The 190,204-nt window shown below is 71.7% G+C and carries 187 protein-coding genes, 1 tRNA gene, 1 pseudogene and 1 riboswitch; of the genes and pseudogenes, 53 read left to right on the forward strand and 136 right to left on the reverse strand.

The features are described 5' to 3' along the window. Nucleotides 1-423: 423 nt before the first annotated feature. Nucleotides 424-1,242: a hypothetical protein gene (locus tag BMW67_RS11205; protein ID WP_125459033.1), complete on the reverse strand. Its 819-nt coding sequence runs from the start codon at nt 1,240-1,242 to the stop codon at nt 424-426. A 137-nt stretch (nt 1,243-1,379) separates the two neighbouring features. Between BMW67_RS11205 and BMW67_RS11210 the strand changes: the two genes are divergently transcribed. After that, a complete protein-coding gene (locus BMW67_RS11210; protein WP_072747643.1) occupies nt 1,380-2,114 on the forward strand; it encodes a C2 domain-containing protein in 735 nt (244 codons plus the stop codon). Between the two features lie 80 nt (nt 2,115-2,194). Here the strand turns inward: BMW67_RS11210 and clpB are convergent, their stop codons facing one another. Further along, a complete protein-coding gene (gene clpB / locus BMW67_RS11215; protein WP_072747644.1) occupies nt 2,195-4,804 on the reverse strand; it encodes an ATP-dependent chaperone ClpB in 2,610 nt (869 codons plus the stop codon). A gap of 199 nt (nt 4,805-5,003) precedes the next feature. Between clpB and pyrF the strand changes: the two genes are divergently transcribed. Continuing rightward, entirely contained in the window at nt 5,004-5,756 is a 753-nt protein-coding gene (gene pyrF, locus BMW67_RS11220; protein ID WP_083581385.1) for an orotidine-5'-phosphate decarboxylase, read from the forward strand. A gap of 51 nt (nt 5,757-5,807) precedes the next feature. Further along, nucleotides 5,808-7,145, forward strand: a complete 1,338-nt coding sequence (locus BMW67_RS11225) for a DNA polymerase IV (protein WP_083581428.1) — start codon at nt 5,808-5,810, stop codon at nt 7,143-7,145. Nucleotides 7,146-7,347: 202 nt separating this feature from the next. Here BMW67_RS11225 and BMW67_RS11230 read toward each other — a convergent pair whose 3' ends face one another. Both BMW67_RS11230 and BMW67_RS11235 read right to left on the reverse strand, forming a co-directional pair. Further along, entirely contained in the window at nt 7,348-8,214 is an 867-nt protein-coding gene (locus BMW67_RS11230; protein ID WP_083581387.1) for an N-formylglutamate amidohydrolase, read from the reverse strand. Nucleotides 8,215-8,293: 79 nt separating this feature from the next. Next, complete coding sequence (locus BMW67_RS11235) at nt 8,294-9,898, reverse strand: phosphoenolpyruvate carboxykinase (protein WP_072747647.1); 1,605 nt, start codon at nt 9,896-9,898, stop codon at nt 8,294-8,296. Between the two features lie 296 nt (nt 9,899-10,194). On the opposite strand from BMW67_RS11235, the gene BMW67_RS11240 reads away from it, so the two are divergent. The 6 genes from BMW67_RS11240 to BMW67_RS11265 all read left to right on the forward strand — a co-directional run bounded on the left by BMW67_RS11240 (nt 10,195) and on the right by BMW67_RS11265 (nt 14,863). After that, nucleotides 10,195-10,893 (forward strand): response regulator transcription factor, encoded by a 699-nt coding sequence (locus tag BMW67_RS11240; protein ID WP_072747648.1) that lies wholly within the window; start codon nt 10,195-10,197, stop codon nt 10,891-10,893. A gap of 8 nt (nt 10,894-10,901) precedes the next feature. After that, nucleotides 10,902-12,662 carry a sensor histidine kinase gene (locus BMW67_RS11245; protein WP_072747649.1) on the forward strand — a complete coding sequence of 587 codons (1,761 nt, stop codon included), beginning with the start codon at nt 10,902-10,904 and terminating at the stop codon, nt 12,660-12,662. Between the two features lie 11 nt (nt 12,663-12,673). Next, complete coding sequence (locus tag BMW67_RS11250) at nt 12,674-13,129, forward strand: HPr kinase/phosphorylase (RefSeq protein ID WP_072747650.1); 456 nt, start codon at nt 12,674-12,676, stop codon at nt 13,127-13,129. Nucleotides 13,130-13,189: 60 nt separating this feature from the next. Beyond that, nucleotides 13,190-14,101, forward strand: coding sequence for an RNase adapter RapZ (gene rapZ, locus BMW67_RS11255; RefSeq protein ID WP_072747651.1), 912 nt, complete (start codon nt 13,190-13,192; stop codon nt 14,099-14,101). A 73-nt stretch (nt 14,102-14,174) separates the two neighbouring features. Further along, a complete protein-coding gene (locus tag BMW67_RS11260) occupies nt 14,175-14,588 on the forward strand; it encodes a PTS sugar transporter subunit IIA (RefSeq protein WP_072747652.1) in 414 nt (137 codons plus the stop codon). Next, complete coding sequence (locus tag BMW67_RS11265) at nt 14,585-14,863, forward strand: HPr family phosphocarrier protein (RefSeq protein WP_072747653.1); 279 nt, start codon at nt 14,585-14,587, stop codon at nt 14,861-14,863. The genes BMW67_RS11260 and BMW67_RS11265 overlap by 4 nt, the downstream gene beginning before the upstream one ends. On the opposite strand, the gene BMW67_RS11270 is transcribed toward BMW67_RS11265, so the two are convergent. Continuing rightward, complete coding sequence (locus tag BMW67_RS11270) at nt 14,842-15,465, reverse strand: DNA-3-methyladenine glycosylase I (protein WP_072747654.1); 624 nt, start codon at nt 15,463-15,465, stop codon at nt 14,842-14,844. The genes BMW67_RS11265 and BMW67_RS11270 overlap by 22 nt on opposite strands. Before the next feature lie 61 nt (nt 15,466-15,526). Between BMW67_RS11270 and BMW67_RS11275 the strand changes: the two genes are divergently transcribed. Further along, nucleotides 15,527-16,888 carry an EAL domain-containing protein gene (locus BMW67_RS11275; RefSeq protein ID WP_072747655.1) on the forward strand — a complete coding sequence of 454 codons (1,362 nt, stop codon included), beginning with the start codon at nt 15,527-15,529 and terminating at the stop codon, nt 16,886-16,888. A 6-nt stretch (nt 16,889-16,894) separates the two neighbouring features. On the opposite strand, the gene phaR is transcribed toward BMW67_RS11275, so the two are convergent. Next, nucleotides 16,895-17,497 carry a polyhydroxyalkanoate synthesis repressor PhaR gene (phaR, locus tag BMW67_RS11280; RefSeq protein ID WP_072747656.1) on the reverse strand — a complete coding sequence of 201 codons (603 nt, stop codon included), beginning with the start codon at nt 17,495-17,497 and terminating at the stop codon, nt 16,895-16,897. Here phaR and BMW67_RS15845 point away from each other — a divergent pair. The 5 genes from BMW67_RS15845 (at nt 17,454) to yddG (ending at nt 22,246) form a co-directional block, all read left to right on the forward strand. Beyond that, nucleotides 17,454-17,876, forward strand: coding sequence for a hypothetical protein (locus BMW67_RS15845; RefSeq protein ID WP_218139771.1), 423 nt, complete (start codon nt 17,454-17,456; stop codon nt 17,874-17,876). The two genes, phaR and BMW67_RS15845, sit on opposite strands and share 44 nt — an antisense overlap. A 73-nt stretch (nt 17,877-17,949) precedes the next feature. Beyond that, complete coding sequence (locus BMW67_RS11285; protein WP_218139772.1) at nt 17,950-19,098, forward strand: alpha/beta fold hydrolase; 1,149 nt, start codon at nt 17,950-17,952, stop codon at nt 19,096-19,098. Nucleotides 19,099-19,223: 125 nt separating this feature from the next. Beyond that, a complete protein-coding gene (locus BMW67_RS11290; RefSeq protein ID WP_072747657.1) occupies nt 19,224-20,399 on the forward strand; it encodes an acetyl-CoA C-acetyltransferase in 1,176 nt (391 codons plus the stop codon). Between the two features lie 75 nt (nt 20,400-20,474). Next, entirely contained in the window at nt 20,475-21,197 is a 723-nt protein-coding gene (phbB, locus tag BMW67_RS11295) for a beta-ketoacyl-ACP reductase (RefSeq protein WP_072747658.1), read from the forward strand. 125 nt (nt 21,198-21,322) lie between these two features. Further along, nucleotides 21,323-22,246 carry an aromatic amino acid exporter YddG gene (gene yddG / locus BMW67_RS11300; protein WP_072747659.1) on the forward strand — a complete coding sequence of 308 codons (924 nt, stop codon included), beginning with the start codon at nt 21,323-21,325 and terminating at the stop codon, nt 22,244-22,246. Between the two features lie 128 nt (nt 22,247-22,374). Here the strand turns inward: yddG and BMW67_RS11305 are convergent, their stop codons facing one another. The 4 genes from BMW67_RS11305 to BMW67_RS11320 all read right to left on the reverse strand — a co-directional run bounded on the left by BMW67_RS11305 (nt 22,375) and on the right by BMW67_RS11320 (nt 24,935). After that, a complete protein-coding gene (locus BMW67_RS11305; RefSeq protein WP_072747660.1) occupies nt 22,375-22,548 on the reverse strand; it encodes a YdcH family protein in 174 nt (57 codons plus the stop codon). Nucleotides 22,549-22,663: 115 nt separating this feature from the next. Next, nucleotides 22,664-23,863 carry a M20 aminoacylase family protein gene (locus BMW67_RS11310; RefSeq protein ID WP_342707611.1) on the reverse strand — a complete coding sequence of 400 codons (1,200 nt, stop codon included), beginning with the start codon at nt 23,861-23,863 and terminating at the stop codon, nt 22,664-22,666. Nucleotides 23,864-23,907: 44 nt separating this feature from the next. Then, nucleotides 23,908-24,708 carry a tRNA1(Val) (adenine(37)-N6)-methyltransferase gene (locus BMW67_RS11315; protein ID WP_072747661.1) on the reverse strand — a complete coding sequence of 267 codons (801 nt, stop codon included), beginning with the start codon at nt 24,706-24,708 and terminating at the stop codon, nt 23,908-23,910. Next, nucleotides 24,705-24,935: a putative signal transducing protein gene (locus tag BMW67_RS11320; protein WP_072747662.1), complete on the reverse strand. Its 231-nt coding sequence runs from the start codon at nt 24,933-24,935 to the stop codon at nt 24,705-24,707. The genes BMW67_RS11315 and BMW67_RS11320 overlap by 4 nt, the downstream gene beginning before the upstream one ends. A 65-nt stretch (nt 24,936-25,000) precedes the next feature. On the opposite strand from BMW67_RS11320, the gene BMW67_RS11325 reads away from it, so the two are divergent. Further along, a complete protein-coding gene (locus BMW67_RS11325; RefSeq protein ID WP_072747663.1) occupies nt 25,001-25,990 on the forward strand; it encodes a polyprenyl synthetase family protein in 990 nt (329 codons plus the stop codon). 28 nt (nt 25,991-26,018) lie between these two features. Here the strand turns inward: BMW67_RS11325 and BMW67_RS11330 are convergent, their stop codons facing one another. Both BMW67_RS11330 and BMW67_RS11335 read right to left on the reverse strand, forming a co-directional pair. After that, the gene (locus BMW67_RS11330; protein ID WP_245728514.1) at nt 26,019-26,906 is read right to left on the reverse strand and encodes a 4-(cytidine 5'-diphospho)-2-C-methyl-D-erythritol kinase; all 888 of its coding nucleotides are present in this window, start codon (nt 26,904-26,906) and stop codon (nt 26,019-26,021) included. Next, on the reverse strand, nt 26,903-28,651 hold the full coding sequence (locus BMW67_RS11335; RefSeq protein ID WP_072747664.1) for a tetratricopeptide repeat protein: 1,749 nt from the start codon (nt 28,649-28,651) through the stop codon (nt 26,903-26,905). Before BMW67_RS11335 ends, BMW67_RS11330 begins: the two co-directional genes overlap by 4 nt. A 186-nt stretch (nt 28,652-28,837) precedes the next feature. Here BMW67_RS11335 and BMW67_RS11340 point away from each other — a divergent pair, with 186 nt between their 5' ends. The 6 genes from BMW67_RS11340 (at nt 28,838) to mutL (ending at nt 35,299) form a co-directional block, all read left to right on the forward strand. Next, entirely contained in the window at nt 28,838-29,185 is a 348-nt protein-coding gene (locus BMW67_RS11340) for a hypothetical protein (protein WP_125459035.1), read from the forward strand. Between the two features lie 23 nt (nt 29,186-29,208). Beyond that, nucleotides 29,209-29,682, forward strand: a complete 474-nt coding sequence (lspA, locus tag BMW67_RS11345; protein ID WP_072747666.1) for a signal peptidase II — start codon at nt 29,209-29,211, stop codon at nt 29,680-29,682. Between the two features lie 36 nt (nt 29,683-29,718). Beyond that, nucleotides 29,719-30,306 carry a DUF3035 domain-containing protein gene (locus BMW67_RS11350; RefSeq protein WP_072747667.1) on the forward strand — a complete coding sequence of 196 codons (588 nt, stop codon included), beginning with the start codon at nt 29,719-29,721 and terminating at the stop codon, nt 30,304-30,306. A gap of 268 nt (nt 30,307-30,574) precedes the next feature. Then, nucleotides 30,575-31,996 (forward strand): M16 family metallopeptidase, encoded by a 1,422-nt coding sequence (locus tag BMW67_RS11355; RefSeq protein WP_083581390.1) that lies wholly within the window; start codon nt 30,575-30,577, stop codon nt 31,994-31,996. Continuing rightward, nucleotides 31,993-33,348 (forward strand): M16 family metallopeptidase, encoded by a 1,356-nt coding sequence (locus BMW67_RS11360; protein WP_072747668.1) that lies wholly within the window; start codon nt 31,993-31,995, stop codon nt 33,346-33,348. The genes BMW67_RS11355 and BMW67_RS11360 overlap by 4 nt, the downstream gene beginning before the upstream one ends. Nucleotides 33,349-33,403: 55 nt before the next feature. Further along, nucleotides 33,404-35,299 carry a DNA mismatch repair endonuclease MutL gene (gene mutL / locus BMW67_RS11365; RefSeq protein ID WP_072747669.1) on the forward strand — a complete coding sequence of 632 codons (1,896 nt, stop codon included), beginning with the start codon at nt 33,404-33,406 and terminating at the stop codon, nt 35,297-35,299. Between the two features lie 24 nt (nt 35,300-35,323). On the opposite strand, the gene BMW67_RS11370 is transcribed toward mutL, so the two are convergent. From BMW67_RS11370 to BMW67_RS11380, 3 genes are all read right to left on the reverse strand, one after another. After that, nucleotides 35,324-36,244: a DMT family transporter gene (locus BMW67_RS11370; protein WP_072747670.1), complete on the reverse strand. Its 921-nt coding sequence runs from the start codon at nt 36,242-36,244 to the stop codon at nt 35,324-35,326. Nucleotides 36,245-36,795: 551 nt separating this feature from the next. Next, nucleotides 36,796-38,097: an NAD-dependent dihydropyrimidine dehydrogenase subunit PreA gene (preA, locus tag BMW67_RS11375; protein ID WP_072747671.1), complete on the reverse strand. Its 1,302-nt coding sequence runs from the start codon at nt 38,095-38,097 to the stop codon at nt 36,796-36,798. Between the two features lie 3 nt (nt 38,098-38,100). Further along, entirely contained in the window at nt 38,101-39,435 is a 1,335-nt protein-coding gene (locus tag BMW67_RS11380) for an NAD(P)-dependent oxidoreductase (RefSeq protein WP_072747672.1), read from the reverse strand. A 103-nt stretch (nt 39,436-39,538) separates the two neighbouring features. On the opposite strand from BMW67_RS11380, the gene BMW67_RS11385 reads away from it, so the two are divergent. Further along, a complete protein-coding gene (locus BMW67_RS11385) occupies nt 39,539-40,054 on the forward strand; it encodes an MmcB family DNA repair protein (RefSeq protein ID WP_245728516.1) in 516 nt (171 codons plus the stop codon). Between the two features lie 12 nt (nt 40,055-40,066). Here the strand turns inward: BMW67_RS11385 and BMW67_RS11390 are convergent, their stop codons facing one another. After that, a complete protein-coding gene (locus BMW67_RS11390; protein WP_072747673.1) occupies nt 40,067-40,282 on the reverse strand; it encodes a DUF6324 family protein in 216 nt (71 codons plus the stop codon). A 96-nt stretch (nt 40,283-40,378) separates the two neighbouring features. On the opposite strand from BMW67_RS11390, the gene BMW67_RS11395 reads away from it, so the two are divergent. Next, nucleotides 40,379-40,455 (forward strand) — tRNA-His (locus tag BMW67_RS11395). Nucleotides 40,456-40,489: 34 nt separating this feature from the next. Here BMW67_RS11395 and BMW67_RS11400 read toward each other — a convergent pair. From BMW67_RS11400 to coxB, 8 genes are all read right to left on the reverse strand, one after another. Beyond that, nucleotides 40,490-41,077: a cytochrome P460 family protein gene (locus BMW67_RS11400; protein ID WP_072747674.1), complete on the reverse strand. Its 588-nt coding sequence runs from the start codon at nt 41,075-41,077 to the stop codon at nt 40,490-40,492. Nucleotides 41,078-41,202: 125 nt separating this feature from the next. Then, complete coding sequence (locus BMW67_RS11405; protein ID WP_072747675.1) at nt 41,203-41,898, reverse strand: SURF1 family protein; 696 nt, start codon at nt 41,896-41,898, stop codon at nt 41,203-41,205. Nucleotides 41,899-41,914: 16 nt separating this feature from the next. Continuing rightward, on the reverse strand, nt 41,915-42,277 hold the full coding sequence (locus BMW67_RS11410) for a DUF983 domain-containing protein (RefSeq protein ID WP_083581394.1): 363 nt from the start codon (nt 42,275-42,277) through the stop codon (nt 41,915-41,917). 5 nt (nt 42,278-42,282) lie between these two features. After that, complete coding sequence (locus BMW67_RS11415; protein WP_072747676.1) at nt 42,283-43,089, reverse strand: cytochrome c oxidase subunit 3; 807 nt, start codon at nt 43,087-43,089, stop codon at nt 42,283-42,285. Between the two features lie 50 nt (nt 43,090-43,139). After that, nucleotides 43,140-43,697, reverse strand: coding sequence for a cytochrome c oxidase assembly protein (locus BMW67_RS11420; RefSeq protein WP_072747677.1), 558 nt, complete (start codon nt 43,695-43,697; stop codon nt 43,140-43,142). A gap of 1 nt (nt 43,698) precedes the next feature. Further along, complete coding sequence (locus tag BMW67_RS15750; protein ID WP_170258985.1) at nt 43,699-43,845, reverse strand: hypothetical protein; 147 nt, start codon at nt 43,843-43,845, stop codon at nt 43,699-43,701. A gap of 10 nt (nt 43,846-43,855) precedes the next feature. Beyond that, the gene (cyoE, locus tag BMW67_RS11425) at nt 43,856-44,806 is read right to left on the reverse strand and encodes a heme o synthase (protein ID WP_072747678.1); all 951 of its coding nucleotides are present in this window, start codon (nt 44,804-44,806) and stop codon (nt 43,856-43,858) included. Nucleotides 44,807-44,843: 37 nt separating this feature from the next. Then, nucleotides 44,844-45,725, reverse strand: coding sequence for a cytochrome c oxidase subunit II (coxB, locus tag BMW67_RS11430; RefSeq protein WP_083581396.1), 882 nt, complete (start codon nt 45,723-45,725; stop codon nt 44,844-44,846). 208 nt (nt 45,726-45,933) lie between these two features. On the opposite strand from coxB, the gene tldD reads away from it, so the two are divergent. The 3 genes from tldD to BMW67_RS11445 all read left to right on the forward strand — a co-directional run bounded on the left by tldD (nt 45,934) and on the right by BMW67_RS11445 (nt 48,769). Beyond that, nucleotides 45,934-47,364, forward strand: coding sequence for a metalloprotease TldD (gene tldD / locus BMW67_RS11435; RefSeq protein WP_072747680.1), 1,431 nt, complete (start codon nt 45,934-45,936; stop codon nt 47,362-47,364). A 524-nt stretch (nt 47,365-47,888) separates the two neighbouring features. Beyond that, nucleotides 47,889-48,296 (forward strand): hypothetical protein, encoded by a 408-nt coding sequence (locus BMW67_RS15590; RefSeq protein WP_125459036.1) that lies wholly within the window; start codon nt 47,889-47,891, stop codon nt 48,294-48,296. Between the two features lie 14 nt (nt 48,297-48,310). Next, complete coding sequence (locus tag BMW67_RS11445; RefSeq protein WP_072747682.1) at nt 48,311-48,769, forward strand: hypothetical protein; 459 nt, start codon at nt 48,311-48,313, stop codon at nt 48,767-48,769. Nucleotides 48,770-48,787: 18 nt separating this feature from the next. Here BMW67_RS11445 and BMW67_RS11450 read toward each other — a convergent pair whose 3' ends face one another. The 3 genes from BMW67_RS11450 to BMW67_RS11460 all read right to left on the reverse strand — a co-directional run bounded on the left by BMW67_RS11450 (nt 48,788) and on the right by BMW67_RS11460 (nt 51,588). Next, nucleotides 48,788-50,158: a glutamate--cysteine ligase gene (locus BMW67_RS11450; RefSeq protein WP_072747683.1), complete on the reverse strand. Its 1,371-nt coding sequence runs from the start codon at nt 50,156-50,158 to the stop codon at nt 48,788-48,790. Nucleotides 50,159-50,257: 99 nt separating this feature from the next. Beyond that, nucleotides 50,258-50,854 (reverse strand): hypothetical protein, encoded by a 597-nt coding sequence (locus BMW67_RS11455; RefSeq protein WP_083581397.1) that lies wholly within the window; start codon nt 50,852-50,854, stop codon nt 50,258-50,260. Beyond that, complete coding sequence (locus tag BMW67_RS11460) at nt 50,851-51,588, reverse strand: 16S rRNA (uracil(1498)-N(3))-methyltransferase (RefSeq protein WP_072747684.1); 738 nt, start codon at nt 51,586-51,588, stop codon at nt 50,851-50,853. Before BMW67_RS11460 ends, BMW67_RS11455 begins: the two co-directional genes overlap by 4 nt. Nucleotides 51,589-51,622: 34 nt before the next feature. On the opposite strand from BMW67_RS11460, the gene ubiA reads away from it, so the two are divergent. Together ubiA and BMW67_RS11470 are read left to right on the forward strand one after the other, a co-directional pair. Continuing rightward, nucleotides 51,623-52,573, forward strand: coding sequence for a 4-hydroxybenzoate octaprenyltransferase (ubiA, locus tag BMW67_RS11465; protein WP_170258986.1), 951 nt, complete (start codon nt 51,623-51,625; stop codon nt 52,571-52,573). Nucleotides 52,574-52,644: 71 nt separating this feature from the next. After that, on the forward strand, nt 52,645-54,096 hold the full coding sequence (locus tag BMW67_RS11470) for a CAP domain-containing protein (protein ID WP_072747686.1): 1,452 nt from the start codon (nt 52,645-52,647) through the stop codon (nt 54,094-54,096). 13 nt (nt 54,097-54,109) lie between these two features. Here BMW67_RS11470 and ccoS read toward each other — a convergent pair whose 3' ends face one another. The 9 genes from ccoS to fnrL all read right to left on the reverse strand — a co-directional run bounded on the left by ccoS (nt 54,110) and on the right by fnrL (nt 63,155). Next, nucleotides 54,110-54,265 carry a cbb3-type cytochrome oxidase assembly protein CcoS gene (ccoS, locus tag BMW67_RS11475; RefSeq protein ID WP_072747687.1) on the reverse strand — a complete coding sequence of 52 codons (156 nt, stop codon included), beginning with the start codon at nt 54,263-54,265 and terminating at the stop codon, nt 54,110-54,112. Next, the gene (locus BMW67_RS11480) at nt 54,262-56,493 is read right to left on the reverse strand and encodes a heavy metal translocating P-type ATPase (protein ID WP_072747688.1); all 2,232 of its coding nucleotides are present in this window, start codon (nt 56,491-56,493) and stop codon (nt 54,262-54,264) included. The genes ccoS and BMW67_RS11480 overlap by 4 nt, the downstream gene beginning before the upstream one ends. Continuing rightward, nucleotides 56,490-56,987, reverse strand: coding sequence for a FixH family protein (locus BMW67_RS11485; protein WP_072747689.1), 498 nt, complete (start codon nt 56,985-56,987; stop codon nt 56,490-56,492). Before BMW67_RS11485 ends, BMW67_RS11480 begins: the two co-directional genes overlap by 4 nt. Further along, nucleotides 56,984-58,453: a cytochrome c oxidase accessory protein CcoG gene (gene ccoG, locus BMW67_RS11490; protein ID WP_072747810.1), complete on the reverse strand. Its 1,470-nt coding sequence runs from the start codon at nt 58,451-58,453 to the stop codon at nt 56,984-56,986. The genes BMW67_RS11485 and ccoG overlap by 4 nt, the downstream gene beginning before the upstream one ends. 407 nt (nt 58,454-58,860) lie before the next feature. Further along, complete coding sequence (gene ccoP / locus BMW67_RS11495; RefSeq protein WP_072747690.1) at nt 58,861-59,736, reverse strand: cytochrome-c oxidase, cbb3-type subunit III; 876 nt, start codon at nt 59,734-59,736, stop codon at nt 58,861-58,863. 1 nt (nt 59,737) lies between these two features. After that, nucleotides 59,738-59,941 (reverse strand): CcoQ/FixQ family Cbb3-type cytochrome c oxidase assembly chaperone, encoded by a 204-nt coding sequence (locus BMW67_RS11500; protein ID WP_072747691.1) that lies wholly within the window; start codon nt 59,939-59,941, stop codon nt 59,738-59,740. A 10-nt stretch (nt 59,942-59,951) separates the two neighbouring features. Then, the gene (gene ccoO, locus BMW67_RS11505) at nt 59,952-60,680 is read right to left on the reverse strand and encodes a cytochrome-c oxidase, cbb3-type subunit II (RefSeq protein ID WP_072747692.1); all 729 of its coding nucleotides are present in this window, start codon (nt 60,678-60,680) and stop codon (nt 59,952-59,954) included. 12 nt (nt 60,681-60,692) lie between these two features. Then, nucleotides 60,693-62,234 (reverse strand): cytochrome-c oxidase, cbb3-type subunit I, encoded by a 1,542-nt coding sequence (gene ccoN, locus BMW67_RS11510; RefSeq protein WP_370426850.1) that lies wholly within the window; start codon nt 62,232-62,234, stop codon nt 60,693-60,695. Between the two features lie 171 nt (nt 62,235-62,405). Then, a complete protein-coding gene (gene fnrL, locus BMW67_RS11515; RefSeq protein WP_072747694.1) occupies nt 62,406-63,155 on the reverse strand; it encodes a transcriptional regulator FnrL in 750 nt (249 codons plus the stop codon). Between the two features lie 121 nt (nt 63,156-63,276). Here fnrL and hemN point away from each other — a divergent pair, with 121 nt between their 5' ends. Together hemN and BMW67_RS11525 are read left to right on the forward strand one after the other, a co-directional pair. After that, a complete protein-coding gene (hemN, locus tag BMW67_RS11520; RefSeq protein ID WP_072747695.1) occupies nt 63,277-64,659 on the forward strand; it encodes an oxygen-independent coproporphyrinogen III oxidase in 1,383 nt (460 codons plus the stop codon). A 155-nt stretch (nt 64,660-64,814) separates the two neighbouring features. Further along, the gene (locus BMW67_RS11525; RefSeq protein ID WP_072747696.1) at nt 64,815-65,192 is read left to right on the forward strand and encodes an ArsR/SmtB family transcription factor; all 378 of its coding nucleotides are present in this window, start codon (nt 64,815-64,817) and stop codon (nt 65,190-65,192) included. A 19-nt stretch (nt 65,193-65,211) separates the two neighbouring features. On the opposite strand, the gene BMW67_RS11530 is transcribed toward BMW67_RS11525, so the two are convergent. After that, a complete protein-coding gene (locus BMW67_RS11530) occupies nt 65,212-65,403 on the reverse strand; it encodes a DUF1674 domain-containing protein (protein WP_072747697.1) in 192 nt (63 codons plus the stop codon). 98 nt (nt 65,404-65,501) lie between these two features. Here BMW67_RS11530 and htpX point away from each other — a divergent pair, with 98 nt between their 5' ends. From htpX to purH, 4 genes are all read left to right on the forward strand, one after another. Beyond that, the gene (gene htpX / locus BMW67_RS11535) at nt 65,502-66,497 is read left to right on the forward strand and encodes a zinc metalloprotease HtpX (RefSeq protein ID WP_072747698.1); all 996 of its coding nucleotides are present in this window, start codon (nt 65,502-65,504) and stop codon (nt 66,495-66,497) included. Beyond that, nucleotides 66,494-67,996 carry an RsmB/NOP family class I SAM-dependent RNA methyltransferase gene (locus BMW67_RS11540; RefSeq protein ID WP_072747699.1) on the forward strand — a complete coding sequence of 501 codons (1,503 nt, stop codon included), beginning with the start codon at nt 66,494-66,496 and terminating at the stop codon, nt 67,994-67,996. Before htpX ends, BMW67_RS11540 begins: the two co-directional genes overlap by 4 nt. 100 nt (nt 67,997-68,096) lie before the next feature. Beyond that, nucleotides 68,097-69,773 carry a heparinase II/III family protein gene (locus BMW67_RS11545; RefSeq protein WP_072747700.1) on the forward strand — a complete coding sequence of 559 codons (1,677 nt, stop codon included), beginning with the start codon at nt 68,097-68,099 and terminating at the stop codon, nt 69,771-69,773. An 81-nt stretch (nt 69,774-69,854) separates the two neighbouring features. Next, nucleotides 69,855-71,462 (forward strand): bifunctional phosphoribosylaminoimidazolecarboxamide formyltransferase/IMP cyclohydrolase, encoded by a 1,608-nt coding sequence (gene purH, locus BMW67_RS11550; RefSeq protein ID WP_072747701.1) that lies wholly within the window; start codon nt 69,855-69,857, stop codon nt 71,460-71,462. 250 nt (nt 71,463-71,712) lie between these two features. Here purH and BMW67_RS11555 read toward each other — a convergent pair whose 3' ends face one another. Both BMW67_RS11555 and cobA read right to left on the reverse strand, forming a co-directional pair. Then, nucleotides 71,713-72,201 (reverse strand): 6,7-dimethyl-8-ribityllumazine synthase, encoded by a 489-nt coding sequence (locus tag BMW67_RS11555; RefSeq protein ID WP_072747702.1) that lies wholly within the window; start codon nt 72,199-72,201, stop codon nt 71,713-71,715. Nucleotides 72,202-72,268: 67 nt separating this feature from the next. After that, nucleotides 72,269-72,415: riboswitch (FMN riboswitch) on the reverse strand. A gap of 58 nt (nt 72,416-72,473) precedes the next feature. Beyond that, entirely contained in the window at nt 72,474-73,322 is an 849-nt protein-coding gene (gene cobA, locus BMW67_RS11560) for a uroporphyrinogen-III C-methyltransferase (RefSeq protein WP_072747703.1), read from the reverse strand. Between the two features lie 120 nt (nt 73,323-73,442). Here cobA and BMW67_RS11565 point away from each other — a divergent pair, with 120 nt between their 5' ends. From BMW67_RS11565 to BMW67_RS11575, 3 genes are all read left to right on the forward strand, one after another. Then, entirely contained in the window at nt 73,443-74,924 is a 1,482-nt protein-coding gene (locus BMW67_RS11565; RefSeq protein ID WP_177174506.1) for a GH12 family glycosyl hydrolase domain-containing protein, read from the forward strand. Between the two features lie 64 nt (nt 74,925-74,988). Continuing rightward, nucleotides 74,989-75,768, forward strand: coding sequence for an alpha/beta fold hydrolase (locus tag BMW67_RS11570; RefSeq protein WP_072747705.1), 780 nt, complete (start codon nt 74,989-74,991; stop codon nt 75,766-75,768). Nucleotides 75,769-75,794: 26 nt separating this feature from the next. Next, nucleotides 75,795-77,003: a serine hydrolase domain-containing protein gene (locus tag BMW67_RS11575; protein ID WP_072747706.1), complete on the forward strand. Its 1,209-nt coding sequence runs from the start codon at nt 75,795-75,797 to the stop codon at nt 77,001-77,003. A 9-nt stretch (nt 77,004-77,012) separates the two neighbouring features. Here BMW67_RS11575 and BMW67_RS11580 read toward each other — a convergent pair whose 3' ends face one another. Then, nucleotides 77,013-78,317 (reverse strand): ATP-binding protein, encoded by a 1,305-nt coding sequence (locus tag BMW67_RS11580; RefSeq protein WP_072747707.1) that lies wholly within the window; start codon nt 78,315-78,317, stop codon nt 77,013-77,015. A gap of 181 nt (nt 78,318-78,498) precedes the next feature. Here BMW67_RS11580 and BMW67_RS11585 point away from each other — a divergent pair, with 181 nt between their 5' ends. Next, entirely contained in the window at nt 78,499-80,202 is a 1,704-nt protein-coding gene (locus tag BMW67_RS11585; RefSeq protein WP_072747708.1) for a hypothetical protein, read from the forward strand. Nucleotides 80,203-80,205: 3 nt separating this feature from the next. Here the strand turns inward: BMW67_RS11585 and BMW67_RS11590 are convergent, their stop codons facing one another. The 12 genes from BMW67_RS11590 to BMW67_RS11645 form a co-directional block, all read right to left on the reverse strand. Further along, complete coding sequence (locus BMW67_RS11590) at nt 80,206-80,730, reverse strand: prepilin peptidase (RefSeq protein ID WP_072747709.1); 525 nt, start codon at nt 80,728-80,730, stop codon at nt 80,206-80,208. 83 nt (nt 80,731-80,813) lie between these two features. After that, nucleotides 80,814-81,665 (reverse strand): tetratricopeptide repeat protein, encoded by an 852-nt coding sequence (locus BMW67_RS11595; protein ID WP_072747710.1) that lies wholly within the window; start codon nt 81,663-81,665, stop codon nt 80,814-80,816. Further along, nucleotides 81,662-82,237, reverse strand: coding sequence for a tetratricopeptide repeat protein (locus BMW67_RS11600; RefSeq protein ID WP_072747711.1), 576 nt, complete (start codon nt 82,235-82,237; stop codon nt 81,662-81,664). The genes BMW67_RS11595 and BMW67_RS11600 overlap by 4 nt, the downstream gene beginning before the upstream one ends. Next, nucleotides 82,234-83,349, reverse strand: a complete 1,116-nt coding sequence (locus BMW67_RS11605) for a type II secretion system F family protein (RefSeq protein WP_083581404.1) — start codon at nt 83,347-83,349, stop codon at nt 82,234-82,236. Before BMW67_RS11605 ends, BMW67_RS11600 begins: the two co-directional genes overlap by 4 nt. Nucleotides 83,350-83,359: 10 nt before the next feature. Then, nucleotides 83,360-84,322 (reverse strand): type II secretion system F family protein, encoded by a 963-nt coding sequence (locus tag BMW67_RS11610; protein WP_072747712.1) that lies wholly within the window; start codon nt 84,320-84,322, stop codon nt 83,360-83,362. Nucleotides 84,323-84,340: 18 nt separating this feature from the next. Then, entirely contained in the window at nt 84,341-85,750 is a 1,410-nt protein-coding gene (locus tag BMW67_RS11615; protein WP_072747713.1) for a TadA family conjugal transfer-associated ATPase, read from the reverse strand. A 9-nt stretch (nt 85,751-85,759) separates the two neighbouring features. Beyond that, nucleotides 85,760-86,980, reverse strand: coding sequence for a CpaE/TadZ family protein (locus tag BMW67_RS11620; RefSeq protein WP_072747714.1), 1,221 nt, complete (start codon nt 86,978-86,980; stop codon nt 85,760-85,762). A 123-nt stretch (nt 86,981-87,103) separates the two neighbouring features. Then, nucleotides 87,104-87,739: an OmpA family protein gene (locus BMW67_RS11625; protein WP_091764244.1), complete on the reverse strand. Its 636-nt coding sequence runs from the start codon at nt 87,737-87,739 to the stop codon at nt 87,104-87,106. Between the two features lie 5 nt (nt 87,740-87,744). Further along, nucleotides 87,745-89,166, reverse strand: coding sequence for a type II and III secretion system protein family protein (locus tag BMW67_RS11630; protein ID WP_072747716.1), 1,422 nt, complete (start codon nt 89,164-89,166; stop codon nt 87,745-87,747). A 176-nt stretch (nt 89,167-89,342) separates the two neighbouring features. After that, entirely contained in the window at nt 89,343-90,176 is an 834-nt protein-coding gene (gene cpaB, locus BMW67_RS11635; protein WP_072747717.1) for a Flp pilus assembly protein CpaB, read from the reverse strand. A gap of 110 nt (nt 90,177-90,286) precedes the next feature. Beyond that, nucleotides 90,287-90,481: a hypothetical protein gene (locus BMW67_RS11640; protein ID WP_072747718.1), complete on the reverse strand. Its 195-nt coding sequence runs from the start codon at nt 90,479-90,481 to the stop codon at nt 90,287-90,289. Nucleotides 90,482-90,683: 202 nt separating this feature from the next. Then, nucleotides 90,684-90,896, reverse strand: coding sequence for a Flp family type IVb pilin (locus BMW67_RS11645; protein WP_072747719.1), 213 nt, complete (start codon nt 90,894-90,896; stop codon nt 90,684-90,686). A 165-nt stretch (nt 90,897-91,061) separates the two neighbouring features. Between BMW67_RS11645 and BMW67_RS11650 the strand changes: the two genes are divergently transcribed. Then, nucleotides 91,062-91,820: a lytic transglycosylase domain-containing protein gene (locus tag BMW67_RS11650; protein WP_072747720.1), complete on the forward strand. Its 759-nt coding sequence runs from the start codon at nt 91,062-91,064 to the stop codon at nt 91,818-91,820. A 36-nt stretch (nt 91,821-91,856) separates the two neighbouring features. Here the strand turns inward: BMW67_RS11650 and BMW67_RS11655 are convergent, their stop codons facing one another. Both BMW67_RS11655 and BMW67_RS11660 read right to left on the reverse strand, forming a co-directional pair. Further along, nucleotides 91,857-92,486: a CoA transferase subunit B gene (locus BMW67_RS11655; RefSeq protein WP_072747721.1), complete on the reverse strand. Its 630-nt coding sequence runs from the start codon at nt 92,484-92,486 to the stop codon at nt 91,857-91,859. A 2-nt stretch (nt 92,487-92,488) separates the two neighbouring features. Further along, entirely contained in the window at nt 92,489-93,193 is a 705-nt protein-coding gene (locus tag BMW67_RS11660; RefSeq protein ID WP_072747812.1) for a CoA transferase subunit A, read from the reverse strand. Between the two features lie 201 nt (nt 93,194-93,394). Here BMW67_RS11660 and BMW67_RS11665 point away from each other — a divergent pair, with 201 nt between their 5' ends. Further along, nucleotides 93,395-94,030 carry a hypothetical protein gene (locus tag BMW67_RS11665; RefSeq protein WP_072747722.1) on the forward strand — a complete coding sequence of 212 codons (636 nt, stop codon included), beginning with the start codon at nt 93,395-93,397 and terminating at the stop codon, nt 94,028-94,030. Nucleotides 94,031-94,163: 133 nt separating this feature from the next. Further along, nucleotides 94,164-95,618, forward strand: a complete 1,455-nt coding sequence (locus BMW67_RS11670) for an NAD-dependent succinate-semialdehyde dehydrogenase (protein ID WP_083581406.1) — start codon at nt 94,164-94,166, stop codon at nt 95,616-95,618. A gap of 42 nt (nt 95,619-95,660) precedes the next feature. Here BMW67_RS11670 and BMW67_RS11675 read toward each other — a convergent pair whose 3' ends face one another. From BMW67_RS11675 to carA, 3 genes are read right to left on the reverse strand one after another with little or no spacing between them, the layout of a single operon-like run. Next, entirely contained in the window at nt 95,661-96,659 is a 999-nt protein-coding gene (locus tag BMW67_RS11675) for an MBL fold metallo-hydrolase (protein WP_245728517.1), read from the reverse strand. A gap of 52 nt (nt 96,660-96,711) precedes the next feature. After that, nucleotides 96,712-98,598: a glycosyltransferase gene (locus BMW67_RS16170; protein ID WP_072747724.1), complete on the reverse strand. Its 1,887-nt coding sequence runs from the start codon at nt 98,596-98,598 to the stop codon at nt 96,712-96,714. A 60-nt stretch (nt 98,599-98,658) separates the two neighbouring features. Further along, nucleotides 98,659-99,831, reverse strand: coding sequence for a glutamine-hydrolyzing carbamoyl-phosphate synthase small subunit (gene carA / locus BMW67_RS11685; protein ID WP_072747725.1), 1,173 nt, complete (start codon nt 99,829-99,831; stop codon nt 98,659-98,661). 152 nt (nt 99,832-99,983) lie between these two features. Between carA and BMW67_RS11690 the strand changes: the two genes are divergently transcribed. Beyond that, entirely contained in the window at nt 99,984-100,439 is a 456-nt protein-coding gene (locus BMW67_RS11690; RefSeq protein ID WP_072747726.1) for a GatB/YqeY domain-containing protein, read from the forward strand. A gap of 7 nt (nt 100,440-100,446) precedes the next feature. After that, entirely contained in the window at nt 100,447-101,406 is a 960-nt protein-coding gene (locus BMW67_RS11695; RefSeq protein ID WP_072747727.1) for a 2-hydroxyacid dehydrogenase, read from the forward strand. 172 nt (nt 101,407-101,578) lie between these two features. On the opposite strand, the gene BMW67_RS11700 is transcribed toward BMW67_RS11695, so the two are convergent. The 6 genes from BMW67_RS11700 to paaG form a co-directional block, all read right to left on the reverse strand. Then, nucleotides 101,579-102,241 (reverse strand): OmpW/AlkL family protein, encoded by a 663-nt coding sequence (locus tag BMW67_RS11700; RefSeq protein ID WP_211356326.1) that lies wholly within the window; start codon nt 102,239-102,241, stop codon nt 101,579-101,581. Nucleotides 102,242-102,397: 156 nt separating this feature from the next. After that, complete coding sequence (locus BMW67_RS11705) at nt 102,398-102,997, reverse strand: TetR/AcrR family transcriptional regulator (RefSeq protein ID WP_072747728.1); 600 nt, start codon at nt 102,995-102,997, stop codon at nt 102,398-102,400. 3 nt (nt 102,998-103,000) lie between these two features. After that, nucleotides 103,001-104,311: a phenylacetate--CoA ligase PaaK gene (gene paaK / locus BMW67_RS11710; RefSeq protein ID WP_072747729.1), complete on the reverse strand. Its 1,311-nt coding sequence runs from the start codon at nt 104,309-104,311 to the stop codon at nt 103,001-103,003. A 69-nt stretch (nt 104,312-104,380) separates the two neighbouring features. Beyond that, nucleotides 104,381-105,583: a 3-oxoadipyl-CoA thiolase gene (gene pcaF, locus BMW67_RS11715; protein WP_072747730.1), complete on the reverse strand. Its 1,203-nt coding sequence runs from the start codon at nt 105,581-105,583 to the stop codon at nt 104,381-104,383. Then, nucleotides 105,583-106,014, reverse strand: coding sequence for a hydroxyphenylacetyl-CoA thioesterase PaaI (gene paaI / locus BMW67_RS11720; protein ID WP_072747731.1), 432 nt, complete (start codon nt 106,012-106,014; stop codon nt 105,583-105,585). The genes pcaF and paaI overlap by 1 nt, the downstream gene beginning before the upstream one ends. Then, nucleotides 106,011-106,805 carry a 2-(1,2-epoxy-1,2-dihydrophenyl)acetyl-CoA isomerase PaaG gene (paaG, locus tag BMW67_RS11725; protein ID WP_072747732.1) on the reverse strand — a complete coding sequence of 265 codons (795 nt, stop codon included), beginning with the start codon at nt 106,803-106,805 and terminating at the stop codon, nt 106,011-106,013. The genes paaI and paaG overlap by 4 nt, the downstream gene beginning before the upstream one ends. Nucleotides 106,806-106,933: 128 nt before the next feature. Here paaG and paaZ point away from each other — a divergent pair, with 128 nt between their 5' ends. Beyond that, a complete protein-coding gene (gene paaZ / locus BMW67_RS11730) occupies nt 106,934-108,961 on the forward strand; it encodes a phenylacetic acid degradation bifunctional protein PaaZ (protein WP_072747733.1) in 2,028 nt (675 codons plus the stop codon). 212 nt (nt 108,962-109,173) lie between these two features. Here the strand turns inward: paaZ and BMW67_RS11735 are convergent, their stop codons facing one another. The 7 genes from BMW67_RS11735 to BMW67_RS16175 all read right to left on the reverse strand — a co-directional run bounded on the left by BMW67_RS11735 (nt 109,174) and on the right by BMW67_RS16175 (nt 117,994). Next, nucleotides 109,174-109,899 (reverse strand): DUF2161 domain-containing phosphodiesterase, encoded by a 726-nt coding sequence (locus BMW67_RS11735; protein WP_072747734.1) that lies wholly within the window; start codon nt 109,897-109,899, stop codon nt 109,174-109,176. Beyond that, nucleotides 109,896-110,666: an SDR family NAD(P)-dependent oxidoreductase gene (locus tag BMW67_RS11740; RefSeq protein ID WP_072747735.1), complete on the reverse strand. Its 771-nt coding sequence runs from the start codon at nt 110,664-110,666 to the stop codon at nt 109,896-109,898. The genes BMW67_RS11735 and BMW67_RS11740 overlap by 4 nt, the downstream gene beginning before the upstream one ends. A 13-nt stretch (nt 110,667-110,679) precedes the next feature. Continuing rightward, nucleotides 110,680-111,810, reverse strand: a complete 1,131-nt coding sequence (locus BMW67_RS11745) for an acyl-CoA dehydrogenase family protein (protein ID WP_072747736.1) — start codon at nt 111,808-111,810, stop codon at nt 110,680-110,682. A gap of 1 nt (nt 111,811) precedes the next feature. Beyond that, complete coding sequence (locus BMW67_RS11750) at nt 111,812-112,192, reverse strand: rhodanese-like domain-containing protein (RefSeq protein WP_072747737.1); 381 nt, start codon at nt 112,190-112,192, stop codon at nt 111,812-111,814. 57 nt (nt 112,193-112,249) lie between these two features. Then, nucleotides 112,250-113,443, reverse strand: a complete 1,194-nt coding sequence (locus tag BMW67_RS11755; protein ID WP_072747738.1) for an acetyl-CoA C-acyltransferase — start codon at nt 113,441-113,443, stop codon at nt 112,250-112,252. Between the two features lie 194 nt (nt 113,444-113,637). Next, nucleotides 113,638-115,164, reverse strand: a complete 1,527-nt coding sequence (locus BMW67_RS11760; RefSeq protein ID WP_177174507.1) for a substrate-binding domain-containing protein — start codon at nt 115,162-115,164, stop codon at nt 113,638-113,640. A 106-nt stretch (nt 115,165-115,270) separates the two neighbouring features. After that, nucleotides 115,271-117,994, reverse strand: a complete 2,724-nt coding sequence (locus tag BMW67_RS16175; RefSeq protein ID WP_177174508.1) for a hypothetical protein — start codon at nt 117,992-117,994, stop codon at nt 115,271-115,273. Nucleotides 117,995-118,172: 178 nt separating this feature from the next. Here BMW67_RS16175 and BMW67_RS11770 point away from each other — a divergent pair, with 178 nt between their 5' ends. After that, nucleotides 118,173-120,467: a xanthine dehydrogenase family protein molybdopterin-binding subunit gene (locus BMW67_RS11770; RefSeq protein ID WP_072747741.1), complete on the forward strand. Its 2,295-nt coding sequence runs from the start codon at nt 118,173-118,175 to the stop codon at nt 120,465-120,467. On the opposite strand, the gene BMW67_RS15520 is transcribed toward BMW67_RS11770, so the two are convergent. Together BMW67_RS15520 and BMW67_RS11775 are read right to left on the reverse strand one after the other, a co-directional pair. Further along, a complete protein-coding gene (locus BMW67_RS15520; protein WP_125459037.1) occupies nt 120,449-120,847 on the reverse strand; it encodes a hypothetical protein in 399 nt (132 codons plus the stop codon). The genes BMW67_RS11770 and BMW67_RS15520 overlap by 19 nt on opposite strands. 133 nt (nt 120,848-120,980) lie before the next feature. Then, the gene (locus BMW67_RS11775) at nt 120,981-121,340 is read right to left on the reverse strand and encodes a hypothetical protein (RefSeq protein WP_072747742.1); all 360 of its coding nucleotides are present in this window, start codon (nt 121,338-121,340) and stop codon (nt 120,981-120,983) included. Between the two features lie 261 nt (nt 121,341-121,601). Between BMW67_RS11775 and BMW67_RS11780 the strand changes: the two genes are divergently transcribed. Continuing rightward, on the forward strand, nt 121,602-122,627 hold the full coding sequence (locus BMW67_RS11780) for a DUF2235 domain-containing protein (RefSeq protein ID WP_370426849.1): 1,026 nt from the start codon (nt 121,602-121,604) through the stop codon (nt 122,625-122,627). A gap of 259 nt (nt 122,628-122,886) precedes the next feature. Here BMW67_RS11780 and secA read toward each other — a convergent pair whose 3' ends face one another. Continuing rightward, nucleotides 122,887-125,790: a preprotein translocase subunit SecA gene (gene secA, locus BMW67_RS11785; RefSeq protein WP_072747743.1), complete on the reverse strand. Its 2,904-nt coding sequence runs from the start codon at nt 125,788-125,790 to the stop codon at nt 122,887-122,889. 318 nt (nt 125,791-126,108) lie between these two features. On the opposite strand from secA, the gene BMW67_RS11790 reads away from it, so the two are divergent. The 3 genes from BMW67_RS11790 (at nt 126,109) to BMW67_RS11800 (ending at nt 129,048) form a co-directional block, all read left to right on the forward strand. Next, nucleotides 126,109-127,035, forward strand: coding sequence for a peptidylprolyl isomerase (locus BMW67_RS11790; RefSeq protein WP_245728519.1), 927 nt, complete (start codon nt 126,109-126,111; stop codon nt 127,033-127,035). 121 nt (nt 127,036-127,156) lie between these two features. Continuing rightward, nucleotides 127,157-128,569 carry a bifunctional glutamate N-acetyltransferase/amino-acid acetyltransferase ArgJ gene (argJ, locus tag BMW67_RS11795; protein ID WP_083581412.1) on the forward strand — a complete coding sequence of 471 codons (1,413 nt, stop codon included), beginning with the start codon at nt 127,157-127,159 and terminating at the stop codon, nt 128,567-128,569. Beyond that, nucleotides 128,566-129,048, forward strand: a complete 483-nt coding sequence (locus BMW67_RS11800) for a (deoxy)nucleoside triphosphate pyrophosphohydrolase (RefSeq protein ID WP_256598388.1) — start codon at nt 128,566-128,568, stop codon at nt 129,046-129,048. The genes argJ and BMW67_RS11800 overlap by 4 nt, the downstream gene beginning before the upstream one ends. A gap of 432 nt (nt 129,049-129,480) precedes the next feature. Here BMW67_RS11800 and BMW67_RS11805 read toward each other — a convergent pair whose 3' ends face one another. The 3 genes from BMW67_RS11805 to puuE are packed head-to-tail and all read right to left on the reverse strand — an operon-like array spanning nt 129,481 to nt 132,238. Beyond that, nucleotides 129,481-130,008: an ureidoglycolate lyase gene (locus tag BMW67_RS11805; RefSeq protein ID WP_072747744.1), complete on the reverse strand. Its 528-nt coding sequence runs from the start codon at nt 130,006-130,008 to the stop codon at nt 129,481-129,483. Continuing rightward, nucleotides 130,005-130,835 (reverse strand): bifunctional allantoicase/(S)-ureidoglycine aminohydrolase, encoded by an 831-nt coding sequence (locus BMW67_RS11810; protein ID WP_072747745.1) that lies wholly within the window; start codon nt 130,833-130,835, stop codon nt 130,005-130,007. Before BMW67_RS11810 ends, BMW67_RS11805 begins: the two co-directional genes overlap by 4 nt. Then, nucleotides 130,832-132,238, reverse strand: coding sequence for an allantoinase PuuE (gene puuE / locus BMW67_RS11815; RefSeq protein ID WP_072747819.1), 1,407 nt, complete (start codon nt 132,236-132,238; stop codon nt 130,832-130,834). Before puuE ends, BMW67_RS11810 begins: the two co-directional genes overlap by 4 nt. A 144-nt stretch (nt 132,239-132,382) precedes the next feature. Here puuE and BMW67_RS11820 point away from each other — a divergent pair, with 144 nt between their 5' ends. Further along, the gene (locus tag BMW67_RS11820) at nt 132,383-133,615 is read left to right on the forward strand and encodes a urate hydroxylase PuuD (protein ID WP_072747746.1); all 1,233 of its coding nucleotides are present in this window, start codon (nt 132,383-132,385) and stop codon (nt 133,613-133,615) included. Nucleotides 133,616-133,621: 6 nt separating this feature from the next. Here the strand turns inward: BMW67_RS11820 and BMW67_RS11825 are convergent, their stop codons facing one another. The 9 genes from BMW67_RS11825 to BMW67_RS11865 form a co-directional block, all read right to left on the reverse strand. Further along, the gene (locus tag BMW67_RS11825) at nt 133,622-135,880 is read right to left on the reverse strand and encodes a molybdopterin-dependent oxidoreductase (protein ID WP_072747747.1); all 2,259 of its coding nucleotides are present in this window, start codon (nt 135,878-135,880) and stop codon (nt 133,622-133,624) included. 75 nt (nt 135,881-135,955) lie between these two features. Beyond that, nucleotides 135,956-137,191, reverse strand: coding sequence for a phenylacetate--CoA ligase family protein (locus tag BMW67_RS11830; RefSeq protein WP_072747748.1), 1,236 nt, complete (start codon nt 137,189-137,191; stop codon nt 135,956-135,958). A 109-nt stretch (nt 137,192-137,300) separates the two neighbouring features. Further along, on the reverse strand, nt 137,301-138,584 hold the full coding sequence (locus BMW67_RS11835) for an ABC transporter substrate-binding protein (protein ID WP_072747749.1): 1,284 nt from the start codon (nt 138,582-138,584) through the stop codon (nt 137,301-137,303). 52 nt (nt 138,585-138,636) lie between these two features. Then, nucleotides 138,637-139,464, reverse strand: coding sequence for an ABC transporter ATP-binding protein (locus BMW67_RS11840; RefSeq protein WP_072747750.1), 828 nt, complete (start codon nt 139,462-139,464; stop codon nt 138,637-138,639). Between the two features lie 130 nt (nt 139,465-139,594). Next, the gene (locus tag BMW67_RS11845) at nt 139,595-140,884 is read right to left on the reverse strand and encodes an ABC transporter substrate-binding protein (RefSeq protein WP_072747751.1); all 1,290 of its coding nucleotides are present in this window, start codon (nt 140,882-140,884) and stop codon (nt 139,595-139,597) included. Nucleotides 140,885-140,970: 86 nt separating this feature from the next. After that, nucleotides 140,971-142,047, reverse strand: coding sequence for a branched-chain amino acid ABC transporter permease (locus BMW67_RS11850; RefSeq protein ID WP_072747752.1), 1,077 nt, complete (start codon nt 142,045-142,047; stop codon nt 140,971-140,973). A 4-nt stretch (nt 142,048-142,051) separates the two neighbouring features. Further along, the gene (locus BMW67_RS11855) at nt 142,052-143,053 is read right to left on the reverse strand and encodes a branched-chain amino acid ABC transporter permease (protein WP_072747753.1); all 1,002 of its coding nucleotides are present in this window, start codon (nt 143,051-143,053) and stop codon (nt 142,052-142,054) included. A 10-nt stretch (nt 143,054-143,063) separates the two neighbouring features. Further along, nucleotides 143,064-143,822 carry an ABC transporter ATP-binding protein gene (locus tag BMW67_RS11860; RefSeq protein ID WP_245728523.1) on the reverse strand — a complete coding sequence of 253 codons (759 nt, stop codon included), beginning with the start codon at nt 143,820-143,822 and terminating at the stop codon, nt 143,064-143,066. A gap of 95 nt (nt 143,823-143,917) precedes the next feature. Continuing rightward, nucleotides 143,918-145,894, reverse strand: coding sequence for an AMP-binding protein (locus BMW67_RS11865; RefSeq protein WP_072747754.1), 1,977 nt, complete (start codon nt 145,892-145,894; stop codon nt 143,918-143,920). A gap of 264 nt (nt 145,895-146,158) precedes the next feature. Here BMW67_RS11865 and BMW67_RS11870 point away from each other — a divergent pair, with 264 nt between their 5' ends. Together BMW67_RS11870 and BMW67_RS11875 are read left to right on the forward strand one after the other, a co-directional pair. Further along, entirely contained in the window at nt 146,159-148,309 is a 2,151-nt protein-coding gene (locus BMW67_RS11870) for a hybrid sensor histidine kinase/response regulator (protein WP_083581420.1), read from the forward strand. Continuing rightward, on the forward strand, nt 148,306-149,019 hold the full coding sequence (locus tag BMW67_RS11875) for a response regulator transcription factor (RefSeq protein WP_072747755.1): 714 nt from the start codon (nt 148,306-148,308) through the stop codon (nt 149,017-149,019). The genes BMW67_RS11870 and BMW67_RS11875 overlap by 4 nt, the downstream gene beginning before the upstream one ends. A gap of 469 nt (nt 149,020-149,488) precedes the next feature. Here the strand turns inward: BMW67_RS11875 and BMW67_RS11880 are convergent, their stop codons facing one another. From BMW67_RS11880 to BMW67_RS12130, 51 genes and pseudogenes are all read right to left on the reverse strand, one after another. Continuing rightward, nucleotides 149,489-150,019 (reverse strand): Hsp20 family protein, encoded by a 531-nt coding sequence (locus tag BMW67_RS11880; RefSeq protein ID WP_072747756.1) that lies wholly within the window; start codon nt 150,017-150,019, stop codon nt 149,489-149,491. A gap of 483 nt (nt 150,020-150,502) precedes the next feature. Next, nucleotides 150,503-151,291 (reverse strand): trypsin-like serine peptidase, encoded by a 789-nt coding sequence (locus BMW67_RS11885; RefSeq protein ID WP_072747757.1) that lies wholly within the window; start codon nt 151,289-151,291, stop codon nt 150,503-150,505. A gap of 116 nt (nt 151,292-151,407) precedes the next feature. Then, nucleotides 151,408-152,025, reverse strand: a complete 618-nt coding sequence (locus BMW67_RS11890; protein WP_177174509.1) for a trypsin-like serine peptidase — start codon at nt 152,023-152,025, stop codon at nt 151,408-151,410. A 320-nt stretch (nt 152,026-152,345) separates the two neighbouring features. Then, nucleotides 152,346-153,695, reverse strand: a complete 1,350-nt coding sequence (glcF, locus tag BMW67_RS11895) for a glycolate oxidase subunit GlcF (protein WP_072747759.1) — start codon at nt 153,693-153,695, stop codon at nt 152,346-152,348. 183 nt (nt 153,696-153,878) lie between these two features. Then, on the reverse strand, nt 153,879-155,021 hold the full coding sequence (locus BMW67_RS11900; RefSeq protein WP_072747822.1) for an FAD-binding protein: 1,143 nt from the start codon (nt 155,019-155,021) through the stop codon (nt 153,879-153,881). Nucleotides 155,022-155,053: 32 nt separating this feature from the next. Beyond that, nucleotides 155,054-156,505 carry an FAD-linked oxidase C-terminal domain-containing protein gene (locus tag BMW67_RS11905; RefSeq protein WP_072747760.1) on the reverse strand — a complete coding sequence of 484 codons (1,452 nt, stop codon included), beginning with the start codon at nt 156,503-156,505 and terminating at the stop codon, nt 155,054-155,056. Nucleotides 156,506-156,665: 160 nt separating this feature from the next. Further along, entirely contained in the window at nt 156,666-157,334 is a 669-nt protein-coding gene (locus BMW67_RS11910; protein ID WP_072747761.1) for a DUF3047 domain-containing protein, read from the reverse strand. An 88-nt stretch (nt 157,335-157,422) separates the two neighbouring features. Continuing rightward, nucleotides 157,423-159,636, reverse strand: coding sequence for a phosphoenolpyruvate--protein phosphotransferase (ptsP, locus tag BMW67_RS11915; protein ID WP_072747823.1), 2,214 nt, complete (start codon nt 159,634-159,636; stop codon nt 157,423-157,425). 107 nt (nt 159,637-159,743) lie between these two features. Then, complete coding sequence (locus BMW67_RS11920; protein WP_072747762.1) at nt 159,744-161,009, reverse strand: aspartate kinase; 1,266 nt, start codon at nt 161,007-161,009, stop codon at nt 159,744-159,746. Nucleotides 161,010-161,548: 539 nt separating this feature from the next. Next, complete coding sequence (locus BMW67_RS11925) at nt 161,549-162,328, reverse strand: amino acid ABC transporter ATP-binding protein (RefSeq protein WP_072747763.1); 780 nt, start codon at nt 162,326-162,328, stop codon at nt 161,549-161,551. 11 nt (nt 162,329-162,339) lie between these two features. Continuing rightward, nucleotides 162,340-163,659: an amino acid ABC transporter permease gene (locus BMW67_RS11930; protein WP_072747764.1), complete on the reverse strand. Its 1,320-nt coding sequence runs from the start codon at nt 163,657-163,659 to the stop codon at nt 162,340-162,342. 509 nt (nt 163,660-164,168) lie between these two features. After that, a pseudogene (locus tag BMW67_RS11935) lies at nt 164,169-165,389 on the reverse strand (amino acid ABC transporter permease); the annotation flags it as partial. A gap of 145 nt (nt 165,390-165,534) precedes the next feature. Next, entirely contained in the window at nt 165,535-166,551 is a 1,017-nt protein-coding gene (locus tag BMW67_RS11940; protein ID WP_072747766.1) for an amino acid ABC transporter substrate-binding protein, read from the reverse strand. A 607-nt stretch (nt 166,552-167,158) separates the two neighbouring features. Then, the gene (locus tag BMW67_RS11945; RefSeq protein WP_072747767.1) at nt 167,159-167,434 is read right to left on the reverse strand and encodes an acylphosphatase; all 276 of its coding nucleotides are present in this window, start codon (nt 167,432-167,434) and stop codon (nt 167,159-167,161) included. A gap of 13 nt (nt 167,435-167,447) precedes the next feature. Next, entirely contained in the window at nt 167,448-168,293 is an 846-nt protein-coding gene (locus tag BMW67_RS11950) for a fumarylacetoacetate hydrolase family protein (protein ID WP_072747768.1), read from the reverse strand. A 12-nt stretch (nt 168,294-168,305) separates the two neighbouring features. Further along, complete coding sequence (locus BMW67_RS11955; protein ID WP_072747769.1) at nt 168,306-168,776, reverse strand: PaaI family thioesterase; 471 nt, start codon at nt 168,774-168,776, stop codon at nt 168,306-168,308. Further along, complete coding sequence (locus tag BMW67_RS11960) at nt 168,773-169,501, reverse strand: ATP12 family chaperone protein (RefSeq protein WP_072747770.1); 729 nt, start codon at nt 169,499-169,501, stop codon at nt 168,773-168,775. Before BMW67_RS11960 ends, BMW67_RS11955 begins: the two co-directional genes overlap by 4 nt. Beyond that, entirely contained in the window at nt 169,498-170,196 is a 699-nt protein-coding gene (locus BMW67_RS11965) for an HAD-IA family hydrolase (protein ID WP_072747771.1), read from the reverse strand. The genes BMW67_RS11960 and BMW67_RS11965 overlap by 4 nt, the downstream gene beginning before the upstream one ends. Nucleotides 170,197-170,258: 62 nt before the next feature. Next, a complete protein-coding gene (locus BMW67_RS11970) occupies nt 170,259-171,314 on the reverse strand; it encodes an RluA family pseudouridine synthase (RefSeq protein WP_072747772.1) in 1,056 nt (351 codons plus the stop codon). Next, entirely contained in the window at nt 171,311-171,700 is a 390-nt protein-coding gene (crcB, locus tag BMW67_RS11975; protein WP_072747773.1) for a fluoride efflux transporter CrcB, read from the reverse strand. The genes BMW67_RS11970 and crcB overlap by 4 nt, the downstream gene beginning before the upstream one ends. 30 nt (nt 171,701-171,730) lie before the next feature. Next, entirely contained in the window at nt 171,731-172,219 is a 489-nt protein-coding gene (locus tag BMW67_RS11980; protein WP_072747774.1) for a BLUF domain-containing protein, read from the reverse strand. 88 nt (nt 172,220-172,307) lie between these two features. Continuing rightward, nucleotides 172,308-173,663 carry a replication-associated recombination protein A gene (locus tag BMW67_RS11985; RefSeq protein ID WP_072747775.1) on the reverse strand — a complete coding sequence of 452 codons (1,356 nt, stop codon included), beginning with the start codon at nt 173,661-173,663 and terminating at the stop codon, nt 172,308-172,310. 6 nt (nt 173,664-173,669) lie between these two features. Next, nucleotides 173,670-175,070, reverse strand: a complete 1,401-nt coding sequence (locus tag BMW67_RS11990) for a Do family serine endopeptidase (protein WP_072747824.1) — start codon at nt 175,068-175,070, stop codon at nt 173,670-173,672. 192 nt (nt 175,071-175,262) lie between these two features. Further along, nucleotides 175,263-175,685: a 50S ribosomal protein L17 gene (gene rplQ, locus BMW67_RS11995; RefSeq protein ID WP_072747776.1), complete on the reverse strand. Its 423-nt coding sequence runs from the start codon at nt 175,683-175,685 to the stop codon at nt 175,263-175,265. A 105-nt stretch (nt 175,686-175,790) separates the two neighbouring features. Continuing rightward, nucleotides 175,791-176,807 carry a DNA-directed RNA polymerase subunit alpha gene (locus BMW67_RS12000; RefSeq protein ID WP_072747777.1) on the reverse strand — a complete coding sequence of 339 codons (1,017 nt, stop codon included), beginning with the start codon at nt 176,805-176,807 and terminating at the stop codon, nt 175,791-175,793. A gap of 139 nt (nt 176,808-176,946) precedes the next feature. Continuing rightward, nucleotides 176,947-177,336, reverse strand: a complete 390-nt coding sequence (gene rpsK / locus BMW67_RS12005) for a 30S ribosomal protein S11 (RefSeq protein WP_072747778.1) — start codon at nt 177,334-177,336, stop codon at nt 176,947-176,949. A 12-nt stretch (nt 177,337-177,348) separates the two neighbouring features. Further along, on the reverse strand, nt 177,349-177,717 hold the full coding sequence (gene rpsM, locus BMW67_RS12010) for a 30S ribosomal protein S13 (RefSeq protein WP_072747779.1): 369 nt from the start codon (nt 177,715-177,717) through the stop codon (nt 177,349-177,351). Nucleotides 177,718-177,988: 271 nt separating this feature from the next. Continuing rightward, on the reverse strand, nt 177,989-178,639 hold the full coding sequence (locus BMW67_RS12015) for an adenylate kinase (protein ID WP_072747780.1): 651 nt from the start codon (nt 178,637-178,639) through the stop codon (nt 177,989-177,991). Then, nucleotides 178,639-179,997: a preprotein translocase subunit SecY gene (gene secY / locus BMW67_RS12020; RefSeq protein ID WP_072747781.1), complete on the reverse strand. Its 1,359-nt coding sequence runs from the start codon at nt 179,995-179,997 to the stop codon at nt 178,639-178,641. The genes BMW67_RS12015 and secY overlap by 1 nt, the downstream gene beginning before the upstream one ends. A gap of 116 nt (nt 179,998-180,113) precedes the next feature. Continuing rightward, nucleotides 180,114-180,605, reverse strand: a complete 492-nt coding sequence (rplO, locus tag BMW67_RS12025; protein WP_072747782.1) for a 50S ribosomal protein L15 — start codon at nt 180,603-180,605, stop codon at nt 180,114-180,116. 110 nt (nt 180,606-180,715) lie between these two features. Continuing rightward, nucleotides 180,716-180,904, reverse strand: a complete 189-nt coding sequence (gene rpmD / locus BMW67_RS12030; RefSeq protein ID WP_072747783.1) for a 50S ribosomal protein L30 — start codon at nt 180,902-180,904, stop codon at nt 180,716-180,718. 11 nt (nt 180,905-180,915) lie between these two features. Continuing rightward, complete coding sequence (gene rpsE / locus BMW67_RS12035) at nt 180,916-181,485, reverse strand: 30S ribosomal protein S5 (protein ID WP_072747784.1); 570 nt, start codon at nt 181,483-181,485, stop codon at nt 180,916-180,918. Between the two features lie 10 nt (nt 181,486-181,495). After that, on the reverse strand, nt 181,496-181,855 hold the full coding sequence (gene rplR, locus BMW67_RS12040; protein WP_072747785.1) for a 50S ribosomal protein L18: 360 nt from the start codon (nt 181,853-181,855) through the stop codon (nt 181,496-181,498). Between the two features lie 11 nt (nt 181,856-181,866). After that, a complete protein-coding gene (rplF, locus tag BMW67_RS12045; RefSeq protein ID WP_072747786.1) occupies nt 181,867-182,400 on the reverse strand; it encodes a 50S ribosomal protein L6 in 534 nt (177 codons plus the stop codon). A gap of 10 nt (nt 182,401-182,410) precedes the next feature. After that, complete coding sequence (gene rpsH / locus BMW67_RS12050; protein ID WP_091764242.1) at nt 182,411-182,809, reverse strand: 30S ribosomal protein S8; 399 nt, start codon at nt 182,807-182,809, stop codon at nt 182,411-182,413. Between the two features lie 11 nt (nt 182,810-182,820). After that, nucleotides 182,821-183,126: a 30S ribosomal protein S14 gene (gene rpsN, locus BMW67_RS12055; protein ID WP_072747787.1), complete on the reverse strand. Its 306-nt coding sequence runs from the start codon at nt 183,124-183,126 to the stop codon at nt 182,821-182,823. An 18-nt stretch (nt 183,127-183,144) separates the two neighbouring features. After that, a complete protein-coding gene (rplE, locus tag BMW67_RS12060) occupies nt 183,145-183,705 on the reverse strand; it encodes a 50S ribosomal protein L5 (protein WP_072747788.1) in 561 nt (186 codons plus the stop codon). Further along, nucleotides 183,698-184,012 (reverse strand): 50S ribosomal protein L24, encoded by a 315-nt coding sequence (gene rplX / locus BMW67_RS12065; protein ID WP_072747789.1) that lies wholly within the window; start codon nt 184,010-184,012, stop codon nt 183,698-183,700. Before rplX ends, rplE begins: the two co-directional genes overlap by 8 nt. After that, a complete protein-coding gene (gene rplN / locus BMW67_RS12070) occupies nt 184,012-184,380 on the reverse strand; it encodes a 50S ribosomal protein L14 (RefSeq protein WP_072747790.1) in 369 nt (122 codons plus the stop codon). The genes rplX and rplN overlap by 1 nt, the downstream gene beginning before the upstream one ends. A 61-nt stretch (nt 184,381-184,441) precedes the next feature. Beyond that, on the reverse strand, nt 184,442-184,678 hold the full coding sequence (gene rpsQ / locus BMW67_RS12075; RefSeq protein ID WP_072747791.1) for a 30S ribosomal protein S17: 237 nt from the start codon (nt 184,676-184,678) through the stop codon (nt 184,442-184,444). 1 nt (nt 184,679) lies between these two features. After that, nucleotides 184,680-184,886 (reverse strand): 50S ribosomal protein L29, encoded by a 207-nt coding sequence (gene rpmC, locus BMW67_RS12080; protein WP_072747792.1) that lies wholly within the window; start codon nt 184,884-184,886, stop codon nt 184,680-184,682. A gap of 199 nt (nt 184,887-185,085) precedes the next feature. Continuing rightward, entirely contained in the window at nt 185,086-185,499 is a 414-nt protein-coding gene (gene rplP, locus BMW67_RS12085; protein ID WP_072747793.1) for a 50S ribosomal protein L16, read from the reverse strand. Nucleotides 185,500-185,521: 22 nt separating this feature from the next. Then, on the reverse strand, nt 185,522-186,235 hold the full coding sequence (rpsC, locus tag BMW67_RS12090) for a 30S ribosomal protein S3 (protein ID WP_072747794.1): 714 nt from the start codon (nt 186,233-186,235) through the stop codon (nt 185,522-185,524). Further along, entirely contained in the window at nt 186,235-186,615 is a 381-nt protein-coding gene (rplV, locus tag BMW67_RS12095) for a 50S ribosomal protein L22 (RefSeq protein ID WP_072747795.1), read from the reverse strand. The genes rpsC and rplV overlap by 1 nt, the downstream gene beginning before the upstream one ends. A gap of 3 nt (nt 186,616-186,618) precedes the next feature. Continuing rightward, on the reverse strand, nt 186,619-186,897 hold the full coding sequence (gene rpsS / locus BMW67_RS12100) for a 30S ribosomal protein S19 (protein WP_072747796.1): 279 nt from the start codon (nt 186,895-186,897) through the stop codon (nt 186,619-186,621). An 11-nt stretch (nt 186,898-186,908) separates the two neighbouring features. After that, nucleotides 186,909-187,748, reverse strand: coding sequence for a 50S ribosomal protein L2 (gene rplB / locus BMW67_RS12105; protein WP_072747797.1), 840 nt, complete (start codon nt 187,746-187,748; stop codon nt 186,909-186,911). A gap of 135 nt (nt 187,749-187,883) precedes the next feature. Further along, nucleotides 187,884-188,180 carry a 50S ribosomal protein L23 gene (locus BMW67_RS12110; protein ID WP_072747798.1) on the reverse strand — a complete coding sequence of 99 codons (297 nt, stop codon included), beginning with the start codon at nt 188,178-188,180 and terminating at the stop codon, nt 187,884-187,886. Further along, nucleotides 188,177-188,797 (reverse strand): 50S ribosomal protein L4, encoded by a 621-nt coding sequence (gene rplD, locus BMW67_RS12115; protein WP_072747799.1) that lies wholly within the window; start codon nt 188,795-188,797, stop codon nt 188,177-188,179. The genes BMW67_RS12110 and rplD overlap by 4 nt, the downstream gene beginning before the upstream one ends. Beyond that, nucleotides 188,797-189,525 (reverse strand): 50S ribosomal protein L3, encoded by a 729-nt coding sequence (gene rplC / locus BMW67_RS12120; protein WP_072747800.1) that lies wholly within the window; start codon nt 189,523-189,525, stop codon nt 188,797-188,799. The genes rplD and rplC overlap by 1 nt, the downstream gene beginning before the upstream one ends. 10 nt (nt 189,526-189,535) lie before the next feature. Further along, on the reverse strand, nt 189,536-189,844 hold the full coding sequence (gene rpsJ, locus BMW67_RS12125; RefSeq protein WP_072747801.1) for a 30S ribosomal protein S10: 309 nt from the start codon (nt 189,842-189,844) through the stop codon (nt 189,536-189,538). Nucleotides 189,845-189,925: 81 nt separating this feature from the next. Continuing rightward, a partial coding sequence (locus BMW67_RS12130) for an elongation factor Tu (RefSeq protein ID WP_483869855.1) occupies nt 189,926-190,204 on the reverse strand: 279 nt, incomplete at its 5' end.

Genomic DNA, 190,204 nt, shown 5'->3' on the forward strand with positions numbered 1-190,204 from the left:
TGCCGCCAGCGTTCGTTCTGAGCCAGGATCAAACTCTCAAGTTGAAACGTCGCTCAGCGACGTCCTTGACGTTCGAACCTCTGCACATCGTCACTCTCGACATGCTCAAGTCCCCTCACGGAAAACCCGAGCCGCCAAGCGTGAAGCTGACACCTCATCATCGAGCCAGCCAAAAGCCAGCCCTAGAGGCCGATATCCAGACGTCCGGTCGTCGAAACAACCCAGCCGTCCGCATATCCCTTCCAGTCTTAATGTCAAAGAGCCGAGCGACAGACGCCGAGTGCGTTCCCTTGCAAAAACGCGCCCCGAAATCCGTGCCGTCGCTGAACCAACCCCGAGGCGACGTCGCCGCCGCCCTCGCTGCCGGTGACGCGCTATCTAGGAGATTCGAAATCCCAACGCAACCCCGTTCTCGCAAAAAAATCACGCGGACGTCACGGAAGCGTCATGCGCGTCGGAGCCATGCCCTTGAACTTGCTCGAGTTTCACCGACGTGTCAGGGCGCAGGCGCGCGAGCGCGTTTTCGGGGCCGCGCGCCGGCAGGGCCAGAATCCGGGCGCAAAGAACGGCCTCGGCGAAGGCGGCGATGGGCGTCGTCAGAGGATCGACGACTCGCCACGCGCCGAGGCCTGACGGGGCGGGCGCAAGACGCGCCGAAAGCGCCGCCGGGCCGCCGCGCAGCACGATCGTCGGCGGCCCCTCCTTGCGCTGGATCGAAAAGACGCGCGCGATTCGCTCGGCCGCCTCGGCCATGAGGTCCGGCCCGGGCGGCGGCAGCAGCCAGGCCGCCCTGGCCGCGATCACCTTGTCGAAGGCGTGCGCGCGCAGCCGCCGCCGGCCGAACAGCCCCGCGGCCAGCGCATCCTGCGTCGCGTCCTGCACGCCCAGCGCAAGCCCCACCGTGGCGCGCAGCATCGGCGGCGCGCCGAGGCGATCCAGCATGAGGGTCCGCGGCAGCACCTCGGCCAGAAGCTGCTCGGGCCCCGCCTCGGGGTCGTAGCAGATCGGCGCGATGGCTTCGGCCCTGGACAGGCTGTGGAACAGCTGCACCACCAGATCCGCCCGCGCATGGGGCGCCATCGCCGCGGCGGCGGGCGCGTCGGCATGCTCGGGCGGCAGGCGCAGCGGCCGCAGGCCGCGAAACAGCGCGCCATTCGCCGGGTTCGCATGGAGCGGCCCCTCGACGATCAGCGCGCCCTCGCCCGCCGGGCGGACCTCGGCCGTCGCGGGCGCGGGCAGCATGGGCGCCAACACCCGGCTGACCGCCCGCCGCGCCCCGCCGAAAGCGGCGCGCGCCCACAAAACGCGCAAAGACTTCACCTGCCACCCGTTGTATTGGAACCCGTGGAAAGGGGCCCTGGCCCCGGCGGAGGGCAAGAATGTCGGACCAGCTGATCGACCTCAACGTCTTTTCCAACGTCGCGTCGCCCGATCCGGCGCACAACCTGGCGCATCATGCCATCCGCTCGGCCTTCGAGACGTTCGGCCCCCATCTGCGCCCCCGGCTTTTCGTGGACCCGAACCCGAACCCCGAGGGCTTCGACGCCTGGATCGCGCGCACGCGCGAGGCGCTGTCGCGTCTGGGTCTGCCCGCGCCCGAGGTCGCGCGCACTTGCGGGCTGAGCGACGGGTTCCGCCAGGCGATCGAATCGGCGCGCTCGTCGCACGCGATCATGCTCGAGCATGATTTCGTGTTCATCCGCCGGCGAATCCGGCACGGCCTGCCCGAGCTGACGGCAGGCATGGAGGCAGCGCGCATCACCCATCTGCGCTTCAACAAGCGCTGGAACCGTCCGGTGGGCTACGACTACTTCATGCGCGAGCTGACCGACGCGCCTTTCCCCTGCTGCCGCGTGTCGGGGCGTTCGAACAATCCGCAGATCATCGAGATCGACTTCTACCGCCGGCGCGTCCTGCCCGTGCTGGACCCGGCCGCGCGCAAGGCCGCGGGGCTGGAGGGCAACATCTGCGACTTCGTCGGCGGCGGCCATGTCTACGGCCCGCTGGGGCATCTGGCCACCGTGGCGCATCTGGACGGGCGGCGGCGCCGGCTCAAGGACGGGCTTGCGCGCGGGCTGCACCTGCTGCGCGCGCGCGCCGCGGGCGGCGTCTGAGCGCGGCGCGGGCGGGCCGGCGCGAAAAAGGGGGCGAGGCATGCGCCCCGCCCCCTGGCCAGCCCCGCAAGGGGCCGCCTTCAGTGCACGGTCGGCCGCGCGTCCTGCGTCGCGCCGGCGGCGCGGTCGCCGACGACAAGCCCCCGCTCGTCGGCGGTGACGCGGACGGTCTCGCCATCCTTCACCGCGCCCGAGAGCAGCAGCTCGGCCAGCGGGTCTTGCAGCGACTTCTGGATCACCCGCTTGAGCGGGCGCGCGCCGTAGACCGGGTCGTAGCCCTTGTCGGCCAGCCACATGCGCGCGGCCTCGTCCAGCTCGAGCGTGATCTTGCGGTCGGCCAGGCGCCGCTGCAGATAGCCCAGCTGGATGTCCACGATCGCGTCCATGTGGTCGCGCGAGAGCCGGTCGAACAGCACGATCTCGTCCAGGCGGTTCAGGAACTCGGGGCGGAAGTGGCGGCGCACCGCCTCCATCACCTGCCCGCGCACCTCGTCCACCTTGGCGCCCACCGGCAGCTGCGACAGATACTCGGCGCCCAGGTTCGAGGTCAGGATGATGATCGTGTTCCTGAAGTCCACCGTGCGGCCCTGCCCGTCGGTCAGGCGCCCTTCGTCCAGCACCTGCAGCAGCACGTTGAAGACGTCGGGATGCGCCTTTTCGACCTCGTCGAACAGGACGACCTGATAGGGCCGCCGGCGCACGGCCTCGGTCAGCACGCCGCCCTCGTCATAGCCGACATAGCCCGGCGGGGCGCCGATCAGGCGCGAGACCGCGTGCTTCTCCATGAACTCGGACATGTCGATGCGGACCATCGCCTGGTCGTCGTCGAACAGGAACTCGGCCAGCGCCTTGGTCAGCTCGGTCTTGCCGACGCCGGTCGGACCCAGGAACAGGAAGCTGCCCAGCGGCCGGTTCGGATCCTGAAGCCCCGCGCGCGCGCGGCGCACGGCGTTCGAGACGGCGCGCACCGCCTCGTCCTGGCCGACCACGCGCTTGGCCAGCTCCTCTTCCATGCGCAGCAGCTTCTCGCGCTCGCCCTCAAGCATCTTCTCGACCGGAACGCCCGTCCAGCGGCTGACCACCGCGGCGACGTGCTGGGGCGTGACCGCCTCTTCGACCATCAGATCGCCCTGCCCGGCCTTCTCGGCCTCGGCCAGCTTGCGCTCGAGCTCGGGGATGATGCCGTAGCTCAGCTCGCCCGCCCGCGCCAGGTCGCCGGCGCGCTTGGCGTTCTCGAGCTCGACGCGCGCGCGGTCGAGCTGCTCCTTGAGCTGGCGCGCCGCGTGCAGCTTGTCGCGCTCGGCCTGCCAGCGGGCCGTCAGCTCGGCCGATTTCTGCTGCAGCTCGGCCAGCTCGGCCTCGAGCCGGGCCAGGCGGTCCTTCGAGGCCTCGTCCTTCTCCTTCTTCAGGGCCTCGGCCTCGATCTGCTTCTGCAGGATCTCGCGGTCCAGGGCGTCCAGCTCCTCGGGCTTCGAGTCGACCTCCATGCGCAGGCGCGAGGCGGCCTCGTCCATCAGGTCGATCGCCTTGTCGGGCAGGAAGCGGTCGGTGATGTAGCGATGGCTCAGCGTCGCCGCCGCCACCAGCGCCGAGTCGGTGATGCGCACGCCGTGATGGACCTCGTATTTCTCCTTCAGGCCGCGCAGGATCGAGATCGCGTCCTCGACCGTGGGCTCGGAGACGAAGACCGGCTGGAAGCGCCGCGCCAGGGCGGCGTCCTTCTCGACATGCTTGCGGTATTCGTCAAGCGTGGTCGCGCCGATGCAGTGCAGCTCGCCGCGCGCCAGCGCGGGCTTGAGCAGGTTCGACGCATCCATCGCGCCGTCCGACTTGCCGGCGCCGACCAGGGTGTGCATCTCGTCGATGAACAGGATGATCCCGCCCTCGGCCGAGGTGACCTCGGACAGCACCGCCTTCAGGCGCTCCTCGAACTCGCCGCGGTATTTGGCGCCGGCGATCAGCGCGCCCATGTCCAGCGCCATCAGCTTCTTGTCGCGCAGGTTCTCGGGCACGTCGCCGTTGACGATGCGCATGGCCAGCCCCTCGACGATGGCGGTCTTGCCCACGCCGGGCTCGCCGATCAGCACCGGGTTGTTCTTGGTCCGGCGGCTGAGCACCTGGATGCAGCGGCGGATTTCCTCGTCGCGGCCGATCACGGGGTCGATCTTGCCCTCGCGCGCCGCCTGGGTCAGGTCGCGCGCGTATTTCTTCAGCGCGTCATAGCCCTCTTCGGCCGAGGCGCTGTCGGCGGTGCGGCCCTTGCGCAGATCGTTGATGGCCGCGTTCAGCTTCTGCGCGGTGACGCCCCCGGCCTTGAGCGCCTTGCCCGCGTCGCCGTCCGACAGGGCCAGCGCGGTCAGGATGCGCTCGACCGTCACGAAGCTGTCGCCGGCCTTGCGGGCCAGCTCTTCGGCGTCGCCCAGCGCCTTGCCGGTCGCCGGGTCCAGATAGATCTGGCCCGCGCCCTGCACCCTGGGCTGGCGCGACAGCGACAGTTCGACCTCCTGCGCCACGCGCGCCGGATCGCCGCCGGCGTTGCGGATGAGGTTGGCCGCCAGGCCCTGCTCGTCGTCGAGCAGCGCCTTGAGCAGATGTTCGGGCAGAATCCTCTGGTGATTTTCGCGCATCGCGATGGTCTGCGCGGCCTGCACGAACCCGCGTGCGCGGTCGGTGAACTTTTCGAAGTTCATTTGCGTCTCCTTCTCAGCGCCCCGCCGCCGTCCGCGATGCGGCCCGCCGGCCGGGGCCCGGCGCTCTTGCGGGCGCCCCTGCGCGGCGCGCCCCTCGGCGTCGATATGGGAGCCGCAAGGCGCGCGCTCAAGACCCCCGGCGCGCTTGCCAGCGGCGGCCGCGGCGGCTATCGCTGCCCGCGACCCGACGGAGAGAGCCATGTCCGACCAAGCCCCCCGCCCCGCCGAAACCCGCCCTGCCGAAACCCGCCCCGCACCCGACCCGCGCGAGCGCCTGATCGTCGCCCTCGACGTGCCCAACGCCCTGGCCGGGCTCGAGCTGGCCGACCGGCTGGGCGACAGCGTGCGCTTCTACAAGATCGGGCTGGGCATGCTCACCGGCGGCGGGCTGGCGCTGGCCAACGAGCTCAAGGAGCGCGGCAAGCGCGTGTTCCTCGACATGAAGCTGTTCGACATCGGCGCCACGGTCGAGGCGGCCGTGCGGGGCCTGGCGCAGTTCGAGCCCGACTTCCTGACCGTGCACGGCGATCCGCATGTGGTGCGCGCCGCCGTGGCCGGGCGCGGGGCGGCGCCGACGCGGATCCTGGCGGTGACGGTGCTCACCAGCCTCGACCGCGCCGATCTGGACGAGGCCCTGATGGCCCCGGGCGACGTCGCCGAGCTTGCGCTCGAGCGCGCCCGCCGCGCCTTCGCCGCCGGGGCGGACGGGGTCATCGCCTCGCCGCGCGAGGCCGCCGCCATCCGCGCCCTGCCCGAGGCCGAGGGGCGGCTGATCGTCACCCCCGGCGTGCGCCCCTCGGGCGCCGCGCGGGGCGATCAGAAGCGCGTCGCCTCGCCCGCCGAGGCCATCGCCGCGGGGGCCGATCACATCGTCGTCGGCCGTCCCATCTGGCAGGCCGACGATCCGCGCGCCGCCGCCGAGGCCGTGCAGGCCGAGATCGCCGCGCTCTGAGCGCTGGCGCGCCGGCCCGCGCGCGCGCATGATCGGTCCATGACGCCCGCCCTGCCCGCCCTGTGCCGCGACTGCCTGCGCCGCTTCTCGGCGCCGCCGGGGCCCGGGCGCGCGCGCTGCCCCGCCTGCCGCTCGCCGCGCACGCTGCGTCATGCCGAGCTCGAAACGCTCTCCATCGCCCATGTCGATTGCGACGCCTTCTATGCTTCGGTCGAGAAGCGCGACGACCCCGCGCTGCGCGACCGCCCCGTGATCGTGGGCGGCGGGCGGCGCGGCGTGGTTTCGGCCGCCTGCTATCTGGCGCGCATGCGGGGGGTGCGCTCGGCCATGCCCATGTTCCAGGCCATGCGCCTGTGCCCCGACGCCGCCTTGCGCGCGCCGCGCATGGAGGTCTACGCCCACGCCTCGCGCCGCATCCGCGCGCTGATGGACGAGCTCACCCCCCTGGTCGAGCCGCTTTCGCTGGACGAGGCGTTTCTGGACCTATCGGGCTGCGAGCGCCTGCACCGCGCGCCCCCCGCCGCGCTGCTGGCCCGGCTGGCGCGGCGCATCGAGGACGAGGTCGGCGTGACCGTCTCGGTCGGGCTGAGCCATTGCAAGTTCCTGGCCAAGATCGCCTCGGACCTGGACAAGCCGCGCGGCTTCTCGCTGATCGGGCGCGCCGAGACCGAGGACTTCCTGCGCGACAAGCCACTGTCGATCATCTGGGGCGTGGGCGAGGCGACGCGCGAGCGCCTTGCGCGCGACGGGCTTACCCATGTGCGCGACGTTCTGCGCGCCGATCCGCGCCAGCTGATCGCGCGCCACGGGGCCATGGGCCGGCGCCTGCTAGAGCTGGCGCAAGGGCGCGATTCGCGCAAGGTCGCCCCCGACGCGCCGACCCGCTCGCTGTCGGCGGAAACGACCTTCGAGGCCGACCTGTCGGCGCCCGACCTGCTGGACGCGCATCTGTGGCGTCTGGTCGAGAAGGTGGCCGCCCGCGCCAAGGCGCGCGGGCTGGCGGGGCGGGTGGCGACGCTCAAGCTCAAGCGCGCGGACCACCGCCTTCTGACGCGGCGCGCGACGCTGACCGAGCCGACCCAGCTGGCCGATCGCCTGCACCGCGCCCTGCGCCCGCTGCTCGAGCGCGCGCTGCCCGAAGCGCCCTTCCGCCTGATCGGCGCCGGGCTGAGCGAGCTGACCGAGGCCGAGGAGGGCGACCGCATGGCAGACCTTCTGGACCCCGACGCCGCGCGCCGCGCCCAGGCCGAGCGCGCCGCCGATCTGATCCGCGCGCGCTTCGGCGACGGCGCGATCGGCAAGGGCCGGGCCTTGTCCGCCGGCGGATTCCGCATCAGCGAAAAGAAGCCGGCGACGACGCGCGGCGGCGGCGCGGCCGATCAGGATTAGGATTTCATAACATGACGATACGTCATGTTGCTACGCAGCAAAAATCGGCTTGCCAATGCTGCACCGCACCCTTATCGTAGTGATGTGGCGTCTGACGTCACCGCCCATTCGGGCGTTTCCTCCCTAGACTTGGGCCGCGCCAGTCGCGGCCCTTTTTTCGTCGGGAGGTTCCTTTTCCGGCAAGCCGGCGCGGCGGCCGCGATCACTCCGCCGCCAGGGCGCCTTCGGCCCGCGCGGCGGCGCACAAGGCCTCGATCACCGGACGCAGGGCGGCGCGGATCTCGTCGAAGGCGGGGCCGGGCTCGATGCGGCGCTCGTCCAGATACAGGCCGCGGTCGATCTCGACCTGCAGGGCATGCACCCCGCGCGTGGGCCGCCCATGGCGCGCGGTGATGTAGCCGCCGGCGAAGGGCGCGTTGCGGACCACCGAGAAGCCCGCCTTGCGGAAGGCCTCTTCGGCAAGCGCCGTCAGCCAGCGCCCGCAGGCCGCCCCGTGCAGGTCGCCAAGAACGATGTCGGGACGCCGGACATGGCGCGGCAGCGCGCGCAGGGCGTCCGAGGGCATGGAGTGGCAGTCGATCAGCACCGCCGCCCCCGCCTGCGCGCGCGCCTCGGCCAGCAGGCCCTCGAGCGCCCTGTGATAGGGTGCGTGCGTCCGGCGCAGCCGCGCGGCGGCCTCGGACAGGGGCAGCTTGCCTTCGTAGATCGGCGCGCCCTCGGCCACGATGCGCGGAATCACGCCCAGCCCCGCCGCGACGCGCGGATTGGCGCCGGCCGCGCGCACGCCCTCGATCAGGGCGGGGTCCAGCTCGTCCGGCGCGCGGTTCAGGTCCACATAGGCGCGCGAATCAAGCGCATGGATCAGCGGCGCGCCGCAACGCGGGGCATGGTCGAAAAGCCGTTCGACATACGCATCCTCGGACCGTCGCAGGGCAAGGCCCGACAGGCGCGCGCGGCGCAGCATCTGCGGCGGAAAGCGCCGCCCGCTGTGGGGCGAGCTGAACACCGCGCCGCAGGCCGGAGCCGCGGGACCGGGACGCTCGATGCGGAAGGGCTCGTCCATGCTCATGCCCGCGACTATAGAACGGGGCGCGCGCCGCGCAACCGCCGGCGCGCGCCCCTCGCGCGATGGTCAGATGCGACGCGCCTCAGGCGACCCTGGGCGCGGCCGCGCGCACGTCCTCGCCGACATGCGCCTCGTACTGGGCGAAATTGGCCGCGAACATCTCGACCAGGCGCCGGGCCTGCGCGTCATAGGCGGCGGGGTCGGCCCAGGTGGCGCGCGGGTCCAGCAGCCGGTCCTCGACGCCCGGCACGCTGACGGGAACCTCGAAGCCGAAATTCGGATCCTTGCGGAAGGCCGCGCCGTTCAGGCTGCCGTCCAGCGCCGCCGAAAGCAGCGCGCGCGTCGCCTTGATCGGCATGCGCGAGCCGACCCCGTAGGCGCCGCCCGTCCAGCCCGTGTTCACCAGCCAGCACGAGGCCCCGTGCCGGGCGATCTTGTCGCGCAGCAGCGCGCCGTAGACCTCGGGGCGGCGGGGCATGAAGGGCGCGCCGAAGCAGGTCGAGAAGGTCGGCTCGGGCTCGGTCACGCCCTGCTCGGTGCCCGCCACCTTCGAGGTGAAGCCCGACAGGAAGTGATACATCGCCTGCGCCGGCGTCAGGCGCGCGATCGGCGGCAGCACGCCGAAGGCGTCGCAGGTCAGCATGACCACGTTGCGCGGCGCGCCGGCCATGCCGGTTTCCGAGGCGTTCGAGATGTAGTGCAGCGGATAGGCGCAACGGGTGTTGGCCGTCAGGCTGTCGTCCTCGAAGTCGATCTCGCGCGTGAGGGGGTCGTAGACCATGTTCTCGATCACGGTCGCGAACTTGCGCGTGGTGGCGTAGATCTCGGGCTCGGCCTCGGGGCTGAGGTTGATCGTCTTGGCATAGCAGCCGCCCTCGAAGTTGAAGACGCCGCGATCGGTCCAGCCATGCTCGTCGTCGCCGATCAGCGTGCGCGAGGGATCGGCCGACAGCGTCGTCTTGCCCGTGCCCGACAGGCCGAAGAACACGGCCGCGTCCGACGGATCGCCCATCGCGTGGTTGGCCGAGCAGTGCATCGGCATCACGCCGCGCTCGGGCAGCAGGTAGTTGAGCACCGAGAACACGGCCTTCTTGTTCTCGCCGGCATAGGCGGTGCCGCCGATCAGGATCAGCTTGCGCTCGAACGAGATCGCGATGACCGTTTCGGAGCGGCAGCCATGGCGCGCCGGGTCGGCCTTGAACGAGGGCGCGTTGATGATCGTGAAGCCGGGCTCGAAGCTGGCCAGCTCTTCGGCGGCGGGGCGGCGCAGCAGGTGGCGGCAGAACAGCGCGTGCCAGGCCAGCTCGGCCACCACGCGCACGTTCAGCCGGTGCGCGGGATCGGCGCCGCCGTAAAGATCCTCGACGAACAGTTCGGCGCCGTTCAGATGCGCGACCATGTCGGCGCGCAGGCGCTCGAAGGCGTCGGGCTCCATGGCGGCGTTGTTCTCCCACCATATGTGGGGCTCGACCGAGGGCTCGCGCACCACGAACTTGTCCTTGGGCGAGCGGCCGGTGTGCCGGCCGGTCGAGACGAGCAGAGGCCCGCCATTCCCCAGATCGCCCTCGCCGCGCCGCAGCGCCTCCTCGACCAGAACCGCCTCGTTGAGGTTGTAGTGGACGGCCTTCGCGCCGGTGACGCCCAGCTCCGACAACGGATGCGCAGGGTTGAAGACGCCTCGCTCCATGCTCGCTAGCTCCTCGCAATGTCATGCGGCGCGCCGGGCGCCGCCGGTGCCGGCCCGCCCCCACGACGAGCCGGAGGGCGCGGCGGGCGATTCCGGCCCGCGCACCATTCCTGCGCGCTCCTTAGCACGGGGAAAAGATTATTGCAGCGCCCAACAAGACGACTCTTTGGCGCACCTGCGCCTTGCTGTCGCCGCAATCGCGCTACGTTCTTTCGCGGCGCCCCCGGGGGCCTGTATGATGCGCGCGCGGCCGCTCCCGGAGGCGAAGCAAGGCCGCGCCGCAGGAGAAACGCCGAATGACCCAGATCGCGCTCGTGGACGACGACCGCAACATCCTCACCTCGGTGTCCATCGCGCTCGAGGCCGAGGGCTTCGAGGTGCGCGCCTACGCCGACCCGACCGCCGCGCTGGCGGCGCTGACGCAGACGCCGCCCGACCTTGCCGTGTTCGACATCAAGATGCCGCGCATGGACGGGATGGAGCTGTTGCGCCGCCTGCGGCAGAAATCGGATCTGCCGGTGATCTTCCTGACCTCGAAGGACGAGGAGATCGACGAGGTTCTGGGCCTGCGCATGGGCGCCGACGACTATGTGCGCAAGCCCTTCTCGCAACGCCTTCTGGTCGAGCGCATCCGCGCCGTGCTGCGCCGCCGCGACGCCGGGGCCGACGAGGCCGAGCGCGGCGAGGCCGACAAGGCCATCCAGCGCGGCAAGCTGACCCTGGACCCGCTGCGCCATGCCTGCCTGTGGGACGGCAAGCCGGTCACGCTGACCGTGACCGAGTTCCTGATCCTGCAGGCGCTGGCCGCACGCCCCGGCTTCGTCAAGAGCCGCGACCAGCTGATGGACGCGGCCTATGACGACCAGGTCTATGTCGACGACCGCACCATCGACAGCCACATCAAGCGCATCCGCAAGAAGTTCCGCGCCGTGGACGAGGATTTCGCCTCGATCGAGACGCTTTACGGCGTCGGCTACCGCTACAAGGAGGTTTGACGCAGCAGATGGCAGCGCGCGCCGGCGCGGCCTCGAACGCCCGCCGAATTCCCGGCCGCATCCTCTCGCGCCTGCGCGCCCGCGCAGGCGGGGCGAGGGTTGCGGAAAACGGCGGCGCGCGCGTCGGCCGCAGCATCGATCCCGCCGCCGCGCCGCGCGCGGGGGCGGGCGTCGCGCGGCCGGGGCGGGTCGGGCGGATCGGCCGCCTGTCGCCGCTGACGCGGCGCATCGTCGCCTTCAACCTGATCGGGCTGGGCCTGCTGGTGACGGGCGTTCTCGCGCTCAACGACTTTCGCGAGAAGCTGATCGCGCTGCGCACCGACGCGCTCGAGACCCAGGGCCGCATCATCGCCATCACCATCGCCGAATCGGCGGCGCGCGACGACGCGCTGGGCATCGACCCGGCGCGCGCCATGATCGTTCTGGACAAGCTGATCGAACCGACCCATGTGCGCGCCCAGATCTTCGACCGGGCCGCGCGGCTGATGCGCGACACCTCGCTGCGCACGCGGCGCGACGACTCGGTCGAGGCCAGCCCCCTGCCCGCCGATCGGCTGGACGCGCCCGCCCCCGCCGCCTGGCTGCAGTCGCTCACGCGGCGCGTGCGGGCCATGCTTTACCGCGACGCGCGGCTCGACACCCGCACCCTGGGCGGCGTTGCGCGCGAGCGCGAGGTCTACGCCGCCCTCGGCGGCGCCGTGGCGCGGGGCGAGCGCATCAACGAGAAGGGCGAGCTGATCGTCTCGGTCTCGGTCCCCATCACGCGGCTCAAGGCGGTGCTGGGCGTGCTGGTGCTGTCCACCCGCGGCGGCGACATCGACGAGATCGTGCGCTCGGAGCGCATGTCGATCCTTCAGGTCTTCCTGGTCGCGCTTGCGGCCAGCGTGGTGATGTCGGCGCTTCTGGCCAACACCATCGCCCGCCCGATCCGGCTGCTGGCGCGCTCGGCCGAGGCCGCCGAGCAGGGCGGCGCCGGCGGCGGGGCCGAGCGCGTCGAGATCCCCGACATGACCGCCCGCATGGACGAGATCGGCTATCTGTCCGGCGCGCTCAAGCGCATGACCGAGGCGCTCTATTCGCGCATCGACGCCACCGAGACCTTCGCCGCCGACGTGGCGCACGAGATCAAGAACCCCCTGACCTCGCTGCGCTCGGCGGTCGAGACCATGCGCCTCACCGACCGGCCCGAGGCGCGCGAGCGTCTGCTGCGGGTGATCGAGCACGACGTGGCGCGGCTGGACCGGCTGGTGACCGACATCTCGAACGCCTCGCGCCTCGACGCCGAGCTGGTGCGCGAGGCGCGCGAGCCCTTCGACCTGAACGCGCTCTTGCGCTCGATCGTCGAGCACAACGCCCCCAAGGCGGCCGAGCGCGGGGCGCGCATCGTCCTCGACGCCCCGCCCGCGCCGGCGATGGTGCGCGGGATCGAGGGCCGGCTGGCGCAGGTCTTCGTCAACCTGATCGACAACGCGATCTCGTTCTCGCCCGAGGGCGGAACGGTGCGCGTGCGCGTGCGCCAGACGGGCGCCGAGGCGATCATCGCGGTCGAGGACGACGGCCCCGGCATCCCGGACGAGAACCTGGGCTCGGTCTTCCAGCGATTTTACAGCAACCGCCCCGAAGGCGCCTTCGGCGACCATTCGGGGCTGGGGCTGTCGATTTCGCGCCAGATCGTCGAGGCCCATGGCGGCCGCATCCACGCCGAGAACATCGGCCCCCGGAACGACCCCCGCCGCGGCGCGCGCTTCGTCGTCGCGCTGCGCCTTTGAGGACGCCGCCCATGCCCGCCCAGCCCGCCATCCACGCCAGCTGCGTGGCCATGGACACGCCCGCCGGACCGGCCGCCGCGCTCATCACCGGGCGCGCCGGGGCGGGCAAGTCGCGCCTGGCGCTAGAGCTGATCAGCCGCGGCGCGGCGCTGGTGGCCGACGACCGCGTGACGCTGACGCGCGAGGGCGACGCGCTGTTCGCCGCCGCGCCCGCGCCCATCCGCGGCCTGATCGAGGCGCGCGGCGTGGGGCTCTTGCGCCTGCCCGCGCTCGATCGCGCGCGGGTGGTTCTGGCCGTGGATCTGGACCGCGCCGAGAGCGAGCGCCTGCCGCCCGCGCGTGAATCCCTCTTGAACGGCGTGCGCATTCCTCTAGTTCTTTGCGGCGACGACGCCGACAAGGCCGCCGCCATGGCGCCCGCGCTGGCCGCGCTGCTGCGCGCGGGCGGGACCCGGGCGGCGCCCTGAGCGTCGCCGCGCCGAACGAACGCCCGACCGCCCATCCGCCCGCCCCGCCGGAGCACGCGCATGACCGACCCCGCCCCCGACCCGGACCCGCGCTCCGCGACGCGGCTTGCGCTCATCACCGGCATGTCCGGCGCGGGCAACTCGACCGCCATCCGCGCGCTCGAGGACATGGGCTTCGAGGCCATCGACAACCTGCCCCTGCCCTTCCTCAAGCGCCTGTTCCCCGCCGACGCGCCGCCCGACGCCGACGCCCGCCCCGTCGCGCTGGGCATCGACGTGCGCACCCGGGGCTTCACGGCGCAGGCCTTTCTCGACCGCCTCGCGACCTTGCGCGCGGCGCCGGGCGTCGCGCCGCGGCTAGTGTTCCTCGACTGCGCGGACGAGGTGCTGATCGACCGCTTCAAGACCACCCGCCGCCGCCACCCGCTTGCGCCGCTCGAGGGCGCGGCCGTGGGCATAGCGCGCGAGCGCGAGGCGCTGCAGGCGCTGCGCGAGCATGCCGACCTCGTCATCGACACCACCGACCTTTCCCCGCACGAGCTCAAGGCCCGCCTTGCGGGGCTGTTCGATCGGGCCGCCCGGCTGCGCGGGCTTGCCGTGTGCGTGCAGTCGTTCAGCTTCAAGCGCGGCGCCCCGCGCGAAGCCGACACCGTTTTCGACTGCCGCTTTCTGCGCAATCCGCATTGGGATCCGCAGCTGCGCCCCGCCGACGGGCGCGACGCGCAGGTGGCGCGCTTCGTGCGCGACGATCCCCTTTACGCGGATTTCATGGATCGCGTGGCTGAGTTGACCTTGATGCTGCTTCCCGCATATGAGCGCGAGGGCAAGGCGTATCTGACCCTCGCCTTCGGTTGCTCGGGCGGCCGGCATCGCTCGGTCGTGGCGGCCGAGGATCTGACCCGCCGGCTGCGCGCCGCGGGCTGGAGCGCGGCCCTGCGCCACCGAGAGCTTGACGACCAGAAGACGACGTGAACACGGATCGCAACAGCCGAACGCCCCTCGCGGGCAAGGGAGCCAGCCGCCCGATGCACAAACGGAGCCTCGCATGATCGGTCTCGTGATCGTCGCCCATGGCGGCCTGGCCGAGGAGCTGCGCCGCGCCATGGAGCATGTCGTCGGCCCGCAGGAAGGAGTGCGCGCCATCGGAATCCAGCCCCAGGGCGACCTGCGCGACATGCAGGCTGCGGTGAACGCCGCCGTCGACGCGGTCGATCAGGGCGACGGCGTGATCCTGGTCACGGACATGTTCGGGGGCACGCCCTCGAACCTGGCCATGGGCGCCATGCGCGACTCGGGGGTCGAGGTGATCTACGGCGCGAATCTGCCCCTTCTGATCAAGCTGGCCAAATCCCGCGCCATGCCCATGGCCGAGGCCACCGCCTGCGCCCTGTCCGCGGGCCGCAAATATGTCGACAGCGCGACGTCGATCCTGTCGGCGCGGCGCAAGCGGACGGCATGAGCGCCCCGTGCCGCCGCACCTTGCGAATCGTCAATCGCAAGGGCCTGCATGCGCGCGCCTCGGCCAAGTTCGTCTCGACGGTCGAGGCCCATGACGCCAGCGCGCGCGTCAGTCACGACGGCATCGAGGTGTCGGGCGATTCGATCATGGGCCTGCTGACGCTCGCCGCGGCGCAAGGCTCCGAGATCGAGGTCGAGGCCAGCGGCCCCGAGGCCGAAGCCCTGCTCGACGCGCTCGAAGCGCTTGTGGCGGACTATTTCGGCGAGGGCGGCTGACCGGCGGCGATCGCCGCCGCGCGCGCCGGGCAGCCGAGCAGGTGGTCGTTGACCAGGCCCGCCGCCTGCATGAAGGCGTAGACCGTGGTCGGCCCGCACCAGCGCATCCCCCGCGCGCGCAGCGCCTTGGCCAGGTCGGCGCCTTGCGCGGTGAAGGCCGGGATCTCCTCGGGCGCACGCCACGCGTTGACCCGCGGCGTCCAGTCCTGCCGCGCCCAGACGAAGGCGGCAAAGCCCTCGCGCGATTCGATCTCGATCCAGGCGCGCGCCGAGGCGATGACCGCCTCGATCTTGCCGCGGTGGCGCACGATCCGCGAATCGGCCGCCAGGCGCGCGGCGTCGTCGGGGCCGAATCGCGCCACGCGCGCCGGATCGAACCCGGCGAAGGCGGCGCGAAAGGCGGGACGCTTGCGCAGAATCACCGCCCAGCTCAGCCCCGCCTGAAAGGTCTCGAGGCAAAGCGTTTCCCACAGCGCGCGCGAATCGAACTGCGCAAAGCCCCATTCGCGGTCGTGATACGCCACCATCAACGGATCCTCGCCGCACCACGAACAGCGGCGTCCGGGGGCCTTGTCTTCGCAGGGTTGATCGAAGCTCACCATGATTAGAACATTTTTAGAACATGTCGGGCACAAAGGGAACGACCGCAAGCGAGGTTTCACCATGTCCAACACCGCCGACAAGACCGCCGTTCTTCCCTTCGCCGCCAGCTGCTCGGGCGCGGTGGCCGTGGCCCGCCCCCTGCCGGCCGAGATCGTGCGCTGGATGTCCGAGACCGTCTGCCCCCGGCCAGAGGGCGAGGCGCGCGGCGCGCATGGCGCTCTGTTCTGGACATCTTGCGAGGGCGCGCGGATCGGCCTGTTCCGGCCCGCCGATCCGGCGCTGGCCCGCGGCGCCGGGCGCGCCGGCTTTCTGGCCGTGGCGCGCGACCGCTCGGCCATGATCGACCGGCGTCTGGGGGCGGCCGGCGGCCGTCGCATGACGGCGGCGTTCGCCGCGCGGCTGGCGGCCCTGGGCGCGGCGGCCGATGACGGCATGTTCCTGGTCCCGGTTCTGGGCGACGCGGACGCCGCGCTGGCCAGGATCCGCCTTCTGGCCTGCGCCGAACCGGCGCGCACCGAATTCGGCCCCATGACGCTGACCCTCTCGGCCGCCTACGCGGACGCCGAAGACGCGCCGTTGCCCGCGCTCGCCGCGGCGCTGCCCGAGGCTCTGGCGCGCGCGCTCGCCTCGGGGCCCGAGCGCCTCTTGCGGGCCGATCCGCGCCCCAGCCTCGCCTCCGAAGCCCTCGCCGCCCTCGACGAAGGGCGGATCTCGCTGGCCTATCAGCCGGTGGTGCGCACGGACATGCCGCTGTTCCCCGCATTTCACGAGACCCTGATTCGCGTCTCCCATCCCGGCGGCGCGCCGATCCCCGCCGGCCGCTTCATGCCCGAGATCGAGGCGCTGGGGCTGAGTCGGCTGTTCGACCGCCGCGTGCTCGCGCTGGCCCTGGAAAAGCTGCGCGCCATGCCCACGCTGCGGCTGTCGGTCAACGTCGCCCCCGGAACCCTGGCCGACCCCGCATGGATCGAGACGCTCGAGGCCGAAGCCGCCCTCCGCCCCGACGTGACCCGTCGCCTGATCGTGGAGCTGACCGAACGCGGCGCCGGCCTGCGGGCCGATCTGACGCTGCCCTTCGTGCGGCGCGCGCGCAAGACGGGCTGCGCCATCGCCATCGACGATTTCGGCGCGGGCTGCACGGCGCTTTCGCAGCTGGTCGAGCTGCGCCCCGACATCCTCAAGCTGGACGGCTCGCTGGTGCGCGGCATGGCCGAGGACCCCGCCCGCAGGCCGCTGGTCGAAGCGGTGCTTCGGGCCGCGCGCGCGCTCGACATCATGACCGTGGCCGAGTTCGTCGAAACCCCCGAGGATGCCGCCGCGCTGACCGAGATGGGCGTGGACGCGCTGCAAGGCCACCTCACCGGCCGACCCGCCGCCGCGCCGGCCACGCTTGCGCCGAAGGGGCGCAGACTGCCCGCCTGATCGGCGTCAGCCCTGCCCCGACAGCTTGTCGAGGCGCTCCTGCATCTGGCGCAGCTGTTCCTTGAGCTCGGACAGCTCGGTTTCGGGCGCGGCCCGTTCCTCTTCGCGCTCGGCCTCCTTCTTGGGGCGCGCCGTCGCTCTGGCCGCCCCGAAGGGCGAGAAGACCCGCATCGCGTTCTCGAAGAACTCCATGTTCGAGCGCGCCATGGCCTCGAAATTCGACAGCGCCGGATTCGCGCCGAAGGTCTTGAGCATGTGCTCGCGCAGCTTTTCCTGGTTGCGCGTGAACGACTCCATCGACGCTTCCAGATAGCCCGGCACCACGCCCTGAAGCGCGTCGCCGTAAAGGCGGATCAGCTGGCGCAGGAAGCTGATGGGCAGCATGTTCTGCCCCTTGGCCTCCTCCTCGAAGATGATCTGGGTGAGGACCGATCGCGTGATGTCCTCGCCCGTCTTGGCGTCGTAGACGACGAAATCCTGCCCCTCGCGCACCATCTGCGCCAGATGCTCGAGCGTCACATACGCGCTCTTGGCCGTGTTGTAGAGGCGCCGGTTGGCGTATTTCTTGATCGTGATCGGCTCGGCGCCGCTCGCGTTGTCGTTGGCCAACTGCCATTCCTCCCCTGAAGCCGCCGCAAAACTCGTCGGCGCCCCGACGCGGCGCGGGCGCCGCGTTCAGCTTAACCGTTCGCCGCGGCGCCGCAAAGCCCCCCTTCGCGGCCGCGAAGCGCCGATTGCGCGGCGCCGCGCGCATCATTACCCTCAACGCATGGATGGCGGCGGAAAGTTCGGCGATGAAGCGCAGGAGAACGCGCGCGCGCAGCGTCCGGCGCGCGCCGCCGGTCCGCGCGCGCAAGACCACGACCCCGAGCCGGCGCAGGCGGCGGCGCGATTCCTGGACCTGTGGGAGCGAAACGCCGAGGCGCTTACGCGGATGCCGTCGGCGGCGCAGGCGCGCGGCGCAGGCGCGCAGGGCCGCTCTTCCTGATCGGCGCGGCAAGCCCTCGCCGCTGATCCTGCACCTGGCCGCCGGGGCGCTCTTGTATGCGCAGGCGGCGGCGATGGCGCCGCTCGGAGACGATCCGCGCTTTCCATGGGCGCCCGAGCTGGCCGACGAGGGACGCGCCGCCGCCGCCGCCCTGCGCCGCGCCGCCGGCGCCGAGGCGACGCTGCACACGGCACGCGCGGCGGCCCGGCGGCTGGCCGAGTTCGTCGCAGGCGTCGAACGCTACCAGAAGCACCCCTGGCGCCGGCGCCTGCCCGACCCGCCATGCGTCTGGCGGCGCGGGGCGACGCGGCTGCTGGACCATGGCGGCGACGGCCGGCCGGCGCTGATCGTGCCCTCGCTGGTCAACCGGGCCCATGTGCTGGACCTGCATCCCGACCGCTCGCTGCTGCGCTGGCTGTCGCGCCATGGCGTGCGGCCGCTGTTGCTGGACTGGGGCGCGCCCGGCCCCGAGGAGATGGGCTTCGACCTGGCCGATCACGTCATGCGCCGCCTTGTTCCCGCGGCCGAGGCGGCGGCCGAGATGTTCGGCGCTCCGCCGGCGGTCGCGGGCTATTGCATGGGCGGCGGCCTGGCGGCGGCGCTGGCCGCGACGCGCCCCGAGCTGACGGCGCGGCTGGCGTTGATCGGCACGCCCTGGGATTTCTCGCGGCTCGAGGGCATGGGCGCGGCGCTGGCCGCCGCCTTCGCGCGCGAGGACCGCGCCGCCCTGCGCGCGCGGATCGAGGGCCTGCGCGCCTGCTTCGGCGCGGTCCCGATGGATGTGCTGCAAACCCTGTTCGCCGCGCTCGACCCGACCCTGGCGCTGCGCAAGTTCCGCAAGCTGGCGCGCATGCCGCGCGGCGACCCGGCCGAGGAGCTGTTCGTCGCCGCCGAGGACTGGCTCAACGACGGCCCGCCGCTGCCCGCTCCGGCGGCCGCGGACCTGCTGCTGGGCTGGTGCCTTGACAATGACGCGGCGCGCGGGCGCTGGCAGGTGGGCGGGCGCGCCGTTCGCCCCGAGGACATCGCGGCCCCGACGCTGGCCTTCTGCGCCACGCGCGACCTCATCTCGCCCCCCGGATGCGCCGAGGCCCTGCCCCGCGCCATTCCCGGCGCGCGCATCCTGCGCCCGCAAGCGGGCCATGTGGGCATGATCATAGGCGCGCAGGCGCCGCGGATGGTATGGTCGCCCCTGGCCGCTTTTCTTGCCGAGGGCGGCTGAGGGCCGCGACTTTCGTGCCTGCGGCGAAGTTCCGGCGTGACAGGCCGCCCGTTCCGCGGCTATGCTGCGCCGCAACACGAAACAACCGACCGGCCCCGCAGGCCGGCATCGAGGAGGAGAACCGCATGTCCGACATCGTCATCGCCGCCGCAGCGCGCACCCCGGTAGGCTCGTTCAACGGCTCGTTCGGCGCGACGCCCGCCCATGAGCTGGGCGCGACCGCCCTGCGCGGCGCGCTCGAGCGCGCGGGGCTGGCGCCCGAGGACGTCTCCGAAACCATCCTCGGCCAGGTGCTGACCGCCGCCCAGGGCCAGAACCCCGCCCGCCAGGCGCACATCGCCGCCGGCCTGCCGATCGAGAGCGCGGCCTGGGGCATCAACCAGGTGTGCGGCTCGGGCCTGCGCGCCGTGGCGCTGGCGGCCCAGCATGTCAGCCTGGGCGACGCCGGCATCGTGCTGGCCGGCGGGCAGGAGAGCATGTCGCTCGCGAGCCATGCCGCGCACCTGCGCGCGGGGCAGAAGATGGGCGATCTGAAGTTCGTCGACACGATGATCAAGGACGGCCTGTGGGACGCCTTCAACGGCTATCACATGGGCCAGACGGCCGAGAACGTGGCCAGCGCCTTCCAGATCACCCGCGAGATGCAGGACGAATTCGCCGTCGCCTCGCAGAACAAGGCCGAGGCCGCGCAGAAGGCCGGCAAGTTCGACGAAGAGATCGTCCCCGTCGTGGTCAAGACCCGCAAGGGCGAGGTCACCGTCGACCGCGACGAGTACATCCGCCACGGCACGACGCTCGAGGCGCTGGCCAAGCTGCGCCCGGCCTTCGTCAAGGACGGCACCGTGACGGCGGGCAACGCCTCGGGGCTGAACGACGGCGCCGCGGCGGTGGTCGTCATGCGCGCCGACGAGGCCGAGCGCCGCGGGATCGAGCCGCTGGCGCGCATCGTCTCCTACGCCACGGCCGGCGTCGATCCGAAGGTCATGGGCACCGGCCCGATTCCCGCCTCGCGCAAGGCGCTCGAGAAGGCGGGCTGGAAGGTCGAGGATCTGGATCTGGTCGAGGCCAACGAGGCCTTCGCCGCCCAGGCGCTGGCCGTGAACAAGGAGATGGGCTGGGATCCGTCGATCGTGAACGTCAACGGCGGCGCCATCGCCATCGGCCACCCGATCGGCGCCTCGGGCGCGCGCATCCTGACCACGCTTCTGTTCGAGATGAAGCGCCGCGGCGCCAAGCGCGGCCTGGCGACGCTCTGCATCGGCGGCGGCATGGGCGTGGCGATGTGCGTCGAGCGCCCGTGAACCGCCGCGCGGCGCCCGCCGCGCCGGGCGCCGCGGCTTTGCTGAATACGAACCACAGAGGGGAGAGAGAACGCCATGGCACGAGTCGCACTTGTCACCGGGGGAACCCGCGGCATCGGCGCCGCGATTTCGGTCGCGCTCAAGAATGCGGGCTACGTCGTCGCCGCCAACTACGCCGGCAATGACGAGGCCGCCGCCAAGTTCACCGCCGAGACCGGCATCAAGACCTACAAGTGGTCGGTCGCCGACTACGACGCCTGCAAGGAGGGCATCGCCCGCGTCGAGGCCGAGCTGGGCCCGATCGACGTTCTGGTCAACAACGCGGGCATCACCCGCGACGCGCCCTTCCACAAGATGACGCGCGAGCAGTGGTCGCAGGTCATCGACACCAACCTGACGGGCCTGTTCAACATGACCCATCCGCTCTGGCCCTCGCTGCGCGAGCGCAAGTTCGGCCGCGTCATCAACATCTCGTCCATCAACGGGCAGAAGGGGCAGTTCGGGCAGGCCAACTACTCGGCCGCCAAGGCGGGCGATCTGGGCTTCACCAAGGCCCTGGCGCAGGAGGGCGCGCGCTACGGCATCACCGTGAACGCGATCTGCCCCGGCTACATCGCCACCGACATGGTCATGGCCGTGCCCGAGAAGGTGCGCGAGCAGATCATCGCGCAGATCCCCGTCGGGCGCCTGGGCGAGCCCGAAGAGATCGCGCGCTGCGTGGTGTTCCTGGCCTCGGACGACGCCGGCTTCATCACCGGCGCGACCATGACGGCGAATGGCGGCCAGTACATGGTCTGAGGCCGCGCCGCGGCGACGGACGGGGGCCGGTCCGAAAGGGCCGGCCCCTTGCGCTTGCGCAGGGCGGCGCGGTCGTGCCAACCTCCGCGGCGTCCGGGCCGGAGGCCCGATCGGAGGAACCGCGCATGTCTCGAACGCCTGCACCGACGGCCGCCGCGGCGCCCGATCCCGCGCAGGCGCGGGCGCGGCTGCGCGCCACCCTGATCGGGGGTCTGGCGGTGGCGCTGTGGTCGGCGCTGGCGCTGCTGACCGTGCTGTCGGGCCAGGTCCCGCCCTTTCAGCTGACCGCCATGTGCCTGGCCATCGGCGGCGCGGCGGGCGCGGCGCTGAGCGCGCTGCGCGGGGGCGATCCGCTGGCGGCGCTGCGGCAAAGGCCGGCGGCGCTGGCGCTGGGGATCGGCGGCATATTCGGCTATCACTTCTTCTACTTCACGGCGCTGCGCAATGCGCCGGCGGCCGAGGCCGGGCTGATCGCCTATTTGTGGCCGCTGCTGATCGTGCTGTTCTCGGGGCTTCTGCCCGGCGAGCGGCTGCGCGCCGCGCATCTGGCCGGCGCGGCGACGGCGCTGGCCGGCGCGGCGCTGATCATCTCGCAGGGCGGGACGCTGCGCTTTGCGCCCGAGCACGCCGCGGGCTTCGCCGCGGCGGGGGCCTGCGCGCTGATCTGGTCGGGCTATTCGGTGCTCAGCCGCGTGGCGGGCCATGTGCCCACCGACGCGGTGACGGGCTTTTGCCTGGCGGGCGCGGCGCTGAGCGCGCTGTGCCATCTGGCGCTCGAGCGCACGGTGTGGCCGCAGGACGCCGTGCAATGGGCGGCGACGGTCGGGCTTGGGCTTGGGCCGCTGGGGCTGGCCTTTCACGCCTGGGATGTGGGGGTCAAGCGCGGCGACATCCAGCTGCTAGGCGTCGCCGCCTATGCGGCGCCGCTGGCCTCGACGCTGGCGCTGGCGGCGGCGGGGCTGGCCGAGCTGACGCCGCGCCTTTTGCTGGCGGCGGCGCTGATCGCGGGCGGCGCGGCGCTGGCGGCGATGGGTTCGCGCCGGCGCTGAGACAGGGCCTGGAGACAGGGCGCGGGCGCCGGGCCGGGGGCGCGCACGCAAAAGGCCCGGGCCGCGCGGGCGCCGGGCCAGGCGGGCCGGCGCCTGGGCCGGCCCATGGTCCGCGGCTCGCGCCGCGCTCAGTGGCGCGTGGGCGAGAGCCGCTCGATCTCCTCCTTGATGCGGAGCTTCTGCTTCTTGAGCTTGCCGATTTCGAGGTCGTCGGCGGCGGGGCTGCGCTGTTCGGCCTCGATAAGCCGCGAGAGCGCCTCATGCTTCTTGCGAAGTTGGGCGAGATGCGCATCCAGACTCATCGGCGTCTCCTTTTCTGGGTTGGTCCGCCCCATGATCTAAGCACCGCGCGGCGCGCCTGTCACCCATCACGAAAAGGCATTCGCTCACGATTTTTTGCAACCTGAGCAAAAACGCTCACCCCCCGGCCTCGGCCCGGGGCAGCGCCCGTTCGGCCAGACGCGACCACCAGGCCACGCCCAGGGGCAGGATCTGGTCGTTGAAGTCATAGGCCGGGTGGTGCAGCGGCGCGCTCGGGCCGTTGCCGATGAAGACGAAGGCGGCCGGCACGCGGCGGGCGATGAAGGCGAAATCCTCGCCGCCCAGAGAGGGGCGCGCGGCGCGGTTGACGCGTTCGGCGCCGACCAGCTCCTGGCATATGTCCGCGGCGAAGGCGGTCGCCTCGGGGTCGTTGACCAGCGCCGGATACGCGTCGAGGCCGAGCTCGGCCTCGATCTCGACGCCCATCGCCTCGCCGATCAGGCGGCACTGGGCGCGCATCTGGTCGATGATCATGCGGGCGACCGAATCGTCGAAGGCGCGCACGGTGCCGCCCAGCTCGGCCTCGTCGGCGATGACGTTCGTGGCCGAACCGGCGTGGAACCGCGTCACCGACAGCACGGCGGGCTGCATCGGATCGCGCCGGCGGCTGATGATGGTCTGGAAGGCCGAGACCAGCTGCACGCCCGCCATGAGCGGGTCGCGCGCCATGTCGGGATGCGCCGCATGACCGCCCTTGCCGCGGATGCGGATGCGGAACTGGTCGGCATAGGCCAGAACCGGCCCCGGCGCGGTGGCGAAGGCGCCCTCGGCGGTCTGGGGGTCGTTGTGCAGGCCGAAGGCCGCGCGCACGGGCCAGCGGTCCAGCAGCCCGTCGGCGATCATCGCCTCGGCGCCGGCGCCCCCTTCCTCGGCCGGCTGGAAGCAGAACACGATCGTGCCCGAGAACGCCCGCGTCTGCGCAAGCCGCCGCGCCGCGCCCAGCAGCATGGCGGTGTGGCCGTCATGGCCGCAGGCATGCATGCGCCCCGCATGGCGCGAGGCCCAGGGCAACCCGGTGGCCTCGTCCATGGGCAAGGCGTCCATGTCGGCGCGCAGAAGGATTCGCCGCGACGCGTCCGCGGCCGGCCCGTCGGCGCCGTGCAGGATGCCGACCACGCCGGTGCGGCCGACGCCCTCATGCACCTCGTCGAAGCCGAAGGCGCGCAGGCGCTCGGCCACCACGCGGGCGGTGCGCGATTCCTCGTAGGCCAGCTCGGGATGCATGTGCAGGTCGCGCCGCCACTCGGTCAGCTCGGGCGCCATGGCGGCGATCGCGTTGGGAATGGGCAGGGTCATTGGTCTTGCTCCTTCGGGGCCGGCCCGGGGGCGGGCCGCATGGATCAGATGTTGCGCGCGCCGCCTCGCTCGGGGCCGGGGTCGAGCGGCAGGGGCGCCGCGTCGCGCAACACCCGCGCCGCCTCGGCCGAGAAATCGTCGGCGTCGCGTTCGTGCCGGGGGCCGGCATGCAGCACGAAGGGCGCCAGCAGCGCGAAGGGGCCGCGCGCGCCCTTGCGCGCGGCGACGATGACGCGCTTGGCCGGGCGGCCCCCGCGCCCCGCCAGCGGCAGCACGCGCATGTCTCCGGCCCGCCCCTCGAGCGCCGCCAGCAGACGCGGCAGCCTTTCGGCCCGGTGGATGAGCGTCAGCCGCCCGCGCGGGCGCAGCCTGCGCAGCGCCGCGTCGATCCAGTCCTCGAGCGCGGCGCCCCCTTCGCGATGGGCCGCGTCGCGCCCCGGATCGGCCGCCTCCGAGGCCGCGCCATGCGCGAACCAGGGCGGATTGGCGATGACGTGGTCGAATTGCAGCGCCCGCAGCGCCTCGGGCATGCGCAGCACGTCGCCCTCATGCACCGTCAGCGCCGCGCCGTTGCGCGCCGCGTTGCGCCGCGCCAGGGCGGCATAGGCGGGCTGCAGCTCGAGCCCGTGCAGCTCGACCCCCGGCGCGCGCGCATGCAGGCACAGCGCCGCCGCCCCGACGCCGCAGCCCAGGTCCAGGACCCGCTCGCCGGGCCGCGCGGGGCACGCCGCGGCCAGCAGCACCGGATCTGTCGCCGCGCGATAGCCGCCGCGCGGCTGCGCGAGGCGCACGCGCCCGCCCAGCAGCAGGTCCTCGGTCACCTCGAACGCGGCCTCGCCGGTCATGCGCCGGCGCCCGTCAGCTCGTCGCCCAGGCCGTTCTCGCGCAGGATCGCGCGCGCGCGAAACCCGTCGCGGCGCGCCACCGCAAGGCGGCGCGGCAGGATGCCCAGCGACCCCTCGAGGACGCTCGTATGGACGTCCAATTCGAAGCAGTCTATACCCTCGGCGCGCAGAAGCGCCGTGGCGAAGGCCATCAGCGCCGGGTCGTTGGTGCGAAGCAGTTCGTCCATGCCGATCTTCTACCGCCGGGCCGACCCGCCGTCGAGCGCCGGCCTTCGTTCGGGAGTATGCCAAGGTGACCGCGTCAGGCCCCTTCGAGACCTTGAGCGCCCTGGTGGCGGGCGATCTGGCCGCCGTCAACGCCATGATCCGCGCGCGGATGGAATCCGAGCACGCGCCGCGGATCCCCGAGGTCACCGCCCATCTGGTCGAGGCGGGCGGCAAGCGGCTGCGCCCCATGCTGACCCTGGCCGCCGCGCGCCTGTGCGGCTATGGCGGAGAGGATCACGTCAAGCTGGCCGCGACGGTCGAGTTCATCCACACCGCGACGCTGCTGCATGACGACGTGGTGGACGAAAGCGACAAGCGGCGCGGGCGCCCGACGGCGAACCTTCTGTGGGACAACAAGTCGAGCGTGCTGGTCGGCGACTACCTGTTCTCGCGCTCGTTCCAGCTGATGGTCGAGACGGGCAGCCTGCGCGTGCTCGACATCCTGGCCAACGCCTCGGCCGTGATCGCCGAGGGCGAGGTGCTGCAGCTGTCCACGGCCAACGATCTGAGCGTGACCGAGGCCACCTATCTGACCATGATCCACGGCAAGACGGCCGCGCTCTTCGCCGCGGCCGCGCAGGTGGGCGGCGTGATCGCCGACGCGCCCGAGCGCCAGGTCGAAGCCCTGCGCATCTATGGCGAGGAGCTTGGCATGGCCTTCCAGATCGTCGACGACGTGCTGGACTATGGCGGCGTGTCCGAAACGCTGGGCAAGAATGTCGGCGACGACTTCCGCGAGGGGAAGGTGACGCTGCCGGTGCTTTACGCCATCGCCGCCGAGGACGAGGCCGGCATGGCCTTCTGGCGCCGCGTCATCGAGAAGCGCGCGCAAGGGCCCGGCGATCTGGAGGAGGCCGTCGCGCGCATGCGCGCCGCCCGCGCGCTCGAGCGCAGCGCCGAGGCGGCGCGCGAGCGGGCCGCGCGGGCGCGCGCCGCGCTCGAGGCCTTCCCGCCCTCGGAGCTGCGCGCGGCGCTGGACGGCATCGCCGATTTCGTGGTCTCGCGGGTGCGCTGAGCGCCGCGCCGCGCGGCCGGAACGGCGTTCAGGACAGCGCCCCCGCCTCGGCCCACCATCCGCGCGCACGCGCCGCCGCGGCCGCCGCGCGCGCGGGGCCCGGGGCGTCGAACAGTGCGAAGCAGGTGGCGCCGCTGCCCGACATGCGCGCGGCCAGCGCCCCCGGCGCGGCGGCGAGCATCTCGAGCGGCGCCGCGATCTCGGGCGCCACGCGCAGCGCCGCCGGCTGAAGATCGTTGCGCTGGGCGCGCAGCCACTGCGCGAAGGGGCCGATGCCCGCCTCGGGCGGCGGCAAGGGCGCGGCCGGCGCGCCGTCGCGCCGCTCGAGCGCGGCGAAGACCGCGGCGGTGGGAACCGGCACGCCGGGATTGACCAGCGCGATCCACAGCCCCGCCGGGATCCGCGCGGGCGTCAGCGCCTCGCCCACGCCGCGCATCAGCCAGGCGCCCGGCCGGATGCAGACCGGCACGTCCGCGCCCAGCCGCGCGCCAAGGCGGCGCAAGGCCTCGTCATCCAGCCCCAGCGCCCACAGCGCGTTCAACGCCCGCAGCGCCGCCGCCGCGTCGGACGAGCCGCCGCCCACCCCCGAGGCCGGCGGCAGGCGCTTGGTCAGCCGCAGCGCGGCGCCGCCCGGATCGCGCCCCGCCGCCCGCGCCTGCGCGCGCAGCATCCGGGCGGCGCGCAGGACCAGATTGTCTTCCGCCGGCGGCAGGGCGCCGGCGAAGGGCCCCTCGACCGCAAGGGCGACGGGCGCATCCGCGCCGGCGCCGGCGGGCGCGGCGCCGAGCGAATCGCCGATGGCGGGAAAGACCGCCAGGCTGTCGAGCAGATGCATCCCGTCGGCCCGCCGCCCCAGCACATGCAGGTGCAGGTTGACCTTGGCGGGCGCCTCTTCGCGGATCGGGGCGGGCGTCACTTGGCCGCGCCCTCCTGCGCCGCGCGCTCCTCGGCCAGCACGGCGTCGAGGCCGCGCGCCAGCTTCTTGCGGATGCGCTCTGCGTCCTTCTCCTCGGGGCCGAGGGACAGGGCGCGCTTCCACTGGAACCGCGCCTCGAGCTTGCGCCCCACCATCCAAAGCGCGTCGCCGAAATGGTCGTTGAGGATGGGGTCGCTGGGTTCGAGCTCGACCGCGCGTTCAAGCACGGGCACGGCCTCTTCGTATTTGCCCAGGCGATACAGCACCCAGCCCAGCGAGTCGGTGATGAAGCCGTCGTCCGGGCGCAGCTCGACCGCCTTTTCGATCATCTCGCGGGCGCGCTCGATGTTGCGGCCCATCTCGACCCACGAGTAGCCCAGATAGTTCAGCACCAGCGGTTGGTCGGGCTGCAGCTCGAGCGCGCGCAGGAAATCGGCCTCGGCCTTGTCCCACTGGCCCGAGCGCTCGTAGGCGATGCCGCGCTCGTAGAACAGGCTCCAGTGGCGCGGCTCGGGCGCGTCGATCAGGGCGATGGCGCGCGAATAGGCCTCGGCCGCCTCGGCGAAGCGCTTTTGCATGCGCAAGAGGCCGCCCAGCGCCAGATGCGCCGACAGCTCGTCCGGGCGGTCCTCGGTCAGGCGGCGCAGCGCCGTCAGCGCCTCTTCGACGCGGCCCGTGCGCGCCAGGGCGTTGGCGCGCAGGATCTCGGCCTGCGTGAAGTTGGGCGAGCGCCGCGGGATTCCCGCCAGCATCTCGGCCGCCATCTCGTGCCGGTTCATCGAGGACAGGACGTCCGCCGCCAGAAGCCGCGCCTGTTCGTTGAGCGGGTCGAGCTCGACCGCAAGGCGCGCGTAAAGGAACCCGCCCGCCGCGCGCGCCCCGGCTTCCGAGCCCGCCAGGACCGCCGCGGCGGCCAGAAGCGCCTCGGCCGCGCCCTGGCGCGCGTCGCTCACTCCAAGCGCCGGCGCCTCGGCCTTGTCGAGCCGGGCGAGGTCGGCCTGCGCCATCGCCTGCGGCAGGCGCCCGTCCTCGGCGGCCTGCGCGATGAGCGCGCGCGCCTCGTCAAGACGCCCCAGGGCGGCCAGCGCGGCGGCGCGGGCGCGCTCGACATTGCCCGAAAGCGGGGCGTCGTCCTGCGCCGCATCGGCCGCGGCGCGCGAAAACGCCTCGAGCGCGCCGGCCGCATCGCCGCGCACCAGCCGCGCCAGCCCCGCGTGATAAAGCCCCAGCCGCGCCGTCGGCCCCGACTCGCCCAGCTCGGCGAAGGCTGCGCGCGCGTCCTCGTCGCGGCCGCGGCCCGTCTCGGCCCAGCCCAGCAGCAGCGCCCTCAGCAAGGAGGGAAAGGCCCGCGCGCCTTCGCCGCGCAAGAGCTCGGCGGCGGCGTCGTAGTCGCCGTCGCGAAAGGCCTCGGCCGTCAGCACGGTGACCGCCAGCCGATCGCCCGGGCGCGCGCGCAGCAGCTCTTCGGCCGCAAGCGCCGCGTCGCGCAACCGGCCCGCCGCCGCGAGATAGGTGACCGCCTTGACGCGCAGATCCTGATTGCCGGGATCGTGCGCCATGGCCGCGACGTAGTAGCGCGCCGCCGCCTCGAGGTCGTTCAGCCGCTCGGCATGGCGCGCGGCCAGATAGGCGCCCGACAGGCCATGCGCCGTCTGCGCCTGCGCGGCGCCCGGACCGAACTTCGCGCCCGCGCCGAACGCCGCCATCGCCACCGCCGCCGCCGCAAGGGCCCTGAACTTCGCCATGTCTCTTCGATCCCGCCGTATTGCGCCGCCCGGTGCGGCCCCCGGGCATCCTAACCGCCCCGCGCGCCGTGGCAATGCGCATGCGCCCCCGCGCCCTTTCGCGCCATGCCCGCGCCAAAATTTGAACATGGCGCCGTGATCGTCTAGGACATGTGCAACCCGCCCTTCGGGGCCCTGCGAGGCGTCATGACCCCAAGCCGCATCCCGCCCGCCGTGCGGGCGGCGCTGATCCTGGCCCAATCGCTGCTGGCCGGCGCCGCGACGGCGCAGGCCGGCCCCTTCGTCACCGCCGAAGGCCGGCGCATCGAGCTGCGCCCCGCCGCCGAGATGACCTGCGCCGAGCTGCGCGCAAAGCTTGCCGAGATCGACGCGACGGGGTATCGGGGCATGCATCCGACGCCGCCCGACCCGCGCGATGCGCCGCTGTTCGACTACGAGCGCAGCGTCTCGGAAGCCTTCTACGGCCGCTGCGCGGAAGAGGGTCTGGGGCCGCTCGACCGCACGCAGGTTTTCCGCCAGGGCTTCGGCGGCTGAACGCAGGGACAAGACGCCGAGCAATGCCTTCCTCCTCCGCCGCCGCGACCGCCGCAGCCCTTCTGGCCTTCGCCATCGACCGCCTGAGCAAGTGGTGGGTGCTCGACTGGCTCGACCTGCCCGCGCGCCGGGCGGTCGAGGTTCTGCCGCCCTGGCTCAACCTGGTCATGGCGTGGAACCGGGGCGTGAATTTCGGCCTGGGCGACGGCGTCTCGCGCTGGGTGTGGGCGGGGCTGGCGCTGGCGCTCAGCGCGGGGCTGGCCTGGTGGGCGCGCGGCATGCGCGACGGGACGCGCGCCGCCGCGGCCGGGCTGATGATCGGCGGCGCGCTGAGCAACGCGCTCGACCGGGTCCTGTATGGCGCGGTGGTGGATTTCCTGAACATGAGCTGCTGCGGGCTGCGCAATCCTTACGCTTTCAATCCCGCGGACATTTTCATATTTGTGGGGGCGGCCGGCTTGATCCTGCGCGAAGGTTCTGACAAGCAGGCCGCGTAGAGCGGCCTTCGCGCCGCGGCTGAGGGTGCACGAGACATGTCCGAACTCCGTTCCGCCAGGCTGCGCCGCCCGCTCCGCCTTTGCCTCGTGGCCGCCGTCGCGGCGCTGGCCGCAGGCTGCGGCGGGCGCACGGACCTGGGCGAGGCGCTCGGCATCAAGCTCAGCTCGCCCGACGCCTTCAACGTCTATCCGCGCAAGCCCCTGCGCCTGCCGCCCGACCTGAACGCGCTGCCCGAGCCGCGCCCCGGCGCGCCCAGCCCGCTGGATCCCGACCCGCTGGCCGAGGCGCGCGCGGCGCTGGGCGGCGTGGGCGCGACGCCCGACCCGGCCGCCGCCCCCAGCACGGGCGAGCTGACGCTGCTCGACCGGGCCGGCGCGAACGAGGCGCCGGCCGACATCCGCCGCCAGCTCGAGGCGCCCGAGCGCAACCGCCGCTCGCCCTACGGGCTGTCGAGCCTGTTCGGCATCCCGGTCCCCGATTACGAGATCGGCGGCGACAGCCCGGTGCTGGACCCGCGCGCCGAGGCCGAACGCCTGCTCGAGCTGGGCGCGCCGACGCCCTCGGCGCCGCCGCCCGCCCCGGAGCAGCCCAGCAACGAGTGGATCCTGGGCGAGATCCTCTGACCCGCCGAAGGCCCCGCGTCCGAACGGGCGCGCCGGCCCGGCCGGCGCCGACCCCAGGCGCGCAACGGCCAGGACGGCCCCCAGGACCATTGCGCGGCCGGCGCGGCGCCTGGATCGCGCGGCGTCCTTGTCGCGGACCCTTTGCCGCGCCCGCCCGCCGGGCCCCTTGCCTGCACGCGCGCGCGGGCTAAGCTGCCCCCCTGCGCCGCGCGCCGGACCGCTCGGGCGGCGGCGGCTTCGGCTCAAGGTCCGTTCAAGGAGCTCGCCCATGCCCTCTTTCCTTCGCCGGACGCTGACGCGCCTTGCGCCCCTCGTCGCCCTGGCGCTGGCCGCGCCGCCCGTCGCCGCCGCGCCGCGCGTCACGACCTTCGCGCTTGAGAACGGCATGCAGGGCGTGGTGATCGAGGATCACCGCGCGCCGGTGGTCACGCACATGGTCTGGTATCGCGTCGGCGCCGCGGACGAGCCGCGCGGCAAGTCGGGGATCGCGCATTTCCTCGAGCACCTGATGTTCAAGGGCACCGACAAGATCCCCGACGCGGCGTTCTCGCGCATCATCGCGGCCAATGGCGGGCAGGACAACGCCTTCACCAGCTACGACTACACGGCCTATTTCCAGCGGCTCGCCGCCGACCGGCTCGAGCTGGCGATGGAGATGGAGGCCGACCGCATGCGCAACCTGCGCCTGAGCGAAGAGCAGGTGCGCACCGAGCGCGACGTGGTTCTGGAAGAGCGCAGCCAGCGCACCGACAGCGACCCCTTCGCGCTGTTCTCCGAGCAGCGCGGGGCGGCGCTTTACCTCAACCACCCCTACGGCATTCCCGTCATCGGCTGGCGGCACGAGGTCGCGGCGCTGACGCGCGACGATGCGCTGGCCTTCTACCGGACCTGGTATGCGCCCGACAACGCCATCCTGGTCGTCGCGGGCGACGTCGACCCCGCCGAGGTCGAGCGCCTTGCCCGCAAGCATTACGGCCCCCTCGCGCCCTCGCATCCGCCCGAGCGGGCGCGCCCGCAAGAGCCGCGGCAGCTGGCCGCGCGGCGCATCGAATACGCCGATGCGCGCGTGCGCCAGCCCTATGTGGTGCGCAGCTACCTGGCGCCGGCCAGGCGGCAGGATCAGGCGCGCGCCGCCGCCCTGGCGGTGCTGGCCGAGATCCTGGGCGGCGGCCCGGCGGCGCGGCTTCAGCAGGCGCTGACCATCGGCTCGGACCTGGCGGTGGGCGTCGGCGCCTGGTACGAGGCCGACCGACGCGATCCGGGCGCCTTCACGCTTTACGCCGCCCCGCGCCCCGGCCGCAGCCTGGCCGAGGTCGAGGCGGCCATGGATCGGGTGATCGCCGATTTTCTGGCCTCGGACGGCCCGAGCGACGAAGAGCTGGCCCGCGTCAAGGCCGGCGCGCGCGCCGATCTGATCTATGCGCAGGACAGCCAGCAGGCCATGGCGCAGATGTATGGCGCGGGGCTGGCCGCCGGGCTGACGCTGGAGCAGATCCGCAGCTGGCCCGACGCCATCGCCGCCGTCGACGCCGAGGATGTGATGGAGGCGGCGCGCGCGCTGTTCGACAAGCGCCGCTCGGTCACCGGCTGGCTGACCGGCGCCGAAGATGCCGCCGCGCCCGTCGGCGCCGCCCCGCCCGAGGACGCGCCCGCGGCCCGGCCGCTTGTCGAATCAGGAGCCGCCCAATGATCCGCCTTTGCCTTGCCGCGCTGGGCGCGCTGGCCTTCCTGGCCGCCGCCCCCGCCCCCGCCCGCGCCGCCGCCGAGGTGCAGGAGGTGGTCTCGCCCGGCGGGATTCGCGCCTGGCTGGTGCGCGAACCCGCCCTGCCCATGGTCGCGTTCGAGATCATCTTCGAGGGCGGCGCGCTGCGCGACCCCGACGAGCTGCCCGGCGCGGCGAATTTCCTGGCCGCGATGCTGTCCGAAGGGGCGGGCGATCTGGACGCCGCCGCCTTCGCCCGCAAGGCCGAGACGCTGGCGCTGCGCGCGGGCTTCTCGGCCGGGCGCGACTCGTTCACGGTCTCGGCGCGGATGCTGACCGAGAACCTCGATGAAAGCGTCAATCTGCTGCGCCTGGCGCTGACCGAGCCGCGCTTCGACCCCGACGCCGTCGAGCGCGTGCGCGCCGGCATCCTGTCGGGCCTGCGCAGCGCGCGCACCGACCCCGACTCGCTGGCCGCCATGGCCTGGAGCGCGGCCATGTTCCCAGGCGATCCCTACGGCCGCCCCGTCGAGGGCGACGAGGCCGCCGTCGCGCGCATCGGCCCCGAGGATCTGCGCGCGGCGCGGCGGCGCGCGCTCAACCGCTCGCGGCTGGCGGTCGGCGTGGTCGGCGACATCGACGCCCAGACGCTGGGGCCGCTGCTGGACCGGCTTCTGGGCGCGCTGCCCGACGACCCCTGGACGCCCCCGCCGCCCGCGCGCCCGGCCCGGCAGCGCGGAACCACGGTCGTGCCGCTCGACACGCCCCAGTCGCGCGCCGTGCTGGGCCATGAGGGGCTGCTGCGCTCGGACCCCGACTTCATCCCCGCCTATGTGATGAACCACATCCTCGGCGGCGGGGGCTTCTCGTCGCGGCTGATGCGCGAGGTGCGCGAGAAGCGCGGCCTGACCTATGGCGTCTATTCCTACCTGGCTCCCTACCGGCGGGCGGGGCTGATCATGGCGGGGCTGGCCTCGGACAATGCGCGCATGGCCGAGGCGCTGGAGGTGATCCGCGCCGAATGGGCGCGCATGGCCCGCGAAGGCGCCACGGCCGAAGAGCTGGAAGCCGCCAAGCGCTATCTCACCGGCGCCTACCCGCTGCGCTTCGACACCAACGCCAAGATCGCGGGTCAGCTGGCCGGGTTGATGCGCGAAGGCTTCGACCCCGGCTATCTGCGCCGGCGCAACGCCTTGATCGAGGCGGTCACGCTCGACGACATCCGCCGCGTCGCCGCCCGCCTGCTGCATCCCGAGCGGCTGCGCACGGTGGTCGTCGGCCGCCCCGAGGGGCTGCCCCCCGGCCCGCCCATCCCCGGCTTCACCGACGCCGAACGCTGAGCCAGGGGCGCGGCGGCCATTTCCAAGACCGCCGCGCCATGCTATCCCTTGGGGCATGAACGCGCCAAGCCACAACATCATGCCCCGCCGCCGCATCCGCCTGCTGGATGAGGCCGCCCAGAACCGAATCGCCGCGGGCGAGGTGGTCGAGCGCCCCGCCTCGGCGGTGAAGGAGCTGGTCGAGAACGCGCTCGACGCCGGCGCGCGGCGCATCGAGGTCAGCGTCGCCGACGGCGGCAAGACGCTGATCCGCGTGCACGACGACGGACACGGCATCGCGCAGGACGAGCTGGCGCTGGCGCTCGAGCGGCACGCGACCTCCAAGATCGACGGCTCGGACCTTCTGAACATCTCCAGCTTCGGCTTCCGCGGCGAGGCCCTGCCCTCGATCGGCGCGGTGGCGCGACTGACGCTGACCAGCCGCGCGGCGGGGGCGGACGAGGCCTGGCGGATCGTCTGCGTGGCGGGCGAGATCGGGCGGCCGCAGCCCGCCGCCCACCCGCCCGGAACCACGGTCGAGGTGCGCGACCTGTTCTTCGCCACGCCGGCGCGGCTGAAGTTCCTGCGCACGGACCGCGCCGAGCTTCAGGCGATCTCGGAAACCGTCAAGAAGCTGGCCATGGCCGCGCCCGAGGTCGGCTTCACCCTGCGCGCCGCCGGCCCGGAGCAGGAGGGGCGGCTGATGTTCCGCGCCGATCCCGAGCAGGGCGACCTGTTCGACGCCCGGCTGGCCCGGCTGAGCCAGGTTCTGGGCGCCGAATTCGCGCAGAACGCCCTGCCCATCGAGGCCGAGCGCGAGGGGCTGCGCCTGACCGGCTTCGCCGCCCTGCCCACCTTCTCGCGCGGGTCTGCGGCGGCGCAGCACCTGTTCGTCAACGGCCGCCCCGTGCGCGACAAGCTGCTGGCGGGGGCGCTGCGCGCGGCCTATTCCGACCTGCTCGGCCGCGACCGCCACCCCGCCGCCGTGCTGTTCCTCGACTGCCCGCCCGAGCGCGTGGACGTGAACGTGCACCCGGCCAAGACCGAGGTGCGTTTCCGCGAGCCGGGCGTGGCGCGGGGGCTGATCGTCTCGGCGCTGCGCCATGCGCTGGCCGAGGCCGGGCGGCGCTCGAGCACCACGATCTCGACGGCGGCGCTGGGCGCCTTCCGCCCCGAGACCGGCGCGCCCCACCCCGCCTATCAGGGCGACTACGCGCGCCCGCGCCCCTCGGCGGGGCTTCTGGCGCGCGCCTGGCAGGCGCAGGCGCCCGCCGCCCAGGGCGACGCCGCCGCGGCCTTCGCCGAGGCCCCCGCCGCCTTCGCCCAGGAGACCGCGCCGGGCTGGTCGGCCCGCGTCGAGCCCCCCGCCCCCGACGCCGAGGCCGCCGAGGATCTGCCCCTGGGCGTGGCTCGCGCGCAGTTTCACGAGAACTACATCCTGGCCCAGACCCGCAACGGCATCGTGATCGTCGATCAGCACGCGGCCCATGAGCGCCTGGTCTACGAGCGTCTCAAGCGCCAGATGGCCGAGCGCGCCGTGCCGCGCCAGGCGCTGCTGATCCCCGAGGTGGTAGAGCTGTCGCCCGAAGACGCCGAGCGCGTGCTCGACGCCGCCGAGCAGCTGGCCGAGGCCGGGCTTGCGGTCGAGCCCTTCGGCCCCGGCGCCGTCTGCGTGCGCGAGACGCCCGCCGCCCTTGGGCAGGTCGACGCCCGCGCCCTGGTGCGCGACGTGGCGGACGAGCTGGCCGAGATGGGCGACGCCCGCGCCGTGCGCGCGCGCATCGACGCGGTGCTCTCGCGCATGGCCTGCCATGGCTCGGTGCGCTCGGGACGGCGCCTGACGGGCGAAGAGATGAACGCCCTTCTGCGCGAGATGGAGGCGACGCCCCATTCCGATCAGTGCAACCATGGCCGCCCGACCTGGGTCGCCCTGTCGCTGGCCGACATCGAAAAGCTGTTCGGCCGCCGCTGAGCGCGCGAGAAAGGGCCGACCCCCTCAGCCGCGCAGCAGAAAAAGCATGGCGCAGGCGGTGGCCGCCACGCCGGCCAGGATTGACGCCGCCGGCCATCCATGCCCCAGCAGCCCCTCCCACAGGATGACGAAGCTGGGCGTGACGTAGCCATAGGCCATGACCTTGGCCGCGGGCAGGCGCAGCGCCGCGAACTGGACAAGGACGAAGGTCGTCGCGCTGGCCATCAGGGCCAGATAGGCGATGGCGCCCCAGACGATCGGAGGCAGCGCGCTCCAACGCACGGCCGCCAGCGCGCCGGTGGCCAGCGCATAGGCCAGGATGGCCAGGAAACAGGCAAGCGTCGTCCAGAAGGCGAAGGCCAGCAGGGGTTCGTCGCGCTTGAACAGCCGCACCATGGGCGTGTAGAGCGCATGCGCCGCGCAGCCGACCAGAAAGATCGCCTCGCCGCGGCCGATCTCGAAGGCCATCATCGCCCGCAGATCGCCGCGAAAGATCACCCAGCTCGCCCCCGCCGCCCCCAGCGCCAGCGCCAGCGCCACGCGCCGGTCGGTGCGCTGGCCCAGCAGCGCCCAGGCGAAGACCGCGCTCATGGCCGGGGTCAGGGTGAACACCGCCCCCGTCGAGACGGGCGAGGCGATGCGCAGCGCCACGAACATCAGGACGAAATAGACCGCCAGCGTTCCGCCCAGAAGCGCATACCTCCAGGGCTGCGCCAGCTGGCGCAGCCGCAGCCCCGGCCCGGCCGCCGCCATGGCCCCCAGCGCCGCCGCCGCCAGCGCAAAGCGCGCCACGTTCAGCGCCTCGGGCGGCAGATGCGGCGCGGCCAGCGCGCCCAGGGTGAACGAGCCCGACACGATCGCGGCGAAGGCCAGCATGGCCGCATGGCCGCGCAGCGCCTCGCGCCGCTCGGCGCCGGGCGGAACCGAGGCATGAAGCGCGCTCATCGGGCGCCCTTTCCTGCGCCCGCGCCGGGGCCGGGCGCGCGTCGGACGCGCAGCCCGCCGCCCGCGCGCAGCCAGGCGCCGGGCGCCTTGGTCCGGGGCGCCGCCCTCATGCGCCGCGCTCGGCCTGCGCACGGTCCGTGCGGGGGCCGCCCGGGCGCCGCGCAGGGGCTGTGGGCGCGGCGCGCCGCGCACCGCCGCCCCCGCAAGGCCGGCGGCCAGGGACGACATGGATCGGCGCCCAAAGGCATGGGTTGGACGAATGACGCGCGCTCATGCCGCTTGTTCCCGCGCCGAGGCGCGCAGGTCAAGAGGACGCCGCCCACGGGCCGAGCGTCCGCCCCCGCTGCCTCGGCGCTTCGTCCTTGGATTCAGCCCCGAGCCGCGCTCGCCCCGCGCAGGCGCGCCGCGCCCGCAGTCGCCAAGCCTGAGCCGCTGGCCTTGCCCGCGGCCCTTGCCGGCGCGCCCTTGCGGCGCCCGCGCGACCGCGCGCCGCACGGATGCCGCACCGTCGCAGGCCCCGGCGCAGATCGCCGCCGGGGCCTTCTCCCGCCTCACTCGGCGGCCTTGGCCGCCGGGTTGTTCGGATGCGTGGTCCAGTTGGCGTATTCGCCCGACACGACCTTGCCGGTGCGCGGGTCCACCTCGCCCGGGGCGAGCGGAACCATGTCGATGCAGCCCTCGACCGGGCAGACGTTGACGCACAGATTGCACGCCACGCATTCCTCGTCGATGACCTCGAAGACGCGGCCGTCCTTCATGGCGATGGCCTGATGCGAGGTGTCCTCGCACGCCGCGTAGCAGCGCCCGCACTTGATGCACAGATCCTGGTTGATCTTCGCCTTGGCGACGTAGTTCAGGTTGAGCTGGTTCCAGTCGGTGACGTTGGGCACGGCGCGCCCGACGATGTCGGACAGCGTGCGGTGGCCCTTCTCGTCCATCCAGCCGGACAGGCCCGAGATCATCTCCTGCACAACGCGGAAGCCATAGGTCATGGCCGCGGTGCACACCTGCACGCTGCCCGCGCCCAGGGCCATGAACTCGGCCGCGTCGCGCCAGGTGGTGATGCCGCCGATGCCCGAAATGGGCAGACCCGCCGTTTCGGGATCGCGCGCGATCTCGGACACCATGTTGAGCGCGATGGGCTTCACCGCCGGGCCGCAATAGCCGCCATGGCTGCCCTTGCCGTCGATCGACGGCTCGGGGCTGAAATCGTCAAGGTTCACGCCCATGATCGAGTTGATCGTGTTGATCAGCGACACGGCGTCGGCGCCGCCGGCCTTGGCCGCGCGCGCCGGGCGGCGGATGTCGGTGATGTTGGGCGTCAGCTTGACGATCACCGGCATGCGGGTGGCCTGCTTGCACCAGCGGGTGACCATCTCGATGTATTCGGGCACCTGCCCCACCGCCGAGCCCATGCCGCGCTCGGACATGCCGTGCGGGCAGCCGAAGTTCAGCTCGATGCCGTCGGCGCCCGTCTCCTCGACCAGCGGCAGGATGCCCTTCCAGCACTCCTCCTCGCACGGGACCATCAGCGAGACGATCATCGCGCGGTCCGGGTAGTCGCGCTTGACGGCCTTGATCTCGCGCAGGTTCACCTCGAGCGGACGGTCGGTGATCAGCTCGATGTTGTTGAGCCCGATCAGCCGCCGGTCCGGGCCCCAGATCGCGCCGTAGCGCGGGCCGTTGACGTTGACCACATGCGGATCGAGCCCCAGCGTCTTCCACACCACGCCGCCCCAGCCGGCCTCGAAGGCGCGGCGCACGTTGTATTCCTTGTCGGTGGGCGGGGCCGAGGCCAGCCAGAAGGGGTTGGGCGACTTGATGCCCACGAAGTCGGTGCGCAGATCGGCCATGGCTCAGCCCTCCATCAGCTTGGCGTGGATGTCCTCGGCCGCGTCGCGGCCCTCGGCGACGGCGGTAACGGTCAGATCGTCGCCGCCCGCGGCGCAGTCGCCGCCCGCCCACACCCCGTCGAGCGAGGTGCGCCCGGCGCCGGTCACGGCGATCTTGCCGCCCTCGAGCGCCAGCCCCTCGACCGGGACCAGCGTCTGGCCGATGGCCTTGAAGACCTGATCGGCGCGCAGGGTGAAGGTCTCGCCCAGCGGGCGCAGCCCGTCGGGGCCCTCGGCGACGTATTCGAACTCGACCGCCCGCGCGGCCCCATTGGCAAGGATGCGCACGGGGCGGGCGTTGAACTTCAGCACCACCCCGCGCGAGGCGGCCAGGTCCTGCTCGTAGCGCGAGGCGCTCATGCGTTCGCGGCCGCGGCGATAGACCAGGGTCACGTTCTCGGCCCCCAGCGCCTTGGCCTGAACGGCGGCGTCGATGGCGGTCATGCCGCCGCCGATGACCACCACGTCGCGCCCGATGGGCAGCTTGCTCAGGTCCTGCGCCTGGCGCAGATCGGCGATGAACTCGACCGCCGGGCGCACGCCCTCGGCGTCTTCGCCCTCGACGCGCAGCGCGTTCACGCCGCCAAGGCCGATGCCCAGGAACACCGCGTCGTATTCGGCGCGCAGCGCCTCGAGCGAGATCTCGGCGCCCAGGCGCTGGCCGGTGCGGATCTCGATGCCGCCGATGCGCAGCAGCCAATCCACCTCGGCCTGGGCGAAGCCGTCGACGGTCTTGTAGGCGGCGATGCCGTATTCGTTCAGGCCGCCCGGCTTGGGGCGCGCGTCGAACACCACCACCTCGTGCCCCTTCATCGCCAGACGATGCGCGCAGGCCAGCCCGGCGGGGCCGGCGCCGACCACGGCCACGCGCTTGCCGGTCGGGGCGGCGCGCTCGAAGGGATGGGCGTTGACCGCCATCATCGCGTCGGTGGCGTAGCGCTGCAGGCGACCGATCTTGACCGGGTCGCCCTCGGCGGTCTGGCGCACGCAGGCCTCCTCGCACAGCTGCTCGGTGGGGCAGACGCGCGCGCACATGCCGCCCAGAATGTTCTGCTCGAAGATCGTGCGCGCCGCGCCCTTGGCGTTGTCGGCGGCGATCTGGCGGATGAACATCGGAATGTCGATCGAGGTCGGGCACGCCGTCACGCAAGGCGCGTCGTGGCAGAAATAGCAGCGGTCCGCCTCGACATGCGCCTCGTGATCCGAGAGCGGCGGATGCAGGTCGGCGAAGTTCGCCGCGATCTCTTCGGCGCTCAGGCGTCCCGGGACGATCCCTGGCGTCAGGCTCGGATGCGTCATGCGACTCTCCCTGTGGTCGTTGTTCTGATTCGAGATTGGCGCCGGTCCGTTTTTTTATCAATTGATAAAATTACGCTGCGGCGCAGCACGCGCCCCGCCGCGCTTGACGCGACGCGCGCCGGCGCGCAGCCTGCGCGCCATGTCCGAGCGCATGACCCAGGACGCGCCGCCGCGCCCCGGCGCCCTGCTGGCCCGCGGGGTGTGCCGCTACATGCTGAGCGCGGGAATCGCGCCGGTGACCGAGTTCGCGCCCGAGGCGCGGCTGCGCGCCGACGTGATGGGAGTCGACGCGCGCGGGCGCATCTGGATCGTGGAGTGCAAATCCAGCCTGGCCGATTTCCGCGCCGACGCGAAATGGCGCGGCTATCTGGCGTGGTGCGACCTGTTCGCCTTCGCCGCTCCGGCCGATTTCCCGCACGAGGCGCTGCCCGAGGATGAGGGCCTGCTCATCGCCGACGGCTACGGCGCCGAGCTGATTCGCCTGCCCGCGCCGCGCCCCCTGCCCCCCGCGCGGCGCAAGGCGCTGACCCTGCGCCTGGCCATGGCGGCGGCGCGGCGTCTGCGCGCGGCGCTCGATCCGGGCGCGGCGGCCTTCGATTCGCTGAGCGGCGAGGACTGAGCCCGGCCGCGCTCAGCGCCGGCCCTTGCCGCCCTTGGGCCCCTTGCGCACCGCGCGCGCCTTGGCTGCGGCCATGCGCAGCTCGTCGGCGATCTCTTCGGCCTCTTCGGGGTCGAAATCGAGCGGCAGCTCGATCCCCTCGCCCTCGACATAGATGCGGACCATGCCTTCGGTCGTCGGCCCGATCTGCAGGTTGGCCGCGATGTCGCTTTCGCTGTCGATGCCCATGCGCGAAATCCTCCTGCGCAGGTGCTACGACCTGCCGCGCCGAGGCGCAAGCGGGTCTTGCATTGCGCCGCCGGCGAGGGTATTTGAGCCGCCAGTGCCGACGTAGCTCAGTTGGTTAGAGCACTAGATTGTGGATCTAGGGGTCCCCCGTTCGAGCCGGGGCGTCGGTACCATCCCCCCTTCCCCTCAGGCCCGATCGCCGGCGCGTCAGCGCGCGCGCACCTCCTCCACCGGATAGGCCATGTAGTCCTGATCCGCGTAGTTCTGGTGGCACGCGTTGCACGCGGTCATCACGTCCACCGCCTGAGGCGCGCCGTTCGGGGCGACCATCATGTAATACCAGTCGCCCGTCTGCAGCGAGGCGCCCGGCTCGGCCTTCTGCATGATGAAGAGCGGCCCCGGCGCCGCCTTGCCCTGCTCGTCGATCGAGAAGCTTTCCTTGGCGATGACGCTGCCCGGCGGCATCTTCACGCCCTCTTCCTCGAAGCGCAGATAGGTCGCGGCCCCGACCGGATTGACGTAGGTCAGCAGATAGCGCCCGCCGTGAAAGCCGGGATCGGCCGGAAGGTTGCTGGCGCGGGTCCAGCCGCGATACTCGGCGACAAATCGTTCGGGGACCCAGCGCTTGGGTCCGGTCATGTAGCCGCGCAGCATCTTGTCCTCGAGACAGGCGTAGACGGCCTGCGCGTCTTCATAGGTCATCTGGTCGCGCGGCTTGCCGGCGGCGCATTCCTCGGCCGCGGCCGCGGACGCCGCCGCGGCAAGCCCGCCGGCGAGAATGGCGATGCGAATCATGTGGACTCCTCCCTGCTTGAAGCGGCGCCGCGCATGGGCGCGGCCCGTCCGCCCAAGCATCGCGCGCGCCGGCGCCGGCGGCCATTCAAGGCGACGCAACACTGCGTGAAGGATGCGTGAGGCGCTCAGGCGCGCCCGTCGCGGCGGATGCGCAGGATGAAGGCCGCCGTCATGCCCAGCCAGACCGCCGCCAGCGAGAACCAGGTCACCGCATATTGCAGATGATCGTTGCGCAGCCGCACGGTGACGGGCTGCGGCTTGGGCCACTCGACGCCCTCGGGCGCGGTCTCGGCCACCACCAGAACCGGCTCGGCGTCGAGCGCGCGGGCCATGGCCGGCACGTCGCGCGCGAACCAGATGCCGCGCGCCGCGTCGGGCGGCAGGCGCGCACCGCCCTCGTCCGGCCACAGCAAGGCGCCCGTCACCGTTTCGCGCCCGCCCGGGCGGGGCGCGTTCTTCAGGCTTTCGGGGACGAAGCCGCGGTCGACCAAGATGCGCCGGCCGTCATCGGTCTCGAACGCCACGATCACGCGAAAGCCCGGCCCGTGCGGCGGCAGCGAGGTCAGCACGTGCAGCTCGTTCCGGGGACCGTCCAGGCGCGCGCCCTCGACGCGCACGCGCAGATGCTCGTCGCGCGATTCGACCGGCCTTTGCGGAAGCGGCGCGGGCGGCTGCGAAAGGCGCTGTTCGAGGGTGGCGATCAGGCCCTCCTTCCACGCCAGGCGCCGCAGCTGCCAGGTTCCAAGCCCCACCAGGATCGCGGCGCCGACCGCCCCGAGGACGATGGCGAAAACCAGCGATGCGGCGCGCGATCGGGCCATGAGGAAACTCCGCTTCTCAGCGGCGGGCGGCCTTGCGCCACGCCTGAGCGATGAAGAAGCACTTGAGGAAGGGCAACGGCGCAAGCCCGCCGACGATCGCCCCGGCCATGCCCGCCGCCACCGGCCAGGCGCCCGGCGCGTCGAAAGCCAGCATGCTGAGGGCGACGGCGCCGACGCCGCCCAGCCCCGCCAGCGCGCCCGCGAAGAAGGCCGGGCCGTCGCCGGCGTCGTAGGGGCGCAGGTCCAGCCCGCAGGACTCGCAAACGGGGGCGGCGCGAAGGAACCCTTCGAGCAGCCGCCCCCGCCCGCAGCGCGGACAGCGCCGGCGCAGCGCCGCCTGAAGCGGCGTCAGCGCGCCGGCGCGGTCGTCTTCGCTCATGTCGCTCAGCCGCCCCAGATGTAGACGACGGCGAACAGGAACAGCCACACCACGTCGACGAAGTGCCAGTACCAGGCGGCCGCCTCGTAGCCGACATGGGCCTCCTTGGTGAAGTGGCCCGCGAAGGCGCGGAACATGCACACCGCCAGGAAGATGGTGCCGACGATGACGTGGAAGCCGTGGAAGCCCGTCGCCATGAAGAAGTTCGCGCCGTAGATGTTGCCGGCGAAGCCGAAGGAGGCGTGGCTGTATTCGTAGGCCTGGGTGATGGTGAAGAGGATGCCCAGCAGCACGGCGCCGACCAGGGCGTTGCCCATGGTGCGGTTGTCGCCGTCATGGGCGATGGCGTGGTGCGCCCAGGTGGCGAAGCAGCCCGAGGCCAGCAGGATCAGCGTGTTGATCAGCGGCAGGTGCCAGGGGTCGAAGGTCTCGATGCCCGCGGGCGGCCAGACGCCGGGCTCGACCGAGAAGCCCACGATCTCGCCCATCGGGTAGAGCGCGTGCTTGAAGAAGGACCAGAACCAGGCGACGAAGAACATCACCTCGGAGGTGATGAACAGGATGACCCCGTAGCGCAGGCCGATGCGCACGACGGGCGTGTGCTCGCCGGCCATGGCTTCGCGGATGACGTCGCTCCACCAGCCATACATGGTGTAGAGCACCAGCAGCAGGCCGACGGTCATGATCCACGGCCCGCGGTCGTGGAAGAACAGCACGGCGCCGTAAAGCATCACGAAGGCGCCGAACGCGCCCAGAAACGGCCACGGGCTGGGCGGCAGGATCTGATAGGGATGGTTCTTCTGATGGGCCATTTGCTCGTCTCCTCGCGGGGTCCTCGTCGCGTTCGGTCTCGCCTGTCGGGTCAGTTGGTCGCCGAGGCGCCGTCGGCGGCGCCCTCGGGCAGGTCGATCTCGTAGAAGGTGTAGCTGAGCGTGATGGTGTGCACCTTGCTCGCCTCGGGGTCGTCCACGATCTCGGGATCGACGTAGAAGGTCACGGGCATCTGCACCGTCTCGCCCGGCTGGAGCACCTGCTCGGTGAAGCAGAAGCACTCGATCTTGGTGAAGTAGCCGCCCGCCGAGAAGGGCGCCACGTTGTAGCTGGCCTGCCCGGCGATCGGCCGGTCGGTGGGGTTCGAGGCCTCGTAGAAGGCCATGCCCGTCTCGCCGATGCGCAGCTCCACCTCCCTGGTCAGGGGGCGGAAGGTCCAGGCCATGCCCTTTTCCTTGTTGGCGTCGAAGCGGATCTTGATGGTGCGGTCCAGCACGCGGTCGGGGGCCTGCTCGGCCACCGACACCTCGCCGCCGAAGCCCGTCACCCGGCAGAACCAGTTGTAGAGCGGCACGGCCGCGAAGCTGAGCCCGCCCATGACGGCGACCAGCAGGACAAGACCCAGCACGGTGCGGCGGTTGCGGTCCATGTCAGAAAGCCTTGATCATCTGGCCGTTGGCCAGCTTGACGATGGTCACGGCGAACACCAGCAGCACGAAGGCCAGCAGCACGCCGCCCAGCGCCAGGTTGCGGCGGCGGCGGCGCTTGTGCAGCTCGTGCTCTTCCTTGACGATCATCGCCCGTCCCTCAGATCAGCGCGAAAGGCGCGGCCGCGCCGGTCGCCGCGCGGATCGCCGCCTCGACCAGCAGGGCGGCGAAATGCGCGAACAGATACACGATCGAGAAGCCGAACAGCTTCTTCTCGGCGGCGTATCCGTCGGCCTCGGCCTCGGCTTCGCTCCGGCGCCGCACGCGCCAGGCCAGCTGCACGAAGCGCAGGTTCAGCGCCGCCGCCACGGCCAGATAGACCCATCCGCCCACCTGCGTGAAGGCCGGGGCCAGCGCCACCGGCGCCAGCAGCGCGGCATAGGCGAAGATCTGGGCGCGAGTCGCGCGCGGGCCGGCGGTGACCGGCATCATGGGCACGCCGACGCGGCGGTAATCCTCGTTGCGGAACAGCGCCAGCGCCCAGAAATGGGGCGGCGTCCACATGAAGATCAGCGCGAACATCAGCAGCGCCTCGAACGAGACCCCGCCCGTGGCGATGGCCCAGCCGATCACCGGCGGCAGCGCGCCCGCGGCCCCGCCGATGACGATGTTCTGCGGCGTCGCGCGCTTGAGCCACATGGTGTAGATGACGGCGTAGAAGAAGATGGTGAAGGCCAGCAGCCCCGCCGCCACGAAGTTGGCGAACAGCGCCAGCATCATCACCGACAGCACCGACAGCGCCAGCCCGAGGGCCAGCGCCTCGCCCGCCGCGACGCGGCCCGAGGGCACGGGCCGGCCGCGCGTACGCGCCATCTGGGCATCGATGTCCGCGTCCCACCACATGTTGAGCGCGCCCGACGCGCCCGCTCCCACGGCCACGCACAGCAGCGCCGCGAAGGCGATGACCGGATGCACGCCCGACGGCGCCGCGGCCAGGCCGACGATGGCGGTGAACACCACCAGCGACATGACCCGCGGCTTGAGCAGCGCGACGTAGTCGCCGAACTCGGGGTCGGCCTCGCGCGGGCGGATGATGGATGCGTCGGTCATCTGCACTCCGGTTCAGGCTTGCGCGCCGGGGCGCGGCTCAGCGGGCCGAGGCCAGGCGCAGCGGCGCGTCGGCCGCGGCCAGCTGCTCGCGGGTCTTGCGCACCCAGGCGTCATACTCGTCCTGCGGCACGGCGCGCACGACGATCGGCATGTAGGCGTGGTCCTTGCCGCACAGCTCCGAGCACTGGCCGAAGTAGCGGCCGGGCTTGTCCACGCGGAACCAGCTCTCGTTCAGGCGGCCGGGAACCGCGTCGATCTTCACGCCGAAGGCCGGCATCGCCCACGAGTGGATGACGTCCGCGCCGGTGGTCAGCAGACGCACCACCTTGCCCACGGGCACCACGACCTCGGTGTCGGTCTGCAGCAGCCAGGTCTCGCGCGTGGTGCCGGTCTTCTTGATCAGCTCGGCCGCGTCGGGATCGGCCATGGCCGTGTCGAAGTCCTTGAAGCCCGACCCGACCATGAAGCTGTCGAACTCGATGCCCTCGTCGGCATAGGCGTAGGACCAGTACCACTGGTTGCCGGTCGCCTTGATGGTCACGTCGGCGTCGGGAATCGTCACCTGCTTGTCCAGAAGGCGCAGCGACGGCACGGCGATGGCGACCAGGATGAGGACGGGAACCAGCGTCCACGCCACCTCGAGCAGCGAGTTGTGCGTGAAGCGCGCCGGCGTCTTGTTGGCGCGCTCGTTGAAGCGGATGATGACGATCAGCAGCAGCGCCATCACGAACAGCGTGATCGCCGCGATGATGTAGAGCAGGAAGTTGTCCATCCAGTGCAGGTCGCGCGCCACCTCGGTGGCCGCGGGCTGCAGCGAAGTGCCGCCCGGAACGGGCATGCCCACATTCTCCTGCCCCCAGGCGACGCCAGCCGCCAGCATGCCGAGCACCGTCGCCGCCGCAGTCTTTGCAATCCGCATGTCGTTCCCCATCTTGTTGTGGGCGCGCGCGACCCTGCCGCGGGGTCGGCCCCCATGGCAAGGCGCGCTGCAGTCAGTTGCCTTGGATATTCCCTTACTGCACTGTCGCAGGCAAGGCACGCGCTGAGTTTCAGGTGCAACGAATTGCCGCCGCCGCCAGCGACCATCGGTCGCACCCGCCGCGGCGGCGCCGTCAGAAAGGATCCGCATGACCTCCGAAGACCGCTTCCGCCCCTTCGAAAGCGCCCTCGATCCCGACAGGGCGCTGGCGATTCTGCGCGAGGCGACGGCGGGCGCCGAGGATGGCGAGCTGTTCGTCGAGCGCCGCCGATCCGAATCGCTCGTCTTCGACGACGGCCGCCTCAGGACCGCAAGCTACGACGCGGGCGAGGGTTTCGGCCTGCGGGCGGTCTGCGGCGAGGTCGCCGGATACGCGCACTCGACCGAGATCAGCGAGCGGGCCCTGCGCCGCGCGGCCCAGACCGCGCGCCTGGCCGCGCGCGGCGGCGGCGCAACCGTCGCGCTGGATGCGCCGCCGCCGGCGACGAACAGGCGGCTTTACGGCGACCGCGACCCGCTCGAGGGGGTCGCCTTCGAGCGCCGCATCGAGGCCCTGGCGCAAATCGACGCCTACGCCCGCGCCCGCGACCCGCGCGTGGTGCAGGTCACCGCCAGCCTCGCCGCCTCGATGCAGGAGGTCGAGATCCTGCGCCCCGAGGGGCTGCGCCTGCGCGACGCGCGGCCGCTGGCGCGCATGAACGTCACCGTGATCGTCGAGCAGGGCGGCCGGCGCGAAAGCGGCTCGGCGGGCGGCGGCGGCCGCGCCGGCGCGGCCGACATGCTCGAACCCGCGCATTGGCAGGCCCTTGCGGACGAGGCCCTGCGCCAGGCGCTGGTCAATCTCGAGGCCCAAGAGGCCCCCGCCGGCGAGATGGAGGTGGCTCTGGGCCCGGGCTGGCCCGGCATCCTGCTGCACGAGGCCATCGGCCACGGGCTGGAGGGCGACTTCAACCGCAAGAAGACCTCGGCCTTCGCCGGGCTGATGGGCCAGCGCATCGCCGCCCCCGGCGTGACGGTGGTGGACGACGGCGCGATTCCCGACCGCCGCGGCTCGATCAGCTTCGACGACGAGGGCACGCCCTCGGGGCGCACCACGCTCATCGAGGACGGCATCCTGGTCGGCTACATGCAGGACCGCCAGAACGCCCGGCTGATGGGCGTCGCGCCGACCGGGAACGGGCGCCGGCAAAGCTACGCCCACGCGCCCATGCCGCGCATGACCAACACCATCATGCTGGGCGGCGACGCCGACCCGCAGGAGGTCGTCGCTGCCGTGCGCGACGGCATCTACGCGGTGAATTTCGGCGGCGGCCAGGTGGACATCACGAACGGCAAGTTCGTGTTCTCGTGCACCGAGGCCTATCGGGTGAAGAACGGCAAGATCCTGCACCCGGTCAAGGGCGCCACGCTGATCGGCGACGGCGCGACGGCGCTGCGCGGCATCCGCATGCTGGGATCGGACATGGCGCTGGACCCCGGCATGGGGACCTGCGGCAAGGCCGGCCAGTGGGTGCCGGTCGGCGTCGGCCAGCCGACCGTGCTGATCGAAGGGCTGACCGTGGGCGGCGCGGCGGCCTGAGCGCGCCGCCCATGCCCTTGCTTCCATCTTCGCCCCGCAGGAGCCGCCCCTTGGCGCAGCCCGACCCCGAACCCGCGCCGCAGACCAGGCCGCCGGACGCCGCCCGGGACGACCAAGCCCCGCGCGCGGCGACGCGCGACGAAGCCCCGCGCGCGGCAACGCGCGACGAAGCCCTGCGCGCGGCTCGGCGCGATAACGCCCTGCACGCAGCTCGGCGCGATGACGCCCCACGCGCGGCCATGCGCGACGAGGCCACGCGCGGCACGCGGCGCGACGATCTCCAGCGCGCGGCTACGCGCGACGATCTCCAGCGCGCGGCTACGCGCGACGATGTCCCGTGTGCGGCAGAGCCCCGCCAGGTCCGGAGCGCGCCCGCGCACGACGCGGCCCCTCGCGCCTCCAGGTCGCCCGCCAAGTCGCCCCCCGAAGCGACCCCCGAAACGACCCCAGAAACGCCCCCCGAGCCGCCCGCCGCATGGCTGCCCGCCGCCCTGGCCGCCGGCGCGGCCCTGCCCGCCGCGCTCATGGGCGCGGGCGCGGCGGCGCTGCTGGCGCTGACGCTGCCGCCCTTCGCCGCGCTGACCGGGCTGGGCCGCTGGGACGTGTTCGCGCCATTCGGCGCGCTCGGCGCGGCGCTCAACCTTTGGCTGCTCGGGGCGCTGGCGGTCATGCCGCCGGCGCGGGCGCTGGCGCGGCGGCGCGGGCGTTTCGGCTGGGCCGAGACGGCGATCAGCGCGGCGCTTGGCGGCGCGGCGCTGACGCTGACGGTGGCGGTCGTGTCGGCCTGGGGCGCGGGGCGCGGCGCGCTGCTGATCGAGCTGACCGGCTGGGCCAAGCTGCTTGGCGGGGCCGCCGCGGCGGCGGCCGCGGCCATGCGCCTTGGCGTCATGGCGGCCGGCCGGCTGGCCCGCTGGACAGGACGGCGGCCGTGATCTAGCGTGCGGCGATGGCGGTTTTCTCGAACGATTGGTGGCCTTCGCAGGTGCGCCGGCCAAGGCTTCGGCTTCTGGCGGCGCTGGCGCTGAGCCCCGCGCTGGCGGCGATCCCGGCCGGGCTGGTCGGCTTCGTGGTGGCGGGTCTGAACCTGTCCGACGGCGGCGCGGTGCGCGAGCAGACGGCCATCGTCGCCCTGTCGGCGCTGGGCGCGCTGCTGGCCTTCATGGGCAGCTTCGGACTGGCGGCGATCCTGGCGCTGTGGGCGACGCGCCGGCGCTCGGCCGGCGCGTTCGCGCTGGCGGGCGCGGCGGCCGGCGCGCTGTTCCTGCTGGCGACGAACCTGCTGGTCACCGGGCTGACGACCACGCCGGCGCAGATGGCGGCCTTTGCGCTTCTGGGGGCGCTGACGCTGCTCATCGCGCGGCGCATCGCGGGGGTGCGCCCGCCGCCCGAGGCGCCGGCGGGCTGAACGCCCGCCGGGGGCGGCTCAATAGCTGTATTCGGCGTAGATCCGCGTCAGATCGCCCTTCCACGGCCCCTGCCAGCGCTCGAGCAGCTCTTCGGCCGGGGTCTTGCCGCTTTCGACGATCTCGTGCAGCGCGTTGAGGAAATGCGTCTCGTCGGGGATCAGCCCCCCGGCGCCCGGGCGGGCGCGCCGCGCAAGGCCCGCGCGCGACAGCTCGAGCACGTCGCGCGCCACGTCGCGCAGGCTGCGCCCCGCGATCTCGGCCTTCAGGCCCCTGACCGACGCGTCCACGCGCAGCGCCTCGCGCTGCTCGGCCGTCCAGCCCTTGCACAGCTCCCACGCGGCGTCGAGCGAGGCCTGATCGTAAAGCAGCCCGACCCACAGCGCCGGCAGCGCGCACAGACGCCGCCAGGGGCCGCCGTCGGCGCCGCGCATCTCGAGATACCGCTTGAGCCGCGCCTCGGGGAAGATGGTGGTCAGATGGTCGGCCCAGTCCGACACGGTCGGCTTCTCGCCCGGCAGCGCGGGCAGCCGGCCTTCGAGAAAGTCGCGGAAGCTTTGCCCCAGCGCGTCGATGTAGACGCCGTCGCGGTAGACGAAATACATCGGCACGTCGAGCGCGTATTCCACGTAGCGCTCGAAGCCCATGCCCGGCTCGAACACGAAGGGCAGCATGCCCGTGCGGCTCGGGTCGAGGTCGCGCCAGATGCGCGAGCGCCAGCTCAGATGCCCCGTCGGCTTGCCCTCGAAGAAGGGCGAGTTGGCGAACAGCGCCGTCGCCACCGGCTGCAGCGCCAGCGCGACGCGGAACTTGCGCACCATGTCCGCCTCGGAGGCGAAGTCCAGATTCACCTGCACGGTGCAGGTGCGATACATCATCTGCTTTCCGTGCGTGCCCACGCGGTCCATGTAGTCGGTCATCAGCCGGTAGCGGCCCTTGGGCATGACGGGCATGTCCTCGTGCCGCCAGATGGGCGCCGCGCCAAGGCCGATGAAGCCGGCGCCGATCTCGTCGGCCACCGACTTGACCTGCCGCAGATGCTCGTTCACCTCGTCGCAGGTCTGGTGAATGGTCTCGAGCGGCGCGCCCGACAGCTCGAGCTGGCCGCCCGGCTCGAGCGAGATGTTGGCGCCGTCCTTCTCGAGGCCGATCAGATGGCCGGCCTCGTGCACCGGCGCCCAGCCGAAGCGGTCGCGCAGCCCTTCGAGCATGGCGCGGATCGAGCGCGGCCCGTCATAGGGCAGCGGCTTGAGCGTATCGACGCAATAGCCGAACTTCTCGTGCTCGGTGCCGATGCGCCAGCTTTCGGGGGGCTTGCAGCCCTGCTCGAAATACTCGACGAGCTGCTCGTAGCGCTCGATCGGCCCGCCGCCGGTTTGGGGAATGGACATGCGCCGCGCGCCTCCGCAATGGTGCCGTTGGGGGCAAAGCCCGCCGTCGCGCCAGCTTTAGCCAGCGCGCGCGCGGGCGGCAACCGCCAAAGGCCGCCCTCAGCGACGCCAGACCCGCCGCCGCCCCGCGCCCGCCAGCGCCTGCGCCGCGCGCGCGGTCGAAAAGCCCGGCAGCGCGGCGAAGGCCTCGGGCAACGCCTCGGCGCCATGCGCGCGGGCGGGAATGGCCAGGCGGCTTCCGTCGCTCAGCCGCAGCAGCCAGACGGGATCGGCGCCGCCCAGAACGTCGATGGCGGCGATGGCCTCGAGCGCCGCCGCCCCGCCATGGACCGGCCCCATGTAGACGATGCGCCGCTCGTCCACCTCGACCAGGCCGGGGGCGGACGCGCCGCCGCCCGCCCCCTGCAGCCGCGCGCGCTGCACGGCCGCCCAGAACCACAGTCCCAGCCCCGCGCCCAACGCCAGAAGGGGCCAGCCGATCCAGCCGTGAATCGGCCCGGCAAGGCCGAGCGTGCGCCCCCCGAGCCACAGCGCCCCCGCGGACAGGGCGCCGGCGATGGCCGGCTCGATCCAGCGCCGCGCCGCCGCCGCGCCGCCCGCGCCCGCGGGCGAGGCCAGCGCCGGCGCGCCGCGCGGCGTTCGCCCCGGCGGGCGCAGGGGAACCGGCGGATCGGGGCGGCGGGGCGCGCCGCTCATCGCCAGTCGCCCAGGACGCTTTGCCACAAGGTCAGCGCGGCGGCGGCGGCCGTGTCGGCGCGCAGGATCCTCGGCCCCAGCGTGACCGGCACGACGCATGGCATCTGGCGCAGCCTGCGGGCCTCGTCCTCGGCGAAGCCCCCTTCGGGGCCGATCAGCGCCGCCCATGGCCCGGGCCCCGCCTCGGCCAGCGCGGCGGCGGCCGAAGGGGCGGTCATGCGCTCGTCGCAGAACATGATGCGGCGGGCGGGATCCCAGCCGTCGAGCAGCTCGTCCAGCCGGCGCGGCGCGGCGACCTGCATCACGCTGGTGCGCCCGCACTGCTCGGCGGCCTCTATGGCGATGGCCTGAAGGCGCTCTGGGCGCACGCGCTCGGCGTTCGTGAAGCGGGTGAAGACCGGAACCGCGCGCGCCGCGCCCAGCTCGGCGGCCTTCTCGACGATGAAGTCGGTGCGCGCCTTCTTGACCGGCGCGAAAAGCAGCTCGAGATCCGCGGGCCGCTCCTGCGCGCGCGTGCGCTCGCGGCAGACCAGCGCGCCCGCGCGCCGGCCGGCGCGGACGATCTCGGCCAGCCACTCGCCGTCGCGGCCGTTGAAGACCAGCGCCGCGTCGCCCGCCTCGCGGCGCATGACCGAGAACAGGTAATGCGCCTGCGGCTGCGACAGCGGAACCTCGGCGCCGGCCTGAAGCGGAGCCTCGACGAAAAGCCTGATTTTCGCCGCACGGTCTGTCATAACGCCCTCCATGATTCCCTCGGACGATATCCCCATGGCGGGCGCCGACGAAAGGGTCGCCGACGCCGCCCCCGACAACTGGGTCGACCGGCTGGCGCCGGCCCCGTGGCGCCCCTATCTGCGGCTGAGCCGGGCGGACCGGCCGATCGGCACATGGCTGCTGCTGATTCCCTGCTGGCTGGGCCTGGCGCTGGCCTGCGCGGCCGATCCGGCCGGTTGGGGTTTGAAGGACGCCTGGATCTTCGTCGCCTGCGCCGCGGGCGCCTTCCTGATGCGCGGCGCGGGCTGCACCTGGAACGACATCGCCGATCGGCGCATCGACGCGCAGGTGGCGCGGACGCGCTCGCGGCCGATCCCCTCGGGGCAGGTCAGCGTGCGCGCCGCGGCGATCTGGATGGCCGCGCAGGCGCTGGCCGCCTTCGCCATCCTGCTGACCTTCAACGGCTTCGCCATCGCGCTCGGGATCGCCTCGCTTGCGCCGGTGGCGATCTACCCGTTCATGAAGCGCGTGACCTGGTGGCCGCAGCTGTTCCTGGGCATCGCCTTCAACTGGGGCGCGCTTCTGGGCTGGGCGGCGCATGCGGGGGCGCTGGCGGCGGCGCCGGCGGCGCTTTACCTGTCGCTGATCGCCTGGACCATCTTCTACGACACGATCTACGCCCATCAGGACAAGGAGGACGACGCCCTGATCGGCGTGAAGTCCACCGCGCGCCTGTTCGGCGCCAATACGGGCCGCGCGCTGCTGGTCTTCCTGATCCTGGCCACGACGGGCGCGATGACGGCCGGCGTGCTGGCGACGGTCGAGCGCGGCGGCCTGGCGCCGCTGGCGGCGATCGCGGGCAGCTGGGCCTTCGGCTGGCGCCTGGCCTGGCAGCTGCGCCGACTCGACCCGGACGACCCCGCGCGTTGCCTCGCGCTGTTCCGCGATGCGCGCAACGCGGGGCTGCTGCTGTTCGCGGGGTATTTCGCGGCGGGCTGGCTCTGAGCCGGGGTAAGCCTTCGTATACGTTTGAGGCGCACACTGCGGCCCGGGCAGGGATGTGAAGGGGTGATCGAATGGCCGTTCCCGGCGCGTTCGAACAGATGATCATGGAGCTGACGAACGCGTTCCGCCTGGACCCGCGGGGCGAGTTCGACCGGCTGATAGCGGACGCCGCCTCGCGAAGCGCGGCGGATCCGGCCGTGAGCAGCGCGCTGCGCTATTTCCAGGTGGACATGGACGCGCTGCGCGCCGCGCTTGACGCGCTCTCCCCGGTCGCTCCGCTGGCCTGGAGCGAAAGCCTGGCCGACGCCGCCCTGGCGCATTCCGAGCTGATGCGCGACGAGAACCAGCAAAGCCACCGGGTGTCGCGCGACGGGGCGTGGCTCGAGCCCGATCTGGGCGGGCGCGCCCAAGCGGTCGGCTACGACTACCTGCGCCTGGGCGAGAACGTGTTCGCCTATGTCGACTCGCCCGAACATGGCCACGCCGCGATGGTCATCGACTGGGGCGTCGGCCCCGGAGGCATGCAGGACCCGGCTGGGCATCGCCACAACCTGCTTGGCGGCGCGTTCATGGAAATGGGCGTGGGCGTGACGCAGGGCGCGGCGGGCGCCGGCCAGGTGGGGCCCTATGTGCTCACGCAGAATCTGGGGGTCAGCTTCGGCTCGACGCCGATGATCCTGGGCGTCATCCATGACGACGCCGACGGCGACGGCGCCTATGACATGGGCGAGGGACGCGGCGGCGTGCAGGTCGCCGTCTCGGGCGCCCAGACGCTCAGCTGGGAGGCGGGCGGATACCAGATCGCGGCGCAGGGCCCGGTCGAGCTGAGCTTCTCGGGCGGCGGCCTTGCGGCGCCGGTGCGCGTCGCGCTCGAGGTCGCAAGCGCGAATGTGAAGGTCGATCTGGCCGATGACGGCGCCCTGCGCGCCTCGGTCAGCGTCGCCGCGCTTGAGAACGTGCGCGCCATCGCCCTGCTGGGAACCGACGACATCGACGCCGAGGGCATGGCCGGCGCCCAGAGCCTGACGGGCAACGCGGGGGCCAACCGCCTGACCGGGCGCGGCGGCGCCGATGCGCTCGACGGCGGCGCGGGGCGCGACAAGCTGTTCGGCGGCGGGGGCGAGGACGCGCTGTGGGGGCGCAACGGCGCCGACCGCCTGCAGGGCGGCGCCGGCGCGGACGCGCTGCGCGGCGGCGCGGGGCGCGACCTGCTGCTGGGCGGCGGCGGCGCGGATCTGCTGGTGGGCGGCGGCGGCGCCGACACGCTGCGCGGCGGCCCCGGCCAGGACACGCTGCGCGGCGGCGCGGGCGCCGACCGCTTCGTCTTCGCTCCGGGCGACGGGCGCGACCTGGTGCTCGATTTCGGCCCGAGCGACGCGTTCGACCTGAGCCAAGCGGGAATTTCGCCGGCGGACCTGAGCATCCGTGACGCCGGCGCCGACGCGGTGTTCGCCTTCGCCGACGTCGAGGTCACGGTCGCCGGCGCGGCCGGACTGCTGAGCGCGGACGACTTCCTGTTCTGAGCGCGCGCCGCGATCACGAACGCGGCTTGTCGTCCTCGTCGAACAGGATGCGCGCCGCGTCGCCTTCCAGGTCGCGATACTGGTCCGCGCGCAAGCTCCACAGAAAGGCGCACAGGCCCGCAAAGCCCAGCGCCGTCGAAATCGGGATCAGCACCAGCAGAACCGTCATCGCGCGTTCCTCAGCCGCAAGGCGTTCAGCGTCACCACGATGGACGAGGACGACATCGCCAGCGCCGCGACAAGGGGGGTGACCAACCCCATCATCGCCGCCGGCGCCGCGATCATGTTGTAGACGGCGGCCAGCGCGAAGTTCTCGATCGCGCGCCGCCGCGCCGCGCGCGCCACGCGCAGCGCCCGCGTCACCGGCGCCAGCCGCGCCCCCGCAAAGACCAGCCCCGCCGCGGCGCGGCTGACGTCGGCGGCCTCGGCCGGCGACATCGACGCCGCGGCCGCCGCCAGGGCCGGCGCGTCGTTGATGCCGTCGCCCACCATCAGCACCCGCCGCCCCTCGGCGCGCCAGGCCTCGAGGCGCGCCAGCTTGTCGGCCGGGGTCATGCCCGCCTCGAACGCGTCGATCCCGGCGCCGCGCGCTGCGCGCCGCACCGGCCCCGGCGCGTCGCCCGACAACAGCCGCACCTCGAGGCCCATGCGCCGCAGCTCGGCGACCACCTCGGCCGCATCCTCGCGCAGCGGATCTTCCAGCGCAAAGCGCACCGGCGCCTCATCGCCCAGGCGCAGCCAGACGGAAGAGGTCTCGGCGCCCTCGGGCTCGGCGCCGCCGCACCAGTCGGCGCGGCCAAGGCGCGCGATGCGCCCGCCCACGCGCCCCTCGACGCCGCAGCCCGGAACCTCGCGCAGCTCCTCGACCGCGGCGGGCGCGACGGCGCGCGCGCGCGCCGCCTCGGCCAGCGCGCGGGCGAAGGGGTGGCGGCTCGACTGCGCCAGCGCCAGCGCGGCGGCCCACTGATGCGGGTCCTCGGGGCCGTCGACCAGCCGCGGCGCGCCCAGGGTCAGCGTGCCGGTCTTGTCGAACACGGCCATGTCCACGCGCGACAGCGTTTCGAGCGCGGCCCCGTCCTTGAGGAACACGCCCGACCGGAACAGCGTCCCGCCCGCCGCCGCATGCACCGCCGGCACCGCAAGGCCCAGCGCGCACGGGCAGGTGATGATGAGCACCGCCGCCGCGATCATCACCGCCTGGCGCAGCTCGGCCCCCGCCGCCAGCCAGCCGATCAGCGCCGCCAGCGCCGCCAGATGCACAAGCGGCGCATAGATGCGCGCCGCCGCGTCCGCCCAGCGGGTGAAGCGGGTGCGCGCGCGCTCGGCCGCCTCGATCATGCGCGCGATGCCGGCCAGAAGCGTCTGGTCGCCCACCGCCGTCACGCGCATGCGCAAGGGCGCGGAAAGGTTGATCATGCCGGCGTGGATCTCGGCCCCCGGCCCCAGCGGCTCGGGCGCGCTTTCGCCCGTCAGCATCGAGCGGTCCACGTCGGACAGCCCGTCGAGCACCTCGCCGTCGGCGGGCGCGCGCTCGCCCGGCGGGATCTCGACCACGTCGTCGGGGCGCAGATCGTCCACCGGGATCACGCGCCGCTCGCCATTCTCGATCAGCACCGCCGAGCGCGCCTGAAGCCCCGCCAGCTCGGCCGCCGCCATGCGCGCCGCGCGCCGCGTGCGGTGGTCGAGGTAGCGGCCCAGCAGCAGGAAGAAGAGCAGCGACACCGCCGCGTCGAAATAGGCGTGCTCGCCCGAGCGCGCGGTCTCGTAAAGGCTGATCCCGGCGGCCAGGATCACGGCCAGCGAGATCGGCACGTCCATGTTGATGCGCCCGGCGCGCAGCGCGCTCCAGGCCGAGCGGTAGAAGGGCGCGCCGGCGAAGGCGGCGGCGGGCAGCGCGATCAGCCCCGAGATCCAGTGCAGCAGATCGCGCGTCGCGTCGGCCGCGCCCGACCACACCGAGACGGACAGCAGCATCACGTTCATCGCCGCAAAGCCCGCCACCGCAAGGCGGGCCAGCAGCTCGCGCCCCTCCTCGTCGCGGTCGATGGCGCGCAGCGCGTCGGCGTCGAAGGGGCGCGCCTGATAGCCCAGACCCGCCAGCGCCTCGACCAGCCCCTGAGGGCCCGTGCGCGCGGGGTCGTATTCGACCGTCACCCGTCGCGAGGACAGGTTGAGCCGCGCCGACAGCACGCCCGGCGAGGCGTTCAGGCCGCGCTCGATGGTGGCGATGCAGGCGGCGCAATGGGCCTCGGGGGTCATGAGCTCGATGCGCATGCGCCCCGGCGCCACCTGCCGCGCCCAGCGCTCGAGCCCCGCCGTCCCCGCCGCCGTCACCGCCGCGCCGGTCGGGCAGCAGGCCCCCGCGGCGGGGGGCGGCGCGTCGGCGGCCATGCTCATCGCGCGCCCTCGGCGATCGGCACGAGGATCTGCGCCGTGGCGCGGTAATCGGCCTCGGCGGCGCCGCGCGCGTGCACCTCGACGCGCCAGGCGCCCGGCGCCAGGGGCAGTTCGGCGCGGTAGCCCTCGGCGGTTTCGGCCAGGTCCAGCACCCGGTCCTCGGCGTTGGTGGCCGGGCGGCCGACCCGCGCCTGCACGTTCAGCCCCGCCACCGGCGCGCCGTCGGCCCCGCGCATGCGCACAAGCAGCGCGCCATCGCGCCAGGACGTCTCGGCGCGCCAGCCCAGCGCCTCTTGCGCGGCGCGGCGGGCGTCGAAGTTCTGGCCCGCCACCCAGGGGCTGTCGACCACAAGGCCGGGAAAGCCCTCGATGGCGCGGGTCATCATGTAGACGTTGACGCCGATGATCACGGCGAAGGCGCCGACGAAGATCGCCAGCACCTTGCGCCCCGTCAGCGGGCGCCCGCCGCGCGGGGGGGCGTCGCGTCCGTTCATGGCAGCTGCTCCAGCTTCGGGCCGAGGAACTTGGTTTCGGCCTTGGCGCGTTCGTGGGTCGTGAGGTCCTCGACCCAGATCTCGACGTCCACGCTGGGCCGGATCACCGCGAAAGGCAAGGTGGTCAGGAACATGCGCAGGCTGCGCTTCTTGTCCGCGGGAACGTCGAAGGTCAGCGTGTCGCTGCCCTGGATGCGCGCCTCGAGCGGATAGGGGCGGCCCGGATGCGCCGGATCTTCGGCATGGAAGGACAGACGGAAGGTGCGCGTTTCGTGATTCTGGTTCGACACCTTGATCGTGTAGCCGTTGCGCACCGTGCCGTCGGACAGCATGACATAGGTCGGGTTGCGGTCGCGCGCGACGTTCAGATCGATGCTGTCGCGCATGAAGAGCGACGCCAGCATCGCCAGGCCGATGCCGGCCCAGAGGGTGAAATACACCACCACGCGCGGGCGGATGATGCGCCGCCACATGGGCTTGGTGTGGGGTCGGCCCTCGCGCTCCTCGATCTCGTCGGCCAGGGTGCAGTAGTCGATCAGGCCGCGGGGCTTGCCGATGCGGGCCATGACCTCGTCGCAGGCGTCGATGCACAGCGCGCAGGTGATGCATTCGAGCTGCGGGCCGTTGCGGATGTCGATCCCCATGGGGCACACCGCCACGCAGGCGCCGCAGTCGATGCAGTCGCCCAGCTTCTCGGCCCCCTCGCGCTTGCGGTGCTTGCCGCGCGGCTCGCCCCGCCAATACTTGTAGGTCACCGTCAGGGTGTTCTCGTCCATCATGGCCGCCTGGATGCGCGGCCAGGGGCAGGCGTAGATGCAGATCTGTTCGCGGGCGAAGCCGCCGAAGAAGAAGGTGGTGAAGGTCAGGATCGCCATCGTCGTGTAGGCGATCGGATGCGCCTGACCGCTGATCAGGTCGCGCGCAAGGGTGGGCGCGTCGGCGAAGTAGAACACCCAAGCGCCGCCCGTGGCCAGGGCGATCAGCAGCCAGACCGTCCACTTGGTCAGGCGCAGGCGGATCTTGCGCGCGTTCCAGGGCTGCTTGACCAGCTTGATGCGCGCGTTGCGGTCGCCCTCGATCCAGCGCTCGACCATGATGAACAGGTCGGTCCACACCGTCTGCGGGCAGGCGTAGCCGCACCACACGCGCCCCGCCACCGAGGTGAACAGGAACAGCCCGATCCCCGCCATGATCAGCAGCCCGGCGACGTAGTAGAACTGCTGCGGCCAGATCTCGATCCAGAAGAAGAAGAAGCGCCGGTGCGCCAGATCGACCAGCACCGCCTGGTCGGGCATCTCGGGGCCGCGGTCCCAGCGAAGCCAGGGCGTGACGTAGTAGATGCCCAGGGCGATGCCCATGATCCACCATTTGAGCGAGCGGTAGAATCCCTTCACGCGGCGCGGGAAGATGGGGATCCGGCCCGCGTAAAGGCTGCCGCCGCTGCCATCGGTGTCGTTGACGCTCATGATCGGGTTTCCGTTGGTGATCGGGTTGGCCCGCTTGTGGAGCCGGAGGGCGGAGGGCGCATTGATCAGGATCAAGCTGAAACGGTCGCGCGGCGCTCCCTGGCCGGAATATGGGCCTTGGCGCGCGCTTGTCGAAGGGGCGCGCATTTTCGCCGCAGCCCCGGCGCGCCGACCCGCCGCGGAGGACGCCCGGCGCGTTCCGGCCCCGCGCATCCGCGCCCCCGCCTGCGCGGCCGGGCCTGGGGCGCGCGGTTGCCGTGCGCCAAAAGCCGCCGCCCGCCTGCGCGACCAAGCCTCGGCCTTGTGGGCCGCGCGTTTTCGCCGCGCCCCAGAAAAACGCACCCCCGAAAAAGACGCAGGCCCGCCCGGCGTCGCCGCCGGACGGGCCCGCCGCAGGCGCCGGCGCGTTACTCGCCGCCGCCCAGCTGGTGAACGTAGAGGGCCACCTGCTTGACCTGCGCGTCGGTCAGGCGCTTGCCCCAGGCCGGCATCATGCCGGCGCGGCCCTTGAGGAGGGTTTCGAGCAGGGCCTGCCGGTCGCCGCCATAGAGCCAGATATGGTCCGTCAGGTTCGGCGCGCCGATGTCGCGGTTGCCCTTCCCGTCCTCGCCATGGCAGGCGGCGCAGTTGTCGGCGAAGACCTCGGCGCCGGCGGCGGCCAGGTCCGCGTCATGCTCCTGCCCCGAGATCTGGCGCACATACTCGATCACCTGGGCGATCTGCGCCTTGTCCAGCGTGCCGTCGCCGAAGGCGGGCATGACCGAGTCGCGGGTGTCCTCGTCCTCGGGGGCGCGCACGCCGTGGTTGATCGTGTAGTGGATCGCCTCGAGATCGCCGCCCCAGAGCCAGTCGTCGTCGTTCAGGTTCGGATAGCCCTTGGCCCCCTGCGCGCCGGCGCCGTGGCACTGGCTGCAATAGGTGCGGAAGATGGCGGCGCCGCCGGCGTTGGCGAACTGGGCCAGCTCGGCGTCCGAGGCGATCTCGGGCAGATCCAGCGCCGCGATCCGGTCCAGCCAGGGCTTCTGCGCCTCGGCGTGGCGGGCCAGCTCCTGCTCGACCTGGGCGCGGCTCGAGTAGCCCAGAACGCCCCCGAAGGCCTTGTCGATCAGCGGCCAGGACGGGTAGGCGATGGTGTAGAGCAGCGCCCAGATCACCGTGCCGTAGAAGGTCCACAGCCACCATTTGGGCAGCGGGTTGTTGAGCTCCTTGATCCCGTCCCATTCATGGCCGGTAGTGTCGACGCCCGAGAGCTCGTCGATCTCTTTCTCGTGCTTGTCCGCCATCTCAGTTCCCCTTCTTGACGGAGGGCGCCGCCCCGTCGGCGGGCATCGGCGCGTCGTCGTTGCGCAGCGGAATGTTCGCGATCTCTCGATGCAGCGCCCGCGAGCCCGGCCGCAGCGCGAAGGCCACGATGCCGACGAACAGCAGGGTCATGACCAGCAGCATCCAGCTGTCGGCGAACTGCCTGAGCAGGGTGTAGGTGTCCATGCGCCCCTCCTCAGCGGCTGGCTTCGGCCTGGTAGGTCGAGAAATCGACCATCGTGCCCAGGACCTGGAGATAGGCGATCAGCGCGTCGAGCTCGGTGATCTCGCGCCGGCCGTCGAAGTTGCGCACATTCGCGTTCGGGTAACGCTCGAGCAGCCCGTCCACGCCGTCCGAATCCGGGTTGGTCTGCGCCACCAGGTCGGCCTTGGCGTTGGCGATCATCTCGTCCGTGTAGGGCACGCCGACGACGCGGTTCGTCGCCAGGTGGTCGGCGATGTGCTCGAAGTCCAGCGTCGTCTCGATCAGGTGCGGATAGGCCGGCATGATCGACTCGGGCACCAGGGCGCGCGGGTCCTGCATGTGATCCACGTGCCACTGGTCCGAATAGCGCCCGCCCACTCGCGCCAGGTCGGGCCCGGTGCGCTTCGAGCCCCACTGGAAGGGGTGGTCGTACTGGCTTTCGGCCGCCAGCGAGTAGTGGCCGTAGCGCTCGACCTCGTCGCGCATGGGGCGGATCATCTGCGAGTGGCACACATAGCACCCCTCGCGGATGTAGATGTCGCGCCCCGCCAGCTCGAGCGGCGTGTAGGGGCGCACCCCCTCCACTTTCTCGACCGTGTTCTCGAGATAGAACAGCGGCGCGATTTCGACGATGCCGCCGATGGTGACCACGACGAAGGAGGCGGCAAGCAGAAGCGTCGCGTTGCGCTCGAGCTTGGCGTGCTTGTCGAGAAGGCTCATCCCGTCTCCTCCTTACTGGGCCGGGACCGCAGCGGGGGCGGCCTTGGGCTCGCCGACGCGGACGGTCATCCACAGGTTGTAGACCATGATCAGCGATCCGGTCAGGAACAGCAGCCCGCCGAGGGCGCGGATCACGTAGTAGGGGTGCAGCACGGCCACCGTATCGGCGAACGAGTTCACCAGGAAGCCCAGGCTGTCATACTCGCGCCACATCAGGCCCTGCGTGATGCCCGACACCCACATCGAGGCCGCGTAGAGCACGATGCCGATGGTGGCGAGCCAGAAGTGCCAGCTGACCAGCGACAGCGAGTAGAGCTGCTTGCGGCCCCACAGGCGCGGCGTCAGGAAGTAGAGCGCGCCGAAGGTGATCATGCCGTTCCAGCCCAGCGCGCCCGAGTGGACGTGGCCGATGGTCCAGTCGGTGTAGTGGCTGAGCGAGTTGACCGCCTTGATCGACATCATCGGCCCCTCGAAGGTGGACATGCCGTAGAAGCCCACCGAGACCACCAGCATGCGCAGAACCGGGTCGGTGCGCAGCTTGTCCCAGGCGCCCGACAGGGTCATCAGGCCGTTGATCATGCCGCCCCAGGAGGGCATCCACAGCATGACCGAGAACACCATGCCCAGCGTCTGCGCCCAGTCGGGCAGCGCGGTGTAGTGCAGGTGGTGCGGGCCGGCCCAGATGTAGAGGAAGATCAGCGCCCAGAAGTGGATGATCGACAGCTTGTATGAATAGACCGGGCGCTCGGCCTGCTTGGGCACGAAGTAATACATCATGCCCAGGAAGCCGGCCGTCAGGAAGAAGCCCACCGCGTTGTGGCCATACCACCACTGCGTCAGCGCGTCCTGCACGCCCGAGAACAGCGAATAGCTCTTCGAACCCCAGATCGACACCGGCACGGCCAGGTTGTTGACCACGTGCAGCATCGCCACGGTGACGATGAAGGCCAGGAAGAACCAGTTGGCGACGTAGATGTGCGGCTCCTTGCGCTTGATGATCGTGCCCATGAAGACCGCCAGATAGGCGACCCACACGACCGTCAGCCACAGGTCCAGATACCATTCGGGCTCGGCGTATTCGCGCGACTGGGTGCCGCCCAGCACATAGCCGGTGGCGGCCAGGACGATGAACAGCTGGTAGCCCCAGAACACGAACCAGGCCAGGTTCCCGCCCCACAGCCGCGCGGCCGAGGTGCGCTGCACCACATAGAAGGACGTCGCGATCAGCGCGTTGCCGCCGAAGGCGAAGATCACCGCCGAGGTGTGCAGCGGCCGCAGGCGGCTGAACGCCGTGTAGGGCAGGTCGAGGTTCAGCGCCGGATAGGCCAGCTGGAAGGCGATGAACACGCCGGCCGCAAAGCCCACCACGCCCCAGAAGGCGGTCGCGATGACGCCCGCGCGCACCACGTCGTCCATGTATTCGTTCTGCGCGGGGGCGGGCTTTTCCTCGCCGATGCCGCGCAGGACCCAGATGAACAGCCCGGCCGAGACGGCCAGAATGATGAGCATGTGAACCTGGTAGGCCAGGTCCCGCCCCCAGGACGCCCCGAGCATCGCGAAGGCCGCGATGAAGCCCAGGACGATCAGTTTCGCCGCAGATGCCAACTTTCCCTCCGTCCGAATCTCGCGCCGCACGCCGAAGGCGCGCACGCTTGCGCGACGCTATGCCCCGCCCGGCCGGGCGCGGCCTTGATCCATGTCAACCAAGCCTTCGCCGCGCGGGCGTCAGTCGATCATGCCGCCGTCGTCGTCGTCGCCCGCGATCTCGGCCAGCGCGGCGATGTCGGGAATGCGCATGTGCCGCGCGTCGGTCAGCTCGATGGCGCCGGCCTTGCGCAGGGCGCTGATCTGGCGGCTGACCGTCTCGATGGTCAGGCCGAGGAAATCGGCCATGTCCTCGCGCGTCAGCGGCAGCTCCAGCTCGACCCCGTCGCGCAGCTCGGCGCGGGCCACGGCCGCAAGGCGCCGCGCGACCAGCAGAAAGAACGAGGCCATCTTCTCGCGCGCGGTCTTGCGGCCCAGCAGCACCATCCAGTCGCGCGCGGCGTCCAGCTCGTCCAGCGTCATCTCGAGCAGGCGGCTTTCGAGCGACGGCGTGTCGCGCAGCAGCGCCTCGAAGCGCGGGCGCGAGAAGATGCACAGCTTGACGTCGGTCACGGCGATGGCGTCGAAGGGCGCCTGCGCGCGCATGGGCCGGCCGATGAAGTCGGACGGAAACAGAAGCCCCACCATCTGCCGGCGCCCGTCCGCCAGGATGCGCGACAGGCTGACCACGCCATTGACCACCGACCCCAGGAAATCGGTCTCCTGGCCCATGGCGGTGATCTCCTCGCCGGGCTTGAAGGTGCGGTAGCTCTTGATCGCGTCCAGGAATTCCAGCTCGGCCGGCCCGCAATGGGAGCACACCGCCCGGTGACGGATCAGGCAGTCGGCGCAGCGCTCGCGCTCGGGCCTGAGAGTGGTCGCGGGCTTCATGGGTCGCCTCCGTTCTTGCGGCGCAAGGATCGCCCGGCAGTTGACCTAGGTCAATGACCGATGACCGGGCGCGGCATAAAGCGCACAGGATCCTTCCGCAACCCCGGCCGGCGAGGCGCCCATGGAACCGAACAGCTCGAGCGACGCCCTGCGCGCCCTGTCGCGCCGCGCGCCGCGCTACACCAGCTACCCCACCGCGCCGCATTTCACCGACGCCGTGGGCCCGCAGGACGCCGCGCGCTGGCTGGCCGCGCTGCCGGACGAGCCGGTCTCGCTTTACCTGCACATCCCCTTTTGCGACACGCTGTGCTGGTTCTGCGCGTGTCGCACGCAAGGGGCGACGCGCCACGCCCCCGTCGCCCGGTATCTGGCGCACCTGACCGCCGAGGCGGCGCATCTGGCGCGCCTTGCGCCGGGGCGGCTGCGGGCGGCGCGGATGCATTGGGGCGGCGGCTCGCCCACCGTGCTGACGCCGGACGAGATCGAATCGCTGGCCGCCGCGCTGCGCGCGGCCTTCGAGCTGACCGACGACGCCGAGATCGCGGTCGAGATCGACCCGCGCGACATGACGCCCGAGCGCCTCGACGCCTTCGCGCGAATCGGGCTCAACCGCGCCTCGATCGGCGTGCAGGATTTCGACCCCGTCGTGCAGAAGGCCATCAACCGCATGCAGGGCTGGGAGATGACGCGCGACGTCATCGAGGGCCTGCGCGCGCGGGGGGTGCGCGGCGTGAACATCGACGCGCTTTACGGCCTGCCCTTCCAGACCGAATCCAGCTTGCGGGCGACGCTCGAGCGGCTGATCGCCCTGCGCCCCGACCGCGTGGCGCTTTACGGCTATGCGCATGTGCCCTGGATGGCCCGGCGCCAGCGCGCCATTCCCGCCGAGGCCCTGCCCGGCCCGGCCGAGCGCATGGCCCAGGCCGCCCTTGCGGCCGAGCTGCTGACCGCGGCGGGCTACGAGGCGGTGGGCATCGACCATTTCGCCCTGCCCGAAGACGGCCTTGCGCGCGCGGCGCGCGAGGGGCGGCTGCGGCGCAATTTCCAGGGCTACACCGACGATCCGCACCCGACGCTGATCGGCATGGGGGCGTCGGCGATCTCGCGCGCGCCGCAGGGCTACTGGCAGAACGCGGCGGCGACCTCCGAGTATCAGAACCGGATCGGGGCGGGCGCGCTGGCGGTGGCGCGCGGGCGCGCGCTCAGCCTCGACGACCGGGTGCGCGCCCATGCGATCGAGCGCATCATGTGCGACTTCCGCTTCGACGGCGCCGAGCTTCGCGCGCGCTTCGGCGATTTCGCCGAGCCCTGCCTGGCCATCGCCCGCGCGCTGATCGCCGGAACGGGCGGCGAGCCGGCCTCGGCGCTGGCCGGGCGGCTGCGCCAGACGGGGCCCGAATCGTTCGAACTGCCGCCCGAAAGCCGCCCCTTCGCGCGCCTGGCCGCCGCCGCCTTCGACGCCTATCTGGAGCTGGGCGCCGCGCGTCACAGCCAGGTGGTCTGACCTGCGACGCCCCGGCCGCTTGCCAAAAGCCGCCATGACGCTACCATGCGCCCGACGAATGCAGGCGGCCGCGCGTGGGCGCAAACCGCGCGCGGCCGTCGCGCTGGAATCGCGGCCGCGGGAAGAGCCGCGAGGGAAAGCAGGACAGAGACCCCATGCATCCGGGACGCGCGCAGCGCGCCGACATCGAAACCGACCTGGACGCGCCGCTTTCGGACGAGATGGCGCAGATGGCCGCGCATGCGGGCGAGGCGACCGCCTTTCTCAAGGCGCTGGCCCATGACGGGCGGCTGATGATCCTGTGCCTGCTGGTCGAGCGCGAGCGCACGGTGACCGAGCTCGAACGCCTGCTGGGCGCGCGTCAGGCGGCGGTCTCGCAGCAGCTGGCTCGGCTGCGCATGGAAGGGCTGGTCGAGAACCGGCGCGAAGGAAAGAACCTGATCTACAGCCTGGCCGACGGACGGGTGCGCGTGATGGTGCAGACGCTGCACGATCTGTTCTGCGCCGACCGCGATGCGGCCCCGCGCGGCTGATCCGCGCAGGACGCGGCGCTCAGAAGTCGATCGCCAGGCCCTTCTTCTCCCAATCGCCATAGCGCGTGGGCTCGGGGCCGTCGCGCCCGCCCAGCTCGGGCGGCAGGGCGGCCTTCTCGCGCGCCTTGGCGCGGCGCTCTTCGGCCTCGGCCAGCGCGCGGGCCGCGGCGGCCTTGCGGCGCGCTTCTTTCGATTGCTCGCGATCCGACATATGTAATCTCCGACGATGCGTGCGGCGCATCGGGCGCCGCCCGACAGCTAGCGCGCCCGGCCGCCCAAGGCAAACCCGACGCGAAGCAGGAGCACGCGATGAACACGATGCGCACCATGATGCTGCTGGCCGCGCTGACCGCCCTGTTCATGGCGGTCGGCTGGCTGCTGGGGGGCGGCGCGGGCATGGTCATGGCGCTGATCTTCGCCGCCGCGACCAATCTTTGGGCGTGGTGGAATTCCGACAAGGCGGTGCTGCGCTGGTATCGCGCGCGCCCGGCGACCGAGGCGAACGCCCCGGGCCTCGTCGCCCTGACGCAGGCCTTGGCGCGGCGCGCCGGCCTGCCCGCCCCGCGCGTCTATCTGATCGACGAGGACCAGCCCAACGCCTTCGCCACCGGGCGCGACCCGGCCCATGCGGCGGTGGCGGTCACCACGGGCCTTCTGCGCACGCTCTCGCGCGACGAGCTGGCCGGCGTGATCGCGCATGAGCTGGCGCATGTGAAGAACCGCGACACGCTGACCATGACCGTGGCCGCGACGGTGGGCGGCGCGATCGCGATGCTGGCGCAGTTCGGCATGTTCTTCGGCGGCGGCCGCGATCGCGGGCCGCTGGGGCTGATCGGGGCGCTGGCGGCGGCCATTCTGGCGCCCTTCGCCGCGATGCTGATCCAGATGATGATCTCGCGCACGCGCGAATACGCCGCCGACCGCGAGGGCGCGATGATCTGCGGCGATCCGCTGGCGCTGGCCTCGGCGCTGCGGCGCATCGCGGCCGAGGCCGGGCGGCGCGTCAACGAACCGGCCGAGCGCGACCCCGCCACCGCGCCGCTCTTCATCGTCAACCCGCTGTCGGGCCGCGGCATGGACAACCTGTTCGCGACGCATCCGCCGGTCGAAAGCCGCATCGCCGCGCTCGAGGCGCTGGCGCGCGAGATGGGGCGCGCCCCGGCCCGACCCGCGGGCGCGGCCGGCGGCCCGGGCGCCGTCGCGCGCGCCCGCCCCTCGGATGCCGACGCGCCCGCCGTCACGCGCGTGCCCCGCGCGGGCCGCCGGCGCATCATGCGCGGTTTCAGAAAAGGACCCTGGTCTTGAGCGACTCTTCCGCCCCCCGCACGCCCGGACGCCGCCGGCGCGCAACCGCCCGCCCGGCCGCCAAGGCGGGCGCCGGCGCCCGCGGCGCCAAGGCCCGCTCCGCCCCCGGATCGGATCCCGGCTCCGCTCCCGAATCCGGCCCTGACTCCGCCTCTGCGGTCGGCGCGGGCCAGGGCGCCCGGCGCGAGGCGCTGCGGCTGATCCTGGGCGTGGTCGAGCAGCGGCGCATGCTGTCCGAGCTGATCGAGCGCGCGCCCGCCGACCTTCCGCCCGAAGAGCGCGCGCGCGCCGGCGCGCTGGCCGCCGCCACGCTGCGCCGCATGGGCCAGGCCGACGCGCTGATCCGGCGCTTCGCCCGCCGCCGCCCTCCGCCGCAGGCGCTGGCGGCGCTGCGCCTTGCCGCGGTCGAGCTGCACGCGCTGGGCGCGCCCGCCCATGCGGCGGTGGACGGGGCCGTGGCCGCGCTGCGCGCCATGCGCGGGGCCGAGCGGTTCGCCGGTCTGGTCAACGCCGTCGCCCGCCGCATGGCCGCCGAGGGCGGGCCGATCTGGGCCTCGCTGGATGCCGCGCGCACGAACACGCCCGGCTGGCTGTGGGGGCGGCTGAGCTCGGCCTATGGGGCGGGGGCGGCGCGCCGCATGGCCGAGGCCCATCTGCGCGCGGCGCCGCTGGATCTGACGCCCCGGGACGGCGCCCGCGCCGAGGCCCTTGCCCGCGCGCTGGATGCGCGGCTGCTGCCCTGCGGAACGCTGCGCCTTGCGCGGCGGGCGCAGATCTCGGCGCTGCCGGGCTTCGCCGAGGGCGAATGGTGGGTCCAGGACGCCGCCGCCGCGCTGCCCGCGCGCATCCTCGCGCCCCAAGCGGGCGAGCGCGTGCTGGACATGTGCGCCGCCCCCGGCGGCAAGACCATGCAGATGGCCGCGGCCGGCGCAAAGGTGACCGCGCTCGACGCCTCGGCCGCAAGGCTCGAGCGGCTGGCGCAGAACCTGGCGCGCACGGGCCTTTCGGCCCGCGTCGTGGCCGCGGACGCGCTCGAATGGACGCCCGACGCGCCCTTCGACGCCATCCTGCTCGACGCTCCCTGCTCGGCCACCGGCACGATCCGCCGCCATCCCGACCTGCCCAGGCTGCTGCCCGAGGGCCCGGACCTGCCCGCGCTGACCGCCATGCAGGACGCGCTGCTCGACCGGGCCTGGGGCTGGCTGCGGCCAGGCGGGCGGCTGGTCTTCGCGACCTGCTCGCTGCTGCCCGAGGAAGGCGAGCGCCGCGCGGCGGCCTTTCGCGCCCGCACCCCGGACGCGGCGCCGCTCGAATGGAGCCCGCGCGCGCTTGGCGGACCGGATTTCTGGCGCGATGCGGCGGGCGATCTGCGCGTGCGCCCGGACTGGTCGCCCGAGGCCGGGCCCGACGCAGATCCCCGCGCAGATCCCGACCGGGCGCCGGGCGAACATGGCGGAATGGATGGGTTTTTCGCCGCCGGCTTCGTCAAGCGGGCGTGACAGGGCGCGTCGCCGATTCTATCGTGCCGCCGACTGCGCCGGGCGGGCGCCGCGCACGGCCCGCCGCGCCCGCGGCGCGCGTGAAAAGGGACGGGTCCGCGTGCTGAACGACCTTCGACGTCGCATCGATCTGACCTTGGCGGCCCTGGGGCCGGCGCCGAAGACCATCGTCTTCCAGCCCGAACCGCGCTGGATCGGCGACGCCGAGGCCGCGCACGCGCTGCTGGCCGGCCGCTACCGCCTTGCCGGGCGCGAGATCGTCGCCCCCGGCGTCGGCCCGTGGCGGCTGATCGCGCCCACCGAGGCCTTCGAGCAGGCGCTGCACGGCTTCGCCTGGCTCGACGATCTGGCCGCCGCCGCCACGCGCGAGGCTCGGCGCGCGGCGCAATCCTGGACCTTCGGCTGGATCGCCCAATACGGCGACGGCGCCGGCCCCGGCTGGCGCCCCGAGACCACCGGGCGGCGGCTGAGGCAATGGCTGCTGCACGCGCCGCTGATCCTGCATGGCGCCGAGCCCGACCTGACGCGCCGCTTCATGCGCAGCTGCGCGCTCCACGCCCGGCATCTCGAGCGCGCATGGCGGCGCGCCGAGCCGGGGCTTGGCCGCATCGAGGCCGCGACGGGCGCGCTCTACGCGGCGCTGGCGCTGGACGCGCTGCGTCCGCGCCTGCCGCGCCTGACGACGCGCCTTGGGCTGATCGCCGAGCGCGAGCTTGACGGCGACGGCGGCCTGCCCTCGCGCAATCCCGAAGAGCTGTGCGAGGCGCTCGAGACGCTGGCCACGGCGGCCCGCACGCTTGAGGCCGCGGGCGTCGAGCCCGACCCGCGCCATCTCGACGCCCTGCGCCGCGCGGCGCCGGCGTTGCGCGCGCTGCGCCTGTCCGACGGATCGCTGGCGCGCTTTCACGGCGGCGGGGCCGGGGCGCCCGGAAGGGCCGACCACGCGCTGACGCAGGCCAATGTGCGCGGCGCGCCGCGCGCCGACCAGGCCATGGGCTTTCGCCGCATGGCCGCCGGGCGCACCGTGGCGATCGTGGACGCGGCCGCGCCGCCGCGCACGCGCTGGGCGCAGGCCTCGACGCTGGGCTTCGAGCTGAGCTGCGCCGGCCGGCTGCTGATCGTCGCGCCGGGGCCGGGCCATCTGATCGACCCCCAATGGGCCGAGCGCTGCCGCGCCACCGCCGCCCATTCCACGCTGTCGCTCGAGCGCGCGTCCTCGTCGCGCGTCGGCGCGCGCGCGCGCGGCCCCGCGCCGCGCCCCTTCGCCCATGTTCCCGGCGCCGTCGCGGCCGAAACGGCCGACGACGCGGCGGGCGAGTGGCTGATGTGCAGCCATGACGGCTATGCGCCCACGCACGGCCTCTTGCACGAGCGGCGGCTGTTCCTGGCCCCCGACGGGCGCGACTTTCGCGGCGAGGACACGCTGTCCGCGCCCACCGCGCGGGCGCGGCGGCGCTTCGACGCGGTGGTCGAGGGCTCGCGCAGCCTGGGCGTGGCCTTTGCGGTGCGCTTCACGCTCCACCCCGAGGTCGAGGTCGAGCCGGACCCGCGCGGCCTGCGCGCGACGCTGACGCTGCCCGATGCGGCATGGACCTTCGTGCAGGAGGGCGGACGCATCGCCATCGAGGAGGCGCCGTGGATTCCGCCCGACGGCGGCGCGCCGCGCGCGACGAAACAGATCGTGGTCAACGGCCGCGTCAGGGAGTATTGGGGGCGCGTCACCTGGGCCTTCCGGCGGGCGGACCCGCCGCGGCCGCATCTGCGGCCGGTCGCCTGAGCCGTCGGGCCCGCGGCGGGCGCCCCGCGCCCCCGATCCACGAAACGCGGCGCGCGCCGCCGCCCAGGAGAACGACCGCCCATGACCGCCAGCGAAGACCGCGACGCCCTTGTTCCCATCCGCCGCGCCCTTCTGTCGGTGTCCGACAAGACCGGCCTCATCGACCTTGCCCGGGCGCTTGCCGCGCGCGGGGTCGAGCTGATCTCGACCGGCGGCACCGCCCGCGCCCTGCGCGAGGCGGGGCTGAGCGTGCGCGACGTGGCCGAGCTGACCGGCTTTCCCGAGATGATGGACGGCCGCGTCAAGACCCTGCATCCCATGGTCCACGGCGCCCTTCTGGCCCTGCGCGACGACCCCGCGCATCAGGAGGCCATGCGCGCGCATGGCATCGCGCCCATCGACCTCTTGGTGGTCAACCTCTACCCCTTCGAGCGCACCGTCGCCTCGGGGGCGGACATTGACGCCTGCATCGAGAACATCGACATCGGCGGCCCGGCCATGATCCGCGCCGCGGCCAAGAACCACGCCCATGTGGCTGTGGCGGTCGATCCCGAGGACTACGCGCCGCTCCTGGCCGAGCTCGAGGCGCATGACGGCGCGGTGACGCTCGGCTTCCGCCGCATGCTGGCGGCCACCGCCTATGCGCGCACCGCCGCCTATGACGCGGCCGTGTCGGCGTGGATGGCCGACGCCTTCGCCCAGGCCGCCCCGCGCCGTCGCGCCGTGGCCGGGCGCCTGGCGCAGACCCTGCGCTATGGCGAGAACCCGCACCAGTCGGCGGCCTTCTACCTTGACGGCTCGGACCGCCCCGGCGTCGCCACCGCGCGCCAGCTTCAGGGCAAGGAGCTGAGCTACAACAACATCAACGACACCGACGCCGCCTTCGAGCTGGCCGCCGAATTCGACCCCGCCGAGGGGCCGGCCTGCGTGATCGTCAAGCACGCCAACCCCTGCGGCGTCGCGCGCGGGCGCACGCTGACCGAAGCCTACCGGCGGGCGCATGACTGCGACCGCACCTCGGCCTTCGGCGGCATCGTGGCGCTGAACATGCCGCTCGACGGCGCCACGGCCGAAGAGATCGCGCGCATCTTCACCGAAGTGGTCATCGCCCCCGGCGCCGACGAGGACGCGCGCGCGATCTTCGCCGCGAAGAAGAACCTGCGCCTGCTGGTGACCGACGCCCTGCCCGACCCGACGGCGCCGGGGCGCGTGTGGCGTCAGGTCTCGGGCGGGTTCCTGGTGCAGGACCGCGACACTGGCCGCGTGCGCGCGCAGGATCTGCGCGTGGTCACGCGGCGCGCGCCGACCCAGGCCGAGCTGGACGATCTGATGTTCGCCTGGCGCGTGGCCAAGCACGTCAAGTCGAACGCCATCGTCTACGCGCGCGACGGCGCGACGGTGGGCATCGGCGCCGGGCAGATGAGCCGCGTGGACAGCACCCGCATCGCCGCGCGCAAGGCGCAGGACATGGCCGCGGCGCTGGGGCTCGAGCAAAGCCCGGCGGTGGGATCGGTGGTGGCTTCGGACGCCTTCTTCCCCTTCCCCGACGGCCTGCTGGCCGCCGCCGAGGCCGGGGCCACGGCGGTGATCCAGCCCGGCGGCTCGATGCGCGATCAGGAGGTGATCGACGCCGCCGACAAGGCCGGTCTGGCCATGGTCTTCACCGGCATGCGCCACTTCCGCCACTGAGTGCGGCGGCGCGGCCCGGCGGGTTGGCCCGGGGGCAGGGGGCGGGTCGCGCCGCCGGCCATCCAGGCCCGCCCCCGGGCGAGGCGGGCCCGCCGCCCGGGGCGGTCTCCGGGCGGCTGGCCCGACAAGCCGCCCCGATCGCCCCGGCCAGCCCGACGGGCCGGCGCACGGCCCCCGGACGGGCCTTTCGGCCCCGCCCCGTCCCCGGTCGATCCCGCGGGCGGCAGGGGGAGCGGCGGGGCGGGCGCGCTCAGGCCGCCCGCGCCGCCTCATGCGCCGCCAGCACCTGCACGCAGGCTTGCGCCGCCTCGCGCCCCTTCAGCGCGAAATGCTCGCGGAAGAAGGCCAGATGCGCTTCGGTCGGCTGAAAGTTGTGCGGCGTCAGCACGGCCGACAGCACCGGCACGTCGGTCTGCAATTGCACGTCCATCAACGCGCCGACCACCGTCTGGGCGACGAATTCGTGGCGATAGATGCCCCCGTCGACCACGAAGGCGCAGCCGACCACGGCGTCCACGCCCCCGCCTTGCGCCAGCCGGCGGGCGGCCAGCGGGATCTCGAACGCGCCGGGCACGTCCAGCACCCGCAGGCGCGCCGCGCCGCCGGTCAGGCGGGACAGCTCCTGCTCGAAGCCCTCCAGGCAGCGATCCACGACGTCGGCGTGCCAGCGGGCGCGCACGAAGGCGACCGAGGGCGCGCCGGGGCGCGGGACATGCGTTTGGGTTTGGGTCCGATCCATTTCCTCTCCTCCTCGAGAGACGTTGCGGATCGGGACGACGAGCCAGGCCCGGCCGCGGCCGAGCCCCTCCCGTTCTCTTTCATCCGGACTGTGACCGTCGGCGCCGGGATCTCACCGGACTCTGCTCGACCCTTCCGAGGAAGGCGCTCGCGGGCTCGGCCCCCATCGGACCATCACCGCCGGTGGGGACTTCCACCCCGCCCCGAGAACATGCCCCGCCGGCCGGCGGGGCGGGGGCATGCTGCAGGCCGGACGGCTCGGGGTCAAGCGGCTCAGCGCTCTTCGACCGGGCGCCCCAGCCCCAGCGGGTCGAGATTGCGCGGCGCAACGCCCTCGGCCCATTCCAGCGCCTGGCGCAGCAGCACGACGCGGCCCACGCAGACGATGGCGGGCGGCTCGACGCCGGCGGCGCGGGCGTCTTCCGCCGCGCGCGCCAGGCGCGTCTCCAGCACGAACTGGTCGGGAAGGGTGGCGCGGGTGACGATCGCCACCGGCTCGTCCGGGTCGCGGCCGGCGGCGATCAGCCGCCGGGCGATGCGGTCCAGATGCTTCATCGCCATATACATGACGATGACCTGGCTGCCGCGCGCGATCGCGTCCCAGTCGAGGGCCCCGGGGGCCTCGCCGGTCTGGTCGTGGCCGGTCAGGAAGGTGATCGACTGGTTCACGTCGCGATGCGTGGCGGGAATGCCCGCATAGGCCAGCCCGCCGATCCCGGCCGTGATTCCGGGCACCACGCGCAGCGGCACGCCATGCTGGACCAGCGTCTGCCCCTCTTCGCCGCCGCGGCCGAAGACGAAGGGATCGCCGCCCTTGAGCCGCAGCACGCGCAGCCCGCGCCGGGCCAGCTCGACCAGCGTCAGCGAGATGTCCTTCTGGCGGGGCGAGGGCTTGCCCCCCCGCTTGCCCGCGAACAGCAGCTCGGCGTCCGGGCGCGCCCAGGCGAGGATGCGCGGATCGACCAGCGCGTCGTGAACGATCACGTCGGCCTGACGAAGGGCGTTGACGGCATGCAGCGTCAACAGCCCCGGATCGCCGGGCCCGGCGCCCACCAGCCACACCCAGCCGGGCTGGAACTCGGGCCAATCGACGCCGTCGGGAAGGGTCATGGTCGTGCTCATGCCCGTCTTCTAGGGCGCGGGGGCGGCGTTGAAAAGCGCGCATCGCCCGCCCTTAACGGTTTGGCCAGCCCTTCGCGCGATGCTGGGCGCGGGTGAATGGGAAACATGGGTGGGGCCGGCATGGAACGCATGCTTGCCGCGGACGGCGCATGGGCTGCGCTGGACGATGCGGCCGTGATCAACAACACATGGGGGCGCGGCGCGCTGGTCAACGGGACGGACTACGCCCAGACCGTGCGCCATGGCGACTCGCTGGCCGACAGGGTGCGCTTCGACTGGAGCTGGCCCGAGGCCGATCCGCGCCGCGTCATGGCCTTTCCGGCCGTGTTCGCGGGCCAGCGCCCCTTCAACCGCGCGCAGGAGGGGGGCGCCGGCATGCCGGTGCGGCTCGAGGCCGTCGAATCGCTGACGCTCGACTACGCGCTGGACTGGGGCGGAGACGAAGGCGGCTTCAACGTCGCGCTCGACATCTGGATCTCGTCCGATCCGCTGTCGGGCGCCGGCGCCATCACGCATGAGGTGATGATCTGGCTCAAGCCCGCCGCCTTTTCGCCCGCGGGCGGGGCGGCCGGAAGCTCGGAGCTGGACGGGGCCAGCTATCTGCTCTCGATCCGCCCCGAGGACGCGGACGACCCGCATGACTGGACCTACGCCGCCTTCCTGACGCAAGAGCCGGTCAAGGCCGGCCGCGTGGACATCGGCGCCGCGCTCGATCACCTGATCGCGGGCGGGGTTCTGGACGGCGATCTGTGGCTGATGGATGTGGAGCTGGGCGCCGAGATCACGGGCGGTCAGGGCTGGCTCGAGATCTCGGAATTCGACCTGACGCTCGAGGCCGCGCCGGCGCCCGAGCCGATCCGGGGCGGGGCGGGCGCCGATCTGCTCGAGGGCGGCGCGCATGGCGACGTGATGGCCGGGCGCGGCGGCGACGACCGCCTGATCGGCGGCGACGGCGCGGACCTTCTGCGCGGCGGCGCGGGCGACGACCGGCTCGAGGGCGGGCGCGGCGCCGACCGGCTGGAGGGCGGCGCGGGGCGCGACCGCCTGAGCGGCGACGGCGGCGACGACCACCTGGCCGGGGGCGCGGATGACGACGCGCTGCTGGGCGGCCCGGGCCGCGACCGCATCCATGGCGGCGCCGGCGACGACGTTCTGCGCGGCGGCGCGGGCAAGGATTCGCTGCAAGGCGCCGACGGCGCCGACGCGCTCATGGGCCAGGCGGGCGCCGACGCGCTGCTGGGCGGCGCGGGCGACGATCTGCTGTCCGGCGGCGCCGGGGCCGACGCGCTGGACGGCGGCGACGGAAACGATCGCCTCTCGGGCGGGGCCGGGGCCGACCGGCTGCGCGGCGGCGCGGGCGACGACCTTCTGTCCGGCGGCGCCGGGGCCGATGCGTTCATCTTCGCGCCGGGCGACGGGACCGACCGCATTCTCGACTTCGACCCGAGCGAAGACCGCCTGATCCTGCGCGCCTTCGGCCTGACCGAGACGCCGACCGTGCAGGACGGCCCCGAGGGCGCGACGCTCACCATCGGCGACTGGACGGCGATCTTCGAGCATGTGGACGTCGACGCGCTGCATGCGGGGCATTTCATGCTCTGACCCCCGCCGCGGTTGAAGCGCGCCGGGGCGGCGGGTAAAGCTGGCCGCGCAACCGGAGGAGGCCATGCAGCTCAACGCCCTGATCGCGGAACCCGAAGACCGCGCGACGCGCCCGCCGCTGCTCATCGCCCACGGGCTGTTCGGGTCGGCCCGCAACTGGAACACCCTGGCGCGCAGGCTGGCGCAGGGCCGGCGCGTGGCGGCGGTCGACATGCGCAATCACGGCGACAGCCCCCGCGCGCCCACGCAAACCTATCAGGACATGGCGCAGGACCTGGCCGACTCGATCGAGACGCTGGGCGCGCCGGCCGACGTGCTGGGCCATTCGATGGGCGGCAAGGCGGCCATGGCCCTGGCGCTGCTGCGGCCGGAACTGGTGCGCCGGCTGGTCGTGGCCGACATCGCGCCCGTGCGCTACGGCCATTCGCATGCGCATTACATCGAGGCCATGCGCGCCGTGGACCTGTCGCGCGTGCGCCGGCGCGCCGAGGCCGACGCGCAGCTGGCCGAGCGGCTCGAGGACCGCGCCATGCGCGCCTTCCTGCTGCAAAGCCTGGCCGCAGGCCCCGACGGCGCGCGCTGGAAGCTCAACCTCGAGGCGCTCGAGCGCGCCCTGCCCGACATCATGGACTGGCCCGAGGCGCTGGACGCGCGCCGCTTCGACGGCCCGGCGCTGTTCGTGTCGGGCGAGCGCTCAAACTATGTGACCGAGGCCGGGCGCGCGCGCATCCGCGCCCTGTTCCCGCAGGCGCGCTTCGCCGCCATCCCCGGGGCGGGGCACTGGCTTCATGCCGAAAAGCCCCAAGAGTTCCTTGACGAGGTCGCCGCTTTCCTCGCAGCCTGAGCGCGTCGAAGGAAGGGAGCGATCGCATGCGCGTCAAATGGAAGCTGATCGGGCGCGTCGCGCTGGCCGCGGCGGCGCTGGCGGGCGCGGCGCTGGTGTGGAAGCGCGACGAGCTGGCGCGCCTTTACCGCGTCAACACGCTGTTCGCCGAGGACCGGATCGTCGACAACTTCATGCACATGGACCGGCTGTTCTGGACCGTGCCGGTCCCGCGCGGCGACGGTCCGGTGCGGCCGCTGCCGGCCGATCCGCGGCCCCTGCCCCAGACCTTCCGCCATGACTGGGGCGAGGAGCGCGTCGAGGACTACCTGGCGCGCTCGGCGACCACGGCGCTGATCGTGCTCAAGGACGGGCGCATCGCGCATGAAAGCTACCGGCTCGGCACGCGCCCAGAGAACCTGCGCATCTCGTGGTCCATGGCCAAGTCGGTGACCGCGACGCTGATCGGCGTGGCGCTGGCCGAGGGGGCGATCGATTCGATCGACGATCCGGCCGACAAATACGCCCCCGCCCTGGCGCAGGGCGCCTACGGGGGCGTGAGCATCCGCGACCTGCTGCACATGTCCTCGGGCGTCGATTTCGACGAGAACTACGCCGACTTCAACTCGGACATCAACAAGATGGGGCGCACGCTGGCGCTGGGCGGCTCGATGGACGCGTTCGCCGCCGGGCAGGAAAGGCGCGTCGCGCCGGCGGGCGAGAACTTCCGCTACGTCTCGGTGGACACCCATGCGCTGGCGATGGCGCTGCGCGGCGCCACCGGGCGCAGCCTGCCGCAATACCTGTCCGAAAAGCTGTGGGGCCCGATGGGCGCCGAGGCCGAGGCGCGCTTCGTCACCGACGGGCACGGCGCGGCCTTCGCGCTGGGCGGGCTGAACGCGCGCGCGCGCGACTATGCGCGCTTCGGCCTTCTGATCGCCGAGGGCGGCGCGTGGAACGGGCGCCGGATCGTGCCCGCCGAATGGATCGACGCGATGGGCCGGCCCAGCGCGCCGCCGCCCGCCCCGGGCTCGACCGAGCGCTACGGCTATGGCCTGCACTGGTGGATTCCCCCCGACGCCGCGCCGGGCGAGATGGTCGCGCGCGGCGTCTACGGCCAGTGGATCTACGTCAACCGGCCCGAGCGGGTGGTGATCGTCAAGACCTCGGCCGACCGCAACTTCATGAAGGAGGACCGGCGCGCGAATTACGAGGCCGCCGCCTTCTTCCGCGCCGTGACCGCCGCGCTGCGCTGACCGCGGCGGTCAGACGCTTTCGTCGACGTAGAGATTGTCCCACGCCTCGTCCAGATAGGGGATCTTCAGCGCCCGCGGCTCGCCGTGATAGTCGCACGCGGCCAGCGTCTGGTCGATCAGATAGGGCGCGTGATAGGCGGAATAGGTGATGTCGCTGTTGCCGTAGAGCTCGTTGATGATGTGGTTGAGCGCAGCCTCGTCGGGCGCGACGCCGTAGCGGCGGCACTGGCGCAGAAAGATCTTCACGAACTCCTCGCGCTTGGGGCGGTCGACCAGGATCTTGTAGTAGATGCGCCGCAGGCCCGCGCCGTCGACCAGCTGCGTCGGCGCGATGTTGGTCGAGAAGATCATCAGCGTGTCGAACGGCACCTGGAAGCTCAGCCCCGAGATCAGCGACAGGTAGTCCACCCCCTCTTCCATCGGCACGATCAGACGGTTGATGAGCTGCTGCGGCGTCTCGCGCTGGCGGCCCAGGTCGTCGACGATGAACACGCCGTTCGACGCCTTCATGTGCAGCGGCGCCTGATAGGTGCGGCTGGCGGGGTTGTAGCGCAGGTCCAGCATGTCGACGGTCAGCTCGGCGCCGGTGACCACGGTGGGGCGCACGCACTCGATGAACCGCAGGTCCGGCGCGTCCGAGCCGTAGATGTCCTCGAGGCGGATGTCGTCCGGATCGTCCAGCGGGCGGTGCACGTTCGGGTCGAAGTAGAGGATGATGTCGCCGTCGACATAGATCGCGTAGGGCACCAGGATGTCGCCCTCCATGGCGCGCGCAAGGGCGTGGGCGTAGCTGGACTTGCCGTTGCCGGGCGGGCCGTAGAGCAGGATCGAGCGGCCCGAATTCACCGCCGGTCCGAGCCGGCCGAGCAGCCCCTCGGGCAGGACCAGGTCGCCGAAGCTCTGCTCGAGCCGCTCCTTCGAGATGCGGCGCGACTTGACCGACTGCGCCGCCACCGCGCGGCGAAAGCTTTCGAGCGTCACCGGGCAAGGCCCCGCATAGTCCTGACGCGCCAGCGATTCGACCGCCCAGGAGCGGCCCTTGTCCGTCAGCTCGTAGCGCATTTCCGAGCGCATGTTCCCGCCCAGCTGGCCAAGCGTCGCCAGAAGGCGATCGTCGCGCATGGTCTGGAACAGCTCGGACATGACCACGCCGGGCAGGCGCACCGCCTTGCACACGTCGGTCATGGTGGTCAGACCGCGCCGATAGATGACCTTGAGGCACAGATCGACGAGGAATTCGCGGCTCAGCCCGGTTTCCTCGATGGTGGCCGGCGCCGCGGGCGAGAAGGCGAAATCGCTGGTCTGCACGGTCATGACGCACCCGTTTCCCGATTGCAAAGCGGAACTCTTGCGCGCGAGGGGGAAAGCTCCGCGCGCTCCGAGTCAACCGGAAGCGGCGCGGCTGCGCAAGCGTCATCGACATGCGAAATCGCGCGCCCGCGCGGCGAAATCTGCTATCACGGGGCCGTTCGCGTTCAATGCCCGGAGCCGCCCGATGACCGATCCCCGCGTCCCCCCCGTTGCCGCCCGCGACGCCGCGCCCGACGACCCGCCGCCCGGCGCGGCCGCGCTGGCGGGGCTGGCGCTGGGGCTGGGCGCGGCGGGGGCCTTGATGGCGGCCGCGCTGGCGCTGCCCGGACAGTTGGCGGTGCAGCAGCTTGGGGGCGACATGCTGCATCTGCTCGACGGGCTGGCGCGGATCCGGCTGGGGCAGATTCCGAACGTCGATTTCTCGACCCCGCTCGGTCCGCTCGGCTTCCTGCCCATCGCCATGTGGGACGCGCCGCCCGCGCGCGCGCTGGCGTTCGGGCAGGCGACGGCCGCCGCCGCGATCATCCCCTTCATCCTGTGGCTGGCGCGCACGCGGCTGAGCGTGGCGTCCGCGTTCTGGCTGGGCGCGGCGGCGATGCTGTTCGCCACGGCGGCGGCATGGTCGGCGACGGCCTACGCGCCGACCATGGCCATGCACTACAACCGCTGGGCCTGGGCGCTGTTCCTGGCGACCGCGCCGATCCTGCTGCTGACGCCGCGCCGTGGCCGGGGCCTTGACCTTGGGGACGGGGCGGCGCTGGGCCTGGCCGGCGCCGCCCTGCTGACCCTCAAGGTCACCTACCTTGCCTTCCTCGCGCCCGCGGCGCTCATGTGGGCCGCGCTTTGGGGGCGCTGGCGGGCGCTGGGCTGGGCGATGGGCGTCGGGCTTGCGGCCGCCGCGGCGATCTTCGTCGCCTCGGCGGGGTGGAGCATGGCGTTGCAGGCCGCGCTGGGCTATGCGGGCGATCTGTGGAGCGCGGCGCGCTCGGACGTGCGCCCGGCGCCGGGCATGGGGCCGCTGCAGCTGGCCACCACCCCCGCCGGCGCGCCGGTCACGCTGGCGCTGGTGGCCGCGGCGCGCGCGCTGCAGCTGTGCGGCCTGCGGCGCGAGGCGCTGATGATGGCGGCGGCGTCCCTGTCCATCGTGCTGATCGCCTGGCAGAATTTCGGCAACGCCATGATGGGCGCGCTGGTCGCCGCGCCGGTCCTGGCGGCGGCGGCGCACAGGTCGAGGCCGGGCGCGCGCTTCTTCGGCGCCCCGGCCCCGACGGCGATGCGGGCGCTGGCGCTGTGGATCGTGGCGACGCAGGCCCCGACCCTGCTGGCCTTCCAGCGCAGCCTGTTCAGCGGCTGGGCCGTGACCGAGGAACGCCACGCCGCGCTGTTCGCCGACGCCGGCGCGCCGGGCATCTTCTTCGAGGACGCCCGCGGCGAGATCCGCGGCCAGATCATGCTCGAGCCCCCCCGGCCAAGGCAAGGCGAGGCGGGCGACGACGACGCCGAGGACGCGGACGAGGGCCCGCGCAGCCTGGCCGGGCGCCGCTTCAACGCCTGCTCGGCGTCGCGCGGCTTCGAGCGGCTCGTGAGCATGGCCGGCGCGGCGATCGCGTCCCAACCCGCGCTGCGCGGGCGCACGGTGCTGACCGCCGATCTCATCAACCCGGTCTGGTGGGCGGCCGGCGCGCCGCCGCAAAAGGGCGCCCAGCTCTGGGCCTATGCGCCGCTGGGACCGGCGCTCGAGACCATGGACCTTCTGGCCGTCTCAACCTGTCCGGCTGCGCCCAAGGCCCGCAACCGCATCATCGACGAGATCGCCGCCGCGGGCATCCCCCTTCGCCCGGCGCTGGACCTGCCGCACTGGACGATCTTCGAACGAGTCGTTCCGTGATCGCTAACCCCAGAGCCAGAAGGGCGCCGGCACGTCGGGCGCGCGCGCGCGCAGGATCAGATAGCTGATCATCGCCGCGCCGATCGAAACGCCCATGGGGAAATGCGCGCCGCGGCGCAACGCCTTCCAGCTGCGCGCGCGCCCCTCAAGCGCCGCGCGCGCCGCCATCAGCGCCGCCAGGCCCACCCCCAGCCAGAACGCCAGCAGGAACAACGCGGCGGCCGCGTCGTCGGGCCGCACGAACAACGCGCAGGCCGCCAGCAGCTTGGCGTCGCCGCCGCCCATGCGGCCGAAGAAGAAGAACGCATAGCACGCCGCCAGCACCGCCAGCGCGCCCAGCGCGCGCGCCTGGACCTCTTCCGCGCCCAGCGCCCAGAACGCGAAAGGCGCGAACAGCGCCGCCGTCGCCCCGGTCAGCCAGTTGGGAATGCGCATCCGCCGCAGATCCCACCACATCGCCGCCAGCATGAGCGGGCCGAGGACGGGGAGCAGCGCCGCCTCGGGCGCGTCGAGGGAAGGCAGGGTCATCACGCGGCGAACGCTCCTGCGCGGCCATGACGCCGGCGGGGCCGGGCGCGGCGGCCGCGCAGCGCCGCGCCCCCCGCATCACGCTACTCGTCAAGCGCGGCAAGCTTGGCCGCCGCCGCCTCGAAATGACGCGGATGGGCCTCGACCGCCTCGGCGAACAGGCCGCGCGCCACCGCCTTGTCGCCCTGACGCAGGGCCAGAAGGCCCAGATTGTGCTTGAGGATCGCGCGCTCCTCATCGGTCATGGACACCAGGGGCAGGCGGTAGCGGCGCTGCAGCCCGTAGGTCAGCGCCAGATTGTTCTTGGCGCTGAACAGCGACGGATCATAGGTCAGCGCCTTTTCGAACGCCTCTTCGGCGCCGGCGAAATCGCCGCGCGCCATCTTCGACACGCCCCAGTTGTTGTAGACCGGCGCGGGCTGGGCCGCCATCTGGCGCGCGCGCTCATAGGCGGCGTCCGCGGCCGCCCAGTCGCGGCGATGATCGGCCAGAAGGGCCTCGAGCATCAGGCGCCGCGCCGAAACGAAGCCCTCGGGCAAGAGCGCAAGCTGCGCGGCCACGTCGTCCCACTGTTCGAGCCGGGCCAGCGCATGGGCGTATTCGACCCGGTCGGCCGGCTGCGCGCGCCCCGCCTCGATCAGCGCGCGGAAGGCGAGACGCGCCTCGGGATACTTGCGCGCGCGCATCAGCGCATAGGCGTAGCCGCGCTGAAGATCCTCGCGGTCGGGGTTCTGGGCCAGGGTCTTGCGGAAATACTCGACCGCATCCTCGGCATCCGCGACCGTGAGCATGATGTCGTTCAGGTTCAGATTGTCGATCGGGTTCGTGTCGAGCCTTGCGGTCTTCGCGTCCTGCGCCCCCTGCTGGGCGCAAGCCGACAGAAGGCCGAGCAGGACGAAGGCGGCAAGTCCGCGCGCTGCGCTGCGGGCGATCATGAGGGAAGCTCTCCTTCGCGGGTCATGATGTAAAGGCCCCCGCCAAGGGGCACGACGTCGTATTCGCGCCGCTCGGGCGGCTCGGCGCCGGCAAGGCGCGCCTGTTCGGCCTGCATGGCGATGGCCGCGTTCGCCGCGATGTCGCCGCGCGCGCCGTCGGTCAGGGCGAAGGCGGCCTCGAACTGGCGGCGGGCGCCGGCATAGTCGCCCAGATCGAACAGCGTCGCGCCCAGATTGTTGCGCAGCATCGCATCGTCCGGGTAAAGCTCGACCCCCCGCGCGAAGATGCGGCGCGCCTGACGCACGCGCCCAAGCCGCAAGGTCGCCACGCCCAGCCCCGCCAGGACGCGAGGGGTCGCCCCCTCTTGCGCCATGGCCAGGCGAAAGGCCTTGAGCGCCGGTTCCGCCTGCCCCTCGGCCAGCAGGCGCAGGCCATGCTCGGCCGCGCCGACGCCCTGGGGCGGGATGGCCGGCGAGGCGGCGGCGCGCGCCGTCGGGCCGGGGGCGGGCGCGCAGCCCGCCAAGGCCGCGGCGGCCAGCGCCGCGCACAGCGCGCGCGCCGCCCGCGTCATCGGCCGAACCCGGTCAGCGCGTTGACGATGTCGACCAGCGACGGGCCGATCAGGATCAGCATCAGCGGCGGCACCGTGAACATCATGGTCCCCAGCGTCAGCTTGGTGGGCAGAACGTTGGCCTTCTCCTCGGCCCGCATCAGCCGCTTGTCGCGCATCTCGGCCGCATAGACCCGCAGCGCCTCGGCGACCGAGGTGCCGAAGGTGGCCGACTGCACCAGAACGGTTACGAAGCTGGACACGTCGTTCACGCCCGTGCGCTTGGCGAAGTCGCGCAGCACCGTCGCGCGGTCCTTGCCCGCGCGCATCTCGCTCGAGATGATCTCGAACTCTTCGGCCAGCGAACCATGGGCGTGCTTGATCTCCTTCGAGACGCGCATCAGCGCCTGGTCCAGCGACTGCCCCGCCTCGACGCAGATCAGCATCAGGTCGAGCGCGTCGGGAAAGCCGTTGCTGATCTCTTCCTGGCGCTGCTGCTTGCGCCGCGTCACCCAGTAGGACGGCGCCAGATAGCCCAGCCCCATCGCGCCGCCGGCGACCATCAGGTAGGTGGCCGGCTCGACGCCGTCCTTGCGCAGGCTCAGATAGCCGATGGCCAGAAGCACGAACAGCAGCGCGAACAGACCGCGCGCCAGGTAGAAGGTGCGCACCGCGCTGCGCGAGCGATAGCCCGCCTGCAGCAGCGTGTGCCGGATCGAGCTGAGCTCGGCCTCGTCCTTGGGCTCGAGATACGGGGCCAGGGCCTCCAGCTTGCTGGACCCCTGGTCGTAGCGCAGCTTGACCACCTGCTCGCTGCGCGACTTGAGCCCGCGCATGTTGATGTGCGGGCGGCCCAGCTTCTCGATCGGGTCCTGCTTCTTCTTCAGTAGGAGCGGCGTGGCCGAGGCGATCAGGAAGGCGGCCAGGGCGGCCAGCGCATAGACCGGGCCGAGGGGGCCGAAGGCGCGCGTCAGAAAGGCGATGATGAGGTCGGGAATCGAGCCTCCGCCCGCCGCCGGCGCGCTGGCCGGCACGATGGGCGTCGGCGCGGCCTGCTGCGCCAGGGCGCCCGCGGCCCCCAGCGCCAGCGCCGCCGCGGCGGCGATCAACCTTGCATGTCGCACGCGCGCCATCCGCCCTCCCCTAGACCTTGATGTTGACCATCATGCGCATGAAGATGACGTTCAGCACGAGCATGACGGCCACCGCGATGGTCGCGGGCACGAACAGCGGATGGTCCACGACGCCGTCGTAGTAGTCGGGCTTGACCAGCTGCACCACGATCAGCGCCAGCACCGGGAAGACCGACAGGAACCAGCCGGACCAGCGCGCCTCGGCGGTGATGGCCTTGATCTTGCGGAACAGCTTGAAGCGCGCGCGGATGACGTTGGACAGGCCCTCCAGGATCTCGGCCAGGTTGCCGCCCGACTGGCTCTGGATCATCACCGCCACCGCCAGGAAGCGCAAGTCCTGCAGCTCGACCCGCTGGGCCAGCCGGTCGAGCGACTCGGTCACGTCCATGCCGTAGGTCGCCTCGTCGGCGATGATGCCGAACTCGGTGCCGATGGGGTCGGGCATTTCCTGCGCCACGATCGAGATCGCGGCCGAGAACGGGTGGCCGATGCGCAGCGAACGCACCATCAGCTCGACCGCGTCGGGCAGCTGCTCTTCGAACAGGGCGATGCGCTTCTTGGCGCGGTTGCGCAGCCACACGAACATGATGAAGTAGCCCATCATGACCGCCACCGGAATGCGCACCGCCTGCGCGGCGCTCGAGAACCAGCTCAGCGCCAGGTAGGACAGGCCCATCGCCGCCAGCATGATCAGCGTGATCATGGCCGGCGACCAGGCGATGTTGGCCTTGGCGGCGTAGTCGAACAGCGGCGCCAGCAGCGGAACCGACGCGGCCCCCTCGTGCTGCTCGCGCTCCTTGCGCAGCTGGGTCAGGACCTCTTCGGGGTCGCCCCCCTGCTCGAGCAGCTGAAGGCGCCGGTTGACCTTCTTGGCCTGACGGACGGACTTGCCAAAGGCCAGAAGATACAGGCCCTCGACCATCAGGAGGACCCCGATGAATACGAAGGCGAAAACCAGCGGCTCGAGCGACATGCGGCGCGTCTCCTCCGATCAGCCCAGGCGCCGGTTGGGCTTGTAGATGTCGTTGGGCAGGTCGTAGCCCCACTGCTTGAAGCGCTCGGCGAAGGCCGAGCGGATGCCGGTGGCCACGAAATGGCCGATGATGCGGCCGTCAGCGTCCACGCCCTCGCGCTGGAACTTGAAGATTTCCTGCATGGCGATGACGTCGCCCTCCATGCCCGTGATCTCGGAGATCGACATCATGCGCCGCGAGCCGTCCGACAGGCGCGAGACCTGCACGATGACGTGGATCGCCGAGGCGATCTGCGCGCGCACCGCCCGCAGCGGGATCTCGACGCCGGCCATCAGCATCATGTTCTCGACGCGCGCGGTGGCGTCGCGCGGGTTGTTCGCGTGGATCGTGGTCATCGAGCCGTCATGGCCGGTGTTCATGGCCTGAAGCATGTCCATGACCTCGGCGCCGCGGGTCTCGCCCACGATGATGCGGTCGGGGCGCATGCGCAGCGCGTTGCGCAGAAGGTCGCGCTGCGTGACCTCGCCCTTGCCCTCGACGTTGGGCGGGCGGCTTTCCATGCGGCCCACATGGGTCTGCTGCAGCTGAAGCTCGGCCGTGTCCTCGATGGTGACGATGCGCTCGTTGTTGTCGATGAAGCTGGACAGCGCGTTGAGCGTGGTCGTCTTGCCCGAGCCCGTGCCGCCCGACACCAGGATGTTCAGCCGCGTGGCCACGGCGGCCTGCAGATAGGCGGCCATCTCTTCGGTGAAGGCGCCGTTGGCGATCAGCTTGTCGATCGACAGCGGCTTTTTCGAGAATTTGCGGATCGACAGCAGCGGCCCGTCCACCGCGCAGGGCGGCACCAGCGCGTTGACGCGGCTGCCGTCGGCCAGGCGCGCGTCCACCCAGGGCTGGCTCTCGTCCACGCGCCGGCCCACGGCCGAGACGATCTTGTCGATCACGCGCAGCAGGTGCTTTTCGTCCTTGAACTCGACATCCGTCAGCTGAAGCTTGCCGAAACGTTCGACGAAGACCTGCTTGTGGCCGTTGACGAGAATGTCGGTGATGGTCTCGTCCTTGAGCAGCGGCTCGAGCGGACCGAGGCCCGTCACCTCGTCCATCAGCTCCGAGGTCAGCTGCTCGGCCTCGGCGGCGCTGAGCACCACGCCCATCTCGCGCAGCCCCTCGCGCGCGATGGCGGCGACCTCGCGGCGCAGCTCGGCCTCGGGCACCTTGTCGATGATCGACAGGTTGAGCGTCTCGAGCAGGCGGCGGTGCAGATCGACCTTGATGGTCAGAAGGCGCTGGCGACGCTTGGCCTCGCGCGACACCTCGGCGGCGTCGGGCGACGCGGCGGCGGCGGCCTTGCGCAGGCGGCCGGGCTCCTCCTCGGTCTTGCGGGCGATGGGCGGCGGCGGAGCGGTCTTGGCGTAACGCTTGAACATGCGGCCTCCTTACGCGATCGCCGCCTGCGCGGCGGCAACGCTTTCGGACAGCGTGCGCGCGACGCGGCGGATCTCCTTGCGCAGCGGGTTCGAGCGCGCGTAGATCTCGAGCGGCGAGCCATGGTCGCAGGCCTGCGTCACCGTCTTGCCGCCGTCGGGCAGCATGATCGAGTATTCGATGCCCAGGCTTTCGGCCATCCGCTTGACCCGCGCCTTGCCCGACATGTCGGCGAAGCCCGGCGCGCGGTTCATGATGAAGTCCAGCTTCTCGATCGGCAGATCCTCGGCCTTGAGCGTGCGCAGGAAGCGCAGCATGTTCTGGGCCGAACGCATGTCGATCTCCATGGACACGAAGAAGCGCTCGGCCGCGTGCAGCAGCGTCTCGGTCCAGTGGGTGAGGGTGGTGGGCATGTCCACCACCACGAAGTCGTAGGAGTGGGTGGCCAGCGAAAGCAGCTTCTTGACGTCCTCGGGCCCGATGATGTCGAGCGGCAGCGCGTCCATCGGCGCGGTCAGCACCGCCAGCCGCTTCTGGAAGCTGGTGAGCGCCGAAGCCAGGCTGTCATGGTCCATGGCCTCGGCTTCCGAAAGCAGCTCGAAGATCGATTCGAGGCGCGGCAGGTCCAGATAGGTGGCCACCGAGCCATACTGGAAATCGAAATCCATGATGCAGACGCGCTTGTTGGCCTTGCGCGTCTCGAGCGCCAGCTCCCACGCCAGGTTCACCGCGAAGGTCGTCGAGCCGACGCCGCCCGACACGCCGTAGACCGGCAGCACCACGCCGCGCCGCCCGCGGCCCTTGCCCTGCCCCATCTCGGCCGCGGCGTCGCGGTTGCGCAGGCGCTCCATGGTCTCGGCCAGCGCGCCCTCGGGGGTCGGATAGGGCAGGAAATCGTCCGCGCCCGCGCGCATCAGCGCATGCATGGCCGCCGGGCCGATGTCCTTGGCCAGAAGGATCACGGGCAGACCCGCCGCCTTGACCGCGGCGATCAGGGTCGCGATCTCCTTCACGCGGCCCTCATCGGCCGCGTCCACCCCCACCAGCACGGCCTCGAGCGTTTCGGGCGCGCCGGCGGCGAGAAGCTTGCGCATCTCGGCATAGCCGATCGGCGCCCAGGAATCGTCGGGGAACTCGCCGCGCAGCTCGTCGCCGATCGCCTGGAAGACCGCGAAATTGTCCGCCACCGCGTAAAGCTCGACGGGCCTGGACTTGATTCGACGCAACTGCATGGGTCACAGCCTTCGCTTGATGACGCGGGGCCGGGGCGCGCGCGGCGCGCCCGACCTGAACGCCGCGCGCGGCCGGCGCCGCGCGCAACACGGGCCGGGCCGCCATCGGCCCGGCCTCCGGGATCAGCCGCCGCCGGCCGTCGAGGTGGCCTTGGCGAATTCTATGCGGTCGAAGGTGTATTCCTTGTAACCGAGCAGGGCGCGCTTGCCGTCCATCGGATCGCCGACATAGCCGCGCTCGAACCCGGCCACTTCGGTGACCGCGCGACGGTTGCGGCGCTCGCGCTCCTCGGTGGGCACGACGGGCTCGCGCTCGCCGCGGCTTTCGACCGCGTCGAGGCGGTTGCGCTCGACCCCCTTCGAGACCAGGTAGCGCACCACCGCGCGGGCGCGGCGCAGGCCGAGGCGGTCGTTGTAGGCCTCGGAGCCGACCTTGTCGGCATGGCCATAGATGCGCATGCGCACCTTCGGATGCGCCTTGAGCCACGCCGCCTGCGCGTCCAGCGCGCGGCGCGCGTCCGCGTCCAGAACCGCCTTGTCGAAATCGAAGGTCACGGTGTCGGGCGCCTCGGCGCGGAACTTGTCCGACATGGCCACCAGGCGCCGGTCGGCATAGGCGTAGGCCGCCTGGCCGATGACGTTGGAGGCGGTCGCGGCGCCGAAGGACGCCCCCGTGGCGGCCGAACCGGCGGGACGGTCGGCGCAGGCCGACAGCAGCGTTGCGGCGCCCAGCGCCGCGGCAATGACAATACGCGTCATCTTCATCACTCCATCACATAGCCATAGGCGCCCTCGAAGCCGCCGGCGGCGACCGCGCCCGCCGGGCCTTCAAGCTTGCCGAACAGGAACAGCTCCGACTCGTCGGGGATCGCGATGCGATCGGTCGGAAGGCTCAGCGCCTCGCCCGCCGTCGGGGTGACGAGATGCGCGGTGACGATGATCACCAGCTCGGTCTGGCGGCGCTGGTAGTCGCTCGAGCGGAAAAGCGTGCCCAGCACCGGAACGTCGCCCAGCCACGGGATCTGGTTGGCGTTGTCGATGAAGTCGTCCTGCAGCAGGCCGGCGATGGCGAAGCTCTCGCCGTCGCGCAGCTCGATGGTGGTCTTCGAGCGGCGGGTCGAGAAGCCGTTGTAGGTGAAGCCGGCGCTCTGGACCACGATGCTGTTGTCGATGGCGCTCGATTCGGCCTCGAGCTCGAGATTGATCAGATCGTCGTCCACCACCGTGGGCGTGAAGGACAGGCTGACGCCGAAGGGCCGGTATTCGACCGAGATGCCGTCATCCGAGCGCACGGGGATGGGATAGTTGCCGCCCGCCAGGAAGGTGGCGTTGTCGCCCGACAGGGCCACAAGGTTCGGCTCGGCCAGCGTGCGCGCAAGGCCCTTCGATTCCATCGCGTCGATGGCCAGGTTGGCCACGAAGCCGCCCGCGGCGAAGCCCAGGCGCACGAGGCCGTCGGGCGAACCCGAGGGCGTGTATGAGGTGGACAGGCCCGCGCCGCCGCTCCCGCCGGGCACCGGACGGCCGGGGACGTTGACGCCGCCGATATAGTCGCCCGTGTTCGTGTTCAGGCCGAAATTGCCGGCGGTGAAGCCCAGCGCCCAGTTGAAGCCCAGCTCCTTGGACGCGCTGCGCTGCACCTCGGCGAAGCGGACCTTGAGCATGACCTGCTGCGTGCCGCCCACATTCATCATGTTCGACACGCGGCCCGGGGCGTAGCGCTCGGCCAGCTCCATGGCGCGCGCCAGCTTGGCCACGCCCGAGACGGTGCCCGAAAGCACGATCCCGTTGTTGGCGGCGCGCACCTCGATGGGCTCGCCGGGCAGGATCTCGCGCAGGCGGGTCTTGAGCTCGGCCAGGTCGGGCGAGACGCGGATGGTCAGATTGGCGATCAGCCGCCCGCCCGCGCCCAGCAGCGTCAGCGTGGTGCGGCCGGGCTGCTTGCCCAGGACGTAGATCGTCCTGTTCGAAAGCGCGGCCACGTCGGCGATGCCCGGATTGGCCACCGACACCTCGGCGAAGGGCTCGGCCGCCTCAAGCACCACCGCCCGGTTCACATCCACGGCCAGGTCCCGCGACGCGGCCCCCTGCGCGACTCTCAACACCGACGACTGCGCATCGGCTCCGCCCGACGCCGCGACGACGGCCAGGGCCGCCGCCACACATGCTGCACGCAACACATTCATACTCGCTCTCCCAGAGGCAGGCCCGCGCATGACCACAATCACGCCACACGCATCGATACATCGCAGACTTTAGCAACGCCTGCGTTAAACACAAGCATTCAAGGGTTTACGAAGAGAAGCTCGGGAAGTTTCCCGATTTTCTTCAGATCAGGTTCAGAATTTGGCGAATCCGGCCATCATTCGACGGTCACGCTTTGCAGCTCCGCGGCGCCGCGACGCACCTTGACCTTCAGCTCTTCGGGCTCGGGCGCGGCCGGCGCGTCCGCGACCGCTTCGGGCTCGTCGCCCAGAAGATCTTCGCGCGTGATTCCCTCGGCGTCCGAGACGTCCTGGGCGCCGAAGCCGCGCAGCGCCAGCGTGATCTTGCCCAGGCTCTGCGCCAGGGTCAGCTGCTCGACCTGGCGCGGGGTGACCTGAACCGTCACCGTCCGCGCGACCCGGGCGTCGATTCGGTCGCGGTCGGTGTCCTGGTCGACCGCGATCACCTCGATGTTCTGCATCAGATACTTGGTCTTGATGCCCTCGTTGCGGTCCTTGTAGGTCAGAATCACGTCGATCCGCGTGCCGGGCAGCATGAAGCCGCCGATCGACGACACCGCGTTGACCTGAAAGGTGTGCGCCCGCATCCCCGGATCGAGCAGCGCGGCGACGGTCGCCTTCTCGCCGAAGCCGGTGACCTTGGACTTCAGGATCGGCTCGTTCGGCTCCATGCGGCGCAGCACCGTGCGCGGCTCGCCGCCCTCGACGAACAGGTCCTCGAGCCGCTGAAAGCCGTTGGCCGGCGCGGCGTTCTTGGGCCATTCGACCATGCGCACGCTTTTCTCGGTCAGCGGCTCGCCATAGCGCAGATCCTTGGCCGCCACCGCGATCTTGACCGTCGGGATGGTCCTGATCTTGGGCTGCTGCGCAAGCTGGGCCTGAGCCTGCTTGAACATGCCGTACATGTAGTAGACCGATCCGCCCGCAAGGGCGAAGCCCGCCAGCAACACGAGGATGGCGATCATACGCATGGGTCACGTCCTTCGCGAAAAGCCGCCCGACGCGGATGGCGCGGGCGGCTTTCGTTCTTACACCAGGGCGGGGCGCAAGTCACCCTGCCGCGGATCGCGAGGCGACGGCGTCAGCCGCCGGTCACGTTCGAGTACTGAAGCTCGGTCGAGATGCTGCTGACCAGCGACGAGATCTGACCGTCCAGCACGCTGATGGCGCCGATCGCCAGCACGACCACCGCGGCGGTCAGCACGACCCAGTCCACGGTCACGGCGCCGGACTCGTCGGTCACGGCGCGACGGAGCTTCGAAATGATCCAGTTCATGTTGCTTCCTTCCGATGCACACCACGACGTTCCACATGAACGCCGTTCACTTGAACGCTTGGCGCAGGGCGCCTTCATCGCGGCATCCCCGGCGGCCCCCCGGCCGGCCGTGACGCGCTCCGAAAGCCTAACCGCGAATCATCCGTTTGGGAACCTGTTTATGAATGCCGCCTTGACGGCGAAGCGGAACGCGCCCGAATCTTCAGTCCCCGAACAGGCTGACGCCGTAGGCGCTGACCTCGCTTGCCGAGGCGTCCACGATGTCGGCGAAGCCGAGCCAGACCGGCCCCACGGCGAAAATGAATGCGACCACAACCATCGCGGTCAGAACAACCCAATCGACGGTGACCGCACCCTTCTCGCATGCGACGAACCGCCTTGGCGTCTTGCGCGCCACGCAATCGACAATCATCATGGACACTCTCCGGCCGAACCCGCGCCGTCGTTACGCTGGCGTTCAGAATAGCGAGGTTCGCCGCAAACGGGAAGGCGTGAATTCGGGATGATGGGCGCGGGATCCTGGCGCGGGGGCGGAGGCGCGCGGCGCGGCGGGGGGTGGACGCCCCGGGCGGCTCGCCAAATGATTGCAGCGGCGCATCTTTTTGCAGCCATCGCGGGCGCCGCCTGCCTGCCGGCGAAGGCGGCCGGCCTGCCGGTCGTGCGCAGCGCTCCGCTCGAATCGGATTTCTCGTTTCGCCGCGTGCGCCCGCCGGCGCCCGGCGCGCGGCGGCGAATCATCTTCGAGACTCCGCCCGCGGCCGCGCCCGCCGCGGTCGATGAGTTCTGGCGCCGGATCGATCCGCGCCTGTCGGCCGCAAGCCCCGACCGGCTCGCGGCCGCGGCCCGGTCCGCGCGCGAATCGGTTCGCGCGCCCCAGCCCGAGGCCCTCGAGCACGTGGCGCGCCGGCACGGCCTGGCGCTGACTCGGGCCGAGGCCCGGCGGCGCGTCTCGCGCGCGTTGCTGATGGCGATGATCGCCGTCGAATCGGGCGGGAGGGAAAATGCGCGCAGCCCCGCCGGCGCCCTCGGGCTGATGCAGCTCATGCCCGCCACCGCGCGGCGCGTCGGCGTGCGCGACCCGCTCGACCCGGCGCAGAACATCGCCGGCGGCGCCGCCTATCTGGACATGCTGCTGCGGATGTTCGACGAGGACGCGGTGCTGGCGCTTGCCGCCTACAATGCCGGCGAGAACGCCGTGATCAGCCATGGCGGCGTGCCGCCCTGGCCCGAGACCCGCGCTTATGTTCCGAAGGTCCTGGCCGCCTTCGCGGCCCTTGGCGAGCGGCTGTGCTCCGCGCCGCCGCGCGGGCCGCGCGATCCTTGCCCGCCCGCGCCGTGAAGGCCGGCGGCGCGCGGCGCGCCGCCGGCGCGGCCGTCATTCGACCAGCGTCGCCTCGGTGTTGGCGCGCAGCTCGTCCATGGTGACGCCGGGCGCCAGCTCGACGACCTTGAGGCCGCCCTCCACCACGTCCAGAACGCCCAGATTGGTGATGATCCGGTCGACCACCCCCTTGCCGGTCAGCGGCAGGGTGCATTCCTTCAGCACCTTCGACTGGCCGTGCTTGTTGGCGTGGTCCATCACCACCACCACGCGCCCGACGCCGGCCACCAGGTCCATGGCGCCGCCCATCCCCTTGACCAGCTTGCCGGGGATCATCCAGTTCGCCAGATCGCCGGTCTCGCTGACCTCCATCGCGCCCAGGATCGCCATGGCGATCTTGCCGCCGCGGATCATGGCGAAGCTTTCGGCGCTGTCGAAATAGGCCGAGTGCGGCAGCTCGGTGATCGTCTGCTTGCCGGCGTTGATCAGGTCGGGGTCCTCTTCGCCCTCGTAGGGGAAGGGGCCGATGCCCAGCATGCCGTTCTCGGACTGGAGCGTGACGTGCACGCCCTCGGGAATGTAGTTGGCCACCAGCGTCGGAATGCCGATGCCCAGATTGACATACATGCCGTCCTCGAGCTCGCGCGCCGCGCGCGCGGCCATCTGATTGCGGTCCCAGGGCATGCTCAGGCCTCCTCGCGCTTGCGCACGGTGCGCTGTTCGATGCGTTTCTCGTGATCGCCCTTGATCAGGCGGTGCACATAGATGCCGGGCAGGTGGATGTGGTCGGGATCGAGGCTGCCGACGGGCACGATCTCTTCGACCTCGGCGACGCAGATGCGGCCGCATTTCGCCGCCGGCACGTTGAAGTTCCGCGCCGTCTTGCGGAAGATCATGTTGCCGGTCTCGTCGGCCTTCCAGCCCTTGACGATGGCCAGGTCCGCCACGATGGCGCGCTCGAGGATGTAGGTCTTGCCGTCGAACTCCTTGTGCTCCTTGCCCTCGGCGATGACGGTGCCCACCCCCGTGGCGGTGTAGAAGCCCGGAATCCCAGCGCCGCCGGCGCGCATGCGCTCGGCCAGCGTGCCCTGGGGCGTGAACTCCAGCTCCAGCTCGCCCGACAGATACTGGCGCATGAACTCGGCGTTCTCGCCCACATAGGACGAGATCATCTTGCGCACCTGGCGCGTCTGCAGCAGCAGCCCCAGGCCGAAATCATCCACGCCCGCGTTGTTCGAGGCGATGGTCAGATCCTTGACGCCCGAGTCGCGGATCGCCGCGATCAGGTTCTCGGGAATGCCGCACAGGCCGAATCCGCCCGCCGCGATGGTCATTCCGTCGAACAGGAGGCCGTCAAGCGCCTCCTGCGCCGAGCCGTAGACCTTCTTCATGTCCATCCTCCGACTGCGGCGGCCCCGCGGCCGCCCCTTCCGTGCGGGCAAGTTCTCGGACAGGCGGGCGCGCAAGTCAACGCGCGGCCGGTTGCGCGAAACGACCGGATTGGTTTCAACTCGGGTCAAGGTCAACAAGGGCGCGACCCTTCCGGCCTGCGCCGCCAGGGTCGCGCGAAACCCGCCATGCGGAGAATCGAGATGATCAGACCCATTCTTTTCGCCCTTGCCGCCGCGACGGGGCTTGGCGCCCAGGCCGCCAGCGCCCTGCCCGTGACCGATTTCACCGGCGACTACGCCTTTTCGAACTTCTCCGTGACCCGATACGGCGCGTTGGGCTGCGCATCGGGCCTCGTCGTCGTCAACGGCGCGCAGTCGGTCGACATCGGCGGCTGCAACGACGACACCGGCGAAGCGGCCTGGATCTCGTTCACCGCCGCGTCGCAGGACGCCGGCTACGTGAATTTCTCGTATGATCTGAGAAACTTCGACGCCGAGGGGCCCGGCTGGGACTTTTTCTACATCACGCTCAACCATCTCGAGCACAACCTTGGCGGGGCGGATGCGACCGACGCCGGCCCGATCAGCTTCGCGGTCGCGCCCGGCGACGTGTTCGGCTGGATGGTCCATGCCGTCGACGACATCGCCGGACCGTTGGCGGCGACGATCAAGGGCTTTTCGGTCACGAGCGCCCCGACGGGCGCGGTGGCGAGCGGCTTCGCCGATCTTGCGCCGAACCCGGTCCCGGTTCCCGGCGCGCTGGGGCTTCTGGCGATGGGGCTGGCGGGCCTGGCCGCCGCCGCTCGCCGCCAGAGGGCCCGCCGCGCCGCGGCCTGAGGGCGGCGCGGACCGGCGCCCCCGCCGGGCCGGCCGTCGCCCCCGATCGACGGCGCGGGGTTTGCCGGCCCACGTGCGCGGCGCTATGACTTGGCGGCGAAGATCGCCAAGGCAAGCCTGGGAGGCGCTGCGAATGAAGCTCAAGGACCCCACCCTTCTGACCGGCAGATCCTATGTCGGCGGCGTCTGGACCGACGGTCCCGGCGGCAAGACGTTCAAGGTGGTCAACCCCGCCACCGGCCAGACCGTGGCCGAATGCGCCGATCTGGGCGCGGAGGAGACCCGCCGCGCCATCGACGCGGCCTACGAGGCGCAAAAGCCCTGGGCGGCCAGGCTTGCTTCCGAGCGCGGCGCGCTGTTGATGAAGCTGCACGACCTGATGGTCGAGAACGCCGACGACCTGGCCACCATCCTGACCAGCGAGCAGGGCAAGCCCTGGGCCGAGGCGCGCGGCGAGATCCTTTACGGCGCAAGCTTTCTCAAATGGTTCGCCGCCGAGGCCGAGCGCGTCTATGGCGACGTGATCCCGCCCGCCGCGCCGGGCAAGCGAATCGTCGTGCTCAAGCAGCCCATCGGCGTGGTCGCGGCGATCACGCCCTGGAACTTCCCCAACGCCATGATCACGCGCAAGATCGGCCCGGCCCTGGCCGTCGGCTGCACGGTGGTCTGCAAGCCGGCCAAGCAGACGCCCCTGTCGGCCATCGCCATCGCCGTGCTGGCCGAGCGCGCGGGCTTTCCGCCGGGGGTGCTCAACGTCGTCTGCGGGTCGTCCGCCTCGGCCATCGGCAACGAGATGTGCGCCAACGAGAAGGTGCGCAAGCTGACCTTCACCGGCTCGACCGAGGTCGGGCGCGTGCTCATGCGCCAGTGCGCCCATGACATCAAGAAGCTGGGGCTCGAGCTGGGCGGCAACGCGCCCTTCATCGTCTTCGACGACGCCGATCTGGACGCCGCGGTCGAAGGGGCCATGGCCTCGAAGTTCCGCAACGCCGGCCAGACCTGCATCTGCGCCAACCGCATCTATGTCCAGGAAAGCGTGCGCGAGGCCTTCGTCGCCCGCCTGGCCGAGCGCGTGCGCGCCCTGCGCGTGGGCGACGGGCTGGAGGAAGGCGTGACCACCGGCCCCCTGATCGACGAGGCCGCCGTGGCCAAGGTCGAAGAGCACATCGCCGACGCGCTGGCCAAGGGCGGGCGCCTGGTGGTCGGCGGCAAGCGTCACGCGCTGGGCGGGCTGTTCTTCGAACCCACCGTCATCGACGGCGCCACGGCGCAGATGAAGGTCGCGCGCGAAGAGACCTTCGGCCCGCTGGCGCCGGTCTTCTCGTTCTCGGACGAGGCCGAGGCCATCGCGCTGGCCAACGACACCGAGTTCGGCCTGGCCGCCTATTTCTACGCGCGCGACATCGGCCGCTGCTGGCGCGTGGCCGAGGGGCTGGAATACGGCATCGTCGGGGTCAACGACGCCCTGCCCTCGACCGCCGTGGCGCCTTTCGGCGGCATGAAGCAGTCGGGCCTGGGGCGCGAGGGCTCGAAATACGGCATCGACGATTTCGTCGAGATCAAATACCTCTCGATGGGCGGGATCTGACCCCCGTCCGGGCGCCCGCCCCCGTCGGGGGCGGGCGCAACCTCAGACGTCGAACTGGTAGGTCGCGGGCACGAAGCGGAACCCTTCGCCCAGCGGCTCGACGAAACCGACGGCCGGGAAGGGCATGTGATAGCCGACGAAGGGAATGCGGTCGGCCGCGATCATGCCGAACAGGCTCTTGCGCGTGGCGGCGGCGGCTTCCTTGTCCATGTCGTAGCGCACGTGCCAGTCGGGGCGCTGCAGCGAGACCACATAGTGGTTGCACGCATCGGCGCACAGCATCAGCCGCCGCCCCTCGCTTTCCAGATGCCACGCCATGTGACCGGGCGTGTGGCCGAAGGCGGCCACCGCCTCGATGCCCGGGGCGACCGCGTCGCCGGGCTTGACGAAGCGCGCGCGCTCGGCCAGCGGAACCACCTTCTCCTGCACCAGACGGGCCACGCGCTCGGTCGGCCCGGAATCGCGCCCCGGCGCGGTCCAGAAATCGTATTCCGCGGCTCCGATCACATAGCGCGCATTGGGAAAGGCCGGCGCGCCGCCCTCGGTCAGCCCGCCGATATGGTCGGGATGCATGTGCGTAAGGACCACCACGTCGATCTGCTCGGGGGTCACGCCTGCCTCGGCCAGACGCGCGCGCAGCCCGCCCATGGCCGGGCGCGCGCCCTCGCCCAGGCCGGTGTCGAACAGGATCAGCTCGGCGCCCGTGTTGACCAGGGTTGGCGTGAACCCGTTCACGAAGCGCCCGGCGGGCAGGAAGTTGGCCTCGAGCAGCGCGGCGACCTCTTCGGCGCTCACATTCTGTCCGAAGATCGGGTGCGGCCCCTCGCCCGCGCGCATGCCGTCGGACAGGGTGGCGACCTCGAACGCGCCCAGCTCGAAGCGCCGGACGAGCCCGCGGGCCGGGCCGGCCTTGGGCGCCGCGGCGCGCGCGGGCGCAGGCGCGCCAAGGGTCAGCGCCGCGGCGACCGGCGCGGCGGCCAGCGCCGACAGCGCGGCGCGGCGGCCGACGCCCTTCGGGGCGGAATCGTTCATCTGCGACATGGCGATCACTCTCCCTTGCATACGCGGCCCGAGCGGCCGCCCATGGGGAAAGCTAGCGCGAACGCGGGAATTTCCACAGCCCCCGGCGCGGCGGGCGGCCATGCTCGGTCTTGTCCCAGTAAAGGGGCGCGGCGGCGGCCTCGACCAGGGATTTGAGCGCCGAGGCGACGCCCATGGGCCAGTAGAAGGGCAGGCTGAGCGCGGTCGGGATCAGGTTGCGCCGCCCCGCGCGCCGCAGCGCCAGCACCGACGACCCCGCCATCACCGCCTGCCCCATCAACAGCGCGCCGGCCAGCGCATGGCCCAGCGCGCCCAGCGCCGCGGCGGGGTCGAAGACCGGGCCCGCCAGCGCCGGCCACACCCAAACCGCCCAGAAAAGCGGCTGCGCCAGAAAGGCGCTGGCCGCCCCCAGAAACAGCGCCTGAAAACCCAGAAAGCCCCGCGGCCCCAGATCGCGCCACAGCCGGCGCGGCGCGCGCATGTGGGTGAGCCAGGTCATCAGATAGCCCTTCTGCCAGCGCGAGCGCTGACGGATCCACGCAAGGGGGGTGCGCGTCGCCTCCTCGTCGGTCTCGCTGTCGATCAGGCCCGTCACATAGCCCGCCCGCGCCAGGCGGATGCCCAGATCCGCGTCCTCGGTGACGTTGTGCGCATCCCACGCCCCGAGGCGCTCGAGCGCGGCGCGGCGGAAGAACAGCGAGGTGCCCCCCAGCGGCAGCGGGAAGCCCAGCTGCGCCATGCCCGGCAGCATGACGTGGAACCAGGTCGCGTATTCGACCGCGAAGCATCGCGGTATCCAGCCGTCGGCCTCGTTGCGAAAGGCGAGGCGCGCCTGCACGCAGGCCAGCTTGGCCGACGAGCCGGCGAAGGCCGCCGCCACCTTGCGCAGCTGGCGCGGCTCGGGCCGGTCCTCGGCGTCGTAGACGCCGATGATGTCGCCGCTGGCGAAGTCCAGCGCGTGGTTGAGCGCGCGCGGCTTGGTGCGCGGCCCCCCCGGCGGGGTCACCAGAATGCGCGCCCAGCGCGGCGGGTCGGCGGCCTCGATCGCGGCGCGGGTGGCCTCGTCGCCTTCCTCGAGCGCGAGAATGGCCTCGAGCCGCTCGGGCGGGTAATCGAGCGCGCGCAGCCCCTCGATCAGCTGCGCCGCCACCTGCGGCTCGCGGTAGAGGGCGATGATGAGGGTGATGCGCGGCGGCGGGCCCGGCTCGGGCTCGGCGGGCGCGGGACAGGGCAGCACGCTTCGCCGCGCCGGCAGCGCCATGACCGCCAGGCGCAGCCCCACATTCACCGCGTTGAGCGCCAGCGCCGCCAGGAACAGCGCCGGCAGCGCCAGCTGCGGCGCCAGCGCCAGCAGCGCCGCCGCCCCCGCCAGCGCCGCGCCCAGCGCCAGCCGCGGGCCGGGGCGGGTCAGCCCCCGCGCCGAAAGCCGCTCGGGCGTGCGCGAGGCCGCGCGGCGGGCCAGCTCGGGGGCGAAGCGGGCGCTCAGAACCGCCTCGAACGCCTCGGGCGCGCAGGCGACGACCTCGACGTCCAGATGGCGCGGAACGCGGAAGGCCCTGCGCAGGAACAGCTCCGCGCCCATCAGCGCGCCCGGGTCCGCGGCGGCGAAGACCAGCCGCCCCTCTTCGCGCCGCCAGGGCAGCGCGCGCCGCTGAAGGCAATGGATCAGGTCGCCCTCATCCATCAGCGAGGGGTCGGGGGGCTGGGCCTCGAGGTCGATGAAGGGCCGGGCGCGCTGCTCGGCCAACGCGGCCAGAACGTCGGCGCGGCGCACCGCGCCCGAGGCGCAAAGGATCTCACCCAGCGGCGCGCCCACCCGGCGCTGGCGCCGCAGCGCGGCCTTCAGCCTGCGGCGCGAAACCGCCCCGCGCGCGACCAGGATCTCTCCCAGCCGGGGCGGGGCGGCGCGCTCGGTGCTCGCCAGATCGACTTGCGCCATGAACTGCACTCCTGATGAGAGCAGGCTAGGCGCAAGACGGTTAACGGAAGGTTTCCAGCGTCAGAGCGACGCCGCGAAGCGCTCGAACAGATAGAAGCTGTCCTGCGGGCCGGGGCTGGCCTCGGGGTGGTGCTGCACCGAGAACACCGGCCGCTCGCGCATGCGGATGCCGCAGTTCGAGCCATCGAAAAGCGAGACATGCGTCTCGATCACGCCCTCGGGCAGGGTCTGGGCGTCGACCGCGAAGCCGTGGTTCATCGAGGTGATCTCGACCTTGCCGGTCTCCAGATCCTTGACCGGATGGTTCGCGCCGTGATGGCCGTGGCTCATCTTGATCGTGCGCGCGCCCAGCGCCAGGGCAAGCATCTGGTGGCCAAGGCAGATGCCGAAGATCGGCAGCCCCCTGTCCAGAATGGCGCGGATCATGGGAACGGCGTATTCGCCCGTCGCGGCCGGATCGCCGGGACCGTTCGACAGGAACACGCCCTTGGGATCATGCGCCAGCACCTCTTCGGCCGTGGCGGTCGCGGGCAGCACGATCACCTCGCAGCCGGCCTCGGCCAGGCAGCGCAGGATGTTGCGCTTGGCGCCGTAGTCGATGGCGACCACGCGCTTGCCCGGCCCCTCGCGGCGGGGAAAGCCGCCCGGCCAGGTCCAGCGCATCTCGTCCCAGCGGTAGGACTGGCGGCAGGTGACCTCGCGCGCCAGGTCCGCGCCCTCGAGCCCCGGAAACGCGCGGGCGCGGGCGATCAGGTCGTCCACGTCGAATTCGCCGCGCGCGTCATGGGCGATGGCCACATGCTGCGCGCCGCCCAGGCGGATCTTGCGCGTCAGCCGGCGCGTGTCCACGCCGCCCACGCCGATGCGCCCGCGCGCGGCCAGCCAGCGCGGCAGATCGCCCGCCGCGCGCCAGTTCGACGGCGCGGTCGGGTCCCACTTGACCACCATGCCCAGCGCCGCGGGCTGCGCGCTTTCGTCGTCCTCGTCATTGACGCCGACATTGCCCACATGCGGGAAGGTGAAGGTCACCACCTGCCCCGCATAGGAGGGGTCGGTCATGATCTCCTGATAGCCGGTCATGGCGGTGTTGAAGACCAGCTCGCCGACCGCCACCCCCTCGGCCCCGAAGCCTCGGCCGTAGAAGACCGAACCGTCGGCGAAAGCGATGCAGGCGGTCGCGGCTTCGGGCGCGCGGCGCGTTTGCGCGGGCGCGCTGGCGGCGGTATCGGTCATGAACGGACCCCGGAGCTTGGATTGACGTCGCGCGGAAGCTAGAGGCGGCCGCGCCCCAGGTCAAGGCCGCCGCCAGCGCCCGGGCCCGGTGGTCAGCGGCGCGGGGCTGGTGTATGAATCGCCGGATCGACCGCAGCAACGCAGGACATCCCATGCGCGATCGCATCGCCCAAGCCCTGACCGAAGCGATGAAGGCCAAGGATCAGGCCCGGGTCTCGACCCTTCGGCTGATCATGGCCGCCATCAAGGACCGCGACATCGCCGCGCGCGCCGCCGAGGAGGGCGACTCGCGCGTCTCCGACGCCGAGATCGCCCAGATCCTGGGCAAGATGATCAAGCAGCGCGAGGATTCCATCCGCGCCTACGAAGAGGCCGGCCGCCTCGAGCTGGCCGAGCGCGAGCGCGCCGAGATCGACATCATCCGCGAGTTCCTTCCCCGCCCGCTCACCGAGGAGGAGGCCGCGCGCGCCGTCTCGGAATCCATCGCCCGCGTCAACGCCAGCTCGATCCGCGACATGGGCGCGGTTATGAAGGATCTCAAGTCCCGCTACGCCGGGCGCATGGACTTCGCCAAGGCCGGCGCCGCCGTGCGCGAGGCCCTGCGCTGAGCCCGCCATGTCCAGGCCCCGCGTCATCGTCACCCGCCGCCTGCCCGCCCCGGTCGAAGCCGCGCTGAGCGAACGCTTCGACGCCGTGCTCAACCCCGACGACGTCCCGCTGAGCCGGCAGGACCTGGCCGCCGCCATGCGCGATGCGGACGCGGTCCTGTGCACGGTCGGCGACCGCATCGACGCCGAGGTCATCGGCGCCGCCCCGCGCGCGCGCCTCCTGGCGAATTTCGCCGTCGGCTACAACCATATCGACATCCGCGCCGCGCAGGCCGCGGGCGTCGTCGTGACCAACACGCCGGGCGTGCTGACCGATGCGACGGCCGACCTCGCGCTGACCCTTCTGCTCATGGTCGCGCGCCGCGCGGCCGAGGGCGAGCGGCTCGTGCGTTCGGGCGCCTGGAACGGCTGGGCCCCGACCCAGCTTCTGGGCGCGCAGGTCACCGGCAAGACCCTTGGCATCATCGGCATGGGCCGCATCGGCAAGGCCATGGCGGCGCGCTGCTGCCATGGCCTGCGCATGCGCATCGTGCACTACAACCGATCGCGCGTGACCGAGCCGGGCGTGCCCTGCCGCCAGCTGCCGACGGTCGAGGACGTGCTGCGCGAAGCCGACTTCGTCTCGATCCATTGCCCCGGCGGCGAAGAGAACCGCGGCCTGATCTCGGCCGAGCGGCTGGCCCTGATGAAGCCCACGGCCTACCTCATCAACACCGCCCGCGGCGACGTGGTGGACGAAGACGCGCTGATCGAGGCCCTCGAAAACCGCCGCATCGCCGGCGCCGGTCTGGACGTCTACGCCGACGAGCCCCGCGTGCCCGAGGCGCTGCGCGCGCTCGACAACGTGGTGCTTCTGCCGCATCTGGGCAGCGCCACGCGCGAAACCCGCGAAGCGATGGGCATGAAGGCGTTCGAGAACCTCGTCGCCTTCTTCGAGGGGCGCGAGCCGCCCGACCGAGTCGTCTGAGCGCGCCGCCGCGCCCCGCCGGGGCCGCAAACAGCCCCGCGCAAGCAGGCCCGCGCCGGCGCGCCCGACCGCGCCGCCCCCTGCGCCGACGCCAGCCCGCCGGGCGCCGCCGGCGGCCCCGGCCGTCCGGCCCGGGGCGGCGGGGCTCGACGCCCCGCCGCGCCGGCCCCCGTCAGAAGCGATAGCCCAGACCGAGGCCCACGATCAGCGGGTTGATGTCCACGCTGCCCGTGATCGCGCCGTCGTTGATGCTCCAGTCCGTCTCGAGGAAGATGTATTTCACGTCGGCGTTCAGATAGAAGCCGTCGCCCAGCTCCATGTCCACGCCCGCCTGCAGCGCGGCGCCGAAGGCGTTGTCATAGTCGATCGAATTGAACTGCCCGGCATCCTCGTTGTAGAAGATCGTGTAGTTCACGCCCGCGCCGAAATAGGGCTTGACCTTGGCCAGGGATTCCGAACCCGTCCACTCGCCCAGCTGCGTGACATGATACTGAAGGGTCAGCGTCGGCGGCAGCAGCCACACCGACCCGATGTCGGCCCCGGCCAGCGCGCCGCGCCCGCTCACGTCATGGGGCGTGGTGCCAAGGATCAGCTCGGCGGCGATGTTCGGCGTGAAGAAATAGGTGATGTCCAGCTCGGGCACGACCGAGGTCGTGATGTTGGCGTCCGAGCCGGGAATGCCGTCGGCGGTGAGCGATTCGTTGGGGATCACGCCGATCCCGCGCACGCGCACCAGCCAGTCCCCGTCATAGGATCCGGCGAACATCTCGCCCGCCCCGGCGGGCGCGGCGGCGAGAGCGGCAAGAGCGGCGAGGGCGAAAGCCTTGGGCGCCATGGTCTTCTCCATCATCTTGAAGCTGCGCTTGAGCGTCCCTGATCGGACGCGCGCCCGACTGCTAGGCCCGCCGACGCCCGGCAACCTTGATCCAGATCAGAAAAGACCGCGTCCGCGGGAAAAATCTGGTTTCACCGCAAAACCTTATCGCGCCCGCTAAGCGGGTGCCGCGCCCAGCGCCCGGACGCCGTCGGCGAAGATCGTCGCCGCCATGCGCGCATAGTCGCGCCGGCTCATGGGTCCGCCCTCGCGGAACCACAGATAGAACCAGTTGAGCATGCCGAACAGGCTCATCACCGCGGGCTTGAGCTGCTCGGGCGGCAAGGCGGGATGCAGCTTGCGCACCGCCTCGGCCATGATCGCGACCAGCCGCCGCTCGAGGGCTCGGATCTCTTCCTGCCGCTCGGGGGGCAGCGCGCCCAGCGCCTCGAGCTGAAGCTTGTGCTCGGCGTCCGCGTCGCGATAGGCGTCGAGCAGCGCCGCGACCAGGTTCAGAAGCCGCGCCTTGGGGTCGGGATCGTCGGGCGCCTGCTCCATCACCGCGACCAGCTTGCGCAGATGGCCGTGGATGATGTCGAACAGCAGCGACTCCTTGGACGGGTGGTAGTGGTAGAGCAGCGCCTTCGACACGCCGCAGGCCTCGGCCACGCGGTTCATCGAGGCGCGCTCGTATCCCTGCTCGGCGAAGACGCGCGCCGCCCGCGCCAGGATGGCGTCGCGCTTTTCCTCGTAATCGGCGGCGCGGGCGCGGGCCAAGGCTCAGTCCTTCGGGCGCCGGTCGACCACGCGGCGCGCCTTGCCCTGCGAGCGCTCGACCCCGCCCGGATCGGCCACGACCACGCGCGCGCTCACGCCCACCACGCCCTTGATCCGCGCCGCCAGCGCCTTGGCCGCCGCCGCGCGCGCGTCGGCGGCGGCGTGGTCGGGCAACGCCTCGACATGAACGGTCATGCGGTCCAGCCGCCCCTCGCGCGTCAGCTCGATCTGGTAATGCGGCGCAAGGCCGGGCGCCTCGACCAGCTGCTCCTCGATCTGGCTGGGGAACACGTTGACGCCGCGCAGGATGATCATGTCGTCCGAGCGCCCCGTGATCTTCTGGATGCGCCGCATCGAGCGCGCCGTGCCCGGCAGGAGCCGCGTCAGATCGCGCGTGCGGTAGCGGATGACGGGCATGGCCTCCTTGGTCAGCGAGGTGAAGACCAGCTCGCCCATCTCGCCGTCGGGGACGGGTTCGCCGGTCTCGGGGTTGATGATCTCGGGGTAGAAGTGGTCCTCCCACACATGCAGGCCGTCCTTGGTCTCGACGCACTCGTTGGCGACGCCGGGGCCGATGACCTCGGACAGGCCGTAGATGTCGACCGCGTGCATGTCGAAGGCCTCTTCCATCTCGCGGCGCATGGCGTCGGTCCAGGGCTCGGCGCCGAAGATCCCGACCTCGAGCGAGCAGGAGCGCGGATCGATCCCGGCGTTTCGGAACTCGTCCAGGATCGAGAGGAAATACGAGGGCGTGACCATGATCGCGGTCGGGCGGAAGTCCTGGATCAGCGTCACCTGCCGCGCCGTCATGCCGCCCGAGACGGGGACCACCGTGCAGCCCAGCTTCTCGGCCCCGTAATGCGCGCCAAGCCCGCCGGTGAACAGGCCGTAGCCATAGGCGTTGTGCACGATGTCGCCCGGCCGCACCCCCGAGGCGCGCAGCGAGCGCGCGACCACCGTCGCCCAGGTCTCGATGTCGTTCTTCGTGTAGCCGACCACCGTCGGCTTGCCCGTGGTGCCCGACGAGGCATGGATGCGCGCCACCTGCTCGCGCGGGACGGCGAACAGGCCGAAGGGGTAGTTGTCGCGCAGGTCCTGCTTGGTGGTGAAGGGGAACTTCGCCAGGTCCGAGAGGGTCTTGAGGTCGTCGGGATGCACGCCCGCCTCGTCGAAGCGCCGGCGGTAGAAGGGCACGTTTTCATAGGCGCGGCGCAGGGTGCGCTTCATGCGCTCGAGCTGCAATGCGGCGATCTCGTCGCGCGAGGCGATCTCGATCGGCTCGAGATCCTCGCGCCGGGGCGTCAGGTCCTTCATGGGCGTTTCCTCGGGTGGTTCCGTGTCGTTGAGGCCGCGCGCCCCTTGTTCCGGCGCGCGGCCCGGCGTTCAGGCGCGCTCGAGCATCAGCGCAATGCCCTGCCCGACGCCGATGCACATGGTGCACAGCGCCCGGCGCGCGTCGCGCTCGACCAGCTCGAGCGCCGCGGTCATCGCCAGGCGCGCCCCGGACATGCCCAGCGGGTGCCCCAGCGCGATGGCGCCGCCATTGGGGTTCACATGCTCGGCGTCGTCGGGCAGGCCCAGCTCGCGCAGCACGGCCAGCGCCTGGGCGGCGAAGGCTTCGTTCAGCTCGATCACGTCCACGTCGCCCACGCCCAGCCCAAGGCGCCCGAGCAGCTTGCGCGTCGCCGGCGCGGGGCCCACGCCCATCACCCGCGGGGGCACGCCGGCGGTTGCCATGCCGACGACGCGGGCGCGGGGCGTCAGGCCGTATTTCTCGACCGCGGCGGCCGAGGCCACGATCATCGCCGCCGCGCCGTCGTTCACACCCGAGGCGTTGCCCGCCGTCACCGTCCCGCCCTTGCGGAAGGGGGTCGGCAGCGCGGCCAGCTTCTCGAGCGTGGTCTCGCGCGGGTGCTCGTCGCGGTCGAAGACCAGCGGCTCGGCCTTGCGGCGGGGAATGGTCACGGGGACGATCTCCCTGGCAAGGCGGCCGCTGGCCTGCGCGCGGGCCGCGCGCTGCTGCGAGCGCAGGGCGAAGGCGTCCTGGTCCTCGCGGCCGATCTTCCATTCCTCGGCCACGTTCTCGGCCGTTTCGGGCATGGAATCGACGCCATGACGCGCCTCCATCAGCGGGTTGACGAAGCGCCAGCCGATGGTGGTGTCGTAAACCGCGTTCTCGCGCGAGAAGGCCGCCTCGGCCTTGGGCATGACGAAGGGCGCGCGGGTCATGCTCTCGACGCCGCCGGCCACGATCACCTCGGCCTCGCCGCAGCGGATGGCGCGCGCGGCCGTGCCGACCGCGTCCAGCCCCGAGCCGCACAGCCGGTTGACGGTCACGCCCGGCACGCTTTCGGGCAGCCCCGCCAGCAGCGCCGCCATGCGCGCGACGTTGCGGTTGTCCTCGCCGGCCTGGTTGGCGCAGCCCATGATGACGTCGTCCACCGCCTCGGGCGGCAGGCCCGGCGCGCGCTTCATCAGCTCGGCGATCACATGGGCCAGCATGTCGTCGGGCCGCACCGTGGCCAGCGCGCCGCCGAAACGGCCGATGGGGGTGCGCAGGGCCTCGCACAGGAAGGCTTCGGTCATCACTCTTCTCCTTCGGCGAAATGCTCGCCCTCGACCACGCGCGAGACGCCGCGGAACTGGGCCGCCACCTTGCCGTCGGCCTCGACGGCGACGTCGTAGACGCCCGTGCGCCCGGCCAGCGAAACCTCGCGCGCGACGGCGGTCATGCGCGCGCCCACCCGGACCGGGCGCAGATAGGTGATGGTGTTGTGCTGGGCCACGGCCAGCTTGTTGTAGCTGTTGCAGGCGAAGGCGAAGGCGCTGTCGGCCAGCGCGAAGATGTAGCCGCCATGGCAGATGTCATGCCCGTTGGCATGGCGCGGCTCGACGGTCATGGACAAGGTTGCGGTTCCGGGCCCCACATCCTCGATGCGCATGCCCATCTCCTGACTGGCGGCGTCGCGCGCCCACATCACCTCGGCGCTTCGGCGCGCCCTTTCCTGAGGGGTCATTCCTCTCTCCCGCTGAAGACGGCCTGACGTTTTTCCAGAAAGGCGGCCACCCCTTCCCGGTAGTCGGGCGAACGCCCCGCCCGGCGCTGGAAATCCCGCTCCAGATCCAGCTGCGCGTCAAGGTCGTTGACCGCGGCGGCGTGGATCGCGCGCTTGGTCAGCGCCAGGCCGAAGGTCGGCCCCGCCGCCAGCGACGCGGCCAGCGCGCCGGCCTCGGCGGCCAGCGCGTCGTCGTCCACGGCGCGCCAGATCAGGCCCCAGGCCTCGGCCGTTTCGGCGTCGAGCGGCGCGCCCGTCATGGCCAGCGCCTTGGCCCGCGCCTCGCCCAGCCGGCGGGTCAGCGCCCAGGTGCCGCCCGCGTCGGGCACGAGGCCCAGCTTGCAGAACGACTGGATGAACCGGGCCGAGCGCGCCGCCAGCACGATGTCGCAGGCCAGCGCGACATTGGCCCCCGCCCCCGCCGCCACGCCGTTGACGGCGCACAGAACGGGCTTGTCCAGCGCGCGGATGCGGCGGATGAGCGGGTTGTAGAAGCTCTCGAGCGTCTCGCCCAGATCGGGCGGGCCGTCCATCTTCGACGGGTCGCGGTCGCCCAGATCCTGCCCGGCGCAAAAGCCGCGCCCGGCGCCGGTCAGCAGCACCGCGCGCACCGAGGCGTCGGCGGCGGCTTCGTCAAGGCGCGCGCGCAGCGCCAGGTGCATTTCCTCGTTGAAGGCGTTGAGCCGCTCGGGGCGGTTGAGCATGAGCTTGAGCACGCCCTCGGCGCGCTCGGCCAGAACGGTGTCGGACATGCGGCGGTCTCCTCCCTGCGCCGCGCTGGGGCGGCCGCGAAAACCGTTGCATAGACCGACCGGCCGGTCAATAGTGTTGGCGACCGGACGGCGCGCCGCGCCGCCGCCATCGGCCGAGGGAGGAAAAGATGTCCGTCATGCAGCTGCGCAGCTACGCCCTGGGCGCCTGGGTCGCGCCGGCCGGGGCGCGCCCCATCCGCACCCCCGTCACCGGCGAGGTCGTGGCCGAGGCCGGCTCCGAGGGCCTCGACTTCGCCGCCATGCTCGAACATGCGCGCCGGGTCGGAGGCCCCGCCCTGCGCAAGATGACCTTTCACGAACGCGCGCGCATGCTCAAGGCGCTGGCGCAGCACCTGCACGAGCGGCGCGGGCCGCTTTACGAGCTCAGCCTGCTGACGGGCGCCACGCGCGCCGATTCGCTGATCGACATCGACGGCGGCATCGGCACGCTGTTCGTCTACGCCTCGAAGGGCCGGCGCGAGATGCCCGACGCGCATGTCTTCCTCGACGGCCCGACCGAGCAGCTGTCGCGCTCGGGCGCGTTCATGGGCCGACATGTCTGCACCCCGCTGCAAGGCGCGGCTGTGCACATCAACGCCTTCAACTTCCCCGTCTGGGGCATGCTCGAAAAACTGGCGCCGACGCTGCTGGCGGGCGTTCCGGCCATCGTCAAGCCCGCCACGCAGGGCGTATGGCTGGCCGAGGCCGCCTTCCGCATGATCGTCGAAAGCGGCATCCTGCCCGAAGGCGCCGTGCAGTTCATCGCCGGCGGCGTGGGCGATCTGCTGTCGCATGTCGGGCCGCAGGACGTGGTCAGCTTCACCGGCTCGGCGGCCACGGCGCGCAAGCTGCGCGCGGCGCCCGCGATCCTGGACAACGCGACCCGCTTCGTGGCCGAGCAGGACAGCCTCAACGCCTCGATCCTGGGGCCGGACGCGGCGCCCGGCACGCCCGAATTCGACATGTTCGTGCGCGAGGCGGTCAAGGAGATCACCGTCAAGGCCGGGCAGAAATGCACCGCCATCCGCCGCATCCTGGCCCGGGCCGCGCATCTGGACGCGCTGGCCGAGGCGCTGAGCGCGCGGCTGGCCGAGGTGCGCGTGGGCCATCCCGCGCTGCCCGAGACGCGCATGGGCGCGCTGGCCTCGGCGGCGCAGAAGGCCGACGTGCTCGAAGCGGTCGGGCGCATCGGCGCCGAGGCGCGGCGCATCTTCGGCGATCCCGAGAACTTCCAGCTTCTGGGCGCCGACCCCGACAAGGGCGCCTTCCTGCCGCCCATGCTGCTGCGCTGCGACGATCCCGACGGCGCGCGCGCGCCGCATGAAATCGAGGCCTTCGGCCCGGTCTCGACCCTCATGCCCTATCGCGACGCGGCGCATGCGGCGGCGCTGGCGAATCGCGGGGGCGGCTCGCTGGTCGCGTCGGTCTTCACCGACGATCCCGACTTTGCGCGCGACCTGGCGCTGGCCTCGGCCGCGTGGCACGGGCGGCTCTACTTCGCCGACCGCGGCATCGGCAAGGAGGGCACGGGCCACGGCTCGCCGCTGCCGCACATGGTCCATGGCGGCCCGGGCCGCGCCGGCGGCGGCGAAGAGCTGGGCGGCGTGCGCGGCGTCATGCACTACATGCAGCGCACCGCGGTGCAGGGCTCGCCGCGCATGCTGACCGCCATCGGCGGCGAGTGGGTGCGCGGCGCGCCCGAGATCGACGCCGGCGTCCATCCCTTCGCCCGCCGCTTCGGCGAGCTGCGCATCGGCGAGACCATCCACACCCCCGCGCGCACCATCACGCTCGAGGACATCGAGCGCTTCGCCCATTTCACCGGCGACACCTTCTACGCCCACATGGACGAGGAGGCCGCGCGCGCCAACCCGTTCTTCCCCGGCCGCGTGGCGCATGGCTATCTGCTGCTGAGCTTCGCCGCCGGCCAGTTCGTCAAGCCCGAGCCGGGGCCGGTCCTGGCCAATACCGGGCTCGACAACCTGCGCTTCATGAAGCCGGTCAGCCCGGGCGACTCGATCAAGGTGCGCCTGACCGTCAAGCGCAAGACCCCGCGCAACGAAAGCTATGGCGAGGTGCGCTGGGACGTCGAGCTGACCAACCAGGACGACGAGACCGTGGCCGCCTACGACCTCTTGACCATGAACGCGTTCTGAGCGCCCCGCCGCGCCCCGCGAAGGGGCTGCGGCGCCGGCCGATCGCGCCGGGTCCGCGCCGGACGCGCAAAGACGGCGCGACGCCTTGCTCCGCGCGCGGCCCCGCGGCGGGGCGAAAACGCCCGAACCCTGGCCCGAGCGCGGCGCCCGGCCCGCGCCGCCGGGCGGCGGCGGATCGGGCGCGCCGAGGATCACCGCCGCCATGCCGGCGGTCAGGCTTCGGGCGGCGGCGCCGAGGGCATCATGCGCCGCCATTCCTCAAGCGCCGCCAGCCCGCGCGGCGAGGCGGCGTAGACCCCGCGCGCGACGCGCTCGAACCAGCCATGGTGATCGTCGGCCATGATCCGCCGCGCGCGCGCAACGCCGACGGCGCGCGCGACCTCGGCCGCGCGGGTCGGCCCGGCCTCGGCCAGATGGCGCAGGCAGCGCAGCGCGTCCTGGCGATAGGCGGTCATGACCGGCCCGCGCGCCTTGCCGCCAAGATTGGGGTCGCCCTCGCGCCGGGCGAATTCGCGCAGCAGCCGCCCCCGCCGCGCCGCCGAGACGCGCGGCCGAAAAGGCGCCGGATCCAGATGCACCTCGACCGTTCCCTCGGGCAGACGCACCGTGATCAGCCCAAGGCCCAGCCTCCGGCACAGCGCCATGTTCGCCCTGAGCGACCTTGCGAAGGCGCGCCCGCGCCCGCGCGCGACGGCGACATAGACCGCCTCGGCCGCCGATTGCCGCGCAACGGCCTGGTGAAACAGCGCCAGCGAGAAGCCGCGCTTGAGCTCGACGATCACGGGCGGCTCGCCGGGGCGCAGCGCGACGACGTCGGCGGCGCCGATCTCGGCCTTGACCTCGTAGCCCTGCCCTTCGAGCAGCGCCTTGACCGGCGCGTAAAGCGCCGTCTCGGGAAAGGGGCCGGAGCGCGGGGGCGCGCTCCGGCGGGCGCTCATTTGGGCGCCATGCGGATGGCGCCGTCCAGGCGCACCGTCTCGCCGTTCAGCATCACGTTCTCGGCGAAATGCGCCACCAGCGCCGCATATTCGGCCGGATCGCCCAGGCGCGAGGGGAAGGGCACCTGCGCGCCCAGGCTCTTTTGCGCCTCTTCGGGCAGGCTTTGCAGCATGGGGGTCAGGAACAGGCCCGGCGCGATCGTCATCACGCGGATGCCCGAACGGGCCAGGTCGCGCGCCATGGGCAGGGTCATGCCGACCACGCCGCCCTTCGAGGCCGAATAGGCGATCTGCCCGATCTGCCCGTCGAAGGCCGCCACCGAGGCGGTGTTCACGATCAGCCCGCGCTCGCCGTCGGCGTTGAGCGGCTCGGCCGCCGCCATGCCGGCCGCCGCCTGGCTGGCGACGTTGAAGGTGCCGAACAGGTTGACCATGAGCGTGGTGCGGAACAGCTCGGCCGGATGGGGCTTGCCCTCCTTGTCCACGGTGCGCGCGGCCCAGGCGACGCCGGCGCAGTTGACGCAGATGCGCTCCTGCCCGTTGGCGGCGCGGGCCTTCTCGAGCCCGGCGGCGACGCTGTCGGGCTCGGTCACGTCCACCGCGCAGAAGACGCCGCCCAGCTCGCGCGCCACCGCCTCGCCGCGCTCGGCGTTGCGGTCGAAGATGGCCACGCGCACGCCGTCGGCGGCCAGCCGGCGGGCCGTGGCCTCGCCCAGACCCGAGGCGCCGCCCGTGACGACCGCCGCGATTTCGTTGCTCAGCTTCATGCCTGTCCTCCCGTTATCCCGCCATCTGGCGGGCGATGATGAGCTTCTGGATGTCGGACGTGCCCTCGTAGATCTGGCACACGCGCACGTCGCGATAGATCTTCTCGACCGGATGATCGGCCAGATATCCATAGCCGCCCAGCGTCTGGATGGCGTCCGAGCACACGCGCTCGGCCATCTGCGAGGCGAAGAGCTTGGCCATCGCCGCCTCGCGCAGGCAGGGCAGCCCGGCATCCTTCATGCGCGCGGCGTTGAGCACGAGCTGGCGCGCGGCCTCGATCTGCGTCTCCATGTCCGCCAGGCGGAACTGCACGGCCTGATGCTCGAAGATCGGCCGGCCGAAGGCCTCGCGCTCGCGCGCATAGGCCAGGGCGTGGTCGAAGGCGGCCTGGGCCATGCCCACCGACTGCGCCGCGATGCCGATGCGCCCGGTCTCGAGGCTGGACAGCGCGATGGCGTAGCCCTGCCCCTCTGCGCCGATCAGGTGATCGGGGGTCGCCTCCATGTCGTCGAAGGCCAGCGCGCAGGTGTCCGACGCCTTCTGGCCCATCTTCTCCTCGACCTTGGCGACGACGAAGCCGGGCGCGTCGTTCATGACGTGAAAGGCGCTGATGCCCTTCTTGCCGGCGGCGGGGTCGGTGACGGCGAACAGGATCGTCGCCCCGCCGATCCGCGCCGAAGAGATGAACTGCTTGGCGCCGTTGATCACATAGCCGTTCCCGCGCCGCTCGGCCCGGGTGCGCAGCGCGCCCGCATCCGAGCCCGCATGCGCCTCGGTCAGCGCGAAGCAGCCGATCCACTCGCCCCGCGCGGCGGGCTCGAGCCAGCGGCGCTTCTGCTCGGGGCTGGCGTAGCGGTCGAGGATGGCCAGATAGGGCGCGTTGTGCACCGACACCATCGTCGAGACCGCGCCGTCGCCCCAGGCCAGCTCCATCAAGGCCAGCGCGTAGGACACGTAGTCGGCGCCCGCGCCCCCCATCTCGGGGTCGATGGTCATGCCCAGAAAGCCCAGCTCGCCCAGCTCGGCGCGGATCTCGGGCTCGATCAGGCCGGCGCGCTCGCGCGCCCGCGCGCCGGGGGCCAGGCGCCTGCGCGCGAATTCGCGCGCGGTGTCGCGGATCAGGCGTTGCTCGTCGGTCAGCATGTCATTTCTCCTCGACCGGGCCGCCGGCGGCCTTCCAGGCGGCGAAGCCGCCTTCGACATGGGCCACGCCGGGCAGGCCCATCTCCTGCGCCGTCCGCGCCGCCAGCGCCGAGCGCCAGCCCCCCGCGCAGAAGAAGACGTAGCGGCCGCCGCGCTGGAACTCGGGTTTGGCGTAGGGGCTTTCGGGGTCCAGCCAGAATTCGAGCATCCCGCGCGGGCAGTGGAAGGCGCCGGGCATGGCGCCCTCGCGGCGCAGCTCGCGGATGTCGCGCAGGTCCACGAAGGTGACGTCCTCGCGCCCATGCAGGGCGATGGCCTCTTCGACCGGCAGGGTTCGGACCAGGGCGTTCGCCTCGGCCACCATGTCCTTCACGCGCTTCATCTGCGCCTCCTTGGCCGGATGGAAGGGCGCGGCCCCGCGCGGGGCGGGGCCGGCGGCTCAGGGCAGCTCGATGGCGACGGCCGTGCCCTCGCCGCCGCCGATGCAGATGCCGGCCATGCCGCGCTTGCCGCCGCGGGCCTCGAGCGCGTGCAGAAGCGTGACCAGGATGCGCGCGCCCGAGGCGCCGATCGGATGGCCCAGCGCGCAGGCTCCGCCGTTGACGTTGAGCCTGTCGCGCGCGATGCCCATCTCGGCCATGGCGGCCATGGGGACGACGGCGAAGGCCTCGTTGATCTCCCACAGATCCACGTCCTCGACGCTCCAGCCCACGCGCTCCATCAGCTTGCGCATGGCGGGGACCGGGGCGGTGGTGAACCAGCCCGGCGCCTGGGCGTGGCTGGCATGGCCCAGGATCGTGGCGCGGATCGGCAGGCCGCGCGCCTCGGCGTCCGAGCGGCGCATCAGCACCAGCGCCGCGGCGCCGTCCGAGATGGACGAGGCGTTGGCCGCGGTCACCGTGCCGTCCTTGCGGAAGGCGGGCTTGAGGGTGGGGATCTTCTCGGGGCGGGCCTTGCGGGGCTGCTCGTCCTCGGCCACCTCGACCTCGCCCTGGCGGGTGCGCACGGCGACGGGGGCGATCTCGGCCTTGAAGGCGCCGGTCTCCTGCGCGCGCAGCGCCCCGGCCAGCGAGGCGAGGGCGTATTCGTCCTGCATCTCGCGGGTGAACTGGAACTTCTCGGCGCAATCCTCGGCGAAGGTTCCCATCAGGCGGCCCTTGTCGTAGGCGTCCTCGAGCCCGTCCAGGAACATGTGGTCCAGCACCTCGGCATGGCCCAGCCGCGCGCCCGCGCGCATCTTGGGCAGAAGGTAGGGCGCGTTGCTCATGCTCTCCATGCCGCCGGCGACCAGCACGTCGCCATTGCCGCAGCGCAGCTGGTCATGGGCCATCATCACCGTCTTCATGCCCGATCCGCACATCTTGTTGACGGTGGTGGCGGGCACCTCCTCGCCCAGCCCGGCCTTGAAGCCGGCCTGGCGGGCAGGCGCCTGGCCCTGCCCGGCCGGCAGCACGCAGCCCATCAGAAGCTCGTCCACGTCGCCCGGCTCGAGCCCCGCGCGCTCGAGCGCGGCCTTGATGGCGACCCCGCCCAGATCGGCGGCGGGCACGCCCGCGAAATCGCCCTGAAAGCCGCCCATCGGGGTGCGCGCGGCGCCGACGATGACGATGGGATCATGCGCTGAAGCGGTCATGGGTGTCCTCCCTTGCGCCGCGCGTGGCGGCGGTGAACGAATGTTCATTTCCCGACCGGCATAGCCCAAAGCGCGAGTCGGATCAACCGAGCCGCCCGCCCCGGCCCGGCGCGAATTGCCGCCCCGAACGCGAAGCGGCGGCCCGAAGGCCGCCGCCGCCGGCGCCGCGCGGGCGCCCGTCTTCGGTGCCGCGATCAGAACTTGTCGCGGATCCACAGCTCGACGCGGCGGTTGATGCGCCGCCCCGCCAGGCTTTCGTTGCAGCCGACGGGCGCCAGCTCGCCATAGCCCATCACGCGGAAGTCGATCTTGTCGAGCGCGCCGGCGGGCGCCGCCGCCTCGATCGCGGCGCGCACCTGGTCGGCGCGACGGAAGCTGAGCGCGCGGTTCAGGTCGGCGCGGCCGACGCTGTCGGTGAAGCCGATCAGCAGCACCTCCTTCTCGCCGATGGTGGGCTGCGAGAGGTATTCGATCACCCGCTTCACGTCGAGCTGGGCCTTGTTGTCCAGCTGCGACGAGCCGGGGTTGAAGCGGAAGGTCGCCGACAGGCGCTCGGCCCCCAGCAGCTCGGTCGCCAGCTCGCGCATCTGCCCGTAGCGGAACTCGGGCGAGGGGTCGGTGAAGGCCATGGCGAAGCGCATGCCCTGCTCGTTGATGGTGCGCGACTCGATGCCCTGATCGACATAGCCGGCGTCGGCGATGACGGGCTGCGCCTGGCTGGACTGCGCGAAGGCCAGCAGCTGCTTGGCGTGGGGCGGCAGCGTCTCGTCCTTGGTATAGAGGTAGAGGCGGCGCGCCAGCGGGTATTCCTCGGTCTTGATGCCGAAGGGATCGGGCGTGGCGATCAGGCCGCACTCGGTGCGGATGGCCACCGGCTTGGCGGCGCGCACGCTGGCGATGCTGACGAAGCCGATGCCGTTCGGGTCGAGCGCCACCTGGTCGGCCAGGTCGCCGTCATTCTGGAACAGCTTGGCGCCGTCGCCGATCGACAGGCCGAGCGGCTGCAGGATGTTCTCCTCGAACATCGCGCGCGCGCTGCTTTCGCCCTCGGGCGCGTAGATCACGATGGGCGCGTCGGGGCCGCCCAGTTCGGACCAGTTGGTGATCTCGCCGGCGAAGATGTCGGCGATGTCCTCTTGCGAGAGCGCGTCGATGGGGTTCGACGGCGCCACCACCACCACCAGGCCGTCCAGCGCGATGATGCGCTCATGCGCGGGGTCGGTGATGTCGGGCGCGCCGGCTGCGCGCAGCGCGGCCAGCTCGGCGTCCGAGACCGGCCGCGCGGACATGCCGATGGCCGCGTCGCCGGCCAGAAGGGCCTTGAACGCATCCTCGGATTCGCCTTCCCGGATGGTCACGGTGGCCAGATCGGCGCCCGCCGCCGAACGGATGCGCGCGATCAGCGAGTCGCCCTCGCGGCTTTGCAGCAGATCGGCGTCCAGGCTGTCGGCATAGGCCAGCAGCAGGGCGGGCATCAGCGTCGCGCCGATCTCGTCCGATCCGGCCATGGCGAATTCGGAACGCAGAAGGGACGGGTCGGGGCAGCCCTCGCCCTCGCAGGCGACCTGCATGGCGTTGATGCGCAGATCGCCGATCGTCGTGCGCAGAACGAACACGTCGCCGGTGAACTCGACCAGGTCGCCCGAAATCGCCACCGCCCCGTCATAGGAACGCAGCGTGACCGGTCCGGCCGCCGCGCTTCCGATCAGGGCGGCCGCCATGGCCGCACCGGCCGCGATACGGCCCAAAGCTTTGCTCAACATCATCCGGTCTCGTCCCCTCACGCTTGATACGCCGCTTCGTCCGGCCTGGCCGGACGCGTCGGTCTCAGTTATGCACAATGACCATGTCCCTGACCATATCCGGCAGATACAGCGCCGCATCCGCGATCGCCTCGCCGCACGAGGCGGCGACGATCGACTGGTTCGAACGCTCCTCCACGCGGCCGTTCTCGAGCCGGACGGTGCGGAACACGGGCGACGCCTCGGGCGTCAGTCCGCAATAGGGCGGCTGGGCCAGGCGGCCGCGGCTGGCGAACTCGACCGCCATGCGGATCACCCCCTGCGGCGAGCGCCGCCCGGGGTTGAAGCTGTAGACCTCGATATTGTCGCCCTGCCCCTCGAGCGACGGGAAGCTTTGCGTCAGCCCCCCGCGTCCGCGGCGATAGGCGCGCGCATCGCCCGGCGCGCGCTCCCACACATGGCCGGGCGCGCCCACGGACGCGCCGAACTCGAAGGCGTGCAGGTTCAGGTCCACCGGCGCGTCCCAGACCAGGGCCACGCGCAGCACCCGCGCCGCGTCAAGCAGCCTTGCCCGCGCCTGCGCCAGGGCCGCGCCGCCCTCGACATAGCTCACGCGCGCGTCGCGGGCGAAGGCCGGCAGCTCGGCCGCGAAGCGGCCCTTGGCGTCGAAGCGCACGGCGAAACGCAGGCCCTCGTGCTCGAGCACGCCGACGCGGCCCGCGCGGCAGCTCGAGTCGCCCTCGACATGGACGAACGCCCCCGGCTCGGCGCGCGCCGACAGGGCCACCGGGCAGTCAGGCGCGGACGCGGGCGGGATCGCCGCCGGCGCCTGCGCGGCGCGCGCATCCAGAGCGGCGACGGCCTGGGGCGCGCGCTCGACCGCTTGCGGCGCGGCCGGCGCGGACGCGCCATCCGCCGGCGCGCGCGGCGCCAGGGCCGCCGGCGCCGGGCCGGACTGCACGGGCGCGGGCGTCGCGCCGGACTGCACGGGCGCGGGCGCGGCGTCGGGCGCCGGCGCCAAAGGCGCGCGGTCATGCGAGGCCGGCGCGCCCGGCGCGCTCGGCGCGGCCGAGCCGTCAAGCGCCGCCATGCGCACGGGCGCGCCCTGAGGCGGCGCCCAACCGGGCGCAGGCGCTGCGGGCGCCGGCAAGGCCGAGGCTTGCGCCAGGGCCACGGCGGCCTGCGCAGGCGCCGGAACGGGCGTCGCGCGGCGGTCTGCGGGCGGCGCGGCGACGGGCTCGGCGCCGGTCACCAGACGCGCGATGCGCGACAGCAGGCCGGCCGCGGGCGCCGCCTCGGGCTCGGCCTGGGCCAGCGCCGCGCTGGGCGCGGGCGCCGGCGCGGCGCCGGCCGAGGCGAGCGCCTGAGGCAGCGGCTCGGCGCGCTCGGGGGTCGGCTTGGGCGGCCGCATGTCGGTGATCATGGGCATGAAGGGCCGCGCCGCCGCGCGCGCAAGCTGCGCGTCGGGCCCGCGCGGGCCGATCAGGCGGCCAAGCTCGGCCTCGCCCTGCGGAACTGGCATCTGCGGCGCGGCGCCTTCCAGCGCCAGGAGCGGCCCGAACAGGGGCTCGACCGCGTCGGGCTCCGAGGCGCCGGGCCGGCCCTCCTGCCGCGCCGCCGGAGGCGGCGCCGGCGGATCGGCGCGCATGGCCACGGCGCCCATGGCGTCGGGGAAGGCGACCAGGCCGCGCGCCATGGCCGGGGCCAGCCCCATCTGCGCCGCGCCGGCGACCGCGGGCGGCGGCGCCGCCTGGGAATGCGTCGCGGGCGCGGGCGCGGCGGCGGGAAGCGCCGCGGCGGCGGGAGCCGAGACGCGCGCCGGCGCGCCAAACGGCCCAGGCTGCGCCGGCCCTTCCGCGGCGGGCGCCGGCGCCAGCGCGGCGATCCGCTGCTGCGCGGCGGGGGGCATCCGCGGCTCGGTCGCGCCCGGCCGGGCGACCTCGGCCAGCGCGGCCGGCGCCGCCGCCCGGGGCGCGCCCTGGGCCGCCGCGGACGGGGCGGCGGGGGCGGCGCCGTCCGCGGCGGGACGGGCCGGAGCGGCCGCGGGCGCGGGCGGCGCGGGGCGCGCCGACTCGGCCGAGGCGGCTGGGGCGGGCGAACGCGGCGCAAGCTCGGCCAGCAGCCCCGCGCCGGGCGCCGCGCCTGGGGCCGCGCCGCCCGGCGCCGACAGCGCCGGAGTCGCCAGCACCATGCCCGGCTCGGGCGCCGGGGCCTGCAGGTCGCGCCGGCGCGGGGGCTCTTCGCGCGGAGGAGCGATGGCGGCCACGGTCGGCAAGGCGCCCCCCTGCGCGGACGAGGCCGCGGCGGCGATGTCGGCCGGATCCTCGGGCAGCGCCGGCGCGCCGGCGGCAGGCCGCGCCGAATCGGCGCGCGCCACGCGCTCGGGCGCGGCCGGCGGCGCGGCCCCCGGCGCCTCGCGCGGCTTGACCGGCGCGATGCGCGGGTCGGAATCGACCAGCGCCAGGGTCAGCGTCGCGCGCGCGCAGGCGCCGTCCTGCTCGACGCAATACACGGCGGTCTGCGTGCCGGCGCAGATGGCGGGCACGTCATAGACCAGCATCCCGCCCTCGGGCCGCAGGCGGCCACAGACCGGCGGCGAGACCACCTTCAGCGCGACTGCGGACGGATCGGGGATGCCCTCGTCATTGTGGAGCACGTCGATGACGTAGGAGCCGCCGGCGCGCAGCTCGGCGACGTCGTCGACCGGGGACGGGCCGGACTTGCCCGAGAAGGCGGCCATGAGCGTCTCGCTCTTTTGAGCGATGGCGCCGAGAGCCACCATCAACACGACCCCGGTGAGGATCGCCATCATTCGGTCATCGCTACGCACTGACTGACCGCTCCAACTGATTCGGACGCATACGGACCGATTATCGCGCAAGCGCAGGCAAATAGGAACCGCGCAGCCGCGCGCCCCTCGCGGCCCGTTGCCGCGCGCCGCGGAGGCGGCTAGCCTGCCGCCGTTCCCGCAGTTCAGGAGAAGCGCCATGAAGTTCGGAATTGGCCAGCCCGTGCGCCGCAAGGAAGACGACCGACTGCTGCGCGGCAAGGGGCGCTTCGTGGACGACCTGTCGCTGCCGGGGCAGGTCTTCGCGCATGTGGCGCGCTCGCCTGTGGCGCATGGGCGGCTGAGCGCGCTCGACCTGTCGGCCGCGCGCGCCGCGCCCGGAGTGCTGCTGGTCTGGAGCTGGGCCGACGTCGCCGGACGCCTTGCGCCGATCGCCAACCAGTTCCCCCTCAAGCAGGCCGACGGAAGCGACGTGCCCCCCGTGGTCATGCCGCACCTGGCCGACGGCGTGACGCGCTATGTCGGCCAGCCCGTGGCCTTCGTCGTGGCGCGCACCCGCGCGCAGGCGCGCGACGCGGCCGAGCTGATCGAGATGGCGTTCGACGATCTGCCCGTCGTCGTCGACCCCGAAGCCGCGCTGGCGCCGGACGCGCCGCAGCTGCACGACTGCGCTCCGGGCAACCTGGCCTATCGCTGGACCATCGGCGACGAAGCCGCCGTCGAGGCGGCCTTCGCCCGCGCCGCGCGCACGGTGCGCACGCGCGTGACGAACCAGCGCATCATCGTCAACGCCATGGAGCCTCGCGCCACCCTGGCCCGCTGGGACGCCGAGGCCGAACGCTGGGAGGTCTGGGCCGCCACGCAGGGCGTCCACGCCCTGCGCGCCAAGCTGTCGGCCCAGCTGATGGTCCCGCCCGAGAAGATCCGCGTGCGCACGCCCGATGTGGGGGGCGGCTTCGGCATGAAGCTGCAGGCCCATCCCGAAGACGCGCTCGTCGCCCTTGCCGCGCGCGAGCTGGGGCGCCCCGTCAAATGGACGGCCGACCGCTCGGAAAGCTTCCTGGCCGACGTGCAGGGCCGCGACCTGACCACCGAGGCCGAGGGCGCCTTCGACGAGAACGGCCGCATCCTGGCCATGCGCTGCCGCTCGATCTCGAATCTCGGCGCCTATCTGTCCTCGGTCGGCGTGGGCGTGCACACGGTCTTCTCGGCGCCGCTGACGGGCGGCATGTACGACCTGCCCTGCTTTCATCACGAGGTCCGCGGCGTTCTGACCAACACCACCCCGACCGACGCCTATCGCGGCGCCGGCCGGCCCGAAGCCATCCACGTCACCGAGGCCGTGATCGAGGCCGGCGCCCGCGCCTTCGGCATGGACCCGGCCGAGTTCAGGCGCATCAACCTCATCAAGGCCGAGCAGGTTCCCTACCGCTCGCATGGCGGGTTCGAGTTCGACAGCCTCGACCCCGAGGCGGCCCTGAAGCTGGCGCTCGAGGCCTCGGACCAAGCCGGCTTTCCCGCCCGGCGCGAGGCCGCGCGCGCGCGCGGGCGGCTGCTGGGGCGGGGCGTGATCTACTATTTCGAGCGCACCGGCGGCGCCCCGATCGAGCGCGCGACGCTCGAGCTGGACCCCGAGGGCGTCGTGCGCGCCGCGGTGGGCACGCAGTCCAACGGCCAGGGGCATGAAACCGCCTGGGCGCAGATCATCCACGAAAAGCTGGGCGTGCCCCTCGACGCGATCCAGCTGCTCGAGGGCGACAGCGACCTGCTTCCGGCGGGCGGCGGCACGGGCGGGTCGCGCTCGCTCATCATGGCCGGGCGCGTGTTCCTCAAGGCCGCGGACGAGGTGATCGAGAAGGCGCTCGCCGCGGCGTCCGAGCTGCTCGAGGCGGCGCCGGCCGACATCGAGTTCCGCCCCGACGAAGGCGGCCTTTTCCGCATCAAGGGCACGGACCGCACGGTCACGCTGTTCGATGCGGCGCGCGAGCTGGGCGGCATTCTGGGCGCCGGCGCGGTGGACGACTCGATCGCCACCTTCCCCAATGGCTGCCACGCGGCCGAGGTCGAGATCGACCCCGAGACCGGCGCCGTCGCGGTCACGCGCTATGTCGCCGCCGATGATTTCGGCACGGTCATCAACCCGCTCATCGTCGAGGGCCAGGTCCATGGCGGCGTCGCCCAGGGCCTGGGCCAGGCGCTGGGCGAGCGGGCGGCCTACGATCCCGAGACGGGCCAGCCGCTGGCCGGCTCGTTCATGGACTACTGGATGCCGCGCGCCGCCGACCTGCCGCCCTTCGAGGTGCTCATGAGCCCCACCATGGCGCGCACCAACCCGCTGGGCGCCAAGGGCTGCGGCGAGGCCGGCTCGGTGGGCGCCGTGCCCGCCGCCGCGCTGGCGGTGCAGGACGCCCTGCGCGCCGCCGGCGCCGAGCCGATCGAACCGCCCTACACCCCCTGCCGGGTATGGGAAGCCCTTCAGGCCGCGCGCCCGTGACGCCGCCCCGCGCCCGCACCGGCCATGCGCCGGACTGAAGCGCGGCGCCTGGGCGCGCGGCCCCCGCGCGCCTCATCGGCCGTGCCGTGCAAAGCACCCAAGGCATCCGCCTTGGCGTCCGGGCCGCCGGCGACGAAGAAACCCGCGCGCAAAGCGGCGGCCACCTCGCGCGCCAGCGGCTGCGGCCGGGCAAGCCGCCGCGAACGCCGCCACAAAGCCCGAGCGCACGCCGCATGGCCACCGTCGAACAAGGATTGCAACGGATTGGGGCGCCTGCGGATCAAGCGCCCATCGATCGAGCCGCCGAACCGCGCCGGCGGCGCCGGCGGCGCCATGATCCGCGCGCCGCTTGGCCCTGGCGCGCAAGCCGCTTCGGCCATGTCGCCGCCGCCCCCTCGTCGAGCGGAAGGCCAGGCGGCCCCTCGCCCCGCGGACCCCTCGTCGCCGCTCGCGCGGCGCGCTGCGCGGCGCCCCCCAAAGGCGCTCGGGCGCGCGCGCCGCGGGGCGCCAAGGTCAGTCCGCAGGGCGCATCCTCAGGCAGGTGACGCCGTCGCCGGCGACGCGCCGCTCGATCGCCTCCCACGGCCCCGCCCCGTCCTGCAGGGTGGCCACCGGGCGGTCGCCGTCGGCCACCATCTCGAACGCCAGCTCGCCGTCGTCGTCGCGCAGCACCAGCATCACCTCGGCGTCGGCGCCGGCCTCTCGGCCCCGGATCGCCCCGATCGCCTCGCGCGCCGCATCGGCCAGCCGGTCGGCCGCCGCGCGGGCGCGACGGGCCGTCAGCCCCGCCCTGCGCAACCCCGCGCCCGCCCATGCCTTGACGCGGGCCGCGGCCCCCTCATCGTCGAATCGCACAAACATCACATCGCGCATGGCGTTTCCCCCCGATTTGCCTGCTCGTCCAGCGATTCTCCCCAGAATCGGTGAAAGGCCCCCAAACGCTCGTTCAAATTCGCGGTGAACGGAGCGCAGGGAAAAACATGCAAGAACCGCGCCAATCGGTCGCAGGGCGATCCGTTCTTGCCCCGCGCCCCCGAAACGTCGCAAGAGTGGGGGCGCCGGGCCGGTTTTCGCCCGCGCGCCGGGGCGAACCGCCGGAACGTCCCGGGCCGCCAATGCCGGAGTTTTCGCATTTTGCAAACCACATCGCATCTTTCGCAAAACGCGACAGGCCGGAACCATGTCTTCATCGTGGACGGCACCTTCTCGTCGCTCGAGCCGGGATGCGAAACGAACGCCGGACTGACCTACAAGCTGCTCATGCGCGAGGGACCGCTGGCGCGGCAGCTGGTCGCGTATCACCGGGGCGTTTACGGCCGCGGGCTGGAGGGATGGGTGCGCGCGGCCACCGGCGAGGGGGTGAACGACGCGATCCTGCAGGGCTACGCCACGCTGGCCAGCCGCTGGCGGCCGGGCGACCGGATCTACCTGTTCGGCTACAGCCGCGGCGCCTATGCGGTGCGTTCGCTGGCCGGAATGATCGACCGCATCGGCCTTTTGCGCCGACGGCACGCCATCGAGCGGCGCGTGCGCCTGGCCTTCGAGCATTACATGGGCGCGCGCTCGGACTCGGCCGCGCGCAGCTTTTCCGATCGTTTCTGCCGGCGCGACGTGCGCATCGAGGCGGTGTGCGTGTGGGACACGGTGGCGGCGCTGGGCCTGCCCTACCCGATCCTGTCGCGCATCCACCCCATGGCCACCGAGTTCCACGACCACCGCCTGGGGCGGCACATCCGCAACGGCTTCCACGCGCTGGCGCTGGACGAGACCCGCACCGCCTTCGCGCCCGTGATGTGGGAGCGCGCGCCCGGCTGGCGCGGGCGGCTCGAGCAGGTCTGGTTCGCCGGCGCCCATGCCGATGTGGGCGGACAGGTCGAAAGCCGCCCCGCGGCGCGGCCGCTGGCGAACATTCCGCTGGTGTGGATGCTGGAGCGCGCCGAAGCCTGCGGCCTGCTGCTGCCCGAAGGCTGGCGCGAGGTCTTTCCCACCGACCCCGCCGCGCCCATGGTCGGAACGAATGCCGGCATCGGCAAGCTGTTCCTGCTGCGTCGGCCGCGGCGTTTCGGCGGCGCCAATGGCGAGGAGCTGCACGAAAGCGTCGCGCGCCGCATCGAGATGGTCCCGGGCTACCGCCCCGCGGCCGAGGGCCTGGCGCCCTGAACCCGCGCGGCGCGCGAACGTGACCCGGCCCGGCCGGCGCCGGGGCGGGGCTTCGCGCCCGAAGCTTCGCGCCCGGACGGGGCCGCGCCGGAGGCATCCAGATCCTCGGCCGGTCGGCGCAAAGCGGCCCGGCGGGCCAGCGCCCCCGCCGGCGCCCCGGCAGGCGCACGCCCCCAGGAAAGCCGAAGGGGCGCCGCCCGCGCGCGGCGGACGGCGGCCCCGGACGGCGCCCCCGGCCCTCGGGACGCTTGCCGCGTCGTCAGACCAGCTTGCCGTGGCAGTGCTTGAACTTGCGCCCCGAACCGCAGGGGCAGGGCTCGTTGCGGCCGATCTTGCCCCATGTGGCGGGATCGCGCGGGTCGATCTCGGCCACGTCGGCGACGGCGCGCTCGGGCCGGGCCGGGCGGGCGGGCGCCTCGGCGGGCTGGGGCGCGGCGTCTGCGCCCGGCGCGGCGGCGGCCTCGCCGCCCGCGCTCAGCTGCGCCTGCGCCAGGCGCGCCTCCTCTTCCTGGCGCATGCGCTCGGCCATCTCGTCCTGCCGCATGACCTGAACGTAGGAGAGCTGTCCCGTCACGTCGCGGCGCAGACGGGCGAGCAGGCTTTCGAACAGGGCGAAGGCCTCGGACTTGTACTCGTTCAGCGGGTCGCGCTGCGCGTAGCCGCGGAAGCCGATGACCGAGCGCAGATGCTCGAGCATGACCAGGTGCTCGCGCCAGCGGTGGTCGATGGTCTGGAGCAGCAGCGACTTCTCGATCTGGCGCATCACCTCGGGGCCGAACTCGGCCGCCTTGCGGGCCATGAACTCGTCGGTCAGCTTGTAGAGCCGCTCGCGGATGACCTGGTCGTCGACGCCCTCTTCCTTGGCCCACTCGATGACCGGGATGTCGGGGCGGCCGAAATAGCGCACCAGCTCGCCATACAGCTCTTCGACGCGCCACTGGTCGGCATAGGCGCGCGGGGGGATGTGCTCGGCCACCAGCTCGTCGATCAGCTCGCGGCGCATGTCGCGCACCACGTCGGACAGGTCGTCCGCCTCCATGATCTCGCGCCGCTGGGCGAAGATCACCTTGCGCTGATCGTTCATCACGTCGTCGAACTTGAGCAGGTTCTTTCGGATGTCGAAGTTGCGCGCCTCGACCTTCGCCTGCGCCTTCTCGATGGCCTTGTTGACCCAGGGATGGATGATGGCCTCGCCTTCCTCCATGCCCAGGGTGCGCAGCATCTTGTCCATGCGCTCGGACCCGAAGATGCGCATCAGGTCGTCCTCGAGCGACAGGTAGAAGGTCGAGCGGCCCGGATCGCCCTGGCGGCCCGAGCGGCCGCGCAGCTGGTTGTCGATGCGCCGGCTCTCGTGCCGCTCGGTGGACAGAACCCACAGCCCGCCCGCCTCGAGCGCCTTCGCGCGGGCCTCGGCGATCTCGGCCTTGATCTGCGCCTCGAGCGCGGCGATCTCGTCCGGGTCGGTCAGGCCGCGCATGGCGATCTCGTCGGCGATGCGGAACTCTTCGTTGCCGCCCAGCTTGATGTCGGTGCCGCGGCCGGCCATGTTCGTGGCGATGGTCACCGCGCCCGGCGCGCCGGCCTGGGCCACGATATGCGCCTCGCGCTCGTGATGGCGGGCGTTGAGGACCTGATGCGGAATGCCCTTGCCCTGCCTGGCCCGGGCTTCCAGGAACTCGGCCGTCTGTTCGAGATACTCGCGCCGCTCGGCATCCTTCTTCTTGGTCAGCTTCTCGGCCTGCGCGCGCAAGAAGCGCGCGGTTTCGGCCAGGAAGGCCGGGTCGGACAGCATCTGCGACAGCTGCTCGGACTTCTCGATCGAGGTGGTGCCGACCAGCATCGGCTGGCCGCGGCGCACGCCGTCGGCGATGGCCTCGACGATGGCGCGGTATTTCTCCTTGCCGGTGCGGAACACCAGGTCGTCGTCGTCGATGCGCGCGACGGGCTTGTTGGTGGGAATCTCGATGACCTCGAGGCCGTAGATCTCGGCGAACTCGTCGGCCTCGGTCATGGCGGTGCCGGTCATGCCCGCCAGCTTGTCATAGAGGCGGAAATAGTTCTGGAACGTCACCGAGGCGAGGGTGACGTTCTCGGGCTGGACGGGCACGCCCTCCTTGGCCTCGAGCGCCTGGTGCTGGCCGTCGCCGTAGCGGCGGCCGGGCATCATGCGGCCGGTGAACTCGTCGATGATGATCACCTGCCCGTCCTTGACGATGTAGTGCACGTCGCGCTTGAACAGCTTGTGCGCCCGCAGCGCCTGGTTGACGTGGTGCAGCAGGGTGATGCTTTCGGGATCGTAAAGCGACGCGTCCTCGGGCAGCAGGCCGGCGGCGCGCAGGCGCTGCTCGACGAACTCGTTGCCCTCGTCGGTCATGGAGACCTGGCGCGACTTCTCGTCCAGCTCGTAATGCTCTTCGCTCAGCTCGGGGATGATCTTGTCCACCGCCTGGTAGAGCGCGGCGCTGTCCTCGGCCGGACCCGAGATGATGAGCGGCGTGCGCGCCTCGTCGATCAGGATCGAGTCGACCTCGTCCACGATGGCGTAGGCGTGCCCGCGCTGGACCATGTCCTCGATCCGGTATTTCATGTTGTCGCGCAGGTAGTCGAAGCCCAGCTCGTTGTTCGTGGCGTAGGTCACGTCGCAGGCATAGGCCGCCTTGCGCTGGGCGTCGTCCAGCCCGGGCACGATGACGCCGGTCGTCAGGCCCAGAAAGCCGTAGACCTTGCCCATCCACTCGGCGTCGCGGCGGGCCAGATAGTCGTTCACGGTGACGACGTGCACGCCCTTGCCCGTCAGCGCGTTCAGATAGGCCGGAAGGGTGGCGACCAGGGTCTTGCCCTCGCCGGTCTTCATCTCGGCGATCTTGCCCTGGTGCAGGACGATGCCGCCGATCAGCTGCACGTCGAAGGGCCGCAGGCCCAGCGCGCGGCGGGCCGCCTCGCGGACCACGGCGAAGGCCTCGGGCAGCAGGCCGTCCAGCGTCTCGCCCTTGGCGAGGCGGGCCTTGAACTCGTCGGTCTTGCCGCGCAAGGCCTCGTCGGAAAGCGCCTCGATCTCGGGCTCCAGCGCGTTGATGCGCTGGACCGTCTTCATCATGGACTTGACCTTGCGGTCGTTGGCGGTTCCGAAGATCTTCCTGGCGGCGGCGCCCAAACCCAGCATTTCGCGGCGTATCCCTGTGTGCGGCCGGCCCGCCCGGGCCCGGCCATGTTCCATTCGGCCCCGGCGCCCGGAACCGCGCCCGTCCGGGCGCCCGCGCGCCCGCCCGGGGCCGCGACCGCAAGCATGGCTGCCGAGCGCCCGGAACCGCGCCCTCCGCGCGGGCGCTTGCGGCGCCGGCCGGGACGGCTTAGATCAAGGCGGCCCCTGCGCGAAGGCCCGGTCCTTCGGGCAAGGCTGATGTAAGCGGCGGGGGCGCAAGTGTCAACGCGCCCGCGGCCGCAGCGTCGCCGGCGCAACCGTCCGTGACAAGGAGTCCGCATGCCGATCATTCCCACGCGCCGCGCCATCTCGGGCGGCATCGCCGCGCTGATGCTGGCGACGGCCCCCGCCCTGGCCGACCAGCCCGCGCAGGCGCCCGCCGCCGATGCGGCCGCCGGCGCCGCCGATGCGCAGAACGCCCCCGTCGATCCCGATGCGGTGGTGGCGCGCGTCAACGGGCACGAGATCACCCTGGGCGACGTCATCCTGATGCGCGCCAATCTGCCGCCCCAGTATCAGGCCCTGCCGGACGAGCAGCTTTACGAAGCGCTGGTCGAGCAGATCGTGACCCAGACCCTGCTGGCCGACAAGGCGCGCGAGGCGGGCCTGGACCAGTCGCGCCTGGCGAAGCTGCGCGCGCGCGCCGATGCGCGCAACTTCCTGGCCGAGGCCCAGCTGCGCCGCGAGATCGAGAAGGCCGTGACCGAAGACGCGCTGCGCGCCGCCTACGAGAAGAAGATGGCCGAGCGCAAGCCGGTCGAGGAGGTGCGCGCGCGCCACATCCTCGTCAAGACGAAGGAAGAGGCCGAGGCCGTGCGCAAGGAGCTGCTCGACGGCGCCGACTTCGCCGAGCTGGCCAAGACCCGCTCGACCGGCCCCTCGGGTCCGCGCGGCGGCGATCTGGGCTGGTTCGAGAAGGACATGATGGTGCCCGAGTTCGCCGAGGCCGCCTTCGCCCTCGAGCCGGGCGAGATCTCGGAGCCCGTGCAGACCCAGTTCGGCTGGCACGTCATCAAGCTCGAGGAGCGGCGCGAGAAGCCCGCCCCCACATTCGAGGAGATGCGCGAGGAGCTGGCCGCCGAGCTTGAATCCGAAGCCGCCCGCGCCGCGGTCGACGCCGTGCGCGAGGGCGTGACGGTCGAGCGTCCCGAGCCCGCCCCCGCCCCCGCGGCGATCCGGCGCGACGACGTGCTGATCCCGCGCTGACGGGCGCCGCGCGCTCTTGCGCCCGCGCGCGCAAGGGCGCATTGCTTGATGCCGCGGGGCCGCTCCGCCGGTCCCGCGGCGCCGCATCCGCCCCCCGCCGGGGGCAGCCGAGGGGTTCGACATGGCCAAGGACAAGACGGGAAAGAAGGCGCGCCGCAAGGCCGCCGAGGAACAGGGGCTGGCGGCGATCGCCGCCCGGCTAGAGGCGCTGGACGGCCGGCTGGCCCGCCTCGAGGCCGCGCTGGGCGCCGGCGCGCAGGCCGAGACCGGCGGCGCGAAGAAGAAGGCCGCCCTCTCGCCCTTCGCCCCGGCCGCCTTCCCCGCCCTGCCGCCGGTCGAAGGCGCGCGCTTCTCGGCCGTCGCGGCCGGGGTGCGCTATGCCGGACGGCTTGACGTGATGATGATCGAGCTGGCGCCGGGCAGCGCCGTCGCCGGCGTCTTCACGCGCTCGGCCACCCGCTCGGCCCCCGTTCTGTGGTGCGAGGCGCGCCGCGACGAGGCCCTGCGCAAGGGGCCGCCCAGGGGCCGGCAGGTCATCGTGGTCAATTCGGGCAACGCCAACGCCTTCACCGGCCGCGCGGGCGACGAGGCCGTGCGCCAGGTGGCCGCCGCCGCCGCCGAGGCGACGGGCGCGCCCTTGGGCGGGGTGTGGCTGGCCTCGACCGGCGTCATCGGCGAGCCCCTGCCCGCCCGGCGCGTCTGCGACGCGATGGAGGCGCTGGCGCAGGGGCTTGCGCCCGAGCGCATCGAGGACGCCGCCCGCGCCATCATGACCACGGACACCTTCCCCAAGGGCGCCGCGCGCATCGTGCGCATCGGCGGCGCGCCGGTCACGATCGTGGGCATCGCCAAGGGCTCGGGCATGATCGCGCCGAACATGGCGACCATGCTGGGCTTCGTCGTCACCGACGCCGCGGTCGATCCGCAGGCCCTGCAGCAGATGACCGCCGCCGCGCTGGACGACAGCTTCAACGCCATCACGGTCGACAGCGACACCTCGACCTCGGACACGGTGCTGGTCGCCGCCACCGGCCACGCCGCCGCGCCGCGCATCGACCAGCCGCGCGGCACCCATGCGCGCGCCTTCGCCCGCGCCCTGGCCGAGGTGATGCAGGACCTGGCGCACCAGATCGTCAAGGACGGCGAAGGCGCCACCAAGTTCGTCCGCGTCGAGGTGACGGGCGCGCGCTCGGCCAAGGCGGCGCGGCGCGTGGCGCGGGCCATCGCCGACTCGCCCCTGGTCAAGACGGCGCTGGCCGGCGAGGACCCGAACTGGGGCCGCATCGTCGCCGCCGTCGGCAAGGCCGGCGAGGAAGCCGACCGCGACAAGCTGTCAATCCGCTTCGGCGACATCCTCGTGGCGCAGGACGGCCAGGTCGCCCCGGGCTACCGCGAAGAGGACGGCGCCGCCTACATGAAGCGCGCCGAGCTCGAGATCTCGGTGGATCTGGGCGTGGGGCGCGGGCGCGGGCGGATCTGGACCTGCGATCTGACCAAGCGCTACATCGAGATCAACGCGGATTACCGCTCGTGAGCGCGACGGACGCGGACATGGCCGCAGGGGCCGACAAGGGGGCGAGCGACGCGCAGACCGCCGCGGGCCGCCCCCAAGCCGCGCGGCTGGTGCTGGTGGTCGCCTGCGCGCTGGTCGACCCGGACGGGCGGGTGCTGATGACCCGCCGGCCCGAGGGCAAGCCCATGGCCGGGCTGTGGGAGTTTCCCGGCGGCAAGCTCGAGCCCGGCGAAACGCCCGAGGCCGCCCTGATCCGCGAGCTGCGCGAGGAGCTGGGCATCGAGACCTGGGGAAGCTGCCTTGCGCCGCTGACCTTCGCCAGCCACGCCTACGACTCGTTTCACCTTCTCATGCCGCTCTTCGTCTGCCGCAAGTGGCGCGGAACCCCCGCCGCGCGCGAGGGGCAGGCCATGCGCTGGGTGCGCCCCGAGGCGCTGCGCGATCTGCCCATGCCGGCGGCCGACGTGCCGCTGGCGGCGATGCTGCGCGACCTGCTCTGACCCGCGCCGCCTTGGCGGCGCCAAGGCGGCAGGCGGCCAAGGCGCCCCGCCGCACCACGCGCGACGCCCGGCGGCCCGCCCCGACCGCGCAAGCCGACCCCGCCCGCTCGCGCCGGCCCCGACGCCCCGCGCCGGCGGCCGGCGCGGCCGCCCAGCGCCGCCTTCGGCCCGGCGCCGCGCCAGCAGGCGGCCCAAGCGCCCCGCCGCACCCGGCGAAACGCCCGGCGGCCCGCCCCGATCGCGCAAGCCGACCGCGCCCGCCTGCAACGCCCCTGACGCCCCGCGCCGGCTGCCGGCCCTCCGCCGCGCCCCCAAGCCGGTGCGCCGATGCGGCGCCCCCGCCGAGCTGCGCCCGGACGCCCCGCCGGCGCTGCGGCGCGGTCGGCCCTGCCGAGCGCGCGCGGACGCCCCGCCGCCGCCGGGCCGGTCGCGTCAGTCGGACCCGCCGGGAGGCAGGATGATCCACGGCGTGCGGGGGCGGAATTCCTCGAGATTGGCGTCATCCGCGCCGGCGATGCGGTCGATGACGGCGAACAGCCCCGGCGGGTGCAGCGGCGTCAGCACCGCATGCCACACCCCGCGCCGGTAGTTCACCCCCTGCCCCGGCGCGGTCACGAAGGCCTGCGGGCGGCCGGGGGCGCCGCCCTCGTCCGGGGCGACGACGACCAGGAAGGGATGCGCCGTCATGGGGATGCAGGCCTGACTGCCCAGCGGGTGACGCTCGAGCAGATCCAGCTTCAGCGGCAGGGCGCGCGGCTCGGCGCGGAACACGCTGACGCCGGCGCGCCCGCCCGGGCCGAAATCGAGCCGCGCCAGATCGTGCCAGCGCCCGCAAAGCCCGCCATTGATGATGCGGTCGGGCGGGCCGGCGGCCTCGATCACCTCGCCGAAGGGGGCGAAGGCGCGCGCCTCGAGCGGCCGCGCCGCGATGCGCGCGCCCGCCTCGTGCGGGCCGCTCATGGCCGGGCGCCCGGACGCAGGGCGGGCAGGCGGTTCATGTCCTTGTAGAGCAGGTAGCGGAACCGCCCCGGCCCGCCCGCATAGCACGCCTGCGGGCAGAAGGCGCGCAGCCACATGAAATCGCCCGCCTCGACCTCGACCCAGTCGCGGTTGAGCTTGTAGACCCCCTTGCCCTCGAGCACGTAAAGCCCGTGCTCCATCACATGCGTCTCTTCGAACGGGATCAGCCCGCCGGGCTCGAAGGTGACGATGGTCACATGCATGTCGTGGCGCAGATCCTCGGGATCCATGAAGCGCGTCGTCGCCCAGCGCCCGTCGCTGCCGGACATGGGCGCCGGGGTCAGCTCGCGCTCGTTGACGATGATGGGATCGGGCGCGGGCAGGCCGGGCAGGCGGGCGTAGGCCTTGCGGATCCATTGCAGCCGCGCGGGGGCGCCGGCGGGGTTGCGCAGGCTCCAGGCGGCGCCCGGGGGGATGTAGGCGAAGCCGCCGGGCTCGAGCCGGCTGGCGCGGCCCTCGATGGTCAGCGCCGCCTCGCCGTCCAGGACGAACAGCGCGGCCTCGGCCGCCGGGTCCGGCTCGGGGCGGTCCGAGCCGCCGCCGGGCGCCAGCTCGAGCAGAAGCTGGGCGAAGGTCTCGGCGAAGCCGGTCATGGGGCGCGCCAGCGTCCAGGACCGCGTTCCCTCCCAGAACGGCAGCGGGCTGGCGACGATGTCGCTCAGCACGCCGCCCGGGATCACGGCGTAGGCCTCGGTGAAGACGGCGCGGCCGGTCATCAGCGCCGTTTGCGGCGGCAACCCGCCCGGGGGGCGTCCGTAGGAGGTCATGGGCGCTCCTCGTCGAACATGTCGCGCAGGCGGTGAAGGGCGATGCGCTCGACCTGGCGGCAGGCCTCGGCGAATTCCTCTTCGGCCGAGTTGGCCAGGCGGCGCTCGAAGGCGGCCAGGATGGCGGGCTTGTCATGCTCGCGCACGGCGATGATGAAGGGAAAGCCGTGCCGCTCGGCATAGGCGGCGTTGAGCGCCTCGAAGCGCGCGCGCTCGGCGTCGGTCAGCGCGTCGAGCCCGGCCGAGGCCTGCTCGGCCGCGCTGTGCGCCGTCAGCCGCCGCGCCCGCGCCAGCTTGCCCGCCAGATCGGGATGGGCGCGCAGCACGGCCAGGCGCTCTTCGGGCGAGGCGGCGCGGAAGGCGCGGCACAGCGCGTTCCAGACCCCGACCGCGCAGTCATGCGCCGGCCCCAGCTCGAGCGCCCAGGCGCGCTCGGCCACCCAGGGCGAGTGCTCGAACACGCCGCCGAAACGCGCCACGAATTCCTCGCGCGACATCTGCGAGGGACGCTCGGTCAGGCGCGGCGGATGCGTCGCGGCCCAGTGGCGGGCGATGTCCTCGCGCCGGGCGAACCAGACGCCGTCATGCCCCAGCGCGTATTCCAGAAACCGCCGCAGCGCCATGATGCGGCCGGGCCGCCCGACCAGGCGGCAATGCAGGCCGACCGACATCATTTTCGGCGCGCCGGCCAGCCCCTCGGCGTAGAGCGCGTCGAAGGCATCGCGCAGATACGCCTCGAACTGGTCGCCGGCGTTGAAGCCCTGGGGCGTGGCGAAGCGCATGTCGTTGGCGTCGAGCGTGTAGGGCACGATCAGCTGGTCGCGCCCGGCATGGCGGCGCCAGTAGGGCAGATCGTCGGCATAGCTGTCGGCGACGTAAAGGAATCCGCCCTCCTCGGTCGCCAGATCGACGGTGTTCACCGAGCATCGCCCCGTATACCAGCCCAGCGGCCGCGCGCCGGTGACCTCGGCGTGCAGGCGGATGGCCTCGCGCATCTGGGCGCGTTCCTCCTCGATGGGCATGTCCTTGTGCTCGATCCATTTCAGGCCGTGGCTGGCGATCTCCCACCCCGCCTCGAGCATGGCGGCGACCTGCTCGGGGCCGCGGGCCAGGGCCGTGGCGACGCCGTAGACGGTGACGGGCACGCCCAGCCCGGTCAGCAGCCGGTGCAGCCGCCAGAAGCCCGCGCGCGCGCCGTATTCGTAGATCGATTCCATGTTCCAGTGCCGCATGCCCGGCCAGGGCTGGGCGCCGACGATCTCGGACAGGAACGCCTCGGAAGCCGGGTCGCCGTGAAGGATGCAGTTCTCGCCGCCCTCTTCGTAGTTCAGCACCACCTGCACGGCGATTCGCGCCTCGCCCGGCCAGCGCGGATCGGGGGGCGTGGGGCCGTGGCCGCGCATGTCGCGCGGGTATCGCGGAGGCGTTTGCGTCACGCTGGGATCTCCATGTCTCTTTTTTGACCGGCCGGAAAACGTTATCCGATTCATGCGGCGCGTAAAGCCGGGGATTCGCACGCCCGGCCGCCGCCCGAACAGGAGGACGCCATGCCCGACGCCGCGCTGCTGATCCATTGGGCCGAGTTCGCCCTGCGCTGGCTGCATGTGGTGACGGCGATCGCGTGGATCGGCTCGTCATTCTACTTCATCGCGCTGGACCTGGGCCTGCGCCGGGCGCCCGACATGCCCGAGGGCGTCAAGGGCGAGGAATGGCAGGTCCATGGCGGCGGCTTCTACCACATCCGCAAATACATGGTCGCGCCCCCCGCGCTGCCCCAGCACCTGACCTGGTTCAAGTGGGAAAGCTACGCCACCTGGCTGTCGGGCTTCGCGCTGCTGTCGCTGGTCTATTACGGAAGCGCGGACCTGTTCCTGATCGACCCCGAGCGCGCCGACCTGCCGCGCTGGGGCGCGATCGCGCTGTCGGCGGGCTCGCTGGCGGCGGGCTGGCTGATCTATGACGGGCTGTGCCGCTCGCGCCTCGGGTCGCGGGACGTGGGGCTGATGCTGGCGCTCTACGTCGTTCTGGTCGCGGCGGCGTGGGGCTATGCGCAGGTGTTCTCGGGCCGCGCGGCGTTCCTGCATCTGGGCGCGCTGACGGCGACGATCATGTCGGCCAACGTCTTTCTGGTCATCATCCCGAACCAGAAGATCGTGGTGGCCGATCTGCGCGCCGGGCGCGCGCCCGATCCCGAATACGGGCGCATCGCCAAGCAGCGCTCGACGCACAACAACTACCTGACGCTGCCGGTCGTGTTCATGATGCTGTCCAACCACTATCCGCTGGCCTTCGCGGCCGAGTGGAACTGGGCCATCGCGGCGCTGGTGTTCCTGATGGGCGTCACCATCCGGCACTTCTTCAACACCATGCACGCGACCGGGCGCAGGCCGTGGTGGACATGGGGCGCGACGGCGGCGCTGTTCGCGGCGGCGGTCTGGCTTTCGACGCTGGGCCCCGGCGACGAGCGCGCCGCGGCCGAGGACGCCGCCCTGTCGTCCGAGGCCCGCCGCTGGGCCGAGGCCGAGGGCTTCGCGCAGGCGGTCGAGGTGGTGAGCGCGCGCTGCTCCATGTGCCACGCCGCCGAGCCGGGTTGGGAGGGGATCCCCGTCGCCCCGCGCGGCGTCGTGCTTGAGACGCCCGAGCAGATCGCCCGCTGGGGCCGGATGATCGAGCTTCAGGCCGGGCTGACCCGCGCCATGCCCCCCGCCAACGTCAGCTTCATGGAACCCGAAGAGCGCGCGCTGATCCGCGCCTGGGCCCGCGCCGCGCGCGAGGGCTGAGCGCCCCTAGCCGCCCGCCGCCGTCTCGAGCGGGGCGATCTCGACGCGGGCGGTATGCGCGCTGCTGCCCTGCCCCAGCCGCGAGGTGCCGAGGTCGCGGGTCAGCGCGTTCGGGTTGCCCTGTCGGTCGGTTCCGTCCGGGCCCGGGTCGAACCAGGCCCCCGTCGGCAGCACGGCCACGCCCGGAACCACGCCCGGATCGGCGCGCACCCGCGCCAGCGTCGCGCCGCGATCGTTGAACACCCGCGCCAGCGCCCCGTCGCGCAAGCCGCGCGCATGCAGCTCGGACGGGTGCAGGCGCACCGTCTGGGGGCGCGCGCCCGGCGCGTCTGCCAGCGCGCATTCCAGCTGGCTGTGCAGCTTGTCCGCCGGCTGCGGCGACAGCAGCTTCAGGCGGTAGCGTTCGGCCGGCAGATCGTCGTCGGGGGCCAGCCAGGCCGGGTGGCCGGGGCAGTCGTCATAGCCGAAGGCGGCGATGCGCTCGGAGAACAGCTCGATCCGCCCCGAGGGCGTGCCCAGGGGCGCGGCCTCGGGGTCGGCGCGGAAGCGGGCGAAGGGAACGCGCGCATGCTCGGCGCCGGCGATGGGCAGCTCGACCCAGCCGCGCGCACGCAGCTCGTCCAGGGTGGGAACCTCGACGCCCTCGGCCGCCGCCTGCTGGCGGAAGCGCTCGTAAAGATGCGCGATCCAGCCCGCCGCGTCGCGCCCCTCGGTGAAGCGCTCGGCTTCGCCCAGCCGCGCGGCCAGCGCGGCGAAGATGTCGTAGTCGTTGCGCGCCTCGGCCACGGGCGGGATCATGGCGGGCATGTGGAACAGGAACGGATCGGCGCCGGCGCGGCCGATGTCCTCGCGCTCGTAGGGCGTGGTCGCGGGAAAGACGATGTCGGCGCGGCGCGCGGTCGCCGTCCACCAGGGCTCGTGAACGATGATGGTCTCGGGGCGCGTCCACGCGCGCGAGAGGCGCCCCAGGTCCTGATGGTGGTGGAACGGGTTGCCGCCGCACCAATAGACCAGACGGATGTCGGGATAGCGCATGACGCGGCCGTTGAACTCGAATCGGCCGCCCGGGTCGAGCAGCATGTCGGCGATGCGCGCCACGGGAATGAAGTCGCGCACCGGGTTCGGCGGCTGCGGCAGCGTCATGCCCCCAAGCCGCCTGATCGCCGCGCCCACGCCGCCGATCGCGCCGTAGCCGAAGCCCACCCCGCCGCCGGGCAGGCCGATCTGCCCCAGCATCGCCGCCAGGGCGACGGCCATCCAGTAGGGCTGTTCGCCATGGCGCGCGCGCTGCAGCGACCACGCCACGGTGATGAGCGTGCGCGTCGAGGCCATGCGCCGCGCCAGTGCGCGGATGCGCTCGGGCGCGACGCCGCAGATCGGCGCGGCCCATTCGGGCGTCTTGGGCTGGCCGTCGGCGGCGCCGGTCAGATAATCGCGCAGCCGCTCGTAGCCCGTCGCGCAGCGCGCCAGGAACGCGCGGTCGGTCAACCCCTCATCCTCCAGCGTCCAGGCCAGCGCCAGCATCAGCGCCACATCCGTTCCCGGCGCAAGGGGCAGCCACTCGCAAAATTCGGGCGCGTCGGCGCGCTGGGGGCCGACATTGACCAGCCGCGCCCCCGTGCGCGACAGGCGCTCGAGCCAGCCGCCCACCTCGTGCCGCGTCACCCCGCCCATGCTGACCTGCGCGTTCTTGCGGTTGACGCCGCCGAACATGACCATGGTGCGGGTGTTCTCGGCGATCATGGGCCAGGCGTTCTGCTCCTCCCAGGTCAGGCGCAGGAACTCCATGCCCAGCACATGCGGGATGATCGCCTGCGCCGCGCCGGTCGAATAGCTGGCGAAGCTGGACACATAGCCGCCGATGCAGCTCAGAAAGCGATGCACCTGGCTTTGCGCGTGGTGAAAGCGCCCCGCGCTGCCCCAGCCATAGGAGCCGCCATAGATCGCCTCGGGGCCATGGTCGCGGCGCACGCGGTCGATCTCCTGCGCGGCAAGGTCCAGCGCCTCGTCCCATGGCAGCTCGACGAAGCCCTCGCGCCCGCGCAGGCGCCCCGCCCGCGCGCCCGGCCGCCCCTCGAGCCACGAGCGCCGCACCGAGGGGCGCGCCACGCGGCTGCGGTGATGCACCGCCGCCGGGACCGCCCGCGCGATGTCCGACGGGTCGGGATCGGCGGCGAGGGGAAGCGCCTGCGTCAGGCGCCCGCCCCTGGCGCGCAGGCGAAAGGCGCCCCAATGGCTGGTGAAGACCTTCTCGACCTCGTGCATTCCCGCCCCCTCGCGCGAACAAGCCCGACGCCCATGGCAGGGCGCCGGGCCGCCGCGGTCAAGCGCGAATGCCGCTCAGTCGTAGCTGCGCGCGTCCTCGATCACCTTGCCGTCATTGGGCAGGGTTCCGGGGGCGACCAGCTCGACCGCGCCCGAGAGCTTGAGCGTCTCGTTCACCGAGCGCGCCAGCTGCGCGGCGAAATCGTCGGTGCGGCGCTCGGTCTCGATGCGCACGGTCATCACGTCGCGCTCGTTCTCGCGCGTGGCGACGACGCGGGCGCGGATGATCTCGGGGTGGCGGGCGACCAGCTCGGCGACCTGCTCGGGGCGCACGAACATGCCCTTGATCTTGGTCGTCTGGTCGGCGCGGCCCATCCAGCCCTTGATGCGCATGTTCGTGCGCCCGCAGGGGCTTTGCCCGGGCAGGACCGCCGACAGATCGCCGGTGGCGAAGCGGATGAGGGGGTAATCGGGGTTGAGCGTGGTCACGACCACCTCGCCCACCTCGCCCTCGGGAACCGGATCGCCGGTGCCGGGGCGCACGATCTCGACGATCACGCCCTCGTCCACGATCATGCCCTCCATGGCGCGGCTCTCATAGGCGATGTTGCCCAGATCGGCCGTGGCGTAGGATTGCAGGCACAAGATGCCGCGATCGGCGTATTCCTGCCGCAGCGAGGGGAACAGCGCGCCGCCGCCGACGACCGCCTTGGTCAGGCGGCTCAGGTCCAGGCCCAGCGCGTCGGCCTTCTCGAGGATGATCTTGAGGAAATCGGGGGTGCCGGCATAGGCGGTGACGCCGACATCGGCCGCGGCGCGCGCCTGCAGCTCGGTCTGGCCGACGCCGGCGGGCAGCACCGTGGCGCCCACCGCCGCGGCGCCGTTCTCGAAGATCATGCCGGCCGGGACGAGGTGATACGAGAAGCAGTTCTGCACGATGTCGCCCGGACCGATGCCCGCGGCGTGCAGGAAGCGGCCCATGCGCCACCAGTCGCGCGCGTCGTGGCCGGGCTCGTAGATCGGCCCGGGCGACTGGAAGACATGGCGCATGGCGGTCGCGGGGCGGGCGGCGAAGCCGCCGAAGGGGGGCGCCTCCTTCTGCCGGGCGACGAGCTCGGACTTGCGCAGCACCGGCAGGGCGGCCAGCTTCTCGACGCTGTCGATGGCGTCCGGGTCCACATCGGCCAGGAGCGCGGCCATGGCCGGCGCGTTCGCCTTGGCGTTGGCGATCTGGCGCGGCAGGGCGCGGGCGATGTCGGCCGCCCGCTCGTCGGCCGAGCGGGTTTCGAGCGCGTCGTAATATTCTGACATCAGGCGTTCTCCGGGGTCGTTTCCTGTGGCGAGGCCGCCCGCCGCCGCGACGCGCCCGAAGCGGCGCGCCGCCCGGCCGCGCCGGACGGCGGCGCCCAGGGGCCCCGCCTCAGCGGCATTTGCGGCGTTTTATGCCGTTCTCCTTGGCGAACTTGTCGGCGTCGGCCTTGATCATGGGACCGATGATCGACATGTCGGGCTCGTAATAATCGGCGATCTGGCGCCAGCCGCGCAGGCGCGCGTCCCACTCGTTGACCGTCACGCGGCCCGAGCCGCCGTGATTGGCGCAGCTGAGGGAGAAGGGCGGCACGAAGCCCTCCATGCCGATCTCGGCCATGCGCTCTTCGGTGATGCTCAGGTTCTCGAAGCCGTCGCGCATCATCTGCGGCGTCAGCTTGGTGGTGCCGTGGATCTTCATGGCCGTGCGCGCGGCCTCGGTGACCAGGATGGCCGTCAGGATGCCTCGGTTGTAGAGGACCGTGCCCAGATTGTCCGCCTCGCCGCGCGCCTTGCCGGCGAAGTAGACGTATTCGTTCATGTCGTTGTAGATGCGGAACTCGGTGCCCACGGCGTGGAAGTTCACCGCCTTGTAGCCGTTCGCGCGCCGGCCGATCGACTTGACGTCGGTCTCGTTGGCCGACCACCACACGCCGATGATGTGGTCGATGGGGAACTTGACGCGGCGCGCCTCGCGCAGCGCGGTCGGGTTCATCACGCCCCAGCCCCACAGCAGGACCCAGTCGGGCGCGGCGGCCTTGAGCTTGTCCCAGTCGGCGGCCTGCTCGGCGCCGGGGTGGTCGATGGGATAGAACTGCAGCTCGAAGCCTTCGCGCCTGGCCAGGGCCTCGAGCGTGGGGATCGGCTCCTTGCCGTAGGGCGAGTTGTGGTAGACCAGCGCGATCTTCTTGCCGCGCAGCGAGCCCTCCTGCTCCTTGATGAAGCGGATCTGGGCGTCGGCGGCCTGCCAGTAGTTGGCGGGCGGGTTGAAGATGGTCGAGAACACCTCGCCATCCGCCGCCGAGGTGCGCCCGTAGCCCATGGTCAGGACGGGAATGCCGTCGGCCATGGACTTGGGAATGATGCCGTAGGTGACGCCCGTCGAGAGCGGCTGGATCGAAAGCGCGCCGGCCGCCTTCATCTTGTCGTAGCACTCGACGCCCTGCTGGGTGTTGTAGCCGAACTCGCAGGGCACGACGCGGATCTTCTCGCCCTCGATGCCGCCGTCGCGCTCGTTCAGAAGGGTGATGTAGTCGTTGAAGCCGTCCGAGCTGGGGATGCCGTTGTTCGCATAGGGACCGGTCCGGTAGGACAGATCGGCCAGCACGATGTCCGCCCGCGCGGCGGAGACGCAGCCCAACGCAAGGGCCAGTGACACGGTAAGCGCACGATACATGGTGTTCGATCTCTCCCTCGAGCCCGGCGGCCGGCGACGGCGGCGAGCCTTTTCAGTTCAGCCAACGCTTGCGGCGACGATACGAGCGCACGTCGCGGAAACTCTTGCGGCCCTGCTCCGACATGCCAAGATAGAATTCCTTCACGTCCTGGTTCTCGCGCAGTTCCGCGGCCGCGCCGTCCATGACGACGCGCCCGTTCTCGAGGATGTAGCCATAATGCGCGTAGCGCAAGGCGACGTTGGTGTTCTGCTCGGCCAAAAGGAAGGAAACGCCCTCTTTCTCGTTCAGATCGCGCACGATCTCGAAGATCTCCTCGACCAGCTGCGGCGCCAGGCCCATGCTCGGCTCGTCCAGCAGAATGGTCTCGGGGCGCGACATCAGCGCCCGGCCGATGGCGCACATCTGCTGCTCGCCGCCCGAGGTGTAGCCCGCCTGGCTGCGCCGGCGCTCCTTGAGGCGGGGGAAATAGCTGTAGACCATTTCGAGGTCCTGGCGGATGGCCGCCGCGCCGTCGCGCCGCGTGTAGGCGCCGGTCAGCAGGTTTTCCTCGATGGTCAGGTGCTCGAAGCAGTGGCGGCCCTCCATCACCTGGATGACGCCGGTGCGCACCAGATCCGAGGGGCTGCGGTCCTGGATCTTCTGGCCGCGATAGGTGATCGAGCCCTTGGTGACCTCGCCGCGCTCGGACTGCAGCAGGTTCGAGATCGCCTTGAGCGTCGTCGTCTTGCCCGCGCCGTTGCCGCCCAGAAGCGCGGTGATGCCGCCCTTGGGCACGCTCAGGCTGACGCCCTTCAGCACGAGGATCACGTGGTTGTAGATGACCTCGATGTTGTTCACCTCGAGCAGCGTTTCTCCGCGCTGCGCGCTCGCCTGGGTCATGAAGCGCCCTCCCTTGCCGCGTCGCGTTCCTGCGCGCCGCGAAGCCTGTCTCGACCTTGATGCGCCGAGCGCCGGGGCGCTCGGCACGTTGTTGGCGTCGCGCGCCCGGACCGGCCGGGCGCGCCGCGGATCACTTGCAGTCGCGCGGCGTGATGCCCGCTTCCTTGGCGTAGGCCATCGAGTCTTCCTCGATCAGGCGGTCCACCACCTCGCGATCGGCGGGCATGAAGTCGGTGATCAGCTTCCACTGGCCGGCCTTCGCGTCCCACTGCTGGATGGCGCCCAGGCCCGGGCCGCCATGGTTGGCGCAGGTGACGTGGATCTCGGGGCCGAAATTCGGCAGGCCCAGCTCGGCCATGCGGGCCTGATCGACCTGCAGCGCCTCCATGCCGTCGCGCATCATGGCCGCCGTGATCTGCTTCACGCCGTGGATCTTCTGCGCGGTGCGCGCGGCCTCGGCCGCCAGCATGGCCGCGTAGAGGCCGCGGTTGTAAAGCACCGTGCCGACCTGATCGCCCGCGCCCGCGGCCTTGCCCGCGTCGATGACGTATTTCTTCAGGTCATCGAAGATCGGGTAGTTCGCGCCGACATTGTGGAAGTTGACGGCCTTGTAGCCGTCGGCGCCCTCGCCGGCGGGCTTCACGTCGTTCTCCGAGCCCGACCACCAGACGCCGATGAAGTGATCCATCGGATAGCGGATGTTCACGGCCTCCTGGATGGCGACCTGGTTCATCACGCCCCAGCCCCACATGATGACGTTGTCGGGGCGCGCGCGGCGGATCTGCAGCCACTGCGACTTCTGCTCCTGACCGGGGTGATCGACCGGCAGCAGCATCAGCTCGAAGCCGTGCTTCTTGGACAGCTCCTCGAGGGTGCGGATCGGCTCCTTGCCATAGGCCGAGTTGTGGTAGAGCAGCGCGATCTTCTTGCCCTTGAGGCTGCCGCCGTTCTCGTCAAGCAGGTGCCGGATGATGATCGACGCCGCGTCCCAGTAGGTGCCCGGGTAGTTGAACACCCAGGGGAAGACCTTGCCGTTGGCGGCCGAGGTGCGGCCATAGCCCATGGTGTGCAGCGGGATGCCGTCCGAGGTCGCCTTGGGGATCAGCTGGTAGGTGATGCCCGTGGACAGCGGCTGGTAGAGCAGCGCGCCTTCGCCCTTGGTGGCCTCGTAGCACTCGACGCCCTTCTGGGTGTTGTAGCCGGTCTCGCACTCGACGACCTTGACCTTCACGCCGCCGATGCCGCCGTCGCGTTCGTTGAGCAGCGTGAAGTAGTCGGCGTAGCCGTCGGCGAAGGGGATGCCGTTGGCGGCGTAGGGCCCCGTGCGGTAGCTGAGCGAGGGGAACACCAGATCCGCCATGGCGGGCGCGGCGCTGAGGATGGCCGCCGCCGCCAGCGCGGTGACTTTGGTGAATTTCATGTCGTTGCCTCCCTTGGGATTTCGACGGTTGAAACGCCCCGGCGAATCCGGGGTCGGATGGTTGGCGCCCGTGCGGGCCCGCCCCCTCAGTAGGGGAAGGGCCACAGGCGCAGCTTCTCCTTCGTCAGGCGCCAGAGCTGGGCCAGACCGTGCGGCTCGACGATGAGGAAGAAGATGATCAGCGCGCCCACGATGGTCAGTTCGAGATGGGCGGCGATGTCGGTCGGCCAGCCAAGCCCCCCGACCAGCAGGTTCTTCAGCGCCACGGGCATCAGCACCATGAAGGCCGCGCCGGCGAAGCTGCCGAAGATCGAGCCGAGGCCGCCGATGATGATCATGAACAGCACGAGGAAGGACTGGTTGATGCCGAAGGCCTCGGTCACCTCGGCCGCGCCCAGATAGGACGCGAAAAACAGCGCGCCCGCGACGCCGATGTAGAAGGACGACACGCCGAAGGCGCTGAGCTTGGCCTTGAGCGGATCGACGCCGATGATCTCGGCGGCGATGTCCATGTCGCGGATGGCCATCCAGCTGCGGCCGACGCGCCCGCGCGTCAGGTTGCGCGCGCCCCAGGCCAGCAGGAACAGGATCGTCAGGCAGAACAGGTAGGTGGCCCAGCTGGGCGCGTTCGGCCCCGTCACGATGACGCCGAAGACCGTGCGCTCGGGCGCGGTGATCTGCCCCGAGGCCGAGTAGTTGTAGAACCACGGCACCTTGTTGAAGAGCCAGACCAGGAAGAACTGCGCCGCCAGCGTCGCCACCGCCAGGTAGAACCCCTTGATGCGCAGCGAGGGCAGGCCGAAGGCGATGCCCACCAGTGCGGTGATCCCGCCCGACAGGAACACGACGAAGAAGATGTTGAGCTCGGGGAAGGCTGTCATCAGCTTGTAGGCGGCGAACGCGCCCACGGCCATGAAGCCGCCCGTGCCCAGGCTGACCTGGCCGCAATAGCCGGTCAGGATGTTCAGGCCCAGCGCCGCGATGCTCCACACCAGGAACGGCACGAGCACCGATTTCTCCCAGTAGCTGTTGATGACCAGCGGGATCACGCAGAAGGCCACGAACATGGCCGCGTAGTAGGCCTTGCGGTCGAAGGCGATGGGAAAGGTCTGGCTGTCGTCGGCGTAGTTCGTCTTGAAGTCGCCGGCCTCGCGGTAAAACATGGTCTCAGACCCTCTCGATGATCTTTTCGCCGAACAGGCCCTGCGGCCGGAAGACGAGGAACAGCAGCGCAAGCACGTAGGCGAACCAGTTCTCGGTCGCGCCGCCCAGCATGGGACCGATCGCGTATTCGAACAGCTTCTCGCCCACGCCGATGATCAGCCCGCCGACGATGGCGCCGGGGATCGAGGTGAAGCCGCCCAGCATCAGCACCGGCAGCGCCTTGAGCGCGATCAGCGACAGCGAGAACTGCACGCCCGACTTGGCGCCCCACATCACGCCCGCCACCAGCGCCACGAAGCCCGCGATGGCCCAGGTGATGACCCAGATCGTGCGCAGGTCGATGCCCACCGACAGCGCCGCCTGGTGGTCGTCGGCCACCGCGCGCAGCGCGCGGCCGGTCTTGGTGTATTGCGAGAACAGCGTCAGCGACACGACCAGGATGGTGGCCACGATCGCCGCCCACACGTCCAGCAGGTCGATATACATGCCGTAATAGTCGGCGCCCTCGGCCGCCCAGCCGCGGGTGACGTCCTCGAGCCAGAACGACCCGCCCGAGGGCAGCCCCACGTCCAGCTTCTTGATGTCCGAGCCCCACATCAGGTCGCCGAAGCCTTCCATGAAGTAGGCCAGGCCGATGGTGGCCATGAAGAGGATGATCGGCTCCTGCCCGACGAGGTGCCGCAGCACCAGCCGCTCGACCAGGATGGCGAAGATCACCATCACGCCCAGCGTCAGCACGATGGCGGCCAGGGCCGGCAGCTCCCAGCCGAAATGATGCACCTCGGTCCCGAAGATGGCGTTGATGAGGTGCGAGAAGGGCACCTGCCCGGTCTGCAGCCCGACCAGCGTCAGCGCCGCGAACAGCGCCATCACGCCCTGCGCGTAGTTGAAGATGCCTGACGCCTTGTAGATGAGCACGAAGCCCAGGGCGACGAGCGAATACATGACCCCGGCCATCAGGCCGTTCAGGATCACTTCAAGGGTGTTGAGAAATACGGGGCTCATCAGCGCGTCCTCAATCGTGGCTCACGCCGAGATAGGCGTCGATCACTTCCTGATTGTTGCGGATCTCGTCGGGTGTGCCGTCGCCGATCTTCTTGCCGTAGTCCAGCACGACCACCCGGTCCGCGATGTCCATCACCACGCCCATGTCGTGCTCGATCAGGGCGATGGTGGTGCCGAATTCGTCGTTCACGTCGAGGATGAAGCGGCACATGTCCTCCTTTTCCTCGACGTTCATGCCGGCCATCGGCTCGTCCAGCAGCAGCAGCTTGGGCTCGGCCGCCAGGGCGCGGCCCAGCTCGACGCGCTTCTGCAGGCCGTAGGGCAGGCGGCCGACGGGCGTCTTGCGGATGTGCTGGATCTCGAGAAAGTCGATGATGCGCTCGACCTTCTCGCGGTGCTCGATCTCTTCGGCCTGGGCGCGGCCCCACCACCACAGCTGGCTGAGCATGCCGGTCTTCATCAGCGTCATGCGCCCGGTCATGATGTTGTCGAGCGTGGTCATGCCCTTGAACAGGGCGATGTTCTGGAAGGTGCGCGCGATGCCCTGGCGGGCGATCTCGTGCGGCTTCATCGGCCCGCGCTTCTTGCCGCGGAACCAGATCTCGCCCTCCTGCGGGTGATAGAAGCCGTTGATGACGTTCAGCATCGAGGACTTGCCCGCGCCGTTGGGGCCGATGATGGCGCGGATCTCGCCCTCGCGGATGTCGAACGAGATGTCCTTGATCGCCGTCACGCCGCCGAAGCGCAGCGTGATGTGCTTCATCTCCATCACCGGCTCGCCGATGACGCGCGGCGGGATGCCGTGCTGAACCTCCTTGACGGCGTATTCGAGGTCGTCGGAAGCGGCCTCGGCGACTGTATGGGTCATGCGGCGTCCCTCCCTTGCTCGCTCCGACGCTCGAACACGGCGACGTCGCGCAGCTCGAGCGTGGCCGCGATCTTGCCCTTGCGGCCGTCCTCGTAGGTGACTTCGGTCTCGATGTAGGCCGACGGCTCGCCGGCGTAGAGCGCGTCGATGAGCGGCTTGTAACGCTCCTCGACGATGCGCCGGCGCACCTTGCGCGTGCGGGTCATCTCGCCGTCGTCGGCGTCCAGCTCCTTGTGCAGGATCAGGAAGCGGTGGATCTGGCAGCCCGACAGCATCGGATCCTGCGCCACGTCGCGGTTGACCTCCTCGATGCACTTCTGCACCCAGGCGTAGACCTGCGGATGGGCGGCCAGCTCCTGATACGAGGCGTAGGCGATGTTGTTGCGCTCGGCCCAGTTGCCCACCGCGGCCATGTCGATGTTGATGAAGGCCACGCAGCGGTCGCGCCCGGCGCCGAACACCACCGCCTCGAGGATCGGCGGGTAGAACTTGAGCTTGTTCTCGACGAACTTGGGCGCGAACATCGACCCGTCGGCCATCTTGCCCACGTCCTTGGCGCGGTCGATGATGCGCAGCTGGCCGGACTCGGGATCGATGAAGCCCGCGTCGCCCGTCGCCACCCAGCCTTCGGCGTCCTTGGTGTCGGCGGTGCTTTCGGGGTTCTTGTAGTATTCCTGGAACACGCCGGGCGAGCGGTAGAACACCTCGCCATTGTCGGCGATGCGGATCTCGACCCCCGGCCCCGGCACGCCGACCGTGTCGGCGCGCACCTGGCCGTCGGGCTGGATGGTGATGAACACCGTCGCCTCGGTCTGGCCGTAGAGCTGCTTGAGGTTGATGCCCAGCGAGCGGTAGAACTGGAAGATCTCTGGGCCGATCGCCTCGCCCGCCGTGTAGCCCACGCGCACGTTGCTGAAGCCCAGCACGTTCTTGAGCGGGCCGTAGATCAGCAGCTCGCCCAGCCAGTATTTCAGCCGCGCCCCCAGCCCGACCGGCTTGCCGTCGAGGATGTCGGGGCCGACCTTCTTCGCATGGGCCATGAACACGTCGTAGAGCCATTTCTTGACGCGGCCCGCATCCTCCATGCGGATGGCGACGTTGGTCAGGATCGTCTCGAAGATGCGCGGCGGCGCGAAGAAGTAGGTCGGGCCGATCTCCTTGAGGTCGGCCATCATCGTCTCCTGGCTTTCGGGGCAGCTGACGCAGAAGCCCACCACATAGGCCTGCCCCACCGAGAACACGAAGTCGCCCACCCACGCCATGGGCAGATAGGCCAGCACGCTGTCGGTCTCGCGCAGGTCGTCGAACTGCGCCGCGCCGCGGGCGGTGACGATGACGTTGTCGTTCGACAGCACCACGCCCTTCGAGCGGCCCGTGGTGCCCGAGGTGTAGAGCATCACGCAGGTGTCCGAGCCCTTGCCCGCGTCGCGGATCGCGTCGATGCGCGGCTCGAGCTCGGCGCGGCGGTCCTGCCCCAGGCGCTCGACATGCTCCATGCTGTGCAGCGTGGTGTGGTCGTATTTGCGCAGGCCGCGCGGGTCCAGATAGATGACGTGGCGCAGCTTGGGCAGACGGTCCTTGACCGCCAGCACCTTGTCCACCTGCTCCTGATCCTCGCACACGGCGAAGACGACCTCGGCGTGTTCGAGCACGAAGGCCATCTCTTCGGCCACGGCGTCCTGATACACCGGCACGGGCGTGGCGCCGCAATACTGCGAGGCGATCATGGACCAGTAGAGCTTGGGCCTGTTCTTGCCGATGATGGCCACATGCTCGCCCGGCTCGAGCCCCAGCGCCATGAAGCCCATCGCCAGCGCGCGCGTGCCGTCGCGCACCTCGCGCCAGGTCCAGCTCTGCCAGATGCCGAATTCCTTCTCGCGATTCGCGGGCCGGTCGCCGAAGCGGCGGGCGTTGTCCTCCAGCAGCTTCGGAAAGGTGTCGAGCGCGCTGTCCAGCGCGGCGCCTCTTGTCACGGCGATGTCCTCCCTCGGATGCGCGTTCTTCGCGCGCGTCCCGCTCCCTGTCTCGGCGGCCGGGCCGCCGGGTGCAAGTAACCCGCGCGGGCCCGAAAAGGTCAAGCGCCGACTTGCGCTTGCCCCGCGGACTCGGCCCGGCGCGCGTTCTGCGCCCCACTTAAAGCGCCCGAGTCTTGCGCCAGTTTTTCAGCATTGCAACGAATTGCAACAAGCCCCTCGCCGCGCTTTACGAACGCGCGGGCATGGTGCTAGCGCAAGAGCATGGCCCAGCATGATGGCGCATATCCCGCCCCGCCGCCGCGCGGGCCCGACGGCGCCGGCGCCGAACGGCCGGCGGCGCGCGACCCTGCGCACGACCCTGCGCACGGGCACGCGTCGGGGCAGGCGCATGGGCAGGGGCTGGGGCGCGACGACGCGGCCGACATCCCCGCCGCCGATCCGGCGCTGATCGAGGCCGGCTTCAACCTGATCCAGCAGGCGCTGACCATCTTCGACGCGCAGCTGCGCCTTGTGGGCTGGAACGCCCGCTTCACCGAGATGTTCGACCTGCCGCCCGAGCTCGTGCGCCGCGGCGCGCGCTTCGAGGACATCATCCGCTTCATGGCCGAGCGCGGCGAATACGGCCCCGGCCCGGTGGACGAGATCGTGCGCCACCGCGTCGAGCGCGCCCGCGCCTTCGAGCCGCACTATTTCGAGCGCGACCGCCCCAACGGCATGACCATCTCGATCGAGGGTCACCCGCTGGCGCAGGGCGGCTGGATCGCAGTCTACACCGACATCACCCATTACCGCCGGCAAGAGCGGCTCTTGCGCGCGCGCTCGGAAGACCTGTCCGAGCAGCTTCTGGCGCACTCGGCCAATCTTGCGCGCGCCAACCGCGAGCTGGCCGCCGCCAACGCCGCGCTGATCGAGACGCAGCGCGCGCTGATGCGCTCGGAGGCGCGCGCGCGCCTGGCCACCGAGACGACCCCCGCGCACATCGCCTACGTCAAGCGCGACTACGTCTACCGCTATTCCAACAAGCGCATCGAGGCGGTGCTGGGCCCCGGCGCCGCGCCCGCCGAGATCGTCGGCCGCCCCATGCCCCAGGTGCTGGGCGCCGAGGTGTTCGACAAGATCCGCCCCGCCCTCGACCGCGCCTTCGCCGGCGAGCAGACGCGCTGCGCCTTCCAGTTCCGCCGCGCCGACGGCGAAGAGGCCGAGGTGCGCTGCGTCTTCACCCCGGTGCGCGAACCCGACGGCGCCGTGCGCGGCGTCTACATCCTGTCGCTGGACGTGACCGAGGAAAGCCGCGCGGCGGCGGCGCTGCTGCAATCGAAGAAGATGCAGGCCGCCGCGCAGCTGACCCGGGGCCTGGCGCATGACTTCTCGAACCTGCTGACGGTGATCCTGGGCCTTCAGGGCCGCATCCTCGACGCCGGCCCCCTGCCCGACGCGGTCCGCGACGCGGCCGAGCGCACCCGCGCCGCGGCGCGCCGGGGGGCGCAGCTGATCGACCGCCTGTCCTCGATCGCCGCCGAGCGCGAGCAGCGGCGCGCGCGCGTGGACGTGGCCGATCTGCTCAACGGCCTGGTCGAGATCTTCGCCCCCTCGGCGCCGCCGGGAGTGTCCATCACGCGCGACGTGCCCGCCATGCTGCCGCCCGCCTGGCTCGACGCCGGCCAGCTGCAGGACGCGGTTCTGAACCTGCTGCTGAACGCGCGCGACGCCGTCGCCGCGCGCCCCGAGGGCCCCGAGGGCGGCGAGATCATGATCGCCGCCGCCGTCGCCGACGGGCAACTGTCGATCACGGTGCGCGACAACGGCCCGGGCTTCGACCCCGAGGCGCGCGAGCGCGCCTTCGAGCCCTTCTTCACCACCAAGGGGCGCAACGGCTCGGGCCTTGGGCTGTCGATGGTCTACGGCTTCGCGCAGGGCGCGGGCGGCGAGCTGACCATCCGCAGCGCGCCCGGCGCCGGCGCGGCGGTGACGCTGACGCTGCCCCTCGGCGCGCCGGACGAGTTCGAGCGCATCGCCCCCGGCCCCGCCCTGCCGGCCGCCATCGGCGGGCTGGCGCTGGTCGCCGACGACGACCCCGAGCTGCGCCGCATGGTGCGCGAGACGCTGCAGGAGGCCGGCTGGCCGGTGCTCGAGGCCGCCGACGGCGAAGAGGCGCTCGAACTGGCGCGCCGCGTCGAAGAGGTGGGGCTGGTCGTCTCGGACATCGACATGGGGCCGGGGATGAGCGGCGTCGAGCTGGCCGAGCGCCTGACCGCCCTGCGCCCCGGCCTTGGCGTGATCCTGACCACGGGCCTGCCGCCCGACGCGCCCGAGCGACGGCGCGCGCGCGGCCGGTTCGCGACGCTGGACAAACCCTTCGCCGCCGAGCAGCTGCGCGCCCTGCTTGCGCGGTCCGCGACGGAGCCCGCATGACCGACGCCCCGCTGATCGCCGTTCTGGACGACGAACCCGAGGTGCTGGAGATCCTGCGCGGCGCGCTCGAGGGGGCGGGGCTGCGCATGCGCGGCTTCTCGACCGCCGCCAGCTTCGAGCACGCCCTGCCCCGCCTGCGCCCGGCGCTGTGCCTGGTCGATCTGGGCCTGCCCGACAAGGACGGGCTGGCCCTTGTCTACAAGCTGGCGCAGGAGCAGGGCGCGCTCGTGATGATCGTCTCGGGCCGGCGCGGGGTGCAGGACAAGGTCGCCGGGCTCGAGCTGGGCGCCGACGACTACATCGTCAAACCCTTCGACCCCGCCGAGGTCGTGGCCCGCATCCGCGTTCTGCTGCGCCGGGGCGAGCGCGCCGCCAGCCCCGGCCGGCGCAGCCGCGCGCGCTTCGGCGGCTGGAGCGTCGATTTCGACGGCCATGCGCTGACCGCCCCCAACGGCGCCGAGGCGCGGCTGTCGCGCGCCGAGGGCGAGATCCTGCGGCTGTTCCTTGAAACGCCCAACCGGCTGCTCTCGCGCGCGCAGATCCAGGACCGCATCGGCGGCGGCGCCGGGGAAGGGTTCGACCGCGCCATCGACGTGCGGGTCTCGCGCCTGCGGACCAAGCTGGGCGACGACCCCAAGAACCCCAAGCTGATCCGCACCATCTACGGCGCGGGCTACATCTTCGTCGGCGACGTGACCTGGGAGGGCTGAAAAGGGTCTTCCCCGCCCAGACCTTGCCAATGGCGCGGCGCCCATGCGCCGGCTCACCGCTCGGCGCCGGTTCTCGCAAGTCGCCGCCCGATCCCTTCGGAAGCGATGAAACGGCGGCCGATGAGGCGGCGAGCCGGAGGGCGCCGAAGCGCGCACCGACCAGGCGGCCCTCAATGAAGGGGGACGAACGCGCGCCCCGCGGGCGCATGCGCACAGAGCGCCGCAGGGCGCGCCCGCACGATCGCGCCGCGGCGGGCGCCGGACCGCCCGCGCCGCGCCGAAGGGGGGCGAACGGGCGGCGATGCATGGCGGGCGGGCCCCGGCGCCGCTTGGGGCCGACCGCGCATCGCCGCGCCCAAAGCTGTGCGCGCCTCAGGCCGCAACAACGACCGATGGCCGCCCCACGGCGCGCGCATCAAGCGGCTGGAGCGGGGGCCCGACGCGGACCCCGGCTCGCGCGGCGAAGCCGTCAGGCCTGGGCGGGCGCCTCGGCCGGCGCGGCGTCGCTCGGCACCGCCTGCGCCTCTTCGGCCGCGGGGGCGTCGTGCCGGATGGCCGCCTTGCGCGGCGCGTCGCTCACGATCTCGATCCGGCGCGGCTTGAGCGCCTCGGGCACTTCGCGCACCAGATCCACATGCAGCAGCCCGTTCTCGATCCGGGCGCCCACGGCGCGCACATGATCGGCCAGCTGGAAGCGCTTCTCGAAGGCGCGCGCGGCGATGCCGCGATGCAGGAAGGTGCGGCCGCGCTCCTGCTCGTCCTCGACCTTGCGGCCCGAGATGGTCAGCTGCCCGTCGCGGGTCTCGACGCTCAGCTCATCCTCCGAGAACCCGGCCACGGCGACGGTGATGCGGTAGGCGTCCTCGCCGGTCTTCTCGATGTTGTAGGGCGGATAGCCGCCCTGCGCCGTCTCGGCGGCCAGAACGTTGTCCAGCAGGCTGGCCAGCCGGTCGAAACCGATGGTGGTGCGGTAGAGCGGGGTGAAATCGACGTGCCTCATCTTGGTTCCTCTCCTCGGTCAGAGCGACAGGATGGCGGGTCCTCCGCATCGGACGGACCCTTGCGCGCCGCCGGGCCCGAAAGCGGCGCCGGGCGGCGCAATGGATATGGGCGCCCCCGCGCGGCCGCGCAAGAACGGCGCGCCCGCGGCCGGCCCCCGTCCCGCCGCGTTCGATGCGGGCCATGTGCGGCCCCCGCCGCGCGCGCCGCGGGGGCGCGCCGGCGGCGGCTTTCGGCCCGCACCGCCTGGCGACCCGCAGACCGCCGTCCAGAATTCGCGCCGACGACCTGGCCCGCTCCGGCCGGGGCCATCGACGCCCGGCGCCTTGCGGGCGCCCCGCGGGGCGGTCGATGCGGCGCGCCCGGAAGGGGGCCGGAGGCGCCGCGAAGATCGGCCTGCCCGCGCAAGGGATGACGGGCGCGGCGGCAAGAGGCGCGGGGCCGAGGACCTGCCCAACTTCCCCGCCGCCCCGCGCGGCGGGGATCAGCGCGCGGGCGGGCGGCTGCTTTTCCAGGCGCCTTGCGCGCCAGGGCGCCCGGGCGCCGCCGTCTTGCGTGCGGGGATCCCGGCGTCGAACGCCGCGCGAAGCGCCGCGAAGGCCGGCCCGAGCGCGACGGCGTAGCTCTTGCCCGCGCCGCCGGCGGTCAGAATAGCGACGGCCCGCGCGCCGCCCTCGTCCGCCATCACCACGGGCGCGCCGGAAAAGCCCGCCGGCGCCCGGCAGCCAAGGCGCAGGATCCGCGCATCCCGCGCCTCGAGCGGGCACCGCCGAAGCGACAACCGTCCATCCGCCCCATGCCCCGGAAGGATCAGCGTCGCCCCCGGCGCCGGCGGCGCGCCCGGCGCGGCCAGGGCAAGGGGGGCGACGGCGGCGCGATCGATCGGCGCATCAAGCTCGGCCAGCGCCAGGTCGGCGGCGACCGATTCGTACGAAGGATGCGCGCCGCCATGGACATAGCCGGGCAGGAGCGCGCTGCGCCGAATGGCGCGCGCGGCCCCCGCGCCCCCCGGCCCGCCCCCGGCGCGGAAGCGCAGCCGCGCATCGGGCAGCCGCGCGCCGCGCCGGTCGAACAGGCAATGCGCCGCGGTGACGATCAGAGCGGGCGCGACCAGCGCCGCGGTGCAGCGCCCGCCGCCCTCGGCCTCGAGCCGCCCCACGCCGGTCAGCGCCGCTGCCCCGATGGCCGGCCAGCCGCGCGGCGGCGCCTCAGGCCCGGCGCCGAGCGCGGACCCCGCCGCCAGCGCCGCCCCCAGCGCTGCCGCCCGAGCCACCGCCCGAGCCGCCCCCCGAGCCGCCGTCAGCGCCGGCGCGCAGCTGCGCCGCGCCGCCCCGGCTGCGGGCGCCCGAGCGCGCATGCGGCCGGCGCTCGGGGTCGGGCGCGGCGCCCTCATCGCCCCGCCTCCATGGCGCGCGCGCGGGCGATGAGCGGCGCCAAGGCCTCGGCCGCCACGGCCAACGCATGCCCGTCCGGGCCGCGCGCCACGATCACGCCAGCCAGGAACGGGCCCGCCGCGCCGCGCGCGATCAGCGGCGCGCCCGAAGAGCCCGGCGGCGCCGCGCAGCCGATGCGCATGAGCGCCCCGCGCCGCGCCAGAATCCGGCAGCCATGCTGGATCGAAAGCGCCTCGGGGCGATCGACCCCGTAGCCGACCGTCAGCGCCAGCGGCGACGTCGCCGCCGACAAGGGGCCGAGGGCAAGCGGCGGCGCCTCGTCGACCGCGGCGTCGAGCACGACCACAGCCACGTCCTCGGCACGGCCCGACGCCCCCGGCGGCGACAGGGCGGCCCGCCCGCGCCGATACGCCGCATGACGCCCGCGGTCATGACCAAGAAGGAAATGCAGCCTTTCGGGCGCCAGCGCGCGGCCCGAAACCGGGTGGCGCAGGCAATGCGCCGCGGTCGCGATGAGGTCGGGCGCGACAAGAGTCGCCGTGCAGAACCCCCGCCCCGCCAGGTTGAGCCGCCCGACCGCCCGCCAGGCGCGCGCCTCGTCCGGGTTGGCCATGCGGCGCGCGCCGGGCGGCGCGTCGCTTGCGGCCGCGGCGCCCAACGGGGCTGCCGCCGCAGCCGCAGCCGCCAGCCATGCCATGGCGGCGCCGCCAAGGCGGCGAAGGGTCGAGCAAGGGCGCCGGTTCGCGAGCATGGCGCGATCATGCCATGGCGGCGGGTCCGGCGCACCCCCGCCCGCCGCGCCATCCGCGGATCGCGGGCGATGGGCCGCGCCGGGCCCCGCCCATGCGCGCGCTGCGAGCCGGCGGCTGGCGCGGGTTCGGGGGCGCCGCGCCCCGGCCGCGTCCGCTTCGCGGGCGAAGACGCGCCCGACCTTCAGCGCGCGTCGGCCGGCATGCGGAACCCGCCCGGCTGCCTTGCCTGCGCCGCGCCGCCCGCGGACAGGGCGCGCGGCTCGGGCCCGCCCGTGGCCCAGTCCAGCAGCTCGACCGTATGGACGACCGGCGCGCGCGATCCCGAGCCGATCTGCACCATGCAGCCGATGTTTCCGGCCGCGATCACGTCGGGGCTCAAGGCCTCGAGCGTGGCGACCTTGCGCGCCTTGAGCTGCTCGGCGATCTCGGGCTGAAGCAGGTTGTAGGTGCCCGCCGAGCCGCAGCACAGATGCGCGTCGGCGGGCTCGAGCACCTCGAACCCCGCCTGGCGCAGCAGCGCCTTGGGCTGGCGGGTGATCTTCTGCCCGTGCTGAAGCGAGCAGGCCGCGTGATAGGCCACCCGCAGCGGGCGCGGCGCGGCGGCGCCCTCGGGCAGGCCCAGCTCGGCGACAAGCTCGGTCACGTCGCGCGCCATGGCCGCGACGGCGGCGGCGTCTTCGGCCAGCGGGTCGCCCTCGAACATCGCGCCGTAATCCTTGACGGTCGTGCCGCAGCCCGAGGCGTTGACGACCACGGCGTCAAGGCCCTGGCCGCGCGCCTCGGCCATGAAGGCGCGGATGTTGCGGGCGGCGGCGGCGTGGCTGTCGCGCTCGCGCCCCATGTGGTGGGCCAGCGCGCCGCAGCAGCCCGCGCCGCGCGGCACGACCACATCGCAGCCGAGGCGGGTGAGCAGGCGGATCGTCGCCTCGTTGATGCCGGGGTCGAGCGCGCGCTGGGCGCAGCCGATCATCAGCGCCACGCGCGCCCGCCGCGCGCCCTGGGCGGCGAACACCTGGGGCGCGTCGGCCGGGCTGGGCGGCGGCAGGCGGCGCGGGGCCATGCGCAGCATCGCCCTGAGCCGCGCATCGGGGACCAGCGCCGCAAGGGGCCGCGCCAGCCGCGCGGCGCGCAGCGCCAGGCGGAAGCGGCCCGGATGGGGCAGGATCCAGGCCAGCGTCCAGCGCAGCAGCCGCTCGAAGGGCGGCCGGCGGTAGCGGCGCTCGATATAGGCGCGGGCCTCGTCCACCAGGTGCATGTAGTTCACCCCCGAGGGGCAGGTGGTCATGCAGGCCAGGCAGCTGAGGCAGCGGTCGATGTGCCTGACGGTGCGCGGATCGGGGTCGCGGCCGCTTTCGAGCATCTCCTTGATCAGGTAGATGCGCCCGCGCGGGCTGTCGAGCTCGTCGCCCAGCACCTGATAGGTGGGGCAGGTGGCGGTGCAAAAGCCGCAATGCACGCAGCTGCGCAGGATCCGGTTGGCGCGGGCGATGCGCGGATCGGCCAGCTGCTCGGGGGTGAAGCGGGTCTGCATCGGGGGCTCCTCGGCTGCGCTCGGATCAGGCGGCGGGCGGGCGGGCGGAAACGGGCGCCGCACGCGCCGCACGCGCTGCGGCGCGGGGGCGGGCGAACGCGCGCAAGATCAGGCCCGCCCCGCCGCGGCGGCGCGGGGCCTGGGCCGGGGCCGCGCCATGCGGGCGCGCGGCGGCGACGCGGCTCATGACGCCATCAGGCCGGGGTTGAGCACCCCCGCCGGGTCGAAGCGCGCGCGCAGCCCGGCGGCCAGCGCGTCGGCGCCGGGGCGCGGATGAAACGCGCCCACCGCCGCGCGCACCGCGTCGGACGCGCGCACAAGCGTCGCATGGCCCTGCGCGGCCTCGGCGGCGGCGCGCACAAGGGCGGCGCCGGCGTCGTCCTGCTCGGGGGTCAGCAGCCAGATCAGCCCGCCGCCCCAGTCATAGAGCGCCTCGACCGGCCGCTCGACGCGCAGGCGCGCCACCGCCGCCGCCGCCATCGACGGCCGCGCCGCCACGCGCCACACCGCGCCAGGCCGCCCGGCGAAGGGGGCGCAATCGCGCACGTCGCGCCAGGAAAGGGGCCCCTCCTCGGCCGTTTCGACGTCGCCGAAGGCCGCGAGGCGCTCGCGCAGCCGCTCGGCGCGGGCGCGCACCGATCCCTCGAGCCCCTCGAGGCGGATCATGGTCGGCCCGCCCGACAGATGCGCCGCCGCGCTCACATCCCATGGCGAGGTCAGCGCGGCGCTCATGGCGCGGATGGCGGTTTCGTCCTCCAGCCCCTCGAGCCACAGCGTGGCGGCGCATTCGGGCGCGGGCAGCACCTTGAAGGCGATCTCGGTCAGAACGCCCAGCGTGCCATGGGCGCCCGCCATCAGCTTGACGAGGTCGTATCCCGTGACGTTCTTCATCACGCGCCCGCCATTCTTGACGACCCGGCCGCGCCCGTCGACGAAGCGCACGCCCAGCATCAGATCGCGGCACGCCCCCGCCTGCACGCGGCGCGGCCCCGAGGCGTTGACCGCCGCCGCGCCGCCGATGGTCGGCTCGCCGTCCGTTCCCAGAAGACGCCGGTGATCCATGGGTTCGAAGGGCAGGATCTGGCGCTCGGCGGCCAGCGTCGCCTCGATCTCGGCCACGGTGGCGCCGGCGGCGGCCACGATCGTCAGCGCGCCGGGCTCGTAGAGGCGCACGCCGCCCAGGCGCGCCACGCTCAGCTCGGCCGCCGCCTGCGACGGGCGGCCCAGCGCCAGGCGCGTGCCGCCGCCGCGAATGCGCAGCGGCGCGCGGCGCGCGGCGGCGGCGGCGACCATGGCCGCCAGCTCGGCCTCGTCGGCGGGGGCCAGGACTTCCGCCGCCCCCGGAACGGCCCCGGCGCTCATGCCGCCGCCCCCTTGCGCGCGCGCCGCGCCGCGCTGGCTTCGAGCGGGAAGACCTTGGCCGGGTTGAGGATCCAGTCGGGATCGAACACGTCCTTGACCAGCATCTGCGCATCCAGATCGTCGGGCGCATACTGGCGCGTCATCAGATCGCGCTTCTCGACGCCGACGCCATGCTCGCCGGTCAGGCAGCCGCCGGCCTCGACGCACAGGGTCAGGATCTCGGCCCCCAGGCGCTCGGCCTTCTCGAGCTGGCCGGGCGCGTTGGCGTCGAACATGATGAGCGGGTGCAGGTTGCCGTCGCCGGCGTGGAACACGTTCGCCACGTCCAGCCCGTATTGCGCCGACAGCTCGGCCATGCGGCGCAGCACGTCGGGCAGGGCCGAGGTCGGGATGACTCCGTCCATGCACAGATAGTCGGCCACCTGCCCCGTCGCGCCGAAGGCGGCCTTGCGGCCCTTCCAGATGGCGGCCGACTGCTCGGGCCCCGAGCTTTCGCGCATCTCGAGCGGATCGTGCCGGGCGGCCACGGCCTTGATGCGGGCCAGCTGCTCGTCGATCTCGGGCTCCGAGCCCTCGACCTCGACGATCAGCAGCGCCTCGGCGTCCAGCGGGTAGCCCGCGCCGACGAAATTCTCGGTCAGGTGAATGATGCGGCGGTCCATGAACTCGATCGCCACGGGCAGGACGCCGGCGCGGATGATGGCGGCCACGCATGCGCCGGCGGTGACCGGGCTGTCGAAGGCCAGCAGGATGGGGCGCGCGCCCTCGGGTCGGGGCAGGATGCGCAGCGTCGCCTCGGTGACCACGCCCAGCTGCCCTTCCGAGCCGCAGACGACGCCCAGCAGGTCCAGCCCCGGCTGCTCGAGCGTCGGCCCGCCCAGCTCGACCACCTCGCCGTCGGCCAGCACCATCTTGACGCCCAGAAGGTTGTTGGTGGTGACGCCGTATTTCAGGCAGTGCGCGCCGCCCGAATTCATGGCGATGTTGCCCGCGATGGCGCAGGCCAGCTGCGACGAGGGGTCGGGCGCGTAGAAGAAGCCCAGATCCTCGACCGCGCCGGTGACCGACAGGTTGGTGCGCCCGGCCTCGACGCGGATGAAGCGGTCCTCGGGGCAGACCTCGAGCACGCGGTTCATGCGCGACACGCCCAGCACCACCGAGTCCGCCGTGGGCAGCGCGCCCCCCGCCAGCCCGGTGCCCGAGCCGCGCGGAATGACGCTGACGCCCTCTTCATGGCAGATGCGCATCACCGCGCTGACCTCTTCGGTGCTGCGCGGCAGCGTCACCGCCATAGGGGCGCAGGCATAGGCGGTCAGCGCGTCGCAGTCATAGGCGCGGGTCTCGGCCGGGTCCGAGATCAGCGCGTCCTCGGGCAGCGCCTCGGCCAGGCGGACCAGGATGCGCTCGCGCCGGGCAAGCACCTTGGCGTCGGGTTCGGGCATCTGCATGGCGGGACCTCGTTCGCAGCGGCGGGCGCGGGCGCGCCCGAAGAATTGGTCCGATTATGTGACCAATTTCCCCGCATGCCAAGCCGCAAGCGCCCGCGCGCGGCGGCGGCGCATCGTCGCGCGCCGCTTTTCCGCCCCGCGGAAGGCGCGGCGGCGGGCCTCAGCCTCCGGCAAGGGAGGAGACCGGCGACAGGCGCAGATCCTCGAGCCGCGCGCGCAGCGCCGAGTCGGTGTCGTCGGCGTCCGCCGACACCGCCAGCCCCACAAGGCTTGCCGCCGGCGCGCCGAAGGCGCGGCGGTGGTCGGCGTCAAGATCGACCTGCTCGGCGAAGGCGCCCTCGCCCGCCGGGCGCAGCGCCACCGTGCGCCCGCGCGCGCCCAGATAGGGCGTCGGCAGCACGGCCCCGCGCGGATGCGCGCCGCCCCAGACATACATCAGCACCCGCGCCTCATCGACGTCCAGCAGCGCGCGGATGCCCTTGCCGCGATGGGCGCGGGCGATCTCGGCCGGCATGAAGATGAAATAGAGCGCCAGGTTGCGGTCGTCGCCGCCCCTGCGCGTCAGATCCGTCGGCGGCACGCTGCGCGCCACCGACCAGCGCCAGGACGCCGCCCGCGCGCCCCATGCCGCTTCGGGCAGCGCCGACCACAGCATCGAGACCGTGCCGTCGGCGCGCACCTCGAGCGACGTTCCCCTCGTGCGCCACTCATTGCCGAAGAACAGCGAGAACCGCTGCTCGGCCCATCCGTCGAAGGACACCGGCGCCCAGGCCGGGGCGGCCCCGGCCAGGCAGACCGCCGCCGCGGCGGCCATGATCGTTGCGCGCATCGCTGTTCGGCTCCGTCGTCGCCCGCCGCTTCCCGGCGGCCATGCGCAAAAGGGTGATGCGCCGCGCCGCCGGGTCAAGGCGGCGCGCTCAGCCCGGCCGCACGACGCCCGCCTCGGCCGCCCAGCGGGTCAGCGCCTCGCGCAGCGTCGCCGCGCCCTCGGCCAGCGCGGCGTCGATGACCGCGCGCGCCTCGTCCAGCCGGGCGGCGCGGATCGCGCTCTTGACCGGGCCGACCGAGGCCGGGCGCATGGACAGGACCCGCACCCCCATCGCGGCCAGCGCCAGCGCCTCGAGCGGGCGGCCCGCATCCTCGCCGCAATAGCTCAGCTCGGTTCCGGCCTCGGCGCAGCGGCGCACGATCAGGTCGACGAAGCGCAGATACGCCGCGTCGAGCGTGTCGTAGCGCCGGCGCACGAGCTCGTTCTCGCGATCGGCGGCGAAGAAGAACTGCTTGAGGTCGTTGCCCCCGATCGAGATGAAATCCGCCTCGCGGAAGAAGGCGTCGGGCGCGAAGGCCAGCGAGGGGGTCTCGAGCATGGCGCCGATGCGCAGCTCGCTCGGGACCGGGCGGCCGCGGGCGCGCTCATTCTCGACCTCTTCCAGAACCATGTCGCGGGCGGCGAAATACTCGGCCGCCTGGGCCACCAGCGGAAACATGACCCGCAGCGGCCGGCCCCGCGCGCCGCGCAGCAGCGACTGGATCTGCATGCGCAGGATCATCGGCCGGTCCAGGCTGATGCGGATCGCGCGCCAGCCGAGCGCCGGGTTCGGCTCTTCGGGGCGTTGCAGATAGGGCAGCACCTTGTCCGAGCCGATGTCGAGCGTGCGGAACACCACCGGCTTGCCCCGCGCGGCGTCCAGCACGCGCGAATATAGCGCCGCCTGCTCCGAGCGGCGCGGCACGGTGCTGCGGATCAGGAACTGAAGCTCGGTGCGGTAAAGCCCCACCCCCTCGGCGCCGCTCGATTCGAGCGAGGGCAGATCGGTCATCAGCCCCGCGTTCATCATCAACGCGATGCGCCGCCCATCGAGCGAGACGGCGGGCTTGTCGCGCAGGCTCTCATACAGCTCCTGCGCCTGGGCGCGCATCTCCATCTTCTCGCGGAAGGCGGCAAGCACGCTGTCCTCGGGGCGCAGATGCGCCACGCCCAGGTCGCCGTCCACCAGGATCACGTCGCCGGGGCGCGCCTCGGCCGCGACGCCCGCCGCCTGCAGCACCATGGGGATGCCCAGCGCGCGCGCCACGATCGCCGCATGCGAGCCGATGGAACCCTCTTCGAGCACCACGCCCTTCAGCTTGCGCCCGTATTCCAGCAGATCGCCCGGACCGATGTTGCGCGCCACAAGGACGGCGTTCTCGGGAACCGGCTCGCGCCCGCCGTCGCCGACCAGCTTGCGCATCAGGCGGTTGGCAAGGTCGTCAAGGTCGTGCAGCCGCTCGCGCAAATAGGGGTCGGCGACGCGCTCGAGCCTGGCGCGGGCGGCGGTCTGCTCGCGCTCGACGGCGACCTCGGCGCTCAGGCCGCGGTCGATCGATTCCAGCATCCGCCGCAGCCAGCCCTTGTCATGCGCGAACATGCGGTAGGCCTCGAGCACGTCGCGATGCTCGCCCGGATTGCCGACCAGATCGCCGGTCACCATCCGGTCCACCTCGCCGCGCAGCGCCTCCATCGCCGCCTCGAGGCGCGCACGCTCGACGGCGGGGTCCTCGGCGACGGGGTTCTGCACGGCCACGCGCGGCTCGTGCAGATGCACCACGCCCATGGCCGCGCCCTCCTGCCCCGAGACGCCGCGCGCATAGAAGGGGCGCCGGTGCGCGCCGGCCACGTCGGCGTCGGCTTCGGACAGGAAGGCCCCGAGCTCGGTCATCTCGGCCAGCACCATGGCGATGACCTCGAGGCCGTGCATCTCGTCCTCGGTGAAGACGCGGCTGGCGCGGTTCTGCACCACCAGCACGCCCAGCACCGCGCCGAGCCGCTGGATGGGGACGCCGGCGAAGGCGTGGTATTCCTCCTCGCCCGTTTCGGGCAGATACTGGAACCCGCGCTCGTTCATCGCCTCGGCGGTGTTGATGGGCTCGGCGCGCTGCGCGATCAGACCCACCAGCCCCTGCCCCACGCGCAGCCGCGCCGCGTGCACGGCGCTGGCCTTCAGACCGTGGGTCGCGCACAGCTCGAGCGTGCGCTCGCCGCGGCGCAGATAGATCGAGCACACATCCGTGCGCATCGACTCGGCGATGAGGCGCACGATGCGGTCGAGCCGCTCCTGCGGGCCGCCCGGCTCGGCCATGACGGCGGCCATGCGGCGCAGCAGCGCGCGCGAACCCTCGCCGCGCTGCGCGCCCGGATCGTGCTGCGATGTCGGCGCGTCGTCGTCGGGCACCTGGCCCTCCTGCCTGGATGCGTCGGTCAGCCTTCCAGCCGGTCGGCGGTCTTGTCCAGATCGAAGGCGTCGTGCAGGGCCTGCACGGCAAGCTCCATGTATTTGCGGTCCACCAGCACCGAGACCTTGATCTCGGAGGTGGTGATGACCTTGATGTTCACGCCCTCATCGGCCAGCGCCTTGAACATGCGCGCGGCCACGCCGGCATGCGAGCGCATGCCGATGCCCACCACCGAGACCTTCGAGACCTCGGTGTCGGCCACCAGGTCGCGGTAGTTGATGGCGCCCCTGGCGCGGGCCTCCTGCAGCGCCTTCATGGCCTTGGGCACGTCGTCCACCGAGCAGGAGAAGGTCATGTCGGTGCGCCCCTCCTCCGAGATGTTCTGGACGATCATGTCCACGTTCACCCCCGCCTCGGCCAGCGGACCGAAGATGGCGGCGGCCACGCCGGGGCGGTCGGCCACCGAGATGAGGGTCAGCTTCGCCTCGTCGCGCACATAGGCGATGCCGCTGACGGCCCTGGATTCCATGATCTCCTCCTCGTCGCAAACGAGCGTGCCCGGCTCGTCCGAGAAACTGCTCAGCACCTGAAGCCGCACCTTGTAGCGCATGGCCAGCTCGACCGAACGGGTCTGCAGGACCTTGGCGCCCAGACTGGCCAGCTCGAGCATCTCTTCATAGGCGATGCGCTCGAGCTTGCGCGCCTTCTTGGTGATGCGGGGGTCGGTGGTGTAGACGCCGTCCACGTCGGTGTAGATGTCGCACCGCTCGGCGCCCAGCGCCGCGGCCAGCGCCACGGCCGAGGTGTCCGAGCCGCCGCGGCCCAGCGTGGTGATGCGCCCGTCGGGGCCAAGCCCCTGGAACCCCGCGACGACGGCGTGCAGGCCCTCGGCGAACTTGCGCTCGAGCGCTTCGGTGCGGATTTCCTCGATGCGGGCGGCGCCGTGCGAGGCGTTGGTCAGGATCGGCACCTGCCAGCCCTGCCACGAGCGCGCGGGCACGCCCATCTCCTGCAGGACGATGGACATGAGGCCGGCGGTCACCTGCTCGCCGCTGGCGACGACGGCGTCGTATTCGCGCGCGTCGTAGAAGCTGCTTTCGCCCTCGCCCTCGGTCGCGGCGGCCTTGCGCACCAGCCCGACCAGCTCGTTGGTCTTGCCGGCCATGGCCGAGACCACGACCGCGACCTCGTAGCCCTTCTCGACCTCGCGCTTGACCTTGCGCGCGGCGTTGCGGATCCGGTCCAGATCGGCGACCGACGTGCCGCCGAATTTCATCACAAGCCTGGGCATGTTCGCAAAGGCCCCCCTGCGCCCTGTCGTCGGCGCAGGTCATAGAGGATGGGGCCCTTGCGCGCAAGCGCGCCCGAGGGCGCGCGCCCGGCTTCAGAGCATCAGATGGATCGCGGCGGCCAGCAGGGCCATGAAGACGATGTCGGCGGCGAACAGCGCGCCCATGCGCGAAACGGTGGAAAAGGTCATTGGAAACTCCATTGGCGAATACCCGAGGATGAAACGCGGGAACAGCGGCAAGCCACGAACGCGGCGAGCGGATCGCCAATCAAGAAAACATGAAACGATTTTAGTGCAAATTCCTGTCTGAGTTAACGGGAATGCGACCAGAATTAACGGCGGGGCGCGGAAAACCGGACCCGGACGCAGCCATGACGCGAGCGGGAATCGGCGCGCACGCCCGGAAGGCGTCTCCGGCCCGAGGGCGCCCGCGCCCAAGGCCAGGCGCCCCGCCCCGAGTCGCGCGCCAGGGACGCCGCGCGAAACGCAGCGCCCCGCCGCCCGAGGGCGGCGGGGCGCATCCTTGCGAAACCGGCGCTTCAGTGCCCCAGGATCTGGCTCAGGAACAGCTTGGTGCGCTCGCTCTGCGGGTTGAGGAAGAACTCCTCGGGTTCGTTCTGCTCGACGATCTGGCCCTGGTCCATGAAGATGACCCGGTTAGCCACCTGGCGGGCGAAGCCCATCTCGTGCGTGACGCACAGCATGGTCATGCCCTCCTGCGCCAGCTCGATCATGGTGTCGAGCACCTCCTTGATCATCTCGGGGTCGAGCGCCGAGGTCGGCTCGTCGAACAGCATGATCCGCGGCTTCATGCACAGCGCCCGCGCGATGGCCACGCGCTGCTGCTGGCCGCCCGACAGCTGGCCGGGATACTTGTGCGCCTGGTCGGGGATCTTGACCTTCTCGAGGAAATGCATGGCGATCTCCTCGGCCTCGCGGCGCGGGGTCTTGCGCACCCAGATCGGCGCCAGGGTGCAGTTCTCGAGGATCGTCAGATGCGGGAACAGGTTGAAGTGCTGGAACACCATCCCGACCTCGGAGCGGATCTTGTCGATGTTCTTCAGATCCGAGGTCAGCTCGATGCCGTCCACCACGATCTTGCCCTTCTGATGCTCCTCGAGCCGGTTGATGCAGCGGATCAGCGTGGACTTGCCCGAACCCGAGGGGCCGCAGATGACGATCCGCTCGCCCCGGTTCACGGTCAGGTTGATGTCGCGCAGAACGTGGAACTCGCCGTACCACTTGTTCATGTTCACGATCTCGACGGCCACCTCGTCCGAGACGACCATGTTCGAGGTGTCGATGGCGGTGTTGGTCATGGGTTCGGTCCTCAACGATGGTCGGTCTTCAGCTTGCCCTCGAGATACATCGAGTAGCGGGACATGCCGAAGCAGAAGATGAAGAAGAAGAGCGCCACGAAGCCGTAGAACTCCCACACTATGCCGTTCCAGTTCGAGTCCGCGCGCATGGGCGCGATGATGCCCACCGGGTCGAGCAGACCGATGACCGACACCAGCGTCGTGTCCTTGAACAGGCCGATGAAGGTGTTGACGATGCCGGGGATCGAGATCTTGAGCGCCTGCGGCAGGATCACCAGCCGCATGGACTTCCAGTAATCCAGCCCCAGCGCCGCCGCCGCCTCGTACTGCCCCTGCGGCAGCGCCGCCAGGCCGCCGCGGATCACCTCGGCCATGTAGGCCGCGGCGAACAGCGTCACCATGATGACCACGCGCAGGATCAGGTCGAAGCTGGTGCCCGGCGGCAGGAAGTAGTTGAGCAGCGTCGAGGCCACGAACAGCAGCGTGATGAGCGGCACGCCGCGGATGAACTCGATGAAGGCGACGCAGATGCCCTTGAGCACCGGCAGATCCGACTTGCGCCCCAGCGCCAGCAGGATGCCCAGCGGCAGCGACATGGCGATGCCCGAAACGCCCAGGATCAGCGCCAGCAGGAAGCCGCCCAGCTTGGCGCTTTCCACATGCTCGATCGACAGCGGCAGAACGGCCTGCATCGCCTCGGCCGCCGACGAGGCGGCGAACAGCCACCACAGCACGGCCGCCAGCCCCGCCGCCGCCGCCGCGGCCGCCAGCCCCAGCTGCACGACGCCGCCGCTCAGCGCGCGGAACGCCGCATAGGCCACCGCGAAGCCCGCCATGGCCGAGAGCGGCGCCCACAGGCTGTCTCCCCAGATCAGCCAGTAGGCCAGGAAGGGATACACGGCCGAGAAGACCAGCATCTTGCGCGGCAGATGCGCGAACAGGACCGGCGCCAGCGCGACCAGCAGCAGCGCGAAGGCCAGGATCGGGCGCCAGTAGAGCTCGGACGGGTAGAAGCCGAACATGAACTGGTTGAAGCGCTCGTTGATCACGGCCCAGCAGGCGAACGACCCCTCGACGCCCGCGGCGCGCGCGATCTCGCGGCACTCGGCCAGAGATCCGGCCTTCCACACGGCGTCGATGAAGGCCCAGCGGATGATCTCGGGCGTCAGCCACAGCACGAAGGCGATCGAGACGAGCGTCAGCAGGGCGTTGAGCGGCGTCGGGAACAGATGCTCGCGCGCCCAGTGGATCGGCCCGACGCTGCCCGAGGGCGGCGGCGAGGGCGGGATCATCTTCGTGGCGACGAAGGCGACGGACTTGGCGTTGGACATCACCCGGCCTCCTTGACGCGGTTGAGATAGGTCAGGTTCGGCCGCTTTCCGAACAGCAGATAGGCGATGGCCGCCACCTGCGCCGCGAAGCCGCCATAGGTGACCACGCCGTCGGGCAGGTCGGCCGCAAGCCCGTCCAGATCGACGCCGAGCAGGCTTGCCGCCACCCACAGGACCAGGGTCAGCGCGGCGAAGTCGATGGCGCGGAAGTGCTTGAACACGATCGTCAGGAAGGCGGACATGGTCGAGGCCGTCAGCGCCAGGAAGACGATCTGCCGCGAGGTCGGCCACAGGAAATAGGGCTCGCGCTGGGCGGGCGTGTCCATCAGGAACAGGTAGACCAGCAGCGCAAGCCAAATCGCGCCGTAAAGCAGCACGACCAGGTTCAGCCAGCCCGCCACGCCGTAAAGCGGCTGGTGCTGCGCGTCGCCCTTGGTCAGGTTGCGCCACGGGCCCGTGACGTTGTTGAGCAGATGGCCCAGCGACGGCGCGAAGCCCGTCGCCGAGGTGCGCTCGACCAGCTTCACCTGCTCGTTATACAGGTTCATCACCATCGAGATGGTCAGCGAGATGCTCAGGTAGAACACCATGAGCAGCATCAGCGTTTCCATCTCCTTGCCCGTCTGGTTGAGCGTGATGCCCCCCAGCGTGCCCGTGGCGTCCATGTAGCCCACGGCGATGGCCAGCGACGAGTTCTTGGTCAGGTTCAGATATTGCGAGATCAGCGGCGGAATGATCACGCGCATCGCCTGCGGCAGGATCACCAGCTGCATGGTGCGCCGCGGCCGCAGACCCAGCGCGTAGGCGGCCTCGGTCTGCCCCTTGGGCACCGACAGGATGCCCGCGCGCACGTTCTCGGCGATGAAGGCGCCGGTGTAGATCGACAGCGCCAGCCACAGCGCGACCAGCGAGTTGCGCATGTAGATGCCGCCCTGGAAGTTGAACCCCTTCAGAACCGGCGATTCCATGGTGATCGGCGGCGCGCCCACGGCCGACAGGACCAGCATCACGACCAGCGGCAGCCCCACGATCAGCCCGAGCCGCACCGGCAGGACGGGCAGGATCTCGCCCGTGTCCTGCTGCACCCGGCGCGCATGGCGCGCATAGCCGATCGACAGCAGGATCCCGACGATCAGCGCGCCCACCACCCAGGCCGACCCGTCGTGAAAGACCGGGCCGGGCACGTAGAAGCCGCGGTTCGTGGCCACGACGCCCGTGTCGACCAGGCCGAAAAGCGACAGCGTGCCCGCCTGCTTGGGATGGGGCAGGAACTCGTCGAACACGGCGGCCAGAAGCAGGATCTGGATAAGCACCGGGATGTTTCGGACCGTCTCGACATAGACGGTCATCAGCTTGGCCACGATCCAGTTGTTCGACAACCGCAGCACGCCCGCGACGACGCCGATCACGGTGGCCAGGGCGCAGCCCAGCACCGCCACCAGCAGCGTGTTCAGAATGCCCACCACCGCGGCGGTCGCATGGCTGGAGCGCGAGGTGTATTCGATGAGCCGCTGGTTGATGTCATAGCCCGCCGGCTCGGTCATGAACCGGAAGCTGAAGTCCTTTCCCAGCGCCGCCAGATTGCTGATGACGTTGTCCACCAGCCAGTAGCCGGCGGTCAGGAACGCGATCAGGGCGATCGTCTGGATCGTCGCGCCGCGATAGCGCGTGTCCGACAGGAGCATCCCGATGCGGAATCCTCCCTGCGAAGGGTCAGTGACGGCGGTCATGCAGCCCGCTCCCTCAACCTGTCGTGGGGGGTAAGCGCCGCCGGCCCCAGGGCGCGCGGATCGATGCGGCGCGCGGGCGGGCCTCGGTCGGCGGTCGGCAAAAGATCCGGGCGGGACGGCGCGCGCCCCGCCCGGCTGGTTCGGATCAGCGGAACGGCGGCGCGTAAAGCAGCCCGCCCTGGGTCCACTGCGCGTTCAGGCCGCGCGCCAGGCCCACCGGGGTGTCCTCGCCGATGTAGCGGTCGAAGATCTCGCCATAGTTGCCGCCGGCCTTGATGGCGTTCACGGCCCAGTCCTTGCCCAGACCGATCATCTTGCCATACTCGCCCTCGGCGCCCAGCAGGCGGTTGATCTCGGGATCGTTGGTGCCCTTCGCCATCTCTTCGACGTTGGCGGCGGTGATGCCCTTCTCCTCGGCGATGATCAGCGCGTTGAGCGTCCAGCGCACCAGGTCGCCCCACTCGTTGTCGCCATGGCGCACCAGCGGGCCGAGGGGCTCTTTCGAGATGATCTCGGGCAGGATCACATGCGCCTTCGGATCCTCGAAGGTCGAGCGCGTGGCCGCCAGGCCCGAGGCGTCGGTGGTGTAGACGTCGCAGGCGCCGGCCAGATACTTCTGACGCGCCTCGGCGTTGGTCTCGATCGGCACCGGCTCGTAGCTCATGCCGTTGACGCGGAAGAAGTCCGCCAGGTTGAGCTCGGTGGTGGTGCCGGTCTGGATGCAGACCGTGGCGCCGTCAAGCTCCTTGGCCGAGGTCACGCCCAGATCCTTGCGGACCATGAAGCCCTGGCCGTCGTAGTAGTTCACGCCCACGAAGTCGAAGCCCAGATCCGTGTCGCGCGAGAAGGTCCAGGTGGTGTTGCGCGCCAGCATGTCCACCTCGCCCGAGGCGAGCGCGGTGAAGCGGGTCTTGCCGGTGGTCGGGGTGAACTTGACCGCCTTCGGATCGCCGAAGATCGCGGCGGCCACGGCGCGGCAGACCGCGACGTCGAAGCCCTGCCACTCGCCGTCGGCGTCGGTGAAGGCGAAGCCGGGAACGCCGGTGGCGACGCCGCACTGCAGATGGCCCTTGGCCTTGACGTCCTCGAGCGTGTTGGCCGAGGCCGCGCCGGCGGCAAGGCCGATGGCTGCGACCGCGCCGAGAATCAGCGAATGTTTCATGTGACACCTCTCTGTCGACCGCGGCTTGGGGTCCGCGGAGTTCGTTTGGGGGCAGGCGCCGCGCGGCGCCTCCGGACCGTAGATCGGCCAGGACCTCCCTTGGCCCATCACGGACAATGAACAGGCCCTTCAACGCCCGTCAAGTGCGCCCCGCCCGCGCAGGCCCGCAAGCCTGCGGAGCCGGGCGCGGGGCGAAGGTAAGCAAAGGCGACCTTCCTTCCTTGCCGCCGCCGCGCATTCGCCCCATTCCCGCCATCTTTGCGCGGCCGGGCTCAGGCCCTGCGGCGCGCGCCTTAAGGATATGGCGCCGCCGATGGTTTCGCAGGAAACATTATGAGCGCCCGGCAAGCTGAACCTCGCCTGAAGGCGCCATCCGCCCGGGCGCCGAGCGGCGCGTCGCAAGCGCGGCGGCGTATTGGGTCATGAATGCTGACGCTTCATGCCGCCAAGCCATTGGGCGGCGGCCCGGCGCGGGCATTTCGCCGCCCCGCCGGGGGCGCCCGCCGATGCGGCGCGGAACAACCGAAGGGCGATGTTCACGCCCGCGCCGCAGCCCCGGCGCGCAGCCGGAAGGGCCGCCGCACGGGCGGCGAATCATGTGCGAATCTCAGAAGCGGGCGTGGAAGGGCGCGTCTCCCGCCAGCGATTCGTCCGCCTCCTCGGACGCGACTGAATCGACGCGCGCGGCCGGCGGGCCCGCGCGGCACGCCTCGGCGAAGGCGCGCAGCGCTTCGGGGTCGCCGGCGGCCACGGCCTCGACCGCGCCGTCGGGCAGATTGCGCACCCAGCCGCGCAGCCCCAGCGCCCGCCCGCGCCCGGCGGCCCAGGCGCGGTAGCCCACGCCCTGCACCCGCCCGCGGATCGTCAGGCGCAGCGCCGCCATCCCCCGCCCCCGCTCAGCCCGGCCAGGCCAGCGCCGTCTGGCGCTGATCGCCCAGCCCGGTCACGCCCAGCTCCAGCACGTCGCCCGGGCGCAGGAAACGCTGCGGCGTCTGGCCCATGCCCACGCCCTCGGGCGTGCCGGTGGCGATGATGTCGCCCGGGCGCAGACGCATGTGGCGGCTCATGTAGCTGATGATCTCGGCCACCGAGAAGATCATGTCGGCGGTGCTCGAAAGCTGCTGCGTCTCGCCGTTCAGATCCAGCCACAGGGGCAGGTCCTGCGGGTCGGGAACCTCGTCCGCCGTCACCAGCCAGGGGCCGATCGGGCCGAAGCCGGGAGCGGACTTGCCCTTGCTCCACTGCCCCGTGCCCTCGAGCTGCCAGGCGCGCTCGGACAGGTCGTTGACCACGCAATACCCCGCCACGCAGGACAGCGCCTCGGCCTCGGAGACATGCTCGACCTCGGCGCCGATCACCACGCCCAGCTCGACCTCCCAGTCGGTCTTGACGCTGCCCTTGGGGATCACGATCGGGTCGAACGGTCCGGCCAGCGCCGTGGTCGCCTTCGAGAACAGCACCGGCTCGGCCGGCGGCTGGGCGCCCGCCTCGGCGGCGTGGCGGGCATAGTTGAGCCCCACGCAGTGAAAGTTCGGAACCCATGCAAGGCACGCGCCAAGGCGCTCGGCCTCGACCACGGGCAGATCCTCGGGCCGCAGCGCGCGCAGCCGGTCGAGCGCGCGCAGCGACACCGCGTCGCCCGCCAGGTCCGAGACATGGGCCGACAGGTCGCGCACCTGGCCCTCGGCGTCCAGAAGACCCGGCTTCTCGGCCCCGCGCGGGCCCCATCGCAGCAGCTTCATCGCATCCCCCGTTCAGAAATCGAAGACCAGACAGGTGGTCGAGCCGGTGGCGTAAAGCTTGCCGTCCTGCTCGCCGATCATGCGCCCCACCGCCACGCCCGAGCGCCGGCCCACATGCTGCGCCTCGCCCACCGCCAGGATCGGCCCGGTGTCGGCGAAGACCGGGCGCACGATGTTGATCTTGTATTCCAGCGTGGTGTAGCCGCGCCCGGCGGGCAGCAGGGTCTGCACCGCGCAGGCCATGCAGCTGTCGAGCAGCGTGCCGAACCAGCCGCCATGCACCGAGCCGATGGGGTTGTAGGCCTGCGCCGGCGCCTTGCCGCGAAAGACCACGCGGCCCTCTTCGACCTCGTGCAGCGCATAGCCCAGAACCTGCGCGATCGGGGCCGGCGGAAGGCGCCCGTCGAGAATGGCGCGCATGAACTCGAGCCCCGACATCGAGGCGATCGTCTCGCGGCTGGGGATGTCGGGCGCGTCGGTCATTGCGGCTCTTCCTCTTTCGTGTCGTCCATCAGCGCCAGCAGGCGCGCGGCGGCGTCCAGATCGGACTTGCGCCGGGCGGCGGCGGCCTCGGCCTCGGCGTCGCGGCCCCACAGCTCGGCCTGATGCTCTTCGTCGATGCGCGAAAGCGCCCAGGCCTCGTCGGCGCTCAGCCGCCCCTCGAGCACCGCCAGCGCCAGGATCAGCGAGCCGGTGATGGTCGTCAGCTCGTGCATCGCCACCATGCGGAACGGATCGAGCGCCGCCACCGCCGCCCGAAGCGCAGCCAGAGAGGCCGGCGGCTGGGCCACATGCATCACGCCCTGCCCCAGGACCAGCGGCGCGCCGTAGCGCGCGCGCGCCCATTCAAGCAGCGGATCCCAGCCCGCGGCCTGGCGCGCGACCAGCTCGCGCGGGTGCTCGGCCCGGTAGCACAGCAGGTCGGACCCGCCGAATTCGGCGATCATGCGCGCCGTCTCTTCGCGATGGGCGGCGACGCGGTCGATGGCGCTGTTGGCCGAGCGGGTCAGCGGCATGGTCCCGGGACGCAGCTCTTCGCCCTGAGCGTCCCATTCGGCGGCGATGGCCCGGCCCAGCGCCGCGGTCGGCGCGGCCAGAAGCGCGCCGCCGGGCGTGCGCACGGGCCGCCCGTCCAGCTCGACCGCCCAGCCCTCGGGGCGGCGCACGGCGCGGGCCTCTTTCCAGAACCGTTTGCGCAACATGCTCATGCGGTCGCTCCCCGGGCTTGCCACAGCGCGTGAAGCGCGTCGTCCAGATCCTCGAAACGGTCGATCACCGCCGCCGCGCCCGCCTGGCGCAGGCTTTCGGCGTCGTGATAGCCCCAGGCGACGCCGATCGCCGACATGCCGGCGGCGCGCGCCATGGCCACGTCGAAGGTGGTGTCGCCGATCATCACCGCCGCCTCGGCGGCGACGCCGGTGCGGCGCATGGCGCCGAGCAGCATGTCAGGATGCGGCTTGGAGGGGTGCTCGTCCGCGGTGTGGGTGGTGTGGAAGAAATGCCCAAGCCCATGAGCCCGCAGCGCGTGATCGAGCCCGCGCCGCGCCTTGCCGGTGGCCACGCCCAGGAACACCTCGTCGCGTGCGGCCAGCCGCTCGAGCGCCTCGCGCGCGCCGGGGTAAAGCGGGGCCGAGGCCTCGCCCCCCTTTTCGGCGCGCAGGTCGATGAAGCTGCGCTTGTAAAGCGCGGCCACGCGCTCGGCCTCGGCCGGGGGCAGATCGGGCGCCAGCGCGCTCACGGCCTCGACCAGCGACAGGCCGACGATGGACAGGATGCGCGAATCCTCGGGCGCGGCCAGGCCGGCTGCGGCGAAGCCGCGGCGCATGGCCTCGATGATGAATTCCTGACTGTCCATCAACGTGCCGTCCACGTCGAACACGGCCAGTCGCAGGGGGGCTGTCACGGCGAACTCCGTCAGGTTTGCGAATGAAATGGATAGCTGCGCGCGCCGCCGCCCGCAAGCGCTCAGCCCAGCTCCTCGAACGGGTCGGCGGGGGCGTCTTCGGGGCGCCAGCCGAACAGCTCCCAGGTGCGGGCCATGTGCTCGGGCAAGGGCGCGGTCAGGGTGATGAGGCGCTCTTGCGCCGGGTGGCGGAAGGTCAGGCTGCGCGCGTGAAGGTGCAGCTTGCGGCTGACCGCGCCGCCCAGCTGCGCGCCCCAGCCGTCGCCCTCGTTGGTCTGGCCCGAGCCGCCATACTTGCCGTCGCCCACGATGGGATGGCCGATCTGGGCCATGTGCGCGCGCAGCTGATGGGTGCGCCCGGTCACCGGCGCCAGCGCGACCCAGGCGGCGCGGCGCCCGGCGGCCTCGATGACGGCGAAATCGGTCACGGCGGGCTTCGCGCCAGGCGTGCCGGCGACCTGGTCGGGGTGGATGCAGCGCATCTTCTCGCCCTCGCCGCCGGGGCCGCGGCCGCCGGCCTTGACCAGCCCGTAGCTGATCGTGCCGGCGCGCGGGCTTGGCACGCCGGCCACGGCGGCCCAGTAGATCTTGCGCGTGCGGCGGCCGTGGAACCCCTTGGCCAGGGCGCGCGCGGCGCGGGCGGTGCGCGCCATGAGCAGCACGCCCGAGGTGTCCTTGTCCAGGCGGTGGACCAGGCGCGGCGGCTCGTCCGCGCCGAAGCGCAGCGCCTCGGACAGCGCGTCGAGGTGCCGGCTCTGGCCCGAGCCGCCCTGCACGGGCAGACCCGCCGGCTTGTCGATGGCCAGGACATGCTCGTCGCGATAGATCACGCGCGCCTGGATCATGCGCGCATCCTCGGCCGAAACCGGGCGCGGGTCGGCGCGGCGCGGCGCGGCGGCCTGCGGGTCGGGCTCGGGCAGCGGCGGCACGCGCACCACCTGCCCCGCCTCGAGCCGCGTCGAGGCCTTGGCCCGCCCGCCATCCACCCGCAGCTCGCCCTTGCGCAGCATCTTCTCGATGCGGCCCTGGCCAAGATGGGGAAAGCGCCGCCGCAGCCAGCGGTCGAGCCGCTGGTCGGCCTCGTCGGGAGCGACGGTCAGGTGCTGGACGCCGCTCATGACGCCGCGCCCAGAAGCGCGCGCGCGCCCGCCATGCCCAGCACCAGCCCCAGCAGCGCCAGCCCGACCGATCCGGCCATGTAGGCCGCCGCCGCGCCGAAGCGCCCGCGCTCGATCAGGAAGGCGGCGTCGAGCGAGAAGGCCGAGAAGGTGGTGAAGCCGCCCAGCACGCCCGTCATCGCGAAGGGGGCGAAGCGTTGCCAGGCGCCGGGGGCGCGCTCCATCAGCGCGACGGCCAGCACGCCCATCAGCACGCTGCCCGCGACGTTGACGATCGCGGTCCCCCAGGGAAAGTCCATGCCGAAGGCCCGCCCGCTCCAGCGGACCACGAGAAAGCGGAGCAGCGCGCCAAGCGCGCCCCCCGCGGCGACGGATGCGTAGGTCATGGCGCTAGTTGACGCCCCCGCGCGCGAAGGTCAAGCGAGTCGGAGCGGAAGCGGCCCAAGTTGCGGCCCACGCGCCAGCGCCTCGGCCAGCAGCTCGGCCGCGCGCACCTTGGCGTCGAGGCGCGGGCGCGGCGGCAGGCCGCCCTCGGCGGGGTGGAACAGCGTCACCTCGCGATCGGGCATGCGCACGTCCAGCCCGGCGCCGGGGGCCATGCGCGCCTGATCCCATTCGCGAAAGATGACGGTGATCGAGGCCACGCGCGGGTCGATCGCCGTGGCGGAAAGAACGGCGATAACCTCCTCCTCGGGGCCTTCGACCATCTGCAGCGCGCCGTCGGCGGTGGGCAGCAGCATGCCCGTCACCCCCCGCGCCAGATTGCGCCGCGACCAGACCGCCACCTGCCGCAGGGCCACGCCATCCTCGAACCCCGCCGCCCATGCCACGGCGAAGGCCAGCCTTCGGATGCGCTGGATCTGCGCCGCGCCGTCGCCGGCGTGCGCCTCGGTCTGGTCGGACATCGGCTCGTCACCCCAATCGGGGCGACTTTCCGTCACCCGCGTGAACCGATCGTGAAAATGCCCGCCGAATGACGGTTAACGAAGGGGTTCATTCCTCGTCGCGCTCGGCGGCGCGCTGGCGGCGGCGCTTTTCGAACCAGGCCGCGCGGCGGGCCAGCTCGCGCTCGAAGCCGCGCTCCACGGGGACGTAGAAGCGTCGCCGCTCCATGCCGTCGGGAAAGCAGTTCTGCCCCGAAAAGCCGTCCTCGGCGTCGTGGTCGTAAACATAGCCCTCGCCGTGGCCCAGCTCCTTCATCAGCCGCGTGGGCGCGTTGACCAGCGCCTTGGGCGGCGGGATCGAGCCGGTTTCGCGCGCGGCGGCCAGCGCCGCCTTCCACGCGACGTAGGCGGCGTTGGACTTGGGCGCCAGGGCCAGGTGCAGCACCGCCTGCGCCAGGGCCAGCTCGCCCTCGGGCGAGCCCAGCCGCTCGTAGCTTTCCCAAGCCGCAAGGCATTGCTGCACCGCCGAGGGATCGGCCAGGCCGATATCCTCGACCGCCATGCGGGTGACGCGGCGCGCGACGTAGCGCGGATCCTCGCCGGCCGACAGCATCCGCGCCAGCCAGTAAAGCGCCGCGTCCGGGTCCGAGGCGCGCACCGACTTGTGCAGCGCCGAGATCAGGTCGTAATGCCCGTCGCCCGACTTGTCGTAGAGCGGCGCGCGGCGCGACAGGCGGCGCGAAAGCTCGTCCGCGCCCACATGCCGAACGCCCAGCGCGAACAGCTGCTCGGCCATGTTCAGAAGCGCGCGCCCGTCGCCGTCGGCCATCGCGATCAGCGCCGCGCGCCCGGCCTTGTCGAGCGGCAGCGCGCGTCCCGCCGCCGCCTCGGCCCGCGCCAGCAGCGCCTCGAGCGCCTCGGGGCCCAGAGGGCGCAGCGTCAGCACCTGCGCGCGCGACAAGAGCGCGCGGTTCAACTCGAAAGAGGGATTCTCGGTCGTCGCGCCGACCAGCACGATCGAGCCGTCCTCCATATGCGGAAGGAAGCTGTCCTGCTGGGCCTTGTTGAAGCGGTGGATCTCGTCCACGAACAGCAGCGTCCCGCGCCCGTTCAGCCGTCGCGCGCGGGCCGCGTCGAAGACCTTGCGCAGCTCGGCCACGCCGGCGAAGATCGCGCTGACCTGCACGAAGGTCATGTCCACCCGCCGCGCCAGCAGCCGCGCAATGGTCGTCTTGCCCACACCCGGCGGCCCCCACAGGATCAGCGAGGACGGCGCGCCCCCCGCCAGCATCGCCGCCAGCGGGCCCTCGGGGCCCAGAAGGTGCTCCTGCCCCACCACGTCTTCTAGCCGCTCGGGCCGCAGACGATCGGCCAGCGGCCTGGGCGCGCCGCCGGCCTCGGCGCCCTGGGCGGGCGCGGCCGGCTGGGCGGGCGTTGCGGGGTCGGGATCGAACAGGTCGGCCATGCGCGCTCAGCCCCGGAAGACCAGCGCGCCCGCGCGCCCGTCGCGCAGGATGTCGATGCGCCAGCCGCGCGCGGGCTCGCGCGCGATGCGCTCGAGCTCGCGCGTGGTCGCGACCTTGCGCCCATTCACGGCCAGGATGACGTCGCCCGGCCGGAAGCCCAGCGCCAGCGCGCCCGGCGGCGCGCCCACGACCGCCACGCCCTCGAGCGTCGAGGGCAGGCCCATCTCCTCGGCCGCCGCGGGGTTGAGGTTGATGACCTCGAGCCCGGCCAGCGGCCCGTCGCCGCCCAGCCGGTGCGGATCGCGCGGCGGCTCTTCGGGCGCGGCGATCAGGCGCAGCCGCGCCTTGCGCCGCTTGCCGTCGCGCAGCCAGACGACCTCGGCCGTCGCGCCGACGCCGCGCGCGGCAAGGCGGAATTCGAGCTCGGCCGGAGAAGAGACCTGCCCGCCCGCGACGCGCACGATCACGTCGCCGCGCCGCAGGCCGGCCTTGGCGAAGGGGCTCAGGGGGTGCGCCCGCTCGACCAGCAGCCCGCGCGGCCGGTCGAGCCCCAGCGCCTCGGCCAGCGTCTCGTCCAGCGGCTGCACCTCGATGCCGCTCCAGGGACGCATGAGGGCGCTGCGCCCCTGCTCGGCCTGCATCACGGCCTGGCGCACCAGCTCGGCCGGGATGGCGAAGCCGATGCCGTTCGAGCCGCCCGAGCGCGACAGGATCATGGTGTTGATCCCCACCAGCCGCCCCGACATGTCCACCAGCGCGCCGCCCGAATTGCCCGGGTTGATGGCCGCGTCGGTCTGGATGAAATAGCCGCGCCCGTCGCGCGCCGAGCGCGCCAGCCCCGAGACGATGCCGCTGGTCACGGTCTGCCCGACGCCGAAGGGATTGCCGATGGCCAGCACCAGGTCGCCGACCTCGAGCGCGTCGGAATCGCGCAGCTCGAGCGCCGGCAGCCCCCGCGCGCCCGCCAGGCGCAGCACGGCAAGGTCGCTTTGCTGGTCGTCCAGAATGACCTCGGCGTCGAATTCGCGCCCGTCCTGCAGCACCACGCGAATCTCGCTGGCGCCGCCCACGACGTGGTGGTTCGACACCACCAGGCCGTTCGGCCGCAGGATCACCCCCGAGCCGAGCGAGTTCTCGACCCGCCGGCCCCGCGGCATCAGATCGCCGAACAGGCGCTCGAAGAACGGATCGCCCGCGAAGGGGCTGAGCCGCCGCTCGACCAGCTTGCGGGCGTAGATGTTGACCACCGCCGGCGCCGCGCGCCGGACCACGGGCGCGAAGCTCAGCTGGATCTGCGCGCGGTCGCCGGGCGCCTTGCGCTCGGCCGCCGCGGGGCCGGCCCAGACCCCCGCCGCCAGCGCCGCAAACGCCAGCGCCGCCCCGGCCCGCCGAAGGTTTCGCGCCATGTCGTTCATGCCCGGCCTCCTTTCGTGCAGCGCCGCGCGCGGCGCAGCCATGCCATCGCCCATCCGGATGGGCCCAGATGCGGCCTGCGCCAGATATAGACCCCGCCGGAGGCGGGCGAAAGGCGCACGAAAAAGGGCGCGCGCCCCGCGGCGCGCGCCCTGCCGGATGCTCCCGCCCCGAAGGGCCGGGCGTCACTCTTCGGCCGCTTCCTCTTCGGCGGCGACGCGGGCCTTGTCGGCCGCGCCCTTGGCCGCCGGATCGCGGTCGACCAGCTCGATGATCGCCATCGGGGCCATGTCGCCATAGCGGAAGCCCGCCTTGAGCACGCGCGAGTAGCCGCCCGGGCGCTCGGCGTAGCGGGGGCCGAGAACGTCGAACAGCTTCTTCACCGCCTCTTCCGACTTCAGCTGCGCGGCAGCCTGACGGCGGGCGTGCAGGTCGCCGCGCTTGCCCAGCGTGATGATCTTGTCGATGATCCGCTTCAGCTCCTTGGCCTTGGGCAGCGTGGTCTTGATCTGCTCGTGGATGATGAGCGAGGTCGCCATGTTGGCGAACATCGCCTTGCGGTGCTCATGAGTCCGGTTGAGCTTGCGGTAGCCGTTGCCGTGCCGCATGTCGTGTCTCCTTCAGGGTTATGCTTTGTCCGGCCTCGTCTGTCGGAGGCCTCCTTGGGGCGCGGGGCCCGGGGCCCGGCCGCGCCTGGCGCGGCCGGAAGGCGGTCAGAACTGGTCTTCGTATTTGCGCGCCAGCTCTTCGATGTTCTCGGGCGGCCAGTCGGGAATGTCCATCCCGAGGTGCAGCCCCATCGAGGACAGCACCTCCTTGATCTCGTTGAGCGACTTGCGGCCGAAATTCGGCGTGCGCAGCATCTCGGCCTCGGTCTTCTGGATCAGGTCGCCGATGTAGACGATGTTGTCGTTCTTCAGGCAGTTGGCCGAACGCACCGACAGTTCGAGCTCGTCGACCTTCTTGAGCAGCAGCGGGTTGAACTCCAGCTCGTCCTGCTCCTCGTGGCGGCCCGAGACCTCGGGCTCCTCGAAGTTGACGAAGACCTGCAGCTGGTCCTGCAGGATCCGCGCCGCATAGGCGATGGCGTCCTCGGGCGCGACCGAGCCGTCGGTCTCGACCGTCAGGGTCAGCTTGTCGTAGTCGAGCACCTGCCCCTCGCGGGTCGGCTCGACCTTGTAGGACACGCGGCGCACCGGCGAGTAGAGCGCATCGACCGGGATGAGGCCGATCGGCGCGTCCTCGACCTTGGCCTTGTCGGCCGAGACGTAGCCCTTGCCGGTGTTGACGGTGACTTCCATGTGGAACTTGGCGCCCTCGTCAAGATGGCAGATGACGTGGTCGGGGTTGAGGATGGTGATGCCGTTGGTCACCTCGAACTGACCCGCGGTCACCACGCCCGGCCCCTCGGCGCGCAGGCTGATGCGCTTGGGGCCCTCGACCTCCATCTTCACCGCCACGCCCTTGACGTTGAGCACGATGTCGGTCACGTCCTCGCGCACGCCGGGGACCGACGAGAACTCGTGCAGCACGCCGTCGATCTGGATCGAGGTGATCGCCGCGCCCTGCAGCGACGACAGCAGCACTCGCCGCAGCGCATTGCCCAGCGTCAGGCCGAAGCCGCGCTCGAGCGGCTCGGCGATGGCGACCGCCTGGCGCGCCGGATCGTCGCCGGGCTTGATCTCGAGCCCGTTCGGCCGGATGAGCTCCTGCCAGTTCTTGTGGATCATGCTTTGGTCCTCCATTCCTGCCCGGACGGGATCCCGCCGTTCCGGACGCCCCGAGGAATTCGTTTTGTTCGCGCGTCCGTCAGAACGCAGACCGGCCCGCTCCGGTCCAGAGCGGGCCCATCATGCTTGTCGCGGCGCGTCAGACGCGGCGGCGCTTGGGCGGCCGGCACCCGTTGTGCGGGATCGGCGTGACGTCGCGGATCGAGGTCACGACCAGACCCACCGCCTGAAGCGCGCGCAGGGCGCTTTCGCGGCCCGAGCCGGGGCCCTGAACCTGCACCTCGACGGTGCGCATGCCATGCTCCTGCGCCTTCTTGGCGGCGTCCTCGGCGGCGACCTGCGCCGCATAGGGCGTGGACTTGCGCGAGCCCTTGAAGCCCATCGCGCCGGCCGACGACCAGGCGATCGCGTTGCCCTGCGCGTCCGAGATCAGGATCTTGGTGTTGTTGAAGGAGGAATTCACGTGGACCACGCCCGACGAGATGTTCTTCCGCTCCTTGCGCTTCAGGCGCTGCTTTTCGCGAGCCATCTGTCCGCCTCCTTACTTCTTCTTGCCGGCGATCGGCTTGGCCGGGCCCTTGCGGGTGCGCGCGTTGGTGTGCGTGCGCTGCCCGCGCACCGGCAGACCGCGGCGATGGCGCAGGCCGCGATAGCAGCCCAGATCCATGAGCCGCTTGATGTTCATCGACACCTCGCGGCGCAGGTCGCCCTCGACCGTGTAGTTGGCGTCGATGTGCTCGCGAATCGCGAGGACTTCGGCGTCGGACAGCTCGTTCACGCGGCGGGATTCGTCGATGCCGACCGCCTCGCAGATCTTCTTGGCCGAGGTGTCTCCGATGCCGTGGATGTAGGTGAGGGCGACATGCACCCTCTTGTTCGTCGGGATGTTAACGCCAGCGATGCGCGCCAAGTTTCAGCTCCGTCGTGTCGGGCGCCCCCGCTTCCGGGGGCGGTGATTTCTCAAAACCAAAACCGACCGAGCGTCACTCAGCCGGTTGCGTGTTCGCCCCGAAGGGCCGTCATCCCGCAATCGCGCCTCGAGGTGAAATGGAGGGCGACTCTCCTGCCTTGGAGAGCGCGCAGTATAGAAGCGCCCGGCCCCGAGTCAACCGCGAGTCAACCGCGTGTGGGCCGTGCGTCGGCGGCGCCCGGACCCTTGATCCGGGCGCCGCCGGGCGGCCTCATTCGTCGAGCGCCTTGCGGATCTCGGCGGCGACCTCCTCGATCGCGCCCAGGCCGTTGACCGTGCGCAGCAGCCCCTTGGCGTAGTAGTAGCCGATCAGGGGCGAAGTGTCGCGGTAGTAGTTGAACAGCCGCTTGCGCATGGATTCTTCGTTGTCGTCCGCGCGCCGCACGAAGCTGTCCTTCGCGCCGCACTTGTCGCACACGCCCTCGACCTTCGGACGCTTGGTCACGTCGTGATAGACCTCGCCGCAGGCGCCGCAGGTGAAGCGGCCGGTGACGCGGGCGATGAGCTCGTCGTCGTCGACGCGCATCTCGATCACCCGGTCCAGCTTCAGCCCCTTGGCTTCCAGCAGCTCGCCCAGCGCGTCGGCCTGGGGCAGCGTGCGCGGGAAGCCGTCGAAGATCACCCCCTTCTCGGCGGCGCCCGATTCGAGCTGCTCGGCGATCAGGCCGATCACGATCTCGTCCGTGACCAGATCGCCGCGGGCCATGATGTCCTTGACCTTGCGCCCCAGCTCGGACCCCGAGGCCTGCGCCGCGCGCAGCATGTCCCCGGTGGAGAGCTGGACCATGCCCCGCTCCTCGATCAGGATCCGCGCCTGGGTGCCCTTGCCGGCGCCCGGCGGACCAAGAAGTATGATGTTCATCAGCGCTTCCTCGCTCCGGCCTTGCCCTTCTTGCCCTTGCCGCGAAGCTTCGATCTTTCGATCAGCCCCTCATACTGATGCGCCAGCAGGTGGCTTTGCACCTGGGTGACCGTGTCCATGGTCACCGAGACGACGATCAGCAGCGACGTGCCGCCAAAGTAGAAGGGCACGCCGAGTTCCGAAATGAGAAATTCGGGCAAGAGACAAATCAGCGCAAGGTAGCCCGCGCCGATCACCGTCAGGCGGTTCAGGACGTAGTCCAGATACTCGGCCGTCTTCTTGCCCGGACGGATGCCGGGCACGTAGCCGCCGTTGCGCTTGAGGTTCTCGGCCACCTCGTCGGGGTTGAAGACCACGGCGGTGTAGAAGAAGGCGAAGAACACGATCAGCGCCACGAACGTGATCAGATAGAGCGGCTGGCCGCGGCCCATATAGGCGGCGACGTAGCTCATGATGCCGCCCGCGCCGCCATCGGCCGAGAAGCTGGCGATCGTGGCCGGCATCAGCAGCAGCGACGAGGCGAAGATGGGCGGGATCACGCCCGCGGTGTTGACCTTGAGCGGCAGGAACGAGTTCTCGCCGCCGAACATCTTCATGCCCACCTGCCGCCGCGGATACTGCACCAGGATCCGGCGCTGGGCGCGCTCGACGAACACCACGCCGGCGATCACCGCCACCGCGCCGATCAGCACCGCCAGCATGGCCGCCACGCTCAGCTGCCCGGTGCGGCCCAGCTCGAAGAACTGCGCCAGGGCCGCGGGCAGCTCGGCGACGATGCCGACATAGATGATGAGCGAGATGCCGTTGCCGATGCCGCGTGCGGTGATCTGCTCGCCCAGCCACATCAGGAACATGGTTCCGCCGACCAGGGTGATGACCGCCGTGGCGCGGAAGAACCAGCCCGGATCGGTCGCCAGGCCCTGCGCCTCCATGCCCACGGCGATGCCGTAAGCCTGCACCGTGGCCAGAACGACCGTGCCGTAGCGGGTATACTGGTTGATCTTGCGCCGGCCCGACTCGCCCTCTTTCTTGAGCTTCTCCAGCTCGGGGACCATCGAGGTCAGCAGCTGCATGATGATCGACGCCGAGATGTAGGGCATGATGCCCAGGGCGAAGATCGCCATCCGGCTGACCGCGCCGCCGGCGAACATGTTGAACACGCCCAGAATGCCCGAGCTCGTCTGCTCGATGAAGCGGCTCAGCTCCACCGGGTCGATGCCGGGCATGGGAATGTAGGTGCCCAGCCGATAGATGATCAGCAGCCCGAGCGTGAACCAGATGCGGTTCTGCAGATCCTTGGCCTTGCCGAAGGTGCTCCAGCTCAGGTTGGCCGCCATTTGCTCCGCAGCAGACGCCATGTGTTCAGGCCTCCATAGCCTTCATTCGCGAAAAACGCCGCCGCGACCTTGCGGACCGCGGCGGCGCAAACCTGACGGCAGGGCGCGCGGAACGGGGCCGCACGCGCCCGCCCGCGTCACTCGGCGGCCGGCTCGGCGGCGGCCTTGGCCGGCGCGGTCAGCTCGATCGCGCCGCCGGCCTTCTCGACCGCGGCGACGGCGGCCTTCGAGGCGCCGGCGATCTTCAGCTTCACCGCCTGCTTGAGCTCGCCGCGCGCCAGCAGACGCACGCCGTCCAGCTTGCGGCGCACCAGCCCCGAGGCGACCAGCGCGTCCTCGTCGATGAGCGCCGCGGCGTCCAGCTTGCCCGCGTCGATGAATTTCTGCAGGCCGTCCAGGTTGATGACGGCGAATTCCTTGCGGAACGGGTTGTTGAAGCCGCGCTTGGGCAGGCGGCGGTAGATCGGCATCTGGCCGCCTTCGAACCCGTTGATGGCCACGCCCGAGCGGGACTTCTGACCCTTGATGCCGCGGCCGGCGGTCTTGCCCTTGCCCGAGCCCGGGCCGCGGCCCACGCGCTTGGCCTTGCGGGCGGCGCCGGGATTGTCGCGCAGTTCGTGAAGCTTCATGACGCTGTCTCCTTCTTGTCGGACGTCCGCCGCGGCGTCATCGCGCCGGACCCTCGACCTCGATCCTGAATCGCTTCCGGCGCCCGCGGGCGCCGGAAGGCAACGAACGCTTAGCCGCGCTCTTCGACGATTTCAACCAGATGCGGGATCTTGGCGACCATGCCGCGGATCGCCGGAGTGTCCTCCAGCTCGCGCGTCTTGTGCATCTTGTTGAGGCCCAGCCCGATCAGGATCTGGCGCTGGACCGCGGGGCGGCGGATCGGCGAGCCGATCTGCTTGACGACGATGGTCTTGGCCATTGGTCAGCTCCTCAGGCTTGGGCTTCGGCCGAAGCCGGAGCCTCGTCGCGCTTGGGCAGGATGTCGGCGACCTTCTTGCCCCGGCGCGCGGCGACCTGACGCGGCGACTGCTCGCTGGTCAGGGCGTCGATGGTGGCGCGGATCATGTTGTAGGGGTTCTGCGACCCGATCGACTTGGCCACCACGTCCTGCACGCCCAGCATCTCGAACACCGCGCGCATCGGACCGCCGGCGATGATGCCGGTGCCCTGGGGCGCGGTGCGCATCACCACCTTGCCGGCGCCATGACGCCCTTCCATGTCGTGATGCAGGGTGCGGCCCTCGCGCAGGGGGACGCGGATCATCTGCCGCTTGGCCTGCTCGGTGGCCTTGCGGATCGCCTCGGGCACCTCGCGGGCCTTGCCCTTGCCGAAGCCGACGCGGCCCTTCTGATCGCCCACGACCACCAGCGCGGCGAAGCCGAAGCGCTTGCCGCCCTTCACGGTCTTGGACACGCGGTTGATCGCGACGAGGCGATCGGCGAATTCCGGCTCTTCGTCGCGGTCGCGACGACGATCCCGGCGGTTGTCTTCCCTTGCCATGCTCGCCTCCTTAGAACTTCAGACCGCCTTCACGGGCGGCGTCGGCAAGCGCCTTGACCTTCCCGTGATAGAGGTATCCGCCGCGGTCGAAAACGACCTCCTCGATGCCGGCGGCCTTGGCGCGCTCGGCGATCACCGCGCCGATCTTCGCCGCGGCCTCGACGTTGTTGCGCCCGACCAGGCCAAGCGCCTTCTCGAGCGTCGAGGCGGCCGCCAGGGTGCGGCCCTGAACGTCGTCGATGACCTGCACCGAGATGTTCTTGAGCGAGCGGTGCACCGACAGGCGCGGCTTGCCGCCCGCATGCTTCTTCAGATGGTTCCGGACGCGCAGACGGCGCTTCTGGAACAAGGTTCTCTTGCTGTTCGCCATGGCTGTCGTCCTTACTTCTTCTTGCCTTCCTTGCGGAAGATGTACTCGCCCTTGTAGCGGATGCCCTTGCCCTTGTAGGGCTCGGGGCGGCGCCACTCGCGGATGTTCGCGGCGACCTGGCCGACCAGCTGCTGGTCGATGCCGGACACCTCGATCTCGGTGGGCTTGGCGCAGACGATCTGCACGCCTTCCGGGATCGGGAAATCCACGTCGTGCGAGTAGCCGAGCGACAGCTTCAGAACCTTGCCCTGAACCTGGGCGCGGTAGCCGACGCCCTGGATCTCGAGCTGCTTCTTGAAGCCCTCGGTCACGCCGGTGACGCAGTTCTGCACCTGGGTGCGGGACATGCCCCACTGCTGGCGCGCGCGCTTGGAGTTCGAACGCGGAACCACCTTCACCACGTTGTCCTCGACGACGAGGCTCACGTCGTCGGTGGCGGTGAAGCTGCGCACGCCCTTGGGGCCCTTGACCTCGATGGTCTGACCCGACACGTGGGCGGTCACGCCCGAGGGCAGTTCGACAGGTTTCTTGCCGATGCGGGACATCGCGGCCTCCTCAGAACACGGTGCACAGAACCTCGCCGCCGACATTGTCGGTGCGGGCCTGCGCGTCGGACATGATGCCCTTCGGCGTGGAGACGATGGCGACGCCCAGGCCCTGACGGACCTGCGGGATCTCCTTCACGCCCATGTAGACCCGGCGGCCGGGCTTGGACACGCGCTTGATCTCGCGGATCACGGGCGCGCCGTCATGGTACTTGAGCGAGATCTCGAACTCGGGCAGGCCGCGCTCGTTCTGCACCTTCTCGTAGCCGCGGATGTATCCCTCGGCCTTGAGAACGTCCAGAACCCAGCCGCGGACCTTCGAGGCCGGCGTGCGGACGGTGGACTTGCCGCGCATCTGCGCGTTGCGGATGCGGGTCAGCATATCGCCGAGAGGATCGTTCACAGACATCTGCTATCTCCTCACCAGCTCGACTTCACCATGCCGGGGATCTCGCCCTTCGAGGCGAAATCGCGCAGCGCGATGCGGGACATCTTCAGCTTGCGGTAGTAGGCGCGCGGACGGCCCGTGACCTCGCAGCGGTTGCGCAGGCGCGTCGGCGACGAGTTGCGCGGCAGCTTGGCCAGCTTCAGGCGCGCCTTGAAGCGCTCTTCCATCGGAAGCGACTGGTCGTTGGCGATCGCCTTCAGCGCCTCGCGCTTCGCGGCGAACTTCGCGACCAGACGCTGGCGCTTCTTCTCGCGCTCGATCATGCTCACTTTAGCCATGGTCTATCTCCTGCGCGATCACTTCGAGAAGGGCATGTTGAAATGCTTCAACAGCGCCTTGGCTTCCGCGTCGGTGCGCGCGGTGGTGCACATCACGATGTCCATGCCCCAGGTCTGATCGATCTTGTCGTAGTCGATCTCGGGGAAGACGATGTGCTCCTTCAGGCCCATGGCGTAGTTGCCGCGCCCGTCGAACGCATCGCCCTTCACGCCGCGGAAGTCGCGGACGCGGGGCAGCGCGATGGTGATCAGCCGATCGAGGAACTCGTACATGCGGTCGCCGCGAAGGGTGACCTTGACGCCCAGCGGCATGCCCTCGCGGACCTTGAAGCCGGCGATCGACTTCTTGGCCTTGGTGATCACGGGCTTCTGGCCGGCGATCGCCATGAGGTCGTCATGGGCGGCCTTGATCTTCTTCGAATCCGACACCGCCTCGCCGACGCCCATGTTCAGGACGATCTTCTCGAGGCGCGGGATCATCATGTCGTTCTTGTAGCCGAACTCTTCCTTCAGCGCCGCACGGATCTTCTCCTTGTACAGCGTCTTCAGGCGCGGCTCGTAGCCAACAGCGTCAAGCATCGATGACCTCCCCCGACTTCTTGGCGAAACGGACCTTCTTGCCGTCCACCATCTTGAAGCCGACCCGGGTGGGGACGCCTTCCTTCGGATCGACGAGCGCGAGGTTCGACAGGTGAATGGGCGCCGGCTGCGGAATGCGGCCGCCCTGGCTGGCCTGGCTCGGACGGGTGTGGCGGATGACGACGTTCACGCCGTCGACGATGGCGCGGCCCTCCTTGGGCATGACCTTCAGGATCTCGCCCTGCTTGCCCTTGTCGCGGCCGGCCAGCACGACGACCTTGTCGCCCTTCTTCAGCTTCGCGGCCATCACAGCACCTCCGGCGCGAGCGAGATGATCTTCATGAAGTTCTTCGCGCGCAGCTCGCGCACGACCGGGCCGAAGATGCGGGTGCCGATCGGCTCGAGGTTGTTGTTGAGGATCACCGCCGCGTTGCCGTCGAAACGGATCGCGGTGCCGTCGGGACGACGGACCTCCTTCGCGGTGCGCACGACGACGGCCTTGCGCACGTCGCCCTTCTTCACGCGGCCGCGGGGGATGGCCTCCTTGACGGAGACCACGATGACGTCCCCGACCGACGCGTATTTGCGCTTCGCGCCGCCGAGGACCTTGATGCACTGCACCCGACGCGCGCCGGAGTTGTCGGCGACGTCCAGATTGGTCTGCATCTGGATCATGGTGTTGCTCCCGACCTGCGGGGACGCGCCCCGCGGTTTCGACTGTGCCGGTCAGACGGCGTCAGGCTTCGCTGACGACGACTTCCCAGCGCTTGGTTTTCGAGATGGGCGCGCATTCGCGGATGCGGACGACGTCCCCCACCTTGAAGCGGTTCTCCGGGTCGTGGGCCCGGTATTTCTTCGACTTGCGCACGGTCTTCTGCATCAGCGGATGCTTGAAGCGGCGCTCGACCAGGACCGTGACGGTCTGCTCGTTCTTGTCGCTCACCACGGTGCCCTGAAGGATGCGTTTGGGCATCTTACGCCTCCTGAGCCGCGGCGGCGGCCTTCTCGTTCAGAATGGTCTTCACACGGGCGATGTCCTTGCGGACCTGCCCCACGCGCGCGGTGCTTTCCAGCTGGCCGGTGGCGGCCTGGAAGCGGAGGTTGAAGGCCTCCTTCTTCAGGGCCTCGAGCTGCGCGCGCAGCTCGTCGGGAGTCTTGTCCCGCAATTCCTGGGCTTTCATGCCGGTCTTCCTTCTCACAACACTCACCGGAGAGCCTGCGCGCGGCCGCGACAGTCACCCTGATTCCGGTGGAGGACATGGATGAGGGGGCCGTATACCCCCCGGCGGCCCGCTTGGCAACCCCTGCGCCGGGCCGGGCCGCGCGAAAGGCGAAGGCCCCGCCGAAGCGGGGCCTTGCCGGGGATCGCGCGGGGCGATCTCACCAGTCTTCGCGCTGGACGAAGCGGCACTTGATGGGCAGCTTCATCGCCGCCAGGCGCAGCGCCTCGCGGGCGACGGGCTCGGACACGCCGTCGATCTCGAACATGATGCGGCCGGGCTTGACCTTGGCCGCCCAGTATTCGACCGAACCCTTGCCCTTGCCCATGCGGACCTCGGTCGGCTTCTGCGTCACCGGCACGTCCGGGAAGATGCGGATCCACACGCGGCCCTGACGCTTCATGTGACGCGTCATGGCGCGGCGGGCCGCCTCGATCTGCCGGGCGGTGATGCGCTCGGGCTCGACCGCCTTCAGCCCATAGTGACCGAAGTTCAGCTCGAAGCCGCCCTTGGCCTCGCCGTGAATCCGGCCCTTGTGCTGCTTGCGGAATTTGGTGCGCTTCGGGGAAAGCATCTGATCACTCCTTCAAGCGGGCTCAGCGGCGCGGGCCGCCGGGACGACCGCCGGGACGGCCGCCCTCCTGCAGCTCGGCCTGACGGCGGTCGCGGGCGGACGGGTCGTGCTCGAGGATCTCGCCCTTGAAGATCCAGACCTTGATGCCGATCACGCCATAGGCGGTCTTGGCCTCGACATGCGCGTAGTCGATGTCCGCGCGCAGGGTGTGCAGGGGCACGCGGCCCTCGCGATACCACTCGGTGCGCGCGATCTCGGCGCCGCCCAGACGCCCCGAGGCGTTGATGCGGATGCCGAGCGCGCCCATGCGCATGGCGTTCTGCACCGCGCGCTTGATGGCGCGGCGGAAGGCGACGCGGCGCTCGAGCTGCTGGGCGATGTTCTCGCCCACCAGCTGGGCGTCGATCTCGGGCTTGCGCACCTCGACGATGTTCAGGTGCAGCTCCGAGTTGGTCAGCTTGGCCACTTCCTGGCGAAGCTTCTCGATGTCGGCGCCCTTCTTGCCGATGATCACGCCGGGGCGGGCGCTGTGGATCGTCACGCGGCACTTGCGGTGCGGGCGCTCGATCACGACGCGGCTGATACCCGCATTCGCGCACTTCTTGCGAATGTAGTTGCGGATGCGGATGTCCTCATGGAGCAGCGCGCCGTAGTCCTTGGTGTTCGCGAACCACCGGCTGTCCCAGGTGCGGTTGATCTGCAGGCGCAGACCGATCGGATTGACCTTGTTGCCCATTACGAGTCTTCCTCGACCTGACGGACCTTGACGGTGATCTGGCTGAACGGCTTGAAGATCCGGCCGAAACGGCCGCGCGCGCGCGGACGCCCGCGCTTCATCACCAGGTTCTTGCCCACCCAGGCCTCGGCGACGATCAGGGAATCGACGTCAAGCCCATGGTTGTTCTCGGCGTTCGCGATCGCGGACTTGAGCGCCTTCTGCACGTCCTTGGCGATGCGCTTCTTCGAGAACTGCAGCTCGGCAAGCGCCTTGCCGACCGGCTTGCGCCGGATCTGCTGCGCCAGCAGGTTGAGCTTCTGGGGCGACACGCGCAGCATGCGGCTGACGGCGATCGCCTCGTTTTCCGCGCAGCGGCGGGGATTGGCGGACTGGCCCATCGATTACCTCCGCTTCGCTTTCTTGTCGGCCGCATGGCCGTAATAGGTGCGGGTCGGCGAGAACTCGCCGAACTTCATGCCGATCATGTCTTCGGTCACCGACACGGGGATGTGCTTGTGACCGTTGTAGACGCCGAAGGTCAGCCCGACGAACTGGGGCAGGATGGTCGAACGGCGCGACCAGATCTTGATGACTTCGTTGCGACCCGACTCGCGCGCCTTCTCCGCCTTCTTCAGGACGTAGGAGTCGACGAACGGGCCCTTCCAAACTGAACGAGGCATTCAGTGGCTCCTTACTTCCGGCCCTTGCGCTGGTGGCGCGAGCGGATGATGAACTTGTCGGTGGCCTTGTTGGAGCGGGTGCGCCGCCCCTTGGTGTCCTTGCCCCACGGGGTGACCGGGGTGCGGCCGCCCGAGGTGCGGCCCTCGCCGCCGCCATGGGGGTGATCGATCGGGTTCATGGCCACGCCGCGCACCGAGGGGCGCTTGCCCAGATGGCGCGTGCGGCCGGCCTTGCCCAGGTTCTGGTTCGAGTGGTCGGGGTTCGAGACCGCGCCCACCGTGGCCATGCACTCCTGCCGGACCATGCGCAGCTCGCCCGAGCTCAGGCGGATCTGGGCGTAGCCGCCGTCGCGGCCCACGAACTGGGCGTAGGCGCCCGCGGCGCGCGCGATCTGGCCGCCCTTGCCGGGCTTGAGCTCGATGTTGTGAACGATGGTGCCGATCGGCATGCCGGTGAAGGGCATGGCGTTGCCCGGCTTCACGTCGACCTTCTTGCCCGCGATCACCTTGTCGCCCACCGCCAGGCGCTGCGGCGCCAGGATGTAGGCCAGCTCGCCGTCCTCATAGCGGATCAGGGCGATGAAGGCCGTGCGGTTGGGGTCGTATTCGATGCGCTCGACCGTGGCGGGCACGTCGAACTTGCGCCGCTTGAAATCGACGATTCGATAGAGCCGCTTGGCGCCGCCGCCGATGCGGCGCGCCGTGATGCGTCCGGTGTTGTTGCGGCCGCCCGACTTGGTCAAGCCCTGGGTGAGCTTCTTGACCGGACGACCCTTGAACAGCTCCGAACGGTCGATCAGAACCAGCCCGCGCTGGCCCGGCGTCGTGGGGTTGTATGACTTCAACGCCATCTTGCTGTCTTCCGTTGCTGTGGGGGCTCTCTCGAACCCTCGGTTAAGCGGCCCCGGAGGTCCGCGAAATGACGATGCGAGGCCCGAAGGCCCCGCACCGGATCATGTGAGCGCGTCTCTTAAGACGCCGGACCCTCAGAGTCCAGTGGCCACGTCGATCGCGTTGCCCTCTTGGAGGGTGACGTAGGCCTTCTTCGTGTCCTTGCGCTTGCCGACCTTGCCGCGGAAGCGCTTGACCTTGCCCTTGGACACGACGGTGTTCACCGCCTTGACCTTCACGTTGAACAGGGCTTCGACCGCTTCCTTGATCTGCGGCTTGTTGGCGTCGATCGCCACCTCGAAGACCACCGCGTTGTGCTCGGACGCCATGGTGGACTTCTCGGTGATGATCGGGCGGCGGATCACGTCGTAGAGTTCGGGCTTGACGCTCATTTCAGGCGCGCCTCCAGCGCTTCGACGCCGGCCTTGGTCAGCACGAGCTGGTCGTGACGCAGAATGTCGTAGACGTTCGCGCCCTGGCTCGGCAGCACGTTCAGGCCGTCGATGTTGCGGGACGCGCGGAGGAAGTTCTCGTTCACCTCCGCGCCGTCGATCACCAGCGCCTTGGTCAGCCCGAGCTTGTCGGCCCGCGCCTTCAGCGCCTTGGTCTTGGCCTCGGCCAGCTCGGCGTTCTCGATCACGATGATCTCGCCCGCCTTCGCCTTGGCCGACAGGGCCAGCTTCAGGCCCAGCTTGCGCACCTTCTTGGGCAGGTCATGCGCGTGGCTGCGCACCACCGGCCCCTTCACGGTGCCGCCGTGACGGAACTGCACCACGCCCTTGTCGCCGTGACGCGCGCCGCCGGTGCCCTTCTGACGATAGATCTTCTTCGTCGAGTAGGACACCTCGCCGCGGGTCTTGGTCTTGTGCGTGCCGGCCTGGCGCTTGGCGAGCTGCCAGCGCACCACGCGGTGCAGGATGTCCGCGCGCGGCTCGAGCCCGAAGATCTCGTCCGCCAGCTCGATCTCGCCGGCGGCGCCGGCGTCGAGGTTCTTGACTTCAGCTTTCATCACTCAGCACTCCCCTCGTCGGCGGGGGCTTCGGCCGCCTCGGCCGCGGCTTCGGACTTGCGGATCGCGGCCGGAAGGGGCAGGCCCTCGGGCGGGCGCTTCTTGACCGCATCCTTGATCGTGACCCAGCCGCCCTTCGATCCGGGCACCGCGCCCTTGACCATGATCAGGCCGCGCTCGGGGTCGGTCTTGACGACCTCGAGGTTCTGCACCGTCACGCGGGCGGCGCCCATGTGGCCGGCCATCTTCTTGCCCTTGAACACGCGGCCCGGGTCCTGGCACTGACCGGTCGAGCCGTGCGAGCGGTGCGAGATCGACACGCCGTGCGACGCGCGAAGGCCGCCGAAGTTGTGCCGCTTCATCGCGCCCGCAAAGCCCTTGCCGATCGAGGTGCCGGCCACGTCCACATGCTGGCCGGGCACGAAATGGTCGGCCGTGATCTCGGCGCCGACCTCGATCAGGTTCTCGGGGCTCACGCGGAACTCGGCCAGCTTGCGCTTGGGCGCGACGGACGCCTTGGCGAAATGGCCCCGCATGGGCTTGGTCACGTTCTTGGGCTTGGCCGCGCCGGCGCCCAGCTGAACGGCCGCGTAGCCGTCCTTCTCGGGGGTGCGCTGCGCGACCACCTGAACGTTCTCCATCTGGAGGACGGTCACGGGAATCTGTGCGCCGTCTTCCTTGAACAGCCGGGTCATGCCCAGCTTCTTCGCGATCACTCCGGAGCGCATGTCACCCTCCTCAGAGCTTGATCTCGACGTCCACGCCGGCGGCGAGGTCGAGCTTCATCAGCGCGTCCACCGTCTGCGGGGTCGGGTCCACGATGTCGAGCAGCCGCTTGTGGGTGCGGATCTCGAACTGCTCACGGCTCTTCTTGTCGATGTGCGGACCGCGAAGAACGGTGAACTTCTCGATCTTGTTCGGCAGGGGAATCGGTCCGCGCACGGTGGCGCCGGTCCGCTTCGCCGTCGAGACGATCTCCTGGGCGCTGGCGTCCAGGACGCGGTGGTCGAACGCCTTCAGGCGGATCCGGATGTTCTGGCCTTGCATGGCTCTACCTCTGTGATCGCAGGAAACTCAATGCGACGGCCGGGGGGCGCGCCCCCGGCCGCCGAGAGCAGAACTGCGCGCTTACTCGATGATCTTCGAGACGACGCCGGCGCCGACGGTGCGGCCGCCCTCGCGGATGGCGAAGCGCAGGCGCTCCTCCATGGCGATGGGGGCGATCAGCTCGACCTCGAACTTCAGGTTGTCGCCGGGCATCACCATCTCGACGCCCTCGGGCAGCTTCACCGTCCCGGTCACGTCCGTGGTGCGGAAGTAGAACTGCGGGCGGTAGTTGGTGAAGAACGGCGTGTGGCGGCCGCCCTCCTCCTTGGTCAGGATGTAGGCCTCGGCCTCGAACTTGGT

Origin of the sequence: Oceanicella actignis, assembly GCF_900111545.1 — a bacterium.
GTDB lineage: Bacteria > Pseudomonadota > Alphaproteobacteria > Rhodobacterales > Rhodobacteraceae > Oceanicella > Oceanicella actignis.

Excerpts from the sequence above, each read along its gene's own strand:
- BMW67_RS11980 (WP_072747774.1), bottom strand. The coding sequence starts at position 172,219 with ATGTCCGACCAGACCGAGGCGCACGCCGGCGACGGCGCGGCGCAGATC.
- tldD (WP_072747680.1), top strand. The coding sequence starts at position 45,934 with ATGACCTCCGAAGACCGCTTCCGCCCCTTCGAAAGCGCCCTCGATCCC.
- BMW67_RS11925 (WP_072747763.1), bottom strand. The coding sequence starts at position 162,328 with ATGACCAACACCGCCATCGACACCTCGAACATGGTCGTCTCGGACGAG.
- BMW67_RS11665 (WP_072747722.1), top strand. The coding sequence starts at position 93,395 with ATGATCAGACCCATTCTTTTCGCCCTTGCCGCCGCGACGGGGCTTGGC.
- BMW67_RS11305 (WP_072747660.1), bottom strand. The coding sequence starts at position 22,548 with ATGAGTCTGGATGCGCATCTCGCCCAACTTCGCAAGAAGCATGAGGCG.
- BMW67_RS11905 (WP_072747760.1), bottom strand. The coding sequence starts at position 156,505 with ATGCAGATGCCCGAACCCGACGCCAAGGTGCTTGCCCGGCGCGAGCGC.
- BMW67_RS11260 (WP_072747652.1), top strand. The coding sequence starts at position 14,175 with ATGATCGGTCTCGTGATCGTCGCCCATGGCGGCCTGGCCGAGGAGCTG.
- BMW67_RS11990 (WP_072747824.1), bottom strand. The coding sequence starts at position 175,070 with ATGGCGCGAAACCTTCGGCGGGCCGGGGCGGCGCTGGCGTTTGCGGCG.
- rpsK (WP_072747778.1), bottom strand. The coding sequence starts at position 177,336 with ATGGCTCGCGAAAAGCAGCGCCTGAAGCGCAAGGAGCGGAAGAACATC.
- rplR (WP_072747785.1), bottom strand. The coding sequence starts at position 181,855 with ATGGCGAACAGCAAGAGAACCTTGTTCCAGAAGCGCCGTCTGCGCGTC.
- BMW67_RS11775 (WP_072747742.1), bottom strand. The coding sequence starts at position 121,340 with ATGCGCGATGTGATGTTTGTGCGATTCGACGATGAGGGGGCCGCGGCC.
- BMW67_RS11735 (WP_072747734.1), bottom strand. The coding sequence starts at position 109,899 with ATGAGCGCCCGCCGGAGCGCGCCCCCGCGCTCCGGCCCCTTTCCCGAG.
- rpsN (WP_072747787.1), bottom strand. The coding sequence starts at position 183,126 with ATGGCTAAAGTGAGCATGATCGAGCGCGAGAAGAAGCGCCAGCGTCTG.
- BMW67_RS11920 (WP_072747762.1), bottom strand. The coding sequence starts at position 161,009 with ATGCCCAGGCTTGTGATGAAATTCGGCGGCACGTCGGTCGCCGATCTG.
- yddG (WP_072747659.1), top strand. The coding sequence starts at position 21,323 with ATGTCTCGAACGCCTGCACCGACGGCCGCCGCGGCGCCCGATCCCGCG.
- puuE (WP_072747819.1), bottom strand. The coding sequence starts at position 132,238 with ATGCGCGGCCACGGCCCCACGCCCCCCGATCCGCGCTGGCCGGGCGAG.
- BMW67_RS11450 (WP_072747683.1), bottom strand. The coding sequence starts at position 50,158 with ATGTCCATTCCCCAAACCGGCGGCGGGCCGATCGAGCGCTACGAGCAG.
- BMW67_RS11750 (WP_072747737.1), bottom strand. The coding sequence starts at position 112,192 with ATGAAGCGCGTGAAGGACATGGTGGCCGAGGCGAACGCCCTGGTCCGA.
- rpsH (WP_091764242.1), bottom strand. The coding sequence starts at position 182,809 with ATGTCTGTGAACGATCCTCTCGGCGATATGCTGACCCGCATCCGCAAC.
- BMW67_RS11500 (WP_072747691.1), bottom strand. The coding sequence starts at position 59,941 with ATGGACACCTACACCCTGCTCAGGCAGTTCGCCGACAGCTGGATGCTG.
- BMW67_RS11415 (WP_072747676.1), bottom strand. The coding sequence starts at position 43,089 with ATGGCCCATCAGAAGAACCATCCCTATCAGATCCTGCCGCCCAGCCCG.
- rpsE (WP_072747784.1), bottom strand. The coding sequence starts at position 181,485 with ATGGCAAGGGAAGACAACCGCCGGGATCGTCGTCGCGACCGCGACGAA.
- BMW67_RS11660 (WP_072747812.1), bottom strand. The coding sequence starts at position 93,193 with ATGAAGAAGGTCTACGGCTCGGCGCAGGAGGCGCTTGACGGCCTCCTG.
- BMW67_RS11675 (WP_245728517.1), bottom strand. The coding sequence starts at position 96,659 with ATGTCGCAGATGAACGATTCCGCCCCGAAGGGCGTCGGCCGCCGCGCC.
- rpsS (WP_072747796.1), bottom strand. The coding sequence starts at position 186,897 with ATGCCTCGTTCAGTTTGGAAGGGCCCGTTCGTCGACTCCTACGTCCTG.
- BMW67_RS11360 (WP_072747668.1), top strand. The coding sequence starts at position 31,993 with ATGATCCGCCTTTGCCTTGCCGCGCTGGGCGCGCTGGCCTTCCTGGCC.
- BMW67_RS15750 (WP_170258985.1), bottom strand. The coding sequence starts at position 43,845 with ATGATCGTCAAGGAAGAGCACGAGCTGCACAAGCGCCGCCGCCGCCGC.
- lspA (WP_072747666.1), top strand. The coding sequence starts at position 29,209 with ATGCCTTCCTCCTCCGCCGCCGCGACCGCCGCAGCCCTTCTGGCCTTC.
- BMW67_RS11615 (WP_072747713.1), bottom strand. The coding sequence starts at position 85,750 with ATGTTCAAGCGTTACGCCAAGACCGCTCCGCCGCCGCCCATCGCCCGC.
- BMW67_RS11590 (WP_072747709.1), bottom strand. The coding sequence starts at position 80,730 with ATGACCCTGCCTTCCCTCGACGCGCCCGAGGCGGCGCTGCTCCCCGTC.
- BMW67_RS11270 (WP_072747654.1), bottom strand. The coding sequence starts at position 15,465 with ATGGTGAGCTTCGATCAACCCTGCGAAGACAAGGCCCCCGGACGCCGC.
- crcB (WP_072747773.1), bottom strand. The coding sequence starts at position 171,700 with ATGACCTACGCATCCGTCGCCGCGGGGGGCGCGCTTGGCGCGCTGCTC.
- BMW67_RS11950 (WP_072747768.1), bottom strand. The coding sequence starts at position 168,293 with ATGAAGCTGCTGCGATGGGGCCCGCGCGGGGCCGAGAAGCCGGGTCTT.
- BMW67_RS11480 (WP_072747688.1), bottom strand. The coding sequence starts at position 56,493 with ATGAGCATGGCCGCCGACGCGCCGCCCCCCGCCGCGGGGGCCTGCTGC.
- BMW67_RS11420 (WP_072747677.1), bottom strand. The coding sequence starts at position 43,697 with ATGGACCGCAACCGCCGCACCGTGCTGGGTCTTGTCCTGCTGGTCGCC.
- BMW67_RS11830 (WP_072747748.1), bottom strand. The coding sequence starts at position 137,191 with ATGTCAGAATATTACGACGCGCTCGAAACCCGCTCGGCCGACGAGCGG.
- cpaB (WP_072747717.1), bottom strand. The coding sequence starts at position 90,176 with ATGCGTATGATCGCCATCCTCGTGTTGCTGGCGGGCTTCGCCCTTGCG.
- BMW67_RS11230 (WP_083581387.1), bottom strand. The coding sequence starts at position 8,214 with ATGAGCATGGACGAGCCCTTCCGCATCGAGCGTCCCGGTCCCGCGGCT.
- BMW67_RS11205 (WP_125459033.1), bottom strand. The coding sequence starts at position 1,242 with ATGCTGCCCGCGCCCGCGACGGCCGAGGTCCGCCCGGCGGGCGAGGGC.
- phbB (WP_072747658.1), top strand. The coding sequence starts at position 20,475 with ATGGCACGAGTCGCACTTGTCACCGGGGGAACCCGCGGCATCGGCGCC.
- cobA (WP_072747703.1), bottom strand. The coding sequence starts at position 73,322 with ATGAGCACGACCATGACCCTTCCCGACGGCGTCGATTGGCCCGAGTTC.
- BMW67_RS16175 (WP_177174508.1), bottom strand. The coding sequence starts at position 117,994 with ATGGCGATCCTCACCGGGGTCGTGTTGATGGTGGCTCTCGGCGCCATC.
- BMW67_RS11405 (WP_072747675.1), bottom strand. The coding sequence starts at position 41,898 with ATGGCCCGATCGCGCGCCGCATCGCTGGTTTTCGCCATCGTCCTCGGG.
- BMW67_RS11745 (WP_072747736.1), bottom strand. The coding sequence starts at position 111,810 with ATGCTGACCGACGAGCAACGCCTGATCCGCGACACCGCGCGCGAATTC.
- BMW67_RS11825 (WP_072747747.1), bottom strand. The coding sequence starts at position 135,880 with ATGCACGAGGTCGAGAAGGTCTTCACCAGCCATTGGGGCGCCTTTCGC.
- BMW67_RS11235 (WP_072747647.1), bottom strand. The coding sequence starts at position 9,898 with ATGGAGCGAGGCGTCTTCAACCCTGCGCATCCGTTGTCGGAGCTGGGC.
- BMW67_RS11880 (WP_072747756.1), bottom strand. The coding sequence starts at position 150,019 with ATGAGGCACGTCGATTTCACCCCGCTCTACCGCACCACCATCGGTTTC.
- rplF (WP_072747786.1), bottom strand. The coding sequence starts at position 182,400 with ATGTCCCGCATCGGCAAGAAACCTGTCGAACTGCCCTCGGGCGTGACC.
- BMW67_RS11290 (WP_072747657.1), top strand. The coding sequence starts at position 19,224 with ATGTCCGACATCGTCATCGCCGCCGCAGCGCGCACCCCGGTAGGCTCG.
- rplD (WP_072747799.1), bottom strand. The coding sequence starts at position 188,797 with ATGAAAGCTGAAGTCAAGAACCTCGACGCCGGCGCCGCCGGCGAGATC.
- BMW67_RS11955 (WP_072747769.1), bottom strand. The coding sequence starts at position 168,776 with ATGACCGACGCGCCCGACATCCCCAGCCGCGAGACGATCGCCTCGATG.
- rpsQ (WP_072747791.1), bottom strand. The coding sequence starts at position 184,678 with ATGCCCAAACGCATCCTTCAGGGCACCGTGGTGAGCGACAAGAACGAG.
- BMW67_RS11245 (WP_072747649.1), top strand. The coding sequence starts at position 10,902 with ATGGCAGCGCGCGCCGGCGCGGCCTCGAACGCCCGCCGAATTCCCGGC.
- BMW67_RS11445 (WP_072747682.1), top strand. The coding sequence starts at position 48,311 with ATGGCGGTTTTCTCGAACGATTGGTGGCCTTCGCAGGTGCGCCGGCCA.
- ubiA (WP_170258986.1), top strand. The coding sequence starts at position 51,623 with ATGGCGGGCGCCGACGAAAGGGTCGCCGACGCCGCCCCCGACAACTGG.
- rplX (WP_072747789.1), bottom strand. The coding sequence starts at position 184,012 with ATGGCCGCGAAGCTGAAGAAGGGCGACAAGGTCGTCGTGCTGGCCGGC.
- BMW67_RS11850 (WP_072747752.1), bottom strand. The coding sequence starts at position 142,047 with ATGTTTTACCGCGAGGCCGGCGACTTCAAGACGAACTACGCCGACGAC.
- BMW67_RS11525 (WP_072747696.1), top strand. The coding sequence starts at position 64,815 with ATGCATCCGGGACGCGCGCAGCGCGCCGACATCGAAACCGACCTGGAC.
- BMW67_RS11485 (WP_072747689.1), bottom strand. The coding sequence starts at position 56,987 with ATGAACGGACGCGACGCCCCCCCGCGCGGCGGGCGCCCGCTGACGGGG.
- clpB (WP_072747644.1), bottom strand. The coding sequence starts at position 4,804 with ATGAACTTCGAAAAGTTCACCGACCGCGCACGCGGGTTCGTGCAGGCC.
- secA (WP_072747743.1), bottom strand. The coding sequence starts at position 125,790 with ATGCTGGGTTTGGGCGCCGCCGCCAGGAAGATCTTCGGAACCGCCAAC.
- BMW67_RS15590 (WP_125459036.1), top strand. The coding sequence starts at position 47,889 with ATGGGCGCGGGCGCGGCGGCGCTGCTGGCGCTGACGCTGCCGCCCTTC.
- fnrL (WP_072747694.1), bottom strand. The coding sequence starts at position 63,155 with ATGAAGCCCGCGACCACTCTCAGGCCCGAGCGCGAGCGCTGCGCCGAC.
- coxB (WP_083581396.1), bottom strand. The coding sequence starts at position 45,725 with ATGCGGATTGCAAAGACTGCGGCGGCGACGGTGCTCGGCATGCTGGCG.
- pcaF (WP_072747730.1), bottom strand. The coding sequence starts at position 105,583 with ATGACCGAAGCCTTCCTGTGCGAGGCCCTGCGCACCCCCATCGGCCGT.
- BMW67_RS11755 (WP_072747738.1), bottom strand. The coding sequence starts at position 113,443 with ATGACCGCTTCAGCGCATGATCCCATCGTCATCGTCGGCGCCGCGCGC.
- rplC (WP_072747800.1), bottom strand. The coding sequence starts at position 189,525 with ATGCGCTCCGGAGTGATCGCGAAGAAGCTGGGCATGACCCGGCTGTTC.
- BMW67_RS11855 (WP_072747753.1), bottom strand. The coding sequence starts at position 143,053 with ATGAGCCCCGTATTTCTCAACACCCTTGAAGTGATCCTGAACGGCCTG.
- glcF (WP_072747759.1), bottom strand. The coding sequence starts at position 153,695 with ATGCAGACCCGCTTCACCCCCGAGCAGCTGGCCGATCCGCGCATCGCC.
- BMW67_RS11870 (WP_083581420.1), top strand. The coding sequence starts at position 146,159 with ATGGCCCAGCATGATGGCGCATATCCCGCCCCGCCGCCGCGCGGGCCC.
- rapZ (WP_072747651.1), top strand. The coding sequence starts at position 13,190 with ATGACCGACCCCGCCCCCGACCCGGACCCGCGCTCCGCGACGCGGCTT.
- BMW67_RS11945 (WP_072747767.1), bottom strand. The coding sequence starts at position 167,434 with ATGGCGGCGCTGCGCCTGACGATCCGCGGGCGGGTGCAGGGCGTGGGC.
- BMW67_RS11240 (WP_072747648.1), top strand. The coding sequence starts at position 10,195 with ATGACCCAGATCGCGCTCGTGGACGACGACCGCAACATCCTCACCTCG.
- BMW67_RS11320 (WP_072747662.1), bottom strand. The coding sequence starts at position 24,935 with ATGGACGAACTGCTTCGCACCAACGACCCGGCGCTGATGGCCTTCGCC.
- BMW67_RS11890 (WP_177174509.1), bottom strand. The coding sequence starts at position 152,025 with ATGGCCAACCCGGACGAGGCGCGCGCCTGGCGGGCGGTCGGGCGGCTC.
- BMW67_RS11530 (WP_072747697.1), bottom strand. The coding sequence starts at position 65,403 with ATGTCGGATCGCGAGCAATCGAAAGAAGCGCGCCGCAAGGCCGCCGCG.
- BMW67_RS11250 (WP_072747650.1), top strand. The coding sequence starts at position 12,674 with ATGCCCGCCCAGCCCGCCATCCACGCCAGCTGCGTGGCCATGGACACG.
- purH (WP_072747701.1), top strand. The coding sequence starts at position 69,855 with ATGACCGCCAGCGAAGACCGCGACGCCCTTGTTCCCATCCGCCGCGCC.
- BMW67_RS11210 (WP_072747643.1), top strand. The coding sequence starts at position 1,380 with ATGTCGGACCAGCTGATCGACCTCAACGTCTTTTCCAACGTCGCGTCG.
- rplP (WP_072747793.1), bottom strand. The coding sequence starts at position 185,499 with ATGCTTTCCCCGAAGCGCACCAAATTCCGCAAGCAGCACAAGGGCCGG.
- BMW67_RS11600 (WP_072747711.1), bottom strand. The coding sequence starts at position 82,237 with ATGACGCGGGCGGCGCGCGCGCTGTGCGCGGCGCTGGCCGCCGCGGCC.
- carA (WP_072747725.1), bottom strand. The coding sequence starts at position 99,831 with ATGACCGATACCGCCGCCAGCGCGCCCGCGCAAACGCGCCGCGCGCCC.
- BMW67_RS11585 (WP_072747708.1), top strand. The coding sequence starts at position 78,499 with ATGACCGATCCCCGCGTCCCCCCCGTTGCCGCCCGCGACGCCGCGCCC.
- BMW67_RS11695 (WP_072747727.1), top strand. The coding sequence starts at position 100,447 with ATGTCCAGGCCCCGCGTCATCGTCACCCGCCGCCTGCCCGCCCCGGTC.
- BMW67_RS11350 (WP_072747667.1), top strand. The coding sequence starts at position 29,719 with ATGTCCGAACTCCGTTCCGCCAGGCTGCGCCGCCCGCTCCGCCTTTGC.
- BMW67_RS11860 (WP_245728523.1), bottom strand. The coding sequence starts at position 143,822 with ATGGAGATGAAGCACATCACGCTGCGCTTCGGCGGCGTGACGGCGATC.
- BMW67_RS11310 (WP_342707611.1), bottom strand. The coding sequence starts at position 23,863 with ATGACCCTGCCCATTCCCAACGCGATCGCCGCCATGGCGCCCGAGCTG.
- ptsP (WP_072747823.1), bottom strand. The coding sequence starts at position 159,636 with ATGGCCGCCGTCATGGCCGAGCCGGGCGGCCCGCAGGAGCGGCTCGAC.
- ccoS (WP_072747687.1), bottom strand. The coding sequence starts at position 54,265 with ATGACGGTTCTGCTGGTGCTGATCCCGATTTCGACGGCGCTGGGCTTT.
- BMW67_RS11840 (WP_072747750.1), bottom strand. The coding sequence starts at position 139,464 with ATGACCCAGGCGAGCGCGCAGCGCGGAGAAACGCTGCTCGAGGTGAAC.
- BMW67_RS16170 (WP_072747724.1), bottom strand. The coding sequence starts at position 98,598 with ATGGCGCAAGTCGATCTGGCGAGCACCGAGCGCGCCGCCCCGCCCCGG.
- BMW67_RS12000 (WP_072747777.1), bottom strand. The coding sequence starts at position 176,807 with ATGATCCACAAGAACTGGCAGGAGCTCATCCGGCCGAACGGGCTCGAG.
- htpX (WP_072747698.1), top strand. The coding sequence starts at position 65,502 with ATGAACACGATGCGCACCATGATGCTGCTGGCCGCGCTGACCGCCCTG.
- BMW67_RS11315 (WP_072747661.1), bottom strand. The coding sequence starts at position 24,708 with ATGACCGGCGAGGCCGCGTTCGAGGTGACCGAGGACCTGCTGCTGGGC.
- BMW67_RS11910 (WP_072747761.1), bottom strand. The coding sequence starts at position 157,334 with ATGCGCGCAACGATCATGGCCGCCGCGGCGGCGGTCTGCCTGGCCGGG.
- rplN (WP_072747790.1), bottom strand. The coding sequence starts at position 184,380 with ATGATCCAGATGCAGACCAATCTGGACGTCGCCGACAACTCCGGCGCG.
- BMW67_RS11620 (WP_072747714.1), bottom strand. The coding sequence starts at position 86,980 with ATGCAGTTGCGTCGAATCAAGTCCAGGCCCGTCGAGCTTTACGCGGTG.
- BMW67_RS11650 (WP_072747720.1), top strand. The coding sequence starts at position 91,062 with ATGATTGCAGCGGCGCATCTTTTTGCAGCCATCGCGGGCGCCGCCTGC.
- BMW67_RS11700 (WP_211356326.1), bottom strand. The coding sequence starts at position 102,241 with ATGGCGCCCAAGGCTTTCGCCCTCGCCGCTCTTGCCGCTCTCGCCGCC.
- BMW67_RS11790 (WP_245728519.1), top strand. The coding sequence starts at position 126,109 with ATGCCGATCATTCCCACGCGCCGCGCCATCTCGGGCGGCATCGCCGCG.
- BMW67_RS11670 (WP_083581406.1), top strand. The coding sequence starts at position 94,164 with ATGAAGCTCAAGGACCCCACCCTTCTGACCGGCAGATCCTATGTCGGC.
- rpsJ (WP_072747801.1), bottom strand. The coding sequence starts at position 189,844 with ATGCAAGGCCAGAACATCCGGATCCGCCTGAAGGCGTTCGACCACCGC.
- rpmC (WP_072747792.1), bottom strand. The coding sequence starts at position 184,886 with ATGAAAGCCCAGGAATTGCGGGACAAGACTCCCGACGAGCTGCGCGCG.
- pyrF (WP_083581385.1), top strand. The coding sequence starts at position 5,004 with ATGTCCGACCAAGCCCCCCGCCCCGCCGAAACCCGCCCTGCCGAAACC.
- rplE (WP_072747788.1), bottom strand. The coding sequence starts at position 183,705 with ATGCTTGACGCTGTTGGCTACGAGCCGCGCCTGAAGACGCTGTACAAG.
- BMW67_RS11265 (WP_072747653.1), top strand. The coding sequence starts at position 14,585 with ATGAGCGCCCCGTGCCGCCGCACCTTGCGAATCGTCAATCGCAAGGGC.
- rplB (WP_072747797.1), bottom strand. The coding sequence starts at position 187,748 with ATGGCGTTGAAGTCATACAACCCCACGACGCCGGGCCAGCGCGGGCTG.
- BMW67_RS11970 (WP_072747772.1), bottom strand. The coding sequence starts at position 171,314 with ATGAGCGGCGTCCAGCACCTGACCGTCGCTCCCGACGAGGCCGACCAG.
- paaG (WP_072747732.1), bottom strand. The coding sequence starts at position 106,805 with ATGTCCGACACCGTTCTGGCCGAGCGCGCCGAGGGCGTGCTCAAGCTC.
- paaZ (WP_072747733.1), top strand. The coding sequence starts at position 106,934 with ATGTCCGTCATGCAGCTGCGCAGCTACGCCCTGGGCGCCTGGGTCGCG.
- BMW67_RS11335 (WP_072747664.1), bottom strand. The coding sequence starts at position 28,651 with ATGGCGAAGTTCAGGGCCCTTGCGGCGGCGGCGGTGGCGATGGCGGCG.
- BMW67_RS11470 (WP_072747686.1), top strand. The coding sequence starts at position 52,645 with ATGGCCGTTCCCGGCGCGTTCGAACAGATGATCATGGAGCTGACGAAC.
- BMW67_RS11460 (WP_072747684.1), bottom strand. The coding sequence starts at position 51,588 with ATGACAGACCGTGCGGCGAAAATCAGGCTTTTCGTCGAGGCTCCGCTT.
- BMW67_RS11400 (WP_072747674.1), bottom strand. The coding sequence starts at position 41,077 with ATGATTCGCATCGCCATTCTCGCCGGCGGGCTTGCCGCGGCGGCGTCC.
- secY (WP_072747781.1), bottom strand. The coding sequence starts at position 179,997 with ATGGCGTCTGCTGCGGAGCAAATGGCGGCCAACCTGAGCTGGAGCACC.
- BMW67_RS11645 (WP_072747719.1), bottom strand. The coding sequence starts at position 90,896 with ATGATGATTGTCGATTGCGTGGCGCGCAAGACGCCAAGGCGGTTCGTC.
- argJ (WP_083581412.1), top strand. The coding sequence starts at position 127,157 with ATGGCCAAGGACAAGACGGGAAAGAAGGCGCGCCGCAAGGCCGCCGAG.
- BMW67_RS11875 (WP_072747755.1), top strand. The coding sequence starts at position 148,306 with ATGACCGACGCCCCGCTGATCGCCGTTCTGGACGACGAACCCGAGGTG.
- BMW67_RS11555 (WP_072747702.1), bottom strand. The coding sequence starts at position 72,201 with ATGGATCGGACCCAAACCCAAACGCATGTCCCGCGCCCCGGCGCGCCC.
- BMW67_RS11770 (WP_072747741.1), top strand. The coding sequence starts at position 118,173 with ATGAAGTTCGGAATTGGCCAGCCCGTGCGCCGCAAGGAAGACGACCGA.
- BMW67_RS11340 (WP_125459035.1), top strand. The coding sequence starts at position 28,838 with ATGACCCCAAGCCGCATCCCGCCCGCCGTGCGGGCGGCGCTGATCCTG.
- BMW67_RS11930 (WP_072747764.1), bottom strand. The coding sequence starts at position 163,659 with ATGTCCAACGCCAAGTCCGTCGCCTTCGTCGCCACGAAGATGATCCCG.
- BMW67_RS11960 (WP_072747770.1), bottom strand. The coding sequence starts at position 169,501 with ATGAGCATGTTGCGCAAACGGTTCTGGAAAGAGGCCCGCGCCGTGCGC.
- BMW67_RS11845 (WP_072747751.1), bottom strand. The coding sequence starts at position 140,884 with ATGAAATTCACCAAAGTCACCGCGCTGGCGGCGGCGGCCATCCTCAGC.
- BMW67_RS11655 (WP_072747721.1), bottom strand. The coding sequence starts at position 92,486 with ATGCCCTGGGACCGCAATCAGATGGCCGCGCGCGCGGCGCGCGAGCTC.
- BMW67_RS11575 (WP_072747706.1), top strand. The coding sequence starts at position 75,795 with ATGCGCGTCAAATGGAAGCTGATCGGGCGCGTCGCGCTGGCCGCGGCG.
- BMW67_RS15520 (WP_125459037.1), bottom strand. The coding sequence starts at position 120,847 with ATGGCCGAAGCGGCTTGCGCGCCAGGGCCAAGCGGCGCGCGGATCATG.
- BMW67_RS11820 (WP_072747746.1), top strand. The coding sequence starts at position 132,383 with ATGCCCGACGCCGCGCTGCTGATCCATTGGGCCGAGTTCGCCCTGCGC.
- BMW67_RS11355 (WP_083581390.1), top strand. The coding sequence starts at position 30,575 with ATGCCCTCTTTCCTTCGCCGGACGCTGACGCGCCTTGCGCCCCTCGTC.
- BMW67_RS11625 (WP_091764244.1), bottom strand. The coding sequence starts at position 87,739 with ATGACGCGTATTGTCATTGCCGCGGCGCTGGGCGCCGCAACGCTGCTG.
- BMW67_RS11570 (WP_072747705.1), top strand. The coding sequence starts at position 74,989 with ATGCAGCTCAACGCCCTGATCGCGGAACCCGAAGACCGCGCGACGCGC.
- rplQ (WP_072747776.1), bottom strand. The coding sequence starts at position 175,685 with ATGCGGCACGGCAACGGCTACCGCAAGCTCAACCGGACTCATGAGCAC.
- BMW67_RS11610 (WP_072747712.1), bottom strand. The coding sequence starts at position 84,322 with ATGTCGCTCGAGCCGCTGGTTTTCGCCTTCGTATTCATCGGGGTCCTC.
- rplV (WP_072747795.1), bottom strand. The coding sequence starts at position 186,615 with ATGGGCCAGTCCGCCAATCCCCGCCGCTGCGCGGAAAACGAGGCGATC.
- ccoP (WP_072747690.1), bottom strand. The coding sequence starts at position 59,736 with ATGGCGGACAAGCACGAGAAAGAGATCGACGAGCTCTCGGGCGTCGAC.
- BMW67_RS11410 (WP_083581394.1), bottom strand. The coding sequence starts at position 42,277 with ATGAGCGAAGACGACCGCGCCGGCGCGCTGACGCCGCTTCAGGCGGCG.
- BMW67_RS11275 (WP_072747655.1), top strand. The coding sequence starts at position 15,527 with ATGTCCAACACCGCCGACAAGACCGCCGTTCTTCCCTTCGCCGCCAGC.
- BMW67_RS11760 (WP_177174507.1), bottom strand. The coding sequence starts at position 115,164 with ATGGCGGCCGCCCTGATCGGAAGCGCGGCGGCCGGACCGGTCACGCTG.
- BMW67_RS11985 (WP_072747775.1), bottom strand. The coding sequence starts at position 173,663 with ATGGCCGACCTGTTCGATCCCGACCCCGCAACGCCCGCCCAGCCGGCC.
- BMW67_RS11810 (WP_072747745.1), bottom strand. The coding sequence starts at position 130,835 with ATGACCTCCTACGGACGCCCCCCGGGCGGGTTGCCGCCGCAAACGGCG.
- rpsC (WP_072747794.1), bottom strand. The coding sequence starts at position 186,235 with ATGGGCAACAAGGTCAATCCGATCGGTCTGCGCCTGCAGATCAACCGC.
- ccoN (WP_370426850.1), bottom strand. The coding sequence starts at position 62,234 with ATGCTCGGGGCGTCCTGGGGGCGGGACCTGGCCTACCAGGTTCACATG.
- mutL (WP_072747669.1), top strand. The coding sequence starts at position 33,404 with ATGAACGCGCCAAGCCACAACATCATGCCCCGCCGCCGCATCCGCCTG.
- BMW67_RS11640 (WP_072747718.1), bottom strand. The coding sequence starts at position 90,481 with ATGAACTGGATCATTTCGAAGCTCCGTCGCGCCGTGACCGACGAGTCC.
- BMW67_RS11605 (WP_083581404.1), bottom strand. The coding sequence starts at position 83,349 with ATGGCGCGCGTGCGACATGCAAGGTTGATCGCCGCCGCGGCGGCGCTG.
- BMW67_RS11835 (WP_072747749.1), bottom strand. The coding sequence starts at position 138,584 with ATGTATCGTGCGCTTACCGTGTCACTGGCCCTTGCGTTGGGCTGCGTC.
- BMW67_RS12110 (WP_072747798.1), bottom strand. The coding sequence starts at position 188,180 with ATGAGCGTCAAGCCCGAACTCTACGACGTGATCCGCCGCCCGATCATC.
- BMW67_RS11740 (WP_072747735.1), bottom strand. The coding sequence starts at position 110,666 with ATGAAGCTGAGCAACGAAATCGCGGCGGTCGTCACGGGCGGCGCCTCG.
- BMW67_RS11380 (WP_072747672.1), bottom strand. The coding sequence starts at position 39,435 with ATGACGCATCCGAGCCTGACGCCAGGGATCGTCCCGGGACGCCTGAGC.
- hemN (WP_072747695.1), top strand. The coding sequence starts at position 63,277 with ATGGAACCGAACAGCTCGAGCGACGCCCTGCGCGCCCTGTCGCGCCGC.
- cyoE (WP_072747678.1), bottom strand. The coding sequence starts at position 44,806 with ATGACCGACGCATCCATCATCCGCCCGCGCGAGGCCGACCCCGAGTTC.
- rplO (WP_072747782.1), bottom strand. The coding sequence starts at position 180,605 with ATGAAGCTTCACGAACTGCGCGACAATCCCGGCGCCGCCCGCAAGGCC.
- ccoG (WP_072747810.1), bottom strand. The coding sequence starts at position 58,453 with ATGAGCGTCAACGACACCGATGGCAGCGGCGGCAGCCTTTACGCGGGC.
- paaI (WP_072747731.1), bottom strand. The coding sequence starts at position 106,014 with ATGACCCCTCAGGAAAGGGCGCGCCGAAGCGCCGAGGTGATGTGGGCG.
- BMW67_RS11595 (WP_072747710.1), bottom strand. The coding sequence starts at position 81,665 with ATGATCGCCCGCAGCGCAGCGCGCGGACTTGCCGCCTTCGTCCTGCTC.
- BMW67_RS11940 (WP_072747766.1), bottom strand. The coding sequence starts at position 166,551 with ATGAAACATTCGCTGATTCTCGGCGCGGTCGCAGCCATCGGCCTTGCC.
- BMW67_RS12015 (WP_072747780.1), bottom strand. The coding sequence starts at position 178,639 with ATGAACATCATACTTCTTGGTCCGCCGGGCGCCGGCAAGGGCACCCAG.
- ccoO (WP_072747692.1), bottom strand. The coding sequence starts at position 60,680 with ATGAGCCTTCTCGACAAGCACGCCAAGCTCGAGCGCAACGCGACGCTT.
- BMW67_RS11630 (WP_072747716.1), bottom strand. The coding sequence starts at position 89,166 with ATGAATGTGTTGCGTGCAGCATGTGTGGCGGCGGCCCTGGCCGTCGTC.
- BMW67_RS11580 (WP_072747707.1), bottom strand. The coding sequence starts at position 78,317 with ATGACCGTGCAGACCAGCGATTTCGCCTTCTCGCCCGCGGCGCCGGCC.
- BMW67_RS11390 (WP_072747673.1), bottom strand. The coding sequence starts at position 40,282 with ATGGGCATCGACAGCGAAAGCGACATCGCGGCCAACCTGCAGATCGGG.
- BMW67_RS11690 (WP_072747726.1), top strand. The coding sequence starts at position 99,984 with ATGCGCGATCGCATCGCCCAAGCCCTGACCGAAGCGATGAAGGCCAAG.
- BMW67_RS11805 (WP_072747744.1), bottom strand. The coding sequence starts at position 130,008 with ATGAGCGGCCCGCACGAGGCGGGCGCGCGCATCGCGGCGCGGCCGCTC.
- preA (WP_072747671.1), bottom strand. The coding sequence starts at position 38,097 with ATGGCCGATCTGCGCACCGACTTCGTGGGCATCAAGTCGCCCAACCCC.
- rpmD (WP_072747783.1), bottom strand. The coding sequence starts at position 180,904 with ATGGCCAAGACCATCGTCGTCAAGCAGATCGGCTCGCCGATCCGCCGC.
- BMW67_RS11565 (WP_177174506.1), top strand. The coding sequence starts at position 73,443 with ATGGAACGCATGCTTGCCGCGGACGGCGCATGGGCTGCGCTGGACGAT.
- paaK (WP_072747729.1), bottom strand. The coding sequence starts at position 104,311 with ATGAAGGACCTGACGCCCCGGCGCGAGGATCTCGAGCCGATCGAGATC.
- BMW67_RS11285 (WP_218139772.1), top strand. The coding sequence starts at position 17,950 with ATGGCGCCGCTCGGAGACGATCCGCGCTTTCCATGGGCGCCCGAGCTG.
- BMW67_RS11455 (WP_083581397.1), bottom strand. The coding sequence starts at position 50,854 with ATGAGCGGCGCGCCCCGCCGCCCCGATCCGCCGGTTCCCCTGCGCCCG.
- BMW67_RS11370 (WP_072747670.1), bottom strand. The coding sequence starts at position 36,244 with ATGAGCGCGCTTCATGCCTCGGTTCCGCCCGGCGCCGAGCGGCGCGAG.